The following is a 229,747-nucleotide window of genomic DNA, read 5'->3' as shown; positions in this document are numbered from 1 at the left end:
TGCTGAAGAAAACTGACCAGTGGGACGTGCGGATCCTGTACGCCGGGATGATTGCTCTGATGCTGGCGGTGTTCGTGTGGTTTGCCGGCGACCGTCTCCTTGAGGCATCAGTGTTCCTTTCGGTAGGGGCGGTCTACGCATTTCTCGTGGTTCGCGTCGTCTCACGATCATTCCGGGCGTTCACGGTGATGCTCTGGTCGTTCCTCCTGAACTACTGGATGTTGATCTCGCTCGACGTCGATGGCGCCCTGGACATCCCCGCGGCGGGGCCGTGGTTCATAGGGTTCATGGTCGGCTCGATCGCCGGCGGATACATCTGGTCGGGACCGGGTGCCGGGCGAGAGCGCACGCAAACCCGCCCGCGCCGGCCTGACGCCGACGGCAAGTTCTCCGGCGGGTGGCGCCTGGCACTGATCAATGCAGCCTGCGCGCTGGTGCTGTTCGGCATCGGGACAGCCCAACTGGTTCTCCTGTCACCGACAGCGCCTGCTGTTGCAGTTCTTGTTGTCGCTGTCATCGCAGGATGGGCATTGTTCCGCTTCCCGCTGCCGCTGCAAATTAGAAACGGCCTCCTTTGCCTTGGCCTACCCGTTGTGTGGGTTGCCTTGGCGTTCGTGGGTGGTGCCACCGACCAGATGGCCCTTCCGCATGCGTCGGCTTATGGCGCCCTCGCCGGGATTTTGCTGGGCGGACGGTACTGGTGCGGCCCCCAGTTCGGCGCGCCCCGGCCGCCCTTCAACGGCCAGGGACGGCGGCGCCGGCGACGGAAACGCCGGCCGAAGCAGCAGCAGCAAACATAAAGGCGCTCAAGACCAGCTGTAGCCGCCGCCCGTGAGAAGCAAGCCAAGGACCGTTGAATCTTTCAGGGAGGACGGCAAGCTAGCATCGGGGCTGCTCTGGCCACACGGCGTGCGTGGGATTGGGGGTGGTCCGACTGAGAATGCATGGTGCTGGAAAACAATCGGTCTCGCCCTGCTGGCCTTGCTCACGCTGACGGGCCGCGATGAGCGGCCATTCACCCGTGCCGACGCCATCTCCACTCCGAACTCCGCCATTCAGGTCGGCGGGTATCGGGACAGGACCTGGGAGTACGTGGACGGGGCCGGCACGACGAGGGAACTCAATCGGTGTGAGGACACGAGCCCATGGAACGTTGCTTACAGCTGCACCTCACCCGATAGGAGCGTCGAGTTGACTTTCAACCTCTCAAAATACGGAATAAGGAACCCCACCCTCCACGTCGGTGACGAGGAGATGCCGCTCTACTGCATCAACGACGGATTTTGGGGCGGCGGGCTGAGATTCTGCCTCCCGAAGACGGCGCCTGCCATTCCGACATCTCGGCGCAATGCTTAGAAAGAGTTGTTGATGAGCCGTGACGTCCGGAGCGTCGTTCCTCCCGCCGTCGCCGAGGCGAAGCTATGACCCGCGACTCGACCCCCCAGCCCACAGGGGAGGGTCAGCAGCACCAAGATTCCGAGACTGGCGGGGCCGCTGCGGGGACCGTGCCGGGAAGTACCCTTCCGGTCGTGGCCGGCGGGCCTCCGTCCCACTGGCTGTTTTGGTCCTCCCTGTGGCGGTGTTCTCTGCTTTTTGTCGTTCTGATCGGTGGCTGAGGAACGTACTGGGGGATTGCGGGAGGCGCCGGCAACCCCGCATACCGATCAGGCCATGGTCGTCGACATGGCCGTCACCGGCTTCATGTTCGGAGCCCTGGGCCAGGTTATTGCCTTCGCCGTGGCTCTTACCCTCTTCATCCGCTCGATGCCTGCCCGTCGGCGGTGGGCAGCACACCGGGAGGCCGGTTGGACGACGGCGCAGTGCAGGGCCGATGACGCTCGCCGGTCGCGTGTGGAGCACACGCAGATGCTTAATGCCCGTCTACGCAAACTCGGGCTCCGCCCGGTTCCGCCCCCACTCCGTGGACGCCTCCGCCGCCCAAGAAACCGACCACAGTGAGCCGATTGTCGGTTGTGCTGTCGACCTCAAGCGGATCGAGAGGGTCAGTGACGACCGTGTCCGTTCTGGTGAAGACACAGGACTGCGGTCCGCTGGCGATTCACTGGGGCGTGACCAGCGCTAACCAGGACGAGATCGCAGCCAGCTCCATACCCGGGGCGACCTATGAGTTCGACGTCGGCTGGTTCAGCCGCACGTTCTTCAAGAACGGAATTCAATCGGCGCGGGATTATCGGCTCATCGGGTAACCCGCCCGAGCCCTGCGGGCGCCACTGGCGCTGGCTCGTGGCTATCATGGAGACCTTGAGTAATCCCATGCTGACGGCAGTCATCCATGTCTCAGATGCGCTGGATCCGGCTAGGGGAGACGCAGCGGATCGACACGAGAATCGGATCCATAGTGAACTACGCAGCACGGCAACTACGCGCTCAGCAACTGGTGCAGGAGATAGACCTCCCACGCCCCCTGAACTCGGAAATCCTGCACCACCATATGGAGCAGATCCGCACGAAGAAGATCGTCGTCGTGCAGGCGCCTCAGGGAATGCTTGACAGCGGAATCTGCGCGCTCTGGCTCGAGGTGGCCGGTGAAGAATTCGAGCGGATCTACTGCGCGCCAACAGACTCGGCCGTCCACCGGCAGCAGTTCGTGAATCATGAGTTCGGTCACATGATCCTCAATCACAAGAAGATGATCATGCCGGCCGACAGGGTCGCGCTTCTCGCACCCCTCATCCCGATGAACGCCATTGTCGCGGCGCTGTCCCGAAACAGCTTCACCGATGAGGAAGAGGCAATGGCGGAGGCTATCGGGGACGAGCTTGCGATGATCCTTCGGAAGGACGCCTCACAAAGCAGGCGCGGAGCCGAGACCGGATTCGGGCAGGTTCTCTGATGTTCGCTCTGATCGAATACGCGGTGCTCGCGGCTCTCTGGGGCACGACCCTGCTCCTCGTGCCGAGCGCGCTCCGCGGCAAACGGCGTCTGCTTTTCTGGTTCATGGTGGCCTTCGCGGTCACCATGTCGCTGATCACCGACGGCCCGTATGCATTCGTCGACGGACTCTTGGGCGGAGTCGACCTGACCTATTTCATCTTCCACGCGACAGCGATCGTCTGTGTGGCCCTGTTCGACTGCCTCATTCAGACGGCTGTCTCAAAGGACGGACTCACCTCAACCCGAAAGCGCTTTGCGTTGTGGGGAGTGACCGGACTCATCCTCGTTCAGGCTGCCCTCTTCTTCACCAGCGGCTGGGAGATTGACAACATCCAGTTCATCGGTCCTGGCAACTGGAGTCAGCTGGTCTACAGCTTCACGACCTGGATTGCGCTGATCGTCCTTGCGATCTCGACAATGGTCGCGTGCTCCACGGACTACAAACGCCAGTCGGACACAACGCTCAAGACGGCACTGGTGATCATCTTTGCCGGGTGCGCGGTCGTATCGCTCTACGTCGTCATTCAGATGGGTGTGGCGATCAACAGGGCGGCAGGTGGCACCCACGTCAGTGCGATAGTTGATTCCCTCTCTGTGGCTTGCCCGCTCCTTGCGCCCGTTCTGCTCTCGGTCGGTCTCGGTCTCCGTCTGCTGGTCGGAGTTTTCAGGAACCTGAGCGACGCAGGCACAAGCCGCTGGCTGCTGTGGAAGGTCACCCCGCTGTGGGAGCGGCTGCTGGCTGACCGACCTGAGCTCAGCATCGAAGCACCGACGTCACGGCTAGCGCTCTGTTTTCGGGGGAGCCACGCCTTGCACCTCCACCGCCGCTACGTCGAGGTTCGGGACTGTCTCCTTCTGCACCCCGACCAGTCACTCTCGGCTCGCGAAGTGAAGCTCATCCAGAGGATCGAACAGCATATTCGGCAGGCGTCAGATGCATCTCGCGGGACCACAAACGACTCGAGGACCGATGAGTACCAAAACGCCCAGTGAAGCGGGTGGGACAGGGACCCCACTGCCCACTCCACAACTGGAGCTTGCACGCAAGCTGAACCTGCTGCTCGACGTAGTGGTGGCCGAAGGAAACACCCCGTATACCTACCGCGAGATCGCCGCGGGTCTCAAAGCCAAGAAGGTTTCGCTCTCGAGGGCCCGATGGCAGTACATGGTCAGGGGGGAAGGCCCACTGGTCAGCGACGTCCTACTTCTCACCGAGATCGCAAATTTCTTCGGGATTGCACCCGAGTACCTGCTCGGGTCCGACGATGACCTGCCGGAGCGTATCGACTCTCAGTTGGAGTTGGTCCGCATGATCCGAGTCAAGCGAGTAATCAACTTCGCGGCCCGAACCCTCGGGGATACGTCACCAGAAGCACTTCGCGAGATCACGAAGCTTCTCGAGGACGGGTTGTCCGCCGGCTCAGACCTGACAGACGAATAGCACCAGCACCGTTCCGATAGAGGTAAGGTTAGACATGTCCAAGGGGGGACAAGGGCAGAGGTGCGCCGGGAGCCAGGGGACGGATTTTTGGGGGGCCGGCGCGCTTGTGACGGGTTTGAGGTGGATCACCTTCCATCCAAAAACGTCCCGCCGCGTGGGGGGACGCGGCGGGACGCACCGTGACCATCAGGGTGGGGGGACTCCTCAGGTCACGTACCAATTCTATGGGCGACCGCAGAAGCCTCTGGCCAAACTTCGTCGACGTCCAGCGTTGAGGAATCCCAGGATTCCGTGGCAAGCACTAAATCCTGCCGCCCGCCGCTCTATCGTTGGGGTATGAGTTCCGGCCCGTCTGTGCGCCTCGTCCTGCCGCACCAGCTCTTCGACCAGCACTTCGAGGCGGCCGGAGGGACCCTGTTCGTGCTCATCGAGCATGACCTACTCTTTCGCCAGTACCGGTTCCATTCCCACAAACTGGTCCTGCACCGTGCGTCGCTGGCCCGCTTCGCAGCCCGACTGCGCGAGCACGGGTACGAGGTTGTCGTTCTTCCAAGCGATACCGAGCGAAGCTCCCACGACCAACTGGCGGAGTGCATTCGGAAGCGCGAGCCGGCGCAGGTGACCTGGTTCGACGTTGTCGATGACTGGCTCGAGCAGGATCTGTTCGCCGGGCTCGCCGACGGCGGCTACCGGATGCGCCCGGGCGACGTGCTGGAGACGCCGAACTTCCTCACCGACCGGGTGCAGATCGATGACTGGTTCTCCCACAACGGCTCCCGCATGCAGGACTTCTACGTGTGGCAACGCCGCCGACTGGACATCCTGCTCGAGAACGGCAAGCCGGTCGGCGGGAAGTGGTCCTACGACGTCGACAACCGCAAGAAGCTGCCGCGCGGGTACACGCCCCACCCCGTCGGCCGTTTCGCCGGCCATCCCGTGCTTCGGCGGGAGGGCGTCTTCGACTTCGACGCGCTGGTGGACGACCCGGACACGGTCGAGGTGCCGGCCGAGGTCGACGCAGCGATCGCCTGGGTCAGCGCCGAGTTCCCGAATGCCCCGGGTGACCCGCACCTGTTCGCCTGGCCGACCAGCGCAGACGAAGCCCGGGAGCACCTGCAGGAGTTCGTCCGTGACCGCCTGAACGACTTCGGCCCGTACGAGGACGCGATCTCCGCAACGCATCCGTTCATCAATCACGGCCTGCTGACCGGCGCGTTGAATGTCGGGCTGCTGGACCCGCGAGACGTCGTTGACGCGGTGCTCGAGGGCGCCGATCACGGCACTCCCCTCGCGTCCCTGGAGGGGTTCGTGCGGCAAATGATCGGCTGGCGGGAGTACATGCGCGCCACCTACCGAACCCGCGGTCGCGAAATGCGGACCTCGAACCGGCTCGACCACCAGAGGGCCCTTGGCGACGGGTGGTGGGATGCGACCACCGGTCTCGCTCCCGTTGATCTGGTCATCTCGCGGGTGCTCGACACCGGATATGCCCACCACATCGAGCGGCTGATGGTGCTCGGCAACGCGATGTCGCTGCTGCGCATCCACCCCGATGCGGTCTACGAATGGTTCATGGAGATGTTCATCGACGCCTACGACTGGGTGATGGTCCCTAACGTCTACGCGATGAGCCAATTCGCCGCGGGCGACGAGATCACCACCAAGCCCTATGTGTCTGGCAGCAACTACCTGCGAAAAATGTCAGACCTGCCCGCCGGCGAGTGGATGGCCGATTGGGACGGGTTGTACTGGACGTTCATCGACGACCATCGCGAGGTCTTCGCAGCGAACCCGCGCACGCGAATGGTCGTCTCCCTGCTGGGCAACATGGACCCGGGCACCTGGGACGGCCATCGGCGCCGCGCTCAGGCGCTGCTCGGCCTCGGGCACAACACGGCGTTGCTGAAGGCGATCGTCGGAGGGACGTCCCGGTAGGGGCGGGGCGAGCGCATCCACCCGCCCCGCCGGTTGGTCAGATCAGGCCGCGTCCCACGCCACCTCCACATCCAGCACCCAGGTGACCCCGAAGCGGTCGGTGAGCATCCCGTACAGCGGTGACCACTGTGACGTCGCGAGGGGCTCGACGACGGTGGCGCCTTCGGCCAGCTTCTCCCAGTAGCCGGTGATCGCCGCCGCATCCGTGCCGCGGACGGAGACGAACACGGGGATCGTGCCCGGCGCGTAGGCCTTGGCGGACGGCACGTCGTACGCCATGATGCGGAAGCCGTCGTGGGAGGTGACCGAGCCGAAGAGGATCTGGTCGGCCTCGGCGGGGTCGGTCGCCCGGTGGGCATCCGCGTAACTGATGGCGACCAGCCGGCCATCGAAGACACTCTGATAGAACTCCAGAGCGGCTCGGGCATCGCCGCGGAAGTTGAGGTGAGTGGTCGTGTGAATGGTCATGTCTGCTCCTAGATTCGAGGGTGTTCGCCGGGCTCGTCCCGGATACCTGTCATGGTCACACCAGTAGAGGACAGATTCGGTCCTCTACTGCGCCTAGAGTGAAAAACATGACGTCGACTACTTCACGGCTGCTGCTGTTGCTCTCGCTTCTCCAAACCCGGCGGGACTGGCCCGGTGCCCTCCTCGCCGATCGGCTCGAGATCAGCCACCGCACGGTGCGCCGGGACGTCGACCGCCTGCGCGAGATGGGCTACAGCATCCACGCCATGAAGGGACCGGACGGCGGCTACAGGCTGGACGCCGGCACCGAACTGCCACCGCTCCTGTTCGACGACGACCAGGTCATTGCCCTGACCGTGGCGCTCCAGGCCGCCACCGCGACCGGGGCCGGCATCGAAGAGGCCGCCGTGCGAGCGCTGACCACGATGCGGCAGGTGATGCCCGCCCGACTGCGTCACCGTCTGGACGCCCTCACCTTCACGACCATCCCGACCCGCGCCGGGGACGCCGTTACCGACCCGGTGTCCCCGGCTGTGCTCATCGCACTGTCCACCGGCATCCGCGCCCGTGAGGTGCTCCGTTTCGACTACGCGAGCCGGCAACCCGGCGACACAGATCCGACGCCGACGCCGCCGCGCCGGGTCGAACCCCATCACCTCGTCACCTCCAGCGGGCGCTGGTATCTCGTCGCCTGGGACCTCGACCGGGGAGACTGGCGGATCTTCCGCGCCGATCGGGTTGCGCCGCGCGCACCCACCGGGCCCCGGTTCACCCCGCGTGAGCTTCCCGGGAAAAACGCGCGCGACTACGTTTCGGCCCGATTCACGGGATCGGAACGGGCGAACAGTTGGCCCTGCCGGGGCACTGTGATCCTGGGGCTGCCCGCCACCGCGGTGCTGCCGTTCGCCGGCGACGGCATCCTCGAAGACCTCGGACCCGACCGCTGCCGCTACGAGGTCGGCTCCTGGTCGTGGGTGGCGCTGGCCGCATCGTTGGGCCGGTTCGACACCACCATCGAGGTCGTGGGCCCGCCCGAGCTTTCCGTGGCCTTCGGCCACCTCGCTGAGCGCTATGCCGTCACAGCTTCGGTATGAGGGCGCGGAGAAGTTCCCTGCGATCTGGTATTTCAGGAGGTCCTGGGAGTACGATACGGGGCATCGACATCCGGGGGGATACACATGAATAGCAGAGCATCGGTGGTCTACAGGCAGGGCACGATTGCGGCACTCGCCGTTGGCGTGCTGCTCGTAGCAGGATGTGCCGGCGAGTCCGCCGGCGAACAACCGGCCGGCGAGAAGCCGGCAGCCGGGGCGGCATCCACCGCTCCCACCGAGACACCGGTGCCGTCTGCCACGCCGGCGCCGGCCGAGCCGAACCTGGATGATCCGAGCTCATGGCTCATCGACTACACAGCCATCGGACCGCTGACTCTGCACGGGCAGCTGGCCGACCAAGCCGCCTCGACGACGGCGTTCACCACTACGGTCCAGGATGGCTGCCCGTGGGTGACCGCCCTCGACAAGGCCGACTTCCCGAGCATCTGGCTCCCGGACCCGGCGGGCACCGGAGTCACGGACCAGATCGTGCTGCAGGCCTGGGGGTCTGAGGCCACGGTCGCCGCCAATTCGCCGCAGACCAGCGCGGGAATCGGAATCGGTGCCACCCTGGACCAGGTCACGGCCGCCTACCCTGACATCGAGCAAAACGACGGCACGTACGCCCCGTACTACTCCCTGCCCGACGGCAGCGGACACTGGATCAACTTCGGGTTGAGCTCCGCCGGGCTGGTGGACACCATCGTCGTGCGCGACACTGCGCTCATGGACAGCGAGTACTGCGGCTAGCCGGAGCAGGTTGCCGGGGCGTCAGTCGAGCATCAGCCGCATGAGGATGCGGGGGAACCCGCCGGCTACGGAGTCGGTGTCGGCCGCCTTTGTGAAGCCGGCGCGCTCGAACATGGTTCTGGTGCCGACGTAGGCCATGGTGAGGTCCACCCGCTGTCCGTCGTTGTCCACGGGGTAACTCTCGACGCAGGGTGCGCCGGATGCTCGTGCGTAGTCGACGGCGCCGGCGATCAGCGCCGGCGTGACGCCCTGTTTGCGGTACCCCGGGCGCACTCGGAGGCACCACAGCGACCACACCGGCAGGTCGTCCAGGTGCGGGATCTTGCGTGAGGTGGCGAACGGGTGCAGCTCGGATCGCGGGGCGATGCCGGCCCAGCCGGCTACCTCACCGTCGAGGTGGGCGAGCACACCGGGGGCGAGCTTCCGGGCGCAGAGCTCCCGCACCTTGTCGGCTCTGGCGGCGCCAGTGAGAGCCCGGTTCTGCTTCGAGTCCAGGCGCCAGGAGAGGCACCAGCACACCGAGGATTCGGGTTTCTTCGGCGCGAACATGGTCGCCATCTCGTCGAAGTCGTGGGCCGGGCTCACGTCGATCGTCATCGTCCCCTCGTTCCTCGCTCCTCGTGTTGATGCTCAACGTGCATGCTCAGCGTGGACCCATCGTGGCACCGGCCACGGCGGCCGGGAAGAGCGGGCGAGGGCGTGGCAGTTGGGGGCGGAATGGGCGGGCGCCCACCGCGTGGCGACTCCGGGCGGACTCAGCTCTAGCGCAGGCTCGGGTCCAGCTCGGGCTCGATGGCGTCGATCTGCAGTGCTCCGTCGCCGGTGGACAGGGTCCATGCGGCGCTGATGTACTCTATCGCCGTCAGGTCGCCGGAGGCGAAGCCCACGTTGAAGCCGCCGACTAGCACGAGTCCTTCGTCGTCTGAACCGTCGAACAGGGTGGGTGCGCTCGCCCGCAGGCTGTCCTCGCTCAGGCTCGTGGTCCCGCGCTCGTCACGGATGGCCGCTTCCACGATGGCCGCATCGGTGGCGGCATAGTCGACGGTGACGGTCGTGCGGACCAGGAGCAGGGGAGTCTGTTGGTCCACGCTCAGGGTGCCGAAGATCTTGTCGACGCCGACGGCCGTGTTGGTGGCACGCGGACCGCCGTCCCTGGTGAGCGGCGACGGCAGACTCTGGGAAACGATGACCCCGGCCTCACTGAGCCCGAAGCTTGCCACCTGGGGTGTCAGGGCGGTGTGACCCGCAGGCGTGAACCACGGCGAGGCGCTCTCGAACCAGGCTGCGTCGGCGGTCGCGGAGTCGTCCAGGAGGGCAGAGTCCAGCCCTGCTTCCGTCACGTAGATGAGCGCCGCTCGCTGTGCGGTCTCGGCGTCTTCAATGGTGAAGCCGTACGTCGCCAGCGAGTCGAGATCGACGACCGCGGGGTCGAACTGGGCGCCGACTGACGCCGGGTCGAGTGTCGTGTGGCAGTAGCTGCCGGCGGCGTCCGTGACCTGTTCCTTAGCGATGACGTCGCCCCAGGGCCCCTGTCCGTCGGACTCTGGGCAGGCGCCGACGGCGGTGGGTACCGGTGTGGCCGGGGCCGGGGCGGCACTGGACGGAGCCTCCGCGGCGGGCGCCGAACCGGCGCAGCCGGTGAGGACCAGGACCGCCGAGACGAGGAGCGCGCCCGCGGCCGCTCGGTACTGAGCGCGAGGGGCGCCCACCCTCAGCACACCGGAATTCTGCTGGTACGCGTTGTCCCCGGTCAGATGGCGAAAAGTTTTCATCGTTGTTCCCCCTTACGCGAAGTCTAGCGAGGGTGCGCGGCAGGGGCGGTCAGCCGGCCGGCAGGTCGTGCCAGTCCACGGGCACACCGCATCACACAGGTCACCACGAGTGGGCGAGCGCGGCGCAACTGTTGCCCGTGCGGACATGTGCGCCCGGTGCGCCGGGCGCAGATGTCCGCTTCGGGAACAGTTGGTGGGCCGGGTGGGGCGGGCATCGGTGGGCGGAAGCGGGCGGGGTGGGCCGGGCGGGCATCGGTGGGCCGGGCGGCGGGGCTACTCGCCGGAGAGGGCCAGGTTGACGAAGGCGCGCACGGCCGCTGAGGCCCGGCGCTTGCGGGAGGCGGCGAGGTAGACGGTGAAGTCGGGCACGTGCGCCACCGGGATGCGCCGCACGTTGAGGGCGTCGTGCGCGGCGAACTCGGGCAGCAGCGCCACACCGAGGCCGTTGGTCACATATTCGGCGGCGGTGCCGATGTCGGAGACCTCGATCATCACCCGCCGCTCCACCCCGGCGGCGACAAAGGCATCGTCCACGATCTGCCGGCTCGCGTAACCCGGCGGCAGATCGATGAACTCCTCGTCGCCGACGTCGGCCAGGTCCACGCCGGCGGCTCCGGCCAGCGGATGCCCCGCGGGCACCACGAGGACCATCGGGGAGGACGCGATCGGCACCGCCGACAGCGTCGCTGGCACCGCTCCGCTGAGCGCCAGGAAGGCCAGGTCCAGCTCGCCGCTGGCCAGCTCGTCGACGAGATCGGCCGAGCCGCGCCGCGCCGCGCGCAGCCGCACCCCCACACCCGGGTGCCCGGTGCGGAAGAGCCCGAGCAGCCGGGGCACGTTCACGAGCGTCACCGACGTCATCAGGCCGATCACGATGGAGCCGGTGATGGCCTGGGTGGACTGCTGGGCGACATCCCGCACCTCGTTGACGGCGTCGAGGGCGCCGCGCACCTTGGGCAGCAGCAGTTCACCGGTAGAGGTGAGCCGGATCTGCCGGCGGCTGCGGTCGAACAGTTCCACGCCGAGCTCGCTCTCGAGCGAACGCACCCCGGCCGACACCGCGGACTGCGCGATGGTGAGCCGCTCGGCCGCCCGGGTGAAGTTGAGCTCGCCGGCGACGGCGCTGAAGAATTCAAGCTGCCTGAGATCCATGCCACCCATCCTCCCACGTCTCATCTGAGAAGCAGATGATTGGCATCCGGTATCGGCGTTGTTCTATATCGGTCGATCGGGCAGGCTGGAACGAGACGCCGGTTCACACCACGGCGTCACCCGCACTACAGGAGGCACGGCATGGCTCAGAATTCAACGGTCCCGGACGAGTCGGTCGACGGCACCGCCTTCGGCTCCGCAGCACTCGGCTCGCCCCGCCGGGCCGGCGACCGCGTCGTCGAATGCCTCGAGGCCTACGGCGTCAAGTGGATCTTCGGCGTCCCCGGTGCGAAGATCGACCCCGTCTACGACGCCCTCCTCGACGGCGGTCCGCAGCTGATCGTGGTGCGCCACGAACAGAACGCCGCCTTCATGGCCGCCGCCGTCGGCCGGCTCACCGGCGAACCCGGCGTCGTGCTGGTCACCAGCGGACCCGGCACCGCCAACCTCGCCACGGGCCTGCTCACCGCCACCACCGAAGGTGACCCCCTGGTCGCGATCTGCGGCGCGGTTTCCCGCGGAGACAGGCTCAAGCGCACCCACCAGTCGATGGATGCCGTCGGCATGCTTTCCGCCGTCACCAAGTCTGCCGGCGAGGTGAGCGTCGCCGACAACGTGCCGGAGGCCATCGCCAACGCGTTCCGCCAAGCCACCCAGGAGCCCAAGGGCGCCGCGGCCGTGGTGTTGCCCTACGACGTTCTCACCGACTCCACCACTGTGTCGATGACCACCCCGCACTGGGTCCCTCAGCTCGGCGCGGCCCCGGCCGCCAGCATCAGCCAGGCCGCCCAGCTGCTCAAGGACGCCCAGTTCCCGGTGATCCTCGCCGGTGCCCGCGCCGGCTCCGACCGGGCCGTCGCCGCGCTGCACCGCCTGCTCGGCGCTGCCGCGCTGCCCGTCGTGGAGACCTTCCAGGCCGCCGGCGTGATCTCCCACGACCTGGAGGAGCACTACCTCGGCCGGGTCGGCCTGTTCCGCAACCAGCCCGGGGACGTTCTGCTGCACAAGGCCGACCTGATCCTGGCCATCGGCTACGACTTCGTCGAATACGAACCCGCCAAGTGGAACAAGGATCACCTGCGCCGCATCATCCACCTGGACGAGCTGTCGGCCGACCTTGACGACTATTACCGGCCCACCGTGGAACTGCGCGGTGACGTGGCCGAGACGATGGATGCGCTCGCCAGCCAGATCGATGGCCTCACCCTGTCGGCATCCGCCTCGGCGGTCGTCGCCACCGAGCGCGCCCGCCTGGCCGAGGCCGACCAGCCCGTCCATCGTGACGACGAGTCGGAGGGCGTGCACCCCGCCGAGCTGACCCTGGCGATGCGGGCCCTGCTGCCCGACGACACCACGGTGCTCTGCGATGTGGGTTCGCACTACATCTACATGGCCCGGCACTTCCGCACCTACCACCCGCGCACCCTGCTGTTCTCGAACGGCCAGCAAACTCTTGGTGTGGCACTGCCCTGGGCGATCGCCGCGACGCTGGTGCGCCCCGGCACCCCGGTGGTCTCGGTGTCCGGTGACGGCGGGTTCCTCTACTCCGCCATGGAGCTGGAGACCGCGGTGCGGCTCGGCTCCAAATTCACCCACATCATCTTCAACGACGGCACCTACGACATGGTCGCCTTCCAGCAGCAGGGCAAGTACGGCCGCACCTCCGGCGTGCAGCTCGGCGACTACGACGCCGTGAAGTACGCCGAGTCGTTCGGCGCCCACGGTTACCGGGTCACCCACCTCGACGACTTCGCCGCGGTGCTCGAGCAGGCCATGAACGACGACGGCCCGAGCATCATCGACGTGCGGGTGGACTACCGCAACAATCGCGATGAGCTGATGGCCGACCTGGAAAGCGACGTGCTGCTGTGACCAACATCACCGTGTCCAGGCACGAGATCTTCCAGACCAGCCTGATGAGCGCGCTGCTCGACGGTGTCTACGAGGGTGAGATGACGGTGCGCGACCTGCTCGGCCACGGCAGCTTCGGCATCGGCACGTTCAACGGCCTCGACGGGGAGATGCTCATCGTCGACGGCAAGTGCTATCAGCTGCGCGCCGACGGCGGGGTGACCAAGCCCGACCTGGGCGCGTACACCCCGTACGCCGTGGTGACGAACTTCGTGCCGCACATCGAGAGCCGGCTGCCCGACAATATCGTGCGCGCCGAGGCATCCGCGTTCATCGACCACATGACGGCATCCGAGAACTACATGTACGCGCTGCGTATCGACGGCGACTTCGAGTGGATCCGGATGCGCACCGTCGTGAAGCAGCAGAAGCCGTACCGGCCGATGGTGGAGGCGACCGACGAAGATGCCATCGTCGAGCTGCACAACGTGTCCGGCTCCCTGGTCGGCTTCCGCACCCCGCTCTACGAGCAGGGCATCGGCGTGCCCGGCTGCCACACCCACTTCATCACCGACGACCGCACCGGCGGTGGCCACGTGCTCGACTTCAAGCTCAAGAGCGGCAGCGCGGCGCTCTGCCTGGGCACCGACCTGCGCCTGCAGCTGCCGCTGACGGACGCGTTCCGCGACGCCAACCTGTCGCCGGACGACCTCGCCCGGCAGCTGGCCAAGACCGAGCAGCACGCCTGACTCGCGCGTCGCGGCGCCCGCCGGGGTCGCTCCAGAGGCCCCGGCGCAGGCGACGCGGTGGCGGGAATCGAACCCGCGTAGACAGCTTTGCAGGCTGCTCCCTGGCACCTGTCCCTGTCGGTGGCCCGGCGCTACCGTAGGGGCATGGCAACAGGAACCCCCGCCGACCGCACCGACCACCAGGCCGCCAACGACGAGGTGCGCGCCTTCGTCGACGCCGTCCCCGGCGCCACCCGGCGGCGGGATGCCGAGACCCTCTTGACGATGTTCGGGCGCATCACGGGGGAGCCGGCACGGTTGTGGTACTCGTCGATCATCGGCTTCGGTCAGTACCACTACAAGTACGAGAGCGGGCGGGAGGGCGACGCGGGCGCGGCGGGCTTCTCACCACGCAAGGCGTCGATGTCGATCTACTTTCCCGACGGACTGGGCACCTACACCGACGAGCTCGCTCGGCTCGGACCGCACAAGGCCGCACTGAGCTGCCTGTATGTCACCAACCTCGACAAGGTCGACCTGGACGTGCTCGAGCAGATGGTCACGACGTCGTATCGCGCGGTGACCGCAGGCGAGTACTTCGGGCACCGGGCTCGGGAGTCGGAGGGCGGCCGCGCCGACCCCCACCGGCCGGAGTAGCTTGCTCGCCGCGAGATGCCGAAAAATGCCCCTGAGGAGGCATCCAAGGGGCATTTCGCGGCAACTCGCGGGCCGTCAGTGGCCGCGCGCGATCCAGTCGGGCAGGTCGGGGGCCTCGGCGCCGATCGAGGTCGACTCGCCGTGGCCGGTGTTCACGACGGTCTGGGCGGGCAGGGTCAGCAGCTTCGTCGTGATCGACTCGATGATGGTCGGGAAGTCGCTGTACGACCGTCCGGTCGCGCCCGGCCCGCCGTGGAAGAGGGTGTCCCCGCTGAACAGCGTGTCGAACGCGGGCGCGTAGAAGCACACCGAGCCGGGGGAGTGACCCGGCGTGTGGATGACCTGCAGCTCGATCCCGGCCACCTCGATGGTGTCGCCGTCGGCGAGCTCGCGGTTCGGCGCGGCATCCGGGTAGACGACGTCCCAGAGCATGCGGTCGTCCGGATTCAGGTAGACCGGTGCGTCCGTGGCTGCAGCCACTGCACCGGCCGCGCCGATGTGGTCGTTGTGCGCGTGGGTGCTCAGGATGCCGAGCAGTCGGCGCTCGCCGACCGCCGCGAGGATCGCCTCGGCGTCATGGGCGGCGTCGATGACGACACACTCGGTGTCATCGCCGACGATCCAGACGTTGTTCTCCAACGCCCAGCTGCCGCCGTCCAGGTCGAAGGTGCCCTCGGTGACGAGGTGCTCGATGCGCGCGCCCATCAGAGCACCACCACCGAACGCAGCACGTCGCCGGACGCCATCTTGGCGAACGCCGCCTCGATCTGATCGATGCGGATGCGTTCGCTGACGAACTCCGCCAGCGGCAGACGTCCCTGCAGGTAGAGCTCGGTGAGCATCGGGAAGTCCCGCTCCGGCAGGCAATCGCCGTACCAGGAGGACTTCAGCGAGCCACCGCGGCCGAACACATCGGCAAGGGGGATCTCGAGCATCATCTCCGGTGTCGGCACGCCGACCAGCACCACGGTGCCGGCAAGGTCGCGGGCGTAGAACGCCTGCCGCCAGGTCTCCGGGCGACCGACGGCGTCGATGACGACATCGGCGCCGAAGCCGCCGGTGAGCGCCTGCACGGCTGCGACCACGCCGTCTTCGTCGAGCCCGGCGGAGTCGATGGTGTGGGTGGCGCCGAACTCGGTGGCCTTGGCCAGCTTCTTGGCGTCACGGTCGATCGCGATGATGGTGCTCGCGCCGGCCAGCTTCGCGCCGACCACAGCGGCGTCGCCGACACCACCGCAACCGATCACGGCCACGGAATCGCCGGCGGCGACGTTGCCGGTGTTCATGGCGGCGCCGATGCCGGCCATGATGCCGCAGCCCAGCAGCCCGACCGCGGCGGGGTCGGCCTCCGGGTTGACCTTGGTGCACTGACGTTCGTGCACGAGGGTCTTCTCGGCGAACGCGCCGATACCCAGTGCCGGGCTGAGCTCGGTGCCATCGATCAGGGTCATCTTCTGGCTGGCGTTGAAGGTGTTGAAGCAGTACCAGGGTTCGGCGCGCTTGCAGGCCCGGCAGTCGCCGCAGACGGCCCGCCAGTTGAGCACCACGAAGTCGCCGACGGCCACGTGGGTGACGCCGGCGCCGATGATGCTCACCCGGCCGGCGGCCTCGTGGCCGAGCAGGAACGGGAAGTCGTCGCTGATGCCGCCCTCCTTATAGTGGAAGTCGGTGTGACAGACTCCGCAGGTATCGATGTCGACGACGACCTCACCGGGTCCGGGGTCGGGGATGACGATGTCGGTGAGCTCCACGGGAGCCCCCTTCGAACGGGCGATCGCGCCTTGAACGGTGATGGGCATGGAGCTCCTCGTGAGTTGCCGGGGCAGCCGATGTGGCAGACCTCCAACCTAGCGAAGCATCCTGACCGGGCGCTGGCCGGCGGGTCGCTCAGCGGGTGGCTCGCGACCAGTCCAGCAGTTTCTCGACCGGCCAGGTGTTGACGATCCGCTCGGCGGGCACCCCGTTCGCCGCGGCGCGTTCGGCGCCGTAGGCCAGGAAGTCCAGGTGCCCGGGGGCATGGGCGTCGCTGTCGATGCTGAACAGACAGCCGGCCGCGAGGGCCTGAGCCATGAGGTCGTCCGGCGGGTCCTGGCGTTCCGGCCGGGAGTTGATCTCGACCGCCACGGCGTTCTCGGCGCACGCGGCGAACACCCGCTCGGCGTCGAAGCTCGACGGCGGCCGGGTGCCGCGCGACCCTGTCACGAGACGACCGGTGCAGTGGCCGAGCACGGTGGTGTGCGGGTTGCGGATGCCGGCGAGCATCCGCGGGGTCATGCTCAGCGAGTCGGCGCGCAGCTTGGAGTGCACGCTGGCCACGACGACATCCAGCCGGGCCAGCAGCGCCGGGTCCTGGTCGAGCTCGCCGTTCTCGAGGATGTCGACCTCGATGCCGCTGAGCAGCCTGACCGGGTCGGGCGAGGATCCCGCGTCTGCGTTGATGTCGGCGACCACACCGAGCTGCTGCATCAGCCGGTCCGCGGTCAGGCCGTGGGCGACCGTGAGGCTCGGCGAATGGTCGGTCAGCGTCAGGTACTCCCGGCCCAGCATCCGCGCCGTGGTTACCATGAGTTCGATGGACGTGGTGCCGTCCGACCAGTCACTGTGCGTGTGCAGGTCGCCGCGAACCACCGCGAGCAGCTCGCGGCCGCCGGTGGCCACAGGGTCTGTGCCGCTCCGTCGCAGGTTGTCCAGGTAGTCGGGCAGGCCGTACAGCGACTGGGAGATCACCTCGGCCGTGCGGCCGCCGATACCCTTCATCGCCCGCAGCCGGCCGTCGTGCACCCGATCGGCGAGCTCCACCGGGTCGAGGTCGCTGATGAGCGAGGCGGCTCGTCGGAACGCCTGCACCTTGAAGGTCGGGGCGAGGCCTCGTTCCAGCCAGAAGGCGATCTCGCTGAGGGCATCCACGGCATCCATGAAGCCATGATCGGCCCGAACCGGCAGAAACGGGAGCCCGCCCGGCGACGAAACCGGAGTCAGACTACGTCAAAGTGGGCGACCGTGAGTTCGCGATCGATGAGGAAGGAGTCGTCCTGCGGATAGAAGACCGCCAGCTCGATGTCCTCGCCGGCGAAGGCGACGATATCGGCGTAAGCGCGCCAGAACGAGATCGTGCGCACCTCGCACCGACCGTCGCGCAGGTCGCGGAACACCATCGCGGCGCCGAGATTGCCCCGGGTGGACCTGTAATCGGCGAGCCCGGTGCGTTCCATGTAGGCCGTGTATGAGGCGCGGTCGGACGGTCTGATCCACCCGGTCCAACTGCGCATCACGCTGCCAGCGGGGATATCGAACATGACGGCTCCTGTCCGCCGGATTCGCGCCGGCTCTCGCCATGCTGGCAGCGCGATCTGCCGCTGCCAACCCGAGTCGGCCGTCCAGCGAATCTGTGTCGACGGTGCGAGAATGCTCTGATGACGCTGCACATCACCGGCGATACCGCCGCAGACGCCCTACTCAGTGACGACCCGTTCGCGCTCCTGCTCGGCATGTTGCTCGATCAGCAGATCGCCATGGAGGCAGCCTTTGCGGGACCGGCGAAGATCCGGGACCGGATCGGCACCCTCGACCCGTCGGTGATCGCCGGATACAACCCCGATGAATTCGCCGCGATCTTCAAGCAGACCCCGGCCGTGCACCGTTTCCCGGGCTCCATGGCCACCCGGGTGCAGACGATAGCGGAGGTCGTCGCCCAAGACTGGAACGGTGACGCCGCCGCCATCTGGACCGCCCCCGGTTCCGACGGGGCCGCCCCCGACGGCACCGAGGTGCTGCGCCGCCTCAAGGCACTGCCCGGCTTCGGTGAGCAGAAGGCCAAGATTTTCCTGGCGCTGCTCGGCAAACGGCTCGGCGTCACCGCAGCCGGCTGGCGCGAAGCATCCGCCCCGTACGGCGAGGACGGCTCGCTGCGGTCGGTGGCCGACATCGTCGACCCGGAATCGCTCGCCAGGGTGCGCGAGAGCAAACGGGCCGCGAAGGCCGCCGCGAAGGAATCCGCGGGCAGGTAACAGGGCCAGCCGTCAGGCCAGCTCCGCACGACGGATGTGTGCGGTGCTGGCGTGCGTCACCGCCCAGTCCAGCGCGTAGTCGGCGACGGCCTCCCAGCCGGGTTCCCCGCAGGTCCAGTGCGACCGACCGGGAAACTCGTGGAACTGGGTCAGCGCCGCGGACTTGCGGTAGTGGTCGGCGTTGGACTTGTTCACCGACGCGGGCATGATGTGGTCCGCGCCGCCGGCGATGAACAGCAGCGGGGCCCGGTCGTCGAACGCGTAATCCACCCAGGTTTCTTGCTTGCCCGGCTTGAAGTTGGCGATCAACCCATATGCCCACACCCAGTTGCCCGGTGCGGGGATGTGGTAACGCTCGTACACGGCGTCGGAGTCTTCTCGGCTCAGCGTGTTGGCGAAGACGTAGTGGAACTGCTCTGCCGTGTACCCGACAGCCCGGTGGTAGTTGGCCGGGTTGTTGAGGATCGGGAAGAACGACCGGATCTGCGACGGCGGGGTGACCCGCACTCCCTCCGTCGGCGCCGAGTTGATGGCGACGGATGCCGCGCCCAACCCCCGGGCGGTGAGGAGCTGGGTGAGGGTGCCACCAAAGGAGTGGCCCATGAGTATCGGGGGAGTCTCGAGCGCGCCGATGACTGCAGCGAGGTGATCGACGGTCTCGGGCACGGTCAGGTCCGCGATGATCTCGGGGTTCTCGCGCAGGGCCTCGACCTCGATCTCGAAGCCCGGATAGGTGGGGGTGATCACCCGATAGCCCTTGGCCTCGTAGTAAGGAACCCAGAGTTCCCAGCTTCGGGGCGTCATCCAGAGCCCGTGGATGAGCACGATGGTGTCGGGGGATGCCGGTTCGCTGGTCATGATTGTCCCTTCGGGAGCCGATTGAGGTGGGGCCGGAGGTGCCAGATGGCGTAGATGGAGTGAATCTAGTCCGGTGTGCCGGGGCGTTCAAGGCGGCCCGCGCAAGAACGGGCTCGGAGATGGCCGCGAGACAATGGACTGACGTGATCGAAGGAGCGTGCAGGTGGGTCCCCATTTCAGCGAGCAGGCGTTCGACTTTCTCGAGGAGCTCGAACACCGCAACAACCGTGAGTGGTTCGAGGAGCACAAGGGCGTTTACGAGTTTGAGCTGAAGGCCCGGATGCTCGAGGTGATCGAGGCGATCAACCTGCAGTTGGCGGGGTTCGCGCCCGACTATCTGCGGCCGGCGCCGAAGGCGATGCTGCGGATCTACCGCGATGTGCGGTTCTCGAACGACAAGACCCCGTACAAGACCCATCTGGCGGCGAACTGGCCCCGGCAGGGCCTGGAGAAGGCCGGCGGCGCCGGATTCTTCCTGCAGGTGGGGGTGCACGGCGTGATGGTGGCCGCCGGCGCCTACTCTCCGGGCTCGCCCCAGTTGCACGCGATCCGCGAGTACCTGCTCGACCACCATGACCAGATGCGCAGCCTGCTCGCCGACGCGTCGCTGGCCAGGCTGGCGGAGCCGTTGGCCGGCCGGCCGCTCATTCGCGGCCCCAAGGGTTTTCCCGCCGAGCATCCGGCCGCCGACCTGCTTCGCGTGCGCAGCTGGGCACTGTTCGCACAGCTGCCCGGGGAGTCTGCCCTCACGGACGGCTTCGTCGATACCGTCGTCGAACGGTTCAGGGTGCTGGCGCCCCTGGTTGACTTTCTCAACATTCCGCTGGCCAGTGCCACCCCCCTGGAGCTGGAGGCGGCCGCCGGACGACGCCGCGGCTGATTGTCGCCCACCGGCGCATCGGATGCACGAGAATGGGAGCGATGAGTGGTCGCGGCCGATCCGGTCCAACGGACCCTCGAAGGAGCTCCACAGTGAACGATCCCCGCGCCAAGATGGACGGCAACCGCCTCCTCGCCATGGGCGCCCCCCAGGCGGACTGGACGAAGGCGCCCGGCCGGGTGCCCGGCTTCTGGGTTGCCCTGCTCGGGCTCGTCGTCGCCGTGGTGTACCCGGTCCCGGCCTTGGTCATCGGCGCCGTCGGCTTCTACTTCACCATGCAGGCCTACAGGGTCATTCCCGCGGGAGCCAGAGGTCGAGGCCTCACCGTGGCGGCGCTGGCGCTGGCCGGAGCGACGCTCGCCGTCGTGGCGCTGCGGATCGTCCTCGCCCTGCTGCGCTGACCGCCCTGTTTCTGTGACCGCCCTGTTGCTGTGGCCGGCCCCTATGCCGGGCGACCGAGCAGGAGTTCTATGGGGGCATGACGGCAGGATCAAACGCCTCAGACCCCGCGCCGGCGCGGCCCCCGCTTGACACAGACTCCGCGTCCTTCGTGGTGCGGTCGACTCTGGTCGACTACGGGCAGGTCTATGCGGAGTTCAGCTGGGACCGGGTGCGACAGGTGCTGTCGGGGCTGCCGGACGGCCGGGGTGTCAACATCGCCCACGAAGCCGTGGACCGCCACGCTGCCGGAGCGCTCGCCGGACACGATGCGCTGCGGTTCGTGCGCACCGACGGCACCACTCACCCGCTCAGCTACGCCGAGCTCGCCGAACAAACCGGACGCTTCGCCAGTGTGCTGCAGCGGTTGGGAATCGAGCGGGCGGACAGGGTCTTCTCCCTCTGCGGACGCATACCCGAACTCTTCGTGGCCGCCTTGGGCACCCTCAAGAACGGCAGCGTGTTCTGCCCGATGTTCTCCGGCTTCGACCCCGAGCAGGGGCGGCAACGACTCAAGCGCGGCTCTGGGCGGGCGCTCGTGACCACCCGCGAGCTGTACCGAGAAACCGTCGCGCCGGTGCGGGCAGAACTGCCCGAGCTGGTGCAGGTCCTCCTCATCGATGCCGACGGAGAACCGGACCCCGGCACCGTCGACCTGGTCGCGCTGATGCGCGATGCCCCGCCGTACGGCGACATCGTGGCGATGCAGTCGGAGGACATGGCCATGCTCCACTTCACCAGCGGCACGACGGGTCCGCCCAAAGGTGTGGTGCACGTGCATGATGCCGTCGCCTCGCTCTATGTCGCCGGGCTCTACGCCCTCGGCCTGCACCCGAAGGACGTCTATTGGAGCACTGCGGACCCCGGCTGGGTCAGCGGCAATTCGCATGGCGTGATCACGCCGTTGGTCCACGGGGCGACAGTCTTGATCGTGGAGGGCGAGCCCGACGCCGAGCGCACCTACAGTGTGCTCGCCGACCAGCGGGTGACGGTCTGGTACACCACACCGTCAGTGCTCCGGATGCTCATGGCGGCCGGCCCCGCGCTCGCGGCCGCCCATGACCTCAGGGCGTTGCGCCATGTGGCCAGCGGTGGTGAACCGCTCGATGCCGAGGTCTTCGCCTGGGCCCAGGAGACGTTCGGGCGGCCGGTGCACGACACCTGGCGGCAGACCGAGACCGGTGGCATAATGCTCGCGAATTTCCCAGGCAGTCCGATTCGGCCCGGCGCGCTCGGCCGGCCGCTACCCGGGGTGAAGGCCGCCGTGCTGCTCACCGACGCCGACGGGCGGTTCGTGCGCGGGGACGACGGTGGGGTGGTGTTGGTCACCGAACCGGGTGCCATCGGCGAGCTCGCCTTTCGCGCCGACTGGCCGTCGATGTTCCGCGGCTACCTGCAGGACGACGCCCGGTACCGGCGGCGCTTCGTCGGAGGCTGGTACCTCACGGGCGACCTGGTGCGGCGGGACGCCGATGGCTACTACTGGTTCATCGGTCGAGGAGCAGACCCCGCCGAGCCCGCCCCCGGTCAGGGCGGGAGCGGTCGAGCACCGAACCCCAGGAGGTAGGCGTCGGCGCCGTCAAGGTCGGAGCCGTCAGCGCGGTAGCCGACGTAGCCGTCCCAACGCACCAGATACTGGGCCAGGCCGGATCGTCGGCGCGAGACGGCGGCGGCGCGTGGAGCGGCCGACCAGCGGGATCGCGGTGCGGACGGGGTCAGTTCCACGGTGAGCAGGTGCGCCCAGCGGGCCTGAAACTCCCGCACCCTTGCATCGGGCCACTCAGCGGCCGGCCCGCAGAGCAGCATCCGGAACACCGGCGGGCCCGGTGCCGCGCCGTGACCGGCGGCTGCGGTCCTGACGGAAGAAACCGGCACCGCGCCCATCCCGGGCTGGGGGAATCTCTCGCCCGGCCGCGGCCCCCGGTCGAGGCTGGGGACCCCGTCCACCGATAGCGAGCTGCGCCGGTAGTGGATGCCCAGTTCGGAGATCAGCCGGAAGCCGGTGCGGCGCGCCATCCGGCTGCGCAGCAGCAACGCGGCCACCGGCACGGCCGGGCCGGCCCGCAGGCCACGCAGCACCGGGTGCTGGCTGGTCGCCACCGTGAAGGCACGGTTGGTGCCGGCCAGCACCGAGCGGGCCACCGGCAGTCGTTCCTGCTCGTAGCTCCCGAGCAGCGCCGGGTCGGCGGCGCCCCGGCAGACCAGGGCGAGTTTCCAGCCGAGGTTCACGGCATCCTGGATGCCGGTGTTCATGCCCTGGGCGCCGGCCGGGCTGTGGATATGAGCCGCATCGCCGGCCAGGAACACCCGGCCGCGCGCGAAGGTATCGGCGAGCCGACTGCTGATGGTGAATTCGGTGAGCCAAACCGGGTCGTGCAGCACGATGGTGTCCCGGGTGTACCGGGTGACGGCCGCCTGCGCGAGGGCGAGGGTGACGGGGCCGGTGCGGCTGCCCGGCGGTAGCATCACCAGCAGCCGCCAGCCGGCCGGCGAGCCGAGAGGAAACAGGAACAGCGGACCGGCTCCGGACAGGTAGACGTGCACCCGGCCGGGTTCCAGACCGTCGGCCTCCAGATCGGCGAGGAGGAAGCGCTGCGGGAAGGCTCGACCGGAGAAACCGATGCCGGCCAGGTGCCGGGTCGCGCTATGCGCGCCGTCACAGCCCACCACATAGCGGGTGCGTACCGTCCTGGGCGGCACGCCGGGGGAGTCGAGGGTGCAGGTGACCCCGTCATCGTCCTGACTCAGGCCCGTCAGGGTGAGACCCCGGCGGATGCCGACGCCCGCGCTGGCCAGGCGGTCGACGAGTACTCGTTCGGTGCCGGCCTGAGAGAGGAACAGCAGGAACGGGAAGCGCGTGTCACCGATTGCTTCGTCGAGCAGTGCCTCGTCGAGCAGTGCCTCGTCGAACAGTGCCTCGTCGAACAGGGACACGGCATGAGCGGGCGCAGCGCTCAGGCTGCCGCGGCGGCGGCGGCGTCCGCGCCCGTGCAGCAACAGCGTCCCGGTCGGGTTGCCGGCGCTCACGAGGTCGTCCGCGAGGCCGTTGCGGGCGAGGACCTCGAGGGTGCGTGCCTGGATAGCCAGCGCGCGGGATTCGTGCGCTGCATCCGCTGCCCTGTCGACGATCATCGCGGTGACCCCGTGGGTGTGCAGCTCTCGGGCGAGGGCGAGCCCGGTGGGCCCGGCGCCCACGATCAGGACATCGGCGTCGAATATTGTGCCGGTGCCGATCCGGTTTCCGGCCATGTCATCACCGGGTGGCAGGGTCCGCGGGGCTGGTGCCCGGGGTCGACCGGTCGAACGAGGTCTCCTTCACGAGGCGCCCGGTGCGGTCCCAGGTGCGCCACAAGCCCACCTGGTGACCCAGGTCGAACTCCCCGGAACGCATCAGCGAACCGTCGAGACGGAACCACTCCCAGTGTCCGTGGAGTTTGCCGTCGAGTTCAAAGCCGCTGGCCTTGACCGACCCATCGGGGAAGCGGTCGTGGCGGGGGATCGGGAAGCCGACGGACCGTGAGAACGAGGGGGAGGACGATTGAGGGGGCATGCCCCCATGCTGCCCCGGAATGCTCCAGTGCTCAACGGCGCGCGACGGTACACCGCCGGCACTGATGACGAGCCGGTCGCGGTCGCTCGCGAGGGTCAGGCGTTCGGGTCGTCAGGGTCCAGGTCATCCGTGTTCAAATCATCCGCGTCCAGCTCACCGGGGCCGGGCACCCTGTACGCGTCGGCGGCCGCTTCAGTGTGGTCGAAAATCGCCCGAAGCAGGCCGGCCATGCTGGTGGACCGCAACATGGCGACCTGGTCGAGCGGACCCACCGGGGCGATGCCGGCCAGCTGCCAGGCGGCCTCGACGGGGTCCTCGGACAGGGCGACGTTGGCCGACCAAGCATCGTCGGTGAACTCGCTGGCCAGCGACAGGGTACGACGCACGGTCTGCTCGGCGAGCACCCGCAACGGGGTGAGGGCGTCGTCCCAGACCAGGGCGGGCAGCTCCCGCACCACGGCCTGCGGGTAGGGGGCGTCCTGGCGCCACTCGATCACCTCGATGCGCCGGTCTCCTTGCGCGACGAGGCCGACGAACCCCTCCGGCGCCACCAGCTCGAGCACCTGCGCCACGGTCCCGGTGCTGAACGGGTGCTCGCCACCGCCCACTTCCTGGCCGCGTTCGATGAGGACCACACCGAACTCCGCGGGCTCCGATTCGAGGATGCTCGCCAGCATCATGAGGTAGCGCTCCTCGAACACCCTCAGCTGCAACGGCATGTAGGGGAAGAGCACCGAACCGAGCGGGAACATCGGCAGGCCGGTGGCGCCGACGGGCTCGTCGGGTGAGCTCCCCTGATTCGACATGACCCCAGCGAATCACGCTCCCGGTGGAAAACCAAGCACCCCGGCTGCCGGGGAGTGAGATCAGTCGAGCCGTTTCGCGACAACGCGCACGTGGGCATCCGCATAGCCGAGCCGGTCGTAAAAACCGGTGACGGCGGTGTTGCTCTCTCGCACCATGAGCTGCAGCTTGACGGCGCCGCGTTCCACCAGCCAGGCTTCGGCGGCCTGCATCAGCCGGCGACCGAGGCCCATGCCGCGCTCGGGCACGGCGACGGCCAGGTAGTAGACCCAGCCGCGGTGGCCATCGTGGCCGACCATCACGGTGCCGACCAGTCTGCCGTCGCGAAAGGCACCGAGCACAGTCGATGTCGATCCGGCCAGCGCGCGATGGAGGTCGGTGGCGGGCGGATTCCACGGGCGGGTGAGGCCGGCTTCCTCCCAGAGGGTGGTCACGGCCTCGAGATCGGCGGGGGTGACGTCCGTGATGTGCATTGGTCCATTGTGCCGGTGCCGAGTGGTGTTCCGATCGTTACACGGGGAACGGACTTGGCCGCTGGCCAGCTGTTTGTTTGCGATACGCTTCGAAACGATAACTGGGGGAAGCATGAATAATTCACAATTGGGTGGGAATCCCGATTCCGGAGACGATTCCGGAGCGGGCACAGACAATACAGACCAAAGCGCGGTGGCAACTGAGCCGGCCGCTGCAGCAGAACCGGCAGCAGATCCGGCAGCAGATCCGGCAGCAGGTCCGGCCGCTGCGCCGCCCGCGCCGACTGAGCGGGTCGCGGCTCCGTACGGTACTCCGGGTGCCACGCTGCCGACCATACCGGCGCCGACCGGACCGACCGTCGGCACCCGCGTCGCCTCGATGGTGCGGGGCATCCCGGCCGAACGGTTCATCGCCGCCGCGATCGCCCCGGTAGTCGTCTACGCCGCCACCTGGCTGGTGGCGCTGGTGTTCACCCTGCTGGTGTTCGTCGCCGCCGCTGACGCATCCCTCGATTGGGGACTGGCCTTCCAGGCGCCCGCTCAGATCGTGGGCCTGGCCGTTGCCGGCACGCTCACCATCGGCGCCACGGTGATGGGGATCTCGGCCGCCGTCTCCGTGCTCTGGCTTCCGCTGCTGGTCACCGCCTTCCTGATCATCGCCACCGCATTCGTGGCCCGCAGGGACGAACGGATCGCGCCGAGCCGGACGCGCGGCATCCGCTGGTTGCTGTCGGCGCTCAGCGGTGTGGTGCTGGCGATTCTTGTCGTCATCGTCGCGGCCGTCACACCGCTCACCTATGTGCTCGGTGACGGTTCCGAAAACTACTTGGGATTCACGACCGCCACCGGGACCGCAACGTCGGCGTCATTCACGGCCTTCCTGGGCGCTCTCGTTCTGGGCACCCTCGCGTCCTATGTCGCCCGGGCCCGGGTGGCCCGCGCAGCCGCCGGCATCACGCCTGCCGTCGTGGCACCGGCCGCCACCACCGTGTTCGCATCCGTGCGGTCGACGCTGCCGGTCGTCGGGCTGCACCTCGGTGTGCTCGCCGTTCTGGTCACGTTGGGACTGCTGGTCTGGTCCGTGATCAACGGCGGCGTCAACGCTCTCCTGACCGCGTTCTTCTGGCTTCCGACCGCTGTCGTCGACGGCCTCGGCTTCGTGAACCTCGCACCGCTCACGTTCGGTGGTTCTCTGGCCGCCCTGGGTGGGCTGACCGGTTCGTCGAACAGCTTCTGGATGCCCGCTGAGCTGCCCGGCTGGGCCACTGTGCTGATCCTGGTGGCCAACCTTCTGCTCATCCTGGTCACGGGTACCGTGCTGCGTCTTCGTCGCGGGCAGCTGAGGTTGTCTGCGGCCATGTCGTGGGTGACCACGGTGGTGTCGTTCGCTGTCGCGGGCATCGTCATCTCGATTGTGGGTGGCATCGGCGGCTGGACGAGCGTCGACACGGCCGGCGCAGGCGAGAGCCTCGACGGCCTTCTCGCGGGTGCCGGTTCCCTGATCGAAGGGGCTGCCGCTGCCTCCGGCGTCGTCGGACTGGCCGCGTGGACATTCATCGTCTTCGCCGCGCTGGGCGCCCTCGTCGAGGTCGTCGCGGTCTTCGCGGCCCCGACCCTGGTGCAGCTCCTCCCCGCCGCCGTCCTCACCCGGTCGGCCAAGATCACCGGACTGGTCGGCGTGCCGTTCGCGGTGCCCGGTACGTATGTGCTGCCGGAGCCGACCAAGGTTCCCGCCGCCAGCGCCGCCCCCGGCGCAACCGGAGAGCCCGTCGGCTCTGGAGAGCCCGCCGTGGTCCTGCCCCAGCATGATGGTGTTACCGCGACCGTGCCGATGACCCCGGAGAAGAAGCGTCGGGTGCGGATTGTGCTCGCCGCCGTCGGGGCCGGTGTCGTCGTCGTGCTCGGCGCATCCATCGCCGTTTCTATCGTCAATCAGATGGTCTACAGCCCGCAGAACCAGGTGGAAAGCTACCTGGACGCGCTCGTGGCCGGTGACGCATCGGCTGCCGTGGCGATCGGTGATGTCGACGGCTCCGGGGAGCAGGGGGTGCTGCTCACCGACAAGGTGCTGAAGGCGACCGAGGGCCGGATCACCGGATTCACGATCACCGATGTCAGCACCGCAGGCGACACCGCCACGGTGACTGCCGACATCGATCTGGACGGGGTCAAGGAGGATGCGAGCTACACGTTGACGAAGTCCGGGAAGACGGCCCTGTTCTTCGATAATTGGACCCTGGACCCGGTCTGGCTGCCGACGGTGTCGGTCTCCGTCGCGCCGGGTATCGAATCGGTCGATGTCAACGGCACCGTCATCGAGCTGACCAGTGAAGTCCAGGAGTCCGGTTATCTGGAGGTTCTCGCCTTCGCCGGAGATTATGTCATCGGCAGTGCAGGGGACGCCGAGTGGCTTGCAGCCGAGCCGCAGACGGTCCAGGTCGGAATGGTTGTTTCATCAGGTAGTGCGCAGTTGAAGCTCGAACCGACGGCGAAGTTCACCTCGTCCATTGATGAGCAGGTGGCGGAATATCTCGCCGGCTGCGCGGCGCAGAAGGTGCTGAATGCCGACGACTGCCCGATTTACGTGTTCGATTACGGCACCATCACCGATGTCGTCTGGACCATCGATGAGCCGGCCGTGACGTCGTTGGGCAACTCGTACAAGAACGAGTGGTACCTCGCCACGGAAGATCGCGGCTCGGCGACCGTGACCTACACGAACACTGACTATCGGGGCCAGGCGTCGCCGGAAACGGCAACCATGAATTTCTCGGTCAATGGGACCGTGAAGATGGTCGACGGCGCTCCGGTCTTCTCGAACAGCTACTAACCGGCCGAGGCATCGGCACACACGCCCGGATCGCCACCGCCCACCTGTCGTGGGCGGCGGCGGTCCGGGCGTGCGGCATTTCGGGTCCGCGCTGACAAGCGTGCGCTGGCATGCTGGATGGATGACTGAGGCTGTTTTCGACCTACCCGGCGGACCATTCACCCTGCGACAAGCGCTCGCTGAGGACGTGCCCGCGATCATCGGCCTGCTCGCCGACGACCAGCTGCGATCCGATGAGGAATCCACCGCGGCGCAGGATCTGGCACCCTACCTGGCTGCCTTCACCGCGATCGACGAAGCGGCAGACCAACTGCTCGTTGTCGTCGACGATCCCGCCGGGAAGGTGGTGGCCACTCAACAGCTCACGGTGCTGCCCGGGCTCGCCCGGTCCGGCGCTACCCGGTTGCAGATCGAGGCGGTGCGCGTGAGCGCCGCTCTTCGCGGCAACGGCCTCGGCAGCGAGATGCTGACCTGGGCGGTTGAGTACGGGCGCGGACGCGGTTGTCGGCTGGTACAGCTCACCTCCGACGCCTCCCGTCTCGACGCTCACCGCTTCTACGAGCGCCTCGGCTTCGCCTCCTCCCACGTGGGTTTCAAGCTGCTCCTCTAGCCTCGTTGGCTGCTCCTCCGGCTTCTAGAACGGCGGGTTCTCCGGTACCGGCGGTGTCGGGTGCCGGGTCGGCCGCTGCCGGGGAGTCAGGTAGGTCTCGTCGGCGGGTCGCTTCCGGGTTTTCGGCCCGGCGACCGGTGGTCGGGGTCGGGGTGGGCCGATCGGGTTGGCGGGGTCGGTGCGGTAGCTGCGTTTGCCGGGTGAGGTCCAGTGCAGGATCCCACCTGGTTCCTGCGTGACCCGCCACTGGCTGAGGTGTTTGAGTCGGTGGTGGGGTTCGCAGAGGTGGGCGAGGTTGTCACTGTCGGTGCTGCCGCCGCCGGCCCAGGGGTCGGTGTGGTCGACGTCGCTGGTCACCGCGGGACGCGAACAGCCCGGGAACCGGCAGGTTTCATCGCGCACCCGCAGGTACTTTTTCATGGCCTTGGTGTTCTTGTGCTGGGTTTTGCCCAGCGAGAGCACCACCCCGGTTTCCGGGTGGGTCAGTAGCCGGGTGAAGCTCGGTGCGTGCCCGGCGATCTCCCGCGCGGCCTCGGGGGAGATCGGCCCGTAGCCCTCGAGGGTGGCGGGTTCCTCGTCCAAGCTCAGCAGGGTGAGCACGGGCACGGTGACCATGACGGTGCCGCGGATGCCGGCGCCCATCCCGTCGGGCGTGATTCCGTCCAGCAGTAGGGCGGCGGTGATGTCGGCGCGGAGTTGGTCGAGGGTGCGGGTCGGGGAGTCGTCGGCCGGGTCCTGCGCGATGCCGAAGGCGGCGCCGTTGCTGCTGGCGTCATCCGTTTGGTCGGCCGGGCTCGGGTCGTCGAGGTGCTTGAGCCGCACGGCCATCGTGTTGATCCGGTCGTAGGCGGCCTTGGTGTCGTGGGCGGTGCCGTACCAGTGCAACCAGCCCATCCCGTCCGGGGCGGCCTCCCAGCGGCTGTGCCGTTCGGTCAGGGCGTTCGTGCTGCGGGTCACGATCGACTCTGGGTGCAGCCGCTCCCGTAGCCGGCGGGCCTTGTCGATGAATCGGCCCACCGGCAGGCGCTTGGCCTCGGGCAGCACCTTCTCTTCGAACGCCGCCTGGCCCCCGTCGGGCAGGGTGAGTAGCTGCCCGAGGAGGGTCGTGGCGTGCCGGTAGCTGATCTCCCCTCTCGAGAACGCCGCGAACGTCGCCGGTGCGTACGAGCTGAGGAATCGGGCTTCGTCCAGTTGCCGGTCGATGGTGCGCTCGGCCACCCGGGTCAGACACGCCGTCTCACTCACGATCGTGCGACGGGCGACCTCCCGGTCGTCCCACCGGTTGTACGCGGCGGCACGGGCCTGGTCCTCGGTCATGCTGGCCGCGTTGTCGTCGGCGAGGCGGATGTTCGCCGGGTTGCCGTGCAACCGGGAGGCGACCTGGGGTTGTTCGATCCAGTCCTGCAGGTCAAGCAGGTGCTCGATCCGGCGGGCCTGGGCCCGGGCGATGAGGCGGTCATCGGCCGCGATCCGTTCGGTGTGCCGGACCAGATCGGTCTGGACACGGTCGTCCAGGGTGGGCTCCGGAGAGTAGTCGTCATCGTCCGGAGCTGGCGGTAGTACCTCGTCAGCGATACTCATACTGAGATCGTCTCACCTACCACCGACACTGCACCCACTGCGCCACGCACCCGGGCGCGCTGGTCGGATAGACTTCATTCGCACGACAATCAACTGAAAATCGGGCCACACGGTCGATGCGGGAGAGTTCGACGTCGTAGAGACGAGCGAACACCGAAGGAGCAATCCTCCCCGACAATCTCTCAGGTACTCGTACCGCATCGAACGGGCCACTCTGAAAAGCGGACGAGCACAGCGCGTCCGGGCCTCGCGTCAGCGGGATCCGGTCAGAACTGCCAAGTCCCGCCCACGGTGAAAGCCGGCGCACGCGCCGGTGAAGCTCTCAGGCCAGACGACAGAGGGGGAGTTCCCAACGGGGTTCGAACGAGCCCCGGAGCAACTCGTCCGGCATCTGCCCGGCGACGAACCGGAGAACTCATGACCTCGGCCAGCCCTGACCCCACCTCCTCCTCGAACGCCGCCGCCGCGACCGAACGCTTCTCGCCGCTGCACGCCGCCCACGTCGCCGCCGGCGCCAGCTTCACCGACTTCGCCGGCTGGCAGATGCCCGTGCGCTACTCCAGTGACCTCGCCGAGCACCACGCAGTACGCAAGACCGCCGGGCTCTTCGACCTGTCGCACATGGCCGAGATCCGGGTCAGCGGCCCGCAGGCCGGCGAGTTCCTCGACCACGCCCTGGCCGGTCAGCTCTCGGTCATCGACCTTATGCAGGCCAAATACAGCCTGCTCCTCAACTCACGCGGCGGTATCATCGACGACCTCGTCGTCTACCGCACCGGCGAGACCGACTTCCTCGTGGTCGCCAACGCCGGCAACCACGACCAGGCCTTGGACGCCCTCACCGCGCGTGCCGCGCGTTTTGACGTCGCCGTCACGGATGAGAGCGACGACACCGCCCTCATCGCCGTGCAGGGCCCCAACGCCCTAGACATCGTGCAGTCCACCGCCGGGCTCACCATCGACGGCGACCTCACGGGCCTCCGCTACTACCGCGCCCTCACGGCCACGTTCGCGGGCACGCCGGTGCTCATCGCCCGCACCGGCTACACCGGCGAGGACGGCTTCGAGATCTACCTGCCGGGCGTCGCCGCCCTCGCCCTCTGGGACGCCATCGTCGTCGCCGGCGTGCCGCACGACCTGGTTCCGGCCGGGCTCGCCAGCCGCGACACCCTGCGCCTCGAAGCCGGCATGCCGCTCTACGGCCACGAGCTGACCACCTCGACGTACCCCGCACAGGCGGGCCTGGGCCGGGTCGTCAACCTCGCCAAGCCGACCGACTTCGTGGGTCGCACCGCCAGCGAAGAGGGTCCGTCCGGCGATGCGCCCGTACTCGTCGGCCTGGTCTCGGCCGGCAAGCGTGCCGGCCGCGCCGGGTACCGGATCTTCCGCAGCACCGACGCCACCGAAGCGGAGGGTGTCATCACGAGTGGCGCGCTGTCGCCCACGCTCGGCTACCCGATCGCCATGGCCTACCTGCCGCCGGCGCTGGCCCGACTCGACACCGAGGTGTTCATCGACGTGCGTGGCACCCGCGCGCCGGCCACGGTCATCGCGCTGCCGTTCTACAAGCGCCGCAAGTAGCGCACTCTCCGCGGATGGCCCGGCTTCGGGCATCCGCTCACCCGATGTCGCCACAGCGCGCATCGCCCCGCACTGATCAACCCCGTACTGATCAAACCCGTGATCATCCCCTTGAGAGGAACCCCATGGCAGACAAGACCGAACTGCAGTACACCGCCGAGCACGAGTGGGTGCTCGTCGACGGCGACACCGCCACCGTCGGCATCACCGCCTACGCCGCCGACAAGCTCGGTGACGTGGTCTTCGTGGAACTCCCCGAGGTGGGCAGCGCCCTCGCCGCGGGGACCGTCGTCGGCGAGATCGAGTCGACCAAGTCGGTGGGTGAACTCTTCGCCCCCATCGACGGCACCGTCGCCGAGATCAACGACGCCGTCGTCGACAGCCCCGAACTCGTCAACAGCGACCCGCTCGGCGAGGGCTGGCTCATCAAGATCACCTTCGAGACCCTCCCGGCGCTGCTCAGCTACGCCGAATACACCGCCATCACCGGCGAATAAGCACCACCGAACCAGACCCCGGAAAGAGCCTTCCCCACATGTCGCAGCCCTTCACCCAGCGTCACATCGGCACGGATGCCAACGCGCAGTCCCGCATGCTGTCCGTCCTCGGCCACGACAGCGTCGAGTCGCTCGTCAACGCGGCCGTTCCGGCCTCCATCCAGGTCGAGCAGTTCCGCACCCGCGGCGACAGCACCCTGCCGCCGGCTGCGACCGAGCGAGAGGCCATCCAGGAGCTGCGCGGCCTGGCCGACAAGAACACCGTGAAGCGCTCGATGATCGGGCTTGGCTATTACGACACGATCACGCCCGCCGTGATCAAGCGCAACGTACTGGAGAACCCGAGCTGGTACACCGCGTACACGCCGTACCAGCCGGAAATCAGCCAGGGCCGCCTAGAGGCCATCATCAACTTCCAGACCATGGTCGCCGATCTCACCGGCATGGCCACCGCCAACGGGTCGATGCTCGACGAATCCACCGCCGTGGTCGAGGGCATGCTGCTGGCCCGCCGCGCCTCCAAGTCGCCGTCGAACCGGTTCATCGTCGACGCGGATGCGCTGCCCCAGACCCACGCGCTGCTCGGCAACCGCGCGCACGCGCTCGGCATCGAACTGACCGTGCTGCCCCTGGACGAGAACACCACCGCGGAGGACCTCGGCGACTACTTCGGCATCTTCGTGCAGTACCCGGGAGCCTCCGGCCGCGTCTGGAACCCCGCCGGCGTGATCGCACTCGCCCACGAGAACAAGGCCCTCGCCATTGTCGCCGCCGATCTGCTCGCGCTCGCTCTGATCGTTTCACCCGGCGAACTCGGCGCCGACGTGGCCGTGGGCACCAGCCAGCGCTTCGGCGTGCCGATGGGCTTCGGCGGACCGCACGCCGGCTACCTCGCCGTGCGCAAGGGCCTGGAGCGCCAGATGCCCGGTCGCCTCGTGGGCGTGAGCGTCGACGCCGCCGGCCACCCCGCTTACAGGCTGTCGCTGCAGGTGCGCGAGCAGCACATCCGCCGTGACAAGGCCACCTCCAACATCTGCACCGCTCAGGTGCTGCTGGCCGTCATGGCGGGCATGTACGCGGTCTACCACGGGCCCCAGGGCCTCAAAGCGATCGCCACCGAGGTGCACGAACGCGCCGGCGCTCTGGTCGCGGCGCTGCGGGCGATCGACGTGGACCCGATCAACAGCAGCTTCTTCGACACCGTGCGGGTCTCGGTCCCGACCGGCGCCGCCGACATCGTCGCGCAGGCCGCTGCTGCCGGCTACAACCTGCACCAGGTCGACGCCACCACCATCGGCATCTCGGTCGACGAGACCACCACCGCGGCCGACCTGGCCGCCGTCGTGGGCTTCTTCGGCGGCCGCGACGCCTTCGGCCACGTCGACCTGACTGCGATCCAGGACGGCCTTCCTGGCGACCTGGCCCGCACCAGCGAGTACCTCACCCACGCCGTGTTCAACACGCACCGCTCGGAGACGAGCATGATGCGTTACCTCAAGCGCCTCGCCGACTACGACTACGCACTGGACCGCGGCATGATCCCGCTGGGCTCCTGCACTATGAAGCTCAACGCCGCCACCGAGATGGAGGCCGTCACCTGGCCCGAGTTCGGCGGACTGCACCCGTTCGCGCCGCGCGCCGATGTCGAGGGCTACCTCGAACTCATCCGCCAGCTCGAAACCTGGCTCACCGACGTCACCGGCTACGACACCGTGTCGCTGCAGCCGAACGCCGGCAGCCAGGGCGAACTCGCAGGTCTCCTCGCAATCCGCGGTTTTCACCTCGCCAACGGCGAGGTGGACCGCACGGTCTGCTTGATCCCGTCCAGTGCCCACGGCACCAACGCCGCCTCCGCGGTCCTCGCCGGCATGCGCGTCGTCGTCGTGGCTTGCGACGAGCTCGGCAACGTGGACCTCGACGACCTGAATGCCAAGATCGCCCTGCACGCCGAGACCCTCGCCGCGCTGATGATCACCTACCCCTCCACTCACGGCGTGTACGAGCACGAGGTCGGCACGATCTGCGCCGCCGTGCACGCCGCCGGCGGCCAGGTCTATGTGGACGGCGCCAACCTCAACGCGCTGCTCGGCTTCGCTCGCTTCGGCGACTTCGGCGGCGATGTGTCGCACCTGAACCTGCACAAGACCTTCTGTATCCCGCACGGCGGGGGAGGACCCGGCGTCGGACCTGTCGCGGCCAAGGCGCACCTGGCCCCGTTCCTGCCCGGGCACCCGCTCGCGCAGGACGACGAGCACTACCTGCTCGGCAGCACCGGTACCGAAACCGTCGTCCACGGTGGCGGACCCGTCTCGGCCGCGCCCTACGGCAGCCCGAGCATCCTGCCCATCTCGTGGGCCTACGTGCGGATGATGGGCGCCGACGGGCTCAAGCAGGCCACCGGTGCCGCGGTGCTCGCCGCGAATTACGTGGCCAAGCAGCTCAGCGGCCACTACCCGGTGCTCTACGCCGGCGACAACGGTTTGGTCGCGCACGAGTGCATCCTGGACCTCCGCCCGCTCACCGCGGCCACCGGGGTCACTGTCGACGACGTGGCCAAGCGCCTCGTCGACTACGGTTTCCACGCGCCCACGATGAGCTTCCCGGTCGCGGGCACGCTGATGGTGGAGCCCACCGAGAGTGAGGACCTCGGCGAGATCGACAGGTTCATCGAGGCCATGATCGGCATCAAGGCCGAGGCGGATGCCGTCGCCGCCGGCACCTGGCCGGCCGACGACAACCCGCTGCGGAACGCCCCGCACACCGCCCAGTCGGTGATCGAAGGGGAGTGGACGCATCCGTACGACCGCGAAACCGCGGTCTACCCGGTGCGCACCCTGATCCGCAACAAGTACTGGGCGCCGGTGCGTCGCATCGACAACGCCTACGGCGACCGCAACCTGGTCTGCGCCTGCCCGCCGCCCGAGGCGTTCGAGTAACCCCGGCCTCACGCGGAGCGGCTTACGTTGTGGGGGCGAGGAGCGCAGGCCACCAGAGCAGGGCGAGCGGGTAGCCGACGAAGGAGACGATGTCGAGCACCCAGTGCGCGATCACCAGGGGCATCACCCGGCCCCAGCGCAGGTAACACCAACCGAATACCACTCCCATCAGGGCATTGCCAACGAACGGCCCGATGCCCTGATAGAGGTGGTAGCTGCCGCGCAGCAGAGCTGCCGAGATGATGATGGTCCAGGCACTCCAACCCAGCTCGCGCAGCCGGGTGAACAGGTAGCCCACCACAATGAGCTCCTCGCTCAGTGCGCTCCGTATCGCCGAGAAGATCAGGATCGGGATCGTCCACCAGAAAGTGTCCAGCGGTGAGGGCACCACGGCCACCGTGAAGCCCAGCGCGCGGCCGGCCAGGTAGAGCCCGAGTCCCGGGATGCCGATCAGCAGCAGAAGGCCGCCGCCGCGGAGCAGATCCCGGCGCGGCTCGGTGAGATCCACCCCGAGCCGACGGAACCCACTCTGCCCGGGCCGCCAGAGCAGGTAGAGCACCAGGGCCACCGGGAACAACGTGAAGACGATGCCGAGGAATTGGTAGGTGAAGTCCAGCCACTCGCGCGTCGACTGCGACCCGTTGATGGTCGCCGACTGATCGCTGAGCGCGACCTCGGCCGTGAGTCGGGAAATGATCGACACTATCGAGTACACGGCAGAGGCACCGAGCGAGAGCCCGAGCACGATCGCGATCTCCCATTTCAGCCGCACCCTCGATGACGCCGGAGTATCGGCGGCCGCCGAGGGGGAGCGGGTTTGCGCGGAGGGGACCGGGGGATCGGCCGGGTCGGAGGAGTAGTCGCTCATGTCGCGTTCGGCATCCGGCACGCCGGGGTGCCTCCCGGCAACCGATAGCGGTAGCGGGCCACGAGGCTGTAACCGGCCGCGGCCGCCCACGACCACGGCGGCACCGTGGCGAGCCAACCGAGCACCCGCAGTGCGGCAACCGGCTGGCCACGCAACAACGCTGCCACCGCGGCAGCGCCGCCGTGGTGCCGGCCCCCCGCGACGAACCACACTCGGCTCCTGGCCTGCTGCTCGGTGAGACCGAAGGCAGCGAGGTCGGTCCACTGGAACGGCGCGGTGGCCGGCACCCGGGGCAGCGAACGCTGGAGCCACAGCACCGCGGTGGTGCAGAACCCACAGTCGCCGTCGAAGATGAGCGTGGCGGGCTGTTCGGGCGGGGTGGTCGGCATTCCTCTATTTTGCGCCCTTGGTGCTCGCGCGCGTGTTTTCGGGCCAATTGATCCTTACGCGGTGGGATTTGAAAACGCTTGCATGCGTCGGAGGGAGCTTGGTCCCAAGCTTCGTGAGAGATCCTCGCAGGATTCGCAGAAAAAACCGCGAAATCGGCGTGAAGCGCAAGAATCGTGCGTCTTTCATTACTGCTGTGTAACGTTTACCGTCAGGTTTTGCTCCCGGCGCCTGACGTACCTAGGGTTTTGATAACTAGCGCGCTGCTACGGGCTTCGGCCACGGCGGCGCCTTCACCTTTGCACAGGAGGAATTTTGAAGAGATCCCGCATGGGCCTCAGCGCCCTCGCGCTCATTTCGGTGAGCGCTCTGGCGCTTTCGGGTTGCGCGACATCCAACGACGAAGAGGCCACTTCGGCCGGCGACGCGTCCGCAGTTGTCAGCACCAATGGCAGCGAGCCGCAGAACCCGTTGATCCCGACCAACACCACCGAGACCGGCGGCGGCAAGATCGCCACGTCGATCTTCGCGGGCCTGGTCTCGTACAACGCTGACGGCGAGATCGAGAACGAGGTCGCCAAGTCGATCGAGTCTGACGACGCTACCAACTGGACCGTCACGCTGGAAGAGGGCTGGACCTTCACCAACGACGAACCCGTCACGGCTTCGTCCTTCGTGGATGCCTGGAACTACGGCGCGCTCTTCAGCAACGCCCAGAGCGCCTCCTACTTCTTCGACGACATCGTGGGCTTCGACTACGAGGTTGACTCCGAACTGACCGGCCTGAAGGTCGTCGACGACACGACCTTCACGGTTGAGCTCGCTTCGCCCGAGGCCGACTGGCCGCTGCGCCTCGGCTACACGGCCTTCATGCCGCTGCCGTCCGCCGCGTACGACGACATGGCCGCCTTCGGTGAAAACCCGATCGGCAACGGCCCGTACATGCTCGATGGCGAGGGTGCCTGGGTTCACGAGGAGAAGATCAGCCTCGTGACCAACCCCGGTTACGAAGGCGTGCGCAAGCCCGTCAACGGTGGACTCGAGATCAAGTTCTACTCCACCCAGGACGCCGCGTACGCGGACGTCCAGGGCGGCAACCTCGACGTGCTGGACGCTGTTCCGGACTCCGCGTTCGAAACCTACGAGGCCGAATTCGGCGAGCGTTCGGTGAACCAGGCTGCAGCCATCTTCCAGGGCTTCAACATGCCGTACTACCTCGAGCACTGGAGCGGCGAAGAGGGCAAGCTGCGTCGTGCAGCGATCTCGATGTCGATCAACCGCGAGGAAATCACCGACGTCATCTTCCAGGGCACCCGTACCCCGGCAACCGACTTCACCTCTCCCGTCATCGACGGCTACTCCGACCAGCTCGAAGGCGCCGAAGTTCTCGAATACAACCCGGAAGAGGCCGTCAAGCTGTGGGCCAAGGCTGACGCCATCGCACCGTACGGCGACTCCACGTTCGACATCGCCTACAACTCCGACGGTGGCCACCAGGCCTGGGTCGACGCCGTGATCAACAGCGTCGTCAACACGCTGGGCATCTCCGCGACCGGCAAGCCGTACCCGACCTTCGCCGCAGCACTCGAAGACCGCTCGAACGACGCACTGACCGGTGGAACCCGCGCCGGCTGGCAGGGCGACTACCCGTCGATGTACAACTTCCTCGCTCCGCTGTACCAGACCGGTGCCGGCTCGAACTACGAGGACTACTCGAGCGAAGAGTTCGACTCCCTCCTCAAGGAAGGCGCCGCGGCTGAAACCGTCGAGGACGCAACCGCCAAGTACCAGGCTGCACAGGAGGTTCTGCTGAAGGACCTGCCGTCCATCCCGCTGTGGTACTCCAACGTCAACGGCGTTTGGGCTGACACCGTCAGCGACGTGGTGTTCGGCTGGGATTCCGTCCCGCTTTACTACCAGATCACCAAGGGTTAATTCCTAGTTCCACCCGCAGTGCAATGTCCGGGGCGTCAAGCCCCGGACATTGCACTGACTAGACTCATTCAGTGATTGCGATCCTCATGCATAAAAGATTCTCGGAGCTCACCTGATGCTGTGGTACACAGGCAGGCGCGTCCTCCAAATGATCCCCGTCTTCTTCGGGGCGACATTCTTGATCTATTTCATGGTCTTCTCCCTACCGGGCGACCCGATCGCGGCGCTGTACGGCGACCGTCCGCCGGCACCCGGCGTGATCGAACAGATCCGAGCCCAGTACAACCTGGACAAGCCGCTGCTGCAGCAGTACCTGATCTACATCGGCAACTTCTTCCAGGGCGACCTGGGCACCACCTACTCCGGACGACCGGTCAGCGACGTGATGGCCGGGGCGTTCCCGATCACCTTCCGCCTGGCCATGTTGGCCCTCGTCTTCGAAGCCTTCGCCGGCATCCTCGTCGGACTCGTCGCGGGCCTGCGCAAGGGCAAGTGGTTTGACGCCAGCGCCCTCGTGGTGAGCCTGCTCCTGATCAGCGTGCCGACCTTCGTACTCGGCTTCCTGTTCAGGCTCATTTTCGGCGTGCAATTAGGTTGGTTCAGAACCACAGTGAGCAGTGAGGCTCCGTGGGGCGAACTCATCCTCCCCGCCCTGGTTCTGGCCAGTGTGTCCTTCGCCTATATCGTGCGCCTCACCCGCGCCAGCGTCGCCGACAACCTCAACGCCGACTTCGTTCGCACCGCCACCGCGAAGGGCCTCTCCAGGCGCCGCGTGGTCACGGTGCACGTGCTGCGCAACTCCCTCGTTCCCGTCGTGACGTTCCTGGGTGTCGACCTCGGTTCGCTTATGGTCGGTGCGATCATCACCGAGGGAATCTTCAACATCAACGGCGTCGGTGGCACCGTGTACAAGGCGATCGTCCTCGGCGAGAGCACCACAGTGGTGTCATTCATCGCCGTCATGGTGGTCATCTTCGTTCTCGCCAACCTGCTCGTCGACCTGCTGTACGCAGCTCTGGACCCAAGGATTCGTTATGCCAAATAAGAGTGGCCAGGCCCACTTCGTCGCGGAGCTGGAAGACACCCCGGTAGCCCCGATTGACCGTCTCGACGAGTCGCAGAAGGCTCGCAGCACCTGGGCGGATGCCTGGGACTCGATGCGCCGCCGGCCGATGTTCTGGATCTCCTCAGTGCTGATCCTGATCATCGCCCTTGTCGCACTGTTCCCAGGACTGTTCACCTCGGTGTCGCCGAACCTCGACTGCCAGCTGGCGAACAGCAACGGCGGTCCAGAAGCCGGTCACCCGTTCGGGTTCACCCGGCAGGGCTGCGACGTGTACGCGCGCACCATCTTCGGCACCCGGGCCTCGGTCACCGTCGGCCTCCTGGCCACCGGACTCGTCACCCTCATGGGAGTCATCCTCGGCTCCCTCGCGGGATACTACGGCGGCTGGCTCGACGCAATCGTCTCCCGCGTCGGCGACATCTTCTTCGCCATCCCCACCATCCTCGGCGCCATCGTGCTGATGTCGGTGCTTCCGGCCGCGACGCCCACCTCGGTGGCCTTCGTGCTGTCGATCTTCGCCTGGCCCCAGATCGCCCGCATCATGCGCGGTGCGGTGCTGTCGGCCACGAACTCCGACTACGTGATGGCCTCGACAGCTCTCGGTGTGTCGAAGTTCCGGATTCTGCTGCGCCACGTGATCCCCAACTCGATCGCCCCGGTCATCGTGATCGCCACGGTGTCACTCGGCACGTTCATCGTCGCCGAATCGACCCTGTCGTTCCTGGGCATCGGCCTGCCGACCAGCGTGATGTCTTGGGGTAATGACATCAGCCAGGCCCAGACATCCCTTGTCACCAACCCGCAGGTGCTTCTGTACCCCGCGGCCGCCCTGTCCATCACGGTGCTCGCGTTCCTGATGCTCGGCGACATTCTGCGCGACGCGCTTGACCCGAAGGCGAGGGCGCTTCGATGAGCCAGACACTGACAGACACCAACCCAGGGGGCGTCGAGAGCGACGAGCAGCCCCTGCTGCAGATTCGCAACCTCGAGGTCGGTTTCCAGACCCAGCGCGGCCTCGTTCCTGCCGTGCGCGGCGTGGACATCACCCTGTACTCCGGCCAGACGCTGGCCATCGTCGGGGAGTCGGGCTCCGGCAAGACCACCACGGCGCAGGCGATCATCGACCTGCTCCCCGGCGCGGGCAAGATCACCGGCGGCCAGGTGCTCTTCGAGGGCCGTGACCTCACCAAGCTCAGCCCCAAAGACATCCAGGCGGTGCGCGGAAACCTGATCGGTTACGTACCCCAGGACCCGATGTCCAACCTCAACCCGGTGTGGAACATCGGTTTCCAGGTTGAGGAGGCCATCAAGGCCAACGGACTCGCTCAAGGCAAGGAAGCGCGCGCCCGCACCATCCAGGTGCTGCAGGAAGCCGGACTCAGCGACGCTGCGGACCGACTCAAGCAGTACCCGCACCAGTTCTCCGGCGGCATGCGCCAGCGCGTGCTGATCGGCATCGGCCTGTCCGCCCGGCCGAAGCTGCTCATCGCCGACGAGCCCACCTCGGCGCTCGACGTCACCGTGCAGCGTCAGATCCTGGACCACCTGGGAACCCTGACCCGCGACTACGGCACCAGCGTGTTGTTCATCACGCACGACCTGGGCCTGGCCGCGGAGCGCGCCGAACAGCTTGTGGTGATGTACAAGGGAAAGATCGTCGAGTCCGGTCCCTCGCAGGAGATCCTGGCGAACCCGCAGCACCCGTACACGCAGCGGCTCGTGTCTGCGGCACCGAGCCTGGCCTCCCGGCGTATCCAGTCGGCCAAGCACGCGTCCGTCGGCGACTCCGGGATCTACGGCGGCGGTTCCCTGGACGACACCCTGGTCGCCAGGGCTGCCGAGCGCGAGAGCCTCGCTCCCGTGAAGGACCTGATCTCGATCGACAACATCTCCAAGGTGTACCGGATCCGCAAGAAGGGTCTGCGCAGCGAGGAGCTCAAGGCCGTCGACGGCGTCACCTTCGGCATTCAGAAGGGCACCACCACGGCCCTCGTCGGCGAGTCCGGCTCGGGCAAGTCCACAGTCGCCAAGCTCGTGCTGCAGCTGGAGAGCATCACCAGCGGCTCGATCGAGTTCGACGGTCAGGACGTCGCCGGGCTCAAGGGCAAGGAACTGCTCAAATTCCGCCGCCGCGTGCAGCCGGTCTTCCAGGACCCGTACGGGTCCCTCGACCCGCAGTACAGCGTGGGCAACACCATCGCGGAGCCGCTGCTAGCGCACGGCGTCGGAACTGCGAAAGAACGACAGGAGCGGGTCAAGGAACTCCTCGACCAGGTCTCGCTGCCGTGGTCGTCGCGATTCCGGTACCCGAGTGAACTCTCCGGCGGTCAGCGCCAGCGCATCGCCATTGCGCGAGCGCTCGCGCTCAAGCCCGACGTGCTCGTGCTCGACGAGGCCGTGTCGGCACTCGACGTTCTCGTGCAGGGGCAGGTGCTGAACCTGCTCACCGAGCTGCAGACCGAGTTGGGCCTGACCTACCTGTTCATCACCCACGACCTCGCCGTGGTGCGCCTCGTCGCCGACAACGTGTGCGTGATGCAGAAGGGCCGGATCGTGGAGGCCGCGTCGACTGACGACGTGTTCGACAACCCGCAGCAGGCATACACGCAGGAGCTGCTGGCCGCCATTCCCGGCGGTAACTTCCAGTTCGGCCGCTAGGGTCCGCGTGTGAAATGACTGCCCCCCGGCCTGCGCCGGGGGGCAGTCGTCATCTGGGGGTGGGGAGCGTTTGCCGGCTGTTCAGGTGCCGGGAACGCACTGTATATAGGAGCGATCGATACTCGCCCGACGCGAGACGGGCCGAATACGGTACGATAGACCCTTGGGTCCATAGAGATCCCACTCATCCACTCTGCGCCGCACGTGATTTTACGCGGCATCCATTCTTCGTAAGGATCTATTTTTATGGCGATTGCTACCCGCAATAACCTCCGGAATGTTGCAATCGTTGCCCACGTTGACCACGGCAAGACGACGCTGGTCGACGCGATGCTGCAGCAGACGAACTCGTTCGCCGAGCACTCGCACACCGAAGAGCGTGCGATGGACTCCAACGAGCTCGAGCGCGAAAAGGGCATCACCATCCTCGCCAAGAACACGGCGATCTCGTACAAGGGCATCCACGCCACTGACGGCCCTATCACCATCAACGTCATCGACACCCCCGGCCACGCCGACTTCGGTGGCGAGGTCGAGCGCGGCCTGTCCATGGTCGACGGTGTTGTGCTCCTCGTCGACGCTTCCGAGGGCCCGCTGCCGCAGACCCGCTTCGTGCTCCGGAAGGCACTTGAGGCGCACCTGCCCGTGATCCTCCTGGTCAACAAGACCGACCGTCCCGACGCCCGTATCGATGAGGTCGTCGAAGAGAGCCAGGACCTGCTCCTCGGCCTCGCTTCCGACATGGCCGACGACGTGCCCGACCTGGACCTCGACCTGGTCCTCAACGTTCCCGTCGTCTACGCGTCCGGCCGTGCCGGCGCCGCCAGCCTCACCAAGCCGGAGAACGGCTCACTGCCCGACAACGACGACCTCGAGCCGCTCTTCGAAGCGATCCTCCAGCACATCCCCGCTCCCGTCTACGACGACGAGCACCCGCTGCAGGCCTGGGTCACCAACCTCGACTCCTCGCCGTTCCTCGGCCGCCTCGCGCTGCTGCGCGTTTTCCAGGGCACCATCAAGAAGGGCCAGACCGTGGCCTGGGTCAAGCACGACGGCACCGTTTCCAACGTGCGCGTGACCGAGCTCATGATCACCAAGGCACTTGACCGGTACCCGGCCGAGAGCGCCGGCCCCGGTGACATCGTCGCCGTCGCCGGTTTTCCCGACATCACCATCGGTGAGACCCTCGCCGACCCCGATGACGTGCGCCCGCTGCCGACCATCACGGTCGACGACCCCGCCATCTCGATGACCATCGGCACCAACACCTCGCCGCTCATCGGCAAGGTCAAGGGCCACAAGCTCACCGCCCGCATGGTCAAGGACCGTCTCGACAAGGAGCTCGTCGGTAACGTCTCGCTCCGAGTTCTCGACATCGGCCGTCCGGACGCCTGGGAAGTCCAGGGCCGTGGCGAGCTCGCTCTCGCCATCCTGGTCGAGCAGATGCGTCGTGAAGGCTTCGAGCTCACCGTCGGCAAGCCGCAGGTGGTCGTCAAGCGCGTCGACGGCAAGATCCACGAGCCGTACGAGCACCTCACCATCGACTCGCCCGAAGAGTACCTCGGTGCGATCACCCAGCTCCTCGCCGCCCGTAAGGGTCGCATGGAGAACATGGCGAACCACGGCACCGGCTGGGTCCGCATGGAATTCATCGTTCCGTCGCGCGGCCTGATCGGTTTCCGCACCGAGTTCCTGACGGACACCCGCGGTACCGGTATCGCCAACGCGATCTTCCACGGCTACGAGGCCTGGGCCGGCACCATCAACACCCGCACCAACGGCTCGATCGTCGCCGACCGTGCCGGTGTTGTGACGCCGTTCGCCATCATCGCCCTGCAGGAGCGCATGCAGTTCTTCGTCAACCCGACCGAAGAGGTCTACGAGGGCATGGTCATCGGCGAGAACTCGCGCGGCGACGACATGGACGTGAACATCACCAAGGAAAAGAAACTGACCAACATGCGTCAGTCCACGTCAGACACCTTCGAGTCGATGACGCCGTCCAAGCAGCTCACCCTCGAGCAGTGCCTGGAATTCGCCCGCGAAGACGAGTGCGTCGAGGTCACCCCCGCCGTCGTTCGTATCCGCAAGGTGGAGCTCGCCGCATCCGCTCGTCAGCGCAACGTGTCGCGTCTGAAGAAGCAGGACGCGAACTAGTTCGCAGCTTGATCTGACCGCAGGCATCCTGTTCCGGTTTTCCGGCGCGGGGTGCCTGCGGTTTTTTGTCAGTCGTTCCCGCTCAAGCGGGAGCCCCGCACCGTGAGGACCCCATGACCCCTGGATTGAAGACGAAGATGTCGCCGCTGCGGATGGGCCTGGCCCTGGCGGCGGTGCTGGCCGTAGCGCCGGCGCTGGCCGGCTGCTCCGACGCGCAGGTGCAGGATGCCGTGAACGGCGCCGTGCAGGGAGCCACAGACGGCGACGTGAGCCTCGGCGGCGCGCTGCCCGACGGCTGGCCGGCGGAGATCCCCGTGATCGACGGCGAGATCAAGTTCGGCGCCGGCAACACCACCAACGGCGACCAGGGCTGGGTCGTCACGGTCGCCTCCGGCGCAGCGGACCCGCTGGCCGACGCCGAGCAGAAGCTCGTCGATGCCGGCTTCGTACCTGACACCAGCGCCTCGGCCAACGTGGGCGACGTCGGCGTGGTTGCCTTGAAAAACGCCACCCACATCGTGACCATCGCCGGCACTCCCGACGGCGTGCTCTACACGGTCGCCCCGGCCTGATAACGCGCTCCGTCGTCGGTCGAGCTTGTCGAGACCCGGCGGCTTTGTCTACGGGTCCACTTCGACAGGCTCAGCACGGCGTCGACAGGGTCGACCGACGCAGTTGTCAGGCGAAGAGGGGCGCGCCCACGTAGGAGCCCTTGGCTGCTCCGGGCGGGACGGCGAAGAGTGCGGAGCCGACGTGGCGGATGTACTCGTTCAGGGCGTCGTGGCGGGCCAAATTCAGCTGCACGGCCGTGAAGCTGGCGGGGGTGCGCTGGAAACTGATGAAAAACAGCCCGGCGTCAAGGCGGCCGAGGTCGTCGTTGCCGTCCACGAAGTTGTAGCCGCGGCGCAGCATCCGGATGCCGTCGTTCTGGCTGGGATGAGCCAGCCGCACGTGCGCCGCGGTGTCGATCAACGGCTGGTCGGCGCGCCCGGCGAGCTCAAAATCAGGTTCGGTGAACTCGGTGCCGCCGGATAGCGGCGCACCCTCGCCCTTGTTGCGGCCGATCACGGTCTCCTGCTCGCGCAGGCTGGTGCGGTCCCAGGTTTCGATGGTCATCCGGATGCGCCGCGCCACGAGATAGGACCCGCCCGCCAGCCACGCGGGCCCGTCGGAGGCTCCCACCCAGAGGTGTTCCGTCACCGCGGCCGGCTCCTCGGCCTTGATGTTGGCGGTGCCGTCCTTGAACCCGAACAGGTTGCGCGGGGTGGCCTGGCTGGTGCTCGTGGACGAGGTGCGGCCGAAGCCGAGCTGGGACCAGCGGATCGCCGCACGCCCGAAGGCGATGCGGGACAGGTTGCGGATGGCGTGCACGGCGACCTGGGGGTCGTCAGCGCAGGCCTGGATGCAGAGGTCTCCGCCGCTCCTGGTCTCCTCGAGCATGTCGCCGGGGAAATGCGGTACATCGACCAGCTCGGCCGGTCGACGGGCGGCCAGGCCGAAGCGATCCACGCCGGCCGCGGTCTGGAAGAGGGTGGGCCCGAACCCGAACGTGATGGTCAGGCCGGCCGGCGGCAGGCCGAGGGCCTCGCCGGTGTCTTCCGGTGGGGCGTCGTACGGGCCGCTGACCGAACCGTAGTCGCCGACATCACGGCCAGCGGTCATCGCGGCGGCCGCGACGGTCCAGTCCTGCAGCAGTTCGATGAGGTCGGCGCGGGTGGTGCCGTCGGCCACGTCGAACGCAGCAAAGTGCAGCCGGTCCTGGGCAGGCGTGACGATGCCGGCCTGGTGCTCCTGATAGAACGGGTAGACGGTGCCGGCATTGGTCTGTGCAGAGGACGCCGCGACGGCCAGCGCGGCCCTGTCGCCGGCGACGCCCAGCCCGAGGCCGGCCACCCCGACGCCGGCCAGGCCGAATAGACCGCGCCTGGACAGGCCGCGGGGTGCCTGCGGACCCGCGCCGGTGTCTGGGCCGTCTGCGGTGGGGGAATCGGAGCTGGTGGCGCCGGTCATGTTAGAGCACGAGCGTTGCGGTCAGCTGGTTCAGCGGCTCGCCGAGGGCGTTCACCTGGTCGGCGAAGGCCTTGATCTCGGCGGGCGTGAGGTCGGTGTAGAGGGTGAAGTCCTCGCCGACACGCTGGGCATCGAGCAGCTCCTGCAGCTCGGCGAACTCGCTGTCGAGGTCGGCGGCCAGGTCGGCGTCTTCCTCGAGCAGGATGTCGCGCACCCCGGCGTAGAGCACCTTGGCACCGTCGATGTTGGCCTGGAAGTCCCACAGGTCGGTGTGCGACCAGAACTCTTCCTCGCCGGTGACCTTGCCGGTGGCGACCTCGTCGAGCAGGCCGATCGCGCCGTTGGTCTGCTGGGACAGGGTGAAGTCCAGATCCTGCACCTTCTCGTTCAGCGTCGTGGTGTCGGCGACGAGCAAGGTAGCCAGGTTCTTGCGCTGCTCAGGCGTGTACGCGGCGAAGCCGGCCTCCGCGTCGGCGGGCCAGAGGTCCTTCTCGATCGCGTGCCAGCCGGTCCAGTCCTGGCCTTCCTCGAGGTCGGCCTCACGGAGGTCCAGCTGCGGGTCGAGGTCACCGAAAGACTCCGCCACGGTCTCCACGCGTTCCCAGTGGGCGCGGGTGGGGGCGTACAGGGCGCGGGCGGTGTCATCGTCGCCGGCCAGGTAGGCGTCGGCGAAGGCCTGGGTGCCGGTGAGGAGCTGAGCGACCTGATCGCGCACGTAGGCGGCGTAGTTGGCGTTGGCGACCTCGATGCGGGCGTCCAGGTCGGCATCCACCGTGACGTCAGTACCGGAGTCGGTGACGGTGAAGGCCTTCTGGTCGATGCCCGCACCGACCATGCCGGGCTTGCAGGTGGTCACGTAGCGGCCGGGCATGAGCTGCACGACCAGGTCGCGGCTGAGGCCGGGGCCGATGTTCTCGACCTCGCCGACGATGCGCAGGCCGTCTTCGGCGAGCAGGTAGAACTCGGTGACCTGGTCGCCCGAGTTGGTGACCGTGAAGCTGAGGTTGCCGGACGGCGCCTCGGCGGCCGACACCGTGCAGGCATCCGCGCTGCTGTCGACGGTGAGGGCGGCCTGGGCCGAGTCGCTGCCGGTGGCGTTGGCGACGCAACCGGTGAGGGCAAGCAGGCCGACGGCTGAGGCGGCTACGAGGGGGAGGAGGCGGGCTCGCATGGGGGTCCTTAGAAGGGAGGCGGTGCGGGGCGTGGGGTCAGTGGGTGACAACCGCGGGTGCGGTCTGGGGGAATACGGCGGACGGCGTCGGCGTCGGCTTCGCTTGCCGGCTCTTCACAATGAAGAGGGTCAGGGTGGGCACCACGTACGCGATCCAGGCGAACATCTCCAGCCAGGTGGTGGCCGGCGAGAAGTTGAGGGTGCCCTTGAGCAGGGTGCCGTACCAGCTGTCCGGGGGGATCACGGCGGAGACGTTGAACGCGAGGGCGTTGAGTCCGGGCAGGATGCCGGCCTCCTGCAGGTCGTGCACCCCGTAGGAGAGTACTCCGGCGGCAACGATGATGAGGATGGCACCGGTCCAGGTGAAGAACCGGCTCAGGTTGATCTTGAGCATGCCGGAGTAGATCAGGGCGCCCAGGCCGACTGCGGTGAGGATGCCCAGGCTCGCCCCGACCAGCGGAAGCGTGGTCGCTCCGGTGGCCTGCACGGCCGCCCAGATGAACAGGGCCGTTTCGATGCCCTCCCGGCCGACGGCGAGGAACGCGACGAGAACCAGGCCCATTCCGGTGCCGGTGAGGTGCTTGTCGATGTTGCCGTGCAGGTGCCCCTTGAGGTCGCGGGCGGTGCGCAGCATCCAGAACACCATCCAGGTCACCAGCCCCGTCGCGATGATGGAGAGCAGCCCGCCGATGGTCTCCTGCGCGGCGAAGCTCAGGCCGTAGGTGCCGAAGGTGAGGATGGCGCCCAACAGGAGGGCGAGAAGCACGGCGAGGCCGACGCCCGCCCAGATCCGGGGGAGAACGTCGCGGCGGCCGATCTTGACCACATAGGCGATCAGGATCGTCACGATCAGCGCGGCTTCGAGTCCTTCGCGCAGGCCGATCAGGTAGTTTGCGAGCACAGTGCTTCCCGGTTGTTGTGGGTGGGGTGATGGGGCCAACAATTGGTAAGGCTTACCTTACCCACCCACTCTACGTAAGAACGCCGGATGTGTCCAGCTAAGATTTGTCAGCGGCCCCGGTGCCGCAGCACGTCTTGCCAACCGCGCTCGTCCACGTTGTTCAGGAGTCACCCATGCTTATGTCCGGGAACGGCGAACGGGTGGTCTTCGTGCTCGACGCACCCGGCGATGAATCGTTGCACACCGGCGGCACCATCGCCCGGCTCCTGGATGACGGCGCCGACGTCACCGTGCTCTTCGGGTCGGCGACGCCGTACGACAGCGACGCATCCGCACCGACGACCGCATTTGCCGGTGCCGCGGATGTGGCAGCCGCCCGGGCGGCACTCGGTGAGACCGACCCTGCACAGTGGCGGGTCCTGGCGGGCGAGCCGCAGGGTGCGCAGCGCCGCGCGGTGCTGGGCGAGGCCTTCGCCCAAGCACACGCCACCGCCGTCGTGGCCGCCGCCGTGGACCCGGCCCTGCGCCAGGCCGCCGTCGACGCGGCAGGCGAGCAGGGTGTGCCGGTGTTCCTCAGCAGCCGGGTGTCGGCGGTTCCCGGCGTGCGGCTCACCGCGATCGACGTCAGCGACCACATTGACCAGAAACTGGCGGCCCTGGCCGCGTATCCCGGCCGGTGGCGGCTGGACGGCCGGGTGGTGCGTCTTGACGACGGCACCGAGGCCCTCGTCACCGGCACCGAAACCTATGCCAGCGGTAGCGGCCCCGCCCAGCCGGCCGAGCTCGAGGTGCCAACGGTCGGATCCAGGCTGCTGGCCGTCCTGATGGCTCTCTTCGCCGGCGCGCTCTTCGGTGTTCTCGGCACTGTGGCGCACCAGACCACGATCGAACTGGGCTCCCTGACGATCCCTGTCGGCCTGACCCTGGCACTACTGGCCAGCGGCACCCTCCTGCTCGGGTTACGCCTGGTTGTGCACGACAGGCTCGTGGTCCTCGCCGCGGCGATCGGCCTGGTCGCCACGGTGTTCCTGCTGTCGCTCCGCAGCACCGGCGGCTCGGTGCTGGTGCCAGCCGGGGTGCCAGGCACGGTCTGGTCGATGGCGCCCGCGCTGTTCGCCGCCCTCGTCATCGCGTGGCCCCGAATTCCCGCCCGTCGGCCGACGGCGTAGACTGATCACTCTGTTCGTGAAGGGAATCCTGCCACTGTGACGTATGTCATCGCCTTGCCCTGCGTGGACGTCAAGGATCGCGCCTGCGTCGACGAATGCCCCGTCGACTGCATCTACGAGGGTGAACGCTCCCTCTATATCCACCCCGACGAGTGTGTCGACTGTGGAGCCTGCGAACCGGTCTGCCCGGTCGAGGCCATCTACTACGAAGACGACCTGCCCGAACAGTGGGCCGACTACTACAAGGCCAACGTCGAGTTCTTCGACGACATCGGCTCGCCCGGCGGCGCCGCCAAGGTCGGCGTCATCGCCAAGGACCACCCGGTGATCTCGGTGCTCCCGCCCCAGGTTCAGCACTAAAGGTGCTCAAACCACTTCCCGAGTACCCGTGGGATGCGATGCTGCCGTTCGCGCAGCAGGCCAGGGCCCACGCCGACGGCATCGTCGATCTCTCCATCGGGTCTCCGGTCGACCCCACCCCGCCCGTCGTGCAGGCCGCCCTGGCCTCCGCGACGGATGCGCACGCCTACCCGCAGACCACCGGCACCCCGGCGCTCCAGCACGCCATCATCGACTGGTACGCCCGTCGCCGCGGTGTGACCGGGCTGGCGGAGGAGAACGTGCTGCCCACCATCGGCTCGAAGGAACTGGTGGCGCTGCTGCCGTTCATGATCGGCGTCGGCGAGGGCGACACCGTCGTGCACCCGCGCGCCGCCTACCCCACCTACGCGATCGGCGCGGCCATGGCCGGGGCGGATGCGTTCCCCTCCGATGATCCCGCCGAGTGGCCGGAGACGACGCGGCTGATCTGGCTGAACAGCCCGGGCAACCCGGACGGGCGGGTGCTGCCCGTCGAGGTGCTTTGCGCCGCCGTGGCCCGCGCCCGCGAACTCGGCGCCGTGATCGTCAATGACGAGTGCTACGCCGAACTCGGCTGGGCCGCCCCGTGGGACGCGGAGCCGATCCCGAGCATCCTCGACCCCCGCGTCACCGACGGGGACACGCGTAACATCGTGGCGATCTACTCGCTGAGCAAGCAGTCCAACATGGCCGGCTACCGGGGCGCTTTCGCCGCCGGCAGCAGCGATGTGCTCGGCCGTCTGCTCACCGTGCGCAAGCACGCCGGCCTGATGCTGCCCGCCCCGTTGCAGGCCGCCATGGTCGCCGCGCTGGGCGACGACGAGCACGTGAGGGTGCAGCGCGAGCGCTACCGTGCCCGCCGCGAGGTGCTGCTGCCGGCGCTGGTCGCCGCGGGATTCCGCATCGAGAACAGCGAGGCCGGCCTGTACCTTTGGGCGACCGCCGGTGTCGACGCCTGGGACTCGATCCGGCAGCTCGCCGAGCTCGGCATCCTGGCCGGTCCCGGCCCGTTCTACGGCGACTTCTATCCCCGGCACGTCCGGTTCTCGCTCACCGCCGATGACGAGCGCATCAACGCCGCCGCCGCCCGGCTGCGGGCTTTCGTCACGTCCTGACCCGGCTCCATTGCCGGGGCTGGACACCAGCGGCGGCCTGCCTAGGCTGAGGGCATGGCTGACACCGCGCATCCGGTCGACGACAGCGCTCCTCAGGACAGCTACGGCGTGAGCGTCGGGGCGCTGTACGCGCTCGTGTCCGAGCTGCCGGCCCATCCGCCCGTGACGCGGGGAAAGATCTTCAACGGCGACGGTGTGAAGGTGCAGGAGAAGGTGTTCGCGTTCATCGGCCGCAACGGCGACCTCGTCGCCAAGGTTCCGGAATCCCGGGTGCGCCAGCTGGTCTCCCAGCACACCGGGCGGCCTGTTGTGATGGGACGGCGCACCATGCGCGAATGGGTGCGGTTGCCGGCCGAGGCCGGGGTGGGCGCCTGGATCGAGGTGCTCGACGAGGCCTATCACTTCGGCCTGACCCGCCCGACCCGCTGAGCCACGAGGTCGGGTCGGCGGGCGGCTGCGGGTCGGAAAGCTCGGCGCGCCCGGTCCGAAATCGGCTGTGACCTAGGGCCAATGGACTCTGGTCGATCTTGGCGGATGCAACAGTATGCCCCTCGGCGGAATAGGCTGTAAGCGGGTTATCGTTGCCAAGCACCACGAGCGTGCTGCGGCGGACCACCACAGACCAACAGCCGCAAGGCTTTGAAATCCAGGGAGGCGCCGTGAGCGACGTCGCGCAGCGAACACCATCCAATGAGCCGCAGTTCATCGATCGGCCCGTACCGGGTCCGCAGGTGGCCACTCTGACCTACCCGGGGGGCACGGCGCAGTTCCCGATCCTGGGCAGCACAGACGGCCCGTCCAGCATCGACATCGCGACGCTCACCAAGCAGACCGGCTACACCACGTTCGACTCCGGATTCGTGAACACGGCGGCAACGAAGTCAGCCATCACCTACATCGACGGCGAACACGGGATCCTGCGATACCGCGGCTACCCGATCGAACAGATCGCCCAGAATTCCAGCTTTCTCGAGACCGCGTGGCTCCTGATCTACGGCGAACTGCCCAGCGCAACCGAACTGAGCGCGTTCGACACCCGCATCCGTCGGCACACCCTGCTGCACGAAGACCTGCGCCGTTTCTACGACGCCCTGCCGCACAACGCGCACCCGATGTCGGTGCTCTCGGCCGGCGTCTCCGCGCTGTCGACCTACTACCAGGACTCCCTGGACCCCAAGGATCCCGAACAGGTCGAACTGTCGATGATCCGGCTGCTCGCCAAGCTGCCCGTGATGGCCGCATACGCGCACAAGAAGAGCATCGGCCACGCGTTCCTGTACCCGGACAACTCGCTGAGCTTCGTGGACAACTTCATCAAGCTCAACTTCGGCACCCTCGCCGAGCCGTACGTGGTGAACCCCGTCGTGAGCAAGGCACTCGAACGTCTGCTGATGCTGCACGAAGACCACGAGCAGAACGCGTCCACCTCGGCCGTGCGCCTGGTCGGTTCCACCGAGGCCAACCTGTTCGCGTCGGTCTCCGGCGGCATCAATGCTCTCTCCGGCCCGCTGCACGGCGGCGCCAACGAGGCCGTGCTGACCATGCTCCACGAGATCAAGGCCTCCGGCGAAGGCGTGCAGAAGTACGTCGAGCGGGTCAAGAACAAGGAAGCCGGCGTGCGCCTGATGGGCTTCGGCCACCGGGTCTACAAGAACTACGACCCGCGCGCCAAGCTGGTCAAGGAGAGCGCCGACGCGGTACTCGAGGCCCTCGGCGTCAAGGACGACCTGCTCGACATCGCCAAGGAGCTCGAGTTCATCGCACTGAACGACGACTACTTCAAGGAGCGCAAGCTCTACCCCAACGTCGACTTCTACACCGGCGTGATCTATAAGGCGATGGGCTTCCCGCCGCGCATGTTCACCGTGCTGTTCGCGATCGGCCGGCTGCCCGGCTGGATCGCGCACTGGCGCGAGATGAACCTGGACACGACCACCAAGATCGGCCGCCCGCAGCAGCTGTACACGGGTTCGGTCGCCCGCGACTACCCGCAGCGCTAAGCCGGCGGATGCGAAAAAGCCCCTTCCCATCGGGAAGGGGCTTTTTTCTTGGGCAGGTCGTTAGGCGTGCAGGGCGGCGTTCAGCACGATGCCGGCCGTGCGGGGGAGCACCTCGACCGCGCCGGTGAGGGAGTTGCGGCGGAAGAGCAGGTTCGGCACACCGGAGAGGTCCTTGGCCTTGGCCGTGCGCGGGGCGCCGTCGGCCGTGCGCGCGGCATCCAGCAGCACCACCTTGGTGCCGGCGGTGACGTACAGGCCCGCCTCCACCACGGAGTCATCACCGATCGAGATGCCGATGCCCGAGTTGGCGCCGAGCAGCGCGCGCTCCCCGATGGTGACCCGCTGGGTGCCACCGCCGGAGAGCGTGCCCATGATGGATGCGCCGCCGCCGATGTCGGCGCCGTCACCGACCACGACACCCTGGGACACGCGGCCCTCGACCATCGAGACGCCCAGGGTGCCGGCGTTGAAGTTCACGAAGCCCTCGTGCATGACGGTGGTGCCGGGGGACAGGTAGGCACCCAGGCGCACCCTGGAGGCGTCGGCGATGCGCACCCGCTCCGGGGAGACGTAGTTGAGCAGCGGCGGGAACTTGTCCAGGCCCGTGGCGGCGATGCCGTGGCGCATGAGCGACGGCCGCAGGCGATCGAAGTCGGCGGGCAGCACCGGGCCGGCGTTGGTCCAGACGACGTTGGGCAGGTGGCCGAAGATGCCGTCGAGGTTGAGCGTGTTCGGCTTGACCAGCAGGTGTGAGAGCAGGTGCAGGCGGAGGTAGGCATCCGATGTGCTCGCGGGGGGCGACTGCAGGTCGATTTCGACGGTGACGGCCTCGAGACGCACGTTGCGGCGGGCGTCGGGGCCGGCAGCCTCTTCCAGCTCGGTGGGCACGATCCACCGGTCGCGGTCGGCGGGCAGCGCACCCAGCTTCGGCGCCGGGAACCAGGTGTCCAGCACGGTGCCGTCACCGGCGATCGTGGCCAGGCCATACCCCCAGGCGTGAGTGGCGGCGGCTGTCTGTTCTGCGGGGGGAGGGGCGGTGACCATGGCTCTAGATTAGTAGCCGTAGATTGGTACAGTGCCTTCCGACCGAACGATAGACCCGTCCGTTCCCGCTCTCGACCTGTCTGCCTCGTCGATCGAGCTGACCCGCGCCCTCTGCGATGTGGACTCGGTGTCCGGCAACGAAACGCCGCTCGCCGACGCGATCGAGGCCGCCCTGGCCGGCTCCGCGCACCTGGAAGTGATCCGCGACGGCGACACCATCGTGGCTCGCACCAATCTGGGCCGTGCTCAGCGCGTGGTGATCGCCGGGCACATCGACACCGTGCCGCTGAACGAGAACCTGCCCACCCGGTTCGAGACCGACGGCGACGTCGACTACCTCTGGGGTCGCGGCACCGTGGACATGAAGGCCGGCGTTGCCGTGCAACTCAAACTCGCCGCCGAGCTCGCCGACACCAGCGTCGACGTGACCTGGATGTGGTACGACCACGAGGAGGTCAATGCCGATCTCAACGGGCTCGGCCGGCTGGCCGCCAACCGTCCCGACCTGTTCGAGGGCGACTTCGCGATCCTCGGCGAACCGAGCAACAGCCAGGTCGAGGGCGGCTGCAACGGCAACGTGCGGATCGAGGTGCGCACCTTCGGCAAGCGGGCGCACTCCGCCCGCGCCTGGGTGGGCGAGAACGCCATCCACAAGGCCGCCCCGATCCTGGACATCCTCGCCGGCTACACCCCGCGTGAGGTGGAGGTGGAGGGCCTGGTCTACCGGGAGGGCCTGAACGCCGTGGGGATCAGCGGCGGCATCGCCGGCAACGTCATCCCCGACGAGTGCATGGTGCACGTGAACTACAGGTTCGCGCCCAGCCGCACGGCCGCGGAGGCCGTGGCGCACCTGGAAGACCTCTTCGCCGGCTTCGACATCACCGTGGTCGACCTCGCCGAGGGCGCCCGCCCCGGCCTGGACGCCCCCCTCGCGCTCAAGTTCCTCGAGGCCGTCGGCGCGGAGCCGCGCCCCAAGTACGGCTGGACCGACGTCGCCAGGTTCTCCGCCCTGGGCATCCCGGCCGTCAACTACGGCCCCGGTGACCCTCTCAAGGCGCACGCCGATGACGAGCGGGTGGCGCTGACCCAGATCACCGACTGCGAGGACGCCCTGCGCGCCTGGCTGACCGCGCCCATCGGCTGACCGGTGGCGCACACCCGCTCACCGGCCCTGCCGGTTCGCCGAGGCCCCACCGGTGCTCTACCTGCGCGCTGGCAGGCCCGCTACCGGCTTGTGCCCTGGTGGCTGAAAGTCTCTGTCATCTGGCTGGCCTCCCGGCTGGTGACCACCTCACTGGTGCTGGTGCTGGCCAGCGTGCAGGGGCAGAACGCCTGGACGCTGGCCAAGCCCGGCTACACGGCGTTCGCCACCATGTGGGACGGCCTTTGGTACAACATCGTCGGTGTCGGCGGCTACCCGTCGGTGCTGCCGGTCACCGCGGACGGTCACGTCGGCGAGAACGCCTGGGCGTTCATGCCGGGCTACCCGGCCGTGGTGCGGGTTCTGATGCTGGTCACAGGGGCCCCGTGGGCGCCGGTGGCGGTGTTCGTGTCGGTGGTCTGCAGCCTGGGCACCGCGCTGCTGTTCTACCGGCTGATGCGGCGGGTGCAGACGCCGTCAACGGCGCTGTTCTCGGTGCTGCTGTTCTGCGTCGCCCCGCTCTCGCCGCTGCTGCAGTTCGGCTACGCCGAGTCGATGCACCTGCTGCTGCTCACCCTGGCCCTGCTGCTCCTGCTGGAGCGGCGTTACCTGGTGCTGGTGCCCGTGATCGCCGTGATGGCACTGACCCGGCCTAGCGGGCTGGCCTTCGCCCTGTTCCTGGCCCTGCACGTCGGCTACCGCTGGTACAGCCGCGCCCGCGACCCGTTCCCGGTGCGCGAAGCTGTCACCGCCTCATTCGTGGCCGTTTTCAGTGGGGTGATGGGCCTTGCCTGGCCGGGGATCGCCTGGCTGGTGACGGGGTCCGTCACCGCGTACACCGACACCGAACTGGCCTGGCGGTCGGCGTACATCGGCTACCAGGAGCTGGTGCCGTTTGCGGCCTGGTTCCAGAGTGGGGTGTGGTGGCTGGGGTCGCCTCTGGGCATCATCGCCGTTGTCGCGCTGATCGTCGCCTTCGCACTGGTGATGTTCTCGCCGGCGGTGAAGAGCCTGGGTGTGGACCTGCGGCTCTGGGTAGCCTCGTACGCGCTCTACCTGCTCGCGGTGTTCTTTCCGCAGTCGAGTGTGTTCAGGCTGCTGATGCCGATGTTCCCGCTGCTCGGAGCGCTCGCCACGCCGCGAAACGCCGTGTACCGCGTTGTGGTCACACTGGCGTTGATCTGCGCCCAGTGGGGCTGGCTTTTGCTCTGTTGGGGCGTGGACGGTGCGGATTGGACCCCGCCCTAATTACTGTCTGACGGCCGAATGGTCGATAATAGGAGTACAGACTACGAATGGAAGGGGAGTTCATGGCGGCCATGAAGCCACGGACCGGAGACGGACCAATGGAGGCTGTAAAGGAGGGGCGCCTGATCATCGTGCGTGTACCGCTCGAAGGTGGGGGTCGGCTCGTCGTCTCTGTGAACGACGCAGAAGCCAAGGAGCTTCACGATGCGCTCGCGGGCGTAGTTGCCCCGGCCGTGTAGTAATTCTGTAAGACAGGTTTTCAGCTGATCGGCTGTGCGGTTCTCCGCACAGCCGATTGCTGTATCCGGAGCGAGGCTACGCGCGCAGCTTCGTGATCTGGAGCAGGCCGTCGCCGACGGGGGAGAGCGCGCTGATCACGGCCTTGGACGAGGCGATCTCGTTGAGCAGGGTGCGGAAGCCCGTGGCGACGTCGTCGCGCTGCACAGGGTCGGCCACCCGGCCACGCCAGAGCGCGTGCGCCACCAGGACGGTGCCGCCCGGCCGGGCCAGGCGCAGGCCGTGCTCGACGTACTCGATGACCGACTGCGGGTCGGCATCCACGAACACGATGTCGTAGGAGTTCTCGTTCATGCGCGGCAGGACCTCGGCGGCGCGTCCGGTGATGAGGCGTACCCGGTTGGTGGGGATGCCGGCCTCGTGGAAATTGGCCTTGGCGTGCTGCAGGTGATCAACCTCGATGTCGATCGAGGTGAGGGTGGCACCGGGAGCACCGGTGAGCAGCCAGATGCCCGACACGCCGGCACCCGTGCCGACCTCGAGGATGCTGCGGGCTCCGGTGGCCGCGGCGATGACGGCCGACTGCGCGCCCACCGAGGGGGCGATGGCGTCGATGCCGAGCTCGAGGGACTGCTGCCGGGCTCGTGCCAGGGCGTCGCTCTCCACCACCGAGTCGTCGGCGAATTTCCAATTGAGATCTTTGTCAGACATTCCGCAACTCCAGTAGATGATTAGGTCAAGACTACGGCTGTGCGGCCCGTGGTTCGGGGATGCCTCGCCGGGGGGATATTCTGAGGGCATGTTCGGTCTGACGTTCGAGAAACTCCTGCTCATCGGGATCATCGCCGTCTTCCTGCTCGGACCCGAGAAGTTGCCGCACTATGCGGCCCAACTCGGCCGGCTGGTGCGCCAGCTTCGCGACATGGCCAATGGCGCCAAGGACCGGATGAAAGACGAGATGGGTCCGGAATTCGACGACGTCGACTGGAAGAAACTCGACCCCAGGCAGTATGACCCGCGCCGGATCATCCGTGAAGCCCTCATCGAGGACGAGCCCGTGAAGGGCAAGTCCGCCGTGGTCGGCCGCGCCGGGCCGAACCCCGACAGTGCCTACCTGCAGCGGAAGCGTGCCAGGGAAGGCGCCCTGACCGGGCCCGCGCCGTTCGACTCCGAGGCCACCTAGCGCCGCCGAGTTGCCCTGCTGCGAACGAGGTGCCCCGGTGTGCCGGGGCACCTCGTCCGCACGGGAGCAACTCGCGAGTTGCAGTGCGCGGTCGCCCCGGAAGGGGGGAGTCGTGGAGCGCTCTCCGGCGTGGACCAGGCGTAGCCTTGCCAGAGAGAGTGGGGCGGCACCGTGTTGCTGAATACCCCGGGGGAAGGTCGCATCATGCGCAATACACGTAGCCGTCTCATCATGGTGGGAATCGTCGCGGGGGTCGCCGTGCTGTCGGTGGGTGCGACGGCCTACGCGGCCGGGCAGGATTCGCGGCCCACGACGAACGTGCTGGCAGCAGCATCGGCTCCGACCGCCAGGGCCACGCCATCGGCGACACCGTCGACGGCTCCCGCGCCGGTAGCGACACCGACTGCCGCCGCGGCGGCGACGGGTGCCGGGGCGGACACCCCCGACGAGGTCGTCGTGGCGGACGAGACGACGAACACCGACGGCACCGCCGGCGACGAAGCGACCGGCGGTGACGCATCCGGCAGCGGTGCCGAGGGCGACGGCAACGTCGTCGAGGTGCGCACGCCCAACCCCGATGCCATTCCCGATACCCCCGCTGAGTACGAGTACTTCTACGGATTGATCAGCCAGTGCATGGCAGAGGCCGGTTACGACTGGCACGCCGTCAGGCACACCGTCGACGGTGAATTCGCGGGCGTCGACATGACCAGGCTCGGAGACGTCGAACCCGGACTGCAGGCCGGGTTCACCCTCGCCCTGGACGGCGACACCGGCGGCGGCGACTACTATCACTGGGCGGATGCCGGCTGCTGGGGCTATGCGGTGCACGTCACCGGCAACGACGGCAACAACTAACTGTCCTCTCGCGACCTGCCCCATTGTGGACGAGTTGCCCGGCTGTGCCGGGGCAACTCGTCCGCCGCGGGGCAACTCGCGTCGGCGGCGGGCGGCTAACGCCGCCTGGCCGCCTTCAGGGTGCGCGCCAGGAGGAGCATCGGGCCGACCATGCGGCCGAACTGCTGCCCGTTGACGGGCAGAGTGAGCACGCCAGTGGCCCGGGAGATGGTGACCGGGTTCACGAAGCGCAGCAAGCCTTCCGGTCCGTTGCGACGGCCCAGACCGGAGTCCTTCACCCCGCCCATCGGGGCGTCCACGGCGGAGAACGACCCTCGGTAGCCCTCGTTGACGTTCACGCTGCCGGCCTCCAGCGCCTCGGCGACCCGCAGACCACGCCGGGCCGAGCCGCTGAGCACCGACGCGTTGAGCCCGTAGTCGCTGTCGTTGGCGGCCAGGATGGCCTCCTGCTCCGAGTCGACGACCGACACCGCCACCACCGGGCCGAAAGTCTCGCCGGCGTGGCAGAGCATGCCGGGGGTGACCCCGGTGAGGATGGTCGGTTCGTAGAAATACGGGCCGAGGTCGGGCCGGGCCCGCCCGCCGGCCTGCACGGTGGCGCCGTGGGCGAGAGCGTCGGCGACGTGTTCGGTGACCCGCTCGAGCTGCGCCTGTGAGGTGAGCGACCCCACATCCGTGCTGTAATCCAGCGCCGAACCGAGGATCAGGGCGCGGGTGACCGTGACGAACTCGCGCAGGAACTGATCGGACACCGCGCGCTGCACGTAGATGCGCTCGATCGACACGCACAGCTGACCCATCGAGGAGAAACAGGCGTAGGCGGCCTGCGCGGCGGCGCGGTGCGGGTCGACGTCGTCGAGCACGATCATCGGGTTCTTGCCGCCCAGTTCCAGCGACGCCCCGGTGAGGGTGCTCGCCGCCTGGGCGCCTACCCGCAGCCCGGTGGCGGTCGACCCGGTGAAGCAGACGTAGTCCGCGCCGGCCGTGACGGCCCCGCCGATCTCGGCGCCGTCGCCGGTCACCACGGCCCACAGGTCGGCGGGCACGCCCGCGTCGATGAACGCGCGGCGCAGCAGCAGGATGCTCAGCGCCCCCTGGTTGTCGGCCTTCTGCACGACCCCGCAGCCGGCGGCCAGCGCAGGCACCACGTCCATCGCGGCCAGGCTCAGCGGAAAGTTCCACGGCGTGATGACCCCGGCGACGCCCTTGGGTCGGTGGCGCACCCGGGTGGTGACCAGGACCGGCAGACCGGAGCGGCGCGTTTCCCCGCCCAACACCCGGCGGGCGGCTACGGCGTTGTACCGGGTGACGCCGGCGGCCTGGAAGACCTCCTCGAACGCCTGCCCCCTGGTCTTGCCGGTCTCGGTCTGCAGGGTGTCCAGGAGGCTCTCCCGGCGGGCGAGCAGCAGGTCGTGGGCGCGCAAGAGCACCGCCCGGCGGTGCGCGAAACCCGCGCGGGCCCAACCGATCTGGGCAAGGCGGGCGCGAGCGTACGCATCCGCCACATCTACGGTGCTGCTCACCGGCAGGGAGTGCAGCTCTGTGCCGGTGAACGGGCCGATGACGCCCACGGTCTCACCCGTCGTCGAGCAGATGTCGCGGGACAATTCGACGGTGAACGGGAGTACCGGGGCGGTTGCGGTCAGCATTGGCGCAGTCATGCTGGCCAGTTTAGACAGGCTTACCGACAAGCGGCGGGGGCGCTCAGCGCGGGCTGATGCCCAGGCTCAGCCCGGCCAGGCCGCGGCCCCTGGTGGCCAGCGTGGCGGCGATGGCCTGGATGGCTTCGGCGGCCGGGTCGGCGGGGTCACCGAGTACCACGGGCAGTCCGGTGTCGCCGCCGCTACGGAGGGCCACGCTGAGCGGCACCTGGCCGAGCAGCGGCACCGGGCTGTCCTGGCCCGCCGAGAGCCGGGCGGCCACGTCGGCGCCGCCGCCGGCGCCGAAGATTTCCAGCAGGGTGCCGTCCGGCTGCATCAGCCCCGACATATTCTCGATCACTCCGTAGATCTTCTGGCCGGTCTGCCTGGCGACGGCGCCGCTTCGTTCGGAGATGTCGGACGCGGCCGGTTGCGGTGTGGTGACCACGATGACCTCGGCGTGCGGAAGCAGCTGGCCCACCGAGATGGCGATGTCGCCGGTGCCCGGCGGCAGGTCGAGCAACAGGATGTCGAGATCGCCGAAGTACACCTCGGTGAGGAACTGGGTGATGGTGCGGTGCAGCATCGGTCCGCGCCAGGCGACGGCCACCGAGGTGTCGTCGACGAACATGCCGATCGAGATGACCTTCACGTCGAAGCCGATCGGCGGCAGGATCATGTCACCGACCTGGGTGGGCTTGACCATGCCGGGCTGACCGCCGGGGGTCGCCGGCGGGGTGACCAAGCCGAGCAGCCCGGGGATAGAGAAGCCGTACACATCGGCGTCGACGATACCCACCCGCAGGCCCCGCGCGGCGAGGGCCACCGCGAGGTTGGCGGTGACGGTGGACTTGCCCACGCCGCCCTTGCCGCTGGTGATGGCGTAGATCTGGGTGAGCGAGTCGGGGGAGAACTGCAGGCTGCGCGCGCCCTGACCGCCGCGCAGCTTCTCGGTCATGGCCCGGCGCTGCTCCGGCGTCATCACCGAGACCAGCACCCGGGCCAGGCCAGCGCCGACGACCGACTCGGTGGCTTCGCGCACATCCGTTTCGATCCGGGTCGCCGCGGGGCAGCCGGCGATGGTGAGGCGGATGCTCACCGTCGCGCCGCCGTCGGCGTCGATCGTGACGTCGGAGACCATGTCGAGTTCGGTGATGGGTTTGCGGATCTCCGGGTCGATGACGCGGGTCAGAGCGGCACGCACCCTGTCGTCGGCCGAGTGGTGGTCAGTCAAACGGGTGCGCCTCGTGCGGGGCGGAGCGCTCGATGGTGCCGCGGCTGTCGCGGGGACTGGCCTCACGTTCCCGGCTTTCCAGCTCCCGGCTGTCCCGGTCCCTGGCGGCCTCGCGTTCGCGGCGTTCCTGTTCGTCGCGCTGGTCGAGGTTGTCGAGCAGGGCGCGCAGTTCGGCGCGCAGGAAGTCCTTCGAGGCGAGGTCCTTCATGCCCAAGCGCAGCGCCACGACCTCACGGGCGAGGTACTCGGTGTCGGCGAGGTTGCGTTCGGCGCGCTGACGGTCCTGTTCGAACTGCACCCGGTCACGGTCATCCTGCCGGTTCTGTGCGAGCAGGATCAGCGGTGCCGCGTAGGACGCCTGCAGCGACAGCACCAGGGTGAGCGCGATGAAGCCCAGCTCGATGGAGTCGAAACGGAGGCCCTCGGGGGAGAGGGTGTTCCAGCCGACCCAGAAGACCACGAGGGCGCTCAGCCCCAGCAGGAACCAGGGCGTGCCCATGCCGCGGGCGATCGCCTCGGTGAACCGGCCGAACCTGTCGTTGCTGCGCCCGTTGCGCTTACGACCGACGAGGTTGGTGGTGCGCAGGCCCTTGGGGGTGTCGAGGCGCAGTTCGCTCTTGTTAGCGCGTGCCATTGCCGTGCCTCCGTACTCCCGGCAGCGGGATGCTTCCTGTTACCAGCTGGGTTCTGGCCGTGGCACGTTTGCGTACCTCGTCGCCGTCGTCGTGACTTCGCCAGTCGTCCGGCAGCAGGTAGTCGAGCACGTCATCAATCGTCACCACCCCGACGAGTCGGTGGTTTTCGTCGACCACGGGAACGGAGACCAGGTCGTAGCTGGCGAGGATGCGGCTGACTTCGGCCGCCGAGGTGTCCGCGGTGACCGGGTCCAGACCGAGGTCCAGCAGCGTGCCGAGGCGCTCGTGCGGCGGGTAGCGCAGCATCCGCTGGAAGTGCACCATGCCCAGGAACCGGCCGGTGGGCGGTTCGTAGGGCGGCAGGGTGACGCAGATCGCCGCACCAAGCGCCGGCGCGAGGTCGTGCCGGCGGATGAGGGCCAGCCCCTCAGCGACGGTGGCGTCGGCGGAGACGATGATCGGCTCGGTGGTCATCAGGCCACCGGCGGTGTCCGGAGCGTAGGAGAGCAGGAACCTGACGTCGTCGGCTTCTTCGGGCTCCATCAGGTCGAGCAGGTGCTCGCCGCGCTCCTCTGGCAGCTGTGCGATGAGGTCGGCCGCGTCGTCCGGCTGCATGTGGTCGAGCACCTCGGCGGCGCGTGAGTCGCCGAGCCGGGTGAGGATGCCCACCTGCTCGCTTTCGGGCATCTCCTCGAGCACGTCCGCCAGGCGGCCGTCGGGCAGTTCCTCTGCCACCTCGAACATGCGTTGGCGCGGCAGGTCGAGCAGGGTGTTCGCGAGGTCGGCGGGCTTCATGTCCGAGTAGGTGGCGATGAGCTGCTCGGCGGACTGGGCCTCACCGGCCGTGACCTTCTCATAGACCTCGGCCCAGTTGGCGAACGCCGTGGCCCCCTTGGTGAAGGGCGATGAACTGGTCTTGGGGCGGCGCACGAAGAGTTGGCTGATGGCCCAGTCGCCCTGGGCGGACTCCTCGATGGCCACGTCCTCGATGGAGGCTTCGCCCGAACCGTCGTTGAACGCGACCCGGCGGCCGAGCATCTCGGCGATCACGCGCACCTCGCCGCCACGCTGCTCGAACCGGCGCACATTGATCAGCCCGGTGGTGATGATCTGGCCGCTGCCGATGCTGGTGACCCTGCCGATGGAGACGAACACCCGGCGCTTGCCGGGAATTTCGACGATCAGGCCGACCACGCGGGGCGGGTCGTCTTTTCGGTAGACCACGAGCACATCGCGAACCTTGCCCACACGGTCGCCCGCGGGGTCGAAGACGTTGCACCCGGCCAGGCGGGCGACGAAGACTCTGGTGTTTGCCACACCTATAACTTAGCTTGTGCGGGCTCCACAACCGCCGTGCCGGATGCGCGGAGCCGCACCTCCGGTACGGTGCGGGCCCGGGCGGGCGGCGCAACCGTTTGGCTGATCATCGAGCCATTCTCCCAACGGATGCACAGCCAGCTCATCGGGGATTCCCGGTGGGCGTGGAAGAATGGCTGCATGAGCAATCAGAGCCCCTTCGGCGGTCGTGCCGCCGCCGCGCTGTACCCCGTTCTGCCCAAGGGCGAGGTCGTGGCGACGTACGAGACCTACAACGAGGCCCAGCTGGCCGTGGACGTCCTCGCCAAGGCCGACTTCCCGGTGAAGCAGCTCTCGATCCTGGGCAACGACCTCAAGACGGTTGAGCGTGTCACGGGCAAGCTCACCTGGGGCCGGGTGGCGCTGGCCGGCGCGGCATCGGGGGCCTGGCTCGGGGTGTTCTTCGGCCTGCTCTTCTTCATCTTCTCCCCTGACGCGGCCGGCCTGCCGTTCGTGTTCGCCGCCGTGCTGATGGGTGCCGGTTTCGGCATGCTCTTCGGCCTGGTCAGCTACGCCGTCAACCGTCGGCGCAAAGACTTCACCTCGACAATGCAGGTGATCGCCGGCAACTACCAGGTGATCGTGAACGTGGAGCTGCTGAACAAGGCCCGCAACCTGCTGGCCGGACACGTGGAGCCCGACGGTGCTGCCGCTCCGCACCCGTCCGACCCGCCGAGGTCCGTGCCCCTGCCGCCGGTGGACGCACCACGTGACCCCGCGGGCGACCAGCCGACAGCGCCGCCCGCCTACGGTCAGCCGGCCCCGCCGGTATCGGCGCCGCCCGCGGCCGGGCCGTCGGACCCGCAGCCGCCGATCGCCGGCTAGGCCTGCAGCTCCGCCATCCAGGCTTCGACCGCGGCGGAGTCGCGGGGGATGCCGGCGGAGAGGTTCTCGGCGCCGGTCTCGGTGATCAGGATGTCGTCTTCGATGCGCACGCCGATGCCCCGGTACTCGGCGGGCACGGTGAGGTCGTCGGGCTGGAAGTACAGGCCGGGCTCGATCGTGAAGACCATGCCGGCCTCGATCACGCCGTCCATGTACATGTCGCGGCGGGCCTGCGCGCAGTCGTGCACGTCGAGGCCGAGGTGGTGGCTGGTGCCGTGCACCATGTAACGGCGGTGCTGGCCGTTCTCCGGCTGCAGCGCCTCCTCGGCGGTGACGGGCAGCATGCCCCAGTCGGCGGTGTGCCGGGCGATCACGGCCATCGCGGCCGCGTGCACCTCCCGGAAGATCGCGCCGGGACGGGCCACGAGGAACGCGGCATCGGCGGCCTCGCGGACGGCGTCGTACACCCGGCGTTGCACATCGGTGAAGGAACCATCGATCGGCAGGGTGCGGGTGATGTCGGCGGTGTAGTAGCTGTCCACCTCGACACCGGCATCCAGCAGCATGACGTCTCCGGACAGAACCGGGCCGTCGTTGCGGGTCCAGTGCAGGATGCAGGCGTGCGGGCCGGAAGCCGCGATGGTGTCGTAGCCGACGGTGTTGCCGTCGGCCCTGGCGCGGGTGTTGAAGACACCCTCGACCAGACGCTCACCACGCTGGTGCGTGCTGGAGCGGGGCAGGTCGCGGATGACGTCCTCAAAACCGCGGGCGGTGGCCGCCACGGCCAGGCGCATCTGGCCGATTTCGTAGGCGTCCTTCACGAGCCGCAGCTCGGACAGGTCGCGGGCGAGACCGGCATCCGCGTCGTGTTCGTGGTTGATCTCGATGCTGAACGGGGCGTCAGAGCCGTTTCCGGTGATCATTTTCTCGGCGGCGTTGCGCAGGCGTGCGTCGTCGACCTGGCCGGTGAGGAACGGGTCGGCCTCGCGCACGAGCAGGGTTTCGCTGTCGACGCGGCGGAGCACGTCGGCGAAGCCGTCGATGCCGCGCACGGTGATGCCGAGGTCGCCGGCGACCTGGGCGATGGAAGGCCGCGGGCCGATCCAGAACTCGCCGATCTCGGAGTTGGCGTAGAACTCATCGGAGTCGCGGCCGGCGCGCTCCCGGAAGTACACGGTGGTCTCATGGCCGGTGGCGGTCGGTTCGAACACGAGCACGGCGCCGGGCTCGGAGTCGCTGCCCCAACCGGTGAGGTGCGCGAACGCTGAGTGCGCGCGGAACGGGTAGTCGGTGTCGTTGGCGCGCTGCTTGAGGCGCCCGGCGGGCACGATCAGGCGGTGTCCGCGGTACTGCTGGGAGATGCGTTCCCGCCGGGCGGCCGCGAAGGGGGCCTGCTCGCGGGCGGGCGGCACGGTTTCGGCGCGGTCTGCCCAGCCGCTGGAGATGTACTCCTTGAACCCCGCGGAGCCCGGGGTGGTCGAGCGGTTCTCGTTCGAGCGGGCGGCAGGAGCGGCCGGGGTGGGTGCGGGTGCGGTGTCGGTGGAGTCAGCCATTCCTCCATTGTCCCACTCGTCGGCTTGGAGCCCGCCGGTTGCCTATCCGGTGGCGGGGGACAGCGTGGCCACGACGGGACGGTGGTCGCTGCCGGCGGTGTCCTCGGTACCGATCACGTGCATCCGCTCGACCTGCCAGTCTGGCGTGGCCAGGACGTGGTCGATGGGGGCCCCGAGCAGGGCGGGCGCCCAGGCCGGCCAGGTGCCCACCCCGCCGGAACCGGTGGCTGCGGCGGCATCCCTGCAGTCGCCGAGAACGGCGCCGTCGGAGGTGGCCTGCCCGGCGAAGTGGTCGATCGTGGCGTTGAAGTCGCCGGCCATGATCACGCCGTCGTCGCCGGAGGACCCGCCGCTGCACTGCTCGGCCAACCAGTCCAGGTCGGATCTCCAGTTGGCCATTTCCCACCGGATCGGGGCGACGGCGTGCACGGCGATGATCGTCGGGCCGGCGCCGTCCACGGGCTCCGCGATGACGGTGGGAAGCACGTTGGTGTTGCCGGGCGGGCCGGAGCCCGCGGCCGAGGTGACCGTGTAGTCGCCGAGGTCCGGGCTGATCAGCAGGGTCGTCGACCGTGCCTTGGAGATGAGGTCGAAGGAGACGGTGTGCACCCACATCGGCCGGCCGGCGGCACGCATGGCCTCGGCGATGAGCACACCGGTTTCCTCGGTCGTCTCGGGGAGGGTGAGCACGTCGGCCTCCTCGGCGAGGGCGAGGTCGGCGATGGCCGCGGCGCCGGGGGCGTCGCCGAGGGTGTTCCAGCTCAGCACCGTGACCGCGGCGTCGGCGGGCTCCGCCGCAAGGGCCGCCGCCGCATCCGAGCCCAGACCGCGGTGCAGCAGGATGCCGGAGTTGACGGCGCCGAAAGTTACCAGAAGCACCATCAACAGAGCCGTGGTGGCGCGCAGCGGCCGAACAAGGAGCAGCAGAATTGCCAGCAGCGACAGCAGGGCGATGGCCACCGCCACGGCGAGGCCGCGGAAGGACACGGCGTGCGCGATGACCCAGGAGTTCTGCAGCCCGGCGATCGCGGGCCAGGCCAGCACGGTGAGGAAGGCCAGGGTTGCGAGCACGACGATGGTGCGAATGAGCGTGGAGAGCATAGATGAGTCACTGTAGGCGACCAAGCTGTATTCCCGCGCCAACTAGCATGGGGGAATGGCAGTCGAACGGCGTTCCACGGGTCCGATCGACCTACATACCCACTCCAGCGTCTCCGACGGCACCGAGACGCCTTCGCAGCTCGTGCGCGCCGCCGCGGCCGCGGGTCTGGGCACCGTGGCGATCACCGACCACGACTCCACGGCGGGTTGGTCGGAGGCCTCGATCGCCGCTCGGACCGCGGGCATCACCCTGATCCCCGGGATGGAGTTCAGCACCCGCGTCGGCCACACCAGCATCCACCTGCTGGCCTACCTGTTCGACCCGTCCGATGCCGGGATCGTCGCCGAGACGGCGCACATCCGTAAGGCCCGGCTCACCCGTGCCGAGCAGATGGTGGCCCGCATCGGCGCCGACTACGAGCTGACCTGGGACGACGTCCTCGCCCAGACCACCACGGGCGGCACCGTGGGCCGTCCGCACATCGCCGACGCCCTGGTCGCCAACGGGCTCGCTCTCACCCGCAGTGAGGCGTTCGCCGGGATCCTGCACTGGGAGGCGGGCTACTTCCAGCCGCACTACGCCCCGGATCCGTTGCGTGCGGTGGCCCTGGTGCGTGCGGCCGGGGGAGTGCCCGTGATCGCCCATCCGGCCACCCGCGGCGTCGCCGACGTGATGGCAGAGAGCCGGCTGGCGGCCCTGGTGGATGCCGGCCTGTTCGGTCTGGAGCTTCGGCACCGCGAGAACAAGCCGGAGGCCACCGCCCGGCTGACCATGCTCGCCGTGAAGTACGGCCTGGCCGTCACCGGCTCCAGCGACTACCACGGTGAGGGCAAGCCCAACCGGCTCGGCGAGAACACCACCACTCCCGAGGTGCTCGAGCGCCTCATCGCCGAGGGCCGCGGCTCGGAGCCGGTCTACCCCGACTGAGCTCGTCTGCTCCTCCGCGCCCGGCGTGCCAAGGCTCGCCTGGGCCGCCCACCGAAGCCGGCGATGTGGTGACTTGCCGGTTCGTGCCCCCTGGGCGCGCCTGAACGGGCCTCAAGTGGCAACTCACCGCCCTGCACCTGGCTGACTTGCCAGTTGGTGCCCCGTCAGCGACGTCCAGGGGGCCTCAACTGGCAAGTCGGCGCAGCATCTCCCCGGCGGACCGTTGGTGAGGGCGGCGCCAGCTTGCGCGTTTTGCGGCAAAGAAGCCCTTCGCGAGCGGGTTGAGGGGTCCTGTGAAGCACGTCGACGCAATGCTCATCGCCGAGATGCCGCAAAGATGCGCTTCCCGGGCGGGCGCGGGCGCTTGTGCCGCAAGTGGGCACCGCGTGCGTTGCCGAGATGAAGCAAACGGCCCCTTGACGGGGTGTCAAGGGGCCGTTTGCGGCAAGTCGGTGTGCAGAGCCCGCTATGCGGTGGGTGCCTGCGGGGAGCGGCGGCGGGTGCGGCTGCGGCGACGTGGCGCACTGTTGCCGTCGTGGTGCTCTGAGCCGCCACCGTCGTGGGTGCCGGCCGCCGGGGTGGCGGCGGGGGCATCCGGGTTGGTGGTCGAGCTCACGCGCACGCGGGTGCGGGGAGCCTGGTCGGCGGAGCGACCCGAACCGGAGCGATCGGCGGAGCGACCGTCAGAGCGACCACCGGAACGGCTGTCGCTGCGGCCGCCACGACCGGAGTCGCGTCCGGCGGGTGCGCCGGCGACGGCCTCCTTGATCGGGGTCGCACGCAGGCGGCCCTTCGACCCGGCGGGGATCTTCAGGTCGGTGTAGAGGTGCGGCGACGAGGAGTAGGTTTCCTGCGGCTCCGGGGTGCCGAAGTCGAGGGCCTTGTTGATCAGGGTCCACTTGGGCATGTCGTCCCAGTCCACGAAGGTGACGGCGATGCCGGTCTTGCCGGCGCGGCCGGTGCGACCCACGCGGTGCAGGTAGGCCTTCTCGTCCTCGGGGATCGTGTGGTTGATCACGTGGGTGACGTCGTCGACGTCGATGCCGCGCGCGGCGACATCCGTGGCGATCAGGATGTCTTTCTTGCCGGCCTTGAACGACGCCATGGCGCGCTCGCGCTGCTCCTGGTTGAGGTCGCCGTGCACGGCGGTGGCGTTGAAGCCACGGTCGCCGAGTTCTTCGACGAGCTTGGCGGCGGCACGCTTGGTGCGGGTGAAGATCACGGTCTTGCCGCGACCTTCTGCCATCAGGATGCGGCCGATGACCTCGTCCTTGTCCATGTTGTGCGCGCGGTACACGAGGTGCTCGATGTTGGCCTGCATGAGGCCCTCGTCGGGGTCGCTCGCGCGGATGTGGATGGGCTTGGTCATGAACCGGCGGGCCAGCGCCACGATCGGGCCCGGCATGGTGGCCGAGAACAGCATCGTGTGGCGGGTGGACGGCGTCTGCGAGAACAGCTTCTCGATGTCGGCGAGGAAGCCGAGGTCGAGCATCTTGTCGGCCTCGTCGAGCACCATCTCGCGCACGTTAGCGAGGCTGAGCAGGCGCTGGCTGGCGAGGTCGAGCAGGCGCCCGGGGGTGCCGACGACGATCTGCGCTCCGGCCTTGAGCTGCTCGATCTGGCCCTCGTAGGCCTTGCCGCCGTAGATGGAGACGATGGTGGTGCCACGGTTGCTCGCGGCGAGTTCGAGGTCTTCACTGACCTGGACGCACAGCTCGCGGGTGGGCACGACGACGAGCGCCTGCACACCGGGCTCGGGGTTGAGGCCGAGACGCTGGATCAGCGGCAGACCGAAGCCAAGGGTCTTGCCGGTGCCGGTCTTGGCCTGGCCGATGATGTCCTGGCCGCTGAGGGCGAGGGGGATCGTCTGGGTCTGGATGGGGAACGGTTCGAGGATGCCCTTGGCGGCGAGAGCCTCGACCATGTCCTGGTCGATATTGAGTTCGGAAAAGGTCACGTTATGGTTGCCTGTCTAGCTCGAAGCGGGATGCGCCCGTCTTTGCCTCAGGCGCAAGTCCACCGATCCTGCGCCGGTGAATGACACCAGACTATAGTGCGGCCCTGGGCAACAGCCCGTGGGCGCACCGCACCAGGCACGTTATTCGCAACGAAGCCGGGGACGTGGACCTATGCTTGGCAAGTGATCTCCTGGTTAGGTGAACGCCCGAAACGGGCAGAGACGCCGCGGCTGTCGGCCCGGGGCGACCGGCGCGCCACCACGAAGGTGGACATCACCGAACTGGTGCCGGACCTGCTCACCTACCTCGGGCAGGCCGCCTATTTCGAACTGGGCATGTTCGAGAGCCTGTCGACGGCGGTCATCACGGCGCCCACCCTCGCCGCCAAGGAGGGCCTGAGCCTGGCCGCCGGGCGTGCGCTGTCGAAGCACCACGGACTCATCGAGGAGATCCGCCGTCGTGATGGTGAACCGGCCAGTGTGATGGGCCCGTTCGTTCCCGCACTGGATAACTTTCGCGCGATCACCGCGGGCGAGGACTGGCAGGAGCTGCTGCTCAGCTGCTACCTGACCGGCGGCCTGCTCGACGACTTCTTCATCAGGCTCTCCGACGCGTTGCCCGGCGATGTCGGCCCGCGCATCGCCCACTTGCTCGGCGAGCACGGCGGTGCCGACGTCCTGGTGCACGAGCTGGCCGCGGCCATCGCCGCGCAGCCGGCGCTCGAATCCCGCCTGGCACTGTGGGGTCGACGCCTGGTCGGCGACACCCTGCTCGTGGCACGATCGGCCATGGCGGTGACGCAGGACTCCCGCATCGAACCGGTCTTCACCGAGCTGATCGCCGCGCACACCCGCCGGATGGACGGCCTCGGCCTCACCGCGTGACATCCGCTCGCGGCCATGCGAAAAAGACCCTCATCGAGATCGATGAGGGTCTTTTCGTCAGCTGACGTTACGCCGGCAGCCCGGTCCTGCTGATCCTGTGCAGCATCGCCAGGTCCGCGGCCTCGCGGCGACGGCCCAGAACCACATCCACCACGACGGCGGCGATCGCAGCGACCACGAAGGATACCCACCAGATCCAGCCGCCGTCCCACGCCCAGCCGAGCCAGGTCAGCACGACCCAGACCAGCGACGCGACACCGGTACCCACCGCCGGCACCAACACGGAACCGTGCGTGAGGCGACGGGGCAGGGCGTACCGAGCCGCCAGCCCGAGCAGCGCGCCGCCGAGGGCGACGAACAGGAGCTCCATCGCAGGTTTAGGCTACGAAGCCGACGCGGCGGGAGGACTCAGAGCCCAGCTCGACGTAGGCGAGGCCGATGGTGGGGACGATGTATACGTGCCCCTTCTTGTCACTGAGCTTGAGGTACCCGGTCTGCCCCGCGAGGGCGGCCGCGACGGTCTCCTCGATCTCGTTGGCGGGCTGGGCCGTCTCGAAGCTGATCTCCCGGGGGGAGTTGAAAATGCCAATGCGAATGTCCACGGATGCGCCTTTCGGTTGCCTACCCGCTCAGATTACGACATGCCCCATGCTCGGCCCGCCACGTTCACTGTCGGCGCAACCCGTTACCGTTGGACCGTGATGAACCCGGTGTCCGAACTGCTCGACGATCCCGACGTCTCCGACGCTGCTGAGACACCGGCGTGGTCGGCCGAACCGGGTGTGCCCGGCCGTACCCTCGGCCTGGATGCCTCCCAGGAGGCCGTCCTGCGCCTGGGCCTGGACAGGTCGGCCGCCGTGATCGGCGCCCCGGGCTCTGGCAAGACCCACACCCTCGTCGAGTTCGTCGCCGACCGGGTGCTGACCCACGGAATCTCGCCCAGCGAAGTGCTGGTGCTGGTGCCCACCCGCACCGGCGCCACCGTGCTTCGCGACAGGCTGGCCCTGCGCCTCAGGGTGCCCACCAACGGCCCGCTGGCTCGAACCATGAACTCCGTGGCCTTCCAGATCGTGCGGGATGCCGAGGTGGCGGCCGGCCGCACCAGCCCGACCCTGCTCACCGGCGGCGAGCAGGACCAGATCATCGCCGAGATCCTGGCCGGCGACATCGCCTCCGGCACCGGACCGGCCTGGCCGAGCCCGCTCGACGCCGAGGTGCGCAGTCTGCGCGGCTTCCGCACCGAACTGCGCGACCTGATGATGCGCGCCGTGGAGTACGGCGTCACCCCGGCACGGCTGGCCACCCTCGCCGCCGCGAACGACCGCCCGGAGTGGGCCGCCGCGGCCGCCTTCATCGACGACTACCAGGACATCAAGGACCAGAGCCGGCCCGGCCAGTTCGACTCCACCGAGCTCGTGCAGTTCGCCGCGGCGATCGTGCAGGATGCCCCGCGCCTGCCCGCCAGGCCGGCGGGCACCGCCGGACCCACGACCCTGGCCGCCGTGACGCCGGGCAACCCGCTCGGCCCGCTCGGTGCGCTCAAACTCATCGTGCTCGACGACGCCCAGGAGGCCACCGAGTCCACCCTGGCCCTGCTGGCCCAGTTGGCCGCCCGTGGTGTCACGATCGTGGCGTTCGGCGACCCCGACCTGAGCACAGGGTCGTTCCGCGGCGCCCACCCGGATGCCCTCGGCCGGCTCGGCCACTACCTGCGGCTGCCCGACGTAACCACCCTCACCCTCGACACCGTGTACCGGCACGGCACCGAGCTGCGCGCGGTCATCCGCGAGTTCACCGGCCGGATCGGCGCCGCCGCCGCCGGCACCCAGCGCGCGGCCGCCAGTGCCGAGCTCGCACCGACCGCTGCGGAAACCGCCGCAGCGCCGACCGCCGTGCAGACCGTCGTCACCGCCAGCCCCGCCGACCAGCTCGCCGTGATCGCCCGGCGCCTGCGCGAACGCCACGTGCTCGACGGCCTGCCCTGGGGGCGGATGGCCGTGATCGTGCGCACCGGCGCGCTCGTGCCGGCGCTGTCCAAGGGGCTGGCCGCGCTCGAGGTGCCCACCCAGGTGGCCGCCGCGCAGACCGCCCTCCGCGACGAACCGGCCGTGCGCGCCTTCGTCCTCGCCCTCGACATCACCCTGGGCCGCCGCCCGCTCGACGCCGACGCGGCGGTGGACCTGCTCCGCGGCCCGCTCGGCGGCCTCGACCCGATCACCCTGCGACGGCTGCGCGCGGCGCTGCGCCAACAGGAACTCAGCCACGAGGAACTCACCGCCGACGGCGCCCGCAGCGCGGACGACCTGCTCGTGGAGGTCTTCCACAGCCCGGCCCTGCTCGAGCGCATCGACAACCGCACCGCCCGGCGCGCCGCATCCTGCGCCAAGAACCTCCGGCAGACCCGCACCGCCTACGCCGCCGGCGCCACCATCGAGGAACTGCTCTGGGGCCTCTGGCAGCGCAGCGGCCTCGCCCCGGCCTGGGCCGAGCAGTCCACCGGCACCGGCATCGACGCCGACGAGGCCAACCACAACCTCGACGCCGTCGTGGCCCTGTTCTCCGCCGCGCAGCGCTTCGTCGAACGCACCCCGGCGGCCCCGCCCGTGCTCTTCGTCGAACACCTCGTCGACACCGATGTGCCCGAAGACACCCTCGCCCCCCGCGCCCTGGCCGAGTCCGTGCTCGTGTCCACCCCCAGCGGCACCATCGGCCGCGACTTCGACCTGGTCGTGCTCGCCGGAGTGCAGGAGAACGTCTGGCCCGACCTGCGCATCCGCGGTTCGCTGCTCGGAGCCGGCGACCTGGCCCTGCTGGCAGCCGGGGAGACCCCCGACCCGGCCGGCGCCCGCACGAGTGTGCTGCACGACGAGCTGCGGATGTTCGCCCAGGCCGCCTCCCGCAGCACCACCGAGCTGATGGTGACCGCCGTCGACAACGACGAGAACCAGCCCTCCGCGTTCCTGCGTCTGCTGCCGCAGCCCGACCCCGCCCCGCTGGCCCGGTACCCGCTGTCGCTGCGCGGGTTGGTCGGGCGCCTCCGCCGGGACCTCACCCAGACCCTGCGACCCCGGCTGCAGCCCGCCGACGGGGCCGAGGCCGACCCCGTCGCCGCGCTGCCCGCCGTGTTGCCGGCCAGGGCCACGGATGCCGCCGCCACCCTCGCCCGCCTGGCCGGCGAGAAGGTGCCCGGCGCGTCACCCGACGACTGGTACGGCCTCCGCCCGGCCAGCACGGTCCGGCCGCTCAACGATCCCGAGGCCGGCGACGGACCCGTGCGCGTGTCGCCGTCGCGGATGAGCGCGTTCGAAACCTGCCCGCTGCACTGGCTGATCGGCCAGATCGGCGGCGGCGACTCCAGCACCGCGGCCAACCTCGGCACCATCATCCACAAGGTGATGGAAGACGCCACCGACCCGGCCCGCACGCCGGACCCGGCCGGGATCACCGCCGACGCGCTCTGGGCCGGCGTCGAGGCCCGCTGGGACGAACTCGTCTTCGACGCCGACTGGCAGTCCAGGGTGCAGAAGACCCAGGCCCGCGAACTCACCGACAGGCTCGCCGCGTACCTCGGCGACGGTGCCCGCGACGGCACCCGACTGCTCAGTGCCGAGGGCCGGTTCGCCCTGGAGCTGGACGGCGCCGTGCTCTCCGGCACCATCGACAGGGTGGAGAGGCTGCCGGACGGACGCGCCGTGATCGTGGACCTGAAGACCGGCAAGGGCGACCCGACCAGCGACACCGGGGTGGCCGAGCACCCGCAGCTCGGCGCCTACCAGTTGGCCTTCTCGGCCGGTGTCATCGACGGCCTCGAACCCGGCATGGAGCTGGCCGGCGCGCGCCTGGTGATCGTGTCCTCCGGCACGCAGAAACAGAACTACCGCAATCCCACCCAGCCGGCCTTCAGTCCGGACGAACTGGCGGCCTTCACCACCAGGGTCACCGACGACGCCGCAGGCATGGGCGGCGCCACCTTCGTGGCCGAGATCGCCGACCACTGCCTCAACCCCCGCTCCTACGGCTCGTGCCGGATCCACGTCATCAAGCAGGTCAGCTCATGAGTACTCCGTCTTCTCAGAACAGGGCGGTCTCCGCCCTCGACATCGCCGCGGCGCTGAAGATGTTCCCGCCCACAGGCGAGCAGCAGGCCGTGATCGAGGCTCCCCTCACGCCCACCCTGGTGGTGGCCGGTGCCGGCAGCGGCAAGACCGAGACCATGGCCAACCGGGTGCTCTGGCTGCTGGCCAACGGGCATGCCAGGCCGGACCAGATCCTCGGGCTCACCTTCACCCGCAAGGCCGCCGGCGAGCTCGCTGAACGCATCAACGATCGCATCCGCCAGCTCAGCGAGGCCGGGCTGATGCCCACGAGCGCCGATGCGGATACCGCACCGCCGGCACCCGGCTCCATACATAGCCTCGACTCCGCCGACCTGTTCAACGCCCCCGCGGTCTCCACCTACAACTCGTTCGCCAGCCGGCTGTTCACCGACAACGCGCTGCTGCTCGGCCGCGAACCCGAATCGGTGCTGCTCAGCGAAACCAGCGCCTGGCTGCTCGCCCGCCGGGTGGTCGTGGCCAACGGCGACGGCCGGCTCGTGCAGTACGGCAAGGGCGTCGACGCCGTCACCGACGCTGTGCTCTCGCTCAGCCGCGCCCTGGCCGAGAACCCGCCCCCGTTCGTGCCCGGCGAGGAGCCGGTGCCGCACGACCTCGCGCGCCTGGCGAACAGCTTCGGCTACCTCGCCGACCTGCCCTTCGGCAACCCGCGTAAGAAGAAGGCCTACGACTCGGTGCTGGAGGCCATCAGTGCCGTCGCTCCGTTGCCGGTGCTGGCCGAGCTGGCGGCTGCCTACGGGGCCGAGAAACGCCGCCAGGGCCTGATCGAATTCTCCGATCAGGTGGCCCTGGCCCTGCAGGTCTGCCGCAAGGTGCCGGCCGTGGTGGCCCGCTACCGCGAGCAGTACCGCATCGTGTTGCTCGACGAGTACCAGGACACCTCGGTGCTGCAGACCGAGCTGTTGCGCACCCTGTTCGCCCACCACCCGGTGATGGCCGTCGGCGACCCGCACCAGTCCATCTACGGTTGGCGGGGCGCGAGCTCCGCGAACCTGCTCGGCTTCTCCACCGACTTCGCTGCTCTGGCCAACACCGAGGCGCCGTCGATGTCGCTCTCGTTCACCTGGCGCAACCCGGTCACCGTGCTCGAGACCGCCAACGCCCTGGTCGCGCCCCTGAGCGCGCAGCTGCGCGCCCGGCCCAACGGCATTCAGGTGGAGACCCTCAAGGTGCCGCCGGGCAAGGCCGCCGGCCGAGTAGACGCGGCAATGTACGAGAGCATCGCCGACGAGGCCGCCGCGATCGCCCGCTGGTTCGCCGCCAGGCTCGGCACGGCGCCGGCCGGCGTGGATGCTGAGCCCGAGTCCGGCGCGATGCTGTTCCGCGCCCGCCGCGACATGGAGTTCTACGCCGAGGTGCTGCGCGAACACGGTGTGCCCGCGCACGTGCTCGGCCTCGGCGGCCTGCTGTCGACCCCGGAAGTGGCCGACGTACTCGCCGTGCTACGCGTGGTGCACGACCCGTCCGCCGGCAGCGACCTGATCCGGCTGCTCACCGGCGGCCGCTGGCGGATCGGCGTGCGCGACCTGCAGGCCCTCTCCGGTGTGGCGGGCTGGCTGGCCACGCACGACTGGGCGCAGAAGGCCGTGACCGACGAACTCAAGGCCAAGCTGCGCGCCTCCGTGGCCACCGAGGAGAGCCGGTCGCTCGTGGACGCGCTGGATTTTGTGGCCTCCGCACCCGAATCGCACGGCCAACTGGCCGCCTTCAGCGACGACGGCCGGCAGCGCCTGCGCCAGGCCGGCCGGCAGCTGGCCTGGCTCCGCAGCCGTTCGGGCCTGGGCCTGCTCGACTTCGTGCGTTTGATCGAACAGGAAACCCTGCTCGACCTGGAACTGGTCGCCAACGAGAGCCACGGCCGGGCCCTGGCCAACCTGTATGCCTTCCACGATGCCGTTTCGGCGTTCCTGGACAGCGACGAGCAGGGCACCCTGGCCAGCTTCCTGCGCTGGCTGGCCCGCGCCGAACGCCAGGACGACCTCGGCCCGCGCGGCGAGGCCGCCGAACCGGGCACGGTGCAGCTCCTCACCATCCACGGCTCCAAGGGACTGGAGTGGGACTATGTGGCCATCCCCGGCCTCACCGAGAAGAACCTGCCCGCCCCGTCCCGCGAGGTCTCCGGCTGGTTGCGCTTCGGTGAACTGCCCTACCCCTGCCGGGGCGACCGGGCGGAGCTGCCGGAACTCAAACGCCTCGGCCATGAGACCCAGATGTCGTTCGACATCGATTTCGAGCTGTACAAAGAGCAGCTCGCCGACCGGCACGACGCCGAGGAACGCCGGCTGATCTACGTGGCCACCACCCGCGCCCAGCAGCAGTTGCTGCTCACCGGGGCGTTCTGGGGCGGCGGCACGACCGTGCGGAAGGCCAGCCGGTACCTGCTCGAACTGGCCGAGGCGGGTCTCATCGACGCCCTGCCGGAGGGCAGCGAGTTCGACGAGAAGCCGCAGACGGACCAAGACGCCACCGAGGTGTGGCCGTTCGACCCGCTCGGCACCCGCCGCCCCGTGGTCGAGGCCGCCGCTGCCCTGGTGCGCGCGCACGATGACACGGGCACGGATGCCGAAGACGACGGCGCCCGCATCGAAACGCCCTGGTCTAGGGAGGTGACCCTGCTGCTGGCCGAACGCGCCCAACGCCTGGCCGGACCCGGCGTCCTCGGCGTGCCCACCCGCATCCCGGCCTCCCGGTTCAAGGACTACGTCGACGACCCCGCCGCGGTGCTCGCCAGGCTGCGCCGGCCGATGCCGGAGCGCCCATACCGGGCCACCCGCCTGGGCACCCTGTTCCATTCCTGGGTCGAACAGCGCTCCACCGGGGCGTCGGCCGGCGACCTCATCGACGTCGGGCCGGACGAACTCGACGTGGACCCCGACACCGACATCGACATCGACACCGGTGACGGGATGCCGCTCGAGCTGGAACAGCTGGACCGGTTCAAGGCCACCTTCGAGAGGTCACCCTGGGCGACGCTGGCACCCGAGGAGGTGGAGATCGAGATCCACCACGTGCTGGGTGATCAGGTCTTCATCTGCAAACTCGACGCCGTCTACAAGACCCCCACCGGCTATCAGGTGGTGGACTGGAAGACCGGCAAGGCGCCCAAGGACGCCGCCGACCTCGAACTCAAGCAGACCCAGCTGGCCCTGTACCGGCTCGCTTACGCCCGCTGGAAGGGCATCGACCCGGCCAGCGTCGACGCTGTCTTCTACTTCGTCGCGGACGACCGCATCGTCGCACCCGAGCGGCTCTACTCGGAGGAGGACCTTCTGGCGGCGTGGTCGTCGGTGGCCGGGTCGTCCGCGCGGCCGTCTGCCGTGCCGTCGACCGTGGGGATCGGACCCGTCGAGTCGTCGCCGTAACCGGTATCGAACCCGGCACCGTCGAAACCGGTGCCGTCGAAGCTGGTGACCCTGCTGAACGAGCCGGTGTCGGCGAACTCGCTGGTGCCGTACTCGGAGTTGTCGTCGCTGTTGCGACCGGCGGACCCGGTGGCCTGGGTGCGCGGGGTGTCCTTGAGCATCGACTCGACGTCGGAGACGCTGAGGATGGGCCCGGTATCGGGGGAGAGCGAGTTCATGGTGTGGCTGTGCACGTTGTCGACCAGACCGTCCAGCATCGACACCGCGTCGTCGACGATGGCCTCGTCGTGGGTGTCGACGCCGTGCAGCAGCCAGCGGGCCAGTTCCAGCTCGGCGTAGAGCATCGCCCGCTGGGTGATCAGCGGGTCGTTGCCCTGCCGCGCTGCGGTGTAGGTGGCCACGGCAGTCTCGGCGGCGTCACCGCGCGCGGCGAGCAACCAGTTCAGGTCGCGGGCCGGGTCGCCGACACAGAGTCCAGACCAGCCGAGCACCCCACACACGGCGTCGTCGGTGATCAGGAAGGACTCCGCGGTGAGTGACCCGTGGATCACCGTCGGCGCGAACTGCCAGAGAGCGTTGTCGTCGGTGGCGAGTTCCCAGCGCCGCAGCAGCGCTGCGGGCAGCTTGCCGGTGTTCGCGGCCCGGTCGATCAGGTCGATGGTGGCGGTGCGGCAATCCTGGGCGCTCTGCTGCACGAGGCCGGCGTCGCCGATGAATGCCGACGGCAGCCCGTGGATGGCGGCGATCGCGCGGCCGATCGACCCGGACACTCCCTCATGCCCGGTGAGCGCATCCGCATCGTACGAGGCGCCGGGCAGACGCTCGTAGACCACAGCCCTGGTGCCTTCGAACGGCGCCTGGCCCACGAACACCGGCACGTCGAACGGCAGCCTGCTGCGGTTGCCCGTCGTCAGAGCGCGCAACGCCACGAGGTCGGCTGACTGCTCGGTTTCGGCCGCCTGCGACGTGGGAACCCTGATGATCAGTTCCTTCTCATCGCGGGTGATCAGCAAGGCAGAGTCGAACAACCCGCCGCCGCCGAGACTGTGGTTTCGGGCGTGGGCGACGTCGAGCTCCGGCACTGCATTGGTGGCCAACGCGGCTAGAGTGAGGTGGGATCTGGCCATGCCTACTAGGTTAGGTCGAGTTCCTCCCGGTGAGGCCATTCGCCACGCCTGCAGACAACTTCGGCACGTGTTGCCCGATTTTTGAGGGGTCTCATGTCGTTCAGGTTCACGGCCACGCTGCCACTGTCCAGGCACGCCGTTGATCGCGACAACGACGCCCGCGCCCAACCCGATTTGTTCGAGCGGCTCTGGGCGGATGCCGGCACCCGGGTTCTGCCGCTCTGGCGCGGTACCGTGCTGCTCGCCGCCGCCGCCGGGAACGACCGGCCCCGGTTGTTGTTGCTCGAGCCGGCCGATCTCACCATCGACCCGGCGGCCGCCCTGCGGGTCTACCTCGGCCTGTCGCTGGACGCCGACGCCGCCGAACCCGTCGGCACCCCGCTCGTGGCCGTGCCGCTGGACGATGACCAGGCCGCCGCGCTGGAACCCGACGCGTCGAGGTGGGTGGGCCTGCGCGACTACGCCACCCTCCTCTCGGACCGGGACACCGGCATCCTCACCGAATCCCTCGGCATCCTGCACTGGCACGATTCGCACCCGCACTGCCCGCGCTGCGGCGCGGCGACCGACGTGACCACAGCCGGTTGGGTGCGACACTGCCCCGAGGACGGCAGCCAGATTTTCCCCCGCACCGACGCGGCCGTGATCGTGCTGATCACCGACGACCGCGACAGGGTGCTGCTGGGCTCCAACGCCATGTGGGAGGCGAACCGGTATTCGCTGCTGGCCGGCTTCGTCGAACCCGGCGAATCGTTCGAGTCCGCCGTGGTGCGTGAGGTGTTCGAGGAATCCGGCATGCGGGTCACCGACCCGGTCTACCGCGGGTCGCAGCCGTGGCCGTTTCCGGCGTCGATCATGGTCGGCTTCACCGCCCGTCTGGCCGATAGCCAGCAGGCCGGCTCTCTGGTACCCGACGGCACCGAGATCCTGGATCTGCGCTGGTTCAGCCGCGCCGAGCTCGCCGACCCCGAAAACGGCATCATGCTGCCCGGCCCATCGTCGATCGCCCGCGCACTCCTCGACGACTGGCTGGCTCAGCCGGAGCAGCCCGGTGTCTGACCGGTTGACCCCCACCGCCGAGTCCTTGCTCACCGGACTCGACGAGCAACAGCGCATCGCCGCCGAAGCCCTGATCGGGCCGGTCTGCATGCTCGCCGGCGCCGGCACCGGCAAGACCCGCGCCATCACCCACCGCATCGCCTACGGCGTGATGAGCGGCGCCTACTCGCCGAACCGGGTGATGGCGCTCACCTTCACCGCCCGCTCCGCCGCGGAGCTCCGCGGCCGGCTCCGCCAGCTCGGCGCCGGCGGCGTCGCCGCGCGCACCTTCCACGCGGCCGCGCTGAGCCAGCTGAACTACTTCTGGCCGCACGTCGTCGGCGGCCAAGCGCCCCGCATCCTCGAGGGCAAGGGCCGGCTGCTCGGTCACGCCGCCGAGGTCCTCAAACTCAAGCTGGACACCGCCACCCTGCGCGACCTGGCCGGCGAGATCGAGTGGCGCAAAACCAGCGGCCTCAGCCTGGACCAGTACGCCACCGCCGGCCGTGCCCTGCCCGGCCGGCTCGACATCGACCAGACCCTGGACATGCAGGCCGGCTACGAACGGCTCAAGGACGACCGCAAACAGATCGACTTCGAGGACGTGCTGCTGGCCATGGCCGGCATGATCGAAGCCGAACCCTCCGTGGCGCTGCAAGTGCGTGAGCAGTACCGGTTCTTCGTCGTCGACGAGTTCCAGGACGTCTCCCCGCTGCAGTACGACCTGCTCAAACTGTGGCTCGGCGACCGGCGGGACCTGTGCGTGGTCGGCGATGCCAGTCAGACCATCTACTCCTTCGCCGGGGCCCGGAGCGACTACCTGCTCGACTTTCCCAAGCACTACGAGGACGCCACAGTGGTACGCCTGGAACAGAACTACCGGTCAACGGCCGCCATCGTCGCTACCGCCAACCAGCTGATGCGCGGCCGGCCCGGCGCGCTGTCGCTGCACGCCGCCGTCGCCGAGACCGGGGTGGAGCCCGCCGTACGGGAATACCCCAACGACATGGCCGAGGCCCGCGGGGTGGCCCAAAGCATCTTCGAACTCGTCGAAGCCGGGGTGCCACCGGAGAACATCGCGGTGTTGTACAGGGTCAACGTGCAGGCCGCGCTGCTCGAGACCGCGCTCGGTGATGTCGGCGTGAGCTTCCAGATCCGCGGATCGAAGCGGTTCTTCGACCTGCCCGAGGTGAAGCAGGCGGTGATGTCGCTGCGCGCGGCATCCGTGTCGATCATGGGCGAACCGCTGTTCAAATCGGTCAGCGACGTGCTGCGGGGCCTGGGCTGGAGCCAGACCGCGCCGGAAACCCGCGGCGCGGTGCGCGACCGCTGGGAGGCGTTGAACGCGATCATGGGGCTCGTCGACCAGGCCGCCCCCGGCACCACCTTCCGTCAGTTCACCGACGAGCTGATGGAACGCCAGGCCGGCCAGCACGAACCGACCGTCGCCGCGGTGACCCTGGCCACCCTGCACTCGGCCAAGGGCCTGGAATGGGACGCCGTGTTCGTGGTGGGGCTCTCCGAGGGTCTGGTGCCGATCAGCTACGCCGGCACCTTCGAGCAGGTCGACGAGGAACGCCGGTTGCTCTACGTGGGTGTCACCCGGGCGCGGAAACGCCTCTCGCTCAGCTGGTCCGCGGCCGGAAGCCAGCAGCGTTCCCCGCGAGAACGATCACGCTTTCTGGCAGAAATCGGCATCCGCACCGCTCGTGCGGCCGGTGCGCGCGGCGTCTGACCGTCAGCGATTCAGCGTCGATCGCCAGTGACGCGGCCGCGAACTCGTTCGAGGACGCGAACACCCGCTCGTGCACGATGCCGGCCGCCGTCGAGGCCACCTCGATGCCCATCCGGGTCGTTTCGGTGGGTGCCGTGCGGTGCAGCAACTGGCTGGCGATCGCGGGCCAGGCCGGGTCGAGGTCGACCTGCTCGAGGTCCAGGCAGGTCAGGCACGGGCCGGCCCCGGGTTCCACGAGCGGGCCGACCCGCACTTCGGCGTCGCTGAACAGCACCGGCAGGTGCGGCACATCCCGCCGCAACCAGTGACCGTGCCGCTCCGGAGCGAGCACGAAATGGTCCACGATCACGGCCAGATCAGGGAGCTGCCCTGGCGTCGCAACCGTGATGCCCAGGTCGACCAGCAGGTGCCGAATGCGGTCGGCGGTGGCCCCGGCGCCGTCCACGCAGACCACCGGACGGTTGCCGCGGTGCACCGGGGTGGCCCTCCTGCTGCCGAACCAGGTGGCTGCGAGAGGGGCGGTGTCGGTACCGGGCTCCGCCGGCTGAGTGTCGAGGCCGACCAGCGCGGGGGCCAGGGCGGAGAGCAGGGCGGCGGTCGCCGCATCCGTCGCACCGGACTGTCGCCCGAGCATCAGCGCACCCGACCGGGGAATCCCCACCCGGAGCGCGGCGATGACGCTCTCCAGCGGAGCCGTCACCCCCGGTACGATCGCCAACGGCCGGTCGATGCCCAGCTGGATGGTGTCCGGCGTGCGCCAGACGAGCGGATACCGCGGGTCGAGTCGAAGGATCATCCGGCGATCTTCCCTCAGACCGGCCGTCGCCGTCGGATCCATCCACAGGCCCGGATTGCCGCCTGGGAATATGCAGGTCCAGCCCAGACTCCACCCCTAGGCTGACGCAATGATTGAGAAGACCGCACGCCGCGTACTGGTCACCGGAGCCACCGGCTACATCGGGGGCCGACTGGTTCCCAAACTCCTCGAGGCCGGTCATACCGTGCGGGTGCTCGTGCGCTCGCCCCAGAAACTGACCGACGTGCCGTGGGCCGATGACGTCGAGATCGTCGAGGGCGACCTCGGCGATCGGGCCTCGGTGGACAGGGCCAGCGCCGGTATCGACGTGCTCTACTACCTGGTGCACTCGATGGGAGCCAGGGGCGACTTCGAGCAGACCGAACGCACCGCGGCCCGGAACGTGGCCGGCGCTGCGGCCGAGGCGATGGTTTCGCGCATCGTCTATCTCGGCGGCCTGCACCCCGACAGCCCGACCCTCTCGCCGCACCTGCGTTCTCGCGCCGAGGTCGGCCGCATCCTGCTGGACTCCGGCGTGCCCACTGTCGCCTTCCAGGCCGGGGTCGTCATCGGCTCCGGGTCGACGTCGTTCGAGATGATCCGGCACCTGACCGATGTGCTGCCGTACATGCCGGCGCCACGGTGGGTGCGCAACTTCATCCAGCCCATCGCGGTGCGCGACGTTTTGCACTACCTGGTCGCCGCCGCCGATGTGCCCGCGGACGTCAACCGCACCTTCGACATCGGAGGTCCGGACGTGCTGCGGTACGGCCAGATGATGAACGGCTACGCCGTCGAAGCGGGCCTGCACCAGCGCCCGATCGCGCCACTGCCGGTGCTCACCCCGTGGCTCGCGTCGCAGTGGGTCAACCTCGTCACGCCCATCCCGCGCAGCCTGGCCGTGCCGATAATCGCGTCGCTGCAATACGACTGCGTCATGCACGAACACGACATCGACGCGGTGATCCCACCGCCGGCCGGCGGCCTCACCACCTATCGCCGGGCCGTGCGCCTGGCCCTGGGCCGGGTGCGCGACGGCGACGTGGAAACCAGCTGGCAGAACGCCGCGACGGAAGGGGCATCGAGCAACCCGCTGCCCAGCGACCCCGACTGGGCCGGTCACCTCGTGTACACCGACCTCAAGGAGAAGCGCACCTCCGCCAAGCCGGCGGACCTGTGGCGGGTCATCGAGAGCATCGGCGGGGAGAACGGTTGGTACTCGTTCCCGCTCGCCTGGGCGGTGCGCGGTTGGATGGACAAGGTCGTCGGGGGAGTGGGCCTGCGCCGCGGCCGCCGGCATCCCGACCGGCTGCAGACCGGCGACGTGCTCGACTTCTGGCGCGTCGAACGCATCGATCGAGGCAGCTTTCTGCGGTTGCGCGCCGAGATGCGGGTGCCCGGCCGGGCCTGGCTCGAGATGCGTGCCGAGCCCACGGATGACGGTGGCTCGATTTACCGCCAGCGTGCGGTGTTCTTCCCGCGCGGACTCGGCGGCCGGCTGTACTGGTTCTCGATCCTGCCGTTCCACGGCGTGATCTTCAGCGGCATGGCCAACCGCATCACCGCCGCCGCCGAAACCGAAGCTGCCGAAACCGAAGGCGCCACCCTCGCCACCCAGCCGGGGACCCCGATCGGTGCCCCACCGGCGGCCACGACCGCGGAGGCCGCCATCGGCTCCTGACCCGCCCCCCGCTGACCGCTCATCCGTCCGGCGAGCTCGAGGGGGAGCCGGCTGACGGGACCTTGCCAGTTTCGACCCTAGCCACCGTGCACCGCGGAGCGCATCATGGAAGCAAGCGGTGAGGAGTCCAGATGTCCGGTGCGGTGGTGTTCGTCGGCGATGGTCTCAGCGCGGGCGCTCGATGGGAGGAACGGTTCCCCGACCTTGAGGTGCAGAACTCGGCGTGAACGGGGACACGACAGATGAGGTCCTGGGTCGGCTCGATCAGGTTGTGCAGGCCGACCCCGATGCCGTCGTCCTGCAGGTGGGTACCAACGATGTGGGCTGGAACCGTTCGGACGAGTACATCGTGCGCAACATTGAGACCATCCTGTGCACCCTGCGCAAGCAGCTGCCCGGCACCCGGCTGCTCATCCAGTCCGTGCCCCCGAGGGAGAAGGAATTCGTGCACGTGATCCGGTCGGTCAACCGACACCTGCGCCAGTTCGCGCCGACCGTCAAGGCTCGCTACCTGGATCTCTGGCCGGTGTTGGCCGCCGAGGACGGCACGCTCAGCGCCGAATGGTCGGCCGATCACCTGCACCTCATCGAAGCCGGCTACGTCGTCTGGTTCACCGAGCTACGGCCCGCACTCGTCGACCTGCTTGAACACCCGCCGGAAACGCTGTCCGTCAGCCGGCACCCCGCCTGACGCACCCGTCGCGGCACCGGAGAGAAACGCACACGGCCGGTGACCGGTGTCTGACCTCCCTCGGTACCATGAGACCATGCACCGACCCGTCAGTTTCCGCCTCCGACTGTCGTTGGCCGCGACGATTCTCGCCGGGCTCACCCTCCTCGGCGCGAGCCCTGCGTCGGCTTTGGCCGCCCCGGCCCGCGCTGCCGGAGCGACATTCGCGCCCCAGTCGGTTTCGGCCGGCGTCGACGATTTCAGTTTCGCGTCCCTGCACGCCGACTACAGGCTCGACCGTGACGAGGAGGGCCATTCCACCCTGGCCACCACCGAGACCCTCGTCGCCCAGTTCCCCGAGACCGACCAGAACAAGGGCATCCGGCGGCAGATCCCCACCCACTACCGGGGTGAGCCCACCAACCCGACCAACGTCAGGGTCACCGACGAGAACGGCACCGAGCGGGACTACGAAACCGACACCGACAGCGACGACTCCGATGACGAGTTCCTCATCATCACCATCGCCGACGATGACTTCGTCCACGGCGAACAGACCTACGTCATCAGCTATACCCAGAAGAACGTCGCCCACTTCCCCGATGACACGACGGATGAGGAGTTCTTCTGGGAGGTGAACGGCACCGGCTGGGCCCAGCCGTTCGGCACCGTCTCCGCCACGGTGCACGTGGCAGCCGACCTGGTTCCCGCCCTCACCGGTCAGACCGCCTGCTACCAGGGCGTGTCGACATCCGGCGCGACCTGCGACACGCTCGACAGCGCCGCCGACGGCGACGAATGGGTCATTGAGGCCACCGCACGCGACCTGGGCCCGCACGAGGGCCTCGCCCTCGCTGTGGGCTTCGACGAGGGTACTTTCGTCCCCAGGGACGATTCGTTCACCGCCAACGTGTTCCCGACGATCGCGTTGCTCGCGGCTCTGGCCGCGCTGACCACGGCCGTGATCGGCGTCGCCCTGCGCAACACCCGCTGGCGCAACCGGCCCGGCCGGCCCACCATCATCGCCGAATACCTGCCGCCGACGGGCGTGAACCTGTTGCAGGCCGGCGGTGTTCTCGGCGCCAAGGCCAGCGGCAAGTCCCTCACCGCCCAGTTCCTGCAGTTCGCCGTGAACGGCAACGTGCGGGTCCTCGAGGGCGACGGCAAGAACCACTACCTCCTCGAGTTGCGCAGCCGGGCGGGCATTGACCCCACCGAGCGTGCCGTCCTCGACGCCCTGTTCCCCGCCCACCGGCCCATCGGCACCATTCGGGACTTCAAGAAGACGGATGCGAAACTGGGCACCGCCCTGACCGCCGCCAAGAGTGACGCCCGCAAGCAGTTGCTCACCGACGGGCTCCGAGAGAAGAAGGGCGGCGCCCTCAGCGGTTGGCTGTTCGGTGTGGCCATCGTCGCCGGCCTCGTCGCGATGATCGCGAGCATAGTGTCGTTCGCCACCGAGGTCGCCGGCGCGTGGCCCGCGCTGCTCCTGGTCGTTGGCCTGGGCGCCGCGATACTTACGATCGCCGTGACGGCCGACGTGCGCCCGCTCACGGCCCGCGGCGCCGAACTGCGCGACTACCTGAAGGGTGTTTCCGTGTACATCTCACTGGCCGAAGCGGACCGACTTCGGGTGCTGCAGAGCCCCGCCGGCGCCCTGCGCACGCCGTCCCGGCCGGATAAGACTCCCGGTGCGGTGGCGACCGACCCCGTGCAGGTGCTCAAGCTCTACGAGCGACTGCTGCCGTTCGCCGTGCTGACCGGTCAGGAGAAGGAGTGGTCCACGGTGCTGGGCGACTACTATGCCGGTGCCCACCAGCAGCCGGACTGGTACGTCGGTACCGCGCCGTTCAGCGCCGCGTACTTCGCCACCGGCGTCTCAGCGTTCGCCACGTCAGCATCGACGGGTATCGCAGCCAGCTCGGCCGGTTCCGGTTCGAGCGGTGGTGGCTCCGTCGGCGGCGGCGGAGGCGGCGGCGGGGGAGGGGGCGTCTGATGGGCACCCCGGCAGAACCTGCCTATACCCGCTCGGCCCTGGCACCCGGCCTTCTCGGCGCGATCGCGCTGCTGGCCGGGCTGGCCCTGCTCGATGTCGACAGCTTTGTAATCATCCGGTACATCGTCAGCATCCTGGCTCTCATCATCTGCGTCTTCGTCATTCAGGCCAAGGCGTGGTGGTGGCTCATCGGGCTGGTGCCGATCGCGGTGCTGTGGAATCCGATCGTCGTGATCGAACTGCACGGGCAGGGCTGGGTGTCCGCTCAGTTCATTGCCGCTCTGGTCTTCATCATCGTCGGAATCCGGACCAAGGTCCCGACCGCTGTGCACCGCTAAATCCGGGGGCGGGCATAGACTAAGGATGCGTCTGGAGCCGGGCTCGACCGTGGCCCCGCGGCCATCAGTGCACAAGTGACTGAAAGCTGCGGCGTCCCGCTGCTCGATCATGGGGTTCGGCGTATCGATCGCACAGGCATCCTGCGGATGCGCAACACGACCAGCGCGCATTGAGTGATGCGCTGGTGTGAAGTGGAGAAAAATGGCACACACCCGCCCCAACGGAGCGGGCCGCGCTGGAGCCGGCAGCGGTCGAACACGTCAACGACCGCGCTCGCGCGACGACGACGCCCCGATCATCCCGATCCTCGCCCGCAAGGTGCGCGAGGTCGAAGCCAAGGCTCAGAGCGGCACCAAGCTCGGCCCCACCAACCGCACCAAGTACCAGGTCATCGCGCTGCTGATGCGCGAAGAACGCGCCCGCGTGAAGACCGACCCCGAACTGACCGACGCGAACCGCGCCGAACTTCTCAAACGCCTCGACGGTATCGCCCAGATCCTCGCGAAGACCGCGGCCCGCGACACCAGTCTGATCACCCTGCTCGAACCGGATGCCGGCGTCTCCACCGTCGCCCAGCGGTTCCGCCGCGACTGGCTGTTGGAATCGGGCGCGGAACTCAGCCCGGACGAACTCATCATCACCCGCGAACCCGAGGCCAAGCCCGAGGTGCCGCAGAACCAGGTCATCCCGCAGTCCGTGCGTGCCCGCCAGATGGCCAATCCGTTCCTGGCCCCCGACTTCAGCGCCGTGAAGGCCGCGCCGGTCTCTGCCGCCCGTCGCCTGGCCAACTGGGAACTGCTCGGCCCGCTGTTCAAGGCCTTCGAGTTCGGTTCCGGCGGCCAGGCCGCCAGTATGGACCTGCCCGAAGCGCCCAACGTCGACAGGTTCTCTCCGCGCGGCATGGAGCTTATGCGCCACCAGGCACGGTTCGTGGAAAGCGCCCGCCTCGGCCACCGCAGCTACCTGCTCGCCGACGAGCCCGGCCTCGGCAAGACTGCGCAGAGCCTGCTCGCCGCCTCCGTCGCCGGTGCCTACCCGCTGCTGGCGATCGTGCCCAACGTCGTGAAGATGAACTGGGTGCGCGAGGTCGAACTGTGGACGCCGCACCGTCGCGCCACGGTCATCCACGGTGACGGCGACACCCTCGACGCCTTCGCCGATGTCGTCGTGGTCAACTACGACGTTCTCGACCGGCACCTGGCCTGGCTCGGCACCCTGGGCTTCAAGGGCATGGTCGTCGACGAGGCCCACTTCATCAAGAACCTGCAGTCGCAGCGGTCCAAGCACGTGCTCAGCCTCGCCGAGCAGATCCGCCGCCGCACCCCGGGTAACAACCCGCTGCTGATGGCGCTGACCGGAACCCCGCTGATCAACGACGTCGACGACTTCCGTGCCATCTGGCAATTCCTCGGCTGGATCGACGGCGACAAGCCGACCGCCAAGCTCATGGCACGCCTGGAGGAGACCGGGCTCACCCCCGCCGATGCCGGCTTCTACACCGCGGCCCGCGCCGCGGTCATCGACATGGGCATCGTGCGCCGCCGCAAGGTCGACGTCGCCGCCGACCTGCCCGCCAAGCGCATCGCCGACCTTCCGGTGGAGCTCGACAGCGAACTGGGCCGTTCCATCCAGAAGGCCGAACGTGAGCTCGGCGCCCGCCTGGTGCAGCGGTACAAGGCCCTCGTCGCCGCGCGCCACCCCGGCGTGCGCAACCCGGAGATCGACGACGAGCAGCGCGCCGCGTACATCCGCGCCGTCGCCCACGCCGATCTCGAGGAATCCAAGGGCACCAGCACCGGTGAGAACGTGTTCACCATGGTGCGCAAGATCGGTCAGGCCAAGGCCGGGCTCGCCGCGGACTACGCGGCCCAGCTGGCCCACTCGGTGGGCAAGGTCGTCTTCTTCGCCAAGCACATCGACGTGATGGATGCCGCGGAGGAGATCTTTGCCAAACGCGGCCTGCGCACGGTGTCGCTGCGGGGCGATCAGAGTGCCCTGGCCCGCCAGGCCGCGATCGACTCGTTCAACACCGACCCCGAGGTCGCCGTCGTGGTGTGCTCGCTGACCGCGGCCGGAGTCGGCGTGAACCTGCAGGCGGCATCCAACGTGGTGCTCGCGGAACTGAGCTGGACGGCGGCCGAGCAGACCCAGGCCATCGACCGGGTGCACCGGATCGGCCAGGCCGAGCCTGTCACCGCCTGGCGGATCATCGCCGCACACACTATTGACGCGCGCATCGCCGAACTCATCGGCAGCAAGCAGGGCCTCGCGGCCCGCGCGCTCGACGGGGCAGACGAAGACGTCTCCGCGGCAGATTCAGTGCAGGCCAGCGCGTTGGTATACGTACTCACGCAGGCGCTGGACGGTGAGCTGTAACACCGGGCCGGAAGTCCCTACCTCAGAGCAGCGCCGCCGGTGTTGACTTGATCCAGGCCAATGCTCGCCGCCATGATGGTGGACGGGCGATCCGCCGAAACACACATGCATGTAATAAGGAGTAGCCAAGAAATGAAGATCGGTATCCTCACCAGCGGCGGAGACTGCCCGGGCCTCAACGCAGTGATTCGGGGTGCCGTCCTCAAGGGGGGACGCGCATACGACTCGGAGTTCGTGGGCATCCGCAACGGCTGGCGCGGGCTGGTACAGGGCGAGTTCATGAAGCTCGACCGGCACAGCGTTCGTGGCCTGTCCCGCCAGGGCGGCACCATCCTGGGTAGCTCGCGCACCAACCCTTACGAGGGCGAGAACGCGGGTCCGGAAAACATCCAGAAGACTATGGACGCCGAGGGTATCGACGCCATCATCGCCATCGGCGGGGAGGGCACCCTCACGGCTGCCCGCCGCCTCACGGATGCCGGTATCAAGATCGTCGGCGTGCCCAAGACCATCGACAACGACCTCGCCGCCACCGACTACTCCTTCGGCTTCAACACTGCCGTCGAGATCGCCACCGAAGCCATCGACCGTCTCCGCACCACCGCTGACTCCCACGGCCGCTGCATGGTCGTCGAGGTCATGGGCCGCCACGTGGGCTGGATCGCCCTGCACTCCGGCATGGCCGGCGGAGCACACGCCATCCTCATCCCCGAGCAGCCGCAGACCATCGAGCAGATCTGCGAGTGGGTCGAGAGCGTCCGCGACCGCGGCCGCGCGCCGGTCCTCGTGGTTTCCGAAGGATTCCTGCTCGCCGAAATGGGCGAGGCGCACTCGCACAAGGGCCTGGACGCGTTCAACCGTCCGCGCCTCGGCGGCATCAGCGAGCTCATTGCCCCGATGATCGAAGAACGCACCGGCATCGAAGCACGGGCGACCGTACTCGGCCACACCCAGCGTGGTGGCGCCCCGTCGGCCTACGACCGGGTGCTGGCCACCCGCCTCGGCATGTCAGCGGTCGACGCCGTCATCGAGGGCAAGTGGGGTTCGATGGTTTCCCTCAAGGGCACCGACATCCGTAACGTCAGCATCGCCGACGCCACCATGGACCTCAACCGGGTCACCCAGGAGCGTTACGACGAAGCGGCCGTGCTCTTCGGCTAAACCCGTACTCATGACAGAACTGCCCGGACGACTCAGGTCGGCCGGGCAGTTTCTGTCTGACGACAAGTCAGGCGGCGGGTGCGAGCTTGGCCTGCACCTGCGCGAGCGACGGGTTCGTCGCGGCCGAGCCATCCGGGAACAGCACTGTCGGCACGGTGCGGTTGCCGCCGTTGAGGCTCATGACGAGCTCTGACGTGCCGTCGACCTCTTCGACGTTCACCTCGGTGTAGCCGATGCCGACCTTGTCGAGCTGACTCTTCAGGCGCGAGCAGTAGCCGCACCAGGTCGTGGTGAACATCGTGATAGTTCCGGTCTCAGGCACAAAATCCATGGGTACAGCGTAACCGAGGATTCTGGAGCCCCGCGGGGCGCTCGCTACGATGACACCATGACCGAACTGCCCCAGGTGTGCGTGTGCTACCTCACCCGCCTCTCCGAGACCGGCGAGCCCCAGGTTCTGCTCGGCCGCAAGAAGAAGGGCCTGGGTCTGGGCAACATCGTCGGGCTCGGCGGCAAGCTCGAACCCGGTGAATCCGCCCTGGATGCCGCGGTGCGGGAGATCGAGGAGGAGTCGGGCCTGACCGTGGGAGCCGACGCGCTCACCCCGATGGGGGTGCTCACCTACCTGTTCCCGCACAAACCCGCCTGGAGCCAGCGGTCGAACGTCTTCGTCACCGACCGGTTCAGCGGAATTCCGCGCGAATCCGACGAGCTGAACCCTGAATGGTTCACGATCGCCCGGCTACCCGTCGACGAGATGTGGGATGACGCCAGGCACTGGCTGCCCGGTGTGCTGGCCGGACAGCGGGTCGAGGCCACGTTCACCTTCGGTGCGGACCTCGCCACCGTCGTGGCCCGCGACTGACGTCCTGCCACCTCAATTCCGGGTGAACGACGAATGAACGCACCCTGAATTGACCTGCCCGCCTCAGGCTGTCAGGATCAACGAGGCCCGGTTTCGAGCCAGCCATCTCTCTTGCGTGCCGGTTATGTATGTACCCGACCACGGTTCGGGTAATACAAGGAAAGACGCCGGTGGATTTCACCCTTATCGTCGCGCTGGTCATCGCACTGGCACTCATCTTCGACTTCACCAACGGATTCCACGACACGGCCAACGCCATGGCCACCCCGATCGCAACCGGGGCCATGAAGCCCAAGGTCGCGGTCGGTGTCGCGGCAGTTCTCAACCTCGTCGGAGCGTTCCTGTCCACCGAGGTCGCCAAGACGGTGTCCGGCGGCATCATCAAGGAGGGTGACGGAGGAATCCAGATCAGCCCGGAAATGATCTTCGCCGGACTGATCGGCGCGATCGTCTGGAACCTGATCACCTGGCTGCGCGGCCTGCCGTCCAGTTCCAGCCACGCCCTGTTCGGCGGCCTCATCGGCGCCACCATCATCGGGGTGGGGGCGCAGGCCGTGGCCTTCGACGTCGTCCTGGCCAAGGTGATCCTGCCCGCGCTGATCGCTCCGATCACCGTCGGCATCGTCGCGTACCTCGCCACCCGCCTGGCCTACGCCATCACCCGCCGCGACGCCGGCAAGCCTGATGGCCGCGGCGGCTTCCGCTACGCGCAGATCTTCTCCTCGTCGCTGGTGGCCCTCTCGCACGGCACCAACGACGCGCAGAAGACCATGGGCGTCATCACCCTGACCCTCATCGCCGGTGGTTACCAGGCCGTGGGTTCGGGACCGCAGTTCTGGGTGGTGGCGTGCTGCGCCCTCGCGATCGCGATCGGTACCTACACCGGCGGCTGGCGCATCATTCTCACCATGGGCCGTGGGCTCACCGAGATCAAGCCCGCCCAGGGCTTCGCTGCCGAGACCAGCACCGCCGCGACCATCCTCGCGTCCAGCCACCTCGGCTTCGCTCTCTCCACCACCCAGGTCGCCTCCGGGTCGGTCATCGGCTCCGGCCTGGGCCGACGCGGCTCCACGGTGCGTTGGGGCATGGCCGGCCAGATCGCGCTGGGTTGGCTGCTCACCCTGCCGGCTTCCGCCATCATGGGCGCGTTCGCCGCAGGTCTGGCCCTGCTCGGCCCGATCGGCATCGTGCTCGACGTCGTCATCGGCACGGCCGTGGTCTACGTGCTCTTCCAGTGGTCCAAGCGCGACAGGATCTCACACGACAACCTGCACGACATCGATGACGCGGGCCACGTCGTGAAGATCAGGAAAACGCCCCGCAAACCGTCCCGCAAGGACCGACAGAAGGTTGCACTGTGATCGACTGGGCCGCTTTCCTCGTTGTCGCGGCAGCCGCGCTGGTGTCCTCGGCCGTCGTCGTCTCGCTCTACTCGCTGGGCCTGCGCCTGCTCACCACGGCCGGGCGCATCCCGACGGTGGAACCTGCCGAGTTCACCGGCGCGATCACCGTGCTCAGCCCGGCGCGGGCCGCGAAGGACGCCAAACGCGCCCGTAAGGCCCTCAAGGCCAACCCGCTCACCGACATCCAGAAGTCGGTCGCTCAGTACGCAGGCTACCTCTGCTTCGGGCTGTGCGGCCTGATCGTGCTCTACGGCGTCTACCTGATAGTCCCCGCGCTGCACCAGTAGCGACCAGCCCCGCGAACCGAGAGAAAAGCCCCGAAAAACCGCTCGGGAAGGTGCTCAGCTCACAGTTCGCGGGCCGGCGGGGGGCTACGCCGTGCGGCGCACCCGGGCCACCCAGGTCATCAGGTGGTAGATCACGATGGCGGCCACGGTGCCCAGCGCGATGCCGTTGAACGTGAGGGTGCCGGCGCTGAAGGTGTAGTCGGCGATGCCGATGATCAGGGCGGTGGCGGCGGTGAACTGGTTGACCGGCTTGCTGAAGTCCACTTTGTTGTCGAGCCAGATCTTCACGCCGATGATGCCGATGAGCCCGTACAAGGCCGTCGTGACGCCGCCGAGCACGCCCGCCGGGATGGTGCTGATGACGGCGCCGATCTTGGGGGAGAGGCCCAGCAGCACCGCGGTGATGCCGGCCACCCAGTACGCGGCCGTCGAGTAGATCCGGGTGGCGGCCATCACGCCGATGTTCTCGCCGTAGGTGGTGGTGCCGGAGCCGCCGCCGAAACCGGCCAGAACCGTGGCGAGGCCGTCGGCGAGCAGGGCACGGCCGGTGAGCTTGTTGACCGAGCTGTCGGTCATCTGCGCGACACCGCGGATGTGGCCCACGTTCTCGGCGATCAGCACCAGCACCACGGGGAGGAACGCCGGCAGTATCGCCCACACCGCGGGGTTCTCGAACGGGTTCGTCGGCAGGGTCAGCGGCGGCAGGCCGACCCAGGCGGCGTCACCGACGGCGCTGAAGTCGACCTCGCCCTGGATGACCGCGGCGATGTAACCGACGATGACGCCCAGGAAGATCGACAGACGGCCGAGGATGCCGCGGAACAGCACCGTTGAGAGGATGACGGCGGCGAGGGTGATCAGCGCGGTGAGCGGCGCGAGGGTGAAGTTGGCCTTCGCCACCGGTGCCAGGTTGAAGCCGATCAGCGCGACGATCGCACCGGACACGACCGGCGGCATCAGGGCGTCGATCCAGCCGGCCCCGGTGAACTGCACGATGGCGCCGACCAGTGCCAGCAGCACTCCGACGGCCAGGATGCCGAACAGCGCGCTGCCCATGCCCGCGGTAGCGACGGCGGCGGTGATCGGGGCGATGAACGCGAACGACGACCCGAGGTAGGACGGCAGTTTGTTGCGCGTGATCAGCAGGAACAGGATCGTGCCGATGCCGGAGAAGAGGATGGTGGTGCTCGGCGGGAAACCGGTGATCAACGGGACCAGGAAGGTCGCGCCGAACATCGCGACCACGTGCTGGGCTCCGATGCCGATCGTAATCGGCCAATTCAGGCGTTCGCCGGGGGCCACGACGTCGGTCGGGCCGACGGTCTTACCGTCGCCGTGCAGGGTCCAGGGCAGTGCCATTGGTGTCTCGTTTCTCTGGGATCCGGCCGCACGCATACCTCGCGCAGCCCTAGCTGAGCGTAGTGCTCCGCCAGCCGCACCACCGAGTTTGCCCCGGGGTCAGCGGACCGGATTAGGATCACCCCATGACTTCGCATACCGGCGCGCGCGCTCTCGATCCCCTCGAGATCCGGGTGTCCGGCGGGCTGGTGCGCGGCGTCAGCGAGCGCGGAATCCGCGCGTGGCGAGGCATCCCCTATGCGGCTGCTCCGGTGGGCCCACTGCGTTTCCGCGCCCCCGCCGCGGCTCCGCCCTGGCCGGGCGTGCGCGACGCGACGGAGTTCGGACCGGTCGCCACCCAGAGCCATAAGGGCCAGTTCCTCGGCGCGCACCCGCGCATCCCGCAGAGCGAAGATTGCCTGGCCCTCAACGTGATCGCCCCGGATGCGCCGATCGACGACGGGGCGCTTCGCCCCGTAATGGTGTTCGTGCACGGCGGCGCGTACAGCGTCGGGTCGTCGCGCGAGAATCCCCGCCAGGGTGAGGGACTGGTCCGCCGCGCCGGGATCCTGTACGTGAGCATGAACTACAGGCTGGGCGCGCTCGGCTACCTCGACTTCAGTCGCTACTCCACGCCCGAGCGGCCGTTCGAGAGCAACCTGGGTCTCCGCGACCAGGTCGCGGCGCTTGCCTGGGTGCGCGCCAACATCCGTGCGTTCGGCGGCGACCCGGATGCGGTGACCCTGTTCGGCGAATCGGCCGGCGGCAACGCGGTGACCACCCTGATGACCGTGCCGGCGGCCGCGGGGCTGTTCCAGCGGGCCATCGCCCAGAGCGCCCCGCCGAACGCCGTGTACCCGCCGGCGCTGACCGCCGAGTGGGCGGCGACATTCGTGCGCATCCTCGCCGAGCAGACCCCCGCTGCCCCGGCATCGCCGACCGCCGGCGCAGGGCACCAGGCCGAACCGCCGGTGAGTTCGGGCCTGACCGACGCCGAGGCCGTTCGTCTGCTGCTGGACGCCGACCCCGCCCGCCTCGCCCAGGCCACCACCACCCTCACCGTGCGCTCGCCCGACCAGTACCCAGGCACCATCCCGCTCTGCCCGGTCATCGACGGTGATTTCTTGCCCGAACGGCCGCTGGACGCGTTCCGCGACGGCCGGGCGCACCGCATCCCGCTGCTCATCGGCACCAACCAGCGCGAGGGTTCGCTGTTCAGCGGCCGCATCGACATTCTCGCGTCAACGCCGCCGCGCATGCGGGCGGTCTTCGCCAACACCAAGAAGAAGGCCAAGAAGGCCCTCAAAGCGCAGTACCCGGGCATCCCCGCGGCGCGGGCCGCGCTCGACTTCGGCGGCGACTACTCGTTCTGGTATCCGAGCGTGAAGGTGGGCGAGCGGCACTCCAGATACGCCCCGGTGTACTTCTACAGGTTCGACGCCGCGCCCCGGCTACTGCGTCGGATGGGCCTGGATGCCACGCACGGCCTCGAACTGTTCCCGCTCTTCGACAGACTGGACGGCTGGTTCGGCCGGGGCATGACGGTGCTCGGCGGCCGGCGGGAGTTCAAGGCCATCGGTGCGCGCATGCAGGGTTGGTGGCTGGGTTTTGCCGGCACGGGCGTTCCGGATGCCGCCTGGCCGCCATATACCGAGGCGGACAGGTTGACGCTGGTCATCGACAGCCGCGACCGGATCGAGGCCGATCCGCAGGCCGAACGGCGGGTCGCCTGGGGCAAATTCGTGCCGCACGTTTAGCCAGCCAGGTTGGGCCGATTATCACGGCCGCGGGACGCGTCGTAGAATAAGGCGTTTGGCACGCCGCCGCACACCGACCGGGAGAGCATCATTTCCGCATCAGAGCACGAGTCCACCGCAGCAGCCCCAACCGCCACGACAGGCACCTCGACCGGAACCCCATTGGCGTCCGGTCCATCCGAGCCCACGGGGCGCGGTACCAAGTCCGTGCTCGACCGGTATTTCGAGGTCACTCGCCGCGGCTCCACCTGGAGCCGCGAGGTGCGTGGCGGCCTGGTCACCTTCGTCACGATGGCCTACATCGTCATCCTCAACCCGCTGATCCTCGGCGGCTTCAGTGCCGACCAGGCCGCGGTGGATGTCGCCGGCAACTGGCTGCCCAACGGCCAGGTCGCCGCGGTGACCGCGCTCACGGCCGGGGTGATGACCATCCTGTTCGGTGTCATCGCCCGACTGCCGTTCGGTTTCGCCGCCGGGCTCGGTATCAACTCGTTCCTGGCCGTGAGCGTCGTGGGCCAGGTCACCTGGCCGGAGGCCATGGGCCTGGTCGTCATCAACGGCCTCATCATCGTGCTGCTGGCATCCACGGGCCTGCGCGAAATGATCTTCACCGCCGTGCCCCGTCAGCTCAAGATCGCCATCACCGTGGGGATCGGCCTCTTCATCGCGTTCATCGGCCTGGTCGACTCCGGTTTTGTTCGCTCCAGCGGCGTCGCCTCCCCGCCCGTGCAGCTGGGCGAGTCCGGTTCGGTCGCCAGCCTGCCCACCGCGGTGTTCGTGATCGGGCTTTTGCTGATCGGTGTGCTTGTGGCCCGCAAGGTGAAGGGGGCCCTGCTCATCGGTATCGTCGGCACCACGGTGCTCGCCGTGATCCTGGAGGCCATCTTCAAGGTAGGTCCTTCGCTCGGCACCAACCCGGCCGGTTGGAACCTCAACGCCCCGGTGCTGCCGACCAGCTTCGTCGCACTGCCCGACCTGTCCCTCGTGGGCGAGGTGAGCTTCGGCGCGTTCGAGCGCATCGGTGTGCTTGCGGCAGTGATGCTGGTCTTCACGCTGGTCTTCACGAACTTCTTCGACGCCATGGGCACCATGACCGGGCTCTCCAACGAGGCCGGTGTCGCCGACAAGGACGGCAACTTCCCCCGGCTCAAGTCGGCGCTGATCGTCGAGGGCGTCGGTGCCGTCGTCGGTGGCGCCACCTCCTCCTCGTCGAACACTGTCTTCATCGAGTCCGGCGCCGGAATCGGTGAGGGTGCCCGAACGGGCTTCGCGAACGTCGTCACCGGGCTCTTGTTCCTGGCCGCAATGTTCTTCACCCCGCTCACCCAGATCGTTCCGCTCGAGGTGGCCGCAGCGGCCCTCGTGATCGTGGGTGCCATGATGGTGTCGCAGATCCGGTTTATCGACTTCAGCGACTTCTCCATCGTGCTGCCGGTGTTCCTCACCATCATCGTGATGCCGCTGAGTTACTCGATCGCCAACGGCATCGGCGCCGGCTTCATCAGCTGGGTCATCGTGCGCTCGCTCTCCGGCAAGGCGCGTGAGATCAGCCCGCTGCTCTGGGTCGTCGCGGTCGGCTTCCTGGTCTTCTTCGTGCGCGGTCCCGTCGAGGTCCTGTTCGGCGTCTAACGGATGCGCGCGCCCGCCACCGCGACTGGCCGGCTGTGACATGACATTTGAGGCCTCCTGGATGCGTTCCAGGGGGCCTCAACTGGCTTCTGGTGCGTGCGCCGTGCGAGGGATGCGCTACTCCAGTAAGCCGCGTAGCTCCGCTGAAGGCTACGAGGCCATCGAACACGACGTCCTCCCCGAGGAGCCCGCCGCCACGTAACTTGTGGAGTCGCACCTGCGTTTTCTTGCACAGACCCTGCCCGGAGACGACGGTTCCCTGCGTAACGCAGGCGAAACGTGCGGCTCCGGTGCCGGGCCGGGGCCTCGCGATAGAGTGGGTCGGTCATGAGCCACAAGCTCTTCACCGAAGGCAATGGAGCCCACGTGCACCCCACCAGCAGCATGTCCGCAAGAACCGAAACGACGAACGCCGAATTGACCATAGAAGACACGACCAGCCCCCAGGATCTCAGCGCCGACATCCCCGCCGTCACCCCCGGCTTCCGCATCGAGCGCGATTCGCTCGGCCGCGTCGAGGTCCCCGCGGACGCCTACTGGGGTGTGCACACCAAGCGGGCGCTGGAGAACTTTCCCATCGCCAAGCGTCCGATCTCGGTCTACCCCGACTTCGTCGTGGCCCTCGCCTCGGTGAAGCAGGCCTGCGCCCGCGCGAACGCCGAGGTGGGCGCGCTCTCCCAAAAGCGGGCCGACTGGATCGACGCCGCCTGCCAGGAGATCATCGAGGGCAAGTACCACGACCAGTTCGTGGTGGGAGTCATGCAGGGCGGCGCCGGCACCTCCACCAACATGAACGCCAACGAGGTCATCTGCAACCTCGCGCTGGAAAACGCGGGCTATGGGCGCGGCCGCTACGACATTCTCAGCCCGATCGACCACGTCAACCGCAGCCAGTCCACCAACGACACCTATCCCACCGCGATCAAGATCGCCCTGGCGTTCTTCCTCAAGCACCTGCTCCGCGAACTGAAAGCGCTGCAGGGCTCCTTCTCGGTCAAGGCCGACGAGTTCGAGCAGATCCTCAAGGTGGGGCGCACCCAGATGCAGGACGCGGTGCCGATGACCCTCGGCCAGGAGTTCCACGGCTTCGCCACCACTCTCGGCGAGGACTACGACAGGCTCACCGAGACGATCTGGCTTCTCGCCGAGGTCAACCTGGGCGCCACCGCGATCGGCACCGGCATCACGGCCGATCCCGGGTACGCGGCCGCGGCCATCCGCCACCTCAATCTGATCACCGGGCTCAAGCTGGAGGCGGCGCCGGACCTGATCGAGTCGACCAGCGATGCCGGCAGCTTCATGTCGTTCAGCGGCAACCTCAAGCGCAGCGCCATCAAGCTCTCCAAGATCTGCAACGACCTGAGGCTGCTCTCCTCCGGCCCGCAGGCCGGGTTCGGCGAGATCAACCTGCCGCCCCGCCAGGCCGGTTCGAGCATCATGCCCGGCAAGGTCAACCCGGTCATCCCCGAGGTCGTCAACCAGGTTGCCTTCGCCGTCGCCGGGGCGGATGTGACGGTGACGATGGCCGCAGAGGGCGGGCAGCTGCAGCTCAACGCCTTCGAACCCGTCATCGCGCACTACCTGTTCCAGAGCCTCACCTGGATGACCCAGGCGATGTGGACCCTGCGGGTGAACTGTATCGACGGCATCACCGCCAACGAGGACCGGCTCGCCGCTATGGTCGGCTCGAGTGTCGGCGTGATCACCGCGCTCATCCCGCACATCGGCTACGCGGCCGCCGCGGCGCTCGCTCAGACGGCGCTGCTCACCGGGCGCAACGTGTCCGACCTGGTGGTCGAGGCCAACCTGATGACCAGGGAAGACGTGATGCGCGAGCTCGAACCGGCCCGGTTGTCCGGGATGCGGCCCGACACCGGAACTTCCTCGATCCCCATCATCGAGTAGGCCCGCCGAGGAAAGGCGGGCGGCGCTACTCTGGTGCCGTGTCCCTGCGTGTGAGGCAACCGCTCCACAGGAACGAGCCGATCCGGCCCGATCGACTCGCGATGCTCGACGCCGCCCTGCCCGACCTCGACTGGACGATCCTGCCGCCGGGCACCGAGCGGTTCAGGTTCCACGCGCCCAGCGGCCGGCTGGCCGCCATCGGGCTGGGCCGGCGGGGCGACCCGCGGGTCCTTCTCGTGCCGGGGGCCACCGGGTCGAAGGAGGACTTCGTGCTGCTCGCGCCGCTGATCGCCGACGCCGGCTACAGGGTGGAGAGCTTCGACCTCGCCGGCCAGTACGAGTCCGCGGCGGCCGGGCCGGTGCAGGGCCGGCGTTTCGATTACGACCTCTTCGTTGCCGACCTGGTCGCGGTGCTGGAATCGGGGGAGAGCCCGGTGCACGTGCTCGGCTACTCGTTCGCCGGCCTCGTCGCCGAGCTGACCCTGGCGCGGCGGCCGGAGCTGTTCGCCTCGCTGGTGTTGCTGACCACGCCGCCGGGGCCCGGCCAGACCTTTCGCGGCGTGCGCTGGCTCGGCTCGATCAGCGGCCTGGTGCCCGCGCACACCATCGCGTCCCTGATGATCTGGGGCATCGTCACCAACCGCAACCACACCCGGCCCGGCCGTCTCGACCTGGCGCGCAGGCGGTTCGGTTACACCCGGCGCACCAGCCTCGACCAGATCATGGCTCTGATGAAGCACACCCCAGATGTGCGCAGGGAACTGGCCAGCAGCCGGGTGCCCAAGCTCATCGCCGTGGGCGACCGCGACCTGTGGAAGGTGGCGCAGCACCGGCGCTTCGCCCACCGGATCGGCGCGGACCTGCGCGTCTACCCGGCCGGGCACAGCCCCTGCGAGACCACCCCGCACCAGCTGGCCCGCGACCTGCTCGCTCTCTACGCGAGCGGTCGCTGACGGCAGGGATTCCTGGTTGTAAGTTGCCGCAAAACGACCTGTCAGAGCGCGCGAAGCGGTCTTTTGCGGCGACTCGCCGCGCGCCGGCGGATGCGCCAGGGCGAGTAGTCCGGCCAGCCCGAGAAGAGAGTGCGGCCGGCCCACGCCACCCGGCGGCCGAGCCCGCGCGGGGTCTCGAACGGGCGGGCGGAGATCGCTACTCTGAGGGAGCGGTCGAGAGTGACCGGTTCGTCGCGGCCCAGGTGCATGCTGAAGTCGAGGTCGTCGTGCACATCGTTGCGGGTGCGGCGAACCCTGTTGCGATTGGCGGCCCAGACCTGTCGGCGCATCGCGAAATTCGATCCGAACAGCGGCGGGTGGCCCAGCCAGAACCCCATCCAGCGGAAGTAGCCGCCGATGTAGACCCGGCCACCCAACCAGGCTGTGACGGGGCCGCAGTTGTAGAAGTCGCCGGGACCGGTGTACACGGCGGTGTCGGGATGGGTCGTGAATCGGGCCTCGATCCGCTCCAGCCAGTCCACCGGGGGCACCGAGTCGGAGTCGAGCCGGGCGATCACGTCGCCGGTGGCCGCGTCGTAGCCGGCCGCGGCGGCCGGCCAGATTCCCCGCAGCGGTTCGCGGACCAGGCACACACCGGCGGCGGTGGCCACTGCGGCCGTCGCATCCGTGCTGGCGTTGTCGACCACAATGATCTCGTCGGCCGGCCGGCGCTGCTGAGACAGTGCGCGCAGACAGGTGCGCAGGAAGTCGGCGTCGTTGTAGACCGGGATGACGACCGAGATGGTGACCGGTGGCCGGCCAGGCTCAGATTTCACGGCAGTGGGTCGTGAGGAGCCCGATCCGGTCGATGGAGACGGTGACGGTCGAGCCGTCCTTGAGGAACACCTGCGGCTTGCGGCTGTAGCCGGCGCCGCCAGGACTGCCGGTGGAGATCAGCGTGCCGGGTAGCAGCGTGGACGTCAGCGACAGGTAGGCGATGATCTCGGCCACCGTGCGCACCATGTCGCCGCTGGAGGCGTCCTGCAGGATGCGCCCGTCGACGTGGGTGGTCAGCCAGAGGTTCTGCGGGTCGGCGATCTCGTCTGCGGTGACCACCAACGGGCCGGTGGGGGTGAACCCGTCGAACGACTTGCACCTGGACCACTGCGCCTCGGAAAACTGCAGGTCGCGGGCGGTGATGTCGTTCACGACGGTGTACCCGAAGACGTAGTCGAGGGCGTCGCGAACCGACACGTTGCGGGCGGGCCGGCCGATGATCACGCCGAGTTCGGCCTCGTAGTCGACCTGGCCGGTGAGGTCGCTCGGCCAAGAGATGATCGACTCGTGGCCGGTGAGCGAGTTCGGCCACAACGAGAACACCGTCGCGGCGGTCTCGCTGCGCAGCTTGAGCTCGGAGGAGTGGGCCGCGTAGTTGGCGCCGATCGCGATGATCTGCGGGGGGCGCAACACCGCAGACGAGTGCCGCAGATCGTCGATGGGGGTGAGGCTGGCACCGTGGGTCAGCGCGTTCGCGGTGAGCGCCCGCACCCTGTCGTATTCCGGGGCGCCCTTCTCGAGGAGGTCCTGGAGGTCGCGCGGGGCGTCATCGATCACCTCGTCGAGGAAGAGTGCCGCGTCGTCCACCACGATGGCTAGACGGGGGGTGGATTGGCCTTCAACTCTGAGATGCGCAAACTTCACTTCTTCAGCGTAACCGGCCAGAACCGTTCTTGCCGTGAACTGCCTGCCCGGCCGGTCGTGGGGCTCCCGCCGCCCGCCAGAGGTGCATGCCGGCGTAACTGCGCCATGGCGCCCAGACGCTGCCGTGGGCGGCGAGGTCTCTGGCCGTTGCGGGCAGGCCGAGCCGATCGGCGCCCTGGCGCAGGGCGAGGTCGCTGGTGAGCAGGATGTCGGGGCTGCCGAGAACCCGCATGGCCACGTACCCGGCAGTCCACGGTCCGATGCCGGGCAGGGCGGTCAGTCGGGCCTGCAGATCGTCGCGGGTTTCCCCGACGTCGAGCACGAGGTCGCCGGCAGCTAACGCCGCGGCGACGCGGATGATCGTGTCGATGCGGGCCGCAGGGCCGCGCAGCACGTCGCGGCCGTGTTCGGCGATGCTGGCGGCTGTGGGGAAGAGCAGCTGTGGGGTGGCGGTGGCGGTGGCGCCGGGCACCGGCTTGCCGAGGGCCGCACTGAGCCGGCCGAGGGCGGTGCGGGCGGCGGCGACAGACACCTGCTGGCCAAGCAGGGCCCGGAACAGGGTCTCCTCGGGGTCGAGGCTGCCCGGCACCCGGATGCCGGGGGTACCGTGCACGGAGCCGGCCAGGGCCGGGTCGTCGGCCAGGGCACGATCGATGGCCTGAGCATCCGCGTCGAGGTCGCACAGGCGGCGCACCCGGCTCACGAGAGGAGCGAGGTCGGCGAGGCTGCTCAGCCGGGCGGTGCAGGCGATCGCGGGTGCCTCGAGGGTGCCCGCGACGGCCAGCTGCAGGGTGGCCCAGCCGTGCGGGAGCCGTAGGGTGCGTTCGTACCCGGCGGAGGTGGACCGTTCGACACCGTCGATGGCCCGCACACCCAGGAAGCCGAGCAGGCCCGTGCCGTCGAACGGTGCACGGGCGGGCAGCAGCAGGCTGATCCTCGTGCCGGTGCCGGTGCCGGTGCCGGTGCCGGTGCCGGTGCCGGTTTCGGTGTCCCGGTCGCGGCTGCCGGCCCGCACCCGGGCGCCGGCCCGCAGGGCCGACGGTGTGCGCTCGTACACTGCGGCGATGGTGTCGTTGAACTGCCGCACGCTGCCGAAACCGGCGGCGAATGCGATGTCGGTGACCGGCAGGTTGGTGCTCATGAGCAGCACGCGAGCGGTCTGCGCGCGGTGGGCGCGAGCCAGCGCCAGAGGGCCGGCGCCGACCTCGGCGACCAGCACCCTGGTGAGGTGTCGCGGGGTGTAGCCGAGCCGGTTTGCCAGCCCGGGCACGCCCTCTCGTTCAACGGTGCCGTCGCCGATCAGCCGCATCGCCCTGGCGGCCAGGTCGTCACGGATGTTCCACGCCGGCGACCCCGGCACGGCATCGGGCAGGCAGCGTTTGCACGCCCGCAGTCCCGCCTCATGAGCCGCGGCAGCCGTGAGGTAGAACGACACATTGCCGGGCTTGGGGGTCACGGCCGGGCAGCTCGGTCGGCAGTAGATGCCCGTGGAGTGCACGCCGGTGATGAACTGGCCGTCGAAGCGGGCGTCGCGGGAGGACATGGCCCGGTATCGTTCGGCGAAGACCGGGTCGACGGGGGAGCTGGGCGCTGGTGTCACCCCCCAAGACTGACACGCGCACCGCACGACCGGTAGCGGGAATCAGACATCGCCGTTCGGGGCCATCGCTCGGGCGGAATCTGCCCGGTTCGAACCGGTCCGGTCCCCGTAAACTGGCGGGCATGACCCTCGACCCGACCGGCCGACCGCTCGCCGTGCCCCAGCAGGACACCCCCATCGAGACGCCGGTGTGGAGTTCGCCGGTGCGGCGCACAAACCTGAGCACTGTCGTGTGGGCCAGCATCGGCATCGTGGTCGCCGCGCTCGCGCTGTTGCTGGTCCTGGTATACCTCTCGACCTTCCTCGGTCCGGGCGCGGTGCTGGTCTGTCTGCTGCTGGCGCTGGTGCCGCTCACCCTGGTGGTGCTGGCGGTGCGTTGGATCGACCGATGGGAGCCGGAACCCCGGCCGGCGCTCTGGTTTGCCTTCCTCTGGGGCGCCGGCGTCTCTATCGTGACGGCGCTGGTGTTCGACCTCGGTGTGCAGATCGTCGTCGCGACCAGCGGCGTGGCCCGACCGGCGGGCGACTTCACGGCCGCCGTCATCCAGGCGCCGCTCGTGGAGGAGTCGGCGAAGGGATTCGGCATCCTGCTGCTGTTCTGGGTGATCCGCGGCCAGTTCAACGGTCCGATCGACGGAGTCGTCTACGCGGCCATGATCGCCGCCGGCTTCGCGTTCTCGGAGAACATCCAGTACTTCGGTGTGGCGATGCTCGACGGCGGGATCGCCGACCTCGGCGTGACCTTCCTGTTGCGCGGGGTGATCTCCCCGTTCGCGCACGTGCTGTTCACGGCCTGCACCGGCCTGGCCATCGGCTTCGCCGCCCGGCGTGCGAGCGGTTCAAGTTATCTCGGCGCCGTGTTCATCGGCCTGGCCGCTGCGGTTCTGCTGCACGCGGTGTGGAACGGGGCGTTCTTCCTACTCACCGACGACGCATCCCTGGTGGGCTACTACTTCCTCGTACAGGTGCCGATGTTCCTCGGCGCGATCCTGGTCGTGGTCATGCTGCGGCGCAAAGAGGAGGCGCTGACGGTGCAACGGCTCAGCGACTATGCCGCCGTGGGCTGGTTCACCCCGGCCGAGGTGGCGATGCTGGCCACTCCCCGCGGCCGACGCCAGGCACGGGCATGGGCACACGGCCAGCCGCAGGCGCGTCGCCTCGCGATGAACCGCTTCATCACGGATGCCACCCGGCTGGCATCGGTGCGGCAACGACTGGTCAGCGCCCAGCTGCGCCCCTCCCGTCGCAGCGGCGCAGCGGCACAGCCGGGAACCACCCCCGACCAGGTCGAGGAGGCCCGGCTGCTGGGCCTGCTGATGGACGACCGCGCCCAGGTCATCGGCTGACCGTGCCGCCCGGTTTCACGGCCCCACGAGAAAACTCGCCGCCCGGTGGTGTGGCACTGCCGACAACTCTCCCGGTGCGGCGAGTTTCTATGCACTAAGACTGCACCTGGCCACGGCGTTCGCGCAAGGGGTAATTTCCAGGTGTGCGTCCGGAGCCGGAATCCGATTGGATGGTCTCATGACTGATTTGAACTCCAAGCCCGAACTCGACTTCCCGGAGGGCCCCGCGCCCGAACAGCTCGACATCGTCGACATCGTGGTAGGTGACGGGGCCGAGGCCACCGCCGGCGCCACCGTCGACGTGCACTACCTCGGCGTCGAATACGACACCGGCGAAGAATTCGACTCGTCCTGGAACCGCGGCCAGACGATCAACTTCCCGCTGGGCTCCCTCATCGCCGGCTGGCAGCAGGGTATCCCCGGAATGAAGGTGGGTGGCCGTCGCAAGCTCACCGTGCCGCCGCACCTGGCTTACGGCCCGGCCGGATCCGGTCACCGGCTGTCCGGTAAGACCCTGATCTTCGTGATCGACCTGAACGGCGTCAGCTAGACCGTTCGATCCGCACCCGCCTGATGGGTGAGTGGTGGCCCCGGAGAATGCTGACGGCGCTCCGGGGCACCCCGAAATATGTGGCACGCAGGCGCACCCGCGTGCCATTCTTCTGTGCCTGACGGCCTGGTGTGAGTGCGAAAAACGCCCTCGCGCTCAACGGTATCCCGCGCCGATAATGGGACATGATCTCAATCGACTGTGCCCGTGCCCTGCAGCAGGCCGGATTGTCCTGGCATCCGGTATCCGGTGACTCGTTCCGCATCGAACGACCGGGCTTCGACTCCGAGGTCTTCACTGTCAGCGAGATGACCATCGAGGCGCACGAGTTCGACACCGGCACCATCCTCGGTTTCAACGGCACGACGGAGTGGGCACTGGATTCGCTCGCGCTCGAGGATGCCCTGTGGCTGCCGAGGGAAGACCAGATGCGGGCGCTCCTGCGCGGCACGTTTCGCTCCCTGCACAGGCTCAGCGACGACCGGTACCGGGTGAGCGTGCACGTGCGCGGAGTCGACGAGGTGTTCGAGGCGGCCACCGCGGCGGATGCCTACGGCACTGCGGTGTTGATGCTCATCGGACTCTCTGGCGAGGGCCGGGTCGCTCCGGCGGCGGCCAGCGACTAACGGCTAGTACCGCTCCGGTTCCGGTTCCAGGGCGAACCGGCGCCCGCTCAGCTCGGTCGGGGTGATCTCAACCCAGATGTACTTGAGTGTGGGCACCAGCGGACGGAGCGGGAGCGCGTTGGCGGCTTCGATCTCGGCCTGGGTGTCGAGGACTCGGGCGAGACCCTTCACGACAACGCTCCACGCGTCGCCGCGCCCGATGGCGTCGGTCTCAAGAGCCACCTTGTTGTTCACGGTGAGGGCGAGAAGCTTGGTTCCCTCGGCCGTACGGAACAGAAGCCGTTTGTCGGCCATGACGAAGTTGAGTGGAAAGATCTCGATGTCATCCGCGACAGCCGCGGCGAGACGGCCGAAGCTTGAGGACAGCAACAACTCCCAGCACTCGTCCTCGCTGAGAATGCGAACGGGATCAAGGTCGTTGTTGTCCATACCTCATAGTCCCACTTTGCGGTCCACTCGGCGAGTATGCCGAGTGGACCGCGGCGTGTTGCCCTACAGCTGGGTGGAACGGCGACGCACCAGCATCACGGTGAGGAGGATTCCACCGATCAGCAGCGCTCCGGCCGCAATGAGGAACACCGGCAGGGCATCCGTACCGGTCTCAGCCAGTTCGGTACCGTAGCCGGCGCCGCTGCCGCCGCCGCCGGCGATGGGGATGAGAGGGTTCGCCGACGGGGTGGGAGTCTGGCCTGCCTCGACGGCAGGAGGCGTTGCCGAGGGGGTGGTGACCGGAGGCGTCGCCGAGGGGGTGGTGACCGGCGGTGTCGGGGTGGGGATGACGCTTCCGGCGGGCAGGATCCGGTGGGTGAGGGAAGCGGTGCAGGTCAGCAAGGAGCCGCCGCCGTTCACGGAATCGTTGCACTGACGGATGGTCACGGGCAGCGCCGCGCTGACTGTCGACGGATCGACCGTGCAGGTGACGCGAAGTGCGGCGCCGCCACCGTTGACGGAGCCGTTGCACTGGGTGATGGTGGCCGAGGTGGTGGTGGACACCGGAGCACAGTTGAGCGTGGGTTCGGGTCCTTCCGCACCGGAACCGCCGCACTGGTCAACAGTTGCGGGGGACGTCGTAGCATCGCCGACGATGACGTTCTCCACCGATACGTTGCAGGTGGCGATCGACCCGCCGCCGTTGGCGGAGTTGTTGCACTGATCGACGACGGTGGTGGCGGTGGGGAAGCTCACCGGGATGGTGGTGCAGAGCAGTTCGCCGACCGGGCCTTCACAGGTGCGCACGGTGATGTCCGAGCGGGACAGGCCCGTGTCGAGGTCGAGGTAGTTCGTGATGGTGACGTCGCAGGCGATTTCGTTACCGCCGCCGTCCTGGATGTAGTTGCACTGGTTGACCGTGCCGGGCACCGGGGCCGCTGAGGCGGGCGCCTGCGTGGTGCCGAGGATCGCGGCGGCGGCAACCACCAGGCCGAAGGTGACGGCGAGGCCGCGCCGCAGCAGGGCACCGGGTCGCCCGGCGGCTGGCCGGCCGGCTCTGCGGCGTGAAGCGGCGGCGCCCGCGACGCCAGGAAGTGATGATGCAGACGAATATGCCGTTGCCATGATGGCCCCCCTCGATGGGGCCCCGTGACCCCCTTTCGAGTCACGTTATCAGTATCGCCGGGCGTGCGTTATTACAGGGTGCTAACGACACGATGTTCGGTGCTCTGCGTCAGCGTTCGCTCGCCGCGCGCACCCTGTCGATCAGGTCTTTCCAGGCGCCGTGCACCTGTGGTTCGGCGAGCACCACCTCGTGCGGGGCACACCGGATGCGGTACACATAACGGTCCGGCATCGGTGCGCTGTCTACGGCCTCGTCCCAGGGCAGTTCCTCAAGGAAACGCATCCACGCGGCAGCATCCGGTTGCTCGTCAACCTGCACGTCCCAGGTGACCCGGAGCCCAGCGATGCCTCCGCTGCGTGAGACGACGACCTTCATGGCCCCATGGTACGTCCGGCCGGGGCCACGATCGGGGATGTCGGCATGATCGAAGGCGGCTTGCCAGCGAACGCGGAACCGACGCCGCCGCGTCAGGAGGCCGCTCGCAGCGGATCGAAGACCACACCCACTCCGGTCCACCCCGCCAGAACCGCGTCGTGCTCGGCGGAGCCCGCGCCATAACGGGTGATCGCGGCCGTCGCCGTCGCCGTCGCGAATGCGGTGAAGTCGGCGTTCACGGCGAGGGTGGGGCCGGTGAGCGTGTCGTACCAGATCTGCCCCGGCGCCTCCCACGCGTTGCCGCCGAGGGCCTCGGCGACCAGATAGAACGCCCGGTTCGGGATGCCCGAATTGAGGTGCACTCCGCCATAGTCGTCTTCGGTGTCGATGTAGCCGTCCATCGAGGCCGGCTGCGGATCGGTGCCGAGAACATCGTCGTCATAGGCGGTGCCCGGAGCCTTCATCGAACGCAGCGCCTGGCCCTGCACCTGCTCGGTGAAGAGCCCTGCGCCGATCAACCAGCTCGCCGACCGGGTGTCCTGGCCGGCTGCGAACTGCTCCACGAGGGCGCCGAAGACATCCGACACCGATTCGTTGAGCGCACCGGACTGGCCCTGGTAGGCGAGGTTGGCGCTGTACTGGGTGACACCGTGGGTGAGCTCGTGCGCGATCACGCTCAACGAGATCGTGAACCTGTTGAAGACCTCGCCGTCGCCATCGCCGAACACCATCCGTTCGCCGTCCCAGAAGGCGTTGTCATAGTCCCGTCCGTAGTGCACCGTGGCGTCCAGCGGAAGGCCGCGCCCGTCGATGGAGTCGCGCTGGTACTGGCTCCAGTAGAGGCCATGAGTGTCGCCGAGGCCGGTGTATGCCTCGTTGACCGCCACGTCGGCGACCGGGGGTTGACCTTCGGTGCGCACGGTGCGGCCGGGCAGCCGCTGCAGCTGACCGGCGTCGCTGATGGTGCGGGTGCTGACGCCCGGCACGGCCTCGACGGGTAGCGCGGGCAGCGCGCTGGTGCGGCGCTCGAAGCGCAGGCTGCGGATGGGGTCGTCGACGCGCAACGATCGCCGGGCGGCCTCGGCCGCGGCCTCGAAGCGCGGGTCCTCGACCGCGGCCAGGTGCTCGAGGAGGTAGGGCGGCACGACGCCGCACCGAAACGGCGGGGCGGATCGGCCATGGCCGTGCGTGCGGCCGGGGAACGGGACGGGGCTCTGAGTCTGGTCTGTGCCTGTCATGCGGTGAGTCTGGCAGCACCGTCCGACATCCGCACCCCTCTCATGCGACGACAGGGAGACCGGATCTCATATTGCCGACCAGCCGCCGTCCGACGCCAGGACGATGCCGGTCACATTGGCCGAGTCCGGGCTGGCGAGCCAGGTGATGGTGGCGGCGAGTTGCTCCGAGGTGGCCACCGGAGGCAACACGTGCTGGAACACCGGGCCGAGCACCGACCCGGCCAGGGGAGACCGCATCGGAGCCTCGATGTTCGTCTGAACCCCGCCGGGCGCGACCGCGTTGCAGCGGATGCCCTGGGCCGAGTACATCACGGAGGTGTTGCGGGTCAGACCGATCACGGCGTGTTTGGACGCCGTGTAGGCGACCCCGGCCGCGCCGCCGCGAAGGCCGGCCTCGGACGTGACGTTGACGATCGACCCGCCGCCGCCGGCCACCATGATCGGCAGTGCCCCGCGGATCAGGCGCATCATGCCGGTCACGTTGATGCCGAAAACCCGCTCCCAGGTGGCGTCGTCGACCTCGGCGATCGGGAGGAAGCCGTCCATGACACCGGCGACGTTGGCGACGACGTCGATGCGGCCGTTCGCCGCGGCGACCAGCCGTGTGGTGGTGTCCTGGTGGCTGATGTCGCCGTCGACGGTCACGATGTCGAGGTCGCCGAACTGGTCGAGGAGCTCCTGCAGACGGGCGGGAACCACGTCGCCGGCAATCACCCTGGCGCCCTCCCTGGCCAGTCGCACGGCTGTCGCTTTTCCGATCCCGGAGCCGGCTCCGGTGACGATGGCGGTCTGGCCGGCGAACCGGCCCGGGGTCACAATCGGGTCCATCGGGGTGCTCCTTTGCAGATCTTCCTCGAGTGCGGCGCGGCGCCGACGCACCAGTCATAGCACCCTCTGGTCGCCCCGGCGCGGGGCAGGCGGATGCGGGGACTCCGGCCGCCCGGCTGCCCGGTCGGTTTGTAGACTGCCGGTATGCGCCACGGAATCGTCATCCTGCCCCAGTTCGACTGGCCCGAGGCCCGCCGGAAATGGCAGGGCGCCGAGCAGTACGGTTTCGATCACGCCTGGACCTACGACCACCTGTCCTGGCGCAGCCTCGCCGATCAGCCGTGGCAGGCCACCATCCCCACCCTGGCGGCCGCGGCGGCGGTCACCGACCGGATCCGGTTGGGCACCTTCGTCGCCTCACCGAACTTTCGGCATCCGGTGCCGTTCGCCAAGGAGGTCGCCACGGTCGACGACATCTCCGGCGGGCGGATGCTGCTCGGGCTGGGATCGGGCGGAACGGGCTTCGACGCCTTCGTGCTCGGGCAACCGACATACACCCCGCGTCAGCGGCACGAGAGGTTCGCCGAGTTCGTCACCGACCTCGACCTGCTGCTGCGCCACGAGAAGCCGGGAGCGGGCGGTTTCGACTTCGCGGGCGACTGGTTCACCGCGGTGGACGCCCGTATGGTGGGCCGGCCGGCGCAGCAGCCCCGGGTTCCGTTCGTGATCGCCGCCAACGGGCCGAAGGGCCTCAAGCTCGTCGCCGAACACGGTGCGGGCTGGGTGACCACGGGCGCCGACGGTGCCGTGGGCGAGGAATGGTGGAGCGCGGTGGCGGCGCTGGTCCACCGGCTGGAAGACACCCTCGCCGCGGCGGACCGGGCGCCGGGCTCTCTGGACCGCTACCTCTCGCTCGACAGCGGCGGGGCGTACTCGCTGGAGAGTGTCGGTGCCTTCGATGACGCCGTCGGCCGGGCCGGCGAGCTCGGCTTCACCGACGTGATCAGTCACTGGCCCCGGCCCGACGGCATCTACGCCGGCTCGGAGTCGGTCCTCGACGAGGTCGCCGCCCGCCTCACCTAGCTGCAACTGACACACCCCACTCGTCACCCCCTCGCAGCGGGTCGGGCCCGCCGAGTTGCCGCACTACGCCGCTTCGGGGCGGGCGAAGGGGCACTTTGGCGCACGTCGGCGCAGCACGTTTCGTCGAATCGCCGAAAGGTGCCCTGGCAGAAGGGCCTCAACTGGCAACTCGAGTGGCCTCCTGCTGAGCGAGCGCGAAGCGTCCGCTACACGTCGATGCGGTAGCCGCGTTTGATCACCGTGGCGACCAGCGCCGGCGCCGGCAGGGACTGGCGCAGCCGGCTGATGGCCACATCGACGGCGTGGTCGTCCTGGATTTCGGGCAGCGCGGCCGTCAGATCGGCGCGGGAGAGTACCGACCCCCGTGCGGCGAGCAGGGCGCGCAGAAGGGTGAGCGACGTCGGCGGCAGCAGGGCGGATGCGCCGGCGACAGACACCCGCCGTCCGCGCAGTTCCACCGGACCGTGCCGGCTGTCCAGGCGCAGAACCCGTTCGTCGGCGAGGTAATCGCAGACCAGCTTGATCAGCGCTCCCATGCGGAACCGTTCCGGCACGATCGGGGTGATGCCGGCCGCGAGCAGGGGTGCGGCGGTGACATGCCCGACCGCGGCGGCCACGACAGGTCCGCGCAGGGCCTCCTGCAGAGCTTCGAGCCGGCCGACGCCATCCGCCGCGCCGAAGAGCGCCTCGACAGCGGGTGCGCTGGTGAACGTGACGGCGTCAAGCGAGCCGGTGCAGACCGCGTCGATGAGTTTGAGCACCCGGCTGGAGTCGTCGGGCAGCAACCACCGGTATGGCGCGACGGTGAGCACCGTGGCACCGGCGTCGAGCAGCCGCTGGATCTGGGACTCGTCGGTGAACCCGTGCAGCTGCACGGCCACCGTCAACCCGGCCGCGCCCTCGCCGAGCACCTTGTCCACGAGCGAGCTGGTGGTTTCCTCGTCGCTCATGCCGGAGTCGTCAAGGTTGGCGGCGCGGATGGCGCCGCGAGCCTTGGGGCCGCGCACGAGGATGCGGCTGTTCTCGAGGGTCTCGGTGAGGTCGTGGCCGAGCCCGGCCGCATCCGCTGCTTCGAGCCAGCGACGGATGCCGTACGACGTGGTCGCCAGCAGGATGTCCGGCCGGCCGGCGATGATCGCCGCGGTGTCGGCGGTGATCTGCGAGTCGTCGGCCGCGGCAGCGATGCGGATCGCCGGGGCATGCAGAACATCGGCGCCGCGTCGTTCGAACGCGGCGATGAGGTCCTCACTCCGGCGGTCGGACGTGACTCCGATGCGGAAGCCCTCGAGCTGGTCCGGTCGGAAGCCGGGCAGCCCCGCTTCTGTTCCGATGTCGTTAACTGTGTCTCCGATGGTTCTGGTGGTTGACGTGTCAGGCAGGGTTACCTCTGGCCTGAGAGTGTAGCGGCGTTTGCGAGCACTTCAACGGCCGCGGCGTCGTCGCACTGGGCCAGCCGCACGACCTCGCCGATCACGAGCACGGCGGGGGAGCGGGCGCCGACCTCGCCGGCGACCCTCACCACGGTTTCGATGTCGGCAACGGTGGTGCGCTGGTGCGCGGAGAAGCCGCGCTCGATGATGGCGATGGGCATGTCGGCGCGCATGCCGTGCCGGGCCAGGCCGCTGGCCAGGTGCGGCAGGGTACCCACGCCCATCAGCACCACGATGGTGCCGCCCAGGCCCACCAGGTGGGCCAGCTCCTCCTCGCTGAGCGGCAGGTGACCGCTGAGCACCGTGAACAGGCGGGAGACGTCGCGGTGGGTGACCGGGATGCCCGCCAGCGCCGGCACGGAGATGGCGCTGGTGACCCCGGAGATCACGGTGACCGGAACTCCGGCGGCCCGGCAGGCGGCCATTTCTTCACCGCCACGGCCGAACACGAAAGGGTCGCCGCCCTTGAGGCGCACGACGGTGAGGCCGGCGCGGGCGCTGGTCACGAGCAACTGCTCGATCTCGGCCTGCGGTACGGCGTGGTGGCCCGGATGTTTGCCCACGTTCACCAGTTCGGCTCCGGGCGCCCACTCGTCGAGCCTGTCGTGCGGACCGAGCCTGTCGTAGTAGACGATGTCGGCGCCGCGGAGCGCGGTGAGCGCGGCGACGGTGAGCAGGTCGTCGTCGCCGGGACCGCCGCCGACGAGGGTGACGTGCCCGGGCCTGGACACCGGGGCGGCCGCCTCCCGGGTGAGCCAGACCGATTTCTCGGCGCAGGCGGCGACGAGCAGCGGCTCGTCGTGCGCGGGCAGGTCGACGGCCACGACGAGGTCAACGGCGGAGACCAGGTCGCGCCAGCCGCGCGGCGAATGCGGCCAGGCCACGGCGCGCACGAGAGGGTTGGGCACCTCGTAGGTGTCTGCCGCGAGGTAGAGCACGGCGCCCGCAGCGCGGTACCGGGCGATGACCCGGCGGGCGGGGCGGCTCCCGCCGATGATGAGCACGCGGCGACCGGTCACGTTCAGACCGATGTCGAGGGTTGGATTCGGCATGGCACTATTCTCCGTCTACTGGAGCGGTGTGAGCGGTTGTGTGTCGCCCGGAGTCGTTCCGCCCGGTTGGAGGCAGGTCGGTGTCGTTCCGGTCGGCCGGCCGCAGGGGGATCCGGGCGCCGGAGAGCAGCACCGGCCCGGTGGCCGGGGCGGTGTCGTCGGGCTCGTTGACGCTGACACCGAAGAAGTCAGCGCCGGTCTGCACCGTGCCGCTCTGTACAGTGCTGGTCTGACCCGCATCCGTCGGTGACGCCTCCGCCAGCGCCGCGCGCTCGCCGGGCCAGGCCGGGCGCGGCTGGCCGCGCTCGAGCACCTGCACGATCGCCGGGTCCGGCGTGGTGGGCGCGTTCACGAACGAGCGGAACCGGCGGAGCCTCTCCGGATCCTTCAGGGTCGCCGCCCATTCGTCCTCGTAGCTGCCCACGTGCGCGGCCATGGCCAGTTCCAGTTCGGCGGCCAGGCCCAGGCTGTCGTTCACGACAACATCGCGCACATGCTCGAGCCCACCGGGCAACTCCTCCTGCCACCGCGCGGTGCGCTGCAGCCTGTCGCCGGTGCGGATGTAGTACATCAGGTACCTGTCGATGTAGGCGATCAGGGTGTCGTCGTCGAGGTCCTGGGCGAGCAGTTGTGCGTGCGCCGGCTGGAAGCCGCCGTTGCCGCCCACGTACAGGTTCCAACCCACATCCGTGGCGATGATGCCGATGTCCTTACCGCGGGCCTCGGCGCACTCACGGGCGCAGCCGGAGACGCCGAGCTTGAATTTGTGCGGCGACCGCAGCCCCCGGTAGCGCAGCTCCAACTGGATGGCCATCGATACCGAGTCCTGCACGCCGAACCGGCACCAGGTGCTGCCCACGCAGCTCTTCACGGTGCGCAACGACTTGCCGTAGGCCTGACCGGATTCGAAACCGGCGTCCACCAGGATCGTCCAGATCTCGGGCAGCTGCTCGAGACGGGCACCGAACAGGTCAATCCGCTGCCCGCCGGTGATCTTCGTATAGAGGTTGTACTGCTCGGCGACCTCGGCGATCACCTTGAGCTTGGCCGGGGTGATCTCCCCGCCCGGGATGCGCGGCACCACCGAGTATGTGCCGTCCTTCTGCATGTTGGCCAGGGCGCGGTCATTCGTGTCCTGCAGGCCGCCACGGCCGGCATCCAGCACATAGCCGTTGGTCTGGGTGGCCAGGATCGACGCGATGGTCGGCTTGCAGATGTCGCAGCCGAGGCCGGTACCGAAGCGCTCCATGATGTCGTCGAACGAGGTGAGCTGCAGGATGCGCACACTCTCGAACAGTTCGCTGCGGCTGAACGCGATGTGCTCGCAGAGGGCCTTGGACACTTCGACGCCGGCCTTGCGCAGCTCGGTCTCGAGGATCTTCTTGACCAGGGGGACGCAGGAGCCGCACTGGGTGCCGGCACGGGTGCAGGCCTTGAGCGGGCCTAGTTCGGTGCAGGCCTCGCCGTGGTCGCCGCGGACGGCTTCGCGCACCGCGCCGACCGACACGTTGTTGCAGGAGCAGAGCTGCACATCGTCGGGCAGGTCGCTGTTCGCGGGCGGTTCGGCGCCGGCGGCGGAGAGGTAGGCGCCGGGCTCCGCGGGCAGTTCGCGGCCCAACAGGGGCCGGAGCGAGGTGTACGGCGAGGCGTCGCCGACGAAGATGCCGCCGAGCAGGGTCTTGGCGTCTCCGGTGACCACGATCTTTTGGTACAGGCCGCGGGCCGGGTCGGCGTAGACCACCTCGAGACAGTGTTCGGTGCGGCCGAGGGCGTCACCGAAGCTGGCGACCTCCACCCCGGAGAGCTTGAGCTTGGTGGCATCGTCGATGCCGGGGAAGACGGCTTCGCCGCCGTGCAGCCGATCGGCGGTGACCTCGGCCATGGCGTTGGCCGGGGCGACCAGTCCCACGCAGACGCCGTCGATGCTGGCGACCTCGCCGATGGCCCAGATCCCGGCTACCGAGGTGCGGCAGTCGTCGCCGATGACGATGCCGCCGCGCGGACCGAGCTCCAGACCCGCGGCCCTGGCGAGTTCGTCGCGCGGGGTGATGCCGATGGAGAAGACCACGAGGTCGGCGTGCAGCTGGCTGCCGTTGGTGAGCGAGACACCGAGGACCCGGCCGGTGGGGGAGCGCAGGATCTCGGTGGGCCGGGTGCCGAGCGCCAGGGCGATGCCCTGCGCGCCGATCAGTCGGCCGAGCGCCTGGCCGGCGCCCTCGTCGAGTTGCGCCGACATCAGCCAGTCACCCGAGTGCACCAGGGTGGATGCGGCGCCGAGCCTGGCGAGACCGCCGGCGGCTTCCAGGCCGAGCAGTCCGCCGCCGACGACGACGACATTGGCCGGGCGCCCCAGGCGCTCGCGCAGCCGGCCGATCTCGCCGACGAGGAAATCGACGTCTTCGATGGTGCGGTACACATGACCGGCCTCGGCGCCGGGGATGGGCGGCACGGTGGCGGCGGAGCCGGTGGCGAAGACGAGGTCGTCGTACCGCACCCGTTCACCGTCGGCGAGGGTGATCGCCTGTGCCGCGGTGTCGAGGCCGACGACGCTGCTGCCGCCGCGGTAACTGATCAAGGCGGCGTCCCACAGGGCGGTGTCGCCGAGGGTGAGGTCTTCGGAGTCGACCAGGCGGCGGGACAGCGCCACCCTGTCGTAGGGCAGGTGCGGTTCCTCGCCGAATACAGTCACGGTGTGCTCGACGGTCCCGGTGTTGCCGGATGCGGTGGCGCGGGCGGCCATCGCCTCGGTGAACCGGTGCGCGGCGGGGCCGCCGCCGATCACCACGACGCGTCGGGGCGTGCCGGGGACGTCTGCGGCGGCGTCGGCCGCTGCGGGGGTGACGTGGTCCATGGAGTGCCTTTCCGAGTGGTGAGCTGTTCCGTCAGCCTAAATTTCGGCGATTTCCCGACCGTGTCGCCCGGGTAACGGAGTGTGACGGGGTCCTCACGTCGTTTCGGGCAGCGTGAGAGGTCTTCGTTACGCGATCGTCACGGCCCCGCACGATGACCGACACGAGGTCTGCCTACCGTGGATGCCAGGCCGCACCGACGTCGCCGTGACCCAGACCGTGTCATTCGCCCGCAGAACCACTGGAGGACCCCGTGCACACAACGCCCACCCACCCGCACGACTCTGCTGGCCACGACTCTGCTGGCTCCGCGGACTGGACCAGCGTGTGCGAACTCGACCGACTCGAACCGCTGTGGGCCGAGGCAGCGCTGATCGACGGCGTGCAGGTGGCCCTGGTGCTGCTGCCCGACGGCCACCTGTTCGCAGTATCCAACCAGGACCCCGCCACGGGCTCCTGCGTGATGAGCCGCGGCATCGTCGGGTCGCGCGGGGACCGGCCCACCCTGGCCTCCCCACTGCACAAGCAGGTTTATGACCTCGAAACCGGGGAGTGCTTCACCTCTGCCGACTACGCCCTGCCCACCTTCCCGGTGCGCGTCGATCACGGCACCGTGCAGATCCAGGTGCCGGGCAGCGCGCACGGCCGGGCCGGCGAGCGGGCCGAGACCGAGCTGTCCGACACCGTGGAATTCGCCGCAGCATGACGACCGCCCCGGTGTTGCTCGCGACCTCGCACGGCACCAGCGACCCGGCCGGTCAGCGGGCCGTCCTGGCCCTGGTCGACGCCGTGGCCGCCGCGGCGCCGCACCTCACCGTGCGGGGCGGTTACGTCGATGTGCAGAGCCCGGATGTGCCCAGCTGCCTCCGCGCCATCGCCGCCGAGTCCTGCCCCAGCGACACCGGCCCTACCGACTCAGGCCCCGCCGATGGAGCCGACCGCCCCGTCGTGATCGTTCCCCTGCTGCTCTCGGCCGGCTACCACGTGCGCGTCGACCTGGCCGAGGCCGCCGACGACGCCGGGCAACCCGTCCGGGTCACCGGGGCACTCGGCCCCGACTGGCGGCTGGCCCGCATCCTGGCCGACCGCTTGCACGAGGTCGGCCTCAGGCCCGACGACACCGTGGTGCTGGCCGCGGCCGGATCCACCGATGCCGACGCGGTCGCCGACTGCCACGCCATGGGCGACCGCCTCGCCGCCGTGCTCGGCCGCCCGGTGACCGTCGGGTTCATCTCTGCCGCCCAGCCCCGCCTCGCCGCAGCCGTGCTCGCCGCCCGCGCCGCAGCACCGGTGCGGGTCGTGGTGGCCACCTACCTGCTGGCCCCCGGCTACTTCGCCGGCTTGGCCGAACGGTGCGGCGCGGATGTGGTGAGCCGCCCGCTGCTGGTGGACGGCGAGGCACCGCCGCGCGAGCTGGTGGACGTCGTCATCGACCTCTACTCCTCCAGCGCTCGACTCGAGCTGGCCCTGGCCGGTCTGCCCTGGTCGTTCAGCCGCGGCCGCACCGACTGACGCGAGCCGGTACCGGTACGCCGGTGTCGGTACGCCGGTGTCGGTACGCCTCTGTCAGTAGGGTCGAGGCATGAACCTCGATGCCTATCCGACCAGAGTGATGCTGATGGCCGAGTACTGCGCCGGGCTCCCGTTGTGGGACCGCTCCCCGTCGCCCGACGCGTGGGGCGGTCCATTGCCTCGCGGTGTCCTCGGCCTGTCCGACGACCTGGAGAACCGTCTGGTCGGCTGGAACTCGCGATACGAGCTGCTGTTGGGGCAGAACCAACAGGAGTGGCCGTCGCCGGCCGAGCACCTCGCTTTTGTCGTCGACGGACACCTCCTTGCCGCGGAGCTCCAACAAGAGTTCGGATCAGCCGTCGTCGTTCTCTACCTGGACGCGGACGCGGAGCGCTCCCGTGCTCCCCAGACCTCCCGTGCTTCCCAGACCGCCACCCCGCCTGCCGCGGCCTGGCACGCCGTCGGCGGGGACGGTCAGACGTTCAGCCCGGCGCCCCCGCGATCGTCAATCGTGGAGCAGATGTGGGCGATGCCCGACGCCGAGTTCAGAGCTATGACCCGCACCGTCGATGTTGCGGCGTGGGTGTGGACGCCCGGCCGTACACCGACGCGGATTCTCCTCGAGCCGCGGGACGGCGGCCTCCCGCTGCGGAACCGGTCGCCTCTCCTCGACCTGGTCGACGACAGGCTTGAACCTGCGGTGCTGGGCCTGTCCGGGCCGCTCGTCGGCCGACTGGCCGACTGGAACGAACGCTGGATCGCGGTGACGGAGCCGACTCTGGGTTACCTGATCGACGGGCACGACCTTGCCGCTGCGGTGCAAACCGAGGTGGGACCCGACATTCAGGTCTTGTTCCCGGAGGCCGATCGGGCCACGTCACAGCCCAGCAACGAGATGCGCCAGATGCTGCACCGAGTGCAGGCCCTCCGCGCCGCGGACGGCTCCGAGTAGGCCCGCGTTCCGGCGAGCGCCGGAGGAGGATGTGAGGCCGGGACCGACCGGGATACCCGGTCCCGCCTGGCTTTGTGTCGGTCATGTGACGGAGGCCTATCAGCGGCCCGTTGCGGGTGTGAGTACACGGTGATCGAACGGTAACTGCGGCATCCGCTGCCGGAAACACGGCCTGCGTAACGTCGGCGACACGTACTCACAGCGCACCATTTCTCGCGAGGAGAACCTGATGACCCCGACGACCGGCACCGCGACAGCCCCGCCCGCCACGTTCACCGCCCCCGCCGCATCCGCCGAACTGGTGCACCGCCCGGGCCGGTGGATCGACAACTGGAACGCCGAGAACCCCCAGCAGTGGGCCAATGGGGGCAAGGCCATCGCCTCCCGCAACCTTAAATGGTCGATCTTCGCCGAATTCCTCGGCTTCGTCATCTGGCAGCTCTGGAGCATCGTGGTGGTGCAGCTGCCGAACGCGGGCTTCACCTTCGACACCGGCCAGATCTTCTGGCTCATCTCCATCCCCACGCTCGTGGGGGCCACCATGCGGTTTCCGTACACCTTCCTGGTGCCCAAGTTCGGCGGCCGCAACTGGACCATCATCTCCGCGGGCCTGCTCCTCATCCCGTCGATCGCCCTGGGCTTCGCTGTGGGCAACCCGGACACCCCGTTCCCGGTCATGCTTCTCATCGCAGCGCTCGCCGGGCTCGGCGGCGGCAACTTCGCCAGCTCGATGTCGAACATCACCTACTTCTACCCGCAGAGCCAGAAGGGTTACGCACTCGGCCTCAACGCCGCCGGCGGCAACCTCGGTGCCGCTGTGGCTCAGTTGATCGTTCCGATCGTGATCACCCTCGGCGCCCTCGGCACGCTCAACCTGCCGCTGGCGGGGTTCTTCTGGGTGCCGTTCATCCTGCTCGCCATGTTCGGCGCCTGGAAGTACATGGACAACCTCTCCAACGCCAAGGCCGACTTCGCCGGCTCGATCGCCGCGGTGAAGGAACCGCACCTGTGGATCATGGCGTTCCTCTACATCGGCACCTTCGGCTCGTTCATCGGCTTCGCGAGCGTCTTCCCCAAGCTGATCGCCGACCAGTTCCCCGACTACTCCTCCTTCCAGGTCGTCTCCGCGTCACTCTCGCTCGCCTTTCTCGGCGCGCTCACCGGCTCCCTGGCCCGACCGTTCGGCGGCCGCCTCGCGGACCGGTTCGGCGGCGCCCTGGTCACCGTCTTCGCCTTCGGCGTGATGGCCGCCGGGGCGGTGCTGGTGAACCTGGTACTGCCACTCGGTAACTTCTGGCTCTTCCTGGTCACCTTCCTGCTGATCTTCGTGGCCACCGGGGTCGGCAACGGCTCCACCTACCGCATGATCCCCAGCGTCTTCGCCGCCAGGAGCGGGGTCGCGGATGCGCACAAGGACTCCGGCGATGTCGGCACGCAGCGGAAGACCGCGGCCGCGCTCGGCCTGATCTCCGCGATCGGGGCCTACGGCGGGTTCGTCATCCCGCAGGTGCTCGGCTTCTCGAAGACCTCCACGGGTGACTACTCCAGCGCGATCTACGCCTTCGCCGGCGCCTACCTGGTGATGATGGCCGTCACCGCGTTCATCTACCTCCGCCGCAACTCCTCCGTGGCCGGACACCGCATCTAGCTCCCGCAGCATCCGCGAAAGCGGTCGTTCGGTTGCTTCAGCACGACCGAAGCAACCGAACGGCCGCTCTCGCGAACCCGTACCAACACGAAAGGCACCTCCGTGACCCCCGTCGACACGCACTGCCCGTACTGCGCACTGCAGTGCGCGATGACGCTCACACCCTCGCCCGCCAGCACCCCCGCCCGGCCCGCGGATGCGATCGGACTGCCGGTCACCATCGCCGGCCGGGCCTTCCCCACCAACCGCGGTGGCCTCTGCAAAAAGGGCTGGACCGCGGCCGACCTGCTCGGCTCGGCCGACCGCATCCGGCAGCCCATGCTCCGTGCGTCCGACGGCAGCTTCGCCCCGGTCTCCTGGACCGAGGCGCTCGACCTTGTTGCCGAGAAGCTCCGCACGAGCCGGGCCGAGCACGGCGCCGACTCCGTGGGCGTCTTCGGAGGCGGGGGCCTGACCAACGAGAAGGCCTACCAGCTGGGCAAGTTCACCCGGCTGGCGCTCGGTTCCTCCCGAATCGATTACAACGGCCGGTTCTGCATGTCCAGCGCCGCGGCGGCCGGCAACCGCGCCTTCGGCCTCGACCGGGGCCTGCCGTTCCGGGTGGAGGACCTCGACGCGGCCGACACCATCCTGATGCTCGGCTCCAATGTGGCGCAGACCATGCCGCCGTTCATCGGCCACCTCGATGGTGCCCGGCAGGCCGGCGGTCTCATCGTCGTGGACCCGCGCCGCACCGCCACCGCCCGGCTCACCGACGACGGCGCCGGCATGCACGTGCAGCCGGCCCCCGGCACCGACCTGGTGCTGCTGCTCGGGCTCACCCACCTGGTCCTCGCCGAACGTCTCGCCGACACCGACTACCTCGCACGGCGCACCACCGGCCTCGACCAGTTGCGCTTCAGTGTCGCCGGCTGGTACCCGCAGCGGGTGCAGGAACACACCGGTGTTCCGGTCTGGCAGCTGCAGGGCCTCGCCCGTCGGCTCGCCGCCGGAAAGGGCACCTACATCCTCACCGGCCGGGGCGTCGAGCAGCACGTCGACGGTACCGACACCGCCACCGCCGCGATCAACCTCGCGCTGGTGCTCGGCCTCGTCGGCACGACGCACTCCGGCTACGGAACCCTCACCGGCCAGGGCAACGGGCAGGGCGGCCGGGAGCACGGCCAGAAGTGCGACCAGCTGCCCGGCTACCGCAAGATCACCGACCCCGCCGCCCGCGCCCACGTCGCCGGGGTCTGGGGTGTGACGCCCAAGCAGATCCCGGGTGCGGGCATCCCCGCCGTCGAACTGTTGAACGCGCTCGGCCAACCCGGCGGCATCCGCACCCTGCTCGTGCACGGTGCCAACGTCGTGGTCTCCGCGCCCGACGCCGACAGGGTGCGCCAGGGCCTGGCGGCTCTCGACTTCCTGGTGGTCAGCGACTTCTTCTTCTCCGAGACCGCCGCCCTGGCCGACGTAGTGCTGCCGGTCACCCAGTGGGCCGAGGAGGAGGGCACCATGACCTCGCTCGAGGGCCGGATTCTCCGCCGCCAACGTGCGATCGACCCGCCGGCCGGGGTGCGCAGCGAACTGTGGATCTTCCAGGAGCTCGCCCGGCGCCTGGACGCCCCCGGCGTGTACAGCGCCGAACCCGGCGAGGTCTTCGACGAACTCTGCCGGGCCACCGAGGGCGGCATCGCCGACTACTCAGGCCTCGGCTACGCCCTGCTCGACACGGGGGAGCCCGCGTACTGGCCCTACCCGGCCGGCTCCGGCGGCACCCCGCGGCTCTTCCTCGAGCGGTTCGTTCACGACGACGGCCGCGCGCGCATCGTCGCCGTGACCCCGCGCGCCGTGGCGGCGCCGGCCCAGACGCGGGGTGCGCTCACCCTGATCACCGGCCGGCTGCTCGAGCACTACCAATCCGGTGCGCAGACCCGCCGGGTGGCCGAGCTGTCGGAGGCCCAGCCCGAGGCCCGGATGCAGGTGCACCCGGCCACCGCCGCGAGCCTGGGTCTGATCGACGGCGGTTGGGTCGAGCTGGCCAACGAGCGTGGCATCGTGCGGTGCCGCGCGCAGCTGAGCGCCGACATCCGGCCTGACACTGTGTTCCTGCCCTTCCACTTTCCCGCCGACCAGCGCGCCAACCTGCTCACCGCCGGCGCCACCGACCCGGTCTCCGGCATGCCCGAGTTCAAACGCACCGCCGTGCGGGTACGGGCAATCGATGCGCCCGGCCTGTCGGCTCCCGACCACGAGAGGGCGATGGCGGATGCCTGACCACACTTCTGCCGAGCTGCCCGGTTCCCCCGGCCCGGCCGCCCCCGAACGCATCGTCGTCGTGGGCTACGGCCCGGTCGGCGCCCGGTTCGTCGACGAGCTCCTGCCGCTCGTCGAGGCCGGTCTGGCCGAGCTCACCGTCGTCGGAGCCGAAGAGGTGCACGCCTACAACCGGGTGCTCCTGGCCGATTACGCCGTGGGTCGCACCGACCGGGACACCCTCGACCTCACCGACGGAAGCCGGGCCCTGGCTGCCGGCGCGCGCATCCTCACCGGCACCACGGTGACCGAAGTGAAGCGCACCATCCGTACGGTCACGCTCGGCGACGGCAGCTCAGTGCCGTACGACAGGCTGGTGCTGGCCACCGGGGCGCGCGCGAATGTGCCCACCCTGGACGGCGTCAAGCGGGTGCGGCGCGGCCTGATAAAACCCGGTGCGGATGCCGGCGGCCTCGGCGCCGCTGCACTGGATTGGGCCGGCGCGCCGCTGCCCTGCGGTGTCAGCGCGCTCCGCGACCTCGCCGACGCCGCCACCGTGCTGGCCGCCGTGCAGGCCGGTCAGCGCATCGTGGTGCTCGGTGCCGGAGTGCTCGGCATGGAGATCGCGCTCGCGGCCGCGGCCGCCGGCGCCGAGGTCTGCGTGGTCTTTCACGGCGAGATTCCGATGAACCGCAACCTCGACCGCGGCGGCGGCTCGGTGCTCACCCGGAGCGCCCGCCGGGCGGGCGTCACCATGGTCAACCACGCCCGCGCCGAGAGCGTGTTGTTTCACCACGACGACGACGGCGTGGAACGCTTCGAAGCCCTCATCTGCGCCGACGGCAAGCAGATCAGCGGCGACCTGCTGCTGCTTTCCTGCGGTGTGGGTGCCCGCACCGAACTCGCCCACCTGGCCGGGCTGCCCGTATCCACCGGCATCCTGGTCGACGAGTCGCTGCGAAGCTGGGCGGATGCGGCGATCCACGCCATCGGGGACTGCGCTCATGTGGCTGGCCGTCCGGCCGATGCCGACTCCGGTGCAGCGTGGAACGGCGCCAGGATGGCACCGGCCGGTGGGCCGTCCGGTCTGATCGGGCCGGGCTGGCGGCAGGCCGACAGCCTCGCGGCCCGGTTCAGCGCCGAGATCAGGGCGGGTGTCGCAGCGGGCCGGCCGGCCGTGCTAGCTGCCGCCGTGACCGCTGAACCGGCACCGGCGCTTGCGGCCGGACCGGGCGCATCCGTCGTGATGCTCAAGGCCGAGGGCATCGACGTGGTCGCCGCCGGTGATACCGCGGCCGACCCGTTCGACGTCGATGCCAGGTGCGACGACGCCGGATACGGCGGCACCGCGCACACGCACGGATGCTCGTCCGATCCGGCGCCCCTGGCCGTCGCGCAGTGGGCCGACCCCGAGCACGGCCGCTACGTGAAAATGGTCACTCGCGGCGGCATCCTCACCGGCTTCGTCTGTGTGGGCATGCCCCGTACCGGTGCCGAGCTCACCCTGTTGTTCGAGCGCGGCAGTGAGCTGCCCGCCGATCGGTCTGTGCTGCTGCGGTTCGATGGTCCCGACTACGACCCCGCGTCCGCGGGCGACGCCTTCGCGCCGGAGTCCACGGTCTGTTGGTGCAACGGTGTCACGGTGGAGGCGATCACCACCTCGGCGCAGGCCGGCAACACCACCGTGGCCTGCATCGGCACGGCCACCCGCGCGGGGACCGGCTGCGGCGGCTGCAAGGGCCGCATCGGCGAGGTGCTCGAGCGCTTCGCGGCGCAGATCGTCGGCTGAGCCCGCAGCGCCGACGTGCCGGAAAGCAGCCCGTCGGCGCCAAAAGGGAGGAGGGTGCGATATCTCGGCGCAGGGCCCTGCGATGACTTGCCACTTGAGGCCCCTGCAGCGCAGCGGAGAGGGCGTGAACTGGCAAGTCGCGGGGCGCGCTGCAGGCGAGATGGCAGTTGGCGCCCCTTCGGGCTTGCGGAGAGGGCCCGAAGTGGCAACTCGGGTGGGCTGGGGGTCCCATGCGCCCGAAGGAGCGTTTTGGCGGAACTCGGCGTTGCGGGCTCGAGCGCTTCGCCGCCCAGAGTGTGCCCTGAACGTTGCCGGGTCCTTGCCGTGAGCGCCGGATGCTGATAGCCCTGAGGGGGTAAGTCCAGTGTTTCCGGGCTCCGGCGCGACAGTGCCGGCTGATCCCGGCCGGCGAAAGGGATGCCCAGGATGACGCCCAAAAAAGTGACCACGAACCCACCGTTTGGGGCCAACCAGGCGCGCGAGAAGAGCCCGGTCCACCTCGACGACGCCGACGAGGCGGGGGAGTCCGCCCTCGAGGTCGGTTCGCCCAAGTCCTGGGCGGCGGGCGTGCCCGGAGTGCTGCACTCCACCATCCCGGCGCTGGCGGGCATGGGCGTCAGCCGCAGCCGCAAGACCCTGCTGGCGATGAACCAAAAAGACGGCTTCGACTGCATGAGCTGCGCCTGGCCTGACCCCACCCACCGCAAGACCTTCGAGTTCTGCGAGAACGGCGCCAAGGCCGTCACCTGGGAGGCGACTCCCGTCACCATCGGGAGCGAATTCTGGGCCGAGCATCCGGTCAGCGACCTGCGTGACCGCTCGGAATACTGGCTGGGCATGCAGGGGCGGCTGACCGAACCGGTCTACAAGGCCGCCGGCGACGACCACTACCGGCCGCTGAGCTGGGCCGAGGCGTTCAGACTGCTCGCCGAGAAGCTCAACGGGCTGGACTCGCCGGATCAGGCCGCCTTCTACACCAGCGGCCGCACCTCGAACGAGGCCGCGTTCGCCTACCAACTCTTTGTGCGCGCCTTCGGCACCAACAACCTGCCCGACTGCTCCAACATGTGCCACGAGTCGTCCGGCTGGGCGATGGGGCAAACCATCGGCATCGGCAAGGCAACCATCACCTATGACGACTTCGGCAAGGCCGACCTGATCATCGTGATGGGCCAGAATCCGGGCACCAACCATCCCCGGATGCTGACCGCCCTGGAGGAGGCGAAGGAGAACGGCGCCGAGATCGTCGCGGTCAATCCGATGCCGGAGGCCGGGCTCAGACGGTACAAGAACCCGCAGAAGGTGAAGGGCATCATCGGGCACGGCACCGAAATGGCCGACCAATTTGTGCAGGTGCGGCTCGGCGGCGACATGGCCCTGTTACAGGCGGTGTCCAAGCGGGTGCTCGCCGCGGAGGCCGCGAACCCGGGCACCGTGCTCGACCACGAGTTCCTGCGCGAGCACTGCCAGGGGCTGGAGGAACTCACCGCGCACCTCGCCCAGGTCGACGAGAAGGCCGTGCTGGCCGCCACCGGCCTGCAAACCGCCGACATCGACGAGCTCGCCGCCCGGTACCTTCGGGCCGAAAAGGTGATCATCACCTGGGCGATGGGGCTCACCCAGCACAAAAAGGGCGTCGCCACGATCAAGGAGATCATCAACCTGCTGCTGCTGCGCGGCAACATCGGCAAGCCCGGCGCGGGTGCATCGCCGATCCGCGGGCACAGCAACGTGCAGGGCGACCGCACCATGGGCATCTGGGAGCAGATGCCGCCGGCGTTCCTCGACGCCATCGAACGGGAGTTCGGCTTCGATCCGCCCCGGGAGCACGGGATGGACTCGGTCGAGACCATCAGGGGACTGCGGGACGGCCGGGTTAAGGTCTTCATGGCTCTCGGCGGCAACCTGGTCGGCGCGATCAGCGATACCGGGGCCGCCGAGGCCGCGATGCGCGGTGCCGAGATGACGGTGCAGGTCTCCACCAAACTGAACCGGTCGCATGCCGTGGTCGGCGACGAGGCGCTGATCCTGCCGACCAAGGGGCGCACCGAGATCGACCGGCAGGCCACGGGGGAGCAGTTCGTGTCGGTGGAGGACACCGTCTGCGCCGTGCATCCGTCCTGGGGCAAGGTGCGCCCGGTCGCACCGAACCTGCTGTCGGAGGTCGCCATCGTGAGCCGCCTGGCCCGGGCGGTGCTGGGCACCAAGGTGGGCGTGGACTGGGTGGGATTCGAGCGTGACTACGACCTCGTCCGGGAGCACATCTCCCACGTCGTCGCCGGCTGCGACGACTACAACGCCAAGATCCGGCAGGACGGCGGCTTCCTGCTGCCGAACGGGCCACGCGATTCCCGCACCTTCCCCACCCCCACCGGCAAGGCCATGCTCACCGTCAACGACCTCGAGTACCTGGACCGGCCCGTCGGCACCCTGATCCTGCAGAGCCTGCGATCGCATGACCAGTTCAACACCACCATCTACGGGCACGACGACAGGTATCGCGGCATCAAGAAGGGCCGTCACGTGGTGTTCATCAACCCCAACGACCTTGTCGAACTCGGCCTCGACGATGAGCAGATGGTGGATGTTCATGGCGTGTACGACGACGGCGTCGAGAGGGTGCTGCGCGGGTTCCGGGCCGTGTCATACCCCACCGCACGGGGCTGTGCGGCGGCGTACTACCCGGAGGCGAACGTGCTTGTGCCTCTCGACCATGTGGCGGAGGGCAGCAATACGCCGGTTTCGAAGGCGGTGATCGTGCGGGTGGAGCCGGCGCGCACCGTCGAGGCGGTGCCGACCATGTAGGGGAGGGCGCCTGTGCTGACGGCTCTGGACTGACGGCTACTGGACTGACGACTACTGGGCGGTGTTCGCCCACCCGTCGTCGATGCCGCCGTCACCGCTCTTCCGGGTGGCCTGCCTGGCTACTCCAACGGCGCGCTCGACGGCGTCGGTGGTGGCCTGTTTGCTCGAGGTGCTCGTCATGCCGGCCGCGTATCCCACCAGGAAGGTGCTGATCGGTCCGCCGGCAGGGCCTACGGCGCGGGTGGTCTCGGCGGCCAGGTCGAGTAGCAGCGGGTAGTCGACCTTCAGGTCCAGAATCTGCAGTGCCTGGGTCAGCCGTTGACTCAGGTCGTCCAGCCGGCCGGTGTCGTTTTCGGGGGCGTTCATGGGGTCTCCTTCTGGCCGGGTACGGCACGGAACGTGCGCTTCAGGAATAGCATCTCAGCGGCGGCGCGGCAATCGTTCGGGCTTCCCCCGGGACTGTCTGCGTCATTTTCTGGAGTTCGGGTCCTCGTCACCGATGTGTCCAGGCGCGTTCGCGGTGAGCACCCGTTGCACAAAAGCCGAATACTCCTCCATATAGTGGCGAAGGAATGACCGGGTGGACTCGTCGGTGACCTCGCCGTTGGGACCATAGACGGCAGCGTCGAAGCTGATGTAAGCCTCGGGCGAATTCAGCTGAGGCGCATCGAGGAAGCTCAAGACGCTCCGCATCGACGACTGCATGACCGCGGTTCCGATGCCGCCAGGGGACGCGCCGATGATGCCGGTGGGCTTGCGTGCGAAGGAATTGGTGCCCCACGGCCTGGACCCCCAGTCGATCGCGTTCTTCAGAGCGCCGGGGATCGAGCGATTGTATTCCGGGGAGACGAAGAGGATCCCGTCCGACGAGTCGATGGCCGCCTTGAGGGTCCGGCCGGCCGGCGGGAAGTCCGCGTCGAAGTCCGGGTTGTACAGGGGCAGGTTCCCGATCGTGATCTCGGTGAATTCAAGCTCCTCAGGGGCGAGAGCGATCAGCGCCGTGGACAGGGTGCGGTTGATGGACGTGCTGCTCAGGCTGCCAACTAAGTAGCCGATTGTGTAGGTCGCCATGTCTGACTTCTTTCCCGAATCTGTCGACAGGGCATCCGAAGTTCACGCAGCGGACCCACGGCCTCCATATCTGTCGATCCCTTCCGGTTTAGCACTCCGACCCGGTCACCGACAGGGTCAGCACTCCGGCTACCAGGGCAGCGGAATCGTGGCGACGGGCTCGGGGGAGCACGCACCGCCGGCCGGCACCACGGCCACACCGTCGGCCTCAGCGAGTCCGCGCAACATGCCGGAACCCTGACGCGCCGTCGGCACCGCGCCGTCGTCCGTGAGCCGGTACGCCACCAGCCGAGTCGACCCGCTGAGGTTGGCGATGTCGTGCGCGAGGGTCACTCGGCCCAGCGGCACCAGCGGGCGGCCGAGCATCCCGTCGATCAGCGGTACGCCCAGGCTGGCCAGCACGAGCATCGCGGCCAGCGGATTGCCGGGCAGGCAGAGCATCAGGCGGCCGTCGGCGAGGCGGGCGAGCATCACGGGGTGGCCGGGGCGCATCCGCACGCCGTCGATGAGCACTGTGGCCCCGAGTGCGCTGAGTGCGGCGCGCAGGTGGTCGGCCGGGCCGCGGGCGCTGCCTCCGGTGCTGATCACCAGTGCCGCGGTGCTCGATCGGATGGCGTCGATGGTCAGGTCGAGGTCGTCGGGCAGCCGCCGCAGTGCACTCAGCCGCACACCCAGTCCGCTGAGCAGGGCCGGAAACTCTGGGGAGTACGCGTCCCGCACCTGCCCGGGACCGGGGATGCCGGACTCGATCACCTCGGTGCCGAGCAGCAGCAGCTCCACGGTCGGCTGTGTGGTCACGGTGAGGGTGTCGTGGCCCGTCACCGCAGCGAGAGCGACCCTGGGAACCGTGAGCAGGCAGCCGGGCTCGAGCATCCGTTCGTCGAGTCCGCATTCCTCACCGCGGGCGCGCACATGCTCGCCGCGTGCCGGCTCGTGTGCACCGGTGTGCGCCGAGCGGATGAGCGTGGGCACGGTGCCGGCCGCAGACCCCGGCACCAGCTCACCGTTTTCCGTGCGCAGGATGCCGTGGGTGCCGGCGGGCACGCAGGCGCCTGTGGCGATGGGCCGCGCGGTCCCGGCCGCGAGGACCCTCGTCGGCGGAGGGTCACCCGCCAGGATCGGTTCGCCCAGAATCCACGGTTCGTCGCCGCTGACGGCCCAGCCGTCCATGGCCGAGGACGCGAAGCTCGGCAGGGCGGTCAGCGAGTGCACCGCGCCGGCAAGGGTGCGCCCGACGGCGTCCGGGAGCGCCACCATCTCGGTGGCGCGGGGCATCTCCGCGCCGGCCCTGTGCACGGCGGCCCTGGCCTCCAGCCACTCCATCAGAGGACCACGCCGCGGGCCAGGTTGCCGGTGTCGCGTGAACCGATTCGGACCGATCGGCCGGTGTGGATCATGGGCATGACGGGCTCCTCGAGGATGGTCGACGACAGTGTCGCCTGAGTCAAGGCTAGCCAGTATTAGGAAGGACGATGCCGAGCCTGGCCGCGTCGGCCGGGGTGTCGACGTCCTCGGCCAGGGCGTCGGGGAGGCGCAGTTCCACCAGGTTGAGTGGGCCGATCAGGCCCATCACCGAGAGGTTGTCGGCCGGACGCAGCAGCGCGGAGGAGGCCAGGGCCGCACGCCGGTAGACGGCGAGCAGCGGTTGGCGCCGGCCGGCGGCATCGACGCTGATCAGGCCGTCGATGGATCGGTGCGCCACGGCGTCGGTCTGCGCGGCGTGGGCCGGCGGGGCGGTCAAGAGCCTGTCGAGTTCGGCCAGCAGGTACGGCACGGCGTCGTCAGCGTGCACGAGGTCGCCAGCGAGCACCACAATCCACTCCGCAGAACCTGTGCCCGCGGAACCCGTGCCCGCGGAGGCGCCGCCGGAGTCGCGGGCCAGTGCCTCGAGGCCTGCCACCATCGCGGCGGCCGGACCGCCCCAGCGCGGCTGCTCGACGGCGCGCAGCACATCGGCGGGGAGGTCAGCGTCTGATCCGACCACGCAGGTGCGCCGACAGCCGGTGGTCGCGGCCAACACTCCGTCGAGCAGGCTGCGGCCTCGCCAGACCAAGGCGGTCTTGTCGATGCCGCCGAGCCGCCTGGCCCTGCCGCCGGCGACGATGATCGCGTCCCAACCCAGGCCGGAGCCGTCCGTCCGCTCAGCCTCGGAGGGCGTGGTGGGGGTGTCATGGCGGGGCATCGGGGCGGTCCTTGCGCTCGGAGCCGCAGGTACGCGACCAGATCAGGCTACCCGCGCCCGGCACAACACGCCGGGACCTGGCCGCGTGCTGCGGCCCGGTCCCGGATGCTGCCTACAGGCCAGTCAGGTCTGAGATCTCAGTCCTTGAGATAGCCGTTCGGGTTGAGCACGTACTTCGTCGCCGCACCCGCATCGAACTCGGCATACCCGCGCGGGGCATCCTCGAGGCTGATCGGCTGTGCGTGCACGGCCTTGGCGATCTGCACGCGGTCGTGCAGGATCGCCATCATCAGCTGCCGGTTGTACTTCATCACCGGGCACTGCCCGGTGGTGAACGACAGCGACTTGGCCCAGCCGGTACCCAGGCTCAGCGACAACGAACCCACCTTGGCTGCTTCCGTCGCAGCTCCCGGGTCGCCCGTGACGTAAAGCCCCGGAATACCGAGCGCACCGCCGGCCGCAGTGATGCTCATCAGCGAGTTCAGCACGGTTGCCGGCTTCTCAGTTCCGGCATCCTTGCCGTGTCCGTGCGCTTCGAATCCGACGGCGTCGACCGCCGCATCCACCTCCGGCACCCCCAGGATCTGTTCGATCTGATCCTGCGGCTCACCCTTGGTGAGGTCAACGGTCTCACAGCCGAAGCTGCGGGCCTGTGCGAGGCGCTCGGGGTTGAGGTCACCCACGATCACCACGGCGGCACCCAGCAGCTGCGCCGAGACTGCCGCGGCGAGTCCTACCGGTCCAGCGCCGGCGATGTAGGCCGTTGAGCCCACGCCGATGCCGGCGGTGAAGGCACCGTGGAACCCGGTCGGGAAGATGTCCGACAGCATGGTGAGGTCGAGGATCTTCTCCAGCGCCTGCTCCCGGTCGGGGAACTTCAACAGGTTCCAGTCCGCGTACGGGACCAGCACGTACTGCGACTGCCCGCCGACCCAGCCACCCATGTCGACATACCCGTACGCACTACCCGGACGGTCCGGGTTCACGTTCAGGCAGACACCGGTCTTGCGTTCCTTGCAGTTGCGACAGCGACCGCAGGAGATATTGAACGGGACCGACACGATGTCGCCGACCTTGATGAACTCGACGTCCCGGCCGACTTCGACTACCTCGCCCGTGATCTCGTGGCCGAGGACCAGACCCATCGGAGCCGTGGTGCGTCCGCGCACCATGTGCTGGTCGGAGCCACAGATGTTGGTGGTGATGGTTCTCAGGATGACACCGTGCTGAACCTGGCGGCCGATGTTCGCCGGGTTGACGCCGGGTCCGTCCTTCAGCTCGAAGGTGGGGTAGTCGATGTCGATAACGTCGACCTTGCCCGGACCTTCGTAAGCAACTGCTCTGTTTCCTGCCATTATTTGTATCCTCCTTGATACCTGTCGTGACACCTGAACCGGTCGGTTCGCGCTTGTGGCGCGGCATCCTCAGTGGTGTTCCTCGGTGGTTCGCTCTCAGCAACACAGGGCGCCGGAACACCCTCCATGGCACTCCACCACACTGGGAATTTCAAGGGTGTCGGTGGAGCAAAACGTGTGTATCGTGTGGGTGTCGAATCCCAAAATCCGCCTGTGGCTGTGCACAAACTCGCGCGTTTTACCGGGCTATGTCGGGGAACCTTGTTTAGGGTGGTCACATGCGAATTCCCGACAACACCGGCGCCCGCAGGGCCGAGCCCCGAACCGACGGTCCGACGACGTTGCGCACCTTGCTGACCGACAAGCTGGGCTGGCTGGGCCTCCGCAGCGGGCAGATCCTGCTCGCTCTGGCGCTCGTCGCCGTGGTGATCTTCATCCTCGTGCAGGTGAAGCTCGTGGTGATCCCGCTGCTGATCGCGATCATCCTGGCATCCGCTCTGAGCCCGGTCATCGGATGGCTGCGCCGCCGGGGGTTGTCGCCGATCCTGGCCACCTGGGTCACCCTGCTGACCGCCATCGTCGTGTTCGGCGGAATCGTGACCCTGATCGTCGTCGCCGTCGAGAACCAGTGGAGCGAGCTGGTGACGAGCGCCTCTGACGGCATCGACCAGCTGTTCACCTACCTCACCGAGGGGCCGTTGGCCCTCGACTCCGCCCAGCTCGAGGACTTCCGCGACCAGGGCATCGACTTCCTCACCAGCAGCCAGTTCGGCTCCGGGGCCCTCGCCGGGGTGTCTGTGGCGACCGAGATCATCACCGGCGCCGTGCTCGTCGTCGTGATCCTGTTCTTCTTCCTCAAGGACGGCGACGTCATCTGGAAGTTCTTCCTGCGCCCGTTCCGCGGCGAGCGCCTGCAGCGCGGTCGCCGCATCGGCACCACCTCGGTGCGGGTGCTCGGCGGGTACGTTCGCGGCACGGCGATCATCGCCTTCGTCGATGCCGCCGCGATCGGCATCGGCCTCGCCGTGCTCGGGGTGCCGTTGGCACTGCCGCTGGCGGTCATCGTGTTCCTCACGGCCTTCATCCCGCTGATCGGTGCGACAGTGGCCGGTATCCTGGCCGCTCTCGTGGCGCTCGTTGCCACCGACTGGGTCATCGCGTTGATCGTGGTGGGCATCGTGATCGTCGTCAACCAGCTCGAGGGCAACTTCCTGCAGCCCGTGGTGATGGCACAGTCCCTCAAGCTGCACCCGCTGGTGATCCTCGTCGCCTTGACCGCCGGCACCATCGTGGCCGGCATCATCGGTGCCGTGCTCGCCGTGCCCATCGCCGCCGTCGGCTGGGCCATCGTCAAGACCTGGAACGAGCCGCCGGCGCTCACCGGGCAGGCCAAGCTGGCCTAGCCGCTCGCCCGGGCCGTTTGGCCGCGAGCACGATGGTGCTCCGCGCGCCGCCACCTCATTCCTGGTGCTTGGGCGACCCGGCTTTGAGCGCGGACTCCTCCACATCGATGAAGGCCAACGCAGAGCGGATGGCCGGCTCCTGGTAGCGGCCGTCCGCCCGGGCGGTCAGCACGGCCTCCCGCTCGGCCTCGATCATGGCCCGCCGCAGCCGGTTGTACGCGGCCGGCAGCGGCTCCGCCTCATCCGGAGCCGGGTTGTCGAGCGCATCCGCGAGGAACACGGCGTTGGTGCGCAACCGGCCGATCACCCGGTCCTCGTCGGCGTCGGTCACCTCGGTGTCGAGCCGGGCCAGGCCGGCGGTCTGCGCCTCGGCCAGGAGCATCTGCGCCTCGATCCTCTCCTGGGTCCGGTCCGGCGGCGGCAGGCGCAACCGGCGGATGATCCACGGCAGCGCCAGCCCCTGCAGGAGGGTGCCGACCACCACCACGAAGGCCAGCAGCTGCAGAAGTTCGCGCTGGGGTGTCTCCGGGGGGAGTAGGAAGACCGCCGCGAGAGTGACCACCCCGCGCATCCCCGCGAACGACACGGCCACCCCGGTGCGCCAGCTCCAACCGCGCTCCCGCAACCGCCGCGGTCCGTACCGATAGATCGACGTGGTGATGGCCATCCACACGAAACGCGACACGAGCAGGGCGGCGAGGATCACCAGAGCGATCCACACCGTGGTCCAGAACCCCGTACCGGTGAGCCGCACCCCCTCAAGAATCGACGCCAGGTTGAGGCCGATGAACAGGAACACGGCGTTCTCCAGCAGGAACTGGATGGTGCGCCAGTTGATCGACTCGGCGATGCGGGCCTCCGCCGACTGGATCACCGGCGCGCGGTAGCCCAGGAACAGGCCGGCGATCACCACCGCCAGCACCCCAGAACCGTGCACCAGCTCGCCGAGGATGAACGCCAGGTACGGCGTCACCAGCGACAGGCTGGTGTCCAGCACCGGCGCGTGCAACTGCCGACGGATCACGGCCAGCACGAACCCGACGGCGAGCCCGACGCCCACACCGCCGACGACAGCGACGACGAAGTCGCCGGTCACCGAGAGCGGGCTCACAGTGCTCAGGATGGCCGCGATCGCCGCGTTGAGGGCCACCAGCGCGGTCGCGTCGTTGAGCAGGCTCTCACCCTCGAGCACCGTGACCACCCGCCGCGGCAGGCCCAGCCGCCCGGCGATGGCCGTGATCGCCACGGCATCCGTCGGTGCCACGACAGCGCCGAACGCGAACGCGGCAGCGAGCGAAATCGCCGGCACCACCAGCCACGCGGTCAGCCCCACCGTCACGACGGTGAAGGCCACCAGGCCCACCGACAGCAGCAGGATGCCGTCCCGCCGGGCCCGCACGTCCACGATCGACGTGCGGATGGCCGCCGCGAACAGCAGCGGGGGCAACAGCCCGTAGAGCACCAACTCCGGCTCGAGCTCGATGCGTGGCACCGACGGCAGGAACGACGCGGCCGCGCCGACGACCACCAGGACGAAGGGCGCCGACCAGCCGATCCGCCGGGAGAAGCCGGTCACCGTGACGGTGACCAGGACGAACACGACGATCCAGACAATGGTGCTGACGGGGTCCATAGCGACAATTATGCGCGAGCGCCGCGCCGCCGCGGGAGGGCTGTGCGGCGAGGGGGTGCTGCAGCATCCAGTCACGTCCGCCATTGCCCGTTGGTGTGTTGACGCCTACGATCCCCAGCAAACACGCGAGGAAGCGAGGCGCACATGGCCGTGAGCACTCTCAAGGAGATCGTCGATCGTGCGTTCGCCGAGAAATACGGCGTTCCCGCGATCAACGTGGTGAACGACCTCACGATGGAGGCGGTGCTGGCCGGGGCCGTCGAAGCCCGCTCGCCGGTGATCGTGCAAACCTCGGTGAAGACCGTCAAGTCCATCGGATCCGACGTGCTCTTCGCCATGTGGTCGGCGATGACCGCCGGCATCGACGTGCCCGTCGCGCTGCACCTGGACCACTGCCCGGACCGGGATGTGATCACCGAGTGCCTCGAACGCGGCTGGAACTCGGTGTTGTTCGACGCCTCCACCCTGCCGGTGGAGGAGAACCAGCGCCAGACCATCGAGGTGGTGCGGCAGGCCCGCACGTTCGGCGCTCACGTGGAGGGCGAGATCGAGTCCATCACGGGCGTCGAAGACGGTGTGGGCAGTGACACCGAAGCGGCCAGGCAGAGCCTCGCGGTGTCGCTCAGGTTCCTCGAGGCCACCGGCGTGGACGTGTTCGCGCCGGCGATCGGCAACGCGCACGGGGTGTACAAGCGGGAACCGGTGCTCGACTTCCAGCGGGTGAGCGACCTCGTCGCCGCCCACCCGATCCCGATCGCCCTGCACGGCGGCAGCGGCATGACCGACGCCCAATTCACCGACCTCATCGCTCGGGGCTGCGCCAAGGTGAATATCTCCACGGCACTGAAGATCACCTACATGAAATCCAACCTCTCCTTCCTCACGGATGCCCAGGCGCGCGACAAGTGGGACCCACCGTCGCTGTTCGCGAAGGTGCGCACCGACATCGTCAACCTCACCAGGGGACTGGCCGAACAGTTCGGCAGCGCGGGGAAGGCCTGAGATGCCGGCACTGATCTTCGACTGCGACGGGGTGCTCGCCGACACCGAACGGGACGGCCACCTGCCGGCGTTCAACCAGACCTTCGACGAGTTCGGGGTGCCCGTGCACTGGAGTGACGCCGACTACGCCGAGAAGGTGAGGATCGGCGGGGGAAAGGAACGGATGCGGAGCATCCTCACCCCGGACGTCGCCCGGCAGCTGGGTCTGCCAGAGGACCCGGCGGCCTGGGACGAGACCATCCTGGCCTGGCACCATCGCAAGACCGCGATCTACACCGAACGCGTGGCCGCGGGGGTGCTGCCGGCCCGGCCCGGCATCCGTCGCCTCACCGAGGAAGCCGCCGCGGCGGGCTGGACCCTCGCCGTGGCCTCGACCTCGGCCGAGGCGTCGGTGCGGGCGGTGCTCACCCACGCGGTGGGGCCCGACCTCGCTGCGGGGTTCCACGTCTTCGCGGGCGACATCGTTCCGGCAAAAAAGCCCGCGCCCGATATCTACCTGTATGCCCTGCGTGCGCTGGGCGTCGACCCGAGCGAAGCGCTGGTGATCGAGGACAGCGAGAACGGGCTGCGGGCCGCGCTCGCCGCCGGGCTTGCGACCGTTGTGACCGTGAGCAGCTACACGGCCGACGAGGACTTCGACGGCGCCGCCCTCGTGGTCTCGTCCCTCGGTGACCCCGCCGGGCCCGCCGCCGAGATCCTGGCCGACCCGGCCGGCATCCACCCCGGCCCGTATCTGCGGCTGGCGGACCTCGTCACGATCCTCACCCTGCCCGGCACCTCAAGAACAGGAAGCGAGACCCCATGACCAGCCTGGCCGACACCGAATTCGTCGTGCACAGCATCGCCCAGACGGCGGTCGACAACGAGAAGGAGTTCGGCGACCTCGACGCCGTCGTCGGCGACGGTGACTTCGGCTATTCGCTCGCCAGGGGCTTCGAAATCGTCCTCGCCGACTGGGACGAGTACGACCGCAGCAGCCCGAGTGCGTTCCTGCAGAAGGTGGGCATGGTCATCTCCGGGCGGATCGGCGGGACCTCCGGGCCGCTCTGGGGCACCGCGTTCCTGCGGGCGTCCCTCGCGGTCAAGGGCAGGGACGAGGTGCGCGGCGGCGACGCCGTCGCGATGCTGCGCAGCGCAATCGCCGGCATCAAGTCGCGCGGCAATTCCGACGTGGGCGACAAGACCCTGCTCGACGCTCTCGTGCCGATGACGGATGCCCTCGAGGAGGAGGTCACGGCCGGCACCGACGCGCCCGCCACCCTGCACCGCATGGCCGCGGTCGCCCGGCAAGCCTCCGACCAGACCGCCATGATGCAGGCCCGTCGGGGCCGGGCCAGCTACACGGGGGAGCGGAGCATCGGCTCGCCGGACCCCGGCGCGGTGGCGGTGGCCGTGATCCTCGAGCGGCTGAGCGCCGAGTGGGATGCCCGGGTGGGTTCATCCGCCGGCACCCCGAACGACGCGGAACGGCCATCCAGTCACACCGACTGAGCGTCGCACCGCACACGCACAGCGCTCGTATCCGCAAGGCACACGCACCGACCGAGCACACGACCGACCGAGCACCGCCCAGAGAGGGAGCCATGAAGAAATTCGTCAATGATCCGAAGCAGTACGTTCCGGAGATGCTCAAGGGCATCGCGCTGGCCAACCCCGACACACTGAAGTATGTGCCCGCGTACAACCTGATCATGCGAGCCGACAGCCCGAACCCCGACAGGGTGTCGATCATCCAGGGCTCGGGCTCCGGGCACGAACCGGCGCACGTGATGACGGTCGGCAAGGGCATGCTCGACGCGGCCTGCCCCGGCGACGTGTTCTCGGCGCCGCCGATGGACTACGTGTACGAGACCACCAAGCTGCTGGCCTCGCCCAAGGGTGTGCTGTTGCTGGTGAACAACTACACGGGCGACCGGATGGCCTTCGAAATGGCGCAGGAGCTCAGCGCCGCCGACGGTGTCAACGTGAAGACCCTGTTCATCGACGATGACGTCGCCGTGCAGGACTCCACCTACACCGTGGGCCGGCGCGGGGTGGCGGGCAACTTCTTCGTGATGAAGGCCGTCGGCGCCGCCGCCGAGCAGGGCGCGGACCTGGACGAGCTGGTCCGGATCGGGGAGAAGGTCGACAGCGTCACCCGCACCATGGGGATCGCCCTCACCTCCTGCACCCCGCCGGCGAAGGGATCCCCGCTGTTCGAGCTCGGCGACGATGAGATCGAGGTGGGTGTGGGCATTCACGGTGAACCCGGCCGGCGGCGGGCCAAGCTCACCACGGCCAACGAGATGACCGACGAGATGCTGGATGCCGTCGTGAAGGACCTGCCCTATGTGGCCGGCGACAGGGTGGCCCTGATGATCAACGGGCTCGGTGGAACCCCGATCAGCGAGCTCTACATCCTGTTCGGGCGGGCGCACGAGCGGCTCACCGAGCTGGGCATCACGGTGGGACGCAGCTACGTGGGTGAATACTGCACCTCCCTCGACATGGCTGGGGCGTCACTGACCCTGGTGCGGCTCGACGACGAGATCGAGGCGCTGCTGGCGGCGCCGGCCGAGATCGCGGCGCGAGTGTTCTAGCCCGGCGCGTTCTGCACGAGCGGGCACGGTGCGGCTACTCTGTGGGCATGAGTGAGACTCCCAGGGACTGGTCAGACGCGGTTTTCGCTTTCGATTCGGCCGCGAGGTGGTTCGTGGCGGTCACCGCAGGGATCGCCGAGCGCGCCGCCGGGGATGACGAGGTCTGGGGGCAGTTGGGCCTGGGCGAGTGGAGTGTGCGCGACCTCGTCGGGCACACCAGCCGGGCCCTGTCCACCATTGAGGCCTACCTCGACCTCGCGGCAGAGGAGGATGCCGTCGGCGTGGCCGCCCCGATCGAGGTGACCACGCCGGCGGCCTACTTCGAGCGCGCGCTCGCCGCGGGAACACCCGAGCTGATCGCGCAACGCGGTCGGGAGACCGCCGCCACCCTCGGCGCCCAGCCCGCGGTCGCGGTCGCGGAGCTCGCCGCCAGGGTGCTGGCCCGGGTGGCCACCCTCGACGGCTCCGAGCCGGCGGATACGCCGGCCGGGCGCATCCGCATCGCCGAGTACCTGCCGTCGCGCACCCTGGAACTCACCGTGCACACGAGCGACCTGCTGCAGAGCCAGGGAGTACCCGCCGCCGACCAGACCGTGCCCGAGCCCGCCGCCGCCGCGACCCTGCACGTGCTCGCCGACCTGGCCGCCCACAAGGGCCTGTCCGCACCCCTGTTGCGCGCCGCCACCGGCCGTGCCCCGCTGCCCGCCGGGTTCTCCGTGCTCTGAGCGCACTATTATCACGGCCCGTGTTGCTCCCCGCGGCCCGTGTTGTGCTCGGCGGCCCGCGTTAGAACGGGTGCCGGCGGCACAAAGACGTGCCGCGAGAGCTTAGACGTGCCGCGGGGGAGGTCAGGGCTCGGCTACGCCAGGGCGGCGGCCTCGTGCGCCTGGCGGGCGGCGTCGAGAGCGTCGAGTTTCTCGGCGAGACGATCCAGCACCGCGTCGCGGTCGCCCAGCCACTCGGGCAACCACACCCGCTCCACGGCCGGCCAGCCCATCAGCCTGGAGAGCACCTCGACGGGCAGGCCGTCCCGGTCCGAGACCGTGCGGCGGGCGGCCCAGGTGGGGCCGTCGAGCAGCACGGCCATCACCGGATGCCCGGGCGCCCCGGTCGTGGCCACACTGAGGTCCACCCGGAAGTCGGACAGCCCCACGTCCGCCTGCACCGCGAAGCCGCGCTCGCGCAGGGCCTCGGCGATCTCCTCCCGGTGCCGGTCCAACGCCCCGGACTGGCGCAGCGGGGTGGCGAGCCCGTCGGCGCCGCCGGCGGCCAGGTCCAGGTAGGCCCGCAGGTCTTTCACCCCGGCCGAGATGGTCTCTTCGGCGCGCAGGTCGGCGGGCGCGAAGCTGCTGAACACGATCACCTGGCGCCGGGCCCGGGTGATCGCCACGTTCAGGCGCCGTTCGCCGCCGGGCAGGTTGAGCGGGCCGAAGTTCAGCGGCAGCCGGCCCGAGGCATCCGCGCTGAACGCCGTGGAGAACAGGATGGTGTCGCGCTCGTCACCCTGCACGTTCTCCAGGTTCTTGACGAACAGGCCGTCGGTGTCGGTGTCGAGGGCGTGCACGATGCGCTCATCGCCGCTGTCGCGGAGGCTGCCCTCGATGAGGGCCCGCTGCTGCACGTTGAAGGTGATCACGCCGATGGACGGGGTCTCTTCGGGCTCGGCGGCGAACCTGGCCAGGATCTCGGCGACGATGGCCTGGGCCTCGACCGGGTTGGTGCGCAGCGACTTGCCCTTACCGCTGCGGAGGAACTGACCGTCGACCCGGCGGAGGCTCACACCGTAGCCCGCGGAGCCGGAGCCGGAGCCGGAGCCGGAGCCGGAGCCGGAGCCGGAGCCGGAGCCGGCATCCGTGCCCGCACCGTGGTGCGGAGCCGGGAACGAGGACAACCGGTCACGGTAGTACGCGCGGTTGCTGAAGGCGATCAGCGACTCGTCCTGGCTGCGATAGTGCCAGGACAGCCACTTGCTGGGTACCTGCGCCTGCACGCACTCCGACAGGATCGACTCCTCGTCGCGCACGAACTCGAGGGTGTCGCCGTCCTCCTCGCCGGAGCCGATGGTCGACTCCGCGAACGAGGTGGGCGGCATCTGCTTGCTGTCACCCACGACGACCACCGACCGGGCCCTCCCCATGGCTCCGACGGCGTCGGACACCCGCACCTGGGAGGCCTCGTCGAAGACCACGATGTCGAACAGGCCGGCCTGGGCGGGGAAGAACCTGGCCACCGACTCCGGGCTCATCAGCATGCACGGCAGGATGTCGGTGATCAGGTCGCCGAACTCGTGCATGAGCTCGCGCACTCCCATGCCGCCGCGCTGCCGGTCCAGCTGCCGTTTGAGCAGGCCGAGCCGGGCCGCCGTCTCGGTGCCCGGGTTCCCGGAGTCGCCGGCGGCGTCCGGGGTCGGGCCGATGGTGCGCCGCCGCAAGACGCTGTACGGGATGAAGGTGGGCAGGTGCCGGCGCACCGCACCGGATGACGTGGTGAAGCGGGTGATCGAACGGTTCTGGGCGGCGGCGTCGAACTGGTCCAGGGTGGTGGCCGAGCCGCGTTCGGCGACGGATGCCGTGGCGAGCCCCTTCTCGAACGCCAGACCGGCGTCGTCGGCGTCGACCTCGCCGCGGAGCACAGCGGTGTGCGCGGCCGTGAGCCCGAGCCGGGCCAGCGGTTCGAGGTGCTCGAGCAGGGCGATCCACCGGGTGAGGGTGGGCAGTCCCGGTGCCTGGGCGTCCCGTTCCTCGCGGCCGCGGGACCAGACGGCGACGAGGCCGCCGTCCGCGGCCCAGCCGGCCATGGCGGCCGGTCCGGCGCCGGTGGCCGTCATCACGGCCTGCAGGGCGAGAAGCGCACGGTTCAGTGCGGTGGCGAGTGCGGCATCCGGTTCGGTGCTGGCGTCGAGATAACCGCGCAGGGCGGCCACGAAGTCAACGCTGAGGTCGCGGTGCTCGGATGCGACGACACCACCGGCCCAGCGCAGCCAGGCCAGGCGGGCGGCGAGCTCGTCGCGGCCGGTCGGGCCGGTCTGCGTAGTCTGCCCGGTCTGCCCGGTCTGCGCCGGAGCAACCGGCGCGGAGCCGACCAGGGGGTTCCAATCATCCGCGATGCTCACGCCATCCACGGCCCGCACCAGGCCGCGCAGGGCGTGCAGCCGGGCCTGGCTGTCGGCGAGCTGGCCGGTGACGGTGGTGAGGGAGCCGAGGGGCAGCTTCGCCCCTGGCCGCATCTCCGCGGCCAGCCGCGCGAGCACGGCCTTCCGTCGGCCGCGACGGCCGAAGAAGCTCGAGGCATCCGCCGCCTGCGCGTCCCGGTGCAGGGCCGCGGCGTCCAGCCGCAGTGCGCCGGGTTCGAGCACGGTCAGTGCCGGGTGTTCGGCCTGCACAAAGGTGCCGGTGGCCTGTTCGGCGTCGGCCGCGGCCGTGGCCCAATCCGGGGAGCGGGTGCCGTCCAGGGTGACCAGCGGCACCCGATCGGCGGCGGCGAGACTGCTCAACGTGACGTATTCGGTAGGGCTCGCCGCGGCGGCCACGACGCTCGCCGCGGCGCCAGAGCCGGCCGTCTCGTCGGCGCGGGGGAGCGCGGCCAGGGCTTCGTCGAGCTCCAGCGCGGCGCGGGCAACGGTCGCCAGGTCGAGGGGGCCGGCGGGCGGCGTGGTGATGAACGCCCACGGATGCTGCGGCCGCGGCCGGGCCGGATCGGTCACATCGGGCAGATCCCGCAGCATCCGCCGCAGCTCGTCGAGCTCGTCGGCCGTGATGCGCGCGGGCAGGTCGGCCGGCACGGGCAGGGCCCGCACGTCGACGTCGGCGGTGAGCTGTGCGGTGCGGGCGGAGTAGAAGGACAGGCCGGCGCCGTTCTGTTCGTGCAACCTATCGGTGTACCTGGCCAGGCTGCGCCGGGCGGTGCCGAGCACGTCGAGGTCGTTCTTCAGCCCCTGGCCGTCCACCGTCACCTCGTGTTCGAGAGCCTGCCGGATTTGGGCTCGCACCGTGGCGGGCTTGCTGGCCTTGTCGTGCAGGTCGAGCGCGAACGGGCCCATGCCCACCTCGTTCAGCCGGGCCTGCACCACCTGCAGGGCCGCGCGTTTTTCCGCGACGAACAGCACCTTCTTTCCCTCATAGACCGCGCGGGTGAGGAGGTTGGTGATGGTCTGCGACTTGCCGGTGCCGGGTGGGCCCTCGAGCACGAAGGTGCGCTCGGCGATGGCCTCGGCCACGGCGGCCAGCTGCGACGAGTCGCCGGGCACCGGGCACTCGGCGCCGAGAGCATCGAGGTCGGCGGGCGCAGGCAGGGCCACCGGGTCGACGAACGGCTGGGTGGGGGTATGCACGAGGTGGCTCACCAGGGAGTTCTCGGCCAGGGTCTGCCAGTTCTCGTCGAGGTCCTTCCAGAGGCGGAACTTGGCGAACTGCAGGATCGACAGGTCGAGGGTCTCCTCGACCCGGTAGGGCAAACCGGCCGCCAGCAGCGCCTCGCGGGTGGCGCGGAACGCGGCGGCCAGGTCGATTCCGGTCGCGTCGGCGGCCGGGGTCGCCAGGCCGTCGATCGTGAGGCCGTGCAGCTGCCGAAGCTTCTCGAGCAGGCAGTAGTTGGGCGTGGACGCCCCGGCCTCGTCGAGCCGCACCCGGTAGTCGCCGCCGCGGCCGGCCGGTTCGAGCACCACCGGAACGAGCACCAGGGGGCTGCGGAGCTCCCGGTCGTTCGCGGTCCAGACCAGCGAGCCGAAGGCCAGGTAGAGATTGTTGGCGCCGGTCTCCTGCACCACGGTGCGGGCCTTGTAGGCCAGCGCCCGCAGCTTGGTGGCGTAGGCGGCGTCGGTGACGTCGGCGTACACGGCCTTCTTGTCGGCGAGCAGGGCCGCGAGCTGGTCGGCGGGCAGATCCCGGCCGAATCGGATGCCGCGCTCCCGGTCGGTCGTCGTCATCCGGTCGGCGGGCAGCAGGGTCAGCCCGGCACCATCGGTGACGAGGTCTTCGACTCCGGCCAGGTGCTGGTCGGGCACCGTCAGGGCCAGGGCGCCGCGTTCGGTGAAGTTGATCAGTCGGTTGCGCAAGCTCAGGTCGAGCAGGGCGTTCTTCCACTGCGAGATACGGGGCGGCGTGCTCGAGGAGCGGCCGGACGGGGTGCCTGCGGTGGCCGCGTCGGCCGCATCTTTCGCGGCCGCATCCGTTTCGTTGACGACGACGGGCCCGCCGGGCGAGACCCCTGCCGGCCGGTATTCGGTGACGACCACGGTGCCGTCGGCGGTCACGGTGCGTGCCGGCAGCGGCAGGATGTGGGTGCGCCGCGACTGCACCACGTCGACCACTCCGATCACGGTGGCCAGGTCCGCGAGCCAGTCCAGATACGGCGAGCGCTGGGCCTGGGCGAAGGTGACCGGAGTGCCGGTGTCACGGTCGGTGACCTGGGTGGTCTCCACGAGCCGGATCAGGTCGAGATCGATGAGGTTGATCACCTCGGCCACGTCGGTGAGCGCGGGCGCGCCGAGGGTCTCCTCTTCGCGCCAGTAGCCGAGGAATGCGTGCCCGGCGACCACCCAGAGCAGCGGATGCAACCCGGCCTGCTCGAGGGCGGCGGCCATCACCACGACGGTGTCGAGGCAGGTGCCGACGCCACCCGACGTGCCCTCGCCGGTCGTGGTGCCCAGCACCTCGCCGGGCGTGCGCACCTTCTGGCCGTCGTCGGACCAGCTGGCCGGCGGGGTGGCGTAGCGGATGGTGCGGGCCCGCATGGCCACGAACACCGCCTCGACCACCTGGTCGACCCTGTCCGGGCCCGACTGGTAGCCGGGCATGGCCGCCGACCCGGTGCGGGCCTCGAGCGCGGCAGCGGCCTCGGCGAGCAGGGTGGCGATCTCGGGGTGGTTGGGCAGCACGTGCGCCGAGAGCATCTCCAGCGCCAGGTCCACCGGCCGGGCGATCCACTGCTGGGCGGCGAGCAGCTGGATGGGCTCGCCCGCCTCGGCGACGACGACGCCGGCCACGAGCAGGCTGGCCCGGATCTCGGCCGGGCGCTGCTCCTCGATGAGCAGCATCGCGGTGGGGTCGACGGTCAGGGAGACATCCGTAAAGGTCAAGGTGCGCTCAGCGGCGAGGTCCACGAGCAGATCACGGGCGGTACCGAGGGTGTCGCCGGCGCTGAGCACCTCGAGCCGCAGCACGGCCTCCCGCACGGCGGACCCACGGTTGTCGACGCCCACCCGGCCGACCACGTTGATGCGATTGTGCGCCAGGGCATAGCTGAGCACCGGCGTCGCGGTGAGCGAGAGGGTGATGTCGCCGTTCGTGGCCGTGCGGCCCGTATTCAGTGCGGTCGAGTCCAGTGCGGCCGAGTCTGGTGCAGCTGAGTCCAGGGTGGTCGAGTCCGGGCCGGTCGATTCCATGGGTGCTCCTCGTGTCGTGCGGGTTGGTGCTGGTGTTACTCGGCCCCCGTGCGGGGGACCATTCAATCATCGGCGAGTGTGAGCCCGACGTGGTGCACCCCGTGCCCGAACGAACCGGTGTGTCCGGTGTCACGCCCGCGCTCCCACCGGGGAGGGGAACCCCGATCCGAACGGGTTGGCCGAACTCTGCTAAGATCTTGAGGTTGCCGTTCAACGGCCGCGGATAAAGAGAGCTCAGGCATTCTGCCCCGAGCACCGCGCAGTGAGAGAAAGGGGATCCCATCTATGGCACTCGAAGCTAATGCTAAGAAGGCGATCATCGAAAAGTACGCTACCCACCCGGGCGACACGGGTTCCCCCGAAGTCCAGATTGCAATGCTCACGCAGCGCATTCTTGACCTCACGGAACACCTCAAAGAGCACAAGCACGACCACCACTCGCGTCGTGGCCTGCTCCTCCTGGTTGGTCAGCGTCGCCGTCTGCTCGGCTACCTGTCCGACGTGGACATCAGCCGCTACCGCTCGCTCATCGAGCGTCTCGGCCTGCGCCGCTAGGTAGTAGCCGAATGGTTCGCTGATAACGCGATCTTCTTCGAAACGGGCCGTCACCCTTGAGGTGGCGGCCCGTTTTGTGTAACCCGGATGCCGTCAGGCCGCCGCTGTCAGGCCGGCTCGGCCGCTGAGTCCAGTGCCCGGGTGTAATAACCCCACGGGAACGTCGTCTCGCCCACCAGACGCCAGCCCTCGGCCTCGAGGTGTCGTCGAGCCGCGTTTCCCGGTGTCCACAGCAGCCGGCGGTGCTCCCACTGCCGGTCCGAGGCCTCCAGCACGTGGTACAGCGTGCCGTAATCCACGACGTGCCAGCCGCGGCGGCCCTCGATCGCCAGTATGGCCATCTCGTCGAACGCGGTGACCGGGCTGAGCACCTTGCGGCGCGGATGCCCGGGCTCGCCGTCGTGTGCGGCCGCGGCCGGGCCGGCGGAGCCTGTTTGGCTCGCCGAGGAGAATCGCTGCTGGGCGGCCTGCCGGCTTACCCCGAGCACCCGGCCCAGGGCGTCCCAGCTGTGCCCGGCGGCCCGCGCGCCGTTGATCGAGTCCCGCAGCAATCGGCTGGTTTCCTCCGCGGCGGTGCGGCTGGCACCGACCAGACGGAGGTACGCATCCGGGTCGCTCTCGAGGTCGGCGCGGAGACCGGTCGGGCTGCCGAGCACCGCTTCGGCGACCGCGTCGCGCACCGCGGCGGCCTCTGCGGCCGTCAGCGACGTCGGTGAATGTTCGGGTGTCGGCGCCGTCATCGCTCGTCCGTCCGCTGGTCACGACGTTGGGCAAGCCGCTGTCCCGCGCTGTCGGCGTCGGTCGCGTCGCGCAGCGGTTCCAGGTTGTCGAGTGCCACGGTGTCGCGCAGCCTGGCCACCCTCTGGCGGCCGATCTCGGTCCACAGGATGACGGTGACCAGCAGAACGCTGAGCATTCCGGTGAGGAAGCCCAAGACGGAGTCGGCCGGGTCGTGGTCGACGAGGACGGCCGCGGTGGAGAGTGCGGCGATCACCACCACTCCGCCGACCACGGCCGCGGCATACCAGCGCGGGCGGGAAAGGGAACTCTTTGTGTTCATGTGTCAAGGATGCATTGACAGCGAAGTTCTGTCAAGCATTCCTTGACGCACCGGTCTCCCGTAGCGCCGGACGGGGCAAGCGGTAAGAGTGGAGGGATGAATGACTTCGTCAGCTCACCCGGCGGCGACCCGCGGGGCTTCGACAAGCGGCACCACGGTGCCCCCTCCGGCTTCTTCGAGGCCGAGGCCGCCGGCCTGGCTTGGCTGGCGATACCCGGCGGAGTGCGCACCGCCCAGGTGCTCGACCTCGAGCCCGGGCACATCGTGCTGGAGACCATCGACGAGGTGCCACCCAGCCGGTCGGCCGCGCGAGCGTTCGGCGCGGAGCTGTCGGTGACCCACTCGGCCGGCGCCGCGGCGTTCGGTGCCCCACCCGACAACTGGAGCGGCCCGTTGTTCATCGGTAATCGGAGCCTCCCCAGCGCTTACGAGAGCGACTGGGGAGTGTTCTACGCCCGCTACCGGGTGCTGCCGTACCTGGATATCGCCGTCGACGTGGGCGGGATCACGGCCCGGCAGGCCGAGGCCGTGCACGCGGCCTGCGCGCGCATCGAGGCCGGCGACTTCGATGACGGCGCCCCGCCGGCCCGGATACACGGCGACCTGTGGACCGGCAACGTGTTGTGGTCCGCCGACGGGGTCGTGCTGATCGACCCGGCCGCGCACGGCGGCCACCGCGAAACCGACCTGGCGATGCTCGCCCTGTTCGGCTGCCCATACCTCGAGGAGATCACCGCGGGCTACGAGTCGGCATCGCGGCTGGTGCCGGGCTGGCGGGCGCGTACGCCTCTGCACCAGCTGCATCCGCTGGCCGTGCACGCGGCCGGACACGGCGCGGCGTACGGCCGGGCACTCGAGCAGGCCGCCGAAGCCGTGCTCGAGCTACCCGCCACCCGCCCGCCCGCGGAGTGACCGGCCGGGGTGAGGGCTACAGCGTCTGCCCCGCGTGGGTGCCTTCGCGCGCCTCTTCGATCACCTTGGCATTGAACGCCGGCAGGTCGGCGGGGGTGCGGCTGGAGACCAGGCCCTGGTCCACCACGACTTCCTCATCGACCCAGGTGGCGCCGGCGTTCTGCAGGTCGGTCTTCAGGCTCGGATACGAGGTGAGCGTGCGCCCCTCCACCACGCCGGCCTCGATCAGGATCCAGGCGGCGTGGCAGATAGCCGACACCGGCTTGTGCGCGGCGAAGAAGTCCCGGGTGAAGGAGACCGCGTCCTCGTCCATGCGCAGGTGATCGGCATTGACGACGCCGCCGGGCAGCACGAGAGCGTCGAAGTCGTCGGCTGTTGCCTCGGCGACGGCCAGGTCGACGTACTGCGAGTGGCCCTTCTTGCCCGTGACGCTTTCGGTGGCGGGGGAAACCAGCACGGCGGTGGCCCCGGCATCCGTCACGGCCTGCCAGGGGCTGGACAGTTCGCTGTCTTCGTAGCCATCGGTGAGTAGAAAAGCGATGCGCTTGCCGGAAAGCTCGGTGGTCGTCATGGTTCTCTCCCTGTCATCGGTGTTCACGATCGTGTTCGCCGGCCGGGTGAACCGGACGACCATTCCACGGTAGCCACGAGCCGGCGCGCCTGCAGGGAAACTCACGAAACATTGAGGTTGCACCGGCACCCGAATCGGTATCGCTTGCCGGGCCCGGCCCGGCCGGCAGGGCTCTGCAGCGCCGGGTTGGGACTTTTGGTCTGCCACTGGTGGACGTGTCGCCCTAAACTTGAGCTTTACACGGAATGGACACCCCCATGAGTCTCTGGCGCACGAAGAGCATCGAGTCATCGATCGAGGATTCCCTGGAAAAGGGGCACAGCCTTAAACGCACCCTCGGCACCTGGGACCTGATGATCATGGGAGTCGCGGTCGCCGTCGGCGCCGGTATCTTCTCGGTCGGTGCCAAGGCCGCCGGCAGCTACGCCGGACCATCCGTGACGCTCGCCTTCGTGCTCGCCGCCGTCACCTGCGCCCTCGCGATCATGTGTTACGCCGAGTTCGCCTCCGCCGTGCCCGTGGCCGGATCCGCGTACACCTTCACCTACGCCACCCTGGGCGAGTTGTTGGCCTGGATCATCGGCTGGGACCTGATCCTGGAGATGCTCACCGCCGCGGCAGTGATCGCCAAGTACTGGGGCATCTACCTCAGTAACGTCTTCGCCCTCTGGAACTGGGACATCCCCGCCACCATCAACGTGATCGGGCTCGACGTGAGCTGGGGCGCGTTCGTGATCGTTGCCGTCTTCACCACGCTGTTGGTGCTGGGCACCCAGCTCTCCGCCCGCGTCGCCAGCGTGTTCACCATCATCAAGGTGGCGATCGTGCTCTTCGTCATCGTCGTCGGCGCGTTCTTCATCAACCCGGCCAACTACTCGCCGTTCATCCCCGAGTCGGTGCCCACCACGGATGGCGTCGGCAGCGACGTCTGGACCCAGTCGCTGTTCTCGTTCATGACCGGCGCCGCCCCGGCGCAGTACGGCATCTTCGGCCTGCTCGCCGGCGCCTCCCTGGTGTTCTTCGCCTTCATCGGCTTTGACGTGGTTGCCACCAGCGCCGAAGAGGTCAAGAACCCGCAGAAGACCCTGCCGCGCGGCATCTTCGCCGGCCTGGCCATCGTCACCGTGCTCTATGTCGGTGTCAGCCTCGTACTCACCGGCATGGTGCCGTACACCGTGCTCGCCGATGACCCCAACGCGTCGCTGGCCACCGCCTTCATCGCCGTGGGCGCCGGCTGGGCCGCCCAGGTCATCTCCATCGGCATCCTGGCCGGCCTCACCACGGTGATCATGGTGCTGCTGCTCGGGCTCTCGCGGGTGCTGTTCGCCATGAGCCGCGACGGCCTGCTGCCGCGTTGGCTCAGCGTCACCTCGGAAAAGCGCCGCACGCCGGTGCGCATCCAGATCATCACCGGCGCGGCGGTCGCGCTGATCGCCGGACTCACCGACGTGGGTGTGCTCGAAGAGATGATCAACATCGGCACCCTGTCGGCGTTCGTGCTCGTGAGCATCGCCGTCGTGGTGCTGCGCAAGAAGCGGCCCGACCTCAAGCGCTCGTTCAAGGTGCCGCTGTCGCCGTTCCTGCCGATCCTCTCGGCAGTGCTCTGCTTCTGGCTGATGCTGAACCTCACCACCCTCACCTGGGCGCGTTTCGCGGTCTGGCTGGCCCTCGGCTTCGTCGTCTACTTCGCCTACGGTCGCCGCCACTCCCTGGTGGGCATCAACGCCAAGCTCATCGTCGACGCGACCCGCCGCGAGGAGATCGAACGCGAGGAGCGCTCGCTCAAGGGCAAGTAGCCGCGCAACTGTTCACCAAGGGGACTTCTGCGTCCGGTACGCCGGACGCAGAAGTCCCCTTCGGCACTAGAGGCGAGCGGATGCCGCTAGAGCCGATACAGGCGGGCCTCCCACGGCCGGAGCGCCGCGGAACCGTCACCGGGATAGTTGCCCAGCAGCAGCTCGGCACCGGAGATGTCATCCGGCAGCCATTCGCCCTGCACCGTCAGCGGCGCATCCGACACGTTCGCGAGCGCCAGCAACGTCACGCCGTTCAGGATGCGGGTGAACGCGTACAGCTGCTCGTGGTCGGGTTCGATCAGCTCGAACGCTCCGAGCGCCACCACCGGATCGGTGTGCCGCAGCTGGATCAGCCGCTGGTAGAACGCGAACACGCTGCGCGCGGCTGCCCGGTCGGTCGCCACGTTGATGCGCGGAAAATTCGGGTTGGCCGCGAGCCACGGCGTTTCGGTGCTGAACCCGGCGTGGGCCGAGTCGTCCCACTGCATCGGTGTGCGCGCGTTGTCCCGCCCCATGGCGTGCACCCCGGCCAGCACACTCGCCGGCGACTGGTCGAACTGCTCCACGGCCTCCCGGTAGTGGTTGAGTGACTCAATGTCCCGGTAGTGGTCGATGGTGTCGAACGTCACGTTCGTCATGCCGATCTCTTCGCCCTGGTAGATGTAGGGCGTGCCGCGGTGCAGGTGCAGCACCAGCGCCCACAGGGTGGCCGACTCGTACCGGAATTCGGTGTCGTTGCCGAACCGCGACACCAGCCGCGGCTGGTCGTGGTTGTTCAGGTAGAGGCTGTTCCAGCCGGTCTCCGCCAGGCCGACCTGCCAGCGGGCCAGGCTCTGCTTCAGCGGCACCAGGCTGCGCGGCAGCGGGTCGAACTTGTGCGTGCCCTGGTCGAGCGAGACATGCTCGAACTGGAAGATCATGTCGACCTCGGCGCGGGCCGCATCCGTGAACAGCACGGCATCCTGAATGCTCACACCGGGCATCTCGCCCACGGTCAGGTGCTCTCCGGTGCGGCCGGCGAACACCGCCCGGTGCATCTCCTGCAGGTACTCGTGGATCTGCGCGCCCATCGGCGAACCACCCCCGGTCGCCGCGGCCGGCCCGCTCACCAGCTCCACCTGCTTGGCGATGAAGTTGATCACGTCCATCCGGAACCCGTCCACGCCGCGGTCCAGCCACCAGTTCATCATCGAGTAGACCGCCTGGCGCACCTCGGGGTTCTCCCAGTTGAGGTCGGGCTGCTGCGTGGCGAACAGGTGCAGGTAGTACTCACCGGTGGTCTCATCCAGGGTCCAGGCCGGGCCGCTGAAAGCGCTGCCCCAGCCGTTCGGCTCGGCGCCGGCCGCGCCGGGCCGGCGCCACCAGTACCAGTCGCGCTTGGGGTTGTCGATCGACGAGCGCGATTCGACGAACCACGGATGCTCGTCGCTGGTGTGGTTGACCACCAGGTCCATCACGATCTTGATGCCGAGCTCGTGGGCCTCGGCCAGCAGCAGGTCGAATTCGGCCAGACTGCCGAACACCGGGTCGATGTCCTGGTAGTCGCGGATGTCGTAGCCGTTGTCGTGCTGTGGGGACGGGTAGACCGGCGAGAGCCAGATCGCGTCCACGCCGAGCTCGGCGAGGTAACCGAGCTTGCCGCGCACCCCGCCGAGGTCGCCGACGCCGTCGCCGTTGGAGTCCGCGAAGCTGCGCGGATAGACCTGGTACACCACGGCCGTGGTCCACCACGGCGCCGCGGTGTGCGGGCCGTCCTGGGTGTCGGCGGGGTCGGTGCCGGCGGTGCGGCTGTGCAGATTGGTCACGGGGTCCTCCCTGGCCGGGGCCGGCGCGGGCGCGGGCGATCCGGTGTCACGCGAATTGGTTTAGCTGCAGAAAAAAGTCGTCCGTCCAATGTAGCGTCCGGTGTTCGGGCGGCACCACTGCGGGGGTGCCGTGGGGTGGTGCGCCAGTCGGTGCGCCGGCGGGGCGGCTATGTCAAGATGAGAGCCAACCCGATTCGGGGGCCAGGAAAGGGCGACCGCGATGTACGGCAGTACCGGGGCCGCGCCATCGATCGGTGACTCCTCGATGGGCCTCGCGCGTGCCGTTCTCATGCACGGCCCGATCTCGCGCAGCGACCTGGGGCGCCGCCTCGGACTGTCCCCGGCGAGTCTCACCCGGCTGAGCAAGCCGTTGTTCGACAGCGGCCTGCTTGTGGAGGTCAGCGACACCCTGATCAGCGGGGTCGGCCGCCCCACCAAGCCGCTGGATGTGCGCCTGGAGGGTCGCCGCTACGTCGGGGTCAAGCTCACCGGCGACAGCGCCTTCGGAGTGCTCACCGACCTGCGCGTGAACGAGCTCTCCTCGGCCCACCGCCGGCTCGACGGCACTGACGTGGCCGGGGTGGTGCGGCAGCTGCGCTCTCTGGTGCTCGAACTCGCCAACGGTGCGCCGATCACGGCACTCGGGGTGACTGTCGGCGGCCAGGTCATCGGCTCCCGGGTCGTCGCACGGGCGCCGTTCCTGGCCTGGCGTGACGTGGACCTGGCCTCCGCGCTGGAAGCCGGCCTCGGCCTCCCGGTGCTGGTCGAGAATGACGTGGTGGGGCTGGCCGCCGCCGAACAGTGGTTCGGTGCGGGCCGGGGCACCGCCAGCTTCGCCGTGCTCACGATCGGCGTCGGCGTGGGTTACGGGCTCGTGGTCGACGACCGGGTGATCAGCACCCGGGACTCCGGCCTCGGCCTCGGCGGACACGTGCCGTTGGATGCGAACGGGCCGCTCTGCGGCAGCGGACACCGGGGCTGCTCGGACGCCATGCTCACCCAGGGCAGCATCCGGGCGCAGGTGAGCGACAGCCTGGGCCGGGCGGTGGAGTACGACGAGGCGCTCGCGCTGGCCGCGGCGGGAGTGCCCGCCGCACTGTCCGTCGTCCAGGCCTCCGGACGCGCCCTCGGCCGCCTGGTGGCCCTGATCGCCAACATCGCGATGGTCGACACCGTCGTGCTCTCCGGCGAGGGCATCGGACTGTGGAAGGTGGTGGCGGACGAGATCGTGGCGGCGGCCCACGGGGACCGCGATGCCGAGGCGACGCCGCTGCAGATCACCGTCGACGACAGCGGCACGTCGTCCTGGGCCAGGGGAGCGGCGGCCGTCGCGATCCAGCACACCCTGACCAGATTCGCCGTGGCGGACTGACCCGACGGGCCGTCAGGACAGCCCTTCCTTCACGCGCGACGCCGGGTCGGGAATAGGATCGGGCCATCCGCCGTTGACACCTATATACATGCAGACGCATTGAGTTTTGGAGGCTGGAAATGCAGTTCGGAATCTTCACGGTCGGGGACCTGACCACCGATCCCACCACGGGTCAGACGCCGACGGAGCACGCCCGCATCAAGGCCATGCTCACCATCGCGCAGAAGGTCGAAGAGGTGGGGCTGGACGTCTTCGCCACAGGCGAGCACCACAACCCGCCGTTCGTACCCTCGTCGCCGACCACGATGCTCGGCTACATCGCGGCCAAAACCGAGCGCATCATCCTCTCCACCGCCACCACGCTGATCACCACCAGTGACCCGGTGAAAATCGCCGAGGACTTCGCGATGCTCCAGCACATCGCCGACGGCCGGGTGGACCTCACCCTGGGACGCGGCAACACCGGCCCGGTCTACCCCTGGTTCGGCCAGGACATCCGCCAGGGCATCCCGCTGGCGCTGGAGAACTACGCTCTGCTGCGCCGGCTCTGGCGCGAGGATTTCGTCGACTGGGAGGGACAGTTCCGCACCCCGCTGCAGGGCTTCCAGTCCACCCCGCGCCCGCTCGACGGTGTGGCGCCGTTCGTCTGGCACGGCAGCATCCGCAGCCCCGAGATCGCCGAGCAGGCCGCGTACTACGGCGACGGTTTCTTCTCGAACCACATCTTCTGGCCGGCCTCGCACACCGCGAAGATGGTCAAGTACTACCGCAACCGGTTCGAGCACTACGGCCACGGCACCGCCGCGCAGGCAATGGTTGGGCTCGGCGGCCAGGTGTTCATGAGCAAGAACTCACAGGATGCCAAGCGTCAGTTCCGGCCGTACTTCGACAATGCCCCGGTCTACGGCAACGGCCCGAGCATGGAGGAGTTCACCTCGCAGACCCCGCTCACGGTGGGCAGCCCGCAGGAGGTCATCGACCGCACCCTCGGTTTCCGCGACTACGTCGGCGACTACCAGCGCCAGCTCTGGCTGATGGACCACGCCGGCCTGCCGCTGAAGACTGTGCTCGAGCAGCTCGACCTGCTCGGCGAGGAGGTTGTGCCCGTGCTCCGCAAGGAGTTCGCCAAGAACCGCCCGGCCGACGTGCCGGATGGCCCCACCCACGAATCCCTGGTGCTCGCCGCCTCCCGGGCGCCGGTTGCCGCAGCATCCGCCGGGCGCAATGACCTCGACACCTCCGCCGCCATCGCTCCGCACCGCCGGGCGACCGGTGCCGCCTTCGGCTTGGCCGGCGCCGGCACGACGGGAGCGCAGCGATGACCGAGCGCACCCTGGCGGTCATCTCCGCCGGGCTCAGCCAGCCGTCATCCACGCGGCTGCTCGCCGACAAGCTCGCCACGGCCACCGTGACGCGGCTGGCCGACGAGGGCGTCAGCACCACGGTGCTGACCTACGAACTGCGTGACTACGCGCAGGACATCATGAACAACATGCTCACCGGGTTCGCCAACCCGCGCCTGGAAGAGATGATCGAGGCCGTCACCGCGGCCGACGGCCTGATCGCCGTCACCCCGATCTTCACCACCAGCTACAGCGGACTGTTCAAGAGTTTCTTCGACGTGATCGACAACCGCTCCCTCACCGACCAGCCGGTGCTGATCGGCGCGACCGCGGGAACGCCGCGGCATTCGCTGGCGCTCGACTACGCGCTGCGGCCGATGTTCACCTACCTGCACTCCGTGGTGGTGCCCACCTCGGTGTTCGCCGCGTCGGAGGACTGGGGCAGCGGTGACGGCGGCCGCGTCGACAGCCGGGTGCAGACCCTGCCGGCCCGGATCGAACGCGCGGCGGGGGAGCTGTCGGCTCTCGTCGCCCGATCCGACCGGTCCAGCCGGGTGCGCGACCCCTTCGAGCTGCCCGCGGACTTCAACCCCGCCGGGATGTTCCCTCCTCGTTAGTCCTGTTCCACGAAAGCGGTCGTGTGGTCAGCTCAGTTCACCGAGGTGACCACACGGCCGCTTTCGCGTGCTTGGGCACTGATCGCGCGTCGCCACCGCCGGGACTTTCGGCTCTGCCCGGTCCTCGGGGCGGGCGGCAGACTGGAGCGCAGTGCGCTGGAGAGAGTGCTTCCGCAGAGACGGAAGCCGTGACAACCGCGCAGACAGACAGGTCTTTCATGGTCGCCCTTCTCGACGGCACCGTTTTTCCGGATGCCCGCGCCGCATTTTTCGCGGCCGATCCCGACCTGCTCGACCCGCCGGGAACCCCGGCCGTGGACCTCTCCGTTCGGATCGGCAGCCTCACGCTGCGCACCCCGGTGATGCCGGCCTCCGGCTGCTTCGGCCCGGAACTGGGCGCGCTCATCCCGGTCACCGAACTCGGCGCCACCGTCACCAAGACCGTCTTCGGCTCGGCCCGCGGCGGCAACCCCGTGCACAGGCTCACCGAGATTCCCGCGGGCATGGTCAACAGTGTCGGCATCCCCAGCCATGGCCCGGCCGGCTACCTGGCCTCACTTCATCCGCGCTACGCGGCCCTCGACGTGCCCACCATCATCAGCGTCGGAGGCCACCGGCCGAGCGAGTACGCCCCGGTCGTCGCGGCCCTGGGCGAGAACGGCGCCGCCTTCGAACTGAATGTGTCGTGCCCCAACCTCGACCGGGACGGCACCGACATCGGCTCGGATCCGGCGGCCATCCGCGAGGTGGTCGCCGCCGTGCGCCTCGTCACCGTCAAGCCGATCATCGTGAAGCTGCCGGTGCTGGTGGCCTCGATCGCAGACTGTGCCCGCGCCGCCGAGGAGGCCGGCGCCGACGCCGTCTGCGTGGCCAACTCCATTCCGGCGATGCCGCTGGATGCCCTCACCCGCCGTCCGATTCTCGGCAACGTCATCGGCGGATTGTCCGGGCCGTCGATCAAACCGATCGTGCTGCGGCTGGTCTGGCTGGCCTCCCGGGCGGTGCAGATCCCGGTGATCGCCTGCGGTGGAGTGCAGACCGTTGACGACGCCCTGGACTACTTCTCGGTGGGAGCCAGCGCCGTGCAGGTGGGCACCGCCAGCTTCGCCCGGCCGTTCGCGGCGGTGGAGGTGGCGCGGGGGTTGCGGCAGCGGTGTCAGGACGCCGGGGTCGGCAGTATTCGCGAGTTGCTCGAGTGGGAGGTGTCCTGATGAGCGCTGACGCGAGCCTGGCCTCGGAAGGCGCCCCGTCGCCAGGTCTACTTCGACAGGCTCAGCACGGCGTCGACGAGCTCGACCGGCGGGAGGCGTACCGCCAGAGCCGCGAGGCGGCAGCACGGGCGCGGGCGTTCGCCGAGGCGGATGCCGAGGCGCTCGACGGCCTGGTCTCGGTGCGGCCGCGCCAGACCGTGCCGCGCCCACAACCGGTCTGGGACGACGCCGAGGTGCTCGTGCACGAGCCGGTGGGGGAGCGCTACCGCCGCCTTGTCGTGGCCAGCAGCACCATCGCCCACACCGCGCTGGCCGGACAGTTCCTCATGATCACGGTGCCGCCGCACGCCGGCGACACGATTCTGCTGCCCCGCCCCATGGCCATCCATCGCCGCCGACCGGCGACCGCCGACCGGCCCGGCACCGTGGAAATGATCTACGGCGTCGTGGGCCGCGGCACCCGCGCTCTGGCCGCCGTTCCCGTCGGCGGGACCCTGCAGATCACCGGTCCGCTCGGTCGCGGCTTCGAATTCGACAGCGGCACCCGCTCCGCCTTGCTGATCGGCCGGGGCGTGGGCATCTGCGGCGTGATGGGCGCCGCGGAGGACGCCCGCACAACGGGCATCCGCACCACCATGGTGCTCAGCGGACGCAGCGCCGAGCAGCTGCTCGGCCGCGCCGACTGCGCCGAGCTGGGCGTCCGCATCATCGAGGCCACCGACGACGACGGCTCCAGCGACCTGCTCACACTGCAGAACAGCCTCCGCGCACACTTCGACGGTGCCACCCCCGAGCGCACCGCGCCCGACGTGATCATGGTCTGCGGCGCCGGTGTCCTCGCCAGGCTCGCCGCGGAACTCGGCGCGCACTGGGGGGTACCCGTGCAGGCCTCGCTCGAGGCCCACATGGCGTGCGGGCTCGGCTACTGCCACGGCTGTGCCGCCCCGGTACGCATCGACCCGAGCGTCGAGGGGCCGCTGGTCTGCGCCGACGGGCCGGTCTTCGACGCCCGCATCCCTGTCGTTTAACCCCCGCTCTGCTACGCTTGTTCAGGTGGATCTTCGGATCCATCGGTTATACCCGGAGCAGACTGGCAGGACGCTGGTCCTCGGTGGTGGTTTCCCAACGCTCAGCTCGAGACAGAGCGTGTTGGTGAATTTCTACTGGTGGCCAGCAAGGTCAGCGCCCAACACATGTTCGGCAGCTTGTCCTGCCTGTTCCTGCTCCGATGTCCCACTCGCGCGCCACACGGGCAAACGAGTCTAAACAAAGGAGAGAACCCCCATATGGAGGGTCCAGAAATCACGTTCGCCGAAACCGTTATTGACAACGGCAAGTACGGCAAGCGCACCATCCGTTTCGAAACCGGGCGTCTCGCCCAGCAGGCACAGGGCTCAGCCGCTGCCTACATCGACGAAGAGACCATGCTTCTCTCCGCCACGAGCGCCAGCAAGCAGCCGAAGGACAACTTCGACTTCTTCCCGCTGACCATCGATGTCGAAGAGCGCATGTACGCCGCCGGCCGCATCCCGGGCAGCTTCTTCCGCCGCGAAGGTCGCCCGTCGACTGAAGCGATCCTCACCTGCCGTCTGATCGACCGGCCGCTGCGCCCGTCGTTCGTCGACGGACTGCGCAACGAGATCCAGGTTGTCGTCACCGTTCTGGCCATCGCGCCCGACGAGTACTACGACGTCCTGGCCATCAACGCCGCGTCCATGTCGACCCAGATCGCCGGCCTGCCGTTCTCCGGCCCGATCGGTGGCGTCCGCGTCGCCCTCATCCCCGACGACAACGGCTCCGGCCAGTGGGTCGCCTTCCCGAAGCACTCGCAGGTTGAAGAGGCCGTGTTCAGCATGGTCGTCGCCGGCCGCGTTGTGACGGATGCCGATGGCAGCGAAGACGTCGCGATCATGATGATCGAGGCCGAAGCGACCGACAACGCCTGGACCTTGATCCAGGGCGGCGCCATCAAGCCGAACGAAGAGGTCATCGCCGAGGGCATCGAGGCGTCCAAGCCGTTCATCAAGCAGCTCATCGTCGCCCAGCAGCAGGTGGCCGCCGCGGCCTCCAAGCCCACCGGCAACTACCCGCTGTTCCCGCCGTACACCCCGGAGACCTACGACGCCGTCGCAGCCCTGGCCTACGAGGGACTCAAGGACGTCTACGTCATCGCCGACAAGATCGCGCGTCAGGATGCCGACGACGTGCTCAAGGCATCCGTCAAGACCGCCATCGCGGCCAAGGTCGAAGCCGGCGAGCTGCCCGCAACCGCCAACAACCAGGTCGGCGCGGCGTACAAGTCCGTCACCAAGCTCGTGGTGCGCTCACGCGTGCTCAACGAGGGTGTTCGCATGGACGGACGCGGCCTGGCCGACATCCGCCCGCTCGACGCCGAGGTTGCGGTCATCCCGCGCGTGCACGGTTCCGCTATCTTCCAGCGCGGCGAGACCCAGATCCTGGGTGTCACCACGCTGAACATGCTCAAGCTCGAGCAGACCATCGACTCCCTGAGCCCGGTCACCAAGAAGCGTTACATGCACAACTACAACTTCCCGCCCTACTCCACCGGTGAAACCGGTCGGGTCGGTACGCCGAAGCGTCGCGAGATCGGCCACGGAGCGCTCGCTGAGCGTGCCCTGGTTCCCGTGCTGCCCAGCCGTGAGGAATTCCCCTACGCCATCCGTCAGGTCTCCGAGGCGCTCAGCTCCAACGGATCCACCTCGATGGGTTCCGTCTGCGCCTCCACCCTGTCCATGCTGAACGCCGGAGTGCCGCTGCGCGCCCCGGTCGCCGGCATCGCGATGGGCCTCATCTCCGACACCGTCGACGGCAAGACCCGCTACGCGGCTCTGACCGACATCCTCGGTGCCGAAGACGCCCTCGGCGACATGGACTTCAAGGTCGCCGGCACGGCTGAGTTCGTCACCGCGATCCAGCTCGACACCAAGCTCGACGGCATCCCCGCGTCGGTCCTGGCCGGCGCGCTGACGCAGGCGAAGGATGCTCGCACGACGATCCTCGCCGTGCTGAACGCCGCGATCGACAAGCCCGACGAGATGGCACCGACCGCGCCCCGCGTGATCAGCGTGCAGATCCCCGTCGACAAGATCGGCGAGCTCATCGGCCCGAAGGGCAAGATGATCAACTCGATCCAGGACGAGACCGGAGCCGACATCTCGATCGAGGAAGACGGTACCGTGTACATCGGCGCCGTCGATGGTCCGTCGGCCGAGGCCGCTCGCATCATGGTCAACTCCGTCGCGAACCCCACCAACCCCGAGGTTGGCGAGCAGTTCCTCGGAACTGTCGTGAAGATCGCCGCTTTCGGCGCCTTCGTCTCGCTCCTCCCGGGCAAGGACGGCCTGCTGCACATCTCTGAGGTGCGCAAGCTCGCCGGCGGCAAGCGCGTGGAGAACGTCGAAGACGTCCTCGGCGTGGGCCAGAAGGTCCTCGTCGAGATCACCAAGATTGACGACCGCGGCAAGCTTTCGCTCGCCCCGGTCCTCGCCGATGAAGCCGACACGCACGGTCGTGACGCTGCATCCGAGGGACCCGAAGCTCCGGCCGAAGGTTAGTCACTAGTTCTGCCGGCCACCTCTCGCCAGGTGTGCCGGTCAGACGGAAGGCCCGTCCTGCTTCGGCAGGGCGGGCCTTTTCGCGTCTGCAGAATGCAGCTAGCCCGACCTGGGCTGCACGCCCCGCTCCAGCAGGGGAACGATGCGATACGGGATGAGCTCGCCCATCGCGAGGGAGGTCTCGGTGCGTTCGACGCCCTCGCAGGCGAGGATCGTGCGGTCGATCCTGAACAGGTCTTCGGAGTCGGCGCAGGCCACCCGCACCAGCAGATCCGCTGCGCCGCTCATACCGTGCGCCTGCACGATCTCGGGGATGCGGCTGAGCTCGGCGATGATGTCGGCGGCGCGCTTTTGCACGATGTGGACCTCGATGAACGCGGTCAGCGGATAGCCGAGCACGGCCGGACTGACCCGGCGATCGAAGTCGAGAAACACCCGGGACTCCTCGAGCCGGCTCATCCGGGCCTGCACGGTGTTGCGGGAGAGCCCGAGCGTGTTGGCGAGCCCCACATAGGTGCTGTCGGGGGTGGCGCACAGCGCACGGAGCAACTCGAGATCGACTCTGTCCAAGTGGTGCATACTGCCTGACCGTAGCATGCGCGCTGGCCCCTGAACAGGGCATAGTGCACACCGTGACCCACATTCGCTGCGCGGGCGGGAAGTCCGCACCGGTCAGGGTGCGGCAAGGCGACGATTCGCCCAGGGTTGACCGGGCCGACGCCGCACGGAAGAGTGGTCGGATGGACGACACCCGCCAGACCCTGACTCCCGCTCAAACCCGATCGGTGCTCTCCGGGGGTGATTTCCTGCATCTGGAGGGAACGCTGTATGCCACCTACCGCACGGCCGATTTCGCCGCGGCCGTGCACCTGGTGGATGCCGTCGCTGCCGACGCCGACGCCCAGAATCATCACCCAGACGTGAAACTGGGTTACGGGTCCGTGGAGTTCGAGCTCACGAGCCACGATGTGGGTGGCATCACCCAACGGGATCTGCGGCTCGCCCTGCGCATCCAGGAACTCGCCGCCGAGCAGGAGGCGCACGCCACCCGTCTGGTGCCCAGCCGCGCCGACGTGGCCATCGACTGCACCGACGCCGAGGCCGTGCGCCCATTCTGGCGGGTGGGGCTGGGTTATGTGGAGTCCGGTCCCGCGGACGACATCGAACTGCGTGATCCTCGCGGCGGTGGCCCCAAGGTGTGGTTCCAGCACATGGAGATCCAACGCACCGAGCGCAACCGCATCCACCTCGACGTGTACGTGCCCGTCGCCGACTGTGAGGACCGGGTGCAGGACATCATCGACGTCGGGGGAGTGCTGCTCACCGACGAACACGCCCCGGACTGGTGGGTGCTCGCCGACCCAGAGGGCAACGAGCTCTGCGTGTGCAGCTGGGACGCCTGACCGGCGTGGCTCAGGCCGCTTCGCGCGCCAGGGCCTTCTCGATCGCGGCGACGAGCTGTGCCGATTCAGGTTCCACCGTCGACGCGAACCTGTCGACGATCACGCCGTCGCCGTTCACCAGGAACTTCTCGAAGTTCCACTTGATCAGCCCCGGCAGCATGCCCTTCCGGAACGCGGTGAGCTGACTGTACAGCGGATGCTGATTCTTGCCGCGCACATCCACCTTGGCGGTGAGCGGGAAGGTGACCCCGAAGTTGAGCTCGCAGAACTGCTGGATGTCCTCTTCGCTGCCGGGTTCCTCGCCCATGAACTGGTTGCACGGCAACCCGAGCACCACCAGGCCGTCGTCAGCGAAACGGCGGTAGAGCGCCTCCAGGCCGGCATACTGGGGCGTGAAGCCGCACTTCGATGCCACGTTGACCACGAGTACGGTCTTGCCGGCGAACCGGCCGAACGTGGTCGGGGTGCCGTCGATGAGGGTGAGCGGGACGCCGTACAGCGGTGAGTCGGACATGCCGGAAACACTACTCCCCGACCCTTCGAGAGAGCTCACCGAAGGCCTATTTTCGGCTAAACGGGGGGGGTAAAGCCGCACATTTGTGTAACGCTTGCCGCGCGCCCCCGGCGGATTGGCCGGATCGGGTTATTCTCGGCTTTACACGGGTCCGCGCGGCAGCCGCGCTGGTCCGTCCGAGGGGCGGTGAAGGCATGAGAGGCAGCGTGGCGACGGGGCGTGTGTCAACGGGGCATGTGGCAACGGAGCATGTAGCAACGGAGCGGGTGACACCAGACAGCCTGACGACAGCCGATCTCATCCTGCAAACCCGCCCGGTGGAGGTCCAGCACACCGCTCCGGTTCAGCTGCCCGACCACGACCGCACAGCCGCCCCGGACATCCGGCGCACCATCGGCGACACCGACCTCACCGTGCACCCGCTGGCGCTGGGCTGCAGCGTCTTCGGCTGGACCACCGACGGCGACACCGCCATGGCGATCCTCGACCGGCACTGGGAACTCGGTGGCAACTTCCTCGACACCGCTGACAGCTACGCCGCCGGACGCAGCGAGGTGCTGATCGGGTCGTGGATGCGCACCCGCGGTCTGCGCGACGACACCATCGTCTCCACCAAGATCGGCCGCAACCGCGACAACCCCGGCCTCTCGCCGCGCAGCATCGTCGGTGCGGTGCACGCCTCCCTCGAGCGGCTCGGCACCGACCACATCGACCTTCTGCACTTCCACTACGACGACCTCGACGTGCCGCTGGAGGAGAGCCTCGGCGCCATGGAGATGCTCATCGCCAACGGCACCGTGCGGCACCTCGCGGCGTCCAACTTCACAGCGGAGCGCCTGATGGAGGCCCGGGTACTCGCCGCCAACGGCCTGCCCAGGTTCGTGGCCCTGGAGACCCCGTACAACCTGATGAACCGGGTCTCGTTCGAATCGTCGCTGGCCCTGGTCAGCCGGGCGCAGGGTGTCGCGGTGATGCCGTACTTCGCCCTCGCGCACGGCTTCCTCACCGGCAAGTACCACTCCAAAGCCGACCTCACCGACACCATCAGGGCCGGCCGCGCATCGGCCTACCTCAACCGGGCCGGCCTCAAGGTGCTGAGCGTGCTCGAACGCATCGCGGAGGACCACGGGGTGGCACCGTCGACGATCGCGCTGGCCTGGCTGCTGGCCAAGGACGGTGTCGTGGCCCCGGTCGCCAGCGCGAGCCGGCCGGAACAGGTGGATGCCCTGGTCGCCGCGGCCGCCGTTCGGCTGGGCCGTGCCGACATGGTCGACCTCGACAAGGTGTCGGCCTGACCGGCGCCCAGGCCCGCCGCGTCCAGCGGGGCCCGGTCCCGCCGGTGTCGTAAGGTTGAGGGGATATGAACGGTGCCGTTGAATTTCCCCTTGACCTGACCGAACTCTCGTTTCGGGCCGCTGGTGAGTCCCTCGTCAGGCGCACCGTCCTCCCCAGCGGGGTGCGCATCGTCACCGAACAGGTGCCGGGCAGCCGCAGCCTCACCATCGGCTACTGGGTGGCCGTGGGGTCCCGCGACGAACAGCCCGGTCACTTCGGCTCCACGCATTTCCTCGAGCACCTGCTGTTCAAGGGAACCGCAGAGCGTTCGGCGCTGGACATCGCCATCGCGTTCGACGCCGTCGGTGGCGAACACAACGCCATGACGGCCAAGGAATACACCTGCTACTACGCCAAGGTGCAGGATCGCGACCTCCACATGGCCGTGGAGGTGCTCACCGACATGATCACCTCGTCGCTGCTGGACCCCGCGGAGTTCGAAACCGAGCGCGGCGTCATCCTCGAGGAACTCGCGATGGCCGACGACGACCCGGCCGACGTCGCCAACGAACGCTTCTTCCAGGCCGTCATGGGCGCGCATCCGCTGGGCCGACCCATCGGCGGCAGCCCGGACACCATCCGCGCCGCGACCCGAGACGCCGTCTGGGAGCACTACCGGGCCAACTACCGCCCGCAAGACCTGGTCGTGACCGTTGCCGGCGCCGTCGACCACGACGTGCTCGTGGCCGCCGTCACTCGGTCGCTGCTGCAGGCCGGTTGGGACCTGGGCGAGTACGCCGCACCGGTGGGACGCCGCTCCGGCGCCGCCGCCGTGATCAGCCAGGGCCAGCCCATCAGCGTCGTGCACCGTCCGCTCGAGCAGGCCAACCTGCTGATCGGCGTGCCGGGTCTCGTGGCCGCCGACGACCGCCGCGTGGCGATGAATGTGCTCACCTCCATCTTCGGCGGCGGCATGTCGTCGCGCCTGTTCCAGGAGGTGCGCGAAAAGCGCGGCCTGGCCTACTCCGTCTACTCGTTCGCGCCCGGCTACTCTGACGCCGGCATCTTCGGCATGTACGCCGGCTGCACCCCGGCCAAGGCCGGTCAGGTCACCGAGATCATGCTCGACGAGCTGCACCGCCTCGCCGAGCACGGTGTGACCGCCGACGAGATGAAGCGGGCCTCCGGTCAGCTCTCCGGCGCATCCGCCCTGGCCCTCGAAGACTCCGACACCCGGATGTCCAGGCTCGGCCGCTCCGAGATCACGCTGGGCGAGTTCGTCGACCTCGACGAGGCCCTGCGGCGCCTCGCGCTGGTCACCGCGGACGATGTGCAGCAGCTGGCGGTCGACATGGTCTCCCGGCCGTTCTCCGTGGCCGCCGTCGGCGCCCTCGAGGAGGACGCCTTCGACGCCGTGCTTTCCCGCCGGGCGGCGCCCCTCCCGCCGAACTGAACTGTTCACGGCGAGCCCCGTTCGACTTCTTACGACATCAACCGAAAGGGCGATGATGCCCCAGTACCTCTACCTCGTGCGACACGGTGAACAGCAGGATGCCGAATACGGCCTGCCGGACGGCCCGCTGTCACCGCGGGGTAAGCGTCAGGCGCACCTCATTGCCGAACGCCTGGGCGGGGTGCCGTTCACCGGCGCCTGGCATTCGCCGCTGCAACGTGCCGCGGAGACGGCGGCCATCATCGCCGACCGGCTGCCGTCGCTCACCTCGGAGCCGTCGCCGCTGTTGTTCGACTGCGTTCCCTCCGGCCGGGCGCCGGAGATGCCGAAAGCATACGCGCCGTTCTTCAACTCGGTCAGCGACGACCAGATCGAGGCCGGCCGCGCTCAGATGGAGGACGCAGTCGCGGAATTCCTGCATCCGCACCGGGGTCCCCGACACGACCTGCTGATCACCCACAACTTCGTGATCGCCTGGTTCGTCCGCGAGGTGCTCGGCGCACCCGACTGGCGCTGGATCAGCATCAACCAGGCCAACTGCGGCCTCACCGTGCTGCAGCAGAAGCCCGGCCGGCCGTGGTCGCTGGTCACCCACAACGACCTCGGCCACCTGCCGGTAGAGCTGCGAACCGGCCTGCCGGACCCGCTGTTGTTCTAGGGGCGAGGCGGTAACCGCCTCAGTCGAGGATCTTCCAAAAGGAATCCTTGCGGCGGATCTTCCCGGCGGCATCGAATTCGAGCAGGTCGACGCCGCGCACTTCGAGTCGCTGGCCGGACACTGACGTGCCGGTCAGCGTCCACTCGGAGACTCCGAGATCATCGCCGCACACCCAGTGCCGGTCGTCGCCATAGTGCACGTCCGGGATGCCCTCGAATCGGCTGGCGAGCCCCGCCCGCACCTCGGCCCTGCCCACGAAACGATCGCCCCGAGGCTTCGCACCCCTGGGCGGGTAGAAGACGCAATCTTCGGCGAGATAGCCCATGCTCGCGTTCAGGTCGTGGTTGTTGAACCCCGCCAGGAACCCCGTCAGCGTGTCGCGTGTGACCGTCATCTCGACCGACCTCCTCCTGCCGCGCATCCGCGCCGCCTGCTGTGAGAGTAGCCAGCACTGACGGGTCAGGGGGTCGGGGCGAGCACCTTTCGGTACCAGTTCGTGGCGTTCGGGTTGTCGTTGTATGGCGGCACATCCTGATAGCCGGAGCGCTGGTACAGCGCCCCGGCCGCCTCGAGGCTCGAGTTAGTGTCGAGCACCAGCTCCGTGGCCCCGAACGCCCTGGCCCGGGTTTCGAGTTCGGCGAGCAGCAGGGTGCCCCAGCCGCGGCCGCGCACCTCCGGTTGCAACCAGAGGTGTTTCGCCTCGAACCGCACCGCACCATCCGCGCCGTCATCGATTCGACGGATGCCGCCGCAGCCCACGAAGGTGCGCGACCCCTGGGTCTCGCTCACGAGCAGGAACTGGCCGCGCGGCGGGACGAACTGTTCGGGAGCCGGGAACGTGGTGCGATAGCCGCCGGCGGAGGGGAACGTGGACGCGCGATCGCTGAAGTACTGGGTGAGCAGGGTGATGGACCCCGCATCCGTGACGGAGACCGCGGTGAATTCAGGCATGCCCCTAGGGTACGTGCCTCGGTGCCGGGGGCAACCGCCCCGGTTGGTAGATTGGCAGCATGACAACACGGGTGGCCATCGTCGGCGCAACGGGCAAGATGGGCCGCCTGGTCGGCGGCCTGGTCGAGAGTACGCCGGGGTACGACGTGGTCGCCCGGCTTGATTCCACCAGTGCCCTGTCCGAGATGCTCGGCGCGGATGTGGCGATCGACCTCACCGTTCCGGCGGTCAGCCAAGGCGTGGTCGACTTCGCCATCGACAACGGCATCCGGGTGCTTGTCGGCACCTCGGGCTGGTCCCAGCCCCGTATCGACGCGCTCGGCCACAAACTCAAGGGCCGCACGGATGTCGGCGCCGTGATCATCCCCAACTTCTCACTCGGCTCGGTGCTCGGCACAGCCTTCGCGGCCCTCGCCGCCCGATTCTTCGACTCCATCGAGCTCGTCGAGGCGCACCAGGCCGGCAAGGTCGACTCCCCGTCGGGAACCGCCGTGCGCACCGCCGAGCTGATGGCCGCCGCCCGCGCCGGCCTCGGCCCGGTCTCCGCGCCGCACGTCGACCAGCGTGCCCGCGGCCAGCAGGTCGCCACGGTGCCGGTGCACAGCCTGCGCTTGGCCGGCGTGCTGGCCCGCCAGGACGTGATCTTCGGCGGCTCGGGGGAGACCCTCACGATCACGCACAACACGCTCTCCGCCGAGGCCTACGAGCGCGGCATCCTGGTGGCCCTGGCCGCCGCCCGCGACTGCGTCGGGGTGACCGTCGGACTCGACCAACTGATCGACCTGGGGCTCACCGGTGAGGTGCTCGAGCCGGCCGCGGCGTCTGCCGGGTCGCCGGACGAGCCGACTGCTGGGCCACCGCCGGGCCCCGAGGATGCCGAAATGGAGCCCGGCGAATGAAGGGCCGCATCGCCGTCGTCGTGATGGCACTCCTGCTCGTGTTCTACCTGGTGCTCGTCGGCTGGCGCGCGGTGCTCTTCGTGCAGAGCGGTGACCCTGTCGGCATCCTCATCGGCGTTGCGCTCATCGTGCTGCCGCTGATCGGCGCGTGGGCGCTGGTTCGCGAGATCAGCTTCGGCATCCGGTGCGAACGACTGGTCAAGCAGCTCGACGCCGAGGGTGCCCTGCCGGTCAACGACCTACCCAGCCGCCCGAGCGGCCGGCCATACCGCGAGGCGGCGGACGCTCAGTTCCCGCAGTATCAAGAGGCCGTGGATGCCGCGCCGCAGGACTGGCGGGCCTGGTTCCGCCTCGGCCTGGCCTACGACGCGTCGGGCGACCGCCGCCGCGCCCGCTCGGCGCTTCGCACCGCGATGGCCCTGGAGAAGTCCGCGGCCTGAGCTCGGCGCGTGCGCCGTCGCGCGGGTTCCGCGCCGTTATGCGGGTGCCGCGCCGTTATGCGGGTGGCATGCCACCCGCATAACGGCGCCTTACCCGCATACCTCGAGTCGCCCACCTCGCGCCCACCTCGCGCCCGGCCAGCTCCGCGCCGCACCGGCCCGCTCAGCGCCCGGCCAGCCGGGGGCGCCCCGGCGTGAGGCCCAGGTGCGCCAGCCGCGCCGACAACCGCGGCACGCTCATCCCGGTGGCATGGTCCCAGCGAACGAAGCCGAGCACCTGCAGCCGGATGGCATCCTCGCGGAGCTTTTCCTCGTACACGACCTCTGCCGGGGTGCGTCCGGCGAGCAGCACGGGATCGAAGTACTTCACTCGACCGTCGCTCTCGCCAACACCCCGCACGCCCCGCCAGAAGAAGTCCGAGAAGACGGTGCGGTCCTCGATCACGAACGGATGCTGCAACTCGGGTTCGGGAAGTCCGGCCAGCGCGATCGTCACCCGACTGCCCGATTCGTCGGGAGAGCCCGAGAGCGGCGTGGCAAAGTCGATTACCGTGCGCGCCCGCACCGAACCGCGGAACGGCAGCATCCGGTGCCAGGTTTCGAGCAGGGTCACCCGGTCCGTGAGCGGCAGGATGCGACCGGTCCGATCCACCGCCAGAGCCCGATCGGCCGCGGCGACCGCCGACCGAAGGTCCACAATCGTTGCGAGCTCGATCACCGTGCGGGCTACCGAGGTGACTAGCACTCCGTCTTTCAGCTCCACATCGCGGGCGTCGAAGCCCACCGTGTGCTTGCGGATGCCCGGGTCCGAGCGTCCGCCGGCTGCACGCGGTCCCAGGAAGTGCACCTCATCGGGCCACGGTGCCTGCAGCGGTAGGTGCCACAGCACCCCGGCCGACTGGTGGGAGAGCGGCAGCGCGCCTCGTCGGGCCAGCGCCGCCGCCCGCACTCTCAGTGCATACCGCTGGTCACGGTCGAGGCCGGCCCAGACCGCTGCGGGGCAGTACTGGCCCCAGCCGATGCGGTGCAGGTAACCGCGCTCGGCACCGCGACGCAGGCGAAGATCGGCGCCGAGGGCTCGCCGATAGTCGGCGGCCAGGAGCACTTCGGGTGGGAAGGACGGGTGTTCTCGACGATCGGTCATCCAGCGAGTGTCGGCGCCGGGTGCCGCGGCCACGGCGATCGAACCGTGGTCGTTCACAACATCGGGCCGGCGCCCCTGTGGAGGACTGCCCAGCCATCGCGCGGGGCGGCCCCCTGGGATGCGTAGTGCGGGTCACGCGCCGTTATGCGGGTGGCGCGCCACCCGCATAACGGCGCCTACCCCGCATAACGAGATCGCGCCCCCCCCCAAAGGCCTAGCGCAGCATCCAGGTGACAGCTTCGGCGGCCGTACGGTGGGTGAAACGGAACCCGTCGGCCTGCAGCTTCGCCGAGCTCACCCGCTGGTCGGCGAGCAACAGTTGCCTGGCGGCATCCTGCAGCGCCAGGGTCAGCACGAACTCGGGCACCGGAAGGAAGAACGGCCGGCGCAGCGCCGAGGCCACGGCCCGGATCACCTCGTTGGCCGTTGCCGGGGTGGGGCCGGTGAGGTTCACCGGGCCGCTCAGCTCCGAGGTGAGCAGGTGCACGATCGCCGCGGCTTCGTCGTGGAGGCTTACCCACGGCCAGATCTGGCTGCCACGGCCGAGCGGTCCGCCGAGGCCGAGCCGCACGATCGGCATCAGGGGCTTCAGCGCGCCGCCCTTGGCGAGCACCAGGCCGGTACGCAGCAGCACCACCCGGGTGCCCTCAGGGGCCAGCCGGGCCTCCGCTTCCCACGTCGTGACGACGGTGGCGAGGAAGTCCGAGCCCGGTGCGGACTCCTCGGTGAGCTCCTCGCCGGGCCGGTTGCCGTAGATCCCCACGGCGGACGCGTTCAGCAGCACCGTCGGTGGCGTGCCGGCCCGGCGCATGGCGTCGGTGAGGGTACGAGCGGCCTGCACCCGCGATTCCATGATCTGGCGGCGGTAGGACTTGGTCCAGGGCAACCGCCCGATCGACGCACCGGACAGGTTGATCACCGCATCCACGCCGTCGAGCACGGTGGGATCCAGGGTCAGTGTCGCCGGGTCCCAGCGCACCTCCGATCTGGAGCGCGAGGGGCGTCGCACCAGACGCAGCACGGTGTGGCCGGCCGTTTCCAGCTGGCGGGTCAGTTCGGTGCCGATGAGCCCGGAGGCTCCGGAGATGAGTACGCGCACCGCTCAGGCCAGTTCGGCTTCGATGGTGATCGGGATGCCGGTCAACGCTTGCGAGATCGGGCAGTTCACCTTCGCGTCCTGCGCGAACGCCTCGAACTCCGCCTCGGTGACACCGGGAACGTTGGCGCTGACGAGCAGGTGGCTGCCGGTGACACCGGTGCCGGCCACGAACGTGACCGCCGCGGTGGTCTGGATGCTCGTGGGGGTGTGTCCGGCGTCGGCCAGGATCAGGGCCAGTGCCATCGAGAAGCAGGATGCGTGCGCCGCGCCCAGCAACTCCTCGGGGTTGGTCGTATTGGCGGTGCCCTCGGCCCGGGCCTTCCAGTTCACCGGGAACGACCCGCCGTGCGAGGAATCGAGCGTGACGGTGCCGGAACCCGTCGTCAGGTCTCCGGTCCATACGGTGGTTGCTTCGCTGGTCAGGGCCATGGTGATACCTCCTGGAAGTGGAGCACCAGCCTATCCGCCGGGCCTGAACCGTTCACAGGGAATCCTCGGACGACGGGCAGGTTCGCCAGTCCCGCCGGTCAGGGCGCCGCCGGGCTGCGCCCGAGGACGCCGGCCCGCACCAGCAGGAGGTACAGCTGGCAGCCCAGGCAGTAGTCGAAGGCCGCGTTCAGGAAGGCCGCCACGAACGCGGCCGCCGCCGCGAGGGGCACGGCCACGATCACCCCGGCCAGGCCGAGCAGCACCCCGGTCAGGGCGACCAGCAGGCCGACACCCTGGGCGAAGGTGGGCGGGGCCGGGTCTTCGAGTTCGGCCGGCGGGCCGAGCCGCGGGCGCACGAGGGCCTTGTAGAACCACCCGTACGGATGCCGGGCGGCCCCGGCGATGGTGCCCCAGGCGAACACCGCGGTCTGCACGGCGAGCAGCGCCAGGGCGGCGTCGGAGGCTCCGACGAGGGCGAGGAAGATTACCGCCAGCAGCACGACGGCGGTGACGGCCGCGCCGAACCGGGGGCCGCGCGGGTCGATGCCCGTCCGCTTCCCGGCAGCGGCAGCGGCAGCAGCGGCAGCGGCGGAAGCCGTCGCAGCGGATTCTGGCTGGGTCATCGGGACTCCTGAACGTTTCGGGCAAGGTCATCGAGGTGCGCGTGCAGGGCGGCCCGGTCCGGCACACCGCCCACCCGGGCGCGCACCCGGCCGGCCCTGTCGAGCACCAGTGTGGTGGGCGTCTGCAGAACCTTGAACCGCCGGGCGAGGTCGGCGCGATGGGTGAGGTCCACCTCCACGTGCCGCACGCCGGTGCGGGCATCCGCCACCTGGCCCAGCAGCACGCTCGTGCCGGGGCAGCGGGCGCAGAACTCGGTGGAGAACTGCAGCAGCGTCGCCTCGGCGCCGAAAACCCCCGGGATGTCCGACACGGACAGGCCCAGCTGGGCGGCCGTGACGGCATCCACCGAGTCGGTCGAGCTCGTGAGCCGGCCCTGCCGACGGCGCCAGACCAGTCCCAGCGCGGTGGTCAACGCGACCAACAACACCAGAACGAGCAGGGCGGCGGCGGGGTTCATGCAGGCGAGGTTACGCCGCGGCGGGCCTCAGACCCCGCGTATGACGGCAGATGACGCGCGCGAGGGCAGGCGTGGAGGCGCGGGAGGGCGCGCTAGACGATAACCTGTAAAACGTGTCTACTCCTTACAACCCCTTCGGGCAGGTCCTCGTCGCCCTGGTGACACCTTTTACCGCTGACGGTGAGGTCGCCTGGGCCGACGTCGAGAAGCACATCGACGACGTCATCACCGCCGGGGCCGACGGCATCGTCGTCACCGGCACCACCGGCGAGACCTCCACCCTCACCGACCCCGAGAAGATCCGGCTCGTCGAGGTCGGCAAGGACGTTGCGGCCGGTCGCGCCAAGATCATCACCGGCGGCGGCTCGAACGAGACCGCCCACGCCATGCAACTCGCCAAGCAGAGCGAGAAGGCCGGCGCCGACGGCAACATGATCGTCACGCCGTACTACAACAAGCCCACCCAGGCCGGTGTTCTCACGCACTTCCGCATGATCGCGGATGCCACCGACCTGCCGGTGATCCTGTACGACATCCCGGGACGCACGGGCATTCCGATCACCTACGAGACCATCCTGCGCGCCGCGAAGCACCCGAACATCCTCGCCGTCAAGGACGCCAAGGGCGACCTGGCCCAGGTCAGCCGGGTGCTCAACCAGACCGACCTGCTCTACTTCTCCGGCGACGACCCCAACGTGCTGCCGCACCTGTCGATCGGCGCCACCGGCCTGATCGGCGTCACCGCGAACATCGCGGCCAAGCCGTACCGCCAGATGGTGGATGCCGTCAACGCGGGTGACCTCAAGGCGGCCACGCTCGCGCACCAGCAGCTTGAACCCCTCGTGCGCGCCGTGATGACCCACGTGCCGGGCACCGTCGCGGCCAAGTACATCCTGCACGGGCTGGGTCGCATCAGCAGCCCACGCGTGCGCCTGCCCCTGGTCGGCCCGGAGGAATCCGAGGCCGCCATGATCGAAGACGAAATCGACCTCGTCCGGAACATCCCCGGCGTCGACTTCACCAACTTCCGCCCCGACCGCAACGCCGCCGCCGGCGGGGCGCTGCCCAAGGTCGCCGGAACCACACGCTAAAAGATAAACGCACCACGGATCAACAGCAGCACCAACTCCACCCACCACTAACTTCACGCACCACCAACTCCACAATAGGAGGGCTTATGCCCAACGACGTATACGCACCGCCCGCGCTCCCCAAGGGAACACTCCGCGTCACGCCCATCGGCGGACTCGGCGAAATCGGCCGGAACATGACCACCTTCGAGATCAACGGCAAAATCCTGATCGTCGACTGCGGCGTGCTGTTCCCCGAGGAGCACCAGCCCGGTGTCGACCTGATCCTGCCGGACTTCACCCCGATCAAGGACCGCCTGAAAGACATCGTCGGCGTCGTGCTCACCCACGGCCACGAGGACCACATCGGCGCGGTGCCCTACCTGCTCAAGCTGCGCCAGGACATCCCGCTGATCGGCTCCGGCCTGACGCTGGCGTTCATCGAGGCCAAGCTCAAGGAACACCGCATCACCCCTTACACCCTGCAGGTGAAGGAAGGCCAGAAGGAACGCCTCGGCCCGTTCAACCTCGAATTCGTCGCGGTCAACCACTCGATCCCCGACGCCCTCGCCGTCGCCATCAAGACCGAGGGTGGCAGCGTGCTGCACACCGGTGACTTCAAGATGGACCAGCTGCCGCTGGACAACCGCATCACCGACCTCCGCGACTTCGCCCGCCTGGGCGAAGAGGGCATCGACCTGTTCCTGGTCGACTCCACCAACGCCGACGTTCCCGGCTTCACGCCGTCCGAGCGCGCCATCGGCCCGGTCCTGGAAGACGTCATCGCCCGCGCCCCGCGCCGGGTGGTCATCGCCAGCTTCTCCAGCCACGTGCACCGGGTGCAGCAGGTGCTCGATGCCGCTCACGCCAACGGCCGCCGCGTGGCCCTGCTGGGCCGCTCGATGGTGCGCAACATGACCATCGCCGCCGACCTCGGCTACCTCAAGGTGCCCGACGGTGTGCTCATCGACTTCAAGAAGGCCGGGAACATCCCGGACAACAAGATCGTCTACATGTCCACCGGTTCGCAGGGCGAGCCGATGGCGGTGCTCAGCCGCATCGTCAACAAGGAACACCAGATCGAGGTCGGCCCCGGCGACACCGTCATTCTGGCCTCCAGCCTGATCCCGGGCAACGAGAACGCGGTCTACCGCATCATCGACGGCCTGACCAAGCTCGGCGCGAACGTCGTGCACAAGGGCAACGCCAAGGTGCACGTCTCCGGACACGCCGCCGCCGGCGAGCTGCTCTACGTCTACAACGTGCTCCGCCCGAAGAACGTGCTGCCCGTGCACGGCGAATACCGCCACCTGGTGGCCAACGCCAAGCTCGCCGTGCAGAGCGGGGTGCCCGTCGAACGGGCCATCCTCGCCGAGGACGGCACCGTTCTCGACCTGCGCGACGGAAACGTCACGAAGGTCGGCCAGCTCGACCTCGGCTACGTCTACGTCGACGGTTCCACCGTCGGTGAGATCACCGAAGCCGACCTCACCGACCGGCGCACCCTGTCCGAGGAAGGCTTCATCTCGATCATCGTCGTGGTGGACAAGTCCACCGGCAAGGTCATCGTCGGCCCGGAGATCCACGCCAAGGGCTTCGCCGAAGACGACTCGGTCTTCGACTCCGTCCGGCCCAAGATCGAGGCCGCCCTGGCCGAGGCCGCGCAGAACGGCACCCACGACACCTACGCGCTCACGCAGGTCGTGCGCCGCACCGTCGGCCGCTGGGTGCAGGCGTCGTTCCGCCGCCGCCCGATGATCGTTCCGATGATCATCGAGGCGTAACCGCCCGCTGCACAGCACCACTGTCAACCCCCGGCCGCCCTCGGCGCCGGGGGTTGACGCGTTCTTGGGTCCCCGCACACCGGGGGTCATCCTTCAGGAGGATTTTGCCCGAAAGCCGCCTCGACGGGCCGGAACTGCCCCTAGGCTCGTGCCAGTCGACACCGTCAGGTGCGATGCGAGCATGGGGGAAATCAGTGAATGTGATGCGCAAATGGGTCTTTCCGATCCTCCGATTGCTCGTCGTCGCGGCCATCGCGGTGGCCCTGGTGAAGCTGGCGTTCTTCGCCGACGCCGCGGAAGCCCAGGACCCGGCCCAGCCGACCGGCCAGGTCGTGGAACCGCAGATCCCGGTTGCCCTGGGCACGATCACCAACGATGTGACGCTGCCCGGAACCGTGTCGGCGGATGCCGCCGTGCCCGTCAAGGCCGTCGCGGCCGGCACCGTCGACGAGATCTTCTTCGCCGCCGGAGCGACCGTCGCCGCCGGCGACAAGATCTACGACATCAAGGTCGAAACCGTGCGCGACCCCGTTGAGACGACGGACCCCGCCACCGGGATGATCGCCATCACCCAGCCCAAACCGGCGGTCACCTTCGAGAAGGTCTTCGCCCCCGCCGACGGCGTGCTCAGCGCCCTCACCGTCATCCACGGCCAGTCCGTCGCCATCGGCGACACCACCGGCCAGGTCGCGCCGCCCAGCTACTCGGTGAGCGGATCGCTCAGCCCCGAGCAGCAATACCGTCTCGTCACGCAGCCCACCGAGGCGTCCATCGCCATCACCAACGGTCCGGCCCCGTTCACCTGCACGGGCCTGCGCATCACCACCCCGCTGGCCGGGGCGGATGCCGGCGGCTCCGGCGGCGGCACCAATCCGGCGTCGGGCACCGGCACCGGCACCGGCACGGGCGGGGCGGGCGGCACCACCGTCAGCTGCGCCATCCCGGCCGAGGTCACGGTCTTCCCCGGCCTCGCCGCCCAGATCACCATCGCCGGCGGCAAGGCCGAGAACGTGCTCGTCGTGCCCACCACGGCCGTGAAGGGCTCTGCCGAAACCGGGGTCGTCTGGTTCGTGCTGCCCGACGGCACAACCGAGGAACGCCCGGTGACACTCGGGATGAACGACGGTACCTCGGTGCAGATCGTCGAGGGGCTGGCCGAGGGCGACCTGATCAACCAGTTCGTACCCGGCGCCACCGCCGTGAGCGGCTGCAGCACCGCCCCGGACGGCAGCGAGGTCTGCCCCGAGCCCGGAATGACCCTCCATTGACGCTCCTGCACCTGGCCGGCGTCACGCGCACCGTCCAGCTCGTCGACGGCCCACCGCTGACGATCCTCTCCGGCGTCGACCTCGACGTGGAGGTGGGCGACAGGGTCTCCATCGTGGGCCGCAGCGGCTCCGGCAAGTCCACCCTGCTCAACCTGCTCGGCCTGCTCGACAACCCCACCTCGGGTGACCTCGAGTTCGACGGTCGACCGGTGAAATCGTTCTCCTCCGGGGAGCGCGACAGGGTGCGCGGCCGCGACGTGGGCTTCATCTTCCAGCAGTTCAACCTGCTCCAGGGCCGCACGGCCCTCGAGAACGTGATGACCCCGCTGCTCTACGCGCAGGGCAAACAATTCTGGCAGCGGGCCCGCATCGCCACCGCGATGCTGGAACGGGTCGGCCTCGGCCACCGGCTGGGCGCCATGCCTGACAAACTCTCCGGCGGTGAACAGCAGCGGGTGGCGATCGCCCGCTCGCTCGTGCGCGGTCCGCGGTTGATCCTGGCCGATGAACCCACCGGCGCCCTGGACCTCGAGACAGGGGCGGATGTGATGGCGCTCCTTGACGAGGTCGCCACCGGCTCCGGCGCGGCCCTGATCACCATCACCCACGACCCGGCCATCGCGGCGCTGGCCAGCCGGCATCTGCGCCTGGACCACGGCGTGCTCACCGTGGCCGGCGGCCCGGTGGCCCCGGTCGTCCGCGACGACGAGCTGGCGACGGTGCCGGCATGAACCGGTTGCTCAGCAACGTGGTCGGCTCGTTCGTGGAGGCCTGGCAGGAACTGCGCATCCACAAGACCCGCGTGATGCTCTCCCTCATCGGCGTGGCCGTCGCGGTCTGCGCCATCACCACCGTCGTCGGCCTCGGCGCGGTGGCCCAGCAGTCCATCGTGGAACAGAACGAACGCAGCGGCGGCCGCAGCGCCACCCTCTCGCTCTACGCCGGATCGAACGACGGCAGCGCCATCGACCCGGATGTCATGCAAGAGTTCTGGGACACCTCGCTCGAGCGCTACGGCATCGACTACGCCAGCCGGGTGCTCTACACCACCCAGACCGTGCAGTTCACGGATGGTGCGGTGCCCGTGCAGGCGATCGGCGTCGACCAGCCGTACGGCACCATGCACCGCGTGGCACTCACCGAGGGGGACTGGTTCAGCGTTGACGACGCCGACCGCCTCGCACCGGCGGTGTTGGTCAACCAGATCTTCTGGGACCGACTCGGCCGGCCCGACCTGGCCACGCACCCCACCACCACGCTGCTGGGCGCCACCCCGACCACCGCCGTGATCACCGGGGTCTACCCGGTGAGCGTCTGGGAGACCGAGCCGGCCATGTACCTGCTCATGGACACCATCACCGCTCTCACTCCCGCCGACCAGCTCGCGGCCAGCGGCAGCGTCCCCAATTACGAACTATGGGTGCCGCCGGAAATCAGCGAGGACCTGATCGTTGCGCTGCAGCGGGATGCCCAAGGGGCGCTCGGCGCCGGCACGAACGTGTCGGTGAGTCGACAGGACTACGCTGCCTACAACGAGGACCCGTTCGCGTCGATCAAGCTGCTCGTCGGGGGAGTGGCCGGCCTGGTGCTGCTGCTCGGCGCGCTGGGTCTGGTGAACATCGCCCTGGTCACGCTCAAGCAGCGCATCCGGGAGATCGGGGTGCGGCGCAGCTTCGGCGCCACCGCCGGCCGGGTGTTCTTCTCGGTGATGATGGAGAGCATCGTGGCGACCCTGGTGGCCGGCGTGGTGGGGGTGATCGGAGCCGTGCTCATCGTCACCAATCCCATGCTGCAGGAGTTCATCAGCCAGGGCATGGTCACCGATTTCCCGCCGTTCCCCGTGGAAGCCGCCATCCTCGGCCTGGTCTGCGCCACCGTCGTGGGCGCCCTCGCGGGCCTGCTGCCCGCGCTGGTGGCGGTGCGCGTCAAGGTCATCGACGCCATCCGCTATTGACCATTCGCGAAAGCGGCCGGGTGGTCGCCACGGCCCTCTCGAAGCAGCCATACAGCCGCTTTCGCGAGCCGTGGGACCTTCCACGACCGGGTAATTGGGCGTGGGCTCACACCGATGTCGGCCGTCGGCGGTACCGTGGAACACATGGCTACGAGCACTAAGTCGACCGGGCGTGCCCGCAGCACACCTGCGCGCGGCACCGGAACGACCGCGCGCACCAAAGCCGGCAGCACCGCGACCCAGAAGACCGTCAAATTCGCCCCGACCGAGCCCAAGCCGGCCATCGCCGTGCGCATGTGGATGGGTCTGGCCCACGTCGCCGGCGGCGCCGCCCGCGCGCTCGGCCCCGAGCAGCTCTCCAAAGAGGAGCGCCGCGACGGCCTGCCCTTCTTCCTCGTGCTGCTGGCCGTCGCCGGCGCCGTGATCGAGTGGTTCCTGATCAACGACCCGGTGGCCCAGACCCTGGATGCTTGGACCTTCGGCGCCCTCTTCGGCCGGCTGGCCTTCGCCCTGCCGGTGATCCTGCTGCTCTTCGCCATCTGGCTGTTCCGCAATCCGAGCTCCGTGCACGACAACGGCCGCATCGGTATCGGCCTCTCGCTGCTCCTGGTCACGGTCTCCGGCCTCTGCCACATCTTCGGCGGGCAGCCCACACCCACCCAGGGCGTGGAGGTGCTCGCCCTGTCCGGCGGTGTCCTCGGCTGGATGATCGCGGCTCCGCTGATCTTCCTGATCACCACCGTCGGCGCGGCCATCGTCGTGATCCTGCTGCTGATCCTCAGCCTCTTCATCATCACCAAGACCCCGCCGAACAAGATCGGCGAACGCAGCCGTGAGCTCTACGCCTGGCTCTTCGGCACCCCGCTGCCGGCCCCAGAGGAGCGCGCGGCCGCCAAGGAGATCCGCCAGGAGCGCATCCAGGCCCTCAAGACCAAGCAGATCGAACTCGACGGCCTCGACCCGGCCCACGACGACGACACCGACGAGGGCGCCCTGCCCTGGTGGCGACGTAACACCAGCAAACGCGAAGAAGACCCCGACTTCTCCAGCGCCATGTCGTCGGAGTCCGACGAGGCCCGGCCTCCCGCTGCCGACCCGCTCAGCACGCTGCTCAACGGCGGGGCGGATGCCGCCAAGGGCGGCTTCGAGACGGCGCTCGAGTCTCCCCAAGCCCACGTTCCCCCGGTTCACACCGACCACTACGGCACCGAGGTGCTCGAAGACCTGCTCAAGGCCGAGGAAGCCATCAAACGCTTCACCGGCGAAGTCGCCGCGGTGCCGCACGCGACGGGCCTGCAGGCCGACGACCCGACCGGCCTCACAGAGGTACTGCCGGGCCTGGACGACCTCGACGAGGCCGCCTCGGCGGTAGACCGGTCCGCGACCGAGCTGGGCTTCGGCGAGCAGCCGAACCTGCCCTACGTGCTGCCGTCGTCCACGACCCTCATCGCCGGTCCGCCGGCCAAGGCGCGCTCCGCCGCCAACGACGAGATCGTCAAGTCCATCACCGAGGTGCTCAGCCAGTTCTCGGTGGATGCGAGGGTCACCGGTTTCTCCCGCGGCCCGACCGTCACCCAGTACGAGATCGAACTCGGCCCCGGCGTCAAGGTCGAGCGGGTCACCGCGCTGAGCAAGAACCTGTCCTACGCCGTCGCCTCCAACGAGGTGCGCATCCTCTCGCCGATCCCCGGCAAGAGCGCCATCGGCATCGAGATCCCCAACACCGACCGCGAGATCGTCACCCTCGGCGACGTACTGCGCTCCGGCACGGCCACCAACAGCACCCATCCGATGACCATCGGTGTCGGCAAGGACGTCGGCGGCGGCTTCGTCATCGCCAACCTCGCCAAAATGCCCCACCTGCTCGTGGCCGGATCCACCGGCTCGGGTAAGTCCAGCTTCGTGAACTCGATGATCACCAGCCTGTTGATGCGGGCCAAGCCCAGCGACGTGCGCATGGTCCTGATCGACCCCAAGCGCGTCGAACTCGCCGCATACGCCGGCGTACCGCACCTGATCACTCCCATCATCACGAACCCCAAGAAAGCCGCCGAAGCGCTGCAGTGGGTCGTGAAGGAGATGGACATGCGTTACGACGACCTGGCCAGCTTCGGGTTCCGGCACATCGATGACTTCAACAAGGCCGTCGTCAACAACGAGATCGTGCTGCCGGCCGGCAGCGCCCGCAAACTCAAGCCATACCCCTACCTGCTCGTGGTGGTGGACGAGCTCGCCGACCTGATGATGGTCGCCCCGCGCGACGTCGAAGATTCCATCGTGCGCATCACCCAGCTCGCCCGGGCCTCCGGTATCCACCTGGTGCTGGCCACCCAGCGGCCCAGCGTCGACGTGGTCACCGGCCTGATCAAGGCCAACGTGCCCTCCAGGCTGGCCTTCGCCGTCACCAGCGTCACCGACTCCAGGGTCATCCTCGACCAGCCCGGCGCCGACAAGCTGATCGGGCAGGGCGATGCCCTGTTCTTGCCGATGGGCGCTTCCAAGGCCCTGCGGGTGCAGGGCGCCTGGGTGAACGAGGCCGAGATCGAACGGGTCGTCAAGCACGTCACCCAGCAGGCCCGGCCGGACTACCGGCCCGACGTCTCCGCCGAGGCGCCGCGCAAGGAGATCGACTCCGACATCGGTGACGACCTCGAGGTGCTGCTCGCGGCCGCCGAACTCGTGGTGTCCACCCAGTTCGGTTCCACCTCGATGCTGCAGCGCAAGCTGCGGGTGGGCTTCGCCAAGGCGGGCCGCCTGATGGACCTGCTCGAGTCCCGCGAGATCGTCGGCCCGTCCGAAGGTTCCAAGGCCCGCGACGTGCTCGTCACCGCCGAACAGCTACCCAGCGTCCTGGCCAAGCTGCGCGGCTCCGACGCCGAGCACCACGCCGCCACTGCCCGATCGCAGTTCGAAGAGTCCCAGCGGTCGCAGGCGCACGAGCAGGCCACCCCCGACCCGCGCTATGCCGACGACCCGGTGGCGAAGATGAGCGAAGGGTACGCTGAGGAAGACGGCGACTCGGACGAAGACGCCTGGCAACTCACCGACAGGGAATGACCCCATGGCTACACCGACACCTGCGGCCCCGCCGTCCAATTGGAACCTGCCGAACATCATCACCATCGTGCGCATCCTGCTGGCACCGGTGTTCTTCTGGATGCTGCTGGCCGACAACGGCGCCGACGAGGCCCTCCGCTGGTGGGCCGCCGTGCTCTTCATCGTGGCCATCGCCACCGACGGCGTCGACGGGGCGATCGCTCGCCGGTACAACCTGGTCACCGACCTCGGCAAACTGCTCGACCCGATCGCCGACAAGATCCTCACCGGCGCCGCGCTGATCGGACTGTCCATCCTCGCCGAGCTGCCCTGGTGGGTCACCCTGGTCATCCTGGTGCGCGAGATCGGCATCACCGTCTTCAGGTTCGCCATGCTGCGCGACAGGGTCATCCCGGCGTCCCGCGGCGGCAAGCTCAAGACCATCGCGCAGTCCGTGGCGATCTCGCTGGCCCTGCTGCCGCTCTGGCTGGTCTTCGGCGACTGGATCCACTGGGTCAACACCATCGCCATGACGATCGCACTGGTGCTCACCGTGTACACCGGCGTCGAATACCTCGTCGCCGCGCGCCGGGAGAACAAGCAGGCCAAGCCGACCAGCAATGCCTGACCCGTCCGGCGCTGAACCGACGTCGGGCCCGGATGCCGCGGCCGCCCTCGTCGCCGCCCTCACCGCCAGACACCTCACCATCGCCGTAGCCGAATCCCTGACCGGCGGACTGCTCGTGGCCGAGCTCGTGCGCATCCCCGGCGCATCCGTCGTCGTGGCCGGGGGAGTCGTGGCGTACCAGACCCCGCTCAAGCACACCCTGCTTGGCGTGGACGCCCTGCTGCTGGCCGAGCACGGTGCCGTGCACCCCGAGGTCGCCAGACAGATGGCCACCGGTGTGCGCACCGCGCTGGCGATCGACGGGCGCCCGGCCGACATCGGCATCTCGACCACCGGGGTCGCCGGCCCCGACGAACAAGACGGCCAGAGCGTCGGCACGGTCTACCTGGGAGTGTCTTTCGGGGATAAGGTGCGGGCCATAGCGATTAGTCTCACCGGCGACCGGGCAGCGATCCGGATGCAAACCGTTGCGCACGCGATCGAAGCTGTGTGTCAGCTGATTGAATCCACAAAGCTTCAGATCGCGGAATAGTTCCTGTTACCGGTGGGTTACAGAACACATATTCACAAGTAAAGTCCAGTCATCCTCGGTAATCTGAGGTGTCGGATGGATAGAGTACTGTTGGCCATCCGCCACACAAAACTGACCGGTTGAGTGGGCCCCAGCAGACTAGACAGCACGAAGAAGGAGGTTCCGATGATTCTTGTTCGTCAGGAAATCGGCGATGTGCTCAGGGACTTCCGCCTGCAGAAGGGTCGCACCCTGCGTCAGGTTGCGAGCAAGGCAAGTGTGGCCCTCGGCTACCTGTCTGAAGTTGAACGCGGTCAGAAGGAAGCGTCTTCCGAGATTCTTGCTTCGGTCGCAGACGCGCTGGACACACCGATCTCGGTGATCATGCGCGAGGTCGGCGATCGGCTGGCCGTCATCGAGGGAATCGATCGTTTCCCCGACACCGTACCCGACGAGCTGGTTGCCAAGTTCGACGCCAGCATGATGATGCGCTAATCGGTCTTCTCCACGTTTCGCACCGAGTGCGCGTCAACCGAGTGAGCATCAACCGAGTGAGTACCGCATGCGATTGAGTGAGTTCCGTCAGGCCCTGAAAGACGAATTCGGCGAGAGCTACGGCAGGGTGCTCACCCGGGATCTGGTGCTGGGTCCGCTCGGACGGACCGCCGACCAGGCCCTCGCGGGCGGAGTTCCCGCTCGCGACGTTTGGTTGGCCCTCTGTGCCGAAACGGATGTTCCGCCGGCCCGCCGCCACGGCGCCGGGCTTCCTCCGGCCCGCAGCTGATCCGGTCACGCCGGCAGCACCCAGACACCAGCGAACCATGAGCCACCACCGGCCCGGCCCTCCAGCCGGGCCGTTCCTCGTTTCGCGAGAAGATTCCGACACACCACCCCAGCGTCGAATGTCTGTTCGGTTCTTGGTAGGCTCCTCCACAGTAGAAGTCGAAGACGGATTGTCCACCGTCGCGGTGCCTGCCGGCCAGTGTCGGTGGTGCTGCGTACAGTCGGATTCGTCAACGACAACCGCGCACCTGCCTTGTCGAGGGCGGTCACCGGGATCCTCCCGCTGGTCGAAACGACAGCCTATAGGCGCCACGCGCACGACCCAAAGGAGCACACCATGGCATCAGCAGCAGACCGCGAGAAGGCACTCGACACCGCCCTCGCCCAGATTGACCGCCAGTTCGGCAAGGGCTCGGTCATGCGCCTCGGCAGCGACGATCGCGCGCCCGTCGAGATCATCTCCACTGGGTCGATCGCCCTGGACGTCGCGCTCGGCATAGGTGGCCTGCCCCGCGGTCGCATCGTGGAGATCTACGGCCCGGAGTCCTCGGGTAAGACCACCCTCACCCTGCACGCCATCGCCAACGCCCAGAAGAACGGCGGCATCGCCGCGTTCATCGACGCCGAGCACGCCCTCGACCCCGACTACGCGAAGAAGCTCGGTGTCGACATCGACGCCCTCCTCGTCTCCCAGCCCGACACGGGTGAGCAGGCGCTGGAAATCGCCGACATGCTCGTGCGAAGCGGCTCCATCGACCTCATCGTCGTCGACTCCGTCGCCGCCCTGGTTCCGCGCGCCGAGATCGAGGGCGAGATGGGTGACTCCCACGTGGGCCTGCAGGCCCGCCTGATGTCGCAGGCGCTGCGCAAGCTCAACGGTGGTCTGAGCCAGACCAACACCACCATGATCTTCATCAACCAGCTGCGCGAGAAGATCGGCGTGATGTTCGGCAGCCCGGAGACCACCTCCGGCGGAAAGGCGCTCAAGTTCTACGCGTCTGTGCGTCTGGACATCCGTCGAATCGAGACCCTCAAGGACGGAACAGAGGCCGTCGGTAACCGCACCAGGGTCAAGGTCGTCAAGAACAAGATGGCACCGCCCTTCAAGCAGGCCGAATTCGACATCATCTACGGCATCGGCATCTCCCGCGAGGGCAGCCTGATCGACTTCGGTGTCGACCAGGGCATCGTCAAGAAGTCCGGCGCCTGGTACACCTACGACGGCGACCAGCTCGGCCAGGGCAAGGAGAACTCCCGCAAGTTCCTGCTGCGCAACCCGGACATGGCCAACGAGATCGAAACCAAGATCCTCAACAAGCTCGGTGTGGGCGCGGAGGGCAAAGCGGCCAAGAAGGCCGCAGACGACGCCGCCACCGCCGCAGCGGCCGCCGCGGCAACGGGTTCCGCCACGGGCACGGATGGTGCCAAGGTTCCGTCCATCGCGGCCAAGGCCGCCGCACGCAAGGGCGCCTAGCCGCCATGGTTCACTTCGAACCCTCCCGAGGCAAGACCGACGCCGGCTCCTCGGCCGGCCGGGAGGGCCTCGCCCCGGTGACATACCTGCCCGGGGCGAGCCCGGCCGATCAGGCCGATGACGCCGAGGACGAGGCGGCCGAGGAACGCGAGCACGCGGAGAAGCTACTGCTGCAGCGCCTGCGCGGCCGGTCCCTGTCGATCGTCGAGGCCCAGAAGCTGCTGCGGTCCACCGAGATCGACGAGGAGTCCGTGCAGGACATCCTCGAACGCTTCACCGAGCTGCACTACCTCGACGAGGAGAAGCTCGCCGACCAGATCATGCACAGCCACCACGAACGCAAGGGCCTGGGCCGCAGCGGTGTCGGCGCCGAAATGCGCCAGCGCGGGCTCGACGCCGAACTCATCGCCAAGAAGCTTGAGGAGATGCCGGACGACGAAGCCGAACGGGCCACCGAACTGGCGCTCAAGCGGGTGCAGCAGCTGGACAGGTTCGACGATGCCACCATCGATCGTCGGCTCACCGGCTTCCTGATGCGCAAGGGATACGCCTCCTCCGTGGTGCGCGACGCCGTCAAGGCCGCTCTCGCGTCCCGGCGGGGTTCGGGCCGCACCTCCACGGTGCGGTTCCGCTGAGGTCTGTTCACGACGGCACGCGTAAGCTGGGGGAACTATGAGCAGCGTCACCGCACCACCCCTCGCCACCCCGTCATCCCTCGACCCGTCGCCGCACAGCGCGACCGTGATCGCGCCGTCCTCGGCGGCGAGGGATGACGAGGGCCGGGCGCGCACCTATGAGGTGCGCACCTTCGGCTGCCAGATGAACGTGCACGACTCCGAGCGGCTCAGCGGCTCCCTCGAGGCGGCCGGCTATGTGTCGGCGGCGGGCGCCGAGGCCGACATCGTGGTGATCAACACCTGCGCGGTGCGGGAGAACGCCGACAACAAGCTCTACGGCAACCTCGGCTACCTCGCCTCGGTCAAGCGCAAGCACGCGGGCATGCAGATCGCCGTCGGCGGTTGCCTGGCGCAGAAGGACAAGGCCACCATCCTGGCCAAGGCGCCGTGGGTGGACGTGGTGTTCGGCACCCACAACATGGGGTCCCTTCCGAGCCTGCTCGAACGCGCCAGGCACAACGGTGAGGCCCAGCTGGAGATCCTCGAATCCCTGGAAACCTTCCCGTCCACCCTGCCGACCAAGCGCGACTCGAGCTACAGCGGCTGGGTCTCGATCTCGGTCGGCTGCAACAACACCTGCACCTTCTGCATCGTGCCCGCCCTGCGCGGCAAGGAGAAGGATCGCCGCCCCGGCGAGATCCTCGCCGAGATCCAGGCGCTCGTCGACGACGGCGCCATCGAGGTGACCCTCCTCGGCCAGAACGTCAACTCCTACGGGGTGGAGTTCGGTGACAGGCTGGCGTTCGGCAAGCTGCTGCGCGCCGCCGGCCAGATCCCGGGACTGGAACGCATCCGCTTCACCAGCCCGCACCCTGCCGCCTTCACCGATGACGTCATCGACGCCATGGCGGACACCCCCGCTGTGATGCCGCAGCTGCACATGCCGCTGCAGTCCGGCTCCGACCGGGTGCTCAAAGCCATGCGCCGGTCCTACCGGTCCACCAAGTTCCTCGGCATCCTCGAGCGCGTACGCGCGCAGATGCCCGACGCGGCGATCAGCACCGACATCATCGTCGGCTTCCCCGGCGAGACCGAGGAGGACTTCCTCGAGACCATGCGGGTCGTCGAAGAGTCCAGGTTCGCCACGGCGTTCACCTTCCAGTACTCCATCCGGCCGGGCACCCCCGCAGCCACCATGGCCGACCAGGTGCCCAAGGCCGTCGTGCAGGACCGTTACGAACGGCTCATCGCCCTGCAGGAACGGATCTCCTGGGAGGAGAACCGCGCCATCATCGGCCGTGAGGTCGAACTGCTCGTCGCCAACGGTGAGGGCCGCAAGGACGCCGACACTCACCGGCTCAGCGGCCGGGCCCCTGACAGCCGGCTCGTGCACTTCGACGTGCCCGCCGGCTCCGACCTGCCCCGGCCCGGTGACATGGTCACCGTGACCGTCACCCAGGCCGCACCGTTCCACCTCATCGCCGACTCCCTCGACGGCACGCCGCTCCGTATCCGCCGCACCATCGCCGGCGACGCCTGGGACCGGGAGCAGGCCGAGTCCTGCGGTGTGCCCGCCCCGGCGGCGTCCACCGGCGGCGCGGTCTCGTTGGGTCTGCCGACCCTGCGGGTGGGCGGGCCCAGCCTGACACTGCACGGTGGCGCCACGACGATCCCGATCTACCCGGTCGACGACGCGGAACGTTAGGACCTGGTGCTCGTTGTCATCGTCGGGCCGACCGGTACCGGCAAATCCGAGCTGTCCCTGGACGTCGCCGAACGGCTGATCGCGGCCGGCCGGCCGGCGGAGATCGTGAACGCCGACGCCATGCAGCTCTACCGGGGCATGGACATCGGCACCGCCAAGCTCGCCCCCGCCGAGCGCCGCGGGGTGCCGCACCACCTGCTCGACGTGCTCGACGTGGCCGACGAGGCCACCGTCGCCCGCTACCAGGTGGAGGCCCGCGCCGCCGTCACCGGCATCCTCGACCGCGGTGCCGTGCCCATCCTCGTGGGCGGGTCCGGTCTCTACGTGTCCTCCGTCGTCTACGATTTCCAGTTCCCCGGCACCGACCCGGTGCTCCGCGCCCGCCTCGAGGCCGAGCTCGTGGACCAGGGCCCCGGCCTGATGTACGACCGGCTCAAGGCCGTCGACCCCGGCGCCGCCGCCCGCATCGGCGCCAGCAACGGCCGCCGGCTCGTGCGCGCCCTCGAGGTCGTCGAACTCACCGGCGCCCCGCACACGGCGGCCCTGCCCGGCGACCCGGTCTACTGGATGCCCGCCGTGACCCTCGGGCTGCGCCTGCCCCGCGAGGTGCTCACCCCGCGCCTGGACGCCCGAGTGGACCGCATGTGGACGGCCGGACTCGTCGAGGAGGTGCGCGCCCTCATCCCCGCCGGCCTGGAAGGCGGCGTCACGGCCAGCCGGGCCATCGGCTACGCCCAGGCCCTCGGCCAGGTGCACGGCACAATGTCGCAGGCGGATGCCGTCGAGGCGACCCAGCAGCTGACCCGGCGATACGCCCGCCGTCAGGTGAGCTGGTTCAAACGTGACCCGCACACGCACTGGATCGACGCCGACGACGCGGACCGTGTCGACCAGGCCGTCAGCCACCTGCCCTGACGCCGAATACCGTAGCCCGAGTCCCTAAACTGAACACATGGGCATCGATCTCCACTTCACCAAGGGCCACGGCACCGGCAACGACTTCGTGCTGTTCGCCGACCCCGACGGCCGACTCGACCTCACCCCGGAGCAGATCCAGGGCATCTGCGACCGCCAGTTCGGCGTCGGCGCCGACGGCATCATCCGCGCGGTGCGTTCGGCCAACCTCGATGCGGGTGCCGCGGCCCTCGCCGAAGACGGCGGCGCCGAGTGGTTCATGGACTACTGGAACGCCGACGGCACAGTCTCGGAGATGTGTGGCAACGGCATCCGGGTGTACACCCGGTTCCTCCTCGAACAGGGCCTCGTCGACCTCGGCCCCGGCGACACCCTGGCCATCGGCACCCGCAGCGGCGTGCGCGACGTGCAGCAGAACGCCACCGGGTTCCAGGTGGACCTCGGCCGGTGGCGGCTGGAACCGGGGGAGACCCTGGTGCGTGCCAAGAACCTCGCCGTTGCCCGCCCGGGGCTGGGCATCAACGTGGGCAACCCGCACGTGGTGGTGGCCCTCGCCGACGAAAACGAGCTCGAGAGCGCCGACCTGACCTTCATTCCGCAGCTGGACCCCGAGCCCGCCGAGGGCGCCAACGTGGAGTTCGTGCTGCCGCATGACCCGCTCGTCGTCGACGGCGTCGGCCGCATCCGTATGCGCGTGCACGAACGCGGCAGCGGAGAGACCTTGTCCTGCGGCACCGGTGCCGTCGCGGCGGCCCTGGCCACCCGGCACTGGGCCGGCCAGGGCGCGCCGAACCAGTGGCGTGTCGAGGTCCCCGGCGGCGTTCTGGGCGTGCGGATGTTCCCCACCGAAGACGGCGAGCACGTCTCCCTGTCCGGCCCCGCCACCCTGGTCTTCGACGGCACCCTCGCCCTCGCCTAACCCCGCCGCGAACTGTGACAAAGGCCCCCGGGTTGTGGGGCCTACCTCACAGTTCGAGGGGGAGCGTCAGGCGGGTTTGTGGGCCTGCAGGATGCGGAAGCCCTTGTCGGTGGCGTAGCGGGAAACCTCGAGCGCGCCGGGTTGCCCGGCGCCGGGGAACTCCTCGGCGAGCCAGCGGTGCAACGAATCGGAGCCGAGGTTGCGCTGCACGACGAGCCAGGTATCCGAGCCGGGCTTCAGACGCGGCAGCCAGTGCTCGAGCATCGTGTGCAGCTCGGCCTTGCCCACCCGGATCGGCGGGTTCGACCAGATGCCGGCGAACACGACGGAATCGGGAACATCCGCCGGCAGGACCGCGTTGATGTTGGTGAGCCCCAGGCTGGCGGCGTTCATCCGCACCAACTCGAGGGCTCGCTCGTTGACGTCGACGGCCCACACCGTGGCCGTGGGATCGGCCAGCGCCAGATGCAGGCTGATCGGTCCCCAGCCACAGCCGAGGTCCAGCACATCCCCGCCGCCGGAGGGCAGCGGAGCCTCACGCATCAGCACCTTGGTACCGGTGTCGATGTGCTCGGGGGAGAAAATCGCGTTCGCGGTGGTGACCGCACGGATTTGACCGGCGATCTTCACGGTGATCTGCCGCAATTTCAGGTCGCTGCCCGGAGTCGACGAGAAATAGTGTTCGGAAGCCATACAGCGAACTTATCGAAAAAAGAGGAACTAGAGTTAAAGCAATGACTGATATAAACGCTCCACACGATGGCGATGACGATGTAGTTGCGCGCGTGCTGGCCAGCGCCGAGAGCCGGTCCTCCGGCTACTCGCTGTTCGCGAGCGGATCGGCGCAGGCCCTCTCGGCACGCCCGGCCAACGGCGGTTTCGACGGCGGCGACCACGACGGCGAACAGACCGAACGTGAAGACCGCAACGCCCTGCGCCGCGTCGGTGGGCTCTCCACCGAACTGCAGGACGTCACCGAGGTTGAGTACCGCCAGCTGCGCCTGGAAAACGTCGTCCTGATCGGCGTCTACTCCGCCCGTAGCCTGCTCGACGCCGAGAACTCCATGCGCGAGCTCGCCGCCCTGGCCGAAACCGCCGGCGCCACGGTGCTGGACGGTCTGCTGCAGCGCCGCGCCACCCCGGACCCCAGCACCTACCTCGGCAAGGGCAAGGCCCTCGAGCTCGCCTCCATCGTGGCGGCGCTCGGCGCCGACACCGTGATCGCCGACACCGAACTCGCACCCAGCCAGCGGCGAGCCCTGGAAGACGTGGTCAAGGTGAAGGTCATCGACCGCACCGCCGTGATCCTGGACATCTTCAGCCAGCACGCCAAGAGCAGGGAGGGTAAGGCGCAGGTCGAACTCGCCCAGCTCGCCTACCTGCTGCCCCGGCTGCGCGGCTGGGGTGACTCGATGTCCCGCCAGGCCGGTGGCCAGGTCGGTGGCGCCGGTGCCGGTATGGGCTCGCGTGGACCCGGTGAGACGAAGATCGAACTCGACCGGCGCCGCATCCACACCCGGATGTCGCGGCTGCGCAAGCAGATGCTGGAGATGAAGCCCGCCCGCGAGGCCAAGCGCGCCAACCGCAAGCGCAACGCGGTGCCGTCGGTCGCGATCGTCGGGTACACCAACGCCGGCAAGTCCAGCCTGCTCAACCGCATCACCAAGGCCGGCGTGCTCGTGGAGAACTCCCTCTTCGCCACCCTGGACGCCACTGTGCGGAAGTCCACCACGGACGACGGTCGGCTGTACACCTTCACCGACACCGTCGGTTTTGTGCGCAACCTGCCCCACCAGCTGGTGGAGGCGTTCCGCTCCACCCTCGAGGAGGTCGCGGACTCCGATGTCATCATCCACGTCGTCGACGCGTCCCACCCCGACCCGGCCAGCCAGCTGGCCACGGTGCGCGAGGTCATCGGCGAGGTCGGTGCCAGTGACATCCCCGAGCTGGTGCTGTTCAACAAGAGCGACCTGGTCAGCGACGACGACCGGCTCGTGCTGCGGGGCCTCGCCCCCCAGGCGATCTTCGTGTCGGCGCGCAGCGGCGAGGGCATCGACGAGGTGCTGCGGGTTCTCGAGACCATGCTTCCCCGTCCGGAAATCCGCCTGGAACTGCTGATCCCCTACGACCGCGGTGACCTCATCCCGATCCTGCACGAGCAGGGCAAGGTTCTGGCGTTGGACTACTCCGAGACCGGCACCCAGGTCACGGCCCTCGTGTCGCCCGGTATCGAGGCCCAGTTCACCCCGTTCGTGGTGGCACCGGCCATCTCCGGCTGACCCCGATCCGCCCGAAGGCGGCACCCGCTCCTGAACCAGGAGCGGGTGCCGCCTTCGGCCGTTAACGCCCCAGATCGGCCGCGAACGTAACAATCGGCCACGCAGCAGCGCGCCCGAAGGTGCGTTGTTAGAGTCATCACATTCGTTGCCGGCGGGATTCTCTGCCCGGCATGGAGCGACAGCCGAGCCCGGCACCCGCCCGCGAGCAGCCGCCCGGTATCCGTGGCGGTCCGCGGCCGCCAGGCCCTTCGAACTGAACCCACCATGCCGAATGAGGAACCATGACAGCGACCCCCACGACCCCACCGGCGGACCCCGACTGTCGGTCGAGCATCCCGTTCTCGTTTGAGCTGTACCCGCCCAAGACGGATGCCGCGACGACGGCCCTGCATGCCACCATCGACGCCCTGGCTGCGGCCCGTCCGAAGTTCATCTCGGTGACCTACGGTGCCAGCGGCTCCTCCCGCACCTCGTCCCTGGACGTGCTGCGCTACATCCGCCGGGCCACCATCGTGGACCCGATGGCGCACCTCACCTGCGTCGGTTCCTCGCACGCCGAGGCGAGCAGCCTGATCCGCGAGTTCCTCGATGCCGGCGTGAGCAGCTTCCTCGCCCTCCGCGGTGACCCGCCCGAAGGCCTGACCGAGAACGACGCCTTCCTCGGCGACCTGCACAGCGCCGGCGAGCTGGTGCAACTGATCCATCGGGTACAGGCCGAGCGAGTGCCGTACCAGGAGACCCCCATCCCCGGACTCCCTCGCGCCCGGGCCGTGAAGACCGAACGTGAGCACGTGCGCATCGCCGTGGCCGCGTTCCCCAACGGGCACCCGCGCTCACGATCCACCGCGCAGGACATCGACACCCTCCTGGCCAAGCAGGCGGCGGGCGCCAACCTCGCCATCACCCAACTCTTCTTCCACGCCGACCACTACCTCAGCTTCATCCAGCGAGCCAGGGAAGCCGGAGTGGAGTTCCCGATCCTGCCCGGCATCATGCCCGTCACCAGCCCCGGCAGGCTGCTGCGCATCCTCGAGCTCTCCGGGGAGGAACTGCCCGCCGAACTCTCGATCCAGCTCGAAGTGGAACCCACCCTCGAGGGCCAGCGCGAGATCGGCATCAGCCACGCCGCCGCCCTCGCCGAGAAGCTCATCGCCGGCGGGGCTCCCGGCCTGCACCTCTACGCCTTCAACCAGCACGAGACCGTGCTCGCCGTGCTCGACCGCGCCGGCGCGCTGGCACCGGCACAACCGGTCGTCTCCGCTCACAACCCACCTCCGACCCATCCCTCGACCAGCCCTGCCGACACCCGTGCCGGAATCCACTCCACGAAGGACCACTACTGATGACCATCACCGTCCCCGCATTCCCCACCGGAACGATCCTCGGCTACCCGCGGATCGGCCGCCGCCGCGAACTGAAGAAGGCCGTCGAAGCCTTCTGGGCCGGCCGGATCGACGCCGCTCAACTCGAAGCCACCGCGGCAGCCCTGCGCAACACCACCCGGGAGCGGCTCGTCGGCCTCGGGCTCGGCCGCAGCGACTCGTCGATTCCGGAGAGCTTCTCCTTCTATGACCAGGTGCTGGATGCGGCGGTGACCGTCGGCGCCATCCCCACCCGCTTCGCCGGTCTCGTCGACGCCGACGGTCACCTCGACCTCGCCGGCTACTTCACCCTGGCCCGCGGCGCCGGCGAGAACCTGCCGCTCGAAATGACCAAGTGGTTCGATTCCAATTACCACTATCTGGTGCCGGAAATCGGCCCGGAGACGAACTTCCACCTCGCCAGCGACCGCATCGTGCGGGAGTTCGACGAGGCCGTCGCCGCCGGCTTCCTCACCCGACCCGTCATCGTCGGTCCGGTCACCTTCCTGCTCCTGGCCAAGCCGAGCGAAACGGCCCCGGCCGGCTTTCACCCGCTCGATCGCCTCGACGACCTGCTGCCGGTCTACGCCACCCTGATCGAGCGCCTCGCCGCCGCGGGTGCAGAGTGGGTACAGCTGGACGAACCGGCCCTCGTCAGCGAGAGCATCGACATCCCGCGCGACCGTGCCCTCGCCGCCCTCGCCCGGGCCTACGACACCCTCGGCGGCCTCGACAGGCGGCCCGGACTGTTCGTGGCCGCGCCCTACGGCAGCCTCGACGACGCCCTACCCGTTCTGGCCAAGACCCCGGTCGAGGCCATCGGCCTGGACCTCGTGCGCGGAACGGTGCCCGCCGACGTGCCCGGCCTGGCCGACACCACCCTCGTGGCCGGCGTGATCGACGGTCACAACATCTGGCGGGGCGACCTCGAGGCGGCGTTCGACAAGGTGGCCCAGCTGGGCGCGCTGAGCGACCGGATCGCGGTCTCCAGCTCCACCTCGCTGCTGCACCTGCCGCACGACGTCACCGACGAGACCAAGCTCGGCGCCGACCTTACCGGTTGGCTGGCGTTCGCCGACCAGAAGATCGGTCAGGTCGCCACCCTCGCTCGCGGCCTCTCCGAGGGGCAGGCTGCCGTGCAGGCAGATCTCGACGCGGCCACCGCGTCGCTGGAGGCGCGCCGGGTCTCGCCCGGCGTGCGTGACGGCGCCGTGCGCGCCCGCCTCGACACCCTCACCCCGGCCGACTTCAGCCGCGGCGACTACGAGGCCCGCCTGGCCGCTCAGGATGCCGTGCTCGACCTGCCCCCGCTACCGACCACGACCATCGGCTCGTTCCCGCAGACGAGTGATATCCGCCGCGCCCGCGCCCGCCTGGTCTCGGGTGAACTCGCATCCGCCGACTACCAGGAGCTCATGCGCGCCGAGATCGGCCGGGTCGTGCAGCTGCAGGAAGACCTCGGCCTCGACGTTCTCGTGCACGGTGAACCCGAGCGCAACGACATGGTGCAGTACTTCGCCGAGAACCTCGATGGCTTCACCGTCACCGAGAACGGCTGGGTGCAGTCCTACGGCAGCCGGTGCACCCGTCCGTCGATCCTGTGGGGCGACGTCCGGCGTCCGGCGCCCATCACCGTGGAGTGGTCCAGCTACACCCAGACCCTTACCGAGAAGCCGGTCAAGGGGATGCTCACCGGACCGGTCACCATCCTGGCCTGGTCGTTCGTGCGCGACGATCAGCCGTTGGGGGAGACCGCACGGCAAGTGGCGCTCGCGCTGCGCGACGAGATCGGTGATCTCGAGGCGGCCGGTATCCGGGTGGTGCAGGTCGACGAGCCCGCGCTGCGCGAGTTGCTGCCCCTGAAGAAGAAGGACCACGCCGACTACCTGGATTGGTCGGTCGGGTCGTTCAGGCTCGCTACCGCGGGGGTCGCCGACCAGACCCAGATCCACACCCACCTCTGCTACTCGGAGTTCGGGGTCGTCATCGACGCGATCCGCAACCTGGACGCCGACGTGACCAGCATCGAGGCCGCTCGGTCGAAGATGGAGGTCGTCGCCGACCTGCAGACCAGTGGCTTCGACCACGGCATCGGCCCGGGCGTCTACGACATCCACTCGCCGCGGGTGCCCGGTGTGGCCGAGATCACCGAACTTCTCGAGCGGGCCCTGCAATCGATCCCCGCTCGCCAGGTCTGGGTGAACCCGGACTGCGGACTGAAGACCCGCGGGTATGCGGAGACCGTGGAGTCCCTGCGCAACATCGTCGATGCCACCCGCGCAGTTCGGGCGACGCTGGTCTGACCTGGCCCGCCCTGACTACGCCGGCACAACACGAAGGCCCGACCCCTCGCGGGGTCGGGCCTGTTGTGTGCCTGGAGCGTTGCGGATCTAGACCGAACGCAACACCGCGACGACCTTGCCGAGGACCTCGGCGAAGTCACCCAGGATCGGCTCGAAGTTGGTGTTGCGGGGGAGCAGCCAGGTGTGGCCGTCGCGCTGTCGCAGCACCTTCACCGTGGCTTCGCCGTCGAGCATGGCGGCGACGATCTCGCCGTTCTCCGCGGTCTTCTGCTGGCGGATGACCACCCAGTCGCCATCGCAGATGGCGGCGTCGATCATCGAATCACCGACGACCTTGAGCATGAACAGCTCGCCCTTGCCCACCAGTTGGCGGGGGAGCGGGAAGATCTCGTCGATCTGCTGGTCGGCCATGATCGGGATACCGGCGGCGATGCGGCCGACGAGCGGCACCATCGCCGCATCACCCACCTGGATGCCGGACTGGTAGTCATCGGCGGCGCCTGGCGTGACCTCCTCTGAGGACTGAGGCAGCTCGATGAGCACCTCGAGTGCGCGCGGCCGGTGCGGGTCGCGCCGCAGGTACCCGCTCAGCTCGAGCTGGTGCAGCTGGTGGGTCACGCTCGACAACGAGGACAGACCAACGGCGTCGCCGATCTCGCGCATGCTCGGCGGGTAACCGCGGTCGCGAACCGAACGCTGGATGACGTCCATCACCGCGCGCTGTTTGTCGCTCAGGCTCTTGCGGCGTCGCGTGCCGCCCTTGTCCCGAGGTGTGCTCTGTTGTGCCACGTTGACGCTCCTCTGGTTAGTCGGTTCGGGCTGGTGCTGGTGGGGCTCGTGCTCGCCGGGCTGGTGCTCGTCGGGCTCATACTTCTCGGGCTCGGGCAGCAATGTCGGTGGTGTCTGTTTGAGTGCAGCTACCCGATCGAAACTGTAGCCACAGAGCAGCGGTTCGTAGACATGCATTCGAGTGTGTTGCGGAATCTGTCTCCATAATATCCGGAAACAGGGTTGATTGTTCGAACACTCGAAGATATATTCGGAACATAGATTCGCATCTGGCCCTCCCGGCCGAGGGCCCGATGCGTTACCAGGAGGTTTGACATGAGCGCAGCATTTGCAGCACCGGACAACCACAGCCCGGCCACCCCGCCCACCACACACCTGCGGCTGACCCGCCGCGGGCGGGCCGTTTTCACGGCCCTCGCCGCAGTGCCCCTGGTACTCGGCGTCATCGGCATCGCCGTCAACGGCGGCATGGCCGCGGCAGAGGGCAGCGCGGGTATCGGCGCGGCCGCGTTCGACTACGTCACCATTGAGGCCGGCCAGTCGCTCTGGCAGCTGGCCGAGTCTGTCGCCCCCGGACAAGACCCGCGCGACGTGATCATCGACATCGTCAACCTCAACCAGCTGTCCTCCGAGGCCGTGCAGCCCGGCCAGCGCCTCGCCCTTCCCGCGGACTACTGAGCCGCTCAGCCCGAGCCGCTCAGCCCGGAGCCGCTCGCCCCGCCCCGCCTCGGATACGAGGGGTCGGCCGCGGGCGCAACTAAGCTTGTTCGGGTGACCAGCCTCGACGACCTGCCCCTGCGTGCCAACCTCCGCGGACAAACCCCTTACGGAGCACCCCAGCTGCACGTGCCGGTGGCGTTGAACGTCAACGAGAACACCCACCCGATCCCGCCCGCGGTCGCCGCCGACATCGCGGAGGCCCTGGCCGAGGCGATCCTCACCGTCAACCGGTACCCCGACCGGGAATTCAGCCCGCTGCGGGACGCCCTCGCGGGCTACCTCGGTCACGGTCTCACCCGCGACAACATCTGGGCCGCCAACGGTTCCAACGAGGTTCTGCAGCAGGTTCTGCAGGCCTTCGGCGGGCCGGGCCGGTCTCTGCTCGGCTACGCGCCGACCTACTCGATGTACTCGATCCTCGCCTCCGGCACCGATACCCGCTGGATCCCCGGCGGCCGCGACGCCGACTACGAACTTTCGCCGGAGACCGCCGCCCGCTGGGTGGAGGAAACCTCGCCCGACATCGTCTTCCTCTGCTCACCGAACAACCCGACCGGCACCCCGTTGTCGCTGGAGACCATCGCGGCCGTCTACGACGCCACCCCCGGCATCGTTGTCGTCGACGAGGCCTACGCCGAGTTCGCACCGGACGGCACCGACAGCGCCCTCACCCTGCTGCCCGGCCGGGAGCGCCTGCTCGTGTCCCGGACCATGAGCAAGGCCTTCGCTTTCGCCGGCGTGCGGCTGGGCTACCTGGCCGCCGACCCGGCTGTCACGGATGCGCTACGCCTGGTCCGGCTGCCCTACCACCTGTCCGCCCTCACCCAGGCGGCGGCCGTGGCCGCGCTCGCCCACACGGGTGAGATGCTCGCCATGGTGGACGACATCCGGGTGCAACGCGATCGCCTGGTGACCGAACTGACGAACCTCGGCTTCAGCCCACTGCGCAGCGGAAGCAATTTCGTGTTATTCGGCGGAGTCTCCGACCCGCACGCGATCTTCCAAGCGCTCCTGGCCGAAGGCATCCTGATCCGCGACGTCGGTATCCCCGGCCACCTCCGGGTCTCGGCCGGCACCGAAGCCGAGACGAGCGCGTTCCTGGCCGCCATCGCACGGCTCCGCCCGATAGCCGAATAAACTAACGCCATGAGCAACGTCACGCCCTCGCCTCGCCGTGCCCACCTGCAGCGCGAAACGAGCGAATCGAGCATCGACCTCTCGATCAACCTCGACGGCACCGGGGTGAGCGACATCCACACCAGCGTGCCGTTCTACGACCACCTGCTCACGGCGTTCGCGAAGCACTCGCTGACCGATCTCACCGTGCACGCCACGGGCGACATCGAGATCGATGTGCACCACACCGTCGAGGACATCGGCATCGTCCTGGGCCAGGCCATCAAGCAGGCCCTCGGTGACAAGGCCGGCATCTCCCGATACGGCGACGCCCTGGTGCCGCTGGACGAAGCCCTCGTGCAGGCCGTCGTGGACATCTCCGGTCGGCCGTACCTCGTGCACACCGGCGAGCCCGCCGGATTCGAATTCCACCTCATCGGCGGGCACTTCACCGGCTCGATGGTGCGGCACGTTTTCGAGGCCATCTCCTTCAACGCCGCGTTGACCGTGCACGTCACCGTCCTCGGCGGCCGCGACCCCCACCACATCGCCGAAGCCGAGTTCAAGGCCTTCGCCCGAGCCTTCCGCCAGGCCAAGGCCTACGACCCGCTGGTCTCCGGCATCCCGTCCACCAAGGGCGCACTGTGACCTCGGTCGTCGTCCTGGACTACGGCACGGGCAATGTGCACTCGGCCGTCAAGGCGCTCGAACTCGCAGGCGCCGACGTCACCCTCACCGGCGACCGCAAGCTCGCGCTCGAGGCCGACGGACTCCTGGTCCCCGGCGTCGGCGCGTTCAGCGCCGTGATGGCGGCGCTGAACGACGCCCACGGCGGCGACATCATCGACAAGCGCCTCTCCGGCGGGCGGCCGGTGATGGGCATCTGCGTGGGCATGCAGGTCATGTTCGAACACGGCGTCGAGCGCGGCATCGACACCGCGGGCCTCGGCGAGTGGCCGGGAACCGTCACCGCCCTGCCGGCACCGGTACTGCCGCACATGGGCTGGAACACCGTCACGCCCGACCCCGACACCGTGCTGTTCCGCGGGCTGGAAGAGGAACGGTTCTACTTCGTGCACTCCTATGCCGCCCAGGAATGGAGCCTCGACGTGATGCCGCCCTTCCCGGTTCCCCGTCTAACCTGGGCCGAGCACGGCGCCCCGTTCCTCGCCGCCGTGGAGAACGGTCCGTTGTCGGCCACCCAGTTCCACCCCGAGAAGAGCGGCGACGCGGGCATCCGGCTGCTGAAGAACTGGCTCGGCACGCTCCGCGACTAGACATTCCCCCGTCGGTCGCTCCATCGCGGCCGCACCAACACGAAAAGGTCACCACAGCACATCATGAGCGAGTTCAACAAGACCCCGAAGCTGGTCCTCCTGCCCGCCGTCGACGTCGCCGACGGCAAGGCCGTCCGTCTCACCCAGGGTGAGGCCGGTACCGAGACCAACTACGGCGACCCGATGGATGCCGCCCTCGACTGGGCGAACCAGGGCGCGGAGTGGATCCACCTCGTCGACCTCGACGCCGCATTCGGGCGCGGTAACAACACCGCTGTGCTCAAGAAGGTCATCAAGCAGCTCCGCGGCGTGAATGTGGAGCTCTCCGGCGGCATCCGCGACGACAAGTCCCTCGAAGCGGCGCTGAACACCGGCGTCAAGCGAATCAACCTGGGCACCGCCGCACTGGAGAACCCCGAGTGGGCCGCCAGCGTGATCGCCCAGTACGGCGACGCCATCGCGGTGGGACTGGATGTGCGCGGCACCACCCTTGCCGCCCGCGGCTGGACCAAGGACGGCGGCGACCTGTGGCAGGTGCTGGAGCGCCTCGAAGAGGCCCGTTGCACCCGCTACGTCGTCACCGACGTCACCAAGGACGGCACCCTCAAGGGACCGAACATCGAACTGCTGCGCGAAGTGATGGAGCGCACCCACCGCCCCGTGATCGCCTCCGGAGGTATCTCCAGCCTCGACGACATCGCCGCGCTGCGCGAACTGGTACCCCTCGGCCTGGAAGGCGCGATCGTGGGCAAGGCCCTCTACGCGGGCGCCTTCACCCTCGCCGAGGCGCTGGATGTCTCCGGCGCGTAACCTCGGCTCGACCGGTCGGCCTGACCCCGTCGGCGGCTCCGCCGGTGGGGCTGCCGGCGACACGTCCGCGGATTCGGCCGGCCAGCCCTGGGCGAACCGGTCGCTGGAGGACACCGCGTTCGCCGACGACGACGGCCTCGCGCCGCCCGCCCTGCTGCGCGCGCTCCGCCGCTTTCAGGCCCGCGAGACCGGCGAGGAGGACGTCGTCGACGCCTTCCGTTCGGCGCGCCTGCTGATCCCTCTGGTCACCGCCCTCGGCGCGGATGAGGCCGGCACCGTTTCAGACGGAGCCGCCGGCCCGCACGGGCTGCGGGTGGACAAGACCCAGGAACTGTCGATCATCACCGTGGCCGGCCCGGACGGCCGCGCGGTGCTCCCGGTGTTCTCCTCGGCCGCGGCCATGCACCAGTGGAACGCCCAGGCGCGCCCGGTGCCCGCCGACGCCGTGCGGGTGGCACTGGCGGCGGCCCAGGAGAGCACCGACCTCGTGGTGCTCGACCCCACCGCCGACACCGAGTTCGCGGTGCGCCGACCGGCGCTCTGGGCGATCGCCCAGGGCGCGCCCTGGACCCCCAGCTACGCCAGCCGCTCCGTCGCCGTGGCGTTCGAGGAGTCCATCGCGACCGAGCTGTCAGTGCTCTCCGTGAGCCTGACCGCGGGCGACCCGCAGTCCCGGCTGGCGGGGCCCGAACTGATCGTGCGCCTCGAACTCGTCGACGGGCTCAGCCGTGCCCTCCTGGACGCCACCCTGGCCCGCCTCGCGGCGCGCTGGGCGGCCAACGATGTGATCGCCACCGGGGTGGACTCCCTGCGGGTGCAGCTCGTCGCCTCGGCCTGACCCTCCACGCCCGCCGGCCGCCCGGCCCATCCGTCACCCGCAGAAACAACTGTTGCCCAAGCGGACATGTGCGCCCGGCGCACCGGGCGCAGATGTCCGCATCGGCAACAGATAAGAGCGGCTTTACGAGCCGATGTCGGGGGTATCGGCAAGGATGGGTAGATGACGGAGATCCTCCAGCGCCTCTCACCGGCCACCCGCACCTGGTTCTCCGGCGCGTTCGATGCGCCCACCGAGGCCCAGCTCGGCGCCTGGGACGCCATCTCCCGCGGATCGCACACCCTCGTCGTCGCCCCCACCGGGTCGGGCAAGACCCTGGCCGCGTTCCTCTGGGCCCTCGACGAGCTGTACTCGACCTCCACGACACCGGTTGAACAGGATGCGGCCGCCGCGCCCACCGGCACCCGGGTGCTGTACATCTCGCCGCTGAAGGCTCTCGGCGTTGACGTGGAACGCAACCTGCGCGCCCCGTTGGTGGGCATCGGCCAGGCCGCCGAACGGCTGGGCCTGGCGCCGGTGCGGGTGACCGTTGGCGTGCGCAGCGGCGACACCCCCGCCGCGGACCGCCGGGCGCTCGTGAAGACACCGCCAGAGATCCTCATCACCACCCCCGAATCGCTCTTCCTGATGCTCACGTCCGCCGCCCGCGAGTCCCTGCGCGGCGTCGACACCGTCATCATCGACGAGATCCACGCCGTCGCGGCCAGCAAGCGCGGCGCCCACCTCGCCGTGTCCCTCGAACGCCTCGACGCGCTCCTGGCCACCCCCGCGCAGCGGATCGGCCTGTCCGCCACGGTGCGGCCGGCGTCTGAGGTGGCCCGGTTCCTCGGCGGTCAAGCACCCGTGGAGATCGTGGCGCCCAAGAACGAGAAGCGGTTCGACCTGCGCGTCGTGGTGCCCGTCGACGACATGACCCAGCTCGGCGCCGTGCCCGCCTCGGAGGGCGCCACCTCCGCCGCGGCCCCGCAAACCGGGTCGATCTGGCCGCACGTGGAAGAAGCCATCGTGGACGCCGTGCTCGCGCACTCCTCCTCGATCGTGTTCGCCAACTCCCGCCGCCTCGCCGAACGGCTCACGGCCCGGTTCAACGAGATCTACAGTGAGCGGCTCGCCGCGGCCGAGGAGGCCGAGCTGGTGCTCGCGGGCGGCCCGGACGCCGGGGGAGCGGCCGGTGCCCAGGCCGGCGCAGCATCCGCTGCCCGAACGACCGCCACCGCACCGCCACCGCGGCCGCCCGCCGAGCTGATGGGCGGCAGCGGCCAGACCGAAGGTGCCGAGCTGCTCCTCGCCCGCGCCCACCACGGCTCGGTCAGCAAGGAACAGCGGGCCATGATCGAGGACGACCTCAAGTCCGGCCGGCTGCGTTGCGTGGTGGCCACGTCGAGCCTGGAACTCGGCATCGACATGGGCGAGGTCGACCTGGTCGTGCAGGTGGAATCGCCGCCGTCGGTGGCCAGCGGCCTGCAACGCGTGGGCCGGGCCGGCCACCAGGTCGGCGAGGTGTCCAGGGGCATCATCTTCCCCAAGCACCGGGCCGACCTCATCCACGCCACCGTCGCCGCCGAGCGGATGGTGTCGGGCATGATCGAGTCGCTGCAGGTGCCCGCGAACCCCCTCGACATCCTCGCCCAGCAGACCATCGCCGCCGTCGCGCTCGAACCCATCGACGCCGAGGAATGGTTCGACGCCGTACGGCGCAGCGCCCCGTTCGCCACCCTGCCCCGCTCCGCCTACGAGGCCACCCTCGACCTGCTCGCCGGACGCTACCCGTCCGATCAGTTCGCCGAACTGCGCCCACGGATCATCTGGGACCGCGACACCGGCCTGCTCACCGGCCGGCCCGGCGCGCAGCGCCTGGCCGTCACCAGCGGCGGCACCATCCCCGACCGTGGCCTGTTCGGAGTCTTCATGGTCGGCGGCGACCAGCCCACCGGCCGCCGGGTCGGCGAGCTCGATGAGGAGATGGTCTACGAGTCCCGCGTCGGTGACGTCTTCGCGCTCGGCGCCACGAGTTGGCGCATCCAGGAGATCACCCACGACAGGGTGCTCGTGCTGCCCGCGTTCGGCGAACCGGGCCGGCTGCCGTTCTGGAAGGGCGACGGCCTGGGCCGGCCCGCCGAGCTTGGCGCGGCCATCGGCGCGTTCCTCCGCGAGGTGTCCGCGCTCACGCCCGCGAAGGCCCGCGCCCGCTGCCTGGCCGTCGGCCTCGACGAACGGGCGGTCACCAACCTGCTGGTCTTCCTCGACGAGCAGCGCGCAGCCACCCGCTACCTGCCCACCGACCAGACCCTGGTCGTCGAGAGGTTCCGCGACGAGCTCGGCGACTGGCGAGTCATCCTGCACTCCCCGTTCGGCCTCACCGTGCACGCCCCGTGGGCCCTGGCGGTCGGCGCGCGGGTGCGGGAACGCTTCGGCATCGACGGCGCCTGCGTCGCCAGCGACGACGGCATCGTCGTGCGCATCCCCGACACCGAGGCCGAACCGCCCGGCGCCGACCTCTTCGTCTTCGACCCCGACGAACTCGAGCAATTGGTCACCGACGAGGTCGGCGGCTCCGCCCTGTTCGCCTCCAGATTCAGGGAGTGCGCCGCCCGGGCGCTGCTGCTGCCCCGGTACCGGCCGGGCAGCCGCTCACCGCTCTGGCAGCAACGCCAGAAAGCCGCCCAGCTGCTCGACGTGGCGCGCGAATACCCGTCGTTCCCGATCATCCTCGAAACCATCCGCGAATGCCTGCAGGATGTCTACGACCTGCCCGCCCTCGTGGCCCTGGCCAAGCAGGTGGCCAGCCGCGCCATCCGCCTGGTGGAGACCAGCACCGACTCGGCCAGCCCGTTCGCCAACGCCCTTCTCTTCGGTTACGTCGCGGCGTTCATGTACGAGGGCGACTCGCCGCTGGCCGAACGCCGGGCCACCGCCCTCTCGATCGACTCCGGCCTGCTCGCCGAACTGCTCGGGCGGGTGGAACTGCGGGAGCTGCTCGATCCCGTCGTGATCGACCGTACCGACGCGGAGCTGCAGCGCCTGGCCCCCGACCGCCGGGCCAAGGGCCTGGAGGGCGTGGCCGACCTGCTCCGCGGGCTCGGCCCGCTCACCGTGGCCGAGATCGCCGCCCGACTGCAAGCCGCGACCGGCGTGGCCGAACTGAGCGAGCCGGCGGATGCGGTCGGTGAGTCGGAGTCCGACGGCGCCTCCGCCCCGCCCGCAGCCGGCGAGGCCGAGGCGCGTGCACACCTGGATGCGCTCACCGCCGCGCGCCGCGCCCTCAGGGTGGGCATCGCCGGCGAGGAGCGCTGGGCGGTGATCGAGGACGCCGGCCGGCTGCGTGACGCCCTCGGCGTTCCGCTGGCACCGGGCATCCCGGAGGCCTTCACCGAAAGTGTGAAAGACCCGCTCGGCGACCTGGTCAGCCGGTACGCCCGCACCCACGGCCCGTTCACCACCGCCGATGTCGCCGCCAGATTCGGGTTCGGCACGGCCATCGCCTTGGGCGCCCTGCGCCGCCTGGCGGATGCCCGCAGGATCGTCGAGGGCGAGTTCCGCCCGCACGGCAGCGGCAGCGAATGGTGCGACGCCGAGGTGCTGCGGCGCCTGCGGCGACGCTCGCTCGCCGCGCTCCGACACGAGGTGGAGCCTGTCGACCAGGCCACCCTCGGTCGATTCCTGCCGGCCTGGCAGCACGTGGGCGGTAAGTTGCGTGGTGTCGACGGCGTGGTCTCCGTGATCGAACAGCTCGAGGGCGCTCGCATCCCGGCCTCCGCCTGGGAAACCCTGATCCTCCCCGCCCGGGTGAGCGACTACAACCCGGGCATGCTCGACGAACTCACCAACGCCGGCGAGGTGCTCTGGGCCGGCGCCGGAACGCTCGCCGGCAACGATGGTTGGGTGAGCCTGCATCTGGCCGACACCGCCCCGCTCACCCTGCCGGTGCCCACCGAGCTGGACACCACGGCGCTGCAGCGGGAGATCCTCGCCACGCTGGGCGGTGGTGGTGGCTACTTCTTCCGGCAGCTGGCCGATTCGGTCGGCAGCCAGGACGACGGTGCCCTCGTCGACGCGCTGTGGGACCTGGTCTGGTCCGGACTGGTGAGCAACGACACCTTCGCCCCGGTGCGCTCGCTGGTCTCCGGCGGCAAGACCGCGCACTCCACCCGCCGGGCCGCACCGCGCGCCCGGCTGCACCGCGGCCGCGCCCTACCCCGGCCCAGCCTGCCCAGCCGGCAGGGCCCGCCCACGGTCTCCGGCCGCTGGTCGATCGTGCCCGTCGCCGACACCTCGGCCACCCGCCGCGCACACGCGTTGGGCGAGACCATGCTCGAACGCTACGGCGTGGTCACCCGCGGCGCCGTGATGGGCGAGAACGTGCTCGGCGGCTTCGCCCTAGTCTATAAGACCCTCAGCGGCTTCGAGGAGATGGGCCGCTGCCGCCGGGGCTACTTCGTGGAGGGCCTCGGCGCCTCCCAGTTCGCCACCGCCGGCACCATCGACCGGATGCGCGGCTACGTCGACCAGCGGGAACGCGCCGAACGCGGCGACAGGTCGGTTTCCGCCGCGGTGACCCTCGCCGCCACCGACCCGGCCAACCCCTACGGCGCCGTGCTGCCCTGGCCGGCCCTGCCCGAGGGCACCGGTCACCGGCCCGGCCGGAAGGCCGGCGGCCTGGTGGTACTCGTCGACGGGCACCTGGTGCTCTACGTGGAGCGCGGCGGCAAGTCGATGCTGGTGTTCGATCCGGCCGCCGCCGTTGACGGAGAGGCCGGCGAGACCGGTGCGGGTGCAGCCGAAGACGCACCCGCACCCGCCGCGACGCCCCGTTCGGCTCCGGCGACGGCACCTGCCTCCCGCGCGGCACCGGGCACAGCGGGCACCCCACGACCGGCGGCATCCGAGACCGTGCTCGCGGCGACCCGGTCGCTGGCCGCGACCGTCACCGCCGGGCGGGTGCCCAAGCTCGCCGTGGAAACCGTGAACGCCGAGTTTGTGCTCGGCACCACCGTGGGCGACGCGTTGCGCGCCGCCGGCTTCACCGAGACGCCGAGGGGGCTGAGGCTCAGTGCCTGAGGGTGACACCGTCTACCGCAGCGCCCGCAGTCTCGACGACGCCCTGCACGGCGCCACCCTCACGCACTGCGACATCCGGGTGCCCGCCTTCGCCACCGTCGACCTGACCGGCCAGACCGTGCACGAGGTCATCAGCCGCGGCAAACACCTGGTGGCGCACGTGGGGGAGACCAGCATCCACTCGCACCTGAAGATGGAGGGCACCTGGCACCTCTACCGGCACGGCACCAAATGGCAGCGGCCCGCATTCCAGGCCCGCATCGTGCTGGAGACCGCGGACTGGGTGGCCGTGGGATTCGAGCTGGGCACCCTCGAGCTGTTTCCCACCCCGGAGGACGAGCAGCACCTCGGCTACCTCGGTCCCGACCTGCTCGGCCCGAACTGGGACGCCGCGGAGGCCGTGCGCCGGCTCCGCGCAGCCGCGGACAGCGCCGCCGGAGACAGCACTGCCGAAGACACTGCAGCGGGGGACCGGCCGGTGGCGGTCGCCCTCGGCGACCAGCGCAACCTCGCCGGGCTCGGGAATGTGTACGTCAACGAACTGTGTTTCCTGCGCGGGCTGCTGCCCACCCGGCCGATCGCTGAGGTCACCGATGTCGCCGGCCTGGTCGCGCTGGCGCACCGGCTGATCACGGCCAACCGGGACCGTTCGGAGCGCACCACCACCGGCAACCTGCGCCGGGGCGCACGCACTTTCGTCTACGGGCGCGAACGGCAGCCGTGCCGACGATGCGGCACGAGCATCCGCAGTGGCCGGCTGGGCCGCAGCGAACTCGAACAGCGGGTCACCTACTGGTGCCCGCGCTGCCAAACCTGAGCCAACTGTTGCCCGTCCGGACAATTGTGCCGGCGCACCGGACGCACATGTCTGATTCGGCAACAGTTGCGGGGGAGGGAGCTAGTTGACCGGGCCGGTGAACTTCTCGCCGGGGCCCTGGCCGATGGGGTCCGGGATGGTCGACGCCTCGCGGAACGCCAGCTGCAACGACCGCAGCCCGTCGCGCAGGCTCCGCGCGTGCATGTCCGAGATATCGGGGGCGGATGCCGTGATCAGGCCGGCGAGGGCCGTGATCAACTTGCGCGCCTCGTCCAGGTCGATCTGCGTGTCGGGGTCGTCGGCGAGGCCCACCTTGACCGCCGAGGCGCTCATCAGGTGCACCGCCGCGGTCGTGATGATCTCCACCGCCGCCACATCCGCGATGTCTCTCGTGGCCTGGCCGGACTGGTCCTGATCGTAATTGTCGCTCACTGGTTTCCTCTGCTATGCTTACCCGGGCTCCGAGATGAAAGTCTCGGTACGAAAGTGGATAATCTCCCACCCGCGCTTGACCGCTTCATAAAGGTTACCGGGTTGTTTGCACTCCGCCGTCGCTCGCTGGTTTCCAGCTTGCACGGTAGATAGGGTGCCGTACGTGGTTGATGAGTGACGGAACAAGGAAATGTTCCAGATCCCAGGAATTGCGCGCGCGATTGTCTCCTCTTCGTCTCCGGACGACATCCGTTGTCAGGCTGTAGCCACGATGCTTGAGTAGAGGAGAGACGCATCAGCGATCCCCGTACAAATGACCGTATCCGCGTCCCCGAAGTCCGTCTCGTTGGTCCCAACGGCGAACAGGTTGGGGTCGTGGCGATTGATGTCGCCCTGCGCCTGGCACAGGAGGCTGACCTCGATCTGGTCGAAGTAGCCCCCACGTCCAAGCCGCCGGTCGCGAAGATCATGGATTACGGCAAGTTCAAGTACGAAGCTGCGCAGAAGGCGAAAGAAGCCAGGCGCAACCAGGCGAACACGATCCTCAAAGAGGTTCGTTTCCGTCTCAAGATTGATAAGCACGACTACGAGACCAAGCGCAAGCGCGCCGAAGGCTTCCTGAAGGCCGGCGACAAGGTCAAGGCCATGATTCTGTTCCGTGGCCGTGAACAGTCCCGTCCCGATCAGGGTGTACGTCTGCTTCAGAGATTTGCCGAGGATGTCGCGGAATTCGGTTCTGTGGAATCGAGCCCGACCATCGACGGTCGAAACATGGTCATGGTGATTGGCCCGCTGAAGAACAAATCAGAGGCCAAGGCAGAGGCCAATGCACATAGAGCTGCAGATAAAGCAGCCAAACAGGAGGAAAAGAATGCCTAAGCAGAAGACCCACTCTGGGACAAAGAAGCGTTTCAAGGTCACTGGCTCCGGCAAGATCATGAAGCAGCAGGCCGGACTTCGCCACAACCTCGAGGTCAAGAGCACGCAGCGCAAGTCCCGCCTGAACCAGGACCAGGTTCTCGCCAAGGCCGACGTCAAGGCCATCAAGAAGCTTCTCGGCCACTAGGCCCCGTACCCCTAAAGGAATTAGAAAATGGCAAGAGTAAAGAGGGCCGTAAACGCCCACAAGAAGCGTCGCGTAATCCTTGAGCGCGCCCAGGGTTACCGCGGTCAGCGTTCACGCCTGTACCGCAAGGCCAAGGAGCAGGTCACTCACTCCCTCGTCTACAGCTACCGTGACCGTCGTGCACGCAAGGGTGACTTCCGTCGCCTGTGGATCCAGCGCATCAACGCTGCGTCCCGTGCGAACGGCCTGACCTACAACCGCCTCATCCAGGGCCTGGCCCTGGCCGGCATCCAGGTTGACCGTCGCATCCTCGCCGACCTCGCCGTCACCGAGCCCGCCACCTTCGCGGCCATCGTTGAGAGCGCCAAGGCAGCACTGCCCGCTGACACCTCCGCAGCCAAGGTTGCCAAGTAGTCACACCTGCTTGTTTCACGGGAGCGACCATCACTGATGGTCGCTCCCGTTTTGCGTACCCTGCGGCGCATTAGATGGCCGGGGTGCCCGGCACCTAAACTGGGTGCATGCTAGATAACCCCCGATCTCCTCGCGTGCGTGCCGTCGCGAAACTTGCGAACCGAGCCGCCCGCTCCGAGACGGGACTGTTCCTCCTCGAGGGTCCGCAGGCCGTCTCCGAAGCCCTCACCTTCCGCCCCGAACTCGTCGTGGAGTTGTACGCCACTCCCACGGCCCTCGAGCGCTACACCGAGATCGGCGATGCCGCGGTCGCCGCCGGCGTGGACGTGGAATTCGTCACCGAGCAGGTGCTCGAGACGATGGCCGACACCGTCACCCCGCAGGGCTTCATCGCGGTGTGCCACCAGTTCCCCACCTCGATCAAGAAGATCTTCGCCAACGAGCCCAAGCTCATCGCCATCCTCGAAGAGGTGCGCGATCCCGGCAACGCCGGCACCATCATCCGGGCAGCGGATGCGGCGGGCGCCGACGCCGTGATCTTCACCGGCCGCAGCGTGGACCTGTACAACCCCAAGGTGGTGCGCTCCTCCACCGGTTCGATCTTCCACCTGCCCGTCGCCGTTGGCGTCACTCTCACCGATGTGCGTGAGCGGGCGAAGTTCGCCGGCATGCAGATCCTCGCCGCCGACATCAAGGGCGAGGACCTGCTCGCGGCCCGCAATAGCGGCCTACTCGCCGGGCCCACCGCCTGGTTGTTCGGCAATGAGGCCCGCGGTCTCACCGAGGAAGACCTGGCCATGGCGGACCGTTCGATCAGCGTTCCCATCTACGGTCACGCGGAATCGATGAACCTGGCGACGGCCGCTTCGGTGTGTCTCTACGAAAGCGCGTTCTCGCACCGCCCTTAGCATCTTTCCCGGTCGGGCGTCTATTACGTTTGGGTTACCGACCGGGTTAAAGCTGCGGTAAAGGTGGTCGGTCTGGCAGCACGGGCCTAAGTTGGAGGGTATGGAGCCAACAGACGCATCACCGGCGACGTCCAACATCACCGTGCGCCGGGGCGAACCCCTGGTCGTTATGACGGACGTCAACAAGCACTACGGGGAACTGCACGTTCTGAAGAACATCAATGCCACCGTCACCCGCGGCGAGGTCGTGGTGGTCATCGGTCCCAGCGGCTCGGGCAAGTCCACCCTGTGCCGGGCCATCAACCGGCTCGAGACCATTGACTCCGGCTCGATCACCATCGACGGCATGGAACTGCCGGCCGAGGGCAAGGCCCTCGCCCATCTCCGGGCCGACGTGGGCATGGTATTCCAGGCGTTCAACCTCTTCGCGCACAAGACCGTGCTCGAGAACGTGACGCTCGGCCCCATCAAGGTGCGCGGCATGAGCAAGGCGGACGCCGAGAAGAAGGCCATGGCGTTGCTCGAACGCGTCGGGGTTGCCAACCAGGCCAAGAAGATGCCATCCCAGCTCTCCGGTGGCCAGCAGCAGCGTGTGGCCATCGCCCGGGCCCTGGCCATGGACCCCAAGGTGATCCTGCTCGACGAGCCCACCAGCGCGCTCGACCCCGAGATGATCAATGAGGTGCTCGAAGTGATGGTCAACCTCGCCAATGAGGGCATGACCATGATCGTCGTCACGCACGAGATGGGCTTCGCCCGGAAGGCCGCCGATCGGGTCATCTTCATGGCCGAGGGTGACATCGTCGAGGAAACCACCCCGGAGAAATTCTTTACCAACCCCCAGAGCACGAGAGCGAAGGACTTCCTCTCCAAAATACTTGCCCACTAATCTGTCGGCGAGACACACAGCACACAGGAGGAAACCATGAGACGCAACAAGGGTCTAATGATCTCAGCCATCGCTCTGGCCGGAGCGTTCGCGCTGAGCGGCTGCACCGATTCGGGCGCAAGCACGCCGTCCGCGGCACCCGTGGAAGAGGTGACCTTCGATGAGGGCACCACCATGGCGGCGCTGAACGAGGCCGGCGAGATCACCATCGGCACCAAGTTCGACCAGCCGCTCTTCGGCCTCAAGGGCCCGGATGGGGACCCGGTCGGCTTCGACGTCGAAATCGGCAAGCTCATCGCATCGAAGCTCGGCATTGAGGCGTCGGGCATCACCTGGACCGAGACCGTGTCCGCTAACCGCGAGCCGTTCATCCAGAACGGTGACGTCGACCTGGTCGTCGCCACCTACACGATCAACGACGCGCGCAAGGAAGTTGTCTCCTTTGCCGGCCCGTACTACGAGGCTGGACAGGATCTCCTCGTTCTCGCGGGTAACGAAGCTGACATCGCCGGACCGGAGGACCTCGCTGACAAGAAGGTTTGCACCGTGAGCGGTTCGACGTCGGAGAAGAACATCGCCGCGTACACGACCAACGTCATCGCGACCGACACCTACTCCAACTGCCTCGGCCCGCTGCGCAGCGGCGAGGTCGACGCAGTCACCACCGACAACGTGATCCTGGCCGGCCTCGCCGACCAGAACGCCGGTGAGTTCGAGGTTGTCGGCAACCCGTTCACCGCGGAGCCCTACGGCATCGGCCTGGCCAAGGACGACACCGAGTTCCGCAACTTCATCAACGACGTTCTTGAAGAAGCCTACGAGGACGGCACCTGGGCCGAGGCCTGGGAGGGCACCGCGGGCTCCGTGCTCGAAACGCCTGAGCCGCCGGCGGTCGACCGCTACTAGCACCACCGCACCGACCGATCGGGGTGGCCGCACCGGCCACCCCGATCGGCAGTTTTTCCGCTTTTGAAACACCCAGACCCAACTGAAGACCAACACAGAAGAGGAGGTGAGTCATGGACGCAGTCATCGAAAACCTGCCGCTCTTTCTGGAAGGCTTCCGGAACACGCTCGGGTTGCTGATTCTCTCCGGCATCGGCGCGCTCGTGCTCGGAACCATCGTCGCCGCCCTGCGAATCTCGCCCATCGCATCGTTCCGCGGATTTGCAACCGTCTACACCGAAATCGTGCGGAACACCCCGCTCACCCTCGTGCTGTTCTTCTGCGCCTTCATGCTGCCGTACCTGCAATTCTCGCCAGGCTACTTCCCCCTCGCCGTGATCGGTCTGACGGTCTATACCTCGCCGTTCATCGCCGAGGCGCTGCGCTCCGGCATCAACGGGGTCCCGGTCGGCCAGGCCGAGGCGGCACGCAGCGTCGGCCTCACCTTCGGACAGTCGTTGTCGTACGTGATCATGCCCCAGGCCATCCGCATGGTGATCCCGCCTCTGATCAACGTTCTCATCGCACTCACGAAGAACACCTCCGTCGCCGGCGCCTTCTTCGTCTTCGAGCTCTTCGGGGCAGCCCGCCGGGTCGTCAACGACCGCGGCGACGCCGTCATCGCGATCTTGCTCGCCGTGGCGTTCTTCTACCTGATCATCACGATCACACTCGGGCAGATCGCCGCCCGGGTGGAAAAGAAAGTTGCGGTGCTGCGATGACCTCGGTCCTGTACGACGCGCCGGGGCCCAGGGCCCGCGCCCGTTCCAGAGTCATTTCCGTTGTCGGTATCGTGATCATCCTCGGGGGCCTGGCCCTGCTGGTGCTCGCCCTCGGCGCCCCCAAGCCCAACGCCAACGGCGCCGTGCAGCCCGGTCTCTGGGACCCGACCCGATGGGACGTCTTCACCGACGTCCAGGTGTGGCGATCGATCGGCGAGGGCGTGCTCGCCACGCTACGGATGGCCGGCGTCGCCGCCGTGATCGCACTGGTGCTTGGCGTCGTGTTCTCCTTCGCCCGCGCGGCCGACCACAAGGCCATCGCGATCCCGGCTGCGATCATCCTCGAGTTCGTCCGCGGGATGCCCGTCCTGCTGATGATGCTCTTCATCCTGCTGGTCTTTTCCAGCGGTCAATACTGGGCCGGTGTCGCAGCCCTCGGCCTGTACAACGGCGCAATCATCGGTGAGGCGCTCCGAGCGGGCATCCAGTCGCTGCCACGCGGTCAACGCGAAGCCGGCCTCGCCATCGGCCTGACCCCGTTGTCGACCCGGTTCCGCATCGAGTTCCCGCAGGCGTTCCGTCAGATGCTGCCGATCATCATCGCGCAGCTCGTGGTGCTGCTCAAGGACACCTCGCTGGCCTTCGTCGTCGGCTACAGCGAACTGTTGCGCGTCGGCGCGCGCAACCTGCCGGACTACTTCGGTAACCGGTACTTCTTCTCCTTCTTCCTCGTAGTCCTCGTGATCTACCTGGCCATGAACCTGTCCCTGTCGTGGTTCGCGCGGTTCATCGCCCGGCGTTCAGGCCCCAAGTCAGGCAAACTGATCGGCCCCGTGGCGCCGGAGCCGATTCCCGATAGCTCACTGAGTGCGGGTGCCGGTGTAGGTGCCGGTGCCGACGGCGGAGACTCCGGCCGCTGACCCGACCACGTTGTGCCCGGCCGCAGCCCACCCGCGGCCGGGCACTAAACTTGGGTCTCGTGTCTGCCCCCACTGAAATATCCGAACCCGTTGTCACCGCGGCCGTCGACGCCGCCCTCGCGGCCATCGACGCCGCGACTGACTCCGTCGCCCTCAAGGCCGTGCGCTCGGCGCACGTCGGCGAGGCCTCGCCGCTGGCCGCGCTGAACGCCCTCATGCGCAGCGTGCCCGGCGACCAGAAGGCCGCCGCCGGGAAGCTCGTCGGCCAGGCCCGCGCCCGGGTGAACCAGGCGCTGGGCGCCCGCGAAGCCGCCATCGTCGAAGCCGAGGCCACCGCCCAGCTCGCCGCTGAAGCCGTGGACGTCACCGCCGCCGCCTCCACTTGGCGGGCCGGCGCGCGCCATCCGCTCACCCTGCTGCAGGAACGCGTCTCTGACGTGTTCGTGGGCATGGGCTGGGAGGTCGCCGAAGGACCAGAGCTCGAGAGCGAGTGGTTCAACTTCGACGCGCTCAACTTCGACGAGGACCACCCGGCCCGTGCCATGCAGGACACCTTCTTCATCGACCCGCCCGAGGCGCACCTGGTGCTGCGCACCCATACCTCGCCCGTGCAGCTGCGCGCGCTGCTCGGCACCGAACCGCCCGTGTACCGCATCGCGCCCGGCCGGGTCTACCGCACCGACGAGCTCGACGCGACTCACACCCCGGTGTTCCACCAGATCGAGGGCATCGCCGTGGACAAGGGCCTCACCATGGCGCACCTGCGCGGCACCCTCGACCACTTCGTCAAGGCCCTGTTCGGCGACGAAGCCAAGGTGCGCCTGCGCCCCAACTACTTCCCGTTCACCGAGCCGAGCGCCGAGCTCGACCTCTGGCACCCCACCTTCAAGGACGGTGCCCGCTGGATCGAGTGGGGCGGCTGCGGCATGGTCAACGCCAATGTGCTGCGCTCCGCCGGCCTGGACCCCGAGGTCTACTCCGGATTCGCGTTCGGCGTCGGCGTCGAACGAGCACTGATGTTCCGCAACGATGTGAAGGATATGCACGACATGGTCGAAGGCGACGTTCGGTTCAGCCAGCAGTATGGGATGGCCGTCTGATGCGCGTTCCCCTGAGCTGGCTCGGCGAATTCGTCGACCTCGAACCCGGCACCACCCCCGAAGCCGTGCACGCCGCCCTGGTGAGCGTGGGCCTGGAAGAAGAAGATATCCACCGCTTCGAGTTGACCGGACCCATCGTGGTCGGCCAGGTTCTCGAGTTCGTCGGTGAGGTGCAGACCAACGGCAAGACCATCAACTGGTGCCAGGTGCGCGTCGCCGCGGACGGCGAACTCGCCGCCGACGGCGGCCCCGCCATTCACGGCATCGTCTGTGGCGCGCACAACTTCGTCGTCGGCGACAAGGTCGTCGTGACCCTGCCCGGCGCCGTGCTGCCCGGCCCGTTCCCGATCGCGCCGCGCAAGACCTACGGCCACGTCTCCGACGGCATGATCGCGTCGGCCCGTGAGCTCGGCCTCGGCGACGAGCACGCCGGCATCCTGGTGCTCGGCGACCTCGGGCTCGACCCCGAGGTGGGCACGGATGCGATCAGCCTGCTGGGCTTGGACGACTCCGCCGTGGAGATCAACGTCACCCCCGACCGCGGCTACGCCTTCTCGATCCGCGGAGTGGCCCGCGAGTACTCGCACGCCACCGGAGCGACCTTCCGCGACCCGGCCCTGGCCGTCACCGCGACAGCGTCCACCGAGGTCTTCCCGGTCTCGATTGAGGACACCGCCCCGATCCGCGACCGCATCGGCGCGAGCGTCTTCGTCACCCGCGTCGTGCGCGGCGTCGACCCCACCCGGCCGTCGCCGGCCTGGCTGATCGCCCGGCTCAAGCTGGCCGGGATCCGCTCGATCTCGCTGATCGTGGACATCACCAACTACGTGATGATCGAACTCGGCCAGCCGATCCACGGCTACGACCTCGACAAGCTCACCGGCGGCCTCGTCGTGCGTCGCGCGCAGCCCGGCGAGAAGCTCGTCACCCTCGACGACGTCACCCGCACCCTCAACCCCGAAGACCTGCTGATCACCGACGGGTCCGGCCCGATCGGCCTCGCCGGTGTGATGGGCGGCGCGACCACCGAGATCGGCGCAGGAACCACCAACGTGCTGATCGAAGCCGCGAACTTCGACCCGGTGTCGATCGCACGCACCGCCCGCCGGCACAAGCTGCCCAGCGAAGCGTCCCGCCGGTTCGAGCGCGGCGTCGACCCCGAGGTTGCCGCCGTGGCTGCCGCCCGGGTGGTGCAGCTTCTCGTGGAACTCGCCGGGGGAGTGGCCGACGGACTCGGCTCGCTGCACGACGCCACCCCGGAGCGTGGCCCGATCGACCTGCCCACCGGCTTCGTCTCCGGCCTGATCGGCTTGGAGTACACCCGCGAGGAGGTGCGCACCTCGCTGGCCGAGATCGGCGCCTCGATGACCGAGACCGCGACCGGCCTGGCCGTGACCGCGCCGAGTTGGCGTCCGGACCTCACCGACAAGTGGACCCTCGCCGAGGAGGTCGCCCGCATCGTCGGATACGACCGCATCCCGTCTGTGCTACCCATCGCCCCGCCCGGCCGCGGCCTCACCCGCACCCAGCAGCTCAAGCGCTCGGTCGCCACGGTGCTCGCCGCCACCGGACACACCGAGGTGCTGGCCTACCCGTTCGTCGCCGAGAAGGCGAACAACCTGTTCGGCGACCCCGCCAGCAGCACGGTTCCGCAGATCAAGGTCGCCAACCCGCTCGACGGCGAGGCCCCGTTCATGCGCACCTCGATGCTGCCCGGCCTGCTGCAGATCGCACACCGCAACCTGTCCCGCGGCTCGACCGACCTGGCGATCTTCGAGCTCGGCTCGGTCTTCCGCCCGGTCGAGGGCGTCAGCTACGGCAGCACCATCGTGCCGCCGGCCGCGGTGCGGCCCAGCGCGGAACTCGAGGCGAAACTGAACGCCGGCATCCCGCCGCAGCCGTTCACCGCCGGTATCGTGCTGCTCGGCAACACCGTGCGGCACCAGCCCGGCCAGGCACCCATCGCCGCATCCTGGCAGGACGCCCTCACCGCCGTCGCGCAGATCGGCCTCGCGGTCGGCCTGCCGATCCTGGTGCGCCAGGGCACCCACCAGGCCATGCACCCCGGCCGCACCGCCGAGCTGTTCGTGGCCACGGATGCCGGCGAGCTGTCGGTGGGCTTCGCGGGCGAACTGCTGCCCGCCGTGGCCCGCGGCGCCGACCTGCCCGCCGTGGTCGCGGTCGTCGAGCTCAACCTGTCCGCGGTCTTCGCCCAGGTCACCGGGGAGCTGCAGGCCACCGTGATCGGCACCAAGCCCGCCGCCACCCAGGACCTCTCGCTCGTGGTGGGTGTGCAGGTTCCTGCCAGGGACGTGCTCACGGCCGTGCGGGAGGGCAGCGGCACGTTGCTGGAAAGCATCGAGCTGGTCGACGACTACCGCGGAACGGGCATCGAGGCCGGGCAGAAGTCGCTCACCTTCGCGCTGCGGTTCCGGGCGCCGGACCGCACCCTCACCGCCGCAGAGGCCAGCGACGCGAAGCTGGCCGGCGTGCAACTCGCCGCCGCCCGCTACGGAGCGCACCTACGCGAATAATTTCGACGCTGCCGAGCCCTGCCGTCACTCCTTTCGCCGAACCGGGTTGATCCGGTCGGGCTGCGTGGCGGCAGGTCTCGAGCGTGGCGGCACGTCCCGAGTGCGGCGGCACGTTTTGGTGCGCGTGCCGCGGGGACTTGCGCGTGCCGCGGGGGTTTGCACGTGCCGCGGAGACTTGCGCTTGCCGCGGGGACTTGCGCGTGCCGCGGGGCTTCATTGGGCAATGCGCGATTGTCGGGCTGTGCTGGCGTCCGGGTAGGTTTGGTCCATGGTCTTTTCGGTAGCGGTTGCGGGCGCCAGCGGGTATGCGGGCGGTGAGCTGCTGCGTTTGCTGGCCGCTCACCCCGATTTCGAGGTGCGCACGGTCACTGCGCACAGCAACTCCGGCCAGCGCCTGGTCGACGTGCAACCACACCTGCGCTCACTGTCCCACCTCGTGCTGGCCGACACGGATGCGACCACCCTGGCCGGCCACGACGTCGTCTTCCTCGCCCTCCCGCACGGCGCATCCGGGGCACTGACCACCCAACTGAGTGCCGACACCCTCGTGGTGGACTGCGGCGCGGACCACCGCCTCGAGAGCGAGGCCGACTGGGCCGCGTTCTACGGCGGCGACTACTTCGGCGCCTGGGCCTACGGTGTGCCCGAACTGCCCGTCGCCGGCGGCCGGCAACGTGACCGGCTGATCGGCGCCCGCCGCATCGCCGCGCCGGGCTGCAACGCCAGCACGGTCGCCCTCGCCCTGGCCCCCGGCATCCTCGCGGGCGTGATCGAACCGGCCGACATCGTCGCCGTGCTCGCCGTCGGCCCCTCCGGCGCCGGTAAGAGCCTCAAGGTGCCCAATCTCGCCGCCGAGATCCTCGGCTCCGCCAACCCCTACGCCGTCGGCGGCAGCCACCGGCACATCCCCGAGATCCAGCAGAGCCTGCGCTGGGCCGGCGCGACCGGGCCCACCGTGTCGTTCACCCCGGTGATCGTGCCGATGTCGCGCGGCATTCTCGCCACCTCGACGGCCCGCCTGGTACCTGGCACCAGCGCCGCCGCCGTGCGCCACGCCTGGGAATCCCTTTACGCCGACGAACCGTTCGTGCACGTCCTGCCGACCGGCCAGTTCCCGCGTACCGCCGACGTTCTCGGCGCCAACACCGCCCTCATCGGCCTCGCGATCGACGAAGCCGCCGGCCGGGTGGTCACGGTCACCGCCGTCGACAACCTCGTCAAGGGCACCGCCGGCGCCGCCATCCAATCCGCCAACATTGCCCTGGGGCTGCCCGAAACCCGCGGCCTCAGTACGAATGGAGTTGCCCCGTGAGCGTCACCGCCCCCGCCGGATTCGCCGCCGCCGGCGTCACCGCCGGCCTCAAGAAGTCCGGTGGCCTCGACCTGGCCATCGTCGCCAACCTCGGCCCGCTCGCCAACGCCGCGACGGTGTTCACCAGCAACCGGTGCAAGGCCAACCCGATCATCTGGAGCCAGCAGGTGATGAGCGACGGCCGCGTCAGCGCCATCGTCCTGAACTCCGGCGGCGCCAACTGCTACACCGGCAGCATCGGCTTCCAGACCACCCACGCCACGGCCGAGGCCGTTGCCGAACAGCTCCAGGTCTCCTCCGGCGACGTTCTGGTCTGTTCCACCGGCCTGATCGGGGAGCAGCTCGACCTCGGCAAGATCACCGCGGGCGTCTTCGACGCCGGCGTGGCCCTCAAGGACGCCGCCGCATCCTCTGCCTCCGCAGGCCTCGCCGCCGCGCAGGCGATCATGACCACCGACACCCGGCCCAAACAGGCCACCCAGGTGTCCCCGGCCGGCTGGACCATCGGCGGGATGGCCAAGGGCGCCGGGATGCTCGCCCCCGGCCTGGCCACCATGCTCGTCGTGATCACCACCGACGCCGTCCTGTCCTCCGCACAGCTGGATGCCGCGTTGCGGCAAGCCACCAGGGTAACCTTCGACAGGCTCGACTCCGACGGCTGCATGTCCACCAACGACACCGTCAGCCTGCTGGCCTCCGGCGCCAGCGGCGTCGACGCGGACCCCGAAGAATTCACCACCGCGCTCACCAACCTGTGCCGCGACCTGACCCTGCAGCTTCAGGGCGACGCCGAGGGCGCCTCGCACGATGTGGCCATCGAGGTTTGTAACGCCGCGTCCGAAACCGAGGCCGTCACGGTGGCCCGCGCCGTGTCGCGCAGCAATCTGTTCAAGGCCGCGATCTACGGCAACGACCCCAACTGGGGCCGGGTGCTCGCCGCGGTGGGCACCATCCCCGAGGCCGACGCGGCATTCGACCCGTATGGCATCGATGTGGCCATCAACGGCATCCAGGTCTGTACGGCGGGCGAGCCGGACCAGCCGCGCGAGCTGGTCGACCTCACCCCGCGCGCCGTTTCGGTGGTCATCGACCTGCACGCCGGCACCGCGGGCGCCACGATCTGGACCAACGACCTCACCCACGACTACGTCGAAGAGAACAGCGCGTACTCCAGCTGATGAGCACCGAGCCGATGAGCACCGCCACTCCCGCCACACCGCCACAGGTTCCCACCCTCGACGACGTCGACAACACCCCCGCGGAGGCGAAGGTCAAGGCCGCCACGCTGATCGAGGCCCTGCCCTGGCTGAAGAAGTTCCACGACCAGATCATCGTCGTCAAGTTCGGCGGCAACGCCATGGTCAGCGAGGAACTGCAGCGCGCGTTCGCCGAGGACATGGTGTACCTCCGCTACGCGGGCATCCGCCCCGTCGTGGTGCACGGCGGCGGCCCGCAGATCTCCGCGATGCTCGCCCGCCTCGGTATCGAGAGTGAATTCCGCGGTGGCTACAGGGTCACCACCCCCGAGGCCATGGACGTGGTGCGGATGGTGCTCACCGGACAGATCAACCGCGACCTGGTCAGCCACATCAACGCGCACGGCCCCCTCGCCGCCGGCCTCAGCGGCGAAGACGCCGGCCTGTTCCGCGGACGCCGCCGCGGTGTCGTCATCGACGGCGAAGAGGTGGACCTCGGCCTGGTCGGTGACGTGATCGGCGTGGATCCCGAGGCCGTGCACGCGCAGCTGAGCGCCGGCCGGATTCCGGTGGTCTCGTCGATCGCGCCGGACGTTGAGGTGCCGGGCCAGTCGCTCAACGTCAACGCGGATGCCGCCGCCGCGGCCCTCGCCGTGTCTTTGAACGCCGCCAAGCTCGTGATCCTCACCGACGTGGCCGGCCTGTACAGCGACTGGCCCAACCGCGACTCTCTCGTGTCGGTCATCGACGTCGATGCGCTCCGCACCCTGCTTCCCGATCTCGAATCGGGAATGATCCCCAAGATGACAGCCTGCCTGGACGCCGTCGAGGGCGGCGTCGCCAAAGCGGCGATCATCGATGGTCGAGTGCCGCACTCGATCCTGGTCGAAATCTTCACCGGAAGCGGTATCGGTACTGAGGTGGTTCCCGCATGACCCTGCACGAACGCTACGCAGACGCAATGATGAAAACCCTGTCGCCCCCGCTGGCCGTGCTGGTGCGCGGTGAGGGCTGCTACGTCTGGGACGAGAACGGCACCAAATACCTCGACTTCCTGGCCGGCATCGCCGTCAACTCCCTCGGCCACGCCCACCCCGACATGGTCGCCGCCGCCCAGCAGCAGATCGGCACCCTCGCGCACATCTCCAACTACTTCGCCTCGCCGTCGCAGATCGAGCTGGCCGAGCGGCTCAAACGCCTCACCGGTGCGGGCGACGCCGGCCGGGTCTATTTCTGCAATTCCGGAGCCGAGGCCAACGAGGCCGCGTTCAAGCTCGCCCGGCTGAACACCGCCGGCGGTCGCCGCAGCCGGATCCTCGCGCTGAACGACTCGTTCCATGGCCGCACCATGGGCGCGCTCGCCCTCACCGGCAAGCCGCTGATGCGCGCCCCGTTCGAACCCGTTCCCGGTGGTGTGCAGCACATCGAGACCAGCATCGCCGCCCTCGAGCGTGAACTGGACGACACCGTCGCCGCACTGTTCCTCGAACCCGTCAAGGGTGAGGCCGGCGTCATCGACCTGCCCGAGGGCTACCTGCACCGCGCCCGCGAGCTCTGCACCCAGCACGGCGTGCTGCTCATCATCGACGAGGTGCAGACCGGCGCCGGCCGCACGGGCAAGTGGTTCGCCTACGAACACTCCAACGTGGTGCCGGATGCCGTCACTGTCGCCAAGGGCATCGGTGGGGGAGTGCCGATCGGAGCGCTCGTCACCTTCGGCGACACGAGCGACCTGTTCCTCCGCGGCCAGCACGGCTCCACCTTCGGCGGTAACCCGTTCGTCACGGCCACCTCCAATGCGGTGCTGGGTGTCATCGAACGCGACGACCTCGTCGGCAACGCCGCCCGTCGCGGCGAGGAGATCCGTGAGCTCCTCGTCGGCATGGATTCGCCCCTGATCAGTGAAGTGCGTGGCCGCGGGCTGCTGCTGGGCATCGGCCTGAGCGAACCGGTGGCCCTCAAGCTGGCCGCCGCCGCGCTGGTTGAAGGCCTGATCGTGAACGCCGCGAACGAATTCAGCATCCGGATCGCACCGCCACTGATCGTCGGTGATGCCGAGCTGGCCGACTTCGACGAGCGTTTTCGGGCGGCCCTGGCCCGTGTGACCAGTTCGGGTCTCGTGCCCGCCACTAGGTAACCCGCCACGAGATAAGGTGGAGGAATCCCGCATTACACCTCAGAATTCAGCGAAAGTGACCCCGTGACCCGCCATTTCTTGCGCGACGACGACATTTCTCCGGCCGAACAGGCCGAGATCCTCGATCTGGCCCTGGAACTGAAGCGAGACCGATTCTCGGTCCAGCCGCTGGCCGGACCGAAAACTGTCGCCGTGATCTTCGACAAGTCCTCCACCCGCACCCGGGTCTCGTTCGCCGTCGGCATCGCCGACCTCGGCGGCAGCCCGTTGATCATCAGCACCGCGAGCAGCCAGCTCGGCGGCAAGGAAACCGCCGCTGACACTGCCCGGGTGCTCGAGCGTCAGGTCGCCGCGATCGTGTGGCGCACCTACGGCCAGGCCGGACTTGAAGAGATGGCCCTGAACACCACGGTGCCCGTGGTCAATGCGCTCTCCGACGACTTCCACCCCTGCCAGTTGCTCGCGGACCTGCTCACCATCCGGGAGCACCGCGGCGACCTCGCCGGTCAGACCCTGACCTTCCTCGGTGACGGCGCGTGCAACATGGCGCAGTCCTACCTGCTCGCCGGGGCGACTGCCGGCATGCACGTGCGCATCGCCTCGCCGGCCGGGTACACACCCCACCCGCAGGTCGTCGCCGACGCGGAGGCCATCGCCGCCCAGACCGGCGGTTCCGTGGCACTGTTCACCGACCCGGCCGCGGCCGTTGCCGGCGTTGATGTCGTCATCACCGACACCTGGGTGTCGATGGGCAAGGAAGAGGAAAAGGCCATCCGGCTCGGCTCGCTCGGCAGCTACCGCGTCGACGCCGACCTCATGGCCCTGGCCAAACCCGACGCGCACTTCATGCACTGCCTGCCGGCCGACCGTGGTTACGAAGTCACGGCCGACGTCATCGACGGTCCGCAGAGCATCATCTGGGACGAGGCGGAAAACCGCCTGCACGCCCAGAAGGCGCTGCTCGTCTGGCTGCTCGCGCACAACGCGCGCTAACCGCCGGCTCGCACGCACCACCAATAAACTTGAATCACGCAAAACTTATGAAGGAGAACCATGGCTGAGCGGGTTGTACTGGCATATTCCGGGGGCCTTGACACCTCGGTGGGCATCGGCTGGCTGAAGGACGCCACCGGCAAAGAGGTCGTCGCACTGGCTGTCGACGTCGGACAAGAGGGCGAGGACATGGATGTCATCCGACAGCGCGCCCTCGACTGCGGCGCCGTGGAGTCGATCGTCGTCGACGCCAAGGACGAATTCGCCAACGACTACATCGTCCCGGCGCTCAAGGCCAATGCGCTGTACCAGAAGCGGTACCCGCTGGTCTCCGCGATCAGCCGCCCGCTGATCGCCAAGCACCTCGCCGCCACCGCCCGCGCCCTCGGCGCCGACAGTGTCGCGCACGGCTGCACCGGCAAGGGCAACGACCAGGTGCGCTTCGAAGCCGCCGTCACGGCCCTGGCCCCCGAGCTCACCTCGCTCGCTCCGGTGCGCGACTTCGCGCTGACCCGCGACAAAGCCATCGAGTACGCCGCGCTGCACAACCTGCCGATCGCGCAGTCGAAGAAGAGCCCGTACTCCATCGACCAGAACGTCTGGGGTCGCGCCGTCGAGACCGGCTTCCTGGAAGACCCGTGGAACGCGCCGATCGAGGACCTCTACACCTACACGCAGGACCCGTCCATCCCGCGCGAGGCCACCGAGGTCATCATCACCTTCGACCAGGGTGTTCCCGTTGCCGTTGACGGCAAGCCGGTCACCCCGCTCGAGGCCGTTGTGCTGCTGAACAAGCTCGCCGGCGACCAGGGTGTCGGCCGCATCGACATCGTCGAAGACCGTCTCGTGGGCATCAAGAGCCGCGAGGTCTACGAGTCCCCGGCCGGAATCGCCCTGATCACGGCCCACGAAGAGCTCGAGAACGTCACCGTCGAGCGCGACGTCGCCCGCTACAAGCGCGGCGTCGAAGCCAAGTGGAGCGAGCTCGTCTACGACGGCCTCTGGTTCTCCGGCCTGAAGAAGTCGCTGGACGCCTTCATCGACGACACCCAGAAGTACGTCTCCGGCGACATCCGGATGACGCTGCACGCCGGCACCGCTGTCGTCACCGGGCGTCAGAGCAAGCAGAGCCTGTACGACTTCGACCTGGCCACCTACGACACCGGCGACTCGTTCGACCAGTCGATGGCCAAGGGCTTCATCGAGCTGTGGAGCCTGCCGAGCAAGATCGCGGCCCGCCGCGACCAGGCCGCGAAGTAGGTCCCGGCATGACCGGCGACACGAGCATCAACCGTGCGGGTGAGGCGGGCGCCCTCTGGGGCGGCCGCTTCGCCGGCGGACCGTCGCCGGAGTTGGCGCGCTTGAGCAAATCCACCCATTTCGACTGGCAGCTGGCCGGGTACGACATCCGCGGGTCGCGCGCCCACGCGCGTGCCCTGGCCGCTGCCGGATACCTCACCGAGGACGAACTGGCCGGCATGCTCGCCGGCCTGGACAACCTCGATGAGGCCGTCAACGATGGCCGGTTCCAGCCGGCCGCGACCGACGAAGACGTGCACTCGGCGCTGGAGCGCGGGCTGATCGACATCGTCGGCACCGAACTCGGCGGCAAGCTGCGCGCCGGCCGCAGCCGCAACGACCAGGTCGCCACCCTGGTGCGGATGCTGCTGCGCGACCACGCCGCCGTCATCGCCCGGCTCGTCGTTGACCTCATCGACGCCCTCGCCGCGCAGGCCGAGGCGAACGAGACCGCCATCATGCCCGGCCGCACCCACCTGCAGCACGCGCAGCCGGTGCTGCTGGCCCACCACCTCTTCGCGCACTGCTGGCCGCTGGTGCGCGACCTCGAACGGTTCACCGACTGGAACAAGCGGGCGAATTTCTCCCCGTACGGCTCCGGCGCACTGGCCGGCAACACCCTCGGCCTCGACGCGACCCTCATCGCCACCGAACTCGGGTTCGGCGCCGTCGTGGAGAACTCCATCGACGGCACCGCCAGCCGCGACCTGGTGGCCGAATTCGCCTACATCACGGCGCAGATCGGCATCGACCTGTCCCGCCTGGCCGAGGAGATCATCCTCTGGAACACCCGCGAGTTCGGTTTCGTCACCCTGCACGACTCGTATTCCACGGGGTCGTCGATCATGCCGCAGAAGAAGAACCCCGACATCGCCGAGCTCGCGCGCGGCAAGTCCGGTCGTCTGATCGGCAACCTCACCGGGCTGCTCACCACCCTCAAGGGCCTGCCGCTGGCGTACAACCGCGACCTGCAGGAGGACAAGGAGCCGGTTTTCGATTCCATCGAAACCCTCGAGGTGCTCCTGCCCGCGTTCACGGGCATGATCGCCACGATTACCTTCCACACCGAGCGCATGGCCGAGTTGGCGCCGCAGGGCTTCTCGCTGGCCACGGATGTTGCGGAGTGGCTGGTGAAACGGCACGTCAGCTTCCGGGACGCGCACGAGATCACCGGCACCCTGGTGAAGGTCGCCGAGGCCCAGGGCCTCGACCTGCACGAGATCGACGACGCCGGACTCGCGGAGATCTCGCCGTACCTCGTTCCCGAGGTGCGCGAGGTGCTCACCATCCAGGGCTCGGTCAACCGCCGTGACGGCCAGGCCGGCACCGCGCCCGTGCGCGTCGCCGAGCAGCGCGCCGCCCTGGTGGCCCGGGTGCATTCCCTGGCCACGGCGTTGGCTCGCTGAGCGTACCGCTGAGCACCGGCACGCCCCGACGAAAACGCTGCGGATGACCGTCGACCCTGACCTGTTCGCCCGGGGCGCGGTCGACGTGGCTCCGCTGCTGCTGGGCGGCCTGCTCCGGCACGGCGACACCGTGCTGCGCATCACCGAGGTGGAGGCGTACCTGGCCGGAACGGACCCCGGCTCGCACGCCTTCCGTCGGCGCACCGATCGAAACACCACCATGTTCGGGCCGCCGGGTCACCTGTACGCGTACTTCAGCTACGGCATGCACGTGTGCGCCAACATCGTCTGCTCTCCCAAGGGCGAGGCGTCGGCGGTGCTGCTGCGGGCTGGCGAGATCGTGGCGGGCCACGAGTCGGCTCGCGCCCGTCGCGGTCCGACGGTGGCTGTGCGGGACCTGGCGCGCGGCCCGGCCCGCCTCACCCAGGCGCTGGGTATCGGGCTGCACCAGGACGGTGCCGACCTCGGCGCCGAACCGTTCGAGCTGAGCCTGGCCGAGGCGGCTCCGGCGATGCAGACCGGCCCGCGGACCGGAGTGAGCGGCCCCGGCGGCGGCACCGAGTACGCCTGGCGGTTCTGGATTCCGGGGGACCGGACGGTGTCCGCGTACCGACGGCATCCGCACGCACTCCAATGATTCTCATACCTACCGGCCAGTTACTCTGGCTATCCCCAGAAAAGCGACACAGAAGGAAGCATCAATGCCCACACGTACCGCCCGCACAGCCTGGACCGGAACTCTCGACGACGGCGCAGGCCAGGTCGAACTGACGAGCTCGCAGCTCGGCACCCACGACGTGTCGTTCCCCCGGCGCGCCGCTGACGACGCCAATGGGATCACCAGCCCTGAGGAACTGCTCGGCGCCGCCCACTCCGCCTGCTACTCCATGCAGCTCTCCGCCGAACTGGCCGCCAGTGGCGGAACCATCGAGGCCCTGGACGTCTCCGCGGATGTCACCCTCGGTGCCGACCCCGCCGGTGGCTTTCGCCTCACCGGCATCCACCTCACCGTCTCCGGTGAGGTTTCCGGCATCGACAGTGAGACCTTCCTCGCCGCGGCGCAGGCCGCGAAGGAGAACTGCCCGGTCAGCAAGGCGCTCACCGGCGTGGAGATCACCCTCGACGCGGTGCTCGAAGACTAAGCACCCCGCAACCAACAAGCCCGGCCCGCAGGATGATCCTGCGGGCCGGGCTTGTTTTCATGTGTGCGGGCGGCCGCAGCCGGCGTCAGGACTGCGCGAGGCTCACAAGGATGGCGCAGGCGCACGCCCAGATGAGGCTGGCGAATGTACCGATGATGAACCGTTCGCGCGCCTCAGAGGATGCCAGCTCGGTGAAACGGCCGACGCCCTTGATCGCGACGACAACGGCGAGGGCCTCGGGAAAGCCCGCCAGGATCGCGCCGGCGACGGCCAAACGCTCCAGGATGCCGATGGTGAGACCGCCGCGCAGCACCTCGTGCACCGCAGTCGACGGGACCGCATCGCCGACGGATGCCGTGTCGGCGGCGGGGGAGGACTCGGTGCCGACGAGGATGCCGCCGTGGCTGCCGGGCGCCACCGAGTTCTTCGTGGCCAGCTGCAGGGCCAGTACGGCGGCCGGACCGCCGCCGATCACGGCCAACGCCAGCGCGGCCAGGCCGATGACCACCCCGAAGACCACCGGCGCCTCCCCGAGGGGGAGGGCGGCGAGCAGCAGGGCCCCGCCTAACGCCCCGGCCGACGCGATCGCGAACGGCTGCTTTCCCAGCCGGAAGGCGAGGACGGCCAGGATCAACGAGGCCATTGTGACCAGGAGCAGGAGCACCCAGTACAGGTACTGCACGACGTCGAGGGAAGTCAGGGCATTCATCGGCGGAGGCCATCCATTTCGCTGGTGTCGCTGTCGTGGGTGTCGCTGTCGTGGGTGTCGTTGTCGACGGTGTCACTGTCAAGATTGTCTAGCAGCCTAACCAGTGCCGGGTGCGCGGCGCGCTCCACCTTCCACTGCGCGCTTTTCACTCGCTGGCTCACCGCGGCCGTGGAGATGCCGAGCCTGCGGGCGATGTCGGTCTGCGCGAGCCCGTTCTCGAGCAGGTCCACCGCCTCCCACCCCTCACCGCTGCGGCGCTGGCGCAGCAGGAGCAGCATCGTCACGAGTGCCTCCACTTCCGTGGCTGTCGAAGTTCCGGGCCGGTCCGCGGCGGGCGGGGTGTCCAGCGCGAAGCGGGCCTCGGCCCGTTTGGCCCGGGTCACCGCGGCCCTGGCGGCGATGAACGCGTCACCCGTGGCCTGCCGGGTGGTGGCCGGCAGCGGGGTACGCACCGGGCCGACGCCCACCCCGACGCTCCAGAATCCGGTGCGGTGCAGATCGAGCAAAATAGCGAACGCGTCGGCGGCCGTGCCGACGAGGAGCTGGATCTCGTCGCCGGAGGTCTGGTCGGGGGGCAGCGTGAAAGCCTCGGCGTGGCGCTGCACCAACTCGGCGATCATGTCGCTGGCGCGATCACGATCATGGCGGCTGTCGATTTGATCGGCGGTAATCACAAACATGGGTTAAGCCTCCGTCCTAATCACAGCCTAATCAAGCTTCAAGCATTAATCCAGCTGTATTTAGCTTCAGGGCTTGATATCCGGCCCGTGTCGGAGGCTGAATCCCGAGAACCCGGCCGCCTGCGCTGGTAATCTGGCTTCGTGTCAGACCCCAGCATCCTTGCTCAGCAAGCCAACGATCCCACCTTCGCCGACGTCTGGGAGGAAATCTCCTGGCGTGGCCTGGTCCACGTTTCCACCGATGAGTCGGCGCTGCGCGCCCTGCTCGCCGGAGACCCGATCACGTACTACTGCGGCTTCGACCCCACCGCGGCCAGCCTGCACCTCGGCAACCTGGTTCAACTCCTGCTGATGCGTCGGCTGCAGCTAGCCGGCCACCGGCCGCTCGGCCTCGTCGGCGGTTCCACCGGGCTCATCGGCGACCCGCGCCCCACGGCGGAGCGCACGCTGAACACTCCGGAGGTCGTCAACGAGTGGGTCGGCTACCTGCAGGCTCAGGTCACCCGCTTCCTCAGCGCCGAGGGCGACAACGCCGTCACCCTGGTGAACAACCTCGACTGGACGGCGCCGCTGTCGGCGATCGACTTCCTGCGCGACATCGGCAAGTACTACCGGGTGGGCACCATGCTCAAGAAGGATGCGGTGAGCGCCCGGCTCAATTCCGACGCGGGCATCAGCTACACCGAGTTCAGCTACCAGGTGCTGCAGGGCATGGACTTCCTCGAGCTCTACCGCAGCCACGGCTGTGTGCTGCAGACCGGGGGCAGCGACCAGTGGGGCAACCTCACCAGCGGCACCGACCTCATCCACCGAGCGGAGGGCACGAGCGTGCACGCGATCGGCACCCCGCTGATCACGAACACCGACGGAACCAAGTTCGGCAAGAGCGAGGGGAACGCGGTATGGCTGGATCCCACTCTCACGAGCCCGTACGCGATGTACCAGTTCTGGCTGAACACCGACGACGCCGACGTCATCGCCCGGCTCAAGATCTTCACGTTCCTCACTCGCGTGCAGATCGATGCGCTCGAGGAGCTGGTGGACACCGAGCCGTTCAAGCGCGAAGCCCAGCGCACCCTCGCCTACGAGGTGACCAGCCTGGTGCACGGTGTCTCGGCGACGGATGCGGCCATTCGGGCCACGCAGGCCCTCTTCGGTCAGGGCGAGCTCGCCGATCTTGATGCCGAAACCCTCGAGTCGGCGCTTCGGGCGCTGCCGAACACCACGACGTTCCCGCAGGCGCAGGTAATGCAGCTACTCGTGGACACCGGACTGACCAAGAGCCTGGGTGAAGCCCGCCGCGCGATCGGCCAGGGCGGCGTTTACCTGAACAACGTGAAGGTCACCGATGAGACGGCCACCGTTGAGGGATCGGTCCTGCCCGGGGGAGTGGCCGTGCTCCGTCGTGGCAAGAAGACCCTCGCCGGCGTTTTCGTCGAATAGGCCCCGCCCGCTCGCTGTGTGACCGGCAGGTTACGGGCGCATTGCGGGCGGGTGTCTATCTGCGACACGCCCGGGATGCTCCCGGGATTGCGGGGCATTCGGAACCCGCGTAATGTCATCTCTTGTCACCCCACAGGTGCGGAAAGCCGAAGAGCTTCCCGGCCTCAAGCGGGACCACTTCCAAGTGTTGGCAGCGAATTCATTCGAACTGCCGGACTTGACGGAAACAGAACAACATCGAAGTGCCTCAGTGCAAAGGTCAATTGACCGGCGGCTNATGCCAAAAACCTCGGTCGTAGGGTCCCTTTCTAGGGGATACCGCGAAAGAGATTCCTTTGGAAAACATTTAAACAACAAAGCAAGTCAGTAATGATTTGTTCTGTCAGTTTCAAACTTGCTGATTGTTCGCCTATTCCGGTGGCTTTCGGCACTAGATGTGCCCATCACTTCGGTGGTGAGGCTATTAAACATTTACGGAGAGTTTGATCCTGGCTCAGGACGAACGCTGGCGGCGTGCTTAACACATGCAAGTCGAACGGTGAAGAGGAGCTTGCTCCTTGGATCAGTGGCGAACGGGTGAGTAACACGTGAGTAACCTGCCCTTGACTCTGGGATAAGCACTGGAAACGGTGTCTAATACCGGATACGAACTTCAGCCG

206 protein-coding genes, 1 rRNA gene and 1 riboswitch (1 of these 208 cut by a window edge) are annotated in these 229,747 nt (G+C 68.7%); of the genes, 136 read left to right on the top strand and 71 right to left on the bottom strand.

The features are described 5' to 3' along the window. From E3O60_RS02175 to E3O60_RS02145, 7 genes are all read left to right on the top strand, one after another. Positions 1-800, top strand: partial view of a hypothetical protein gene (locus E3O60_RS02175; protein WP_134497043.1) — the 3' portion only. It extends 1 nt beyond the left edge of the window; only the last 800 of its 801 coding nucleotides appear in the window; the start codon is cut by the window's left edge — 2 of its three bases fall inside, at positions 1-2; it ends in the stop codon at positions 798-800. 31 nt (positions 801-831) lie between these two features. Then, positions 832-1,356, top strand: a complete 525-nt coding sequence (locus E3O60_RS02170; RefSeq protein ID WP_134497041.1) for a hypothetical protein — start codon at positions 832-834, stop codon at positions 1,354-1,356. 650 nt (positions 1,357-2,006) lie between these two features. Next, positions 2,007-2,207 carry a hypothetical protein gene (locus E3O60_RS18800; protein WP_240632404.1) on the top strand — a complete coding sequence of 67 codons (201 nt, stop codon included), beginning with the start codon at positions 2,007-2,009 and terminating at the stop codon, positions 2,205-2,207. A gap of 152 nt (positions 2,208-2,359) precedes the next feature. After that, a complete protein-coding gene (locus E3O60_RS02160; RefSeq protein WP_133159859.1) occupies positions 2,360-2,854 on the top strand; it encodes a hypothetical protein in 495 nt (164 codons plus the stop codon). Beyond that, positions 2,854-3,888 (top strand): DUF6545 domain-containing protein, encoded by a 1,035-nt coding sequence (locus E3O60_RS02155; protein WP_088455583.1) that lies wholly within the window; start codon positions 2,854-2,856, stop codon positions 3,886-3,888. Before E3O60_RS02160 ends, E3O60_RS02155 begins: the two co-directional genes overlap by 1 nt. Then, positions 3,866-4,336: a hypothetical protein gene (locus tag E3O60_RS02150; RefSeq protein ID WP_088455584.1), complete on the top strand. Its 471-nt coding sequence runs from the start codon at positions 3,866-3,868 to the stop codon at positions 4,334-4,336. The genes E3O60_RS02155 and E3O60_RS02150 overlap by 23 nt, the downstream gene beginning before the upstream one ends. Positions 4,337-4,672: 336 nt before the next feature. Continuing rightward, the gene (locus E3O60_RS02145; protein ID WP_134497039.1) at positions 4,673-6,271 is read left to right on the top strand and encodes a cryptochrome/photolyase family protein; all 1,599 of its coding nucleotides are present in this window, start codon (positions 4,673-4,675) and stop codon (positions 6,269-6,271) included. 42 nt (positions 6,272-6,313) lie between these two features. Here E3O60_RS02145 and E3O60_RS02140 read toward each other — a convergent pair whose 3' ends face one another. Then, positions 6,314-6,739 carry a VOC family protein gene (locus E3O60_RS02140; protein ID WP_134497037.1) on the bottom strand — a complete coding sequence of 142 codons (426 nt, stop codon included), beginning with the start codon at positions 6,737-6,739 and terminating at the stop codon, positions 6,314-6,316. A gap of 107 nt (positions 6,740-6,846) precedes the next feature. Here E3O60_RS02140 and E3O60_RS02135 point away from each other — a divergent pair, with 107 nt between their 5' ends. Further along, positions 6,847-7,833 (top strand): YafY family protein, encoded by a 987-nt coding sequence (locus E3O60_RS02135; RefSeq protein ID WP_088455587.1) that lies wholly within the window; start codon positions 6,847-6,849, stop codon positions 7,831-7,833. A gap of 84 nt (positions 7,834-7,917) precedes the next feature. Continuing rightward, on the top strand, positions 7,918-8,583 hold the full coding sequence (locus tag E3O60_RS02130; RefSeq protein ID WP_134497035.1) for a hypothetical protein: 666 nt from the start codon (positions 7,918-7,920) through the stop codon (positions 8,581-8,583). 21 nt (positions 8,584-8,604) lie between these two features. Here E3O60_RS02130 and E3O60_RS02125 read toward each other — a convergent pair whose 3' ends face one another. The 3 genes from E3O60_RS02125 to E3O60_RS02115 all read right to left on the bottom strand — a co-directional run bounded on the left by E3O60_RS02125 (position 8,605) and on the right by E3O60_RS02115 (position 11,507). Further along, a complete protein-coding gene (locus E3O60_RS02125; RefSeq protein WP_134497033.1) occupies positions 8,605-9,180 on the bottom strand; it encodes a GNAT family N-acetyltransferase in 576 nt (191 codons plus the stop codon). Between the two features lie 164 nt (positions 9,181-9,344). Beyond that, positions 9,345-10,355, bottom strand: coding sequence for a hypothetical protein (locus E3O60_RS02120; protein ID WP_088455590.1), 1,011 nt, complete (start codon positions 10,353-10,355; stop codon positions 9,345-9,347). 273 nt (positions 10,356-10,628) lie between these two features. After that, complete coding sequence (locus E3O60_RS02115; RefSeq protein WP_088455591.1) at positions 10,629-11,507, bottom strand: LysR family transcriptional regulator; 879 nt, start codon at positions 11,505-11,507, stop codon at positions 10,629-10,631. A 141-nt stretch (positions 11,508-11,648) separates the two neighbouring features. Between E3O60_RS02115 and alsS the strand changes: the two genes are divergently transcribed. The 3 genes from alsS to E3O60_RS02100 all read left to right on the top strand — a co-directional run bounded on the left by alsS (position 11,649) and on the right by E3O60_RS02100 (position 14,743). Then, positions 11,649-13,379 carry an acetolactate synthase AlsS gene (alsS, locus tag E3O60_RS02110; protein ID WP_088455592.1) on the top strand — a complete coding sequence of 577 codons (1,731 nt, stop codon included), beginning with the start codon at positions 11,649-11,651 and terminating at the stop codon, positions 13,377-13,379. Next, positions 13,376-14,107 (top strand): acetolactate decarboxylase, encoded by a 732-nt coding sequence (gene budA / locus E3O60_RS02105; protein WP_240632405.1) that lies wholly within the window; start codon positions 13,376-13,378, stop codon positions 14,105-14,107. The genes alsS and budA overlap by 4 nt, the downstream gene beginning before the upstream one ends. 144 nt (positions 14,108-14,251) lie before the next feature. Beyond that, complete coding sequence (locus E3O60_RS02100) at positions 14,252-14,743, top strand: DUF1801 domain-containing protein (protein WP_134497031.1); 492 nt, start codon at positions 14,252-14,254, stop codon at positions 14,741-14,743. Positions 14,744-14,818: 75 nt separating this feature from the next. Here the strand turns inward: E3O60_RS02100 and E3O60_RS02095 are convergent, their stop codons facing one another. The 4 genes from E3O60_RS02095 to E3O60_RS02080 form a co-directional block, all read right to left on the bottom strand. Then, the gene (locus tag E3O60_RS02095; RefSeq protein WP_174845045.1) at positions 14,819-15,448 is read right to left on the bottom strand and encodes an MBL fold metallo-hydrolase; all 630 of its coding nucleotides are present in this window, start codon (positions 15,446-15,448) and stop codon (positions 14,819-14,821) included. After that, entirely contained in the window at positions 15,448-16,542 is a 1,095-nt protein-coding gene (locus tag E3O60_RS02090) for an S-(hydroxymethyl)mycothiol dehydrogenase (protein WP_134409513.1), read from the bottom strand. Before E3O60_RS02090 ends, E3O60_RS02095 begins: the two co-directional genes overlap by 1 nt. An 88-nt stretch (positions 16,543-16,630) precedes the next feature. Continuing rightward, positions 16,631-17,659, bottom strand: a complete 1,029-nt coding sequence (locus E3O60_RS02085; RefSeq protein ID WP_134497029.1) for a PHP domain-containing protein — start codon at positions 17,657-17,659, stop codon at positions 16,631-16,633. Positions 17,660-17,718: 59 nt separating this feature from the next. Then, on the bottom strand, positions 17,719-18,039 hold the full coding sequence (locus E3O60_RS02080; RefSeq protein ID WP_240632406.1) for a hypothetical protein: 321 nt from the start codon (positions 18,037-18,039) through the stop codon (positions 17,719-17,721). Between the two features lie 117 nt (positions 18,040-18,156). On the opposite strand from E3O60_RS02080, the gene E3O60_RS02075 reads away from it, so the two are divergent. Next, complete coding sequence (locus E3O60_RS02075) at positions 18,157-18,750, top strand: HhH-GPD-type base excision DNA repair protein (protein ID WP_088455596.1); 594 nt, start codon at positions 18,157-18,159, stop codon at positions 18,748-18,750. 12 nt (positions 18,751-18,762) lie between these two features. On the opposite strand, the gene E3O60_RS02070 is transcribed toward E3O60_RS02075, so the two are convergent. Next, complete coding sequence (locus E3O60_RS02070; protein ID WP_088455597.1) at positions 18,763-19,608, bottom strand: alpha/beta hydrolase; 846 nt, start codon at positions 19,606-19,608, stop codon at positions 18,763-18,765. A 163-nt stretch (positions 19,609-19,771) separates the two neighbouring features. On the opposite strand from E3O60_RS02070, the gene E3O60_RS02065 reads away from it, so the two are divergent. The 3 genes from E3O60_RS02065 (at position 19,772) to E3O60_RS02055 (ending at position 22,493) form a co-directional block, all read left to right on the top strand. Further along, on the top strand, positions 19,772-20,488 hold the full coding sequence (locus E3O60_RS02065; protein ID WP_088455598.1) for a DUF2461 domain-containing protein: 717 nt from the start codon (positions 19,772-19,774) through the stop codon (positions 20,486-20,488). A 92-nt stretch (positions 20,489-20,580) separates the two neighbouring features. Then, complete coding sequence (locus E3O60_RS02060; protein WP_134497027.1) at positions 20,581-20,889, top strand: hypothetical protein; 309 nt, start codon at positions 20,581-20,583, stop codon at positions 20,887-20,889. A gap of 77 nt (positions 20,890-20,966) precedes the next feature. Next, complete coding sequence (locus E3O60_RS02055; RefSeq protein ID WP_134497025.1) at positions 20,967-22,493, top strand: AMP-binding protein; 1,527 nt, start codon at positions 20,967-20,969, stop codon at positions 22,491-22,493. Here the strand turns inward: E3O60_RS02055 and E3O60_RS02050 are convergent. From E3O60_RS02050 to E3O60_RS02035, 4 genes are all read right to left on the bottom strand, one after another. Further along, positions 22,454-24,175: an FAD-dependent oxidoreductase gene (locus E3O60_RS02050; RefSeq protein ID WP_134497023.1), complete on the bottom strand. Its 1,722-nt coding sequence runs from the start codon at positions 24,173-24,175 to the stop codon at positions 22,454-22,456. The two genes, E3O60_RS02055 and E3O60_RS02050, sit on opposite strands and share 40 nt — an antisense overlap. A 4-nt stretch (positions 24,176-24,179) precedes the next feature. Then, complete coding sequence (locus E3O60_RS02045; protein WP_088455602.1) at positions 24,180-24,476, bottom strand: toxin-antitoxin system YwqK family antitoxin; 297 nt, start codon at positions 24,474-24,476, stop codon at positions 24,180-24,182. Between the two features lie 95 nt (positions 24,477-24,571). Then, on the bottom strand, positions 24,572-25,282 hold the full coding sequence (locus E3O60_RS02040; RefSeq protein WP_240632407.1) for an LON peptidase substrate-binding domain-containing protein: 711 nt from the start codon (positions 25,280-25,282) through the stop codon (positions 24,572-24,574). 60 nt (positions 25,283-25,342) lie between these two features. Continuing rightward, a complete protein-coding gene (locus tag E3O60_RS02035; protein WP_088455603.1) occupies positions 25,343-25,753 on the bottom strand; it encodes a GNAT family acetyltransferase in 411 nt (136 codons plus the stop codon). Positions 25,754-25,946: 193 nt separating this feature from the next. Here E3O60_RS02035 and E3O60_RS02030 point away from each other — a divergent pair, with 193 nt between their 5' ends. After that, a complete protein-coding gene (locus E3O60_RS02030; RefSeq protein ID WP_134497021.1) occupies positions 25,947-28,583 on the top strand; it encodes a hypothetical protein in 2,637 nt (878 codons plus the stop codon). Between the two features lie 121 nt (positions 28,584-28,704). Next, positions 28,705-29,193, top strand: a complete 489-nt coding sequence (locus E3O60_RS02025) for a GNAT family N-acetyltransferase (RefSeq protein ID WP_088455605.1) — start codon at positions 28,705-28,707, stop codon at positions 29,191-29,193. Between the two features lie 24 nt (positions 29,194-29,217). Here the strand turns inward: E3O60_RS02025 and E3O60_RS02020 are convergent, their stop codons facing one another. Next, entirely contained in the window at positions 29,218-30,774 is a 1,557-nt protein-coding gene (locus tag E3O60_RS02020) for an HNH endonuclease signature motif containing protein (RefSeq protein WP_134497019.1), read from the bottom strand. 109 nt (positions 30,775-30,883) lie between these two features. Continuing rightward, positions 30,884-30,982, top strand: a riboswitch (glycine riboswitch). Between the two features lie 209 nt (positions 30,983-31,191). Here E3O60_RS02020 and gcvT point away from each other — a divergent pair. From gcvT to gcvP, 3 genes are all read left to right on the top strand, one after another. Next, positions 31,192-32,355, top strand: coding sequence for a glycine cleavage system aminomethyltransferase GcvT (gcvT, locus tag E3O60_RS02015; RefSeq protein WP_088455607.1), 1,164 nt, complete (start codon positions 31,192-31,194; stop codon positions 32,353-32,355). Between the two features lie 125 nt (positions 32,356-32,480). Further along, positions 32,481-32,852 carry a glycine cleavage system protein GcvH gene (gene gcvH / locus E3O60_RS02010; RefSeq protein ID WP_088455608.1) on the top strand — a complete coding sequence of 124 codons (372 nt, stop codon included), beginning with the start codon at positions 32,481-32,483 and terminating at the stop codon, positions 32,850-32,852. 38 nt (positions 32,853-32,890) lie between these two features. Then, a complete protein-coding gene (gene gcvP, locus E3O60_RS02005) occupies positions 32,891-35,788 on the top strand; it encodes an aminomethyl-transferring glycine dehydrogenase (protein WP_088455609.1) in 2,898 nt (965 codons plus the stop codon). Positions 35,789-35,810: 22 nt separating this feature from the next. On the opposite strand, the gene E3O60_RS02000 is transcribed toward gcvP, so the two are convergent. Both E3O60_RS02000 and E3O60_RS01995 read right to left on the bottom strand, forming a co-directional pair. Beyond that, on the bottom strand, positions 35,811-36,677 hold the full coding sequence (locus E3O60_RS02000) for a CPBP family intramembrane glutamic endopeptidase (protein ID WP_240632408.1): 867 nt from the start codon (positions 36,675-36,677) through the stop codon (positions 35,811-35,813). Then, positions 36,653-37,045, bottom strand: a complete 393-nt coding sequence (locus E3O60_RS01995; protein WP_088455611.1) for a thiol-disulfide oxidoreductase DCC family protein — start codon at positions 37,043-37,045, stop codon at positions 36,653-36,655. Before E3O60_RS01995 ends, E3O60_RS02000 begins: the two co-directional genes overlap by 25 nt. A gap of 313 nt (positions 37,046-37,358) precedes the next feature. Between E3O60_RS01995 and E3O60_RS01990 the strand changes: the two genes are divergently transcribed. The 6 genes from E3O60_RS01990 to E3O60_RS01965 all read left to right on the top strand — a co-directional run bounded on the left by E3O60_RS01990 (position 37,359) and on the right by E3O60_RS01965 (position 45,431). Continuing rightward, entirely contained in the window at positions 37,359-38,978 is a 1,620-nt protein-coding gene (locus E3O60_RS01990) for an ABC transporter substrate-binding protein (RefSeq protein WP_088455612.1), read from the top strand. A 115-nt stretch (positions 38,979-39,093) separates the two neighbouring features. Continuing rightward, positions 39,094-40,023, top strand: coding sequence for an ABC transporter permease (locus E3O60_RS01985; protein WP_088455613.1), 930 nt, complete (start codon positions 39,094-39,096; stop codon positions 40,021-40,023). Continuing rightward, a complete protein-coding gene (locus E3O60_RS01980) occupies positions 40,013-40,957 on the top strand; it encodes an ABC transporter permease (protein ID WP_088455614.1) in 945 nt (314 codons plus the stop codon). The genes E3O60_RS01985 and E3O60_RS01980 overlap by 11 nt, the downstream gene beginning before the upstream one ends. Next, complete coding sequence (locus E3O60_RS01975) at positions 40,954-42,702, top strand: ABC transporter ATP-binding protein (protein ID WP_088455615.1); 1,749 nt, start codon at positions 40,954-40,956, stop codon at positions 42,700-42,702. The genes E3O60_RS01980 and E3O60_RS01975 overlap by 4 nt, the downstream gene beginning before the upstream one ends. A 246-nt stretch (positions 42,703-42,948) precedes the next feature. After that, positions 42,949-44,859: a translational GTPase TypA gene (typA, locus tag E3O60_RS01970; protein WP_088455616.1), complete on the top strand. Its 1,911-nt coding sequence runs from the start codon at positions 42,949-42,951 to the stop codon at positions 44,857-44,859. 113 nt (positions 44,860-44,972) lie between these two features. Beyond that, positions 44,973-45,431, top strand: coding sequence for a hypothetical protein (locus E3O60_RS01965; protein WP_134409524.1), 459 nt, complete (start codon positions 44,973-44,975; stop codon positions 45,429-45,431). Positions 45,432-45,537: 106 nt separating this feature from the next. Here the strand turns inward: E3O60_RS01965 and efeB are convergent, their stop codons facing one another. The 3 genes from efeB to efeU are packed head-to-tail and all read right to left on the bottom strand — an operon-like array spanning position 45,538 to position 48,941. Beyond that, on the bottom strand, positions 45,538-46,869 hold the full coding sequence (gene efeB, locus E3O60_RS01960; RefSeq protein ID WP_134480720.1) for an iron uptake transporter deferrochelatase/peroxidase subunit: 1,332 nt from the start codon (positions 46,867-46,869) through the stop codon (positions 45,538-45,540). A gap of 1 nt (position 46,870) precedes the next feature. Beyond that, positions 46,871-48,040, bottom strand: a complete 1,170-nt coding sequence (gene efeO / locus E3O60_RS01955; protein WP_134497017.1) for an iron uptake system protein EfeO — start codon at positions 48,038-48,040, stop codon at positions 46,871-46,873. Positions 48,041-48,077: 37 nt separating this feature from the next. Next, complete coding sequence (efeU, locus tag E3O60_RS01950) at positions 48,078-48,941, bottom strand: iron uptake transporter permease EfeU (protein WP_134497015.1); 864 nt, start codon at positions 48,939-48,941, stop codon at positions 48,078-48,080. A 173-nt stretch (positions 48,942-49,114) separates the two neighbouring features. Between efeU and E3O60_RS01945 the strand changes: the two genes are divergently transcribed. The 5 genes from E3O60_RS01945 (at position 49,115) to E3O60_RS01925 (ending at position 53,585) form a co-directional block, all read left to right on the top strand. Continuing rightward, entirely contained in the window at positions 49,115-50,110 is a 996-nt protein-coding gene (locus tag E3O60_RS01945) for a hypothetical protein (RefSeq protein ID WP_134497013.1), read from the top strand. A gap of 36 nt (positions 50,111-50,146) precedes the next feature. Then, the gene (gene fdxA, locus E3O60_RS18690) at positions 50,147-50,470 is read left to right on the top strand and encodes a ferredoxin (RefSeq protein WP_066594116.1); all 324 of its coding nucleotides are present in this window, start codon (positions 50,147-50,149) and stop codon (positions 50,468-50,470) included. A 2-nt stretch (positions 50,471-50,472) separates the two neighbouring features. After that, a complete protein-coding gene (dapC, locus tag E3O60_RS01935; protein WP_134497011.1) occupies positions 50,473-51,585 on the top strand; it encodes a succinyldiaminopimelate transaminase in 1,113 nt (370 codons plus the stop codon). A 54-nt stretch (positions 51,586-51,639) separates the two neighbouring features. Beyond that, positions 51,640-52,014 carry a hypothetical protein gene (locus E3O60_RS01930; RefSeq protein ID WP_088455623.1) on the top strand — a complete coding sequence of 125 codons (375 nt, stop codon included), beginning with the start codon at positions 51,640-51,642 and terminating at the stop codon, positions 52,012-52,014. A gap of 275 nt (positions 52,015-52,289) precedes the next feature. Beyond that, positions 52,290-53,585 carry a citrate synthase gene (locus tag E3O60_RS01925; protein WP_198414983.1) on the top strand — a complete coding sequence of 432 codons (1,296 nt, stop codon included), beginning with the start codon at positions 52,290-52,292 and terminating at the stop codon, positions 53,583-53,585. A 60-nt stretch (positions 53,586-53,645) separates the two neighbouring features. Here the strand turns inward: E3O60_RS01925 and dapD are convergent, their stop codons facing one another. Continuing rightward, positions 53,646-54,629, bottom strand: a complete 984-nt coding sequence (dapD, locus tag E3O60_RS01920; protein WP_088455624.1) for a 2,3,4,5-tetrahydropyridine-2,6-dicarboxylate N-succinyltransferase — start codon at positions 54,627-54,629, stop codon at positions 53,646-53,648. A gap of 31 nt (positions 54,630-54,660) precedes the next feature. Between dapD and dapE the strand changes: the two genes are divergently transcribed. From dapE to E3O60_RS01905, 3 genes are all read left to right on the top strand, one after another. Continuing rightward, a complete protein-coding gene (gene dapE / locus E3O60_RS01915) occupies positions 54,661-55,773 on the top strand; it encodes a succinyl-diaminopimelate desuccinylase (RefSeq protein ID WP_088455625.1) in 1,113 nt (370 codons plus the stop codon). 3 nt (positions 55,774-55,776) lie between these two features. After that, positions 55,777-57,018 (top strand): hypothetical protein, encoded by a 1,242-nt coding sequence (locus E3O60_RS01910; protein ID WP_241980343.1) that lies wholly within the window; start codon positions 55,777-55,779, stop codon positions 57,016-57,018. 62 nt (positions 57,019-57,080) lie between these two features. Continuing rightward, complete coding sequence (locus E3O60_RS01905) at positions 57,081-57,257, top strand: DUF3117 domain-containing protein (protein WP_088457918.1); 177 nt, start codon at positions 57,081-57,083, stop codon at positions 57,255-57,257. 76 nt (positions 57,258-57,333) lie between these two features. Here the strand turns inward: E3O60_RS01905 and E3O60_RS01900 are convergent, their stop codons facing one another. Beyond that, a complete protein-coding gene (locus E3O60_RS01900; protein WP_088455626.1) occupies positions 57,334-57,966 on the bottom strand; it encodes an O-methyltransferase in 633 nt (210 codons plus the stop codon). Between the two features lie 88 nt (positions 57,967-58,054). On the opposite strand from E3O60_RS01900, the gene E3O60_RS01895 reads away from it, so the two are divergent. Together E3O60_RS01895 and E3O60_RS01890 are read left to right on the top strand one after the other, a co-directional pair. Next, positions 58,055-58,438, top strand: a complete 384-nt coding sequence (locus tag E3O60_RS01895) for a twin-arginine translocase TatA/TatE family subunit (protein WP_088455627.1) — start codon at positions 58,055-58,057, stop codon at positions 58,436-58,438. A gap of 204 nt (positions 58,439-58,642) precedes the next feature. Further along, a complete protein-coding gene (locus tag E3O60_RS01890; protein ID WP_134409529.1) occupies positions 58,643-59,296 on the top strand; it encodes a hypothetical protein in 654 nt (217 codons plus the stop codon). A 95-nt stretch (positions 59,297-59,391) separates the two neighbouring features. On the opposite strand, the gene E3O60_RS01885 is transcribed toward E3O60_RS01890, so the two are convergent. From E3O60_RS01885 to E3O60_RS01870, 4 genes are read right to left on the bottom strand one after another with little or no spacing between them, the layout of a single operon-like run. Further along, positions 59,392-60,957 (bottom strand): succinic semialdehyde dehydrogenase, encoded by a 1,566-nt coding sequence (locus E3O60_RS01885; protein ID WP_241993187.1) that lies wholly within the window; start codon positions 60,955-60,957, stop codon positions 59,392-59,394. Positions 60,958-61,000: 43 nt separating this feature from the next. Further along, positions 61,001-62,170 carry a P-loop NTPase gene (locus E3O60_RS01880; protein ID WP_241980345.1) on the bottom strand — a complete coding sequence of 390 codons (1,170 nt, stop codon included), beginning with the start codon at positions 62,168-62,170 and terminating at the stop codon, positions 61,001-61,003. Continuing rightward, a complete protein-coding gene (locus E3O60_RS01875; protein ID WP_088455631.1) occupies positions 62,163-62,804 on the bottom strand; it encodes a DUF1003 domain-containing protein in 642 nt (213 codons plus the stop codon). The genes E3O60_RS01880 and E3O60_RS01875 overlap by 8 nt, the downstream gene beginning before the upstream one ends. After that, on the bottom strand, positions 62,791-64,122 hold the full coding sequence (locus tag E3O60_RS01870) for a magnesium transporter MgtE N-terminal domain-containing protein (RefSeq protein ID WP_088455632.1): 1,332 nt from the start codon (positions 64,120-64,122) through the stop codon (positions 62,791-62,793). Before E3O60_RS01870 ends, E3O60_RS01875 begins: the two co-directional genes overlap by 14 nt. Before the next feature lie 180 nt (positions 64,123-64,302). Here E3O60_RS01870 and E3O60_RS01865 point away from each other — a divergent pair, with 180 nt between their 5' ends. Next, positions 64,303-64,986: a general stress protein gene (locus tag E3O60_RS01865; protein ID WP_241993186.1), complete on the top strand. Its 684-nt coding sequence runs from the start codon at positions 64,303-64,305 to the stop codon at positions 64,984-64,986. On the opposite strand, the gene E3O60_RS01860 is transcribed toward E3O60_RS01865, so the two are convergent. Both E3O60_RS01860 and E3O60_RS01855 read right to left on the bottom strand, forming a co-directional pair. Further along, positions 64,983-66,539, bottom strand: a complete 1,557-nt coding sequence (locus E3O60_RS01860) for an aminopeptidase P family protein (protein ID WP_134497009.1) — start codon at positions 66,537-66,539, stop codon at positions 64,983-64,985. The genes E3O60_RS01865 and E3O60_RS01860 overlap by 4 nt on opposite strands. Positions 66,540-66,581: 42 nt before the next feature. Then, positions 66,582-67,640: an endonuclease/exonuclease/phosphatase family protein gene (locus E3O60_RS01855; protein ID WP_088455634.1), complete on the bottom strand. Its 1,059-nt coding sequence runs from the start codon at positions 67,638-67,640 to the stop codon at positions 66,582-66,584. Between the two features lie 55 nt (positions 67,641-67,695). On the opposite strand from E3O60_RS01855, the gene E3O60_RS01850 reads away from it, so the two are divergent. After that, positions 67,696-68,568: a PHP domain-containing protein gene (locus E3O60_RS01850; RefSeq protein WP_088455635.1), complete on the top strand. Its 873-nt coding sequence runs from the start codon at positions 67,696-67,698 to the stop codon at positions 68,566-68,568. A gap of 466 nt (positions 68,569-69,034) precedes the next feature. On the opposite strand, the gene E3O60_RS01845 is transcribed toward E3O60_RS01850, so the two are convergent. After that, on the bottom strand, positions 69,035-70,525 hold the full coding sequence (locus tag E3O60_RS01845; protein ID WP_088455636.1) for a DEAD/DEAH box helicase: 1,491 nt from the start codon (positions 70,523-70,525) through the stop codon (positions 69,035-69,037). A gap of 183 nt (positions 70,526-70,708) precedes the next feature. Here E3O60_RS01845 and E3O60_RS01840 point away from each other — a divergent pair, with 183 nt between their 5' ends. After that, a complete protein-coding gene (locus tag E3O60_RS01840; RefSeq protein WP_240632414.1) occupies positions 70,709-71,410 on the top strand; it encodes a ferritin-like fold-containing protein in 702 nt (233 codons plus the stop codon). A gap of 67 nt (positions 71,411-71,477) precedes the next feature. Here E3O60_RS01840 and E3O60_RS01835 read toward each other — a convergent pair whose 3' ends face one another. Both E3O60_RS01835 and E3O60_RS01830 read right to left on the bottom strand, forming a co-directional pair. Further along, positions 71,478-71,780, bottom strand: a complete 303-nt coding sequence (locus E3O60_RS01835) for a hypothetical protein (protein WP_088455637.1) — start codon at positions 71,778-71,780, stop codon at positions 71,478-71,480. Between the two features lie 7 nt (positions 71,781-71,787). Continuing rightward, positions 71,788-72,012, bottom strand: coding sequence for a DUF3107 domain-containing protein (locus E3O60_RS01830; protein ID WP_088455638.1), 225 nt, complete (start codon positions 72,010-72,012; stop codon positions 71,788-71,790). Between the two features lie 39 nt (positions 72,013-72,051). On the opposite strand from E3O60_RS01830, the gene E3O60_RS01825 reads away from it, so the two are divergent. Together E3O60_RS01825 and E3O60_RS01820 are read left to right on the top strand one after the other, a co-directional pair. Further along, a complete protein-coding gene (locus E3O60_RS01825; protein ID WP_241993185.1) occupies positions 72,052-75,468 on the top strand; it encodes a UrvD/REP family ATP-dependent DNA helicase in 3,417 nt (1,138 codons plus the stop codon). After that, a complete protein-coding gene (locus tag E3O60_RS01820; protein ID WP_134497007.1) occupies positions 75,465-78,887 on the top strand; it encodes an ATP-dependent DNA helicase in 3,423 nt (1,140 codons plus the stop codon). The genes E3O60_RS01825 and E3O60_RS01820 overlap by 4 nt, the downstream gene beginning before the upstream one ends. On the opposite strand, the gene E3O60_RS01815 is transcribed toward E3O60_RS01820, so the two are convergent. Continuing rightward, positions 78,776-80,014 (bottom strand): phosphotransferase, encoded by a 1,239-nt coding sequence (locus tag E3O60_RS01815; protein ID WP_134497005.1) that lies wholly within the window; start codon positions 80,012-80,014, stop codon positions 78,776-78,778. The two genes, E3O60_RS01820 and E3O60_RS01815, sit on opposite strands and share 112 nt — an antisense overlap. 93 nt (positions 80,015-80,107) lie before the next feature. Here E3O60_RS01815 and nudC point away from each other — a divergent pair, with 93 nt between their 5' ends. Both nudC and E3O60_RS01805 read left to right on the top strand, forming a co-directional pair. Next, positions 80,108-81,073 carry an NAD(+) diphosphatase gene (gene nudC / locus E3O60_RS01810; RefSeq protein ID WP_088455642.1) on the top strand — a complete coding sequence of 322 codons (966 nt, stop codon included), beginning with the start codon at positions 80,108-80,110 and terminating at the stop codon, positions 81,071-81,073. After that, positions 81,066-82,787, top strand: coding sequence for an ATP-dependent helicase (locus E3O60_RS01805; RefSeq protein WP_241980347.1), 1,722 nt, complete (start codon positions 81,066-81,068; stop codon positions 82,785-82,787). The genes nudC and E3O60_RS01805 overlap by 8 nt, the downstream gene beginning before the upstream one ends. On the opposite strand, the gene E3O60_RS01800 is transcribed toward E3O60_RS01805, so the two are convergent. Continuing rightward, positions 82,678-83,583, bottom strand: a complete 906-nt coding sequence (locus E3O60_RS01800) for a TOMM precursor leader peptide-binding protein (protein WP_166788937.1) — start codon at positions 83,581-83,583, stop codon at positions 82,678-82,680. The genes E3O60_RS01805 and E3O60_RS01800 overlap by 110 nt on opposite strands. Before the next feature lie 109 nt (positions 83,584-83,692). Here E3O60_RS01800 and E3O60_RS01795 point away from each other — a divergent pair, with 109 nt between their 5' ends. The 6 genes from E3O60_RS01795 (at position 83,693) to E3O60_RS01770 (ending at position 91,806) form a co-directional block, all read left to right on the top strand. Further along, positions 83,693-85,264, top strand: a complete 1,572-nt coding sequence (locus tag E3O60_RS01795; protein WP_134497001.1) for an SDR family oxidoreductase — start codon at positions 83,693-83,695, stop codon at positions 85,262-85,264. Positions 85,265-85,487: 223 nt separating this feature from the next. Further along, positions 85,488-85,955 carry a GDSL-type esterase/lipase family protein gene (locus tag E3O60_RS01790; RefSeq protein ID WP_134496999.1) on the top strand — a complete coding sequence of 156 codons (468 nt, stop codon included), beginning with the start codon at positions 85,488-85,490 and terminating at the stop codon, positions 85,953-85,955. Positions 85,956-86,031: 76 nt separating this feature from the next. Continuing rightward, positions 86,032-87,930, top strand: coding sequence for a DUF2207 domain-containing protein (locus E3O60_RS01785; protein WP_088455646.1), 1,899 nt, complete (start codon positions 86,032-86,034; stop codon positions 87,928-87,930). Beyond that, on the top strand, positions 87,930-88,268 hold the full coding sequence (locus E3O60_RS01780; RefSeq protein WP_240632417.1) for a DUF6804 family protein: 339 nt from the start codon (positions 87,930-87,932) through the stop codon (positions 88,266-88,268). Before E3O60_RS01785 ends, E3O60_RS01780 begins: the two co-directional genes overlap by 1 nt. A gap of 202 nt (positions 88,269-88,470) precedes the next feature. Continuing rightward, positions 88,471-90,645, top strand: a complete 2,175-nt coding sequence (locus E3O60_RS01775; protein WP_088455647.1) for a DEAD/DEAH box helicase — start codon at positions 88,471-88,473, stop codon at positions 90,643-90,645. 132 nt (positions 90,646-90,777) lie between these two features. After that, positions 90,778-91,806, top strand: coding sequence for a 6-phosphofructokinase (locus tag E3O60_RS01770; protein ID WP_088455648.1), 1,029 nt, complete (start codon positions 90,778-90,780; stop codon positions 91,804-91,806). A gap of 67 nt (positions 91,807-91,873) precedes the next feature. Here E3O60_RS01770 and E3O60_RS01765 read toward each other — a convergent pair whose 3' ends face one another. Then, complete coding sequence (locus tag E3O60_RS01765; protein ID WP_088455649.1) at positions 91,874-92,137, bottom strand: mycoredoxin; 264 nt, start codon at positions 92,135-92,137, stop codon at positions 91,874-91,876. 57 nt (positions 92,138-92,194) lie between these two features. Here E3O60_RS01765 and E3O60_RS01760 point away from each other — a divergent pair, with 57 nt between their 5' ends. The 3 genes from E3O60_RS01760 (at position 92,195) to E3O60_RS01750 (ending at position 94,361) form a co-directional block, all read left to right on the top strand. After that, the gene (locus E3O60_RS01760) at positions 92,195-92,671 is read left to right on the top strand and encodes an 8-oxo-dGTP diphosphatase (protein ID WP_088455650.1); all 477 of its coding nucleotides are present in this window, start codon (positions 92,195-92,197) and stop codon (positions 92,669-92,671) included. 170 nt (positions 92,672-92,841) lie between these two features. Continuing rightward, on the top strand, positions 92,842-94,032 hold the full coding sequence (locus tag E3O60_RS01755; protein WP_088455651.1) for an inorganic phosphate transporter: 1,191 nt from the start codon (positions 92,842-92,844) through the stop codon (positions 94,030-94,032). Next, positions 94,029-94,361, top strand: a complete 333-nt coding sequence (locus E3O60_RS01750) for a peptidase (protein ID WP_088455652.1) — start codon at positions 94,029-94,031, stop codon at positions 94,359-94,361. The genes E3O60_RS01755 and E3O60_RS01750 overlap by 4 nt, the downstream gene beginning before the upstream one ends. Positions 94,362-94,445: 84 nt before the next feature. On the opposite strand, the gene E3O60_RS01745 is transcribed toward E3O60_RS01750, so the two are convergent. Then, on the bottom strand, positions 94,446-95,720 hold the full coding sequence (locus E3O60_RS01745; RefSeq protein ID WP_088455653.1) for a uracil-xanthine permease family protein: 1,275 nt from the start codon (positions 95,718-95,720) through the stop codon (positions 94,446-94,448). 125 nt (positions 95,721-95,845) lie between these two features. On the opposite strand from E3O60_RS01745, the gene E3O60_RS01740 reads away from it, so the two are divergent. The 4 genes from E3O60_RS01740 to E3O60_RS01725 all read left to right on the top strand — a co-directional run bounded on the left by E3O60_RS01740 (position 95,846) and on the right by E3O60_RS01725 (position 101,943). Next, positions 95,846-97,456: a carboxylesterase/lipase family protein gene (locus tag E3O60_RS01740; RefSeq protein WP_134496997.1), complete on the top strand. Its 1,611-nt coding sequence runs from the start codon at positions 95,846-95,848 to the stop codon at positions 97,454-97,456. A 162-nt stretch (positions 97,457-97,618) separates the two neighbouring features. Then, positions 97,619-99,085 (top strand): NCS2 family permease, encoded by a 1,467-nt coding sequence (locus E3O60_RS01735; RefSeq protein WP_240632418.1) that lies wholly within the window; start codon positions 97,619-97,621, stop codon positions 99,083-99,085. Between the two features lie 384 nt (positions 99,086-99,469). After that, positions 99,470-100,990: an aspartate ammonia-lyase gene (locus tag E3O60_RS01730; RefSeq protein ID WP_088457923.1), complete on the top strand. Its 1,521-nt coding sequence runs from the start codon at positions 99,470-99,472 to the stop codon at positions 100,988-100,990. Between the two features lie 38 nt (positions 100,991-101,028). Beyond that, positions 101,029-101,943: an alpha/beta fold hydrolase gene (locus E3O60_RS01725; RefSeq protein ID WP_370448629.1), complete on the top strand. Its 915-nt coding sequence runs from the start codon at positions 101,029-101,031 to the stop codon at positions 101,941-101,943. Between the two features lie 41 nt (positions 101,944-101,984). On the opposite strand, the gene E3O60_RS01720 is transcribed toward E3O60_RS01725, so the two are convergent. The 3 genes from E3O60_RS01720 to E3O60_RS01710 are packed head-to-tail and all read right to left on the bottom strand — an operon-like array spanning position 101,985 to position 105,223. Next, positions 101,985-102,758: a glycosyltransferase family 2 protein gene (locus tag E3O60_RS01720; RefSeq protein ID WP_134496995.1), complete on the bottom strand. Its 774-nt coding sequence runs from the start codon at positions 102,756-102,758 to the stop codon at positions 101,985-101,987. Further along, the gene (locus tag E3O60_RS01715; protein ID WP_088455658.1) at positions 102,748-103,623 is read right to left on the bottom strand and encodes a fumarylacetoacetate hydrolase family protein; all 876 of its coding nucleotides are present in this window, start codon (positions 103,621-103,623) and stop codon (positions 102,748-102,750) included. Before E3O60_RS01715 ends, E3O60_RS01720 begins: the two co-directional genes overlap by 11 nt. Before the next feature lie 4 nt (positions 103,624-103,627). Continuing rightward, positions 103,628-105,223, bottom strand: a complete 1,596-nt coding sequence (locus E3O60_RS01710) for an AlkA N-terminal domain-containing protein (RefSeq protein ID WP_255455306.1) — start codon at positions 105,221-105,223, stop codon at positions 103,628-103,630. Between the two features lie 122 nt (positions 105,224-105,345). On the opposite strand from E3O60_RS01710, the gene E3O60_RS01705 reads away from it, so the two are divergent. The 3 genes from E3O60_RS01705 to E3O60_RS01695 all read left to right on the top strand — a co-directional run bounded on the left by E3O60_RS01705 (position 105,346) and on the right by E3O60_RS01695 (position 107,745). After that, a complete protein-coding gene (locus tag E3O60_RS01705; protein WP_134496993.1) occupies positions 105,346-106,569 on the top strand; it encodes a PrsW family intramembrane metalloprotease in 1,224 nt (407 codons plus the stop codon). A 178-nt stretch (positions 106,570-106,747) separates the two neighbouring features. After that, a complete protein-coding gene (locus tag E3O60_RS01700) occupies positions 106,748-107,119 on the top strand; it encodes an FKBP-type peptidyl-prolyl cis-trans isomerase (protein WP_088455661.1) in 372 nt (123 codons plus the stop codon). A 185-nt stretch (positions 107,120-107,304) separates the two neighbouring features. Continuing rightward, entirely contained in the window at positions 107,305-107,745 is a 441-nt protein-coding gene (locus E3O60_RS01695; protein WP_088455662.1) for a hypothetical protein, read from the top strand. A 3-nt stretch (positions 107,746-107,748) separates the two neighbouring features. Here the strand turns inward: E3O60_RS01695 and E3O60_RS01690 are convergent, their stop codons facing one another. The 5 genes from E3O60_RS01690 to E3O60_RS01670 form a co-directional block, all read right to left on the bottom strand. Further along, positions 107,749-108,174: a pyridoxamine 5'-phosphate oxidase family protein gene (locus E3O60_RS01690; RefSeq protein WP_088455663.1), complete on the bottom strand. Its 426-nt coding sequence runs from the start codon at positions 108,172-108,174 to the stop codon at positions 107,749-107,751. Between the two features lie 63 nt (positions 108,175-108,237). Next, a complete protein-coding gene (locus tag E3O60_RS01685; protein ID WP_134496991.1) occupies positions 108,238-109,299 on the bottom strand; it encodes a hypothetical protein in 1,062 nt (353 codons plus the stop codon). Between the two features lie 109 nt (positions 109,300-109,408). Further along, positions 109,409-109,675: a protealysin inhibitor emfourin gene (locus tag E3O60_RS01680; protein WP_134480632.1), complete on the bottom strand. Its 267-nt coding sequence runs from the start codon at positions 109,673-109,675 to the stop codon at positions 109,409-109,411. Positions 109,676-109,767: 92 nt separating this feature from the next. Next, complete coding sequence (locus E3O60_RS01675) at positions 109,768-110,913, bottom strand: M4 family metallopeptidase (protein ID WP_088455666.1); 1,146 nt, start codon at positions 110,911-110,913, stop codon at positions 109,768-109,770. 66 nt (positions 110,914-110,979) lie between these two features. Continuing rightward, positions 110,980-111,741 carry an SDR family NAD(P)-dependent oxidoreductase gene (locus tag E3O60_RS01670; RefSeq protein WP_103431243.1) on the bottom strand — a complete coding sequence of 254 codons (762 nt, stop codon included), beginning with the start codon at positions 111,739-111,741 and terminating at the stop codon, positions 110,980-110,982. A 144-nt stretch (positions 111,742-111,885) separates the two neighbouring features. On the opposite strand from E3O60_RS01670, the gene E3O60_RS01665 reads away from it, so the two are divergent. After that, a complete protein-coding gene (locus tag E3O60_RS01665) occupies positions 111,886-112,764 on the top strand; it encodes an LLM class flavin-dependent oxidoreductase (RefSeq protein WP_088455668.1) in 879 nt (292 codons plus the stop codon). Between the two features lie 206 nt (positions 112,765-112,970). On the opposite strand, the gene E3O60_RS01660 is transcribed toward E3O60_RS01665, so the two are convergent. From E3O60_RS01660 to nirB, 3 genes are all read right to left on the bottom strand, one after another. Then, positions 112,971-114,002, bottom strand: coding sequence for a uroporphyrinogen-III synthase (locus tag E3O60_RS01660; RefSeq protein ID WP_240632480.1), 1,032 nt, complete (start codon positions 114,000-114,002; stop codon positions 112,971-112,973). Positions 114,003-114,145: 143 nt separating this feature from the next. Continuing rightward, a complete protein-coding gene (gene cobA / locus E3O60_RS01655; protein WP_134409546.1) occupies positions 114,146-115,246 on the bottom strand; it encodes a uroporphyrinogen-III C-methyltransferase in 1,101 nt (366 codons plus the stop codon). A gap of 4 nt (positions 115,247-115,250) precedes the next feature. Continuing rightward, positions 115,251-118,097 (bottom strand): nitrite reductase large subunit NirB, encoded by a 2,847-nt coding sequence (gene nirB, locus E3O60_RS01650; RefSeq protein ID WP_134496989.1) that lies wholly within the window; start codon positions 118,095-118,097, stop codon positions 115,251-115,253. A 251-nt stretch (positions 118,098-118,348) separates the two neighbouring features. Here nirB and nirD point away from each other — a divergent pair, with 251 nt between their 5' ends. The 7 genes from nirD (at position 118,349) to E3O60_RS01615 (ending at position 129,039) form a co-directional block, all read left to right on the top strand. Then, complete coding sequence (gene nirD / locus E3O60_RS01645; RefSeq protein WP_134480634.1) at positions 118,349-118,801, top strand: nitrite reductase small subunit NirD; 453 nt, start codon at positions 118,349-118,351, stop codon at positions 118,799-118,801. Continuing rightward, on the top strand, positions 118,798-119,607 hold the full coding sequence (locus E3O60_RS01640; protein WP_103480109.1) for a sirohydrochlorin chelatase: 810 nt from the start codon (positions 118,798-118,800) through the stop codon (positions 119,605-119,607). Before nirD ends, E3O60_RS01640 begins: the two co-directional genes overlap by 4 nt. A 70-nt stretch (positions 119,608-119,677) precedes the next feature. Beyond that, positions 119,678-120,559 carry a hypothetical protein gene (locus tag E3O60_RS01635; RefSeq protein ID WP_134496987.1) on the top strand — a complete coding sequence of 294 codons (882 nt, stop codon included), beginning with the start codon at positions 119,678-119,680 and terminating at the stop codon, positions 120,557-120,559. A gap of 229 nt (positions 120,560-120,788) precedes the next feature. Continuing rightward, positions 120,789-122,207, top strand: coding sequence for an MFS transporter (locus tag E3O60_RS01630; RefSeq protein WP_134496985.1), 1,419 nt, complete (start codon positions 120,789-120,791; stop codon positions 122,205-122,207). A 102-nt stretch (positions 122,208-122,309) separates the two neighbouring features. Further along, positions 122,310-124,466, top strand: a complete 2,157-nt coding sequence (locus E3O60_RS01625; protein WP_134496983.1) for a molybdopterin oxidoreductase family protein — start codon at positions 122,310-122,312, stop codon at positions 124,464-124,466. After that, complete coding sequence (locus E3O60_RS01620) at positions 124,459-126,234, top strand: FAD-dependent oxidoreductase (RefSeq protein ID WP_134496981.1); 1,776 nt, start codon at positions 124,459-124,461, stop codon at positions 126,232-126,234. Before E3O60_RS01625 ends, E3O60_RS01620 begins: the two co-directional genes overlap by 8 nt. Before the next feature lie 426 nt (positions 126,235-126,660). Then, positions 126,661-129,039, top strand: a complete 2,379-nt coding sequence (locus E3O60_RS01615) for an FdhF/YdeP family oxidoreductase (protein WP_134409552.1) — start codon at positions 126,661-126,663, stop codon at positions 129,037-129,039. Between the two features lie 51 nt (positions 129,040-129,090). Here the strand turns inward: E3O60_RS01615 and E3O60_RS01610 are convergent, their stop codons facing one another. The 6 genes from E3O60_RS01610 to fdhA form a co-directional block, all read right to left on the bottom strand. After that, positions 129,091-129,405, bottom strand: coding sequence for a DUF6457 domain-containing protein (locus E3O60_RS01610; RefSeq protein WP_088455679.1), 315 nt, complete (start codon positions 129,403-129,405; stop codon positions 129,091-129,093). 102 nt (positions 129,406-129,507) lie between these two features. Then, complete coding sequence (locus tag E3O60_RS01605; RefSeq protein ID WP_134496979.1) at positions 129,508-130,110, bottom strand: NADPH-dependent FMN reductase; 603 nt, start codon at positions 130,108-130,110, stop codon at positions 129,508-129,510. A 129-nt stretch (positions 130,111-130,239) separates the two neighbouring features. Beyond that, positions 130,240-131,433, bottom strand: a complete 1,194-nt coding sequence (locus E3O60_RS01600; RefSeq protein ID WP_088455681.1) for a molybdopterin molybdotransferase MoeA — start codon at positions 131,431-131,433, stop codon at positions 130,240-130,242. After that, positions 131,433-131,558: a hypothetical protein gene (locus E3O60_RS18955; RefSeq protein ID WP_255416780.1), complete on the bottom strand. Its 126-nt coding sequence runs from the start codon at positions 131,556-131,558 to the stop codon at positions 131,433-131,435. The genes E3O60_RS01600 and E3O60_RS18955 overlap by 1 nt, the downstream gene beginning before the upstream one ends. Positions 131,559-131,560: 2 nt before the next feature. Then, positions 131,561-132,292, bottom strand: coding sequence for a molybdenum cofactor guanylyltransferase (locus E3O60_RS01595; protein ID WP_088455682.1), 732 nt, complete (start codon positions 132,290-132,292; stop codon positions 131,561-131,563). Positions 132,293-132,429: 137 nt separating this feature from the next. After that, positions 132,430-133,647, bottom strand: coding sequence for a formaldehyde dehydrogenase, glutathione-independent (gene fdhA / locus E3O60_RS01590; protein ID WP_088455683.1), 1,218 nt, complete (start codon positions 133,645-133,647; stop codon positions 132,430-132,432). Between the two features lie 278 nt (positions 133,648-133,925). Here fdhA and E3O60_RS01585 point away from each other — a divergent pair, with 278 nt between their 5' ends. Further along, positions 133,926-135,050, top strand: a complete 1,125-nt coding sequence (locus E3O60_RS01585) for an AI-2E family transporter (protein WP_088455684.1) — start codon at positions 133,926-133,928, stop codon at positions 135,048-135,050. Positions 135,051-135,105: 55 nt separating this feature from the next. Here the strand turns inward: E3O60_RS01585 and E3O60_RS01580 are convergent, their stop codons facing one another. After that, positions 135,106-136,683 carry a Na+/H+ antiporter gene (locus tag E3O60_RS01580; protein ID WP_240632420.1) on the bottom strand — a complete coding sequence of 526 codons (1,578 nt, stop codon included), beginning with the start codon at positions 136,681-136,683 and terminating at the stop codon, positions 135,106-135,108. Positions 136,684-136,827: 144 nt separating this feature from the next. Between E3O60_RS01580 and E3O60_RS01575 the strand changes: the two genes are divergently transcribed. The 5 genes from E3O60_RS01575 to E3O60_RS01555 all read left to right on the top strand — a co-directional run bounded on the left by E3O60_RS01575 (position 136,828) and on the right by E3O60_RS01555 (position 140,989). Next, positions 136,828-137,685, top strand: a complete 858-nt coding sequence (locus E3O60_RS01575) for a class II fructose-bisphosphate aldolase (RefSeq protein ID WP_088455685.1) — start codon at positions 136,828-136,830, stop codon at positions 137,683-137,685. A 1-nt stretch (position 137,686) separates the two neighbouring features. Further along, positions 137,687-138,490 (top strand): HAD-IA family hydrolase, encoded by an 804-nt coding sequence (locus E3O60_RS01570; protein ID WP_088455686.1) that lies wholly within the window; start codon positions 137,687-137,689, stop codon positions 138,488-138,490. After that, on the top strand, positions 138,487-139,176 hold the full coding sequence (gene dhaL, locus E3O60_RS01565) for a dihydroxyacetone kinase subunit DhaL (protein WP_088455687.1): 690 nt from the start codon (positions 138,487-138,489) through the stop codon (positions 139,174-139,176). The genes E3O60_RS01570 and dhaL overlap by 4 nt, the downstream gene beginning before the upstream one ends. Positions 139,177-139,268: 92 nt before the next feature. Continuing rightward, complete coding sequence (gene dhaK / locus E3O60_RS01560) at positions 139,269-140,264, top strand: dihydroxyacetone kinase subunit DhaK (protein ID WP_088455688.1); 996 nt, start codon at positions 139,269-139,271, stop codon at positions 140,262-140,264. 47 nt (positions 140,265-140,311) lie between these two features. After that, a complete protein-coding gene (locus E3O60_RS01555; protein WP_088455689.1) occupies positions 140,312-140,989 on the top strand; it encodes a maleylpyruvate isomerase N-terminal domain-containing protein in 678 nt (225 codons plus the stop codon). A 134-nt stretch (positions 140,990-141,123) separates the two neighbouring features. Here the strand turns inward: E3O60_RS01555 and E3O60_RS01550 are convergent, their stop codons facing one another. Further along, on the bottom strand, positions 141,124-146,646 hold the full coding sequence (locus E3O60_RS01550; protein ID WP_134496977.1) for a DUF4011 domain-containing protein: 5,523 nt from the start codon (positions 146,644-146,646) through the stop codon (positions 141,124-141,126). A 285-nt stretch (positions 146,647-146,931) separates the two neighbouring features. Between E3O60_RS01550 and rpsO the strand changes: the two genes are divergently transcribed. Beyond that, positions 146,932-147,201, top strand: a complete 270-nt coding sequence (rpsO, locus tag E3O60_RS01545; protein WP_088455691.1) for a 30S ribosomal protein S15 — start codon at positions 146,932-146,934, stop codon at positions 147,199-147,201. Positions 147,202-147,308: 107 nt separating this feature from the next. On the opposite strand, the gene E3O60_RS01540 is transcribed toward rpsO, so the two are convergent. Together E3O60_RS01540 and E3O60_RS01535 are read right to left on the bottom strand one after the other, a co-directional pair. Further along, complete coding sequence (locus E3O60_RS01540) at positions 147,309-147,941, bottom strand: hypothetical protein (RefSeq protein WP_088455692.1); 633 nt, start codon at positions 147,939-147,941, stop codon at positions 147,309-147,311. Beyond that, positions 147,938-148,261 carry a hypothetical protein gene (locus tag E3O60_RS01535; protein WP_121678474.1) on the bottom strand — a complete coding sequence of 108 codons (324 nt, stop codon included), beginning with the start codon at positions 148,259-148,261 and terminating at the stop codon, positions 147,938-147,940. Before E3O60_RS01535 ends, E3O60_RS01540 begins: the two co-directional genes overlap by 4 nt. Positions 148,262-148,357: 96 nt before the next feature. Here E3O60_RS01535 and E3O60_RS01530 point away from each other — a divergent pair, with 96 nt between their 5' ends. Next, positions 148,358-149,173 (top strand): fructosamine kinase family protein, encoded by an 816-nt coding sequence (locus tag E3O60_RS01530; RefSeq protein WP_088455694.1) that lies wholly within the window; start codon positions 148,358-148,360, stop codon positions 149,171-149,173. 16 nt (positions 149,174-149,189) lie between these two features. On the opposite strand, the gene E3O60_RS01525 is transcribed toward E3O60_RS01530, so the two are convergent. Next, a complete protein-coding gene (locus tag E3O60_RS01525) occupies positions 149,190-149,744 on the bottom strand; it encodes a type 1 glutamine amidotransferase domain-containing protein (protein ID WP_088457925.1) in 555 nt (184 codons plus the stop codon). Between the two features lie 257 nt (positions 149,745-150,001). Here E3O60_RS01525 and E3O60_RS01520 point away from each other — a divergent pair, with 257 nt between their 5' ends. Beyond that, the gene (locus tag E3O60_RS01520) at positions 150,002-151,540 is read left to right on the top strand and encodes an amino acid permease (protein WP_088455695.1); all 1,539 of its coding nucleotides are present in this window, start codon (positions 150,002-150,004) and stop codon (positions 151,538-151,540) included. A gap of 86 nt (positions 151,541-151,626) precedes the next feature. Here the strand turns inward: E3O60_RS01520 and E3O60_RS01515 are convergent, their stop codons facing one another. Then, on the bottom strand, positions 151,627-153,336 hold the full coding sequence (locus E3O60_RS01515) for an alpha-glucosidase (protein WP_134497071.1): 1,710 nt from the start codon (positions 153,334-153,336) through the stop codon (positions 151,627-151,629). 229 nt (positions 153,337-153,565) lie between these two features. Here E3O60_RS01515 and E3O60_RS01510 point away from each other — a divergent pair, with 229 nt between their 5' ends. From E3O60_RS01510 to E3O60_RS01485, 6 genes are all read left to right on the top strand, one after another. Further along, positions 153,566-154,717: an ROK family transcriptional regulator gene (locus E3O60_RS01510; protein WP_134496975.1), complete on the top strand. Its 1,152-nt coding sequence runs from the start codon at positions 153,566-153,568 to the stop codon at positions 154,715-154,717. 119 nt (positions 154,718-154,836) lie between these two features. After that, positions 154,837-156,039: an LLM class flavin-dependent oxidoreductase gene (locus E3O60_RS01505; RefSeq protein WP_134496973.1), complete on the top strand. Its 1,203-nt coding sequence runs from the start codon at positions 154,837-154,839 to the stop codon at positions 156,037-156,039. Continuing rightward, entirely contained in the window at positions 156,036-156,677 is a 642-nt protein-coding gene (locus E3O60_RS01500) for an FMN reductase (RefSeq protein WP_088455698.1), read from the top strand. Before E3O60_RS01505 ends, E3O60_RS01500 begins: the two co-directional genes overlap by 4 nt. Before the next feature lie 188 nt (positions 156,678-156,865). Next, positions 156,866-157,888, top strand: coding sequence for a dihydroorotate dehydrogenase (locus E3O60_RS01495; protein ID WP_198415679.1), 1,023 nt, complete (start codon positions 156,866-156,868; stop codon positions 157,886-157,888). Then, positions 157,888-158,916 (top strand): dihydroorotate oxidase electron transfer subunit, encoded by a 1,029-nt coding sequence (locus tag E3O60_RS01490; protein ID WP_134496971.1) that lies wholly within the window; start codon positions 157,888-157,890, stop codon positions 158,914-158,916. The genes E3O60_RS01495 and E3O60_RS01490 overlap by 1 nt, the downstream gene beginning before the upstream one ends. A 258-nt stretch (positions 158,917-159,174) precedes the next feature. Next, positions 159,175-161,463 (top strand): polyribonucleotide nucleotidyltransferase, encoded by a 2,289-nt coding sequence (locus E3O60_RS01485; RefSeq protein WP_088455701.1) that lies wholly within the window; start codon positions 159,175-159,177, stop codon positions 161,461-161,463. Positions 161,464-161,562: 99 nt separating this feature from the next. On the opposite strand, the gene E3O60_RS01480 is transcribed toward E3O60_RS01485, so the two are convergent. Then, a complete protein-coding gene (locus E3O60_RS01480; protein ID WP_088455702.1) occupies positions 161,563-162,042 on the bottom strand; it encodes an Lrp/AsnC family transcriptional regulator in 480 nt (159 codons plus the stop codon). Positions 162,043-162,203: 161 nt separating this feature from the next. Here E3O60_RS01480 and E3O60_RS01475 point away from each other — a divergent pair, with 161 nt between their 5' ends. Next, complete coding sequence (locus E3O60_RS01475; protein ID WP_134409563.1) at positions 162,204-162,866, top strand: VOC family protein; 663 nt, start codon at positions 162,204-162,206, stop codon at positions 162,864-162,866. A gap of 10 nt (positions 162,867-162,876) precedes the next feature. Here the strand turns inward: E3O60_RS01475 and E3O60_RS01470 are convergent, their stop codons facing one another. Next, positions 162,877-163,380, bottom strand: coding sequence for a glutathione peroxidase (locus tag E3O60_RS01470; RefSeq protein WP_088455704.1), 504 nt, complete (start codon positions 163,378-163,380; stop codon positions 162,877-162,879). Between the two features lie 266 nt (positions 163,381-163,646). Between E3O60_RS01470 and E3O60_RS01465 the strand changes: the two genes are divergently transcribed. The 3 genes from E3O60_RS01465 (at position 163,647) to E3O60_RS01455 (ending at position 166,766) form a co-directional block, all read left to right on the top strand. Then, complete coding sequence (locus E3O60_RS01465) at positions 163,647-164,675, top strand: aldo/keto reductase (RefSeq protein ID WP_241980351.1); 1,029 nt, start codon at positions 163,647-163,649, stop codon at positions 164,673-164,675. Positions 164,676-164,740: 65 nt separating this feature from the next. Beyond that, positions 164,741-166,108: a pitrilysin family protein gene (locus E3O60_RS01460; RefSeq protein WP_103459442.1), complete on the top strand. Its 1,368-nt coding sequence runs from the start codon at positions 164,741-164,743 to the stop codon at positions 166,106-166,108. A gap of 55 nt (positions 166,109-166,163) precedes the next feature. Next, a complete protein-coding gene (locus E3O60_RS01455; protein ID WP_088457927.1) occupies positions 166,164-166,766 on the top strand; it encodes a histidine phosphatase family protein in 603 nt (200 codons plus the stop codon). Between the two features lie 19 nt (positions 166,767-166,785). Here the strand turns inward: E3O60_RS01455 and E3O60_RS01450 are convergent, their stop codons facing one another. Beyond that, positions 166,786-167,160, bottom strand: coding sequence for a nuclear transport factor 2 family protein (locus tag E3O60_RS01450; protein WP_134409579.1), 375 nt, complete (start codon positions 167,158-167,160; stop codon positions 166,786-166,788). Positions 167,161-167,225: 65 nt separating this feature from the next. After that, the gene (locus tag E3O60_RS01445) at positions 167,226-167,717 is read right to left on the bottom strand and encodes a GNAT family N-acetyltransferase (RefSeq protein WP_103459440.1); all 492 of its coding nucleotides are present in this window, start codon (positions 167,715-167,717) and stop codon (positions 167,226-167,228) included. 59 nt (positions 167,718-167,776) lie between these two features. Here E3O60_RS01445 and dapB point away from each other — a divergent pair, with 59 nt between their 5' ends. Both dapB and E3O60_RS01435 read left to right on the top strand, forming a co-directional pair. After that, the gene (dapB, locus tag E3O60_RS01440; protein ID WP_134496969.1) at positions 167,777-168,616 is read left to right on the top strand and encodes a 4-hydroxy-tetrahydrodipicolinate reductase; all 840 of its coding nucleotides are present in this window, start codon (positions 167,777-167,779) and stop codon (positions 168,614-168,616) included. Continuing rightward, positions 168,613-169,056 (top strand): tetratricopeptide repeat protein, encoded by a 444-nt coding sequence (locus E3O60_RS01435; RefSeq protein ID WP_088455710.1) that lies wholly within the window; start codon positions 168,613-168,615, stop codon positions 169,054-169,056. Before dapB ends, E3O60_RS01435 begins: the two co-directional genes overlap by 4 nt. 163 nt (positions 169,057-169,219) lie before the next feature. Here E3O60_RS01435 and E3O60_RS01430 read toward each other — a convergent pair whose 3' ends face one another. From E3O60_RS01430 to E3O60_RS01410, 5 genes are all read right to left on the bottom strand, one after another. Next, entirely contained in the window at positions 169,220-170,200 is a 981-nt protein-coding gene (locus E3O60_RS01430) for a hypothetical protein (RefSeq protein ID WP_134496967.1), read from the bottom strand. 214 nt (positions 170,201-170,414) lie between these two features. Beyond that, positions 170,415-171,299, bottom strand: coding sequence for a TIGR01777 family oxidoreductase (locus E3O60_RS01425; RefSeq protein ID WP_134496965.1), 885 nt, complete (start codon positions 171,297-171,299; stop codon positions 170,415-170,417). A 3-nt stretch (positions 171,300-171,302) separates the two neighbouring features. Further along, positions 171,303-171,728 carry an OsmC family peroxiredoxin gene (locus E3O60_RS01420; RefSeq protein WP_088455713.1) on the bottom strand — a complete coding sequence of 142 codons (426 nt, stop codon included), beginning with the start codon at positions 171,726-171,728 and terminating at the stop codon, positions 171,303-171,305. A gap of 98 nt (positions 171,729-171,826) precedes the next feature. Next, positions 171,827-172,351, bottom strand: coding sequence for a DUF4395 domain-containing protein (locus tag E3O60_RS01415; RefSeq protein ID WP_134496963.1), 525 nt, complete (start codon positions 172,349-172,351; stop codon positions 171,827-171,829). Beyond that, positions 172,348-172,809, bottom strand: coding sequence for a thioredoxin family protein (locus E3O60_RS01410; protein ID WP_088455715.1), 462 nt, complete (start codon positions 172,807-172,809; stop codon positions 172,348-172,350). Before E3O60_RS01410 ends, E3O60_RS01415 begins: the two co-directional genes overlap by 4 nt. 113 nt (positions 172,810-172,922) lie before the next feature. Here E3O60_RS01410 and dapA point away from each other — a divergent pair, with 113 nt between their 5' ends. The 15 genes from dapA to dapF all read left to right on the top strand — a co-directional run bounded on the left by dapA (position 172,923) and on the right by dapF (position 189,473). Further along, positions 172,923-173,900: a 4-hydroxy-tetrahydrodipicolinate synthase gene (gene dapA / locus E3O60_RS01405; RefSeq protein WP_088455716.1), complete on the top strand. Its 978-nt coding sequence runs from the start codon at positions 172,923-172,925 to the stop codon at positions 173,898-173,900. An 86-nt stretch (positions 173,901-173,986) separates the two neighbouring features. After that, entirely contained in the window at positions 173,987-175,663 is a 1,677-nt protein-coding gene (locus tag E3O60_RS01400; RefSeq protein ID WP_088455717.1) for a ribonuclease J, read from the top strand. A 203-nt stretch (positions 175,664-175,866) separates the two neighbouring features. Further along, the gene (locus E3O60_RS01395; RefSeq protein WP_174776450.1) at positions 175,867-176,931 is read left to right on the top strand and encodes a hypothetical protein; all 1,065 of its coding nucleotides are present in this window, start codon (positions 175,867-175,869) and stop codon (positions 176,929-176,931) included. Further along, on the top strand, positions 176,928-177,662 hold the full coding sequence (locus E3O60_RS01390; RefSeq protein WP_088455718.1) for an ABC transporter ATP-binding protein: 735 nt from the start codon (positions 176,928-176,930) through the stop codon (positions 177,660-177,662). Before E3O60_RS01395 ends, E3O60_RS01390 begins: the two co-directional genes overlap by 4 nt. After that, the gene (locus tag E3O60_RS01385) at positions 177,659-178,885 is read left to right on the top strand and encodes an ABC transporter permease (protein ID WP_134496961.1); all 1,227 of its coding nucleotides are present in this window, start codon (positions 177,659-177,661) and stop codon (positions 178,883-178,885) included. Before E3O60_RS01390 ends, E3O60_RS01385 begins: the two co-directional genes overlap by 4 nt. A 144-nt stretch (positions 178,886-179,029) precedes the next feature. Beyond that, on the top strand, positions 179,030-181,942 hold the full coding sequence (locus E3O60_RS01380) for a DNA translocase FtsK (protein WP_134496959.1): 2,913 nt from the start codon (positions 179,030-179,032) through the stop codon (positions 181,940-181,942). A gap of 4 nt (positions 181,943-181,946) precedes the next feature. Then, entirely contained in the window at positions 181,947-182,549 is a 603-nt protein-coding gene (gene pgsA, locus E3O60_RS01375) for a CDP-diacylglycerol--glycerol-3-phosphate 3-phosphatidyltransferase (protein ID WP_088455720.1), read from the top strand. Next, positions 182,542-183,081 (top strand): CinA family protein, encoded by a 540-nt coding sequence (locus tag E3O60_RS01370; protein ID WP_103459432.1) that lies wholly within the window; start codon positions 182,542-182,544, stop codon positions 183,079-183,081. The genes pgsA and E3O60_RS01370 overlap by 8 nt, the downstream gene beginning before the upstream one ends. A gap of 165 nt (positions 183,082-183,246) precedes the next feature. After that, entirely contained in the window at positions 183,247-183,555 is a 309-nt protein-coding gene (locus E3O60_RS01365; RefSeq protein ID WP_088455722.1) for a helix-turn-helix domain-containing protein, read from the top strand. A gap of 67 nt (positions 183,556-183,622) precedes the next feature. Then, a complete protein-coding gene (locus tag E3O60_RS01360; protein ID WP_088455723.1) occupies positions 183,623-183,844 on the top strand; it encodes a DUF3046 domain-containing protein in 222 nt (73 codons plus the stop codon). Between the two features lie 336 nt (positions 183,845-184,180). Beyond that, complete coding sequence (recA, locus tag E3O60_RS01355) at positions 184,181-185,317, top strand: recombinase RecA (RefSeq protein ID WP_134496958.1); 1,137 nt, start codon at positions 184,181-184,183, stop codon at positions 185,315-185,317. 5 nt (positions 185,318-185,322) lie between these two features. Then, complete coding sequence (locus E3O60_RS01350; protein ID WP_134496956.1) at positions 185,323-185,952, top strand: regulatory protein RecX; 630 nt, start codon at positions 185,323-185,325, stop codon at positions 185,950-185,952. A gap of 37 nt (positions 185,953-185,989) precedes the next feature. Next, positions 185,990-187,639 carry a tRNA (N6-isopentenyl adenosine(37)-C2)-methylthiotransferase MiaB gene (miaB, locus tag E3O60_RS01345; RefSeq protein ID WP_088455726.1) on the top strand — a complete coding sequence of 550 codons (1,650 nt, stop codon included), beginning with the start codon at positions 185,990-185,992 and terminating at the stop codon, positions 187,637-187,639. A gap of 6 nt (positions 187,640-187,645) precedes the next feature. Next, the gene (gene miaA, locus E3O60_RS01340; RefSeq protein ID WP_134408854.1) at positions 187,646-188,554 is read left to right on the top strand and encodes a tRNA (adenosine(37)-N6)-dimethylallyltransferase MiaA; all 909 of its coding nucleotides are present in this window, start codon (positions 187,646-187,648) and stop codon (positions 188,552-188,554) included. Between the two features lie 37 nt (positions 188,555-188,591). Next, the gene (gene dapF, locus E3O60_RS01335) at positions 188,592-189,473 is read left to right on the top strand and encodes a diaminopimelate epimerase (RefSeq protein WP_134496952.1); all 882 of its coding nucleotides are present in this window, start codon (positions 188,592-188,594) and stop codon (positions 189,471-189,473) included. A gap of 66 nt (positions 189,474-189,539) precedes the next feature. Here the strand turns inward: dapF and E3O60_RS01330 are convergent, their stop codons facing one another. After that, positions 189,540-190,166, bottom strand: coding sequence for a class I SAM-dependent methyltransferase (locus tag E3O60_RS01330; protein WP_134496950.1), 627 nt, complete (start codon positions 190,164-190,166; stop codon positions 189,540-189,542). A gap of 41 nt (positions 190,167-190,207) precedes the next feature. Here E3O60_RS01330 and hflX point away from each other — a divergent pair, with 41 nt between their 5' ends. The 3 genes from hflX (at position 190,208) to metE (ending at position 195,416) form a co-directional block, all read left to right on the top strand. Then, entirely contained in the window at positions 190,208-191,752 is a 1,545-nt protein-coding gene (gene hflX, locus E3O60_RS01325) for a GTPase HflX (RefSeq protein ID WP_088455730.1), read from the top strand. Between the two features lie 281 nt (positions 191,753-192,033). Beyond that, positions 192,034-193,095, top strand: a complete 1,062-nt coding sequence (locus E3O60_RS01320; RefSeq protein ID WP_134496948.1) for a methylenetetrahydrofolate reductase — start codon at positions 192,034-192,036, stop codon at positions 193,093-193,095. Further along, the gene (gene metE / locus E3O60_RS01315) at positions 193,095-195,416 is read left to right on the top strand and encodes a 5-methyltetrahydropteroyltriglutamate--homocysteine S-methyltransferase (RefSeq protein ID WP_134408851.1); all 2,322 of its coding nucleotides are present in this window, start codon (positions 193,095-193,097) and stop codon (positions 195,414-195,416) included. Before E3O60_RS01320 ends, metE begins: the two co-directional genes overlap by 1 nt. Before the next feature lie 87 nt (positions 195,417-195,503). Here metE and lexA read toward each other — a convergent pair whose 3' ends face one another. Beyond that, on the bottom strand, positions 195,504-196,127 hold the full coding sequence (gene lexA / locus E3O60_RS01310; protein WP_240632483.1) for a transcriptional repressor LexA: 624 nt from the start codon (positions 196,125-196,127) through the stop codon (positions 195,504-195,506). Positions 196,128-196,520: 393 nt separating this feature from the next. On the opposite strand from lexA, the gene E3O60_RS01305 reads away from it, so the two are divergent. The 8 genes from E3O60_RS01305 to E3O60_RS01270 all read left to right on the top strand — a co-directional run bounded on the left by E3O60_RS01305 (position 196,521) and on the right by E3O60_RS01270 (position 206,841). Beyond that, positions 196,521-196,883 carry a LysM peptidoglycan-binding domain-containing protein gene (locus E3O60_RS01305; protein WP_134496946.1) on the top strand — a complete coding sequence of 121 codons (363 nt, stop codon included), beginning with the start codon at positions 196,521-196,523 and terminating at the stop codon, positions 196,881-196,883. 93 nt (positions 196,884-196,976) lie between these two features. Further along, positions 196,977-198,062 (top strand): histidinol-phosphate transaminase, encoded by a 1,086-nt coding sequence (locus E3O60_RS01300; RefSeq protein WP_088455734.1) that lies wholly within the window; start codon positions 196,977-196,979, stop codon positions 198,060-198,062. A 9-nt stretch (positions 198,063-198,071) separates the two neighbouring features. Further along, the gene (hisB, locus tag E3O60_RS01295; protein ID WP_134496944.1) at positions 198,072-198,689 is read left to right on the top strand and encodes an imidazoleglycerol-phosphate dehydratase HisB; all 618 of its coding nucleotides are present in this window, start codon (positions 198,072-198,074) and stop codon (positions 198,687-198,689) included. Continuing rightward, positions 198,686-199,318, top strand: a complete 633-nt coding sequence (hisH, locus tag E3O60_RS01290; protein ID WP_088455736.1) for an imidazole glycerol phosphate synthase subunit HisH — start codon at positions 198,686-198,688, stop codon at positions 199,316-199,318. Before hisB ends, hisH begins: the two co-directional genes overlap by 4 nt. Before the next feature lie 63 nt (positions 199,319-199,381). Next, positions 199,382-200,128: a bifunctional 1-(5-phosphoribosyl)-5-((5-phosphoribosylamino)methylideneamino)imidazole-4-carboxamide isomerase/phosphoribosylanthranilate isomerase PriA gene (gene priA, locus E3O60_RS01285; protein ID WP_088455737.1), complete on the top strand. Its 747-nt coding sequence runs from the start codon at positions 199,382-199,384 to the stop codon at positions 200,126-200,128. Continuing rightward, positions 200,112-200,966, top strand: coding sequence for an SseB family protein (locus tag E3O60_RS01280; RefSeq protein WP_134480656.1), 855 nt, complete (start codon positions 200,112-200,114; stop codon positions 200,964-200,966). Before priA ends, E3O60_RS01280 begins: the two co-directional genes overlap by 17 nt. A gap of 162 nt (positions 200,967-201,128) precedes the next feature. Further along, complete coding sequence (locus tag E3O60_RS01275) at positions 201,129-206,024, top strand: DEAD/DEAH box helicase (protein WP_134496942.1); 4,896 nt, start codon at positions 201,129-201,131, stop codon at positions 206,022-206,024. Then, positions 206,017-206,841 carry a DNA-formamidopyrimidine glycosylase family protein gene (locus E3O60_RS01270; protein WP_134496940.1) on the top strand — a complete coding sequence of 275 codons (825 nt, stop codon included), beginning with the start codon at positions 206,017-206,019 and terminating at the stop codon, positions 206,839-206,841. The genes E3O60_RS01275 and E3O60_RS01270 overlap by 8 nt, the downstream gene beginning before the upstream one ends. Positions 206,842-206,922: 81 nt before the next feature. Here E3O60_RS01270 and E3O60_RS01265 read toward each other — a convergent pair whose 3' ends face one another. Further along, positions 206,923-207,273 (bottom strand): DUF1844 domain-containing protein, encoded by a 351-nt coding sequence (locus E3O60_RS01265; RefSeq protein ID WP_088455741.1) that lies wholly within the window; start codon positions 207,271-207,273, stop codon positions 206,923-206,925. Between the two features lie 294 nt (positions 207,274-207,567). On the opposite strand from E3O60_RS01265, the gene infC reads away from it, so the two are divergent. The 19 genes from infC to E3O60_RS01170 all read left to right on the top strand — a co-directional run bounded on the left by infC (position 207,568) and on the right by E3O60_RS01170 (position 226,256). Then, positions 207,568-208,152, top strand: a complete 585-nt coding sequence (gene infC, locus E3O60_RS01260; RefSeq protein WP_084020755.1) for a translation initiation factor IF-3 — start codon at positions 207,568-207,570, stop codon at positions 208,150-208,152. After that, positions 208,145-208,339, top strand: coding sequence for a 50S ribosomal protein L35 (rpmI, locus tag E3O60_RS01255; RefSeq protein WP_066594389.1), 195 nt, complete (start codon positions 208,145-208,147; stop codon positions 208,337-208,339). Before infC ends, rpmI begins: the two co-directional genes overlap by 8 nt. 27 nt (positions 208,340-208,366) lie before the next feature. After that, the gene (rplT, locus tag E3O60_RS01250; RefSeq protein ID WP_088455742.1) at positions 208,367-208,753 is read left to right on the top strand and encodes a 50S ribosomal protein L20; all 387 of its coding nucleotides are present in this window, start codon (positions 208,367-208,369) and stop codon (positions 208,751-208,753) included. A 107-nt stretch (positions 208,754-208,860) separates the two neighbouring features. Beyond that, entirely contained in the window at positions 208,861-209,661 is an 801-nt protein-coding gene (locus E3O60_RS01245; protein ID WP_088455743.1) for an RNA methyltransferase, read from the top strand. 160 nt (positions 209,662-209,821) lie between these two features. Beyond that, entirely contained in the window at positions 209,822-210,550 is a 729-nt protein-coding gene (locus E3O60_RS01240) for an amino acid ABC transporter ATP-binding protein (RefSeq protein WP_174776253.1), read from the top strand. A gap of 36 nt (positions 210,551-210,586) precedes the next feature. Then, positions 210,587-211,456 (top strand): glutamate ABC transporter substrate-binding protein, encoded by an 870-nt coding sequence (locus E3O60_RS01235; protein WP_134480659.1) that lies wholly within the window; start codon positions 210,587-210,589, stop codon positions 211,454-211,456. A gap of 113 nt (positions 211,457-211,569) precedes the next feature. Next, a complete protein-coding gene (locus E3O60_RS01230; protein ID WP_088455746.1) occupies positions 211,570-212,217 on the top strand; it encodes an amino acid ABC transporter permease in 648 nt (215 codons plus the stop codon). Next, a complete protein-coding gene (locus tag E3O60_RS01225) occupies positions 212,214-213,137 on the top strand; it encodes an amino acid ABC transporter permease (RefSeq protein WP_134496938.1) in 924 nt (307 codons plus the stop codon). Before E3O60_RS01230 ends, E3O60_RS01225 begins: the two co-directional genes overlap by 4 nt. Positions 213,138-213,196: 59 nt before the next feature. Beyond that, complete coding sequence (pheS, locus tag E3O60_RS01220; protein WP_088455748.1) at positions 213,197-214,237, top strand: phenylalanine--tRNA ligase subunit alpha; 1,041 nt, start codon at positions 213,197-213,199, stop codon at positions 214,235-214,237. After that, positions 214,237-216,771, top strand: coding sequence for a phenylalanine--tRNA ligase subunit beta (gene pheT / locus E3O60_RS01215; protein ID WP_134496936.1), 2,535 nt, complete (start codon positions 214,237-214,239; stop codon positions 216,769-216,771). Before pheS ends, pheT begins: the two co-directional genes overlap by 1 nt. Before the next feature lie 268 nt (positions 216,772-217,039). Next, positions 217,040-218,083: an N-acetyl-gamma-glutamyl-phosphate reductase gene (gene argC / locus E3O60_RS01210; protein WP_134480661.1), complete on the top strand. Its 1,044-nt coding sequence runs from the start codon at positions 217,040-217,042 to the stop codon at positions 218,081-218,083. Continuing rightward, positions 218,080-219,261, top strand: coding sequence for a bifunctional glutamate N-acetyltransferase/amino-acid acetyltransferase ArgJ (gene argJ / locus E3O60_RS01205; RefSeq protein WP_134408904.1), 1,182 nt, complete (start codon positions 218,080-218,082; stop codon positions 219,259-219,261). The genes argC and argJ overlap by 4 nt, the downstream gene beginning before the upstream one ends. Before the next feature lie 14 nt (positions 219,262-219,275). After that, positions 219,276-220,214 carry an acetylglutamate kinase gene (gene argB, locus E3O60_RS01200; protein ID WP_088457930.1) on the top strand — a complete coding sequence of 313 codons (939 nt, stop codon included), beginning with the start codon at positions 219,276-219,278 and terminating at the stop codon, positions 220,212-220,214. Further along, entirely contained in the window at positions 220,211-221,416 is a 1,206-nt protein-coding gene (locus E3O60_RS01195) for an acetylornithine transaminase (RefSeq protein WP_134496934.1), read from the top strand. The genes argB and E3O60_RS01195 overlap by 4 nt, the downstream gene beginning before the upstream one ends. Before the next feature lie 63 nt (positions 221,417-221,479). Next, positions 221,480-222,409 (top strand): ornithine carbamoyltransferase, encoded by a 930-nt coding sequence (gene argF, locus E3O60_RS01190; RefSeq protein ID WP_103459411.1) that lies wholly within the window; start codon positions 221,480-221,482, stop codon positions 222,407-222,409. Positions 222,410-222,469: 60 nt separating this feature from the next. Continuing rightward, positions 222,470-223,669, top strand: coding sequence for an argininosuccinate synthase (locus E3O60_RS01185; RefSeq protein ID WP_088455754.1), 1,200 nt, complete (start codon positions 222,470-222,472; stop codon positions 223,667-223,669). Between the two features lie 8 nt (positions 223,670-223,677). After that, complete coding sequence (gene argH / locus E3O60_RS01180) at positions 223,678-225,114, top strand: argininosuccinate lyase (protein WP_134496932.1); 1,437 nt, start codon at positions 223,678-223,680, stop codon at positions 225,112-225,114. A 43-nt stretch (positions 225,115-225,157) separates the two neighbouring features. Then, on the top strand, positions 225,158-225,751 hold the full coding sequence (locus E3O60_RS01175) for a DNA-3-methyladenine glycosylase (protein ID WP_134496930.1): 594 nt from the start codon (positions 225,158-225,160) through the stop codon (positions 225,749-225,751). 64 nt (positions 225,752-225,815) lie between these two features. Beyond that, positions 225,816-226,256 (top strand): OsmC family peroxiredoxin, encoded by a 441-nt coding sequence (locus E3O60_RS01170; RefSeq protein ID WP_088455757.1) that lies wholly within the window; start codon positions 225,816-225,818, stop codon positions 226,254-226,256. 85 nt (positions 226,257-226,341) lie between these two features. On the opposite strand, the gene E3O60_RS01165 is transcribed toward E3O60_RS01170, so the two are convergent. Together E3O60_RS01165 and E3O60_RS01160 are read right to left on the bottom strand one after the other, a co-directional pair. Then, positions 226,342-226,965 (bottom strand): hypothetical protein, encoded by a 624-nt coding sequence (locus E3O60_RS01165; protein WP_088455758.1) that lies wholly within the window; start codon positions 226,963-226,965, stop codon positions 226,342-226,344. Further along, a complete protein-coding gene (locus E3O60_RS01160) occupies positions 226,962-227,645 on the bottom strand; it encodes a DNA-binding protein (protein WP_198415678.1) in 684 nt (227 codons plus the stop codon). The genes E3O60_RS01165 and E3O60_RS01160 overlap by 4 nt, the downstream gene beginning before the upstream one ends. Positions 227,646-227,786: 141 nt before the next feature. On the opposite strand from E3O60_RS01160, the gene tyrS reads away from it, so the two are divergent. Next, positions 227,787-229,088: a tyrosine--tRNA ligase gene (gene tyrS, locus E3O60_RS01155; protein ID WP_134480665.1), complete on the top strand. Its 1,302-nt coding sequence runs from the start codon at positions 227,787-227,789 to the stop codon at positions 229,086-229,088. A 470-nt stretch (positions 229,089-229,558) separates the two neighbouring features. Beyond that, positions 229,559-229,747: ribosomal RNA gene (locus E3O60_RS01150) — 16S ribosomal RNA — on the top strand; the annotation flags it as partial.

It is taken from the genome of Cryobacterium sp. TMB1-7 (assembly GCF_004402435.1).
Classification (GTDB): domain Bacteria; phylum Actinomycetota; class Actinomycetes; order Actinomycetales; family Microbacteriaceae; genus Cryobacterium; species Cryobacterium zongtaii.
The sequence above is the reverse complement of the archived record's forward strand: the minus strand, read 5'-3'. Positions and strand labels throughout refer to the sequence as shown.

Excerpts from the sequence above, each read along its gene's own strand:
- E3O60_RS02155 (WP_088455583.1), top strand. The coding sequence starts at position 2,854 with ATGTTCGCTCTGATCGAATACGCGGTGCTCGCGGCTCTCTGGGGCACG.
- E3O60_RS02150 (WP_088455584.1), top strand. The coding sequence starts at position 3,866 with ATGAGTACCAAAACGCCCAGTGAAGCGGGTGGGACAGGGACCCCACTG.
- E3O60_RS02145 (WP_134497039.1), top strand. The coding sequence starts at position 4,673 with ATGAGTTCCGGCCCGTCTGTGCGCCTCGTCCTGCCGCACCAGCTCTTC.
- E3O60_RS02140 (WP_134497037.1), bottom strand. The coding sequence starts at position 6,739 with ATGACCATTCACACGACCACTCACCTCAACTTCCGCGGCGATGCCCGA.
- E3O60_RS02135 (WP_088455587.1), top strand. The coding sequence starts at position 6,847 with ATGACGTCGACTACTTCACGGCTGCTGCTGTTGCTCTCGCTTCTCCAA.
- E3O60_RS02130 (WP_134497035.1), top strand. The coding sequence starts at position 7,918 with ATGAATAGCAGAGCATCGGTGGTCTACAGGCAGGGCACGATTGCGGCA.
- E3O60_RS02125 (WP_134497033.1), bottom strand. The coding sequence starts at position 9,180 with ATGACGATCGACGTGAGCCCGGCCCACGACTTCGACGAGATGGCGACC.
- E3O60_RS02120 (WP_088455590.1), bottom strand. The coding sequence starts at position 10,355 with ATGAAAACTTTTCGCCATCTGACCGGGGACAACGCGTACCAGCAGAAT.
- E3O60_RS02115 (WP_088455591.1), bottom strand. The coding sequence starts at position 11,507 with ATGGATCTCAGGCAGCTTGAATTCTTCAGCGCCGTCGCCGGCGAGCTC.
- alsS (WP_088455592.1), top strand. The coding sequence starts at position 11,649 with ATGGCTCAGAATTCAACGGTCCCGGACGAGTCGGTCGACGGCACCGCC.
- E3O60_RS02100 (WP_134497031.1), top strand. The coding sequence starts at position 14,252 with ATGGCAACAGGAACCCCCGCCGACCGCACCGACCACCAGGCCGCCAAC.
- E3O60_RS02095 (WP_174845045.1), bottom strand. The coding sequence starts at position 15,448 with ATGGGCGCGCGCATCGAGCACCTCGTCACCGAGGGCACCTTCGACCTG.
- E3O60_RS02090 (WP_134409513.1), bottom strand. The coding sequence starts at position 16,542 with ATGCCCATCACCGTTCAAGGCGCGATCGCCCGTTCGAAGGGGGCTCCC.
- E3O60_RS02085 (WP_134497029.1), bottom strand. The coding sequence starts at position 17,659 with ATGGATGCCGTGGATGCCCTCAGCGAGATCGCCTTCTGGCTGGAACGA.
- E3O60_RS02080 (WP_240632406.1), bottom strand. The coding sequence starts at position 18,039 with ATGTTCGATATCCCCGCTGGCAGCGTGATGCGCAGTTGGACCGGGTGG.
- E3O60_RS02075 (WP_088455596.1), top strand. The coding sequence starts at position 18,157 with ATGACGCTGCACATCACCGGCGATACCGCCGCAGACGCCCTACTCAGT.
- E3O60_RS02070 (WP_088455597.1), bottom strand. The coding sequence starts at position 19,608 with ATGACCAGCGAACCGGCATCCCCCGACACCATCGTGCTCATCCACGGG.
- E3O60_RS02055 (WP_134497025.1), top strand. The coding sequence starts at position 20,967 with ATGACGGCAGGATCAAACGCCTCAGACCCCGCGCCGGCGCGGCCCCCG.
- E3O60_RS02050 (WP_134497023.1), bottom strand. The coding sequence starts at position 24,175 with ATGGCCGGAAACCGGATCGGCACCGGCACAATATTCGACGCCGATGTC.
- E3O60_RS02045 (WP_088455602.1), bottom strand. The coding sequence starts at position 24,476 with ATGCCCCCTCAATCGTCCTCCCCCTCGTTCTCACGGTCCGTCGGCTTC.
- E3O60_RS02040 (WP_240632407.1), bottom strand. The coding sequence starts at position 25,282 with ATGTCGAATCAGGGGAGCTCACCCGACGAGCCCGTCGGCGCCACCGGC.
- E3O60_RS02035 (WP_088455603.1), bottom strand. The coding sequence starts at position 25,753 with ATGCACATCACGGACGTCACCCCCGCCGATCTCGAGGCCGTGACCACC.
- E3O60_RS02025 (WP_088455605.1), top strand. The coding sequence starts at position 28,705 with ATGACTGAGGCTGTTTTCGACCTACCCGGCGGACCATTCACCCTGCGA.
- E3O60_RS02020 (WP_134497019.1), bottom strand. The coding sequence starts at position 30,774 with ATGAGTATCGCTGACGAGGTACTACCGCCAGCTCCGGACGATGACGAC.
- gcvT (WP_088455607.1), top strand. The coding sequence starts at position 31,192 with ATGACCTCGGCCAGCCCTGACCCCACCTCCTCCTCGAACGCCGCCGCC.
- gcvH (WP_088455608.1), top strand. The coding sequence starts at position 32,481 with ATGGCAGACAAGACCGAACTGCAGTACACCGCCGAGCACGAGTGGGTG.
- gcvP (WP_088455609.1), top strand. The coding sequence starts at position 32,891 with ATGTCGCAGCCCTTCACCCAGCGTCACATCGGCACGGATGCCAACGCG.
- E3O60_RS01995 (WP_088455611.1), bottom strand. The coding sequence starts at position 37,045 with ATGCCGACCACCCCGCCCGAACAGCCCGCCACGCTCATCTTCGACGGC.
- E3O60_RS01985 (WP_088455613.1), top strand. The coding sequence starts at position 39,094 with ATGCTGTGGTACACAGGCAGGCGCGTCCTCCAAATGATCCCCGTCTTC.
- E3O60_RS01980 (WP_088455614.1), top strand. The coding sequence starts at position 40,013 with ATGCCAAATAAGAGTGGCCAGGCCCACTTCGTCGCGGAGCTGGAAGAC.
- E3O60_RS01975 (WP_088455615.1), top strand. The coding sequence starts at position 40,954 with ATGAGCCAGACACTGACAGACACCAACCCAGGGGGCGTCGAGAGCGAC.
- typA (WP_088455616.1), top strand. The coding sequence starts at position 42,949 with ATGGCGATTGCTACCCGCAATAACCTCCGGAATGTTGCAATCGTTGCC.
- E3O60_RS01965 (WP_134409524.1), top strand. The coding sequence starts at position 44,973 with ATGACCCCTGGATTGAAGACGAAGATGTCGCCGCTGCGGATGGGCCTG.
- efeB (WP_134480720.1), bottom strand. The coding sequence starts at position 46,869 with ATGACCGGCGCCACCAGCTCCGATTCCCCCACCGCAGACGGCCCAGAC.
- efeO (WP_134497017.1), bottom strand. The coding sequence starts at position 48,040 with ATGCGAGCCCGCCTCCTCCCCCTCGTAGCCGCCTCAGCCGTCGGCCTG.
- E3O60_RS01945 (WP_134497013.1), top strand. The coding sequence starts at position 49,115 with ATGCTTATGTCCGGGAACGGCGAACGGGTGGTCTTCGTGCTCGACGCA.
- E3O60_RS01930 (WP_088455623.1), top strand. The coding sequence starts at position 51,640 with ATGGCTGACACCGCGCATCCGGTCGACGACAGCGCTCCTCAGGACAGC.
- dapD (WP_088455624.1), bottom strand. The coding sequence starts at position 54,629 with ATGGTCACCGCCCCTCCCCCCGCAGAACAGACAGCCGCCGCCACTCAC.
- E3O60_RS01905 (WP_088457918.1), top strand. The coding sequence starts at position 57,081 with ATGGCGGCCATGAAGCCACGGACCGGAGACGGACCAATGGAGGCTGTA.
- E3O60_RS01900 (WP_088455626.1), bottom strand. The coding sequence starts at position 57,966 with ATGTCTGACAAAGATCTCAATTGGAAATTCGCCGACGACTCGGTGGTG.
- E3O60_RS01895 (WP_088455627.1), top strand. The coding sequence starts at position 58,055 with ATGTTCGGTCTGACGTTCGAGAAACTCCTGCTCATCGGGATCATCGCC.
- E3O60_RS01890 (WP_134409529.1), top strand. The coding sequence starts at position 58,643 with ATGCGCAATACACGTAGCCGTCTCATCATGGTGGGAATCGTCGCGGGG.
- E3O60_RS01885 (WP_241993187.1), bottom strand. The coding sequence starts at position 60,957 with ATGACTGCGCCAATGCTGACCGCAACCGCCCCGGTACTCCCGTTCACC.
- E3O60_RS01875 (WP_088455631.1), bottom strand. The coding sequence starts at position 62,804 with ATGGCACGCGCTAACAAGAGCGAACTGCGCCTCGACACCCCCAAGGGC.
- E3O60_RS01865 (WP_241993186.1), top strand. The coding sequence starts at position 64,303 with ATGAGCAATCAGAGCCCCTTCGGCGGTCGTGCCGCCGCCGCGCTGTAC.
- E3O60_RS01860 (WP_134497009.1), bottom strand. The coding sequence starts at position 66,539 with ATGGCTGACTCCACCGACACCGCACCCGCACCCACCCCGGCCGCTCCT.
- E3O60_RS01855 (WP_088455634.1), bottom strand. The coding sequence starts at position 67,640 with ATGCTCTCCACGCTCATTCGCACCATCGTCGTGCTCGCAACCCTGGCC.
- E3O60_RS01850 (WP_088455635.1), top strand. The coding sequence starts at position 67,696 with ATGGCAGTCGAACGGCGTTCCACGGGTCCGATCGACCTACATACCCAC.
- E3O60_RS01835 (WP_088455637.1), bottom strand. The coding sequence starts at position 71,780 with ATGGAGCTCCTGTTCGTCGCCCTCGGCGGCGCGCTGCTCGGGCTGGCG.
- E3O60_RS01825 (WP_241993185.1), top strand. The coding sequence starts at position 72,052 with ATGCCCCATGCTCGGCCCGCCACGTTCACTGTCGGCGCAACCCGTTAC.
- E3O60_RS01820 (WP_134497007.1), top strand. The coding sequence starts at position 75,465 with ATGAGTACTCCGTCTTCTCAGAACAGGGCGGTCTCCGCCCTCGACATC.
- E3O60_RS01815 (WP_134497005.1), bottom strand. The coding sequence starts at position 80,014 with ATGGCCAGATCCCACCTCACTCTAGCCGCGTTGGCCACCAATGCAGTG.
- nudC (WP_088455642.1), top strand. The coding sequence starts at position 80,108 with ATGTCGTTCAGGTTCACGGCCACGCTGCCACTGTCCAGGCACGCCGTT.
- E3O60_RS01800 (WP_166788937.1), bottom strand. The coding sequence starts at position 83,583 with ATGATCCTTCGACTCGACCCGCGGTATCCGCTCGTCTGGCGCACGCCG.
- E3O60_RS01795 (WP_134497001.1), top strand. The coding sequence starts at position 83,693 with ATGATTGAGAAGACCGCACGCCGCGTACTGGTCACCGGAGCCACCGGC.
- E3O60_RS01785 (WP_088455646.1), top strand. The coding sequence starts at position 86,032 with ATGCACCGACCCGTCAGTTTCCGCCTCCGACTGTCGTTGGCCGCGACG.
- E3O60_RS01780 (WP_240632417.1), top strand. The coding sequence starts at position 87,930 with ATGGGCACCCCGGCAGAACCTGCCTATACCCGCTCGGCCCTGGCACCC.
- E3O60_RS01775 (WP_088455647.1), top strand. The coding sequence starts at position 88,471 with ATGGCACACACCCGCCCCAACGGAGCGGGCCGCGCTGGAGCCGGCAGC.
- E3O60_RS01770 (WP_088455648.1), top strand. The coding sequence starts at position 90,778 with ATGAAGATCGGTATCCTCACCAGCGGCGGAGACTGCCCGGGCCTCAAC.
- E3O60_RS01765 (WP_088455649.1), bottom strand. The coding sequence starts at position 92,137 with ATGGATTTTGTGCCTGAGACCGGAACTATCACGATGTTCACCACGACC.
- E3O60_RS01760 (WP_088455650.1), top strand. The coding sequence starts at position 92,195 with ATGACCGAACTGCCCCAGGTGTGCGTGTGCTACCTCACCCGCCTCTCC.
- E3O60_RS01745 (WP_088455653.1), bottom strand. The coding sequence starts at position 95,720 with ATGGCACTGCCCTGGACCCTGCACGGCGACGGTAAGACCGTCGGCCCG.
- E3O60_RS01740 (WP_134496997.1), top strand. The coding sequence starts at position 95,846 with ATGACTTCGCATACCGGCGCGCGCGCTCTCGATCCCCTCGAGATCCGG.
- E3O60_RS01730 (WP_088457923.1), top strand. The coding sequence starts at position 99,470 with ATGTCCGCAAGAACCGAAACGACGAACGCCGAATTGACCATAGAAGAC.
- E3O60_RS01705 (WP_134496993.1), top strand. The coding sequence starts at position 105,346 with ATGACCCTCGACCCGACCGGCCGACCGCTCGCCGTGCCCCAGCAGGAC.
- E3O60_RS01700 (WP_088455661.1), top strand. The coding sequence starts at position 106,748 with ATGACTGATTTGAACTCCAAGCCCGAACTCGACTTCCCGGAGGGCCCC.
- E3O60_RS01695 (WP_088455662.1), top strand. The coding sequence starts at position 107,305 with ATGATCTCAATCGACTGTGCCCGTGCCCTGCAGCAGGCCGGATTGTCC.
- E3O60_RS01690 (WP_088455663.1), bottom strand. The coding sequence starts at position 108,174 with ATGGACAACAACGACCTTGATCCCGTTCGCATTCTCAGCGAGGACGAG.
- E3O60_RS01685 (WP_134496991.1), bottom strand. The coding sequence starts at position 109,299 with ATGGCAACGGCATATTCGTCTGCATCATCACTTCCTGGCGTCGCGGGC.
- E3O60_RS01680 (WP_134480632.1), bottom strand. The coding sequence starts at position 109,675 with ATGAAGGTCGTCGTCTCACGCAGCGGAGGCATCGCTGGGCTCCGGGTC.
- E3O60_RS01675 (WP_088455666.1), bottom strand. The coding sequence starts at position 110,913 with ATGACAGGCACAGACCAGACTCAGAGCCCCGTCCCGTTCCCCGGCCGC.
- E3O60_RS01670 (WP_103431243.1), bottom strand. The coding sequence starts at position 111,741 with ATGGACCCGATTGTGACCCCGGGCCGGTTCGCCGGCCAGACCGCCATC.
- E3O60_RS01665 (WP_088455668.1), top strand. The coding sequence starts at position 111,886 with ATGCGCCACGGAATCGTCATCCTGCCCCAGTTCGACTGGCCCGAGGCC.
- cobA (WP_134409546.1), bottom strand. The coding sequence starts at position 115,246 with ATGCCGAATCCAACCCTCGACATCGGTCTGAACGTGACCGGTCGCCGC.
- nirB (WP_134496989.1), bottom strand. The coding sequence starts at position 118,097 with ATGGACCACGTCACCCCCGCAGCGGCCGACGCCGCCGCAGACGTCCCC.
- E3O60_RS01640 (WP_103480109.1), top strand. The coding sequence starts at position 118,798 with ATGACGACCGCCCCGGTGTTGCTCGCGACCTCGCACGGCACCAGCGAC.
- E3O60_RS01635 (WP_134496987.1), top strand. The coding sequence starts at position 119,678 with ATGAACCTCGATGCCTATCCGACCAGAGTGATGCTGATGGCCGAGTAC.
- E3O60_RS01630 (WP_134496985.1), top strand. The coding sequence starts at position 120,789 with ATGACCCCGACGACCGGCACCGCGACAGCCCCGCCCGCCACGTTCACC.
- E3O60_RS01620 (WP_134496981.1), top strand. The coding sequence starts at position 124,459 with ATGCCTGACCACACTTCTGCCGAGCTGCCCGGTTCCCCCGGCCCGGCC.
- E3O60_RS01615 (WP_134409552.1), top strand. The coding sequence starts at position 126,661 with ATGACGCCCAAAAAAGTGACCACGAACCCACCGTTTGGGGCCAACCAG.
- E3O60_RS01610 (WP_088455679.1), bottom strand. The coding sequence starts at position 129,405 with ATGAACGCCCCCGAAAACGACACCGGCCGGCTGGACGACCTGAGTCAA.
- E3O60_RS01605 (WP_134496979.1), bottom strand. The coding sequence starts at position 130,110 with ATGGCGACCTACACAATCGGCTACTTAGTTGGCAGCCTGAGCAGCACG.
- E3O60_RS01600 (WP_088455681.1), bottom strand. The coding sequence starts at position 131,433 with ATGGAGTGGCTGGAGGCCAGGGCCGCCGTGCACAGGGCCGGCGCGGAG.
- E3O60_RS01595 (WP_088455682.1), bottom strand. The coding sequence starts at position 132,292 with ATGCCCCGCCATGACACCCCCACCACGCCCTCCGAGGCTGAGCGGACG.
- fdhA (WP_088455683.1), bottom strand. The coding sequence starts at position 133,647 with ATGGCAGGAAACAGAGCAGTTGCTTACGAAGGTCCGGGCAAGGTCGAC.
- E3O60_RS01585 (WP_088455684.1), top strand. The coding sequence starts at position 133,926 with ATGCGAATTCCCGACAACACCGGCGCCCGCAGGGCCGAGCCCCGAACC.
- E3O60_RS01580 (WP_240632420.1), bottom strand. The coding sequence starts at position 136,683 with ATGGACCCCGTCAGCACCATTGTCTGGATCGTCGTGTTCGTCCTGGTC.
- E3O60_RS01575 (WP_088455685.1), top strand. The coding sequence starts at position 136,828 with ATGGCCGTGAGCACTCTCAAGGAGATCGTCGATCGTGCGTTCGCCGAG.
- E3O60_RS01570 (WP_088455686.1), top strand. The coding sequence starts at position 137,687 with ATGCCGGCACTGATCTTCGACTGCGACGGGGTGCTCGCCGACACCGAA.
- dhaL (WP_088455687.1), top strand. The coding sequence starts at position 138,487 with ATGACCAGCCTGGCCGACACCGAATTCGTCGTGCACAGCATCGCCCAG.
- dhaK (WP_088455688.1), top strand. The coding sequence starts at position 139,269 with ATGAAGAAATTCGTCAATGATCCGAAGCAGTACGTTCCGGAGATGCTC.
- E3O60_RS01555 (WP_088455689.1), top strand. The coding sequence starts at position 140,312 with ATGAGTGAGACTCCCAGGGACTGGTCAGACGCGGTTTTCGCTTTCGAT.
- E3O60_RS01550 (WP_134496977.1), bottom strand. The coding sequence starts at position 146,646 with ATGGAATCGACCGGCCCGGACTCGACCACCCTGGACTCAGCTGCACCA.
- rpsO (WP_088455691.1), top strand. The coding sequence starts at position 146,932 with ATGGCACTCGAAGCTAATGCTAAGAAGGCGATCATCGAAAAGTACGCT.
- E3O60_RS01540 (WP_088455692.1), bottom strand. The coding sequence starts at position 147,941 with ATGACGGCGCCGACACCCGAACATTCACCGACGTCGCTGACGGCCGCA.
- E3O60_RS01535 (WP_121678474.1), bottom strand. The coding sequence starts at position 148,261 with ATGAACACAAAGAGTTCCCTTTCCCGCCCGCGCTGGTATGCCGCGGCC.
- E3O60_RS01530 (WP_088455694.1), top strand. The coding sequence starts at position 148,358 with ATGAATGACTTCGTCAGCTCACCCGGCGGCGACCCGCGGGGCTTCGAC.
- E3O60_RS01525 (WP_088457925.1), bottom strand. The coding sequence starts at position 149,744 with ATGACGACCACCGAGCTTTCCGGCAAGCGCATCGCTTTTCTACTCACC.
- E3O60_RS01520 (WP_088455695.1), top strand. The coding sequence starts at position 150,002 with ATGAGTCTCTGGCGCACGAAGAGCATCGAGTCATCGATCGAGGATTCC.
- E3O60_RS01510 (WP_134496975.1), top strand. The coding sequence starts at position 153,566 with ATGTACGGCAGTACCGGGGCCGCGCCATCGATCGGTGACTCCTCGATG.
- E3O60_RS01505 (WP_134496973.1), top strand. The coding sequence starts at position 154,837 with ATGCAGTTCGGAATCTTCACGGTCGGGGACCTGACCACCGATCCCACC.
- E3O60_RS01500 (WP_088455698.1), top strand. The coding sequence starts at position 156,036 with ATGACCGAGCGCACCCTGGCGGTCATCTCCGCCGGGCTCAGCCAGCCG.
- E3O60_RS01490 (WP_134496971.1), top strand. The coding sequence starts at position 157,888 with ATGAGCGCTGACGCGAGCCTGGCCTCGGAAGGCGCCCCGTCGCCAGGT.
- E3O60_RS01485 (WP_088455701.1), top strand. The coding sequence starts at position 159,175 with ATGGAGGGTCCAGAAATCACGTTCGCCGAAACCGTTATTGACAACGGC.
- E3O60_RS01480 (WP_088455702.1), bottom strand. The coding sequence starts at position 162,042 with ATGCACCACTTGGACAGAGTCGATCTCGAGTTGCTCCGTGCGCTGTGC.
- E3O60_RS01475 (WP_134409563.1), top strand. The coding sequence starts at position 162,204 with ATGGACGACACCCGCCAGACCCTGACTCCCGCTCAAACCCGATCGGTG.
- E3O60_RS01470 (WP_088455704.1), bottom strand. The coding sequence starts at position 163,380 with ATGTCCGACTCACCGCTGTACGGCGTCCCGCTCACCCTCATCGACGGC.
- E3O60_RS01460 (WP_103459442.1), top strand. The coding sequence starts at position 164,741 with ATGAACGGTGCCGTTGAATTTCCCCTTGACCTGACCGAACTCTCGTTT.
- E3O60_RS01455 (WP_088457927.1), top strand. The coding sequence starts at position 166,164 with ATGCCCCAGTACCTCTACCTCGTGCGACACGGTGAACAGCAGGATGCC.
- E3O60_RS01450 (WP_134409579.1), bottom strand. The coding sequence starts at position 167,160 with ATGACGGTCACACGCGACACGCTGACGGGGTTCCTGGCGGGGTTCAAC.
- E3O60_RS01445 (WP_103459440.1), bottom strand. The coding sequence starts at position 167,717 with ATGCCTGAATTCACCGCGGTCTCCGTCACGGATGCGGGGTCCATCACC.
- dapB (WP_134496969.1), top strand. The coding sequence starts at position 167,777 with ATGACAACACGGGTGGCCATCGTCGGCGCAACGGGCAAGATGGGCCGC.
- E3O60_RS01435 (WP_088455710.1), top strand. The coding sequence starts at position 168,613 with ATGAAGGGCCGCATCGCCGTCGTCGTGATGGCACTCCTGCTCGTGTTC.
- E3O60_RS01430 (WP_134496967.1), bottom strand. The coding sequence starts at position 170,200 with ATGACCGATCGTCGAGAACACCCGTCCTTCCCACCCGAAGTGCTCCTG.
- E3O60_RS01420 (WP_088455713.1), bottom strand. The coding sequence starts at position 171,728 with ATGGCCCTGACCAGCGAAGCAACCACCGTATGGACCGGAGACCTGACG.
- E3O60_RS01415 (WP_134496963.1), bottom strand. The coding sequence starts at position 172,351 with ATGACCCAGCCAGAATCCGCTGCGACGGCTTCCGCCGCTGCCGCTGCT.
- E3O60_RS01410 (WP_088455715.1), bottom strand. The coding sequence starts at position 172,809 with ATGAACCCCGCCGCCGCCCTGCTCGTTCTGGTGTTGTTGGTCGCGTTG.
- E3O60_RS01400 (WP_088455717.1), top strand. The coding sequence starts at position 173,987 with ATGCCCAACGACGTATACGCACCGCCCGCGCTCCCCAAGGGAACACTC.
- E3O60_RS01395 (WP_174776450.1), top strand. The coding sequence starts at position 175,867 with ATGCGCAAATGGGTCTTTCCGATCCTCCGATTGCTCGTCGTCGCGGCC.
- E3O60_RS01385 (WP_134496961.1), top strand. The coding sequence starts at position 177,659 with ATGAACCGGTTGCTCAGCAACGTGGTCGGCTCGTTCGTGGAGGCCTGG.
- E3O60_RS01380 (WP_134496959.1), top strand. The coding sequence starts at position 179,030 with ATGGCTACGAGCACTAAGTCGACCGGGCGTGCCCGCAGCACACCTGCG.
- pgsA (WP_088455720.1), top strand. The coding sequence starts at position 181,947 with ATGGCTACACCGACACCTGCGGCCCCGCCGTCCAATTGGAACCTGCCG.
- E3O60_RS01370 (WP_103459432.1), top strand. The coding sequence starts at position 182,542 with ATGCCTGACCCGTCCGGCGCTGAACCGACGTCGGGCCCGGATGCCGCG.
- E3O60_RS01365 (WP_088455722.1), top strand. The coding sequence starts at position 183,247 with ATGATTCTTGTTCGTCAGGAAATCGGCGATGTGCTCAGGGACTTCCGC.
- E3O60_RS01360 (WP_088455723.1), top strand. The coding sequence starts at position 183,623 with ATGCGATTGAGTGAGTTCCGTCAGGCCCTGAAAGACGAATTCGGCGAG.
- recA (WP_134496958.1), top strand. The coding sequence starts at position 184,181 with ATGGCATCAGCAGCAGACCGCGAGAAGGCACTCGACACCGCCCTCGCC.
- E3O60_RS01350 (WP_134496956.1), top strand. The coding sequence starts at position 185,323 with ATGGTTCACTTCGAACCCTCCCGAGGCAAGACCGACGCCGGCTCCTCG.
- miaB (WP_088455726.1), top strand. The coding sequence starts at position 185,990 with ATGAGCAGCGTCACCGCACCACCCCTCGCCACCCCGTCATCCCTCGAC.
- dapF (WP_134496952.1), top strand. The coding sequence starts at position 188,592 with ATGGGCATCGATCTCCACTTCACCAAGGGCCACGGCACCGGCAACGAC.
- E3O60_RS01330 (WP_134496950.1), bottom strand. The coding sequence starts at position 190,166 with ATGGCTTCCGAACACTATTTCTCGTCGACTCCGGGCAGCGACCTGAAA.
- hflX (WP_088455730.1), top strand. The coding sequence starts at position 190,208 with ATGACTGATATAAACGCTCCACACGATGGCGATGACGATGTAGTTGCG.
- E3O60_RS01320 (WP_134496948.1), top strand. The coding sequence starts at position 192,034 with ATGACAGCGACCCCCACGACCCCACCGGCGGACCCCGACTGTCGGTCG.
- metE (WP_134408851.1), top strand. The coding sequence starts at position 193,095 with ATGACCATCACCGTCCCCGCATTCCCCACCGGAACGATCCTCGGCTAC.
- lexA (WP_240632483.1), bottom strand. The coding sequence starts at position 196,127 with ATGGACGTCATCCAGCGTTCGGTTCGCGACCGCGGTTACCCGCCGAGC.
- E3O60_RS01305 (WP_134496946.1), top strand. The coding sequence starts at position 196,521 with ATGAGCGCAGCATTTGCAGCACCGGACAACCACAGCCCGGCCACCCCG.
- hisB (WP_134496944.1), top strand. The coding sequence starts at position 198,072 with ATGAGCAACGTCACGCCCTCGCCTCGCCGTGCCCACCTGCAGCGCGAA.
- priA (WP_088455737.1), top strand. The coding sequence starts at position 199,382 with ATGAGCGAGTTCAACAAGACCCCGAAGCTGGTCCTCCTGCCCGCCGTC.
- E3O60_RS01280 (WP_134480656.1), top strand. The coding sequence starts at position 200,112 with ATGTCTCCGGCGCGTAACCTCGGCTCGACCGGTCGGCCTGACCCCGTC.
- E3O60_RS01275 (WP_134496942.1), top strand. The coding sequence starts at position 201,129 with ATGACGGAGATCCTCCAGCGCCTCTCACCGGCCACCCGCACCTGGTTC.
- rpmI (WP_066594389.1), top strand. The coding sequence starts at position 208,145 with ATGCCTAAGCAGAAGACCCACTCTGGGACAAAGAAGCGTTTCAAGGTC.
- rplT (WP_088455742.1), top strand. The coding sequence starts at position 208,367 with ATGGCAAGAGTAAAGAGGGCCGTAAACGCCCACAAGAAGCGTCGCGTA.
- E3O60_RS01245 (WP_088455743.1), top strand. The coding sequence starts at position 208,861 with ATGCTAGATAACCCCCGATCTCCTCGCGTGCGTGCCGTCGCGAAACTT.
- E3O60_RS01235 (WP_134480659.1), top strand. The coding sequence starts at position 210,587 with ATGAGACGCAACAAGGGTCTAATGATCTCAGCCATCGCTCTGGCCGGA.
- E3O60_RS01230 (WP_088455746.1), top strand. The coding sequence starts at position 211,570 with ATGGACGCAGTCATCGAAAACCTGCCGCTCTTTCTGGAAGGCTTCCGG.
- E3O60_RS01225 (WP_134496938.1), top strand. The coding sequence starts at position 212,214 with ATGACCTCGGTCCTGTACGACGCGCCGGGGCCCAGGGCCCGCGCCCGT.
- pheT (WP_134496936.1), top strand. The coding sequence starts at position 214,237 with ATGCGCGTTCCCCTGAGCTGGCTCGGCGAATTCGTCGACCTCGAACCC.
- argC (WP_134480661.1), top strand. The coding sequence starts at position 217,040 with ATGGTCTTTTCGGTAGCGGTTGCGGGCGCCAGCGGGTATGCGGGCGGT.
- argB (WP_088457930.1), top strand. The coding sequence starts at position 219,276 with ATGAGCACCGCCACTCCCGCCACACCGCCACAGGTTCCCACCCTCGAC.
- E3O60_RS01195 (WP_134496934.1), top strand. The coding sequence starts at position 220,211 with ATGACCCTGCACGAACGCTACGCAGACGCAATGATGAAAACCCTGTCG.
- E3O60_RS01185 (WP_088455754.1), top strand. The coding sequence starts at position 222,470 with ATGGCTGAGCGGGTTGTACTGGCATATTCCGGGGGCCTTGACACCTCG.
- argH (WP_134496932.1), top strand. The coding sequence starts at position 223,678 with ATGACCGGCGACACGAGCATCAACCGTGCGGGTGAGGCGGGCGCCCTC.
- E3O60_RS01175 (WP_134496930.1), top strand. The coding sequence starts at position 225,158 with ATGACCGTCGACCCTGACCTGTTCGCCCGGGGCGCGGTCGACGTGGCT.
- E3O60_RS01170 (WP_088455757.1), top strand. The coding sequence starts at position 225,816 with ATGCCCACACGTACCGCCCGCACAGCCTGGACCGGAACTCTCGACGAC.
- E3O60_RS01165 (WP_088455758.1), bottom strand. The coding sequence starts at position 226,965 with ATGAATGCCCTGACTTCCCTCGACGTCGTGCAGTACCTGTACTGGGTG.
- E3O60_RS01160 (WP_198415678.1), bottom strand. The coding sequence starts at position 227,645 with ATGTTTGTGATTACCGCCGATCAAATCGACAGCCGCCATGATCGTGAT.